Below are 230,686 nucleotides of genomic sequence, written 5' to 3'. Positions count from 1 at the left end.
CCCGCTCCCGCGCGGCGACCAGCTTCGCCTCGGTCAGCGACCCACCACTGTCCTTAGTGACCAGCAGGTCGATCCGGTGTGCGCGTAGTAGCTCTCGCTCGTCCGCGAGCTGGTAGGGGCCACGGCTGCGCAGCAGTTGCACATGCTCGGGCACTGGCTCATCAGGCGCGTCGACCACCCGGGCCAGGAACCACCGGTCGGTCAGGCCCCAGAACGCCGGTAGGCTCTGCCGGCCGGTTGTGAGCAGCACCCGACGGCCCAACGCGGGCACTGCGGCAACCGCCGACGCCAGGTCGGGCACCCGGTGCCACTCGTCCCCGGGCTGGGGGTGCCACCCGGGCCGCTCGAGCCGTAGGTGGGGCAGCCCGGTGGTCACCGCGGCCTCGGCTGCCGAGAGTCGGATCCGGGCAGCGTAGGGGTGGGTGGCGTCAACCAGCACCTCAATGCCCCGCTCGGTTAGCCAGCCTGCCAGCCCAGCCGCCCCGCCGAATCCGCCGATCCGCACCTCGCCGACGGGCAGTCTCGGGTTCGACACCCGTCCGGCCAGGGACGAGACAACGGACATGTCAGGACGGTTGGCGAGCGCCGCCGCTAATGCCCGCGCTTCGGCGGTGCCCCCGAGGATGAGCACCCGCTTCGCAGCTGTATCGCGCGAGGCGCTGGCTGCCGTCTCTTGCCCGGCGCGGATCAGCGCAGGACCTCTTCGAGTTGTTCGGCGGTGGTCACGAACGCCTCCTCTGCTGCCGGTCCGAGTCCTGCGAACAAGTGGTGCAACTGCTCGACCGGTGCTTCGCCTACTCGCTCAATATACGTCGCGGACATTCCGGGCTTGGTGGGCTGGGCAGCACTGACGGCTAAGGCAAGTCTGCGCCAAGGGCTTCGGCGATCACGCGGTACTCGGGCCGGATCGTGGTCGTGCCGGACTCAAGCTGCCAACAGGTGTCCTCAAGTATCCGCGCCAGGGTCCAGCCGGCGGCGCGGTGGCGGTCCAGGCCCGCCGCCTCGACCAGCAGATCGAACCGGCCGCGTACCCCGGCCACCGGACCCCCTTGCACCAGAAGCTCGGACCAGCGGTTGCGGAGCGCCGGGAGCAGTTCGAACCCGGGCTCGCCGGCCAACGGCTTCGGGTCGATCGCTAGCCACGGCTCCCGCTGGCCGGCGAGAACGTTGCCGTAATGGAGGTCCCAGTGCAGCAGCTGGTGTTGCCGAACCGGCAACAACTGCGCCAGCGTCGAGATTGCGGTTTGCCACAGCCGTTGGTCCGCCGGCTCCGTTAGCCGTGGCGCGGAAGCCTGCGCTCGGGGGAGAAGGTCGGCGGCGAGCTCATCGAGTCTCCGTAGGCCAGCCGGCGCGGGCACCGCCACCAGTCGGCCGAGGAGGGCGGCGAGGATCGGCAGTGCCTGGGGCAGCGGACAATCGGCCAGTGTCTATTCGGCGTCGAGCCGCTCCAGCAGCATCGCGCCGCTGGTGTGATCGTGGCGGAGCAGCCGTACCGCACCGTCGGCCCGCCAAGTCTGGAGTGCGAGGGGTTCGCCGCGGGTTTCGTCGTCGACCGCTTGCAGCTTGAGCACTGCGGGTCCGTGAGCCGGGGAGATAACCGGCAAGACCAGGGCGCAGTCGCCGCATCGGGGCGCCCCGTCGAGCCGCAGCTGCCACCGTTCCAGGTACGACTCCGCTAGCGCCGGCAACCCGGCTACCCAGGCTCGGCCAGCCTCGCCATGGTAACTGGCCTGTGCTCGCCGCAGTGGCTCCGGGACCACGACGCGGTAACGCGGTCGCATCCGACTACCGTACGGCGGCGGTCGGGCCCGGCTGCGGCGCGGCCGGGCTGTCTAGAATCGCTGGTAATGGACGAGTTGGCGGGTGGCGAGGGCGCGTGGCGGTTCGATGGTGAGACGGTGCGGCTCGACTACCGGACCGACCGGGGGCAGGATCCGATGCTTGCCCAGCTGGGTCGATGCGAGGTCGCGATCGGAGCGGTGGCGGGGGTCGAGTTCCGGCCGAAGGCGGCGTGGCGGCGCTGGTCGCTGGAGCTGGTGCTGCGGGACGGCATGGACCCCTATGCTGCGGTCGGGGCGGCGTTGAGTAAACGGTCCCACCCGTTTCGGTTGACCGGCCCAGCGAAGACCACCTTGCTCGCTGAGTATTGGGCAGACCAGGTGCGGTATATGGCGGGGCAGGCCGCGACCACACCGATGTCGGCCCAGGAGCGTCGGCGCGCGCTGGTGGCGTTGGTGGCACCGTTGCCGATGCACATCCAGACCAGCGAGGGGGTCGCCTCGTTCGACGGCGCGACAGTACGGCTGCTGTGGTCGGGCGCGTCCGCGGGTCGGCGTAAGCGACGGGCGCAGCGGCGGGAGTTCCCGCTGACCGCGCTGGCGAAGGTGGAGTGGGCGCCCTCGGACGGGTGGGAGTGGGGTTATCTGCGACTGATCGCCGAGGGCGACCAGGGCGAGACGGCGACCAAGCCGAAACAGGACCTAACCTGTCTGCGCTGTGATGAGGGCAAACAGGGGGCGGCGGGGCTGCTGCTGGCCGCTACGATCACCGCCCATCTGTTCGCCGATCGGGCCGAGGCGACGCCCGCGCTTCCGAGCCCCGGGCCGGAGAGCAAGGCGTTGTCGGAGCTGGCGGCTGGTAGTGAGCGGACCAGTGAGCTGTTGCAGATGCTGGAGCAGCTGCGCGCGGCCGGGGTGTTGACCGAGGCCGAGTTCGCCGCCAAACGCGCAGATCTGCTCGGGCCGAGTTGACCGGCCACGGCCCGGTCTACACCTGACTGAGCAGGAACGCCACAGTGAAACCGAGCACGGTGACCAGGCCGGTCGGCGGTCCTGCGTGGTCGAAGGCCTCGGGCATCATGGTGTCGGCGAGCATGGTCAGCACGGCCCCGGCCGCGAAAGCCTGGGTGGCCGCGATCGCCGCCGGGGAGGCGCCGCCGAGCAGCAGGTAACCGGCGGCCGCCGCGAGCGCTGACGCGAGGGCGATGCCGCCCCAGAGGCCCATGATCCATCGCGGCGAGTGGCCCGCCCGGCGGAGGCCATTACCCGCGGAGATCGACTCGGCGAGGTTGGAGAGGAAGACCGCCGCCACCACCGCGACGCCGATCCGTTCGTCGGCGAGCACGGTTACCCCGATCACCACCGACTCGGGGATTCCATCCAGCAGCGACCCCAGCGCGATCGCGTTGCCTGGCCCGGGTGGCGGCGGGGTCCGGCAATCGCCGCATCGTTTGTGATGGCGCGGCCCGGCCCGGCTCACCAGCAGGCTGCCGAGAAAGAAGGTCAGGCCACCGGCGGCCAGGCCGGCGGCGAGGACCCCACCGCCGGCGCGGGCGTACGCGTCCTGGGCGAGTTCGATGCTCAGCGCGCTGATCAGCACCCCGGCTCCGAGCGCCATGATCCAGCCGACGGCTCGGGGCGGAATCTGCACCGACAACGCGACGGCCGCACCGATGACCAGCGCCAGGCCGCCGAGTAGCCCGGCCCCCGCTGCAAGCCACATGGTAGCCAGCAGATCACGCAGGGCTATCAACGCTGGGCAGGCGCGCCGCTGGCGGGTGCTGTGCGGTGTGCGCGAGGACGCCCCGGGAGGGTTCCGGCGGGATCTCCACCGTACGGAGCGTCGATGGGTTAGCCTCCGGAGAAGTGGTCATGGCGGCGGGGAGGAGGTGCGGGGTGGGCCTGCCGGAGTGGATCGGGCGGTGGCCGGTGCTGCGGCAGCTCACCGGGGCCGACCGGCTGGGTCGGGGCGCCGCCGCCTCGTCCGCCCGCAGCGAGTCGCTGACGCCCCGCACCGACGCGGCGGACCGGGTGGTGAAGTCGATCTGCCCCTACTGCGCGGTCGGCTGTGGGCAGGATGTCTACGTCGACGGCAACACCGTGACCCAGATCGAGGGCGACTACGACAGCCCGATCTCCCGGGGCCGGCTGTGCCCCAAGGGCGCCGCCAGCGAACAGCTGGTCAACTCGCCGACCCGGGTCACCAAGGTCCGGTACCGGCGCCCGTACGGCACCGACTGGGAGGACCTGGACCTCGAAACCGCGCTGGACATGATCGCCGATCGGGTGATCCAGACCCGGCGGGACACCTGGCAGGAGGCCGACGCCGACGGGCGGCGGTTGAACCGGACCATGGGCATCGCGCATCTAGGTGGGGCGACCCTCGACAACGAGGAGAACTACCTGATGAAGAAGCTCTACACCGCCTTAGGGGCGGTCCAGGTGGAGAACCAGGCGCGGATTTGACACTCCGCGACGGTCCCCGGTCTGGGGACCTCGTTCGGGCGGGGCGGCGCCACCAACTTCCAGCAGGACCTCCAGCACGCCGACTGCATCGTCATCCAGGGCTCGAACATGGCCGAGTGTCATCCGGTCGGTTTTCAATGGGTGATGGCTGCCAAGGAGCGGGGGGCGGCGGTGATCCACATCGACCCGCGGTTCACCCGGACCAGCGCCCTGGCCGACGTGCACGTGCCGCTGCGGGCCGGCAGCGACATCGCCTTCCTGGGTGGGCTGATCAACTATGTGCTCAGCCACGGTAAGGAGTTCCGCGAGTACCTGGTCGCGTATACCAACGCGCCAGCGATCGTCCGCGAGGACTTCCAGGACACCGAGGACCTGGCCGGTCTCTTCTCCGGCTTCGACCCCGAGAGCCGCACGTACCAGCCGGCGAGCTGGCAGTATGAAGGCGTCCGGGCGGCGGCCGCGGCTGGTCACCCCGAGATGGGGCTCGGCCTCGACGGCCATGACGAGCGCGCTGGCGAGGAACGGTTGGGCGCGGCTGGGGAGCCGTTGACCGGCAAGCCACGCCTCGATCCGAGCTTGACCGACCCGCGCTGCGTCTACCAGCTGCTCAAGCGGCACTTTGCCCGTTACACCCCGGAGTTGGTCGAGCAGGTGTGCGGGGTGCCGGCGGCGATGTTCGCGACGGTGGCCGAGGCGATCACCAGCAACTCCGGCCGGGAACGGACCACTGCCTGGGTCTACTCGGTCGGCTGGACCCAGCATACCGTCGGGGTGCAGTACATCCGGACCGCCGCCATTCTGCAGCTGTTGCTGGGCAACATCGGCCGGCCCGGCGGGGGTATCCTGGCGCTGCGCGGTCACGCCTCCATCCAGGGTTCGACCGACATCCCCACGCTCTTCAACATCCTGCCCGGCTATCTGCCGATGCCGCGGGCGCATCAGCAGCAGAGCCTCGACGAGTTTGTGGCGGCCGACGCGGGACAGACCGGGTTCTGGGGCAACATGCGGGCCTATCTGGTAAGTCTGCTCAAGGCATGGTGGGGCGAGGCCGCCACCGCCGAGAACGAGTTCTGCTTCGACTATCTGCCCCGGATCAGCGGCGACCACGGCACCTACCGCACGGTTTTGGACCAGATCGCGGGTACGGTCAAGGGGTACTTTGTGGTCGGCGAGAACCCGGCGGTGGGATCGGCCAACGCCAAGCTGCAACGGCTCGGTATGGCCAATCTGGAGTGGCTGGTCGTGCGGGACCTGCAACTGATCGAATCAGCTACCTTTTGGCGCAACGGGCCGGAGATCGAGACTGGGGAGCTGATCACCGAGCAGATCCCGACCGAGGTGTTCTTCCTGCCAGCCGCCGCCCACACCGAAAAATCCGGCACCTTCACCAACACCCAGCGGCTGTTGCAGTGGCGGCACCAGGCGGTCGAGCCGGTCGATGACCAACGCAGCGAGCTGTGGTTCTACTACCACCTCGGCCGCCGGATCCGGGCGAAGCTGGCCGGCTCCACCGACCCGCGAGACCGGCCCATCCTCGACTTGACGTGGGATTATCCGACCACCGGCGAAGTCGCTGACCCGGATGCGGCGGCGGTGCTGCGGGAGATCGGCGGGGTCGGCCCGGACGGTGCGGCGCTATCCACCTTCACCCAGCTCCGTGACGACGGGTCGACCACGTGCGGCGCATGGATCTACTGCGGTTGCTTCGCGCACGAGGTGAACCAACCCGCGCGCCGTAAGCCCGGCAGCGAACAGTCCTGGGTGGCCCCAGAGTGGGGCTGGGCCTGGCCGAACAACCGGCGTCTGCTCTACAACCGGGCCTCGGCCGACCCGGCCGGGCGGCCCTGGAGCGCCCGGAAGGCGTACCTGTGGTGGGATTCGGAGCAGCGTCGTTGGGTGGGCGAGGATACGCCGGACTTCGAGGCCGACAAACCGCCCGACTTCACGCCGGCGCCCGGCGCGCGGGCGGAGCACGCGCTCGCCGGCACCGACGCCTTCATCATGCAGAGTGACGGGCGGGCCTGGCTCTATGTGCCGACCGGCCTCCTGGATGGCCCGCTGCCGACCCACTACGAACCGCCCGAGTCGCCGGTGCCCAATCCGCTCTACGCCCAGCAGGCCAACCCGACCCGGCAGGTCTACCCGCACCGGGCCAACCGGCTCAACCCCAGTCGGTCACCGGTCTTCCCCTATGTGCTGACCACCTACCGGCTCACCGAGCATCACACCGCGGGTGGGATGAGCCGGTTCCTGCCGTACCTCGCGGAGCTGCAACCGGAGCTGTTCTGTGAGGTCGCACCCGCACTCGCCGCGGAGCGAGGGCTGTCGCACCTCGGGTGGGCGACGGTGGTCACCGGGCGGGGGGCGATCGAGGCCCGGGTGCTGGTGACCGAACGGATGCGGCCGCTGACCATCGCCGGGCGGACCATCCACCAGGTCGGCGTGCCATACCACTGGGGGCCGAACGGACTCTCCACCGGTGACGCGGGCAACGAGCTGCTGGGCGTGGTCCTGGATCCGAACGTCCACATCCAAGAGTCGAAGGCGGCGACCTGCGACATCATCGCGGGGCGCCGGCCGCGGGGCGCGGCGCTGAGTGAGTTCATAGCCGAATACCAGCGGCGGGCTGGTATCACCGAGCAGACCGGGACCGAAGGAGCGACGACGTGACCGAGAACCTGCTTTCCGGGCCGGTGGCCGACGTGGCGGGGCAGGCCGGGCACCCGCCGGACCATCCACCCCGGATGGGATTCTTCACCGACACCAGTATCTGCATCGGCTGCAAGGCCTGCGAGGTGGCGTGCAAAGAATGGAACCTGGTCCCCGACAACGGATTGGAACTGCGGGGCACCTCGTACGACAACAGCGGGGACCTGGGGGCGAACACGTGGCGGCACGTCGCCTTCGTGGAGCAGACCCGCCCGGCCGGCCAGCGGCCGGTGGCGCTGGGAATGCCGGCGATGGGCCCGCCGGCCGGCCAACAGGCCGCGGACCCGGACCGGGATGTGAGCTGGCTGATGATGTCGGACGTCTGCAAGCACTGCACCCACGCGGCCTGCCTGGATGTCTGCCCGACCGGGTCGCTGTTCCGCACCGAGTTCGGCACCGTCGTGGTCCAGGAGGACATCTGCAACGGGTGCGGCTACTGCGTTCCAGCCTGTCCGTACGGGGTGATCGACCTGCGGCCGGGGGACGGCCGAGCGTGGAAGTGCACGCTCTGCTACGACCGGCTGCGCGGCAGCCAGGAGCCGGCCTGTGCCAAAGCATGTCCGACCGACTCGATCCAGTTCGGTCCCTGGGACGAGCTGCGGGAGCGGGCGCAGCAACGGGTGGCGCGGCTGCAACAACAGGGGGTGCCGAACGCCCGGCTCTACGGCGCCGACCCGACCGATGGCGTCGGCGGCGACGGCGCTTTCTTCCTCCTGCTCGACGAGCCCGAGGTCTACGGGCTGCCGCCTGACCCGGTGGTCACCACCCGGGACCTACCGGCGATGTGGCAGCGGGCCGGGGCGGCTGCACTCGCGGCCGCGGGCATCATCGCGGCAGCGTTTCTAGCGGGCCGGCGATGACGGCGGCGGGAAGCGGTCGCCGCGGTGATCCGGCGGCGACCGTGCCGGAGGCCGAGTTCCGCTCGTACTATGGGCAGCCGATCATCAAGGCGCCGACCTGGAAAACCCCGGACGTTCCGCTCTACCTCCTCTTCGGCGGGACGGCTGGCGCGACCGCGGTGATGGCGGTGCTCGCCGAGGCGACCGGTCGGCAACGGCTGGCGCGGGCCGGTGCGGTGGCAGCGGCCGCAACGGCGGCCAGCGGCACCATCGCGCTCATTCATGACCTGGGGCGCCCGGCCCGGTTCCTCTACATGCTCCGGGTGGCCCGGCCGACCTCGCCACTGAGTATGGGCTCCTGGCTGTTGGCGGCCTTCGGCACGCTCAGTGGGGTGGCGGGGACGACCGCGGTCACCGGCTGGTTTCCCCGACTTGGCCGGGCCGCCGGGTGGGCCGCCGGCCTGCTCGGCCCGGCGATGATGACCTATCCGGCGGTGCTGTTCGCCGATACTGCGGTACCCGCGTGGCACGAGGCGTACCGGGAGCTGCCCTTCCTGTTCGCCGGCAGCGCGTTGGCGAGCGGTGCCGGCGTCGGGCTGCTCGCCGCCCCGACCGGCGAGAGCGCGCCCGCCCGCCGGCTGGCGGTGGCCGGTGCGGCGCTGGAGTTCGCCGCCGAGCGGCGGTTGGAGGGTCGGCTCGGAGCGCTGGCCGAGCCGTATCGGCAGGGTGCCGCCGGGCGGTGGCTGCGGGCGGGGCGGGCGCTGAGCGTCGCTGGCGCGCTCGGTGCGCTGGCCGGTCGGCGGAGCCGGGTCGCGGCGGCGGTCTCCGGAGCGGCGTTGCTGGCCGGTGCATTCTGTGTCCGCTTCGGCGTGTTCGAGGCTGGCCGAGCCTCGGCGCGGGACCCGCGGTATACCGTGGTGCCCCAGCGGGCCCGGTTAGCTGCCCGCAACGGTGACGGGAAACTCGGCGAAGCCAAGCTCGGTGGCGCCAAGTTCGGTGGCGCGAAGGAGGAGTAGCCGGTGCTTGTGGTCGCGACCGCCGGCCACGTCGACCACGGCAAGTCCACCTTGGTGCGGGCGTTGACCGGGATGGAGCCGGACCGCTGGGAGCAGGAGCGCCGGCGCGGCCTCACGATCGACCTGGGCTTCGCCTGGACCGACTTGCCGACCGGCGAGACGGTTGCGTTCGTTGATGTTCCGGGGCACGAGCGGTTCGTGCCGAACATGCTCGCCGGCGTGGGGCCGGTGCCGGCAGTGCTGCTGGTGGTCGCCGCGGACGAGGGGTGGATGCCGCAGTCGGCCGAGCACCTGGCTGCCCTGGACGGGCTCGGGGTGCGGCACGGGGTCCTGGTGGTGACGCGCACCGACCTGGCAGAACCGGCGGCGGCGGTCGAGTCCGCCCGGGCGGCGTTGGCCGGGACCTCCCTGGCGGGGCTGGCCGCCGCGCCGGTGCTGGTCTCCGCGCCAGCGGGTGAGGGGCCAGCGGGTGAAGGGTTGGTCCAGCTGCGGGCTGCGCTCGCCAGGCTGGCCGCGGCGGTCCCGCCGGCGGAGACGTCAGCGCCGGTGCGACTGTGGGTGGATCGGGTCTTCACGATCCACGGCAGCGGAACTGTGCTCACCGGCACACTGCCGGCGGGGACGCTACGGGTCGGCGACGAGCTGGCGCTGGCGAGCAGCGGCCGGCCGGTGCGGGTGCGGGGACTTCAGGCGCTGGGCGGCTCGGTAGCGGAGATCAGTGGGGTGGCCCGAGTGGCGGTCAATCTGCGGGGGATCGACCGGGGACAGGTACGCCGCGGGGACGCGCTGGTTTGTCCCGGCGGTTTCCAGGTAACCGGGCTGGTCGATGTCCGAGTCACCGGGGACCCAGCCACGGCGCTGCCAGGGCAGCTCCAGCTCCATGTCGGGGCGGCCGCGGTGCCGGTGCGGGTACGGCCGTTGGGCGCAGACACGGCTCGGCTGCGGCTGGCGAGGCCGCTGCCGTTGCACGTGGGGGACCGGGGGTTGTTGCGCGACCCGGGCCGGAATCACATCGCGGGCGGCGTGCGCATGCTGGATGTGGCGCCGCCGGAGATGCCCCGTCGCCGGGGTGCGGCGGCGGCGCGGGCGGCGCTGCTGGCCGAGCTCGACGGCGCCCCGGACCTGGTGTCGGAGCTGCGCCGTCGGCGGCTGATCCGGCGCACCGAGTTGGTGACCATGGGGGTGCCCGCCGGAGACATGGCGGCGGTCGCCGGCGACTGGTTGGCCGACCGAAGCTGGTGGCGAGCACAGCAGGACCGGCTGCGCGAGCTGGTCGAGGCCCACCAACGGGAGCAGCCGCTCGACGGCGGGTTGCCGTCCGCTACCGCCGCGCGGCAGCTGGGGTTACCGGATCGGGCGCTGGTGGTGGCGTTAGCGACCGAACCCTTGACGCTGCGGGACGGGCGGGTCACCACCGGCGCCGCCGCACTGCCCGAACCGCTGCGCCTGCGCACCGAGCAGTTGCTGGCAGAGTTGGCCGGCGCGCCGTTCCAGGCGCCGGCCAGCGACCAGCTCGCCGCGCTGGGCCTGGGCGCCGCCGAGCTGGCAGCGGCAGAGCGGGCAGGGCTGTTGCTGCGCCTGGCGGACCAGGTAGTGGTGGCGCCGGATGCGGCGGTGGCGGCGGTGGCGGTGTTGGCGGAGTTGCCACAGCCGTTCACGCTCAGCCAGGCGCGGCGGGCGCTGTCGACGACTCGCCGGGTAGCGGTGCCGTTGCTGGAGTTGCTGGATCGTCGCGGCGAGACCCGGCGACTGGTCGACGACCGTCGCCACGTCGTCGCCGCTGGTGACGGTTGAGGTGCAGGTCGAGGCCGGGTAACCGGGCCCGTGGGCGTCCGTAGACTGGGCGCGCGAAGCTTCCCAGCGACAGGAGGATCACCCCGATGAGACTGATCCGGTTCGGCCCGGTCGGCGACGAACGTCCCGGGGTGATGGCCCCCGGCCCGGCTGGTGATCCGGTCGGGTACGACGTCAGTGGGGTGGTCGCCGACTTCGACGCCGGATTCTGGAGCACCGGTGGGCTGGATCTGGTGCGCGGCGCGGTCGCGAGCGGGAAGCTGCCGCGGTTCGAGCTGGACCGGGTCCGGCTCGGTTCGCCGATTTCGTTGCCGCCAAAGATTCTCTGTGTCGGGCTCAATTACCACGAGCACGCCCGGGAGTCGGGGATGACGCTGCCGACCGAGCCGGTGTTGTTCATGAAGGCCCCCAATACGGTGGTGGGGCCGGACGACCCGGTGTTGATCCCGCCGGGCAGCGTCAAGACCGACTGGGAGGTGGAGTTGGGGGTGGTGATCGGCCGGCCCGCTCGGTATCTGCCGGATCCGGCCGCCGCCCGGGAGGTGATCGGTGGTTTCGTGCTCTCCACCGATCTTTCGGAGCGGGAGTACCAGCTGGAGCGGGGCGGCCAGTGGGACAAAGGCAAGTCTTGCGAGACTTTCAACCCGCTGGGTCCGTGGTTGGTCACCGCCGACGAGGTGCCCGATCCGCAGGCGCTGTGGTTGGAGCTGACGGTCGACGGGCAGCGGATGCAGTACGGTCTCACCGCCGATATGGTCTTCCCGGTCGACTACCTGGTCTGGTATCTGAGCCAGTTCATGGTGTTGGAGCCTGGTGATTTGATCAACACGGGGACTCCGGCCGGGGTTGGGATGGGGCAGCAGCCGCCACGCTACCTGCGAGCCGGGGACACCTTTACCGTTGCCGGCCAGGAGTTGGGTAGCCAGCGGCACGAGTGCCGGCAGGCCGGCCCGGAGCTGGACCGGGGACCGGGCTGACTGCATGTCGATCATGGATGCGCTCAGTTACGATCCGCCCGTACAACCGCACCATAAGGGGTTTCCCGACGCGGTGTTGGGACGGACAGTGAGTGAGCTGCGGGGCATGACGCTGCCGGGCGGTGGGTCGACGGGTTTCGGGACCCCGGTGTTGTTGCTGAAGGAGCAGGCCCTCGCCGACAACCTGCAGTCCATGCAGGATTTCTGTCACCGGTCCGGACTGTCGTTGGCGCCGCATGTAAAAACCACCCTGTCCCCGGAGATCATCAGTCGGCAGCTCGGCGCCGGTGCCTGGGCGGTGACGGTGGCGACGCCTACCCAGCTGCGGACGTTACGGTGGCTGGGAGCGCCGCGGGTACTGCTCGCCAACCAGTTGGTCGATCCGGCGGCGATCACATGGCTGGGCGGCGAACTCGACCGGGATCCAGGCTTCTCCGCTTTCTGCTATGTGGACTCGGTGGTCGGCATCAGCCTGTTGGAGCGGACCCTCGCCGACCGGGGCCAGCACCGCCCGCTGCCGGTCCTGGTCGAGCTGGGGGTGCCGGGCGGGCGTACTGGTGCCCGGGAGGCGGAGGAGGTCGTAGCGCTGGCCCGGCAGGTCGTCGAGGCGCCGCATCTGAGCCTCGCCGGGGTCGGTGGCTTCGAGGGGGTCATCGATGTCGGACCGGATCCGCAGGGGTTGGCGCTGGTCGAGAGTTACCTGTGGCGGCTGCGGCAGGTCGCCGACCAGCTCGCCGGTGGGTACGCCGGGGAGGTGCCCGCGGAGTTGATGGTCACGGTTGGTGGCAGCGCCTTCTTCGATCTGGTTCCCGGGGTTTTCGACGAGCGGTGGCAGGCCGGCCGGGCAATCCGGGTGGTATTGCGCAGTGGCTGCTACGTGACGCACGATTCGGCCGCCTATCAACGTTTCCGCTCGGTGATGGCGCACCGCTGCGAACCGCTGGTGTTGACCGCAGCGCTGGAGTTGTGGGCACGGGTGTTGTCCCGGCCCGAGGCCGGCCTGGCGCTGGTCGACTTCGGGAAGCGGGACACCGGCATCGATGCTGGCTTCCCCGTGCCACGGCATGTGATCCGCCGCGGCGGCGCGGTGGGTCCGGCGCCGATGGCGAGCGTGGTCGAGCTGAACGACCAGCACGCGTACCTGCGGGCGGCGCCGCCGGCGACCCGGCTCGACCTCGCGGTGGGCGACCTGGTCGGTTTCGGGATCTCCCATCCATGCACGACCTTCGACAAATGGCGGCTGATCCCACTGGTGGATGAGGATCGGGCGCTGACCGGGGCGGTCCGCACGCTGTTCTGAGTCGGCGCCGACCTCGGCCGGTGGCTGGTGCCCGCCGAAAAGGCTACCGGTTGTGGTCGATGTATTGAAACGTTACAGTCATAGCGCGGGAGCCGGCCGTCACTGCCGATCCCGCATGGGCGCGGCCGTCAGCCGCGCCCGCTAACCGTATGGAGTAACCATGCGTACCCGTAGTCTCTGGCGAGGCATGCTCGCCGGCATCACCACCGCCACCCTCGGTCTCGCCACCTGGCTGGTGGCGCCGCCCACCGCTGCAGCGGCCGTGACGGTCGACCCGAACGCCTACTACCAACTGGTCTCGGTGCACAGCGGCAAGGCGCTGGACATCGACGCCGCCAGCACCCAGGCCGGCGCCGGGCTGGTCCAATGGGCCCCCACGATCGGCACAACCAGCAGTTCCGGCTGGCACCCGCTGGCGATGGCTACCACCGGATCGTCGCCCGGCACATCGGCATGGCGGTCGAGGTATTCGAATGGAACCCCGAAAACGGGGCGCAGATCGTCCAGTGGACCGATCTCAACAGCGCCAACCAACAGTGGCGCGTCGACGAGCTCGGTGGTGACGTGGTCACCTTTACCAACCGGTTCAGTGGTAAAGCACTGGACCTCTGGGAATGGTCCACTGCTGACGGGGCCCGGATCTCGCAGTACGACCCCACCGGCGGGACCAACCAGCAGTGGCGAATGGTACCTGCCGACGGCGGTGGCGGCATCGAGTGCGGCGGTGGCTCCGCCGACGCTGCGGTCGCCCAGAGCGGCAGCAACTACACCGCCACCCGCGGCGGCAGCATCGTCTACTCCGGGGGCAACTACGGCGACGCCATCCGCGCTGCGGTCGACAGCCTGACCCCTGGCCGTAACAGCCAGGAGCGGGTGGTGGTCGACGCCTCCGGGTCGATCGGTAGCTCCGCGATCAATCTGCCCAGCCACACCTCGCTGGAGGTCTGCGGCACCATGAACGTCGGCAACTCCGCGGGCAACGGTGCGGTACAGGCGATCGGCGCACAGAACGTGGCGGTGCCGCGCCTCAATATGACCGGCAGTCCGTTCTTCGGGCTCCGCTTCGCCGACGTACACGGACTGCACCTAGGGCAGATCAATCTGTCGCTCAACGGCGGCCTGGGAATCCGGTTCGAGCGGGATCTACCCGGCAGCACCAACGTACGGATGGACGACGTCTTCGTCTCCGGCACCAACAACCACGGCGTGGAGACCTGGAACGTCGACGGCCTGACCATCGGAACGGTGACCGCACGCGACACCGGCAACTCCGGTCTGCTGCTCAACAACACCAGAAACGCCAACATCGGCACGGTAGACGGTGAGAACGCCGGCACCGGCACCGGATACGCCGCGTTCCGGCTCGCCAACCGCGCCGGTCGGATCGGCAACGGGTACCCCACCAACATCCGGGTCGGCGAGGTGATCGCCCGCGGCGGTGGCCGCGGCATCTTCTGCGTCTCGGAGAGCGGCGGGTTGGTGATCGACCGGGTCGACATCGCCCAGACCGGCAACAACGCCGTGCTGATCGAGAACTGCTACAACGTCACCCTCGCCGCGCAGAGCGGCACGGTGGCGGGGCCGGGCGGTATCCGGATCGCGGCCCGGTCGGAGTTCCCGAACACCTCCGACGTGACCATTGAGAATCTGCGGGTCGTCAACTCGTCGATCGTCGAGAGCCCGTGCGGCAACAACCTGACCTTCCGGAACAACGAGCTGGTCAACTCCTCGCTCAACATCTGCTGACGGTGTGTTGATCCGCGGCCGGCGGCGGCCGCCTACCGTAGCCTGAGTTCATGTCTCAGGCCCGGGTGACCCGCCGGCCGCGCACCGCCATCGCCAGCTTGCTCGGCCTGCTCGGCTTCGTAGCCGTGGTCGCGCTGGTCGCCACGATCGGTGGGCTCGGCTCCGCCGACGCGGGGGAGGAGTACGCCGCCCTGGAGCTGCCGGCTTGGGCTCCGCCGAACTGGCTCTTCAGCCCGGTGTGGGCGGTCCTCTACGTCACCATTGCGATCGCCGGGTGGCTGGTCTGGCGGACGGTCGGCCTGACCCTGGCGTTGGTGCCGTACGCGGTGCAGCTGGGTTTGAACGCGCTGTGGCCGGCGCTGTTCTTCGGCGCCAGCGCTTACGGCCTCGCGTCGGTGGAGATTGCTCTGCTGTGGCTCGCGATCGGCGCCACTGTCGCCGCGTTCTGGCGCGCGCACCAGGTCGCCGCCCTGCTGTTGTTGCCGTACTGGGCCTGGACCACCTACGCGGGCGCGCTCACGATAGCGGTCTGGACGCTTAACTGACTCCCACCCGCGCTTCCACCTCACCAGCGAGCGTGTTGCGCACTGGTTCTATTCTTCTGCCATGACCTTCGGACCGCCGCCACCCCCGCCGCCAAGCCACCAGGGCTATCCGCCGCCCGGGTCCTACCCGCCGGGGCAGCCAGCCCAGCAACAGCGGCCGCGCCGCAGCCTGCGGGGCTTGTGGATCACGCTCGCGGTGGTCGGAGTGCTCTGCGTGGGTGGAGTGGGCACGGGCGGCTTTTTCCTGTTCCGGACCTTGCTGGACGTGACCGAGCCGCCCCGGGAGGCGACCCACGCGTTCCTGACTGACCTGCAGGCCGAGAACTACGACGGGGCCTACGACCAGCTCTGCGACGCCACCCAGGCGACCTTCACCAGGGAACGGTTCGCACTAGTGGCACGAGACCGGGGCGACGTGGTCGACTACCAGCTCACCGGAGCGCACGTCTCGAGGGTCAACCAGGACACCACCGGCACCGTCACCGCCCGGTTGGATCTGGCCGACGGGTCGACCGTCACCCACGAGTTCCGCCTGGTCAAGTCAGGCGACGACTGGCAGGTCTGCGGCGCTCCGTATTGACGGCGCACCCCGCCAATCGCTGCTGGCGGGGTGCGCAGCCCCTGCGATGTCGGGCCTGGGAGTGAATTCCTCAATCGAGGTCGGAGAGCAGCGACCGCATTCGGTCGATCTCGATCCGCTGGTCGACGTCGAGGTGGGTGGTAAACTCGGCCAACGCCGGCTCCTGGGCGCCGCCGACCTCCCGCAGGTCAGCAACCATGATCAGTGCCCCTTCGTGATGGTGGATCATCAGCTCGAGGAAGCGCTGATCGAACGTCGCGCCGGTGGCCTCGGCCAGCTCGGCGAAGTCGGCCTCGGACAGCATGCCGGGCATTCCGCCCACATCCGGATGGTCGCCTTCGTGCGGCTCGCCCCGCACCGCCAACCAGTCCGCCATCAGCGCTAGCTCGTCCTCCTGGGAGCGGCCGATCCGGGCAGCCAGGAGGTTGATCTCTGCCCGGTCGGCCCGGTCGTCGACCAGCTCCACCATCCGCAGCGCCTGCTCATGATGGTAAATCATCACGTGGAGGAAGTGGACATCGACGTCGGTGTACGCGTCGTCGTGGGGTTGGGTCGGCGGGTCGGTGAGCACCCGGCCCGGTTCTCCGGGGGCTCCGGGCTGGACAGTTACCGAGTCGTCGTCCGCCGAACCCGTGCAGCCGGCCACCAACACCAGCGTCAACGCGACTGTGATGAGTCCAGGGCGGATGCGTGGTTGCCGAGTCATATTTGCAAGTCTATATTAAAGCCACCCCCGCCGCCGTAGTTGAATGAGGTGGTCCCCGTGGACCTCGCGATCGGTCCCCTTCCCCGTCGCGGCTTGGTGGTCGTCGCCGTCAGCGCGTTGACGCTTGGTCTGCTGGTGGCCCCGGCGGGCGCGCAGACCGACGACCCGCGCCCCGGCCTCGGTGCCGGGTGGCTCGACGCGGAGGAGGCGATCAGCAATCTGGAGCTGCTCGCCCATCTGGACAAGCCGGACGCGTTTGTCCATCCTGATGCGCCCGACAACCCGGCCGCCATCGGTTCGCTTAACCACGCCAACTCCGACCTGGCGTTCCGCGACGACTACGCCTTCGTCGGCAACTATCAGGGCTTCAGCATCTACGACATCAGCACCCCGGCCGAGCCGGCCGCGGTGACCACGGTGGTCTGCCCGGGTGGTCAGGGAGACCTGAGCATCCACGGCTCGCTGCTGTTCATGTCGGTGGAGCAGACCAGCGCCCGGATCGACTGCGGGACCGAGGGGGCTCCCGGCACGGTCAACCCGGACCGGTTCCGGGGGGTGCGGATCTTCGACGTCAGCGACGTGAGCCAGCCGGTGCAGGTGGCGGCGGTACAGACCTGCCGAGGCTCGCACACGCACACGCTGGTCACCGACCCGGCGCAGGCCGATCGGGTCTACGTCTACAACTCCGGGATCGGCGGGGTGCGGCCCGCCGAGGAGTTGGCCGGCTGCACGAACACTCCGAGCTCGAACGATCCGGACGACTACCTGGACGCCGACGGCAACCCGATCCTGACCTCCCGGTTCCAGGTCGAGGTGATCGAGGTCCCGCTCGCCGATCCGGCCGCGGCGCAGATCGTCCACGAGGCCCGGTTGATGGCGGACCCGGCGACCGGGAACCCGCACGGGCTATGGCCCGGCGGCAATCACGGCCCTAACACCCAGAACACCACCGCCAGCCACGCCTGCCACGACATCACCGCCTACCCCGAGATCGGGCTCGCCGCCGGCGCCTGCCAGGGCAACGGCATCCTGATCGACATCTCCGATCCGGCCGCCCCGGTGCGGATCGACGAGGTGACCGACCCCGGCTTCGCGTACTGGCACTCGGCGACCTTCAACAACGACGGCACCACAGTGGTCTTCACCGATGAGTGGGGCGGTGGCACCGGCGCCCGCTGCCGACCCGGCGACCCGATCAACTGGGGCGCCAACGCCATCTTCGATATCGTCGACGGTGCCATGCAGTTCGCCTCGTACTACAAGCTCCCCGTCACCCAGACCGAGTACGAGAACTGCGTGGCCCACAACGGTTCGCTGGTGCCGGTGCCTGGCCGGGACATCATGGTCCAGGCCTGGTATCAGGGCGGCATCTCGGTCTTCGACTTCACCGAGGCGGCCGACCCGTACGAGATCGCCTACTTCGACCGGGGCCCGGTCGCGGAACGGCACAACGCCAACGGTGCCCCGCTGTCCACCCTGGGCGGATTCTGGTCGGCCTACTACTACAACGGGCACATCTACGGCAGCGAGATCGCCCGAGGGTTCGATGTGTTGGCGCTGACGCCGAGCGACCACCTCGCCGCGGCCGAGATCGAGGTCGCCGGCTCAGTGTCGCTCGCGGAGTTCAACCCGCAGCACCAACCCCGGCTGAGTTGGCCGGCCAGCTTCGAGCTGGTGTGGGCGACGTACGCGCAGGCGCAGCGCGGCGACTCCATGGCCACGAACGTGGCCACCCGGGTCGAGTTCCTGATCGACCGGGCCGAGCAGTTTCTCGATGGTCCGCAGCACCGGGCGGCGCCGGCGCAACTGCGGGCCGCGGCGCAGCAGCTAGACCCGGCGCAGAGCGAGCAGGCCGCGCTCGCCGACGCACTGCGGGAACTCGCTGACGCGCTCGGCTGAGTTGGGCCGGCGCGCCGCGTCGATCATCGGTCAACCGCGGCGCGCCGCCTGCTCCAGCTGGGCCAACAGCCCGGCGAACCGGGCCGCCCCGCCCAGCGGGGAGGCCCAGCCCTCGCTCACCTCGACCAGTCTGGTCTCCGGCTGCTCCAGCCAGTCGAGCACCCGGTCGGTCTCCTCGGCGGTGGCTGCCCCGGCCGGGCCGGGAGCGACCGTCTCGGCGGTGGCGTGGACCGCCGCGAGCACCTCCCGCGGGGGGATGCCCGGGCGGGCGTAGCCGGCGCCGGCGAGCCGGCCGTGCCGGACCACCACCAGCTCCCAGCCGTCGCCGGCCGGCCGGGCGGCGCACAGCTCGCCGATCCGGATCAGCCCGGCGCGTCGCTGCTGCCGGATACAGCTGCGCAGCAGCGCGGTCAGCCGTGCCCGGACCTGCGCCGCGGTCTCGTAACGGGACTGCTCGGCGAGGCTGGTGAGCCGGCGGCGCAGGGCTGTGACCAGCTGGCCCGGATCACCGACGAAGGCGTCCCGGACCGGCGCCACGACCTGGGCGGCGTACTCAGGAGGGCTTACCGCGAGTTGGCAAGGGGCCGGGCAGCGGCCCAGCTCCGCCAGCGCGCACGCGGTGGACGGGCGGCGCGGTGACAGCCGGGCGGTGCACTGGCGCAGCGGCACCGCGTCATACACCGCGGTGGCCACGGTCTCCGCCGCCCGGCGGGTCCGGTACGGCCCCAGGTAGGTGGCGCGGTCGGCGGCGACCGTGCGAACCATCGACAGTCGCGGGTACGCCTCGTCGGTGAGCTTGAGCCACCAGACCCGGCCCGGGTCGCGGGAACGCCGATTGTAGGGCGGGCGGTGGGCCTCGATCAGCCGAAGCTCGCGTACCTGCGCCTCTAGCGCGTGAGCGCACTCGACCGCCTCCACCCGGTCCGCCGCGCCGAGCATCTCCCGGATCCGGCCGCGACGCTCGGCGGCGGTGAAGTAGCTACGCACCCGGGTCTGGATGTCGCCGGAGGTGCCGACGTAGAGGACTTTGTGGTCGGCGCCCCGGAAGAGGTAGACACCTGGACGGTGGGGTAGCCCCTCGGCGAGCGAACGTTTGCGCCGCTGCACCGGATGCACCGCCTTGACGAACTCCACCGTGTCCCGCAGCGTGTAGACGCCGTGCCCGGCGAGTCGTCCGATCAGGGCGTGCAGCACTTCGACGGTGGCTAGGGCATCGTCGAACGCTCGGTGACGAGGCTGTACCGAGGTGCCGAAGTGCCTGGCCAGCGTCGCGAGCTTCCGGTCGGGGACCTCGTCGGCGTGCAGGACTCGACGCGCCAGCGCCGCGGTGTCCACCACCACCGGCGCTGGCCAGCGGTAGTCGTGGGCGCGGCAGGCGGCCTTGAGGAAGCCCACATCATAGGGCGCGTTGTGGGCGACGAAGACCGATCCGGCCAGGAGCTCGAGCAGGCTCGGCAGCACCGCGGGCAGGGGCGGAGCGCCCCGCAGGGCCTGGGGTGTGAGACCGGTGAGCGCGGTGATCATCGGCGGTAGCCCGGTGCCGGGGTCGACCAGGGTGTTGAGCTGACCCAGCTGTGCTCCGCCGCGGACCTTTACCGCACCCACCTCCACGATCCCGCCGCCGTCGGGTGCGCCGCCGGTCGTCTCCAGGTCGACCACGGTGAAGGTGACCTCATGAAGTTCGATCTGGAGCGGGTCGGTGGCGGTGTCGGTGAGCCCGGGGAAGAGCGCGGGTTGCCAGCTGTGGCCGCCGCGCCCGGCCTCAGCCGGCACGAGGGCCGCCCGGCGCTGGCACCTGGTCCGGGCCCAGGCAGTGGTAGCAGGTGCGCATGCCGGGGATGCTAACCGCACCCTCCGACAGCCGGGCAGGTCACGGTGGCGGTCGGCGGGCCTCTAGCATTTGCCGGGGAGGTGGATGCATTGTCGAATCTCGGCGAGGACGACCAGCCGGTGGTGGTGGTCGGGCTGATGGGTTCCGGGAAGACTACAGTGGGCAGTCGGGTGGCGGCCGCGCTGCGTCGGCCGTTCCGGGACAGCGATGCCGACCTTCTGGAGTGGTTTGGTGACTCCGCCGCGGAGCAGTACGCCACCCTGGGGCAACCTGCCCTGCACTCGCGGGAGGCGGCGCATCTGCGGGATGCCCTCGCCGCCGCACCCCCACCGGTGGTGGCGGCTGCCGCCAGCGTGGTGGACGATGCCGCCTGCCGCGCGGCGCTCGCCGACGCGTTCGTGGTGTGGTTGTATGCCCCGCCGGAGGTGCTCGCCGAGCGGATGGACCCGCGGGACCACCGGCCGCGCTATGACGCCGACCCGCTGGTGATGCTGCGTCGCCAGCACCAACAGCGGGAATCGCGGTTCCGCGAGGTCGCGGACCTGGTCGTCGACGTGGCCGCGCAGACGCCGTCCGAGACGATCGAGACGGTGCTGGCGGCGGTTACCGGTTCGGCTGGGGAGGTGTCGGGGAGTTCGGCGGCGGCGGAGGAGGCGGATGGCCGGAGGTGAGCCGGTCGAGCAGCACCGCGCCGGCGGTCGCCAGTACTCCGACGTTGAACAACTGCTGCAGGATCACCAACCCGCGACCCCACTGCCCGCTGGCGTGGACATCGCCGTAGCCGACAGTGGTGAGGGTGCTGACGGCGAAGTAGAGCGCGTCGGTCTTGGTATCCAGCCGGGTGAACTGTCCGGGCATGCCGACCGCGAGCTGGAAGTCCAGGAAGGCGAAGAGCACCACCCCGGCCCAGAGCGCCACCAGGAGGTTCGCGGGCCGGCTGCCCGCCGCGTTGCGGAGTAGCCGGACCACCGACCGGGATATCAGGACCGCCAATACCAGGATCGCCAGCACCGAGAGTGCGGAGCGGACAACTCGCCAGAACGCATCGATGCCGGGTTCGACCGGCACCAGGTAGTAGATCCCGGTCAGTAGGGCACATGCCGCCAGCGCCCGGGCTATCTCCCGGCCGGCCCGCTGTGCACCTCGTGGCGTCATACCCGAATTGTCGGATATTGGCCACGGCTGCGGCAGCGAAAGTCGCCCGACGGTGGCAGCATGGCGGTGGGACAACGTCACGGTGATCGCAGCCGGCCGAGCCAGGGGAGGAGCGACCCATGGAGGGACCGACCGGCGTGGTCTTCCCAGTCAGCCGCGCGGACGGTGCCCGGAGCACTACGGCGGTGGGGCGGGCGGTGGTCGCTGGTGCGCTGCGCCGGGTGGACCCGGTCGGCGCACGCGCGGCGGAGCAGGAGACCAACTGGCGCAGCGGCTACCTGACGCACTTTCGGCGACTGGTCGAGGCCGGGGTCGATGACCCGTCGGCGGCCCGCCAGATCGCCCGCGACGGGCTGGCCACACTGCACCAGCAGCTCCGGGTCCGCCCCACGGACCAGCCGGCCGCGGCGCCGGAGCCGCCGCTGGCTGAGGCCTTCGCCGGCGGCTGGCCGGTAACCGAGCCGCTGACCACCCAGGTGGTGACCGGTCCGCGCGCGGTCGAACCGGAGCTGTCGGTGCCGTACCGGGGCGAGCGGCTGCGCGGCGCCGGGCTGCAGCGCCAATTGGACGACTGGGTCGAGCGCGGCATCATCGAACCCTCCTGTGCCGAGGCGGTACGCGCGGTGGCCGCCAACCCGGACTGGCTCGACCTGTCTGACCTGACGGTAGCGGTGCTCGGTGCCGGCGCCGAGATGGGGCCGGTCCACGCCCTGCTGCGATGGGGCGGCCGGATCGCGGCGGTCGACCTGCCGCGGCCGGAGATCTGGTCCCGGCTGCTGCCGCTGGCCGGCCGCTACGCGGGAGAACTACGGATCCCAGTGCGAGGCGACGGCGAGCTGACCCGCCGGGCCGGCGCCAACCTGATCCACGACGCGCCCGCGGTAGCGCAGTGGCTGGGTGAGCAGCCTGGCCGGTTGGTGCTCGGCAACTACGCGTACGCCGATGGCGGCACCCATGTCCGGGTCGCGGCCGCCGCGGACGCGGTGGCGGTCCAGCTTCGTGAGCAGCGTCCGGAGACGGCGTTGGCGTTCCTGGCGACGCCCACCGATGTCTACGCGGTGCCCGACGAGGTGGTCGCCCACTCGGCCGCCGCGTACGCCCACCGGGCGGTCTGGAGCCGGCCGGTGCGGTGGCTATCCGCCGGCCGGTTGCTGCGCCGCAACTACCCGCCCGGGGCGGACCCGGGCATCTTCGACTGTCTGGTGCCGCAACAGGGGCCGAACTACGCCCTCGCGAAGCGGGTGCAGCGGTGGCGGGCCACAGAGGCGCGCAGTAACGGCGCCACCGTCAGCCTCACCGTGGCGCCGATGACCCGGACCCGCTCGGTGGTGAAGAACCGGGCGCTCGCCGCCGCCTACGCAGGGGTGCACGCATTTGGGGTCGAGGTGTTCGATCCGGCGACGAGCAACACGCTGATGGCCGCGCTGCTCGTGCACGACCTGCGGAACCCCGCCCCGCCGAAGCGGCATCCGTGGCAGGAGGAGGCGGCGGCCGCGGCCCACGGTGGGGTCTGGCGGGTCAGCTACGCACCACGCAGCGCGCTCGGCCTCGCCGCCGTGGTGGGTCTCACCGGCGCCCGCTCCTGACCTAGCCGCCTCTGCTTTGTGGCCGCCTCCGCTTCGTGGCCGCCTCCGCTTCGTGGCCTCCTCCGTTCGTGCGAGTCGGTCGTCGCTGACCGGTCAGGGCCTGCCAGGCGGACGCTTGATCGTGCTCACCAGCGGATCTCGCCGCTACCGTTGCGCTACACAGTGTGACACTATCGGGGGTTGGCGGGGGGAGGATCATCATGTCGTCTACCGACCGCCAGCTCACCGGGGTTCCCGAGCCGGGCAGCGGCGAGCTGAGCGATGGGGCGGCCAGGGCCGACGCGGCTGGCAAGGACCGGATTCGCAGCGGCGTCGGCGCTAGCGAGATGGCCGACAGCCGAGCCGCCGGCCAGGCAGCGGCGGCTGCGGCGGTCGGCGGACTCGGTGCCGAGCCGCCGGCCCTGGTCATGGTCTACGGTTCGGTCCGTTACGAGTTGCCAGAGCTGCTGGCCGGGGTACGCGACGTGACCGGAGACGCGCCGCTGGTCGGCGCCACCACCAGTGGCGCAATCCATGACGGCGGCTTGACCCGACCTGGCCGGGGCGTGGCGGTGCTGGCGTTGTCCGCGGGCCCTTACCATTTCGGGGTGGGTTCGGTGGTCGGACTCTCCCGCGACAGCGAGGCGGCTGGCCGGGCACTGGCCCGCTCCGCGCGCCGCGCCGCCGGGGACGAACCGTCGCCGCACTCGGCGATCCTCGTGCTCGCCGACGGCCTGCGCGGCGATCAGCAAGCGTTGGTCGCCGGCTTGTACAAGGTGGCGGGCGCGGCGGTCCCGGTCATCGGGGGGGCGGCCGCCGACGACGGGCTGGTCGAACGGACCCTGGTCTTCGACGGTGACCGGGTCCTCGAGGACGCAGCGGTGGCGGTCTGGATCAACGCGCCGTGGCAGCTGACCGTCTCGGTCGGGCACGGTTGGCGTCCACTCGGCCTGCCGTTGCTGGTGACCCAGGTCGACGGCCGAGCGGTCCAGGAGATCGGCGGCCGGCCGGCGGTCGCTGTGGTTCGGGAGCAGCTCGACGATCCCCGCTGGGGTCTGCGGCCGGGCTGGCTGCACGGCCCGGGCCCACAGCCGGCGCACGCATTCGGGCTGCTGCAGCCAGACGGGTCGTTGGTGGTGCGGTCGGTCTATCTGGACTCGGCCGGAGAGCTGCGCACGCTGGTGCCGGTGCCGCTGTTCACGCCGGTGCAGGTGGTCGGGACCACCCCGGCCGACCTGCTCTCGGTGGTGTCGCCGGTGGTAATCGGAGCGATGGCGGAGCGCGAGCCGACGGTGCTGCTGGCATTCAGCTGCCTGTCGCGGCTGGAGCTGTTGTTGGGAGACCCCAGCGCCGAAGCGGTGGCGGTGCAGCGCGCGGCGAGCGGCGCCACCACCTTCGGGTTCTATACATACGGCGAGTTCGCGCGGACCACCGGAGTGGCCGGCTACCACAACGCCACGCTCGCCACGATCGCGTTGTAGGTGGGGTCAGAGTGTCGGTAGACGTACATGAACAGTTGGCGGTGGCGACCGCCGCCGCGCACACCGCGTACCGGGACACCAGCCGGCTGATCCGACTGTTGTCGGTGCTGGGTGAACAGGCGGACCCAGAACACCTGCTGGAGAAGACGCTCTCCGCGGTCTCTGAGGTGTTCCGGGCCGACGTGGTGGTGCTCGCGCGGCTCGCGGAGCCCGCCGACCCGGCCTCACCGCCAGCGCAATCCGCGGTTGACCCGGACCGGCGGGCCGAGCGGCTGGTCGTGACCGGGGCCTGCGGATTGCCGGAGGAACATCCGGTGCTCTGGGAGGGGTGGCCGGTGACGCCGCCCGCCGCCGAGGCGTTGCAGACCCGTGAGGTGGTCAACCGCAGCGGGTGCGCGCTCACCGACCTGCCGAGCTGGATGGCCACCCTGAAGATCCGCGCGGGGGCCTGGATTCCACTCTCCCGTGAGCCGGCCGGCGACGACCTGCTGGTCCTGTTGCGGCGTGATGCGGAGCCGTTCACCGGTTCCGATCTGCAGATACTGCGTTCGGTCGCGGCCCGGTTGCAGGACGCCGTGGAGCAGCGGGAGCGGAGCTTGGTGATCGAGCGGTTGGCCCGGTACGGTCATCGGCTCGCCCGTCATCTGGACCTGATGCCGTTGCTGGACGAGGCGGTGGAGCAGTTGCGCCAGTTGACCGGCGCCGAGCGGACGTGGGCGGTAACGATCGAGGACGGCCAAGGGTGGTTGCGCGCTCACCGAGGCCTCTCCGACTCGGAGCTTGCGCTGTGGTCGCAGCCGGCCGCCGCCGCCGACGTGTGGCACCCCTACCCACTGGTCGGCGCCGGCGAGGAGGCAGCTCACGAACAGTTGCTGCCGCGGACCTCCTCCACCAGCCTGCGGGTGCCGGTCGTTCGCGACGGCGTACTCACCGCGGTGCTCTACGCGCAGCGGGCCCGGCAGCACCCGTTCGCTGCCGATGCCCGGGAGGTCGCGGCGATCTTCGCGAACTACCTGGCGGTGGCCATGGTCAACGCCGACCTTTACCGGACGCTGCAGCTCCGCGCGACCCACGATCCGCTCACCGGATTGGCCAACCGGGTGCTGGTCGGCCAACACCTGGATGAGCGGCTGCGCCCGGAGCGCACCGACCGGGTCGGGCTGCTCTTCTGCGATCTTGACCGGTTCAAAGCGGTCAACGATTTCTACGGCCATGAGGCCGGCGACGAGCTGCTGCAACAGGTCGGCGAGCGGCTGCAGCGCAGCGTCCGACCCGGCGACCTGTTGGCCCGGTTCGGCGGTGACGAGTTCGTGGTGGTGCTCGACGCGGTGACCGATCTGGACGAGGTTGCTCGGGTGGGCCGGCGGGTCAGCCGCGCGCTGGAGCGGGAGTTCCCGGTGCAGGGGGAGCGGGTGCCGGTGTCGCTCAGCGTCGGTGGGGTGCTCGGGGTGCCGGGCGAGACCACCGCCAGCGTCATGCTCCGGAACGCCGACGCCGCGATGTATGTGGCGAAGGAGCGCGGGCTCGGCGCGGTCGAGGTCTTCGACGAGGCCGCCTCCCATCGGGCGTTGGACCGCCTCGACCTGCGCGCCGAGCTGGGGCACGCACTGGAGCGCGGCGAGTTGACCGTGCATTACCAGCCAATCGTCGGCCTGGGCACCGGGCAGGTGGTGGCGTTCGAGGCGCTGCTGCGGTGGCAGCATCCGCGGCACGGCAACGTGCCGCCCGACGTCTTCGTTCCGATGGCCGAAGACACCGGAGCGATCGTGCCGATCGGTAAGTGGGCTACCCGGCAAGCGTGCGAGCAGTTGGCCGCTTGGCGCGGCCTGCCCGGCGGGTCGCAGCTAGCGATCAGCGTCAACACCACCGCGGAGCAGCTACGCGACCCCGCGTCCACCCATGACCTGCTGGCCACCGTCCGGGCAGCCGGGTTGACCCCGGGCGACCTGTGGTTGGAGATCACCGAGTACGGCACGGTGTGCCAGGAGGTCGCCGACCGAGCCATAGGTCTGCACTCAGCGGGGGTCAGGTTCGCGCTGGACGACTTCGGCACGGCGTACTCCAACCTCAGCCACCTGCAGCGATTCCCGATCGAACTGGTAAAGATCGATCTGTGTTTCGTCCACGGCATGACCGTCAAAGACAAGGACCACAGTATCGTCCGAGCGATCCTGGCGATCGCCGATTCGATGCGGCTAGCGGCGGTTGCGGAGGGGATCGAGACCCCCCGGCAGCTGGCGGCGTTACGGGCGTTGGGCTGCCCGCTGGGGCAGGGCTATCTGCTGGCACCGCCGATGACGGCGGCCGAAGCGACCGACTATCTCCTCCGCAACGGCGGGGTGGACCAGACCGCCGTGGAGCTGAACGTGGTCCCGGCAGCCCGGGTCGCACCCGACCCGGCGGCCTGACTAGGGGTTACCCGACCTCTTCCTTGAACAGCTCCTCGCGGAGCCGGTCGAGCGAGGCGCGCAACAACCGGGAGACGTGCATCTGGGACACCCCGGTGGAGTCGGCGATCTGCGACTGGGTCATGTTGCCGTAGAAGCGCATGGTCAGGATCCGCTGCTCCCGCTCGGGAAGCTTGCCGATCAGCACCGGCAGCGCCGCTCGGTTCTCGACCGCTTCCAGGTCCGGGTCGTCGGAACCGACCATGTCGGCGAGGGTGACCCCCTCGTCCTCACCCACCGGAGTGGAGAGCGGCACGGACTGGTACGCCTGCGCCGCCTCGATCGCCCCGAGCACCTCTTCGGTGCTGGTCTGTAGGTGTTCGGCGAGCTCGGCCACGCTGGGCGAGTGCCCGAGCCGCTGGGCGAGTTCGTCGCGGGCGCCGTTGAGCGCGAGCCGCATCTCTTTGTGCCGGCGAGGCACGCTCATCGACCAGGTCCGATCGCGGAAGTGGCGGCGCAGCTCGCCCAGGATGGTCGGCTTCGCGTAGGCGACGAATTCGCGACCCCGATGCGGGTTGTAGCCATCGACTGCTTTCAGTAGGCCGACCATCGCCACCTGGTACAGGTCGTCGAACGGCTCACCGCGATGGGTGAATCGGCGGGCCAGGGCGTGGGCCAACGGGGTGCCGGCGGTTACCACCCGGTCCCGGAGCTGGTCGCGCTCCCGGACGCCGGTCGGCAGCTGGCTCATGGTGTCCAGCAGGAAGGCGAGCAGCTCGTCCGAGGTCGACTCGTCGTCGCTCTGCCAATGCCCGGCGGACTCGTAGACGCCGAGTCGTTTGGCCACACCCGCGGTCTCCATCACCTGCAGGACCATCCCGGTGGCGCCGGTGACTCGTAGCCGGCGGCCCTGGGGTTCAGCCTTACCGCAGATCTGTAGCAGGATGCCTACGGCGGTGCAGTCCAGGAAGTGCACCTCGGAGACGTCGACGACCAGGTCCAGGTTGGGGCCGGCGAGCGCCGCCTCAAGGGCTTCCTGCAGCGCGGGCGCTGATGCCAGGTCAACCTCGCCCTGGAGGACGAAGCGTAGTTCTGATTCAGTTTGCCAGGTATCTATATTTAGCGGGTCCATGGTCGCCCCCGTCTCGAAGCGTAGGCAGCGGACCTCGTTGTGACTGATGAGGTCGGAGTCTTCTCCGTAGCCTGTTTATCCACTCCGGGGGTCGGTTAAACCTCCCGGGGCCCGCCGAATTCGGCGCCGATGGTGTCGGAGTCCTGCCCCTGGTGCCGGCTTCGTCCCGATCGTCCGCCAATATTCAACGTCGCCCACACCACTTTACCCCCGGCCGCTGGCTGGCTGCCCCAGGAGGTGGCGACCGAGCCGACGATGAGCAGACCCCGTCCGTGATCGTCACTACTGGTAGGGGTGCGGAGCCGGGCCATCCGGGAGCTGCGGTCCTGCACCGAGATCCGCAGTGACCGGTCGCGCAGGGTCAGCCGAAGGTCCAGCATCGTGCCGGCGTGCCGAACCGCGTTGGTGACCAGCTCCGACGCGATGATCTCGGTGGCGATGACGCAGTCGGGGACCCCCCACTCCGCGCAGGCGTCGGCTGCGAGCTCCCGTGCCTCGCGGGGGGCGTTGACAGTCGACTCGAGCCGGCGATGCACCCGATGTGGTACGGGTGCCAGAGCGGCCGCGGCCAGTGCGTCGTCGAAGGTGGGGTAGAGGGGGTGGCCGGAGCCGTCGCTGCTGGCCTGTAACACCCTGGCGACCGCCGGGTCGGCGCCGCACAGCAGCAGCTCGGTACCGGGCCAGTGGGTCGCTTCGGTCGCCAGCTGCGGCAGTAGCCGGGCGATCAACTCGTCCGCGGCCTGGACCGCGCTCAGGTCGACGATCGCCGAGGTCGGCTCTGCTACCAGCGCCTCCGAGACCGCAGCGCGGACGTACGGGCCGCTGCCGGCGGTGAGATCACCCGTGAGCCGGATGACTGCGATCGGGAACCGCCGGTCGAGCTGGTAGGTAAGTTGCGTCATAGGTGAGGACTTCAATCATCTGCGCATAGTGGCCGAACACCGACTTGTGCTCTGCCCCCTACCCGGTCAACGGGCACCTCAACCAACCCGCCCGGACACTTCTGTATCGTCGCCCGACCTTACCCGGTAGCTACTCGAAGAGCGACCGGCGCGTGCCCGGTTCTTCCCGGTGCCGGGCACGCCGCCGCAGTTGTATGACGATCAGGTCTACGACCGCCACTACGGCCAACGCCACCAGTAGCCAACCGAGCACCGGCGCGTCGAGCCGGAACGACACGAACGCGAGCACAGCGCAGCTGACCAAGCCGAACAAAGCGAACGCCAGCCGGAGGTTGAGGGCGCTGTACGCGTGCCCCACGGTGCCCTGGGCAGCGCGGCGTTGGGATCGCATGCCCGGTGGGCTACCCGCGGGCGGGCCCGACCTAACTGGTTGGCTCGGCGTAATCGTAGAGCCGCTCCCGCAGGTCGGTCAGGATCCGGCTGAGTAGCCGCGAGACGTGCATCTGTGAGATGCCGATCTGGCGCGCGATCTGGTCCTGCGTGAGGTTGCCGAAGAACCGCATGTGCAGGATACGCTGCTGCCGCTCCGAGAGGGTGGCTACCGCTGGCGCGACCGCCATCCGCAGCTCGGCGCGGCTCAGCTCGACATCCTCCGCACCCAGCAGTTCACCCAGGGTGGCGGTGGGCTCGTCGCCGCCGGGAGTGGCCGGAGCATCCAGCGAAATGGTGGTGTACGCACCAGAGACCCGTAGCCCATCGCGGATCTCAGCCTCGGAGACCTCGAGTTCGGCGGCGAGTTCGCCGATCGTCGGAGTCCGGCCCTGTCGCTGTGACAGCGTCTCGGTCGCCTGCGCGACCGCCCGGCGTAGCTCCTGCAAGCGGCGGGGCACGTGCAGATCCCAGGTCTGGTCCCGGAAGTAGCGCTTCACCTCGCCGACGATCGTCGGCACCGCGAAGGCGGGAAAGTCGGTGCCGCGGTCGACGTCGAACCGGTCCACCGCTTTGATCAGTCCGACCGTGGCGGTCTGCAGCAGATCGGCGAGCGGCTCGCCGCGGCCGGCGAAGCGGTGGGCGAGATCGGTCGCGAGCGGCAGCCACGCCACGATGGCCTGGTCCCGCACCGCTGGGCGGGACGGGTGGTGCATGGGGAGCGCTGCCAACTGATGGAGCGCCTCGTGCGGATTACCAACGGCGGTGGTCCGTGCCCGTGCCGCGGTCATGGTCATGACGCCCTCCCCCGGTCGTGGACGTAGTCCATGCGCCGAGTTATCGTATCCGACCAGCTGATTGGCTTACCCCCCAAACGGGGGACTAAGCCGAGGTCATCCTGGGGTACTTCCAACGTCGCCCGATCGGTGGTTACCCGCGGGTAGGGGTGGGCGGGTAGGTTACCGACATGCCTGAACACAACGACCCGACATCGACCAACCGAGTAGCGATCGTCACCGGTGGTGCCCGGGGCATCGGGGCCGCGACCGCGCGGCGACTCGCCGCCGATGGGCTCGCCGTGGCGGTGGTGGACCTGGACGAGGAGGCGGCGCGGGCGAGCGCCGACCAGCTCGTCGCCGCGGGTGGCCGGGCGGTGGGCCTCGGCGCCGACGTCAGCGATGCCGAGGCGGTCGCGGCCGCCACCGACCGGGTCGTCGCCGAGCTCGGGGCACCCACCGTGCTCGTGAACAACGCCGGGGTGACCCGCGACAACCTGCTGTTCAAGATGGCGGACGAGGACTGGGACACGGTGATGCGGGTGCACCTGCGGGGCGCCTTCCTGTTCACCCGCGCCGTTCAGTCCCACATGGTGGCCGCGACGTGGGGTCGGGTGGTCAACCTGTCCAGCCGGTCGGCGCAGGGCAACCGGGGCCAGGCGAATTACGCGGCGGCCAAGGCCGGGTTGCAGGGCTTCACTAAGACGCTGGCGATCGAGCTGGGGCCGTTCGGGATAACCGCGAACGCGGTGGCGCCAGGGTTCATCGTCACCGAGATGACCAAGCAGACCGCCGAGCGGGTGGGGGTCGACTTCGACGACTTCCAGCAACGGGCCGCCGAGCAGACTCCGGTTCGCCGGGTGGGTCGTCCGGAGGACGTGGCGCATACGGTGTCGTTCCTGGCTAGCGCCGAAGCCGGATTCGTGACCGGCCAGGTGATCTACGTTGCGGGCGGACCCTGTGACTGAGCCGGGGAGCGGGTCTGACCGGGTCGCGCGGGCCGGGATCATCACCGCCGCCAGCCGCGGCATCGGCCAGGCGATCGCCGCGGCGCTGATCGCCCGCGGCGACCGGGTGGTGATCACCGGGCGGGATCCGCAGCGGCTGGCAGCGGCCGTCGCCGAGCTCGGTTCACCGGAGCAGGTCATCGGGGTGCCCGGCAAGGCCCACGACGATGAGCACCAGCAGCGGGCGGTCACCGCGGCACTGACCACCTTTGGCCGGATCGACTACCTGGTCAACAACGTCGGTGCCAATCCGGTCTTCGCGCCGTTGCTGGAGGTGCCGACCGAGGCGATCCGCAAGATCATGGAGATCAACCTGATCTCGGCGTTGGCGTGGACCAGACGGGTGCACCAGGCCTGGCAGGGCGAGCACGGTGGGTCGGTGGTGAACGTCGCCTCGGTCGCCGGCTTGGCGCCTGCGGCGGGGATCGGGGCGTACGGCATCAGTAAGGCGGCGCTGCTACACCTGACCCGGCAGCTAGCGCTGGAGTTGGCGCCGACGGTGCGGGTCAACGCGGTCGCGCCGGCAGTGGTGAAGACCCGGTTCGCCGAGGCGCTGTACAGCGGGCGGGAGGAAGAGGCCGGTGCGGCCTATCCGCTCGGCCGGTTGGGGGAACCCACCGATGTCGCGGCGGCGGTTGCGTATCTCCTCTCCGACGAAGCCGCCTGGGTGACCGGGCAGACGATGGTGCTCGATGGTGGGGCGGGGCTGGCGGGCCGACTCGGCTGACCCGGCAGAATAAGCTGGCATGAAGGCTTTCACGGTCACGGCGCCCGGTTCGTACGGGTTGGTGGAGTCAGCAGTGCCGATGCCAGGCCCCGGTGAGCTGCTCGTCGCCCCGGCCGCGGTCGGCATCTGCGGCTCTGATCTGGAGCTGCTCGACGGCCGCCGGCCGGCCCCCTACGTGCGTTATCCGGTGGTGCCGGGCCACGAGTGGTCGGGCACCGTCGTGTCGGTGGGCCCCGGGGTGACCGGCTTCGAACCGGGCACCCCGCTGGTGGCCGAGGGCGTGCGCGGCTGCGCCACCTGTCCACGCTGCCGGGAGGGGCGGGGAAACCTGTGCGCCGGCCCGTACGCCGAGACCGGCTTCACCCACCCGGGCGCGCTCGCCGAACGGCTGGTGGTGCCGGCGGCGTTGGCGTACCGGCTGCCTTCCGACCGGCCGCTGGCGCCGGCGGCCCTGCTGGAGCCAGCCGGCTGTGTCGCCAGCGGCCTCCTCGAACTGGGAGTTCCAGCCGCCGGTTCCCGGATCGCGGTGGTGGGGGACGGGCCACTCGGGCTGCTGGCGGTGATGTTGAGCGCGCTGAGCTCGCCGCAGCGGCTCACCCTGGTGGGGAGACGCCCAGAGCGGATCCGGTACGCCGCCACCTGCGGGGCCACCGACGCCACCAACGATCCCGACGCTGCTGGGCTGGCCAGCAGCTTCGATCTGGTGATTGAGGCGAGTAACGCGGCCGCGGGTGCGGTCACCGCGCTCCGGCTGGCGCGCCGCGGCGGTAGTGTGCTGCTGCTCGGTATCTCCGGAGCGGCAGCGCCCGCGGTCGACCCGGACCTGATCAGCCTCGGCCAGCTGCGGGTGCAGGGCGCGTTCGCCGCCTCGGCCGCGGCATGGCGGTGGATGGTTTCGCTCTACAGCGCCGGGCTGTTCGATCCCTCGCCGCTGATCACCCATCAGTTCCCGCTCACCGAGGTAAAGCAGGGTCTGGCGGTGCTCGCCGACCGGGGCAGTGGCGCGCTGAAGGTCTTGATTCAGCCGGAGCCGGAGCTGGCGTGACCGGGGTGCTCCAAGCTGACGGGCTGGCGCTGGCGTGCGAACGCTTCGGCGACGGCCTCGGGGGCTGGCTAGGGCAGCCAGCGAACACGGTCACCAGCTTCGCCTTCGTCATCGCCGGGGCGGCGATCATGCTCGGCCGTCGAGGTCACGGCCTCGGCTACCGGGCCGGGTACGCGGCGCTCGTCGCCGCCGTCGGGGTCGGGTCGGTGATCCAACACGGCCCGCACCCGCCCTGGCAGGCGTACGCACACGACGCGCCGCTCGCCGCAGTGCTCGCCTTCGTCGCCGCCGACGCCGCCGCTGATCTGACCGGGCGGCGGTGGGTGTCGTGGGCCTGGCTGCCGGTACCGCTGGCGATGGTGCCGGTGGTGGCGGCTGGTTCCCAAGCCTCGATCGCTGTCCAGGCAGCGCTAGCGGTGGCCGCGATCGGGCTGGGGTTGTGGCGGGCATGGCGGCGGCCCCGGTTGCGCCGGACCATCGGCGTCGCGCTGCTGCTGCTCGCGACCGGTTCCTTGATCGGGACGGTGAGTGAGCGGACGGCCCTGTGCCAGCCCGACAGTCTGCTGCAGGGTCACGCCGCCTGGCACCTGCTGGCGGCGGCCGCGTTGTGGTGGCTGGCCCCGGTGGTCGGCGCGCGCGGTGCCGAGCCGGAGCGATAGCTCCTGGGCGCCTTGGCGCACCAGCTCACTCAGTTCGGTGCGGCGCGCGGCAGACCATCGGGGAGTTGGCACCGAGATGCTCAACCCGGCGACCACCGCACCGGTGTGGTCGGTGACCGGGGCGGCGACGCAGCCGACCGATTCGTTGGCCTCGCAGTCGTCCAGCGCGATCCCGTCGGCGCGCACGGTGCGCAGCGCCGCGTGCAACGTCGGCAGGTCCCGGATGCTGCGTTCAGTCAGCCCGGGTAGCGGCTGCCCGGCCGGGTAGCGCTCGGCGACCGCCGCCTCGGGCAGCGCCGCCAGGAGCACCTTGCCGACCGCGGTGCAGTGGGCGGGCAGCCGCCGACCGACTGCGGAGACCATCCGTACCGGGTGTGCGCTGTCTTGCTTGGCGATGTAAACCACCTCGATGCCTTCGAGGACCGCTACGTGCGCGGTTTCACCACACTCGGCAGCGACCCGCCGGGCGGCACTGCCCGCTTCGGTGGTCAGGTCGAGGCCGGCCGCGGCGTGCCCGCCCAGGTGGCACAGCCGGCCGCCGAGCCGGTAGCGCAGCGGGTTGCTGGCCTCGGTGACCAGGTAGCCGCGGGCGCTGAGCGTGTGCAGCAGCTCGTGCACGGTGGTGCGCGGCAGCCCGAGCCGGGCGGCGATCTCGGGCGCGGCGAGGGCGGGCTGCTCGCCCAGCAGCTCCAAGATGTCCAACGCCCGGCTCACCGCGGGCACCGCACGGCTCACCGGGGTGATGCTACGCGCCGTTGACCAGCGTCACCGCCGCGACTACCCTGCCTCGTACGAACTTCCGTACGTTGTTCGAGATTTCGGAGCCTGGCATGACGACATCGGCTATAGACGCGCTGTTGACAGACCTCGACCTGCCCGCCACCGACGCCCATGCACTGCCAGCGTCCCCACTCCGGTTCCCCGACGGCGCTGCGTACCGGGTGGAGATCCCCAGCGTGGAGGGGCCACGCTGCCTGGAGACGGTGCTGGCCGAGGCGCGGCGCTACGAGGTGCCGGTGACCCGGGTCTCGCAGGGGACCGGCGTGGGGCTGCTCACCGACGCTGAGATCAGCGAGATGGTCGCGATGGCTGCCGCCGCCGGTGTGGAGCTGTGTCTCTTCGCCCGGCCGAGCGCCGGCTGGGACACCTCGGCGATGGCGGTCGCGCCGGCCGGGGGAGGGCTTGCCGCCTGCGTCCGCGGCGCGGACCAGCTCGCCGCGGCGGTCGACGAGATCCGTCGGGCCGCCGAACTCGGCGTCCGCAGCGTCCTCATCGCCGACCTCGGTCTGCTCAGCGTCTTCGGGCAGCTGCGTGCCGCCGGCGAGTTGCCCGCACAGATGCAGGCCAAGGTGTCGGTGATGCTGTCGGTGGCGAACCCCGCTACCGCCCGGGTGATCGCTGGCCTGGGCGCCGACACCATCAACCTGCCCACCGATCTGAGCATCGCCCAGATCGGTGCGATCCGGGCGGCGGTGCCGACCACGCTGGACGTCTATGTGGAGGCGCCCGACAACCTCGGTGGCTTCGTCCGCCACTACGAACAACCCCGGCTGGTCCGGGTCGCCGCCCCGGTCTACCTGAAGTTCGGGCTGCGTAATGCGCCTGACATCTATCCCTCGGGGAGCCACCTGGAGGCGACCGCGGTGGCGCTCTCGGCGGAACGGGTCCGTCGGGCCCGGCTGGGCCTGGATCTGCTGCGCCGCGCCGGGGTCGACGCGGACTGCTCGGTCGCCGGCGCCGACGGGCTCGCCCTGCCGGTGCCGGCGACCTGAGCCGCATCCGGTCAGGTGGTGAGTTCGTCGCGCAACTGCCATCCGTCCCGCATCAGGTTGAAGTGCACCCGGGTACGCGGCCGGGCGGCGGCTGCTTCGTAGTCGAGGCTGACCCCGAGGCCCGGGGCGGTCGGTAGGCCGAAGCAACCGTCCGCTTCGGCTACCCGGCAGGGCTGGTCGACGAGATCGTTGACCCACGGGTCAGCGAAGTCGTTGAAGTGCTCCAGCACCTTGTAGTTCGGGCAGGCGATCGCGAAGTGCACGTTGGCGGCGGTCGCCACCGGTCCGGCGACGTTGTGCGGCGCCATCAGCAGTCCGTACGAGTCGGCGTAGTTGGCGAGCTTGCGCAACCCGGTGAAGCCGCCGATATGGGTCAGGTCGGCCTGCACGATGTCGACCGTGCCGGCCTCGAACACCTCCCGGAACTCCGGCACCGTGTGTACCCGTTCACCGGTGGCGATCGGCAGCGAGGTGCCGGCCCGGACCTGTCGAAGGGCGCTGTTGTGATACGGCGGGACCGGCTCCTCGATCCACTCCGGACGATATGGCGCCATCGCGGTGGCGGCGGCGACCGCGGTGGCGGCGGTGAACCGGCCGTGCATCTCCACCATCAGCGCCACATCGGGCCCGACCGAATCTCGGACCGCGGCGATGATGTCGGTCGCCAGCGCCAGCTCCGCGCGGGTGAGTTCGGCGGTGGCGGCGCCGAACGGGTCTACCTTCAACCCCCGGTAGCCCCGGCCGACCACCTTGCTCGCCATCGCCGCGAACGACTCCGGGGTCCGCTCGCCCTGGTACCACCCGTTGGCGTAGGCCGGCACCCGGTCCCGGAACTGGCCGCCGAGTAACTTCCAGACCGGCACCCCGAGCGACTTTCCCATCAAATCGTGGCAGGCCATGTCGAGGCATGCGAGCGCGGACTGGGTGATCTCACCCGCCCGGCCGTAGTCCTCCCAGTGCGCCCGCCACGCTAGCCGCTCCACATCGAACGGATCGGTGCCGATGATGTACCGCTCGGCCAACTCGGCGAGGCACGCGCCGAGCGTCTCGGTCTTGTTGACCATGCGGGCCTCGCCGAGCCCGCGCTGGCCGTCATCGGTGATCAGCTCCACAAAGGTCAGCTCCCGCCACGGGGTGCCCACCACTACCGTCTTCATCTCGACGATCCGCACGGCTAGTGCTCCTCTCCGCTGCCTGCCCGCGCCGCCGGTCGGAGCGGGTCGATCGTGTCGGCCACCGCGAACGCCGCCCGAAGGTCGCGCGCGGTCTGGCCGAGGTGCTCGCGCATGGCGGCGCCGGCGCCCTGGGCGTCGCGCGCGCGGACCCGGTCGAGGATCGCTTCATGCTGGGCGATGACGTCGGCCACGGTGCCACCCCGGGTCAGGTGACCACGCAGACTCTGCAGCCGACTCGCCCGCAGCGGCTCCTCCATCCCCTCCATCAGGTGCGCCAGCAGTTGGTTGCCGGTCGCGGCCGCGAGCACCTCGTGGAAGCGGAGGTCAGCGGTGTTGATCGCGGCGGGGTCGAGATCCTCATCGGGTTGCCGCATGGCGGCCAGGGCCAGCTCCAGCGCAGTGATCGCGGATCGATTCGCCCGCAGCGCCGCCAGCGAGGCGATGTGCACCTCCAGCGCGTGGCGTACCTCCAGCAGATCCAGTAGCTGGCTCGGGTCCCGCCGGATGGCAGCGGCGAAGAAGTCGCCGACCGGCCGCGGATTCGGCCAGGCGACGATCGGGCGGCGGCCGCGCCGGATCTCTACCAGCCCGCGGGCCTCCAGCGTCTTCACCGCCTCGCGCACCGTCAGCCGGCTGACCCCCAGCTGCTGGGCCAGCGTGGCCTCGGACGGCAGGTCGCTGCCGGGCTCGAACTCGCCGAGGACCAGGTCGGCCAGCCGTTCGGTCGTCTGCTGGGTGAGGTTGCCAGCGCGGGGGCTCGCGGTCGTCATGGTCGGTCACCATACCAAGCTCTGGTTACTTATCTGATAGGTTACCTCGTGGCTGGGGCTATAGGGCGCCGCGATGCGGCTGAGTTATCAGATAAGTCTCGGCTTACAGCTCGTCAGGATATTCGGAGGAGGCGCGACGTGGATCAGGCAGGTGACGAAGGAGTCGACCAGGGGATCGACCCGCGCACCGGCGCGCCGGTGGGCGCCCCGGTGCCACATACCGGCCCCGCTGCGCTCGACGCGACCTGCCGGGCCGCGGCCGGGGCAGCCCCGGTCCTGGCGGCCCGACCACCGCATGACCGGGCAGCGTGGCTGCGGGCGATCGCCACCACTCTCGGCGACCATGCCGACGAACTCATCGCCCTCGCCGATGCCGAGACCGGGCTCGGCCCCACCCGGCTCACCGGCGAGCTCGCTCGCACCCGTGGCCAGCTCGAACTCTTCGCCGATGCGGTGACAGAGGGCGCGATCCTCGAGGTGGTGATCGACCCCGCCGACCCCGACGCCAAGCCGGTGCCCCGGCCAGATCTGCGGCGGATGCTGCTGCCGATCGGCCCGGTGGCGGTCTATGCGGCCAGCAACTTCCCGTTCGCGTTCTCGATCGCCGGTGGGGACACCGCCAGTGCGCTCGCGGCGGGGGCCCCGGTGGTGGTCAAGGCTCACCCCGGGCACCCAGGGCTCGCTGCCCGGTGCGGGCAGCTGATCGTCGACGCGCTCGCCGCCGCTGGAGCTCCGGCCGGCACCTTCGCCGTGGTGCACGGGTTCGCCGCCGGCGAAGCGCTGGTACAGCACCCGGCGATCGCAGCGGCCGGGTTCACCGGCTCGGTCGCCGGCGGTCGAGCCCTGTTCGACCTCGCTGCTGCCCGGCCCGATCCGATCCCGTTCTACGGCGAGTTGGGTTCGCTGAACCCGGTGGTCGTCACCGCCGGTGCGCTGGCCACCCGGGCCAACGAGATCGTCTCCGGTCTGGTCGGGTCGTTCACGCTCGGCACCGGGCAATTCTGCACCAAGCCAGGGCTGGTGTTCCTCCCCGCTGGGCACGGGCTCGCCGACCAGCTACGCGCGGCGGTCGCCGAGGTCGAGCTGGGTCCGGTGCTCAACGCGAAGATCGAACAGGGCTTCGAGCAGGCGGTTGGCGAGGTGGCGGCGGTCCCCGGGGTGCGGTCGTTGCTGCCCGAGCCGCCGGGTGAGACCGGCCCCGGTCACCGGGTCGCCGCCCGGCTGCTGGCGGTCGACGCGCCCACCCTCGTCGAACGTTCCGAGCAGCTGCTGTCCGAGTGTTTCGGGCCGGCCGCGCTGCTGGTCGAGTATGCGAACGAAGAGCAACTGCTGGCCGGCCTGGCCGTGCTGCCGGGCAGCCTGACCGCGGCCGTCCACGCCGACGCGGATGCTGAGCCGGAGCTGGTGCACACTGTGGTCGACCGGCTCAACTGGGTCGCGGGTCGGATCATTTTCGACGGCTGGCCGACCGGGGTGGCGGTCAGCTGGGCGATGCAGCACGGCGGCCCGTGGCCGGCAACCACGCACTCCGGACACACCTCGGTGGGGGTGACCGCCGTCCGCCGCTTCCAACGGCCGGTCGTCTACCAGAACACGCCGGCACAGCTGCTGCCGCTGGCGCTGCGCGACGAAAATCCGTTCGGGTTGCCGCGCCGGGTGGCTGGGGTCCTCACCCTCGGCTGACCAGCCCGGACGGTCCTCGGGGGAGCTTCGCCCGCCACCGGCTGGTAATGGATACGTCACTTGTCGATGCTTGTGGGCGGTGACCGGTGTCACTTATGGTACCGGTTACCGCCGTTACCCGGTGGTAACAACCCCCACCCCCGGAGGCAACTCGATGAGGACACTCGTACGCCGGCTGAGCGCGGTCTGCGCAGCCGCGGCCATCGCCATGGTCACAGTGGTGACCGTCGCCAGCCCGGCCGCCGCCCAGGCCGGGCCCCCGCCCGATTCGATGGCCAGCATGGGCGACTCGATCACCCGTGGGTTCAACGCCTGTGGCTTCTACGTGGACTGCACCTCCCGCTCCTTCAGCACCGGATCGAGCGCCGGCGACAGCCACTACCAGCGAATTCTTGAGATCAATCCGGCGATCAGCGGCAACAACACGAACGCCGCCCGATCCGGTGCCCGGGTGGCCGAGATGTCTGACCAGGCCCAGACCGTGGTGGCCAGCGGCGCCGAGTACGTCACGATTCTGATCGGCGCCAACGACGCCTGCACCAGCAGCGAATCCTCGATGACCCCGGTGGCCGACTTCCGCGGCCACATCGATGACGCGCTCCAGGTGCTCGCGACCGGGTTGCCGGACGCCCAGGTGATGGTCATCAGCATCCCCGACATCAAGCAGCTCTGGCAGGCCGGCCGGGGCAACCTGCTGGCCCGCAGCGCCTGGTCGCTGTTCAATATCTGCCAGTCGATGTTGGCCAACCCGACCTCGAACGCTGCCGCCGATGTCGAGCGGCGTGACCGGGTGCAGCAGCGGGTCATCGACTACAACTCGGAGCTCGAGGCGGCGTGCGCGGCGTACGGCGCGAACTGCGCCTTCGACGACAACGTCGTCTTCAACTACCCGTTCTCGCTGTCGCAGGTCTCCGGCTGGGACTACTTCCACCCGAACAACGCCGGTCAGCAGGTGCTGGCCGAGATCTCCTACGAAGCTGGCTTCAACTGGTAAACCCGACCCCACCCCGCCGCCGACCCGCGTGATCATGGACCTAGGTACATGACTGGCGCCAAATCAGGTGCCAAACCCCATGGTCAACGCGGGTCGGTGGCGGCCCGGCGGCGGCCCCGGTGCCGGGTGCCGGGTGCCGGGGCCGGGCGCCGGGGCGTTCCCAGGCCTAGGTGGCTGGTAGGAATGGGGGATGGCACAGGACAGCTCACACCCGAACCCGGAGGCCGAGGTCGTCGAGCTGTGCCGGGCGCTGATCCAGTTCGACACCAGTAACACGGGCGATCCGCAGACCAGCGCGCCCGAGCGCCCAGCCGCCGAATGGGTCGCCGCCCAACTCGCTGAGGTGGGGATCGACTCCCAGCTGCGCGAGTCGGTGCCCGGTCGGGCGAGTCTGGTGGCCCGGTTGCCGGGGACGGACCCGGAGCGGGGCGCGCTACTGGTCCACGGCCACCTGGACGTGGTGCCGGCGGACCCCGCGGAGTGGTCGGTGCCACCGTTCGCCGGCGAGGTGCACGACGGGTTCGTCTGGGGCCGGGGCGCGGTGGATATGAAGGATTTCGACGCGATGGTGCTGGCGGTGGTGCGGCACTGGGCCCGGACCGGCTACCAGCCGCCGCGTGACATCGTGCTCGCGTTCACCGCCGACGAGGAGGCGGGCGGGCGCTACGGTGCCCATTTCCTGGTCGAGCAGCATCCGGAGCTGCTGGCCGGCTGCACCGAAGCGATCGGCGAGGTCGGTGGCTACTCCTTCTCGGTGGATGGCCCGGCCGGCGCGGGCACCGATCAGCGCCTGTACCTGGTGCAGATCGCTGAGAAGGGGATCGAGTGGCTGCGGCTGACCGCCACCGGACCGCCCGGTCACGGGTCGATGTTGCACGACGACAACGCGGTGACGACGATCGCCGAGGCGGTGGCGAGACTGGGCCGGCACCGGTTTCCGGTGGAGCTGACCCCGGCCGTTACGGCGTTCCTGACCCACGCCAGCGACGCCCTCGGCGTGGAGTGGGACCGGGCTGACCCGGATGCCCTCATCGCCAAGCTCGGCTCGATCGCCCCGATCATCGGCGCGACGATCCGCAATACCGCCAACCCGACCCGGCTGCACGCCGGCTACAAAGAGAACGTCATCCCCGGCCAGGCTTGGGCCACTGTGGATGCTCGGAGTCTGCCGGGCCGGTCCGAGCAGCTGTTGGCGCAGGTGCGTGAGCTGGTCGGCCCGGAGGTGACGGTGGAGTACGTGCAGCACCAACCGGCGGTGGAGACCACCTTCGACGGCCCACTAGTCGCGGCGATGGGGGCCGCGCTGCGGGCTGAGGATCCGGCGGCGCGAGCGGTCCCCTATCTGTTGTCCGCCGGCACCGACGCCAAGGCGTTCGCCCGGTTGGGGGTGCGCTGCTTCGGTTTCGCGCCGCTGCGACTGCCGCCGGATCTCAACTTCGCCTCGCTCTTCCACGGAGTGGACGAGCGGGTGCCGGTGGAGGGGTTACAGTTCGGCGTACGGGTGCTGGACCGGTTCCTGCGGATGAGCTAGCGAAAGGTTCGAGCCGATGAGCGACGACCCAGCGGCGCTCGATGAGGCGCTGGAGCAGGTGATCCGGGCGGCCCGGGAGCATCTCGCCGCGATCCGGGCGGCCGACGGGGCGCTGGACGATGAACGCGTATGGCACAGCTACGTAGCCTTGAACAACATGTCGTACGCCTACGACCAACTGCTGCTGGACGAGTATGGGGAGGTGACTCCCTGGGATACGGAGGCGATCGAGACCGGTGGGGTGGTGCAACCGTTGACCCATCCCGGCCGCCCATTGGGTGATGGTCGCGCCGATGACCCGTACCCGGTGGTGGTTTCGGTGCGGCAACGGCGCGACTACCGGGTGCCGAGCGTGGCCGCGCTGTTGGCGACCGCTCGCCAGGCGGCGGCGCGGATGGCGATGGGCGACGGGGCGACCCCACCGGAGACGGTGGGGGAGGCGGTGCTGGAGCTGATCCGCGACGCCGACACTTCGTTGGCCGGTCTGGACGGCCCGGAGCTGGAGACCGCCGGTGGGGTGGTGGGTGTTTTCGAGCTGCCCACCCCGGTCTCCGCCAGCGACGGCGCCGGACAACTCGCCGAACTCTTCCGGGTGGAGGCCGATGCGCGGCTGGTGGCCCGACTGGATGAACGGCCAGAAACTCCGGCCGGCGGACAACCAGAGTGAGGTACGCGCCGTGGGGCAGCCGCCGCTCGCGGCCCAGCGCGGGGGCGGCCGACGCCGAGTAGTCAAGCCGCCGGGGTAGTCAGTAGGACAGCCCAGGCGCAGTGTCGGCGCGGGCCGGCCGGCGAAGCGTGACCTGCCGGGTGCCGTCGCGGAACAACTGCACCCGGGCCAGCTCCCAGCCGGCGAACTCGGCCTGCACGATCAGCTGCGCCGTCGCGGAGGTCCGGTCGACGTTCGCCGGTAGCCGCAGCGGCGCGTATTCGTAGCTCATCGCCTCATAGTGCCTAGTCGGTGCCCGAATCGCCACCCCGCCGGGGCGCCCCGGTAGCCTTTGCCCGTGCAGCTGGGACTCTTTCTCGGATATCAGACCGCGGCCAGCTCGCCGGCCCACCACCTGTCATTGACGCAGGAGGCGGAGCGGCTGGGGTACGCGGTGGCGTGGGCGGCGGAGGCGTACGGCTCGGACTCGCCAAGTATGTTGGCGTGGCTGGCCGGCCAGACCTCCCGGATCGGGCTGGGTTCGGCGGTGATGCAGATTCCCGCCCGGACCCCGGCGACGACGGCGATGACCGCCGCCACCATCGATACGCTCTCGGGGGGCCGGTTCCGGCTAGGCCTGGGGGTCAGCGGTCCGCAGGTCTCCGAGGGCTGGCATGGCGTACGGTTCGCCCACCCGCTGGCGCGGACCCGGGAGTATGTCTCGGTGGTCCGGATGGGGCTGGCCCGGCAGCGGGTGCAGTTCGACGGTGCCCACTATCAGCTGCCGTTGCCCGATGGGCCGGGTAAGGCGTTGAAGCTGGGCTTCCACCCGTTGCGGTCGGAGGTCCCGATCTATCTGGCGGCGATCGGGCCAAGGAACCTCCGGCTCGCCGGGGAGGTCGCCGATGGCTGGCTACCCATCTTCTTCTCCCCGGAACACGCTGCGGCGCAGCTGTCGGCGGTGCGGGCGGGTCAGGCAGCGGCCGGCCGGCAGGGGGTCGCCTTCGATGTGGCCCCGAGCGTGCCAGTGGTGGTCGGGGACGACGTCGAGGCCTGTGCGGAGCTGGTCCGCGGTTACGCGGCGCTCTATGTGGGGGGGATGGGTTCGCGGGAGCAGAACTTCTACCACCAGCTCGCGGTCCGGATGGGGTTCGGGGAGGCGGCGGAACGAATCCAGGAGCTGTATCTGGCGGGCAAACATCGGGAGGCTGCCGCGGCGGTGCCGTTGGCGTTTCTGGATCAGACCGCGCTACTCGGCCCGGTCGCGCGGATCGCTGACCGGTTGCAGGCGTACGCGGAGGCGGGGGTGACCACGCTGTCGGTGATTCCGTTCGCTCCGGCGGAGGGCGCGGCCGAGACCCTACGGGCGGTGGCGGCGGCCGCAGAGCGCGCCGCGATCGGCGGGTAGCCGGTGGAGCTATGGCAGGCGCTGGTCCTGGGCATCGTCGAAGGCATCACCGAGTTCCTGCCGATCTCCTCCACCGGCCATCTGGTGGTGGTCGAGAAGCTGATGGGATTGCCGGTCAACGATCCGGCGATGATCGCGTTCACCGCGGTGATCCAGTCCGGTGCGATCGCAGCGGTGTTAGTCTACTTCGCCAAGGATATTTTCCGACTCACGGTCGGTTGGGTGAAGGGGATCTTCGTCCCAGCGGCGCGGCGGGAGTTGGAGTATCGGCTCGCGTGGTACGTCATCATCGGCTCATTGCCGATCGTGCTGGCTGGCTATTTCGGGCAGGACCTGATCAAGGGATCACTGTGGAACCTGTGGACGGTCGCCGCGGGCATGATCCTCTGGAGCGGGGTGATGGCCTTCGCCGAGCACGCGGCCACGCAGGTGCGCAGTGAGCGGCAACTGAACCTGACCGACTCGTTGGTCGTCGGTGTCGCGCAGTGCCTGTCGCTGGTGCCGGGCGTCTCGCGCGCCGGCGCGACCATCACCGTGGGCCTGTTGCGGGACCTGGATCGGGTGACCGCCACCCGGCTTTCGTTCTTCCTGGGGATTCCGGCGCTGGTCGGGGCCGGGGCGCTGGAGCTGGGCGAGCTCCGGGGGAGCGAGAATGTATCGACCGCCGCGCTGCTGGTGGGTACGGTGGTCAGCTTCGTGGTGGCGTATGCATCGATCGCCTGGTTGCTGCGATTTGTCGCAAAACATACGTTGATGACCTTTGTGTGGTATCGACTTGGTTTTGCCGCGTTCATCATTATTCTGTTGCTTACCGGGACCGTCACCGCGACCTGACCCCCGCGCCTCCCCCAGCGCGTTGATCATGGACCTGGGTACATGATTGGCCGCTGATCATGTACCCAAGTCCATGATCAGCGCACCGGGGGAGGGTAGGGTTCGGCGGGTGGCGACTGTCCTCTTACTGCGGCACGGCCGTACCGCCGCCAACGCTGGCGGCGGTCTGGCGGGCCGAAGCCCCATCGAACTCGACGAGACCGGCCGTGCCCAGGCTGCGGCATTGGCCCCCCGGTTGGCCGGGGTGCCGCTGGTGACCGCGGTTACCAGCCCGTTGCCGCGCTGTCGGCAGACCGTCGCGCTGGCGGTGCCGCAGGCGCCGGTCGTCGTCGAGGAACGCCTGATCGAGTGCGGTTATGGGCAGTGGCAGGGGCGACCGCTGGCCGAGCTCGCCGAGGATCCGCTGTGGCCGGTGGTACAGCAGCACCCGGCGGCGGTGACCTTTCCCGGCCCAGAGGGGGAATCGATGGCCGCGATGTCCGCCCGGGCGGTCGCCGCGGTCCGACACTGGGACGCCCAGGTGACCCGGGAACACGGTCCACACGCGGTCTGGCTTGCGTGCAGTCACGGAGATGTGATCAAGGCGATAGTCGCCGACGCGCTCGGGCTCCACCTTGACTTGTTCCAGCGGCTGGTGATCGACCCAGCCTCGGTTGCCGCTATCCGCTACACCGCCACTCGGCCATTCTTGTTGCGCCTCGGCGACACCGGTGAGCTGCGGTTCGACCCGCCGACCCCGCCGGCGTCGGCGGACCGGCCGGGCGCTGACGCCGGCGCGGCCGATGCGTCGGCGGGCGAGTCCGACGCCCCGGTCGGCGGCGGCGCCGGCGGCGGCGGCTTCGGTAGGGTCGAGGTATGAGCCACCGGGTGTACGCGTTCGAGCCGCCGGACCGGTTCGTCGTGGGCACGGTCGGCGAGCCGGGGGAGCGGACCTTCTACCTCCAGGCCAGCGGCGGCGGCCAGCTGGTCTCGGTAATGCTGGAGAAGGTGCAGGTCTCGCTGCTCGCGGAGAAGCTGGACGAGCTGCTGACCGAAGCTAACCGCCGGTTCGGGATCTCGGCGACCGAGGTGGTCACCGAGTCGGTCGACAACGATCCGCTCGCATCACCGGTCGAGGAAGAGTTCCGGGTCGGCACGCTGGGGCTCGCCTTTGACGTCGACACCTCCACCGTGGTGATCGAAGCGATCGAGGTGGGGGAGGAGACCGAGTCGGAGGCCGAGACCGACGACGAGGAGGAGGCGGAGCCCGCCGAGCACCTGGACCGACTGCGGGTGCGGATCACGCCGGAGGCGACCAGAGCGTTCATCGAACGGGCGCGACGGGTGGTGGCGGCTGGCCGCCCGCCGTGCCCGCTCTGTGGGCAGCCACTCAGCCCGACCGGGCACATCTGCCCCCGACACAACGGCTACCACCGCCGACCTGGGCCGGAGTGACTGAGCGCACCGCCACCGGCCACGGGTCCATGCAGGACTCGATCGACGTCTTGACGCACGGGGAGTTGACCGTGGAGGGGCGGTTGGTCGACGCCTCCAACACCACCCTGCGGTGCACCGTCGAGCTCGGCGATCGCACAATCCGATGCGTGTATAAGCCGGTCGCCGGGGAACGGCCGTTGTGGGACTTCCCCGACGGTACGCTGGCCGGCCGGGAGGTCGCCGCGTACCTGGTCGCGGCGGCGATGCAGTGGCCGCTGGTGCCCCCGACCGTGCGGCGGGAGGGGCCGCTGGGGGTGGGCGCCTGCCAGCTGTGGATCGAAGAGTCAGACGAGGCGTTGGTCGGCTTCGTTCCGGAGGGTGAGCTTCCGACGGGGTGGCACCCGGTCGCGGCCGCGCGCGACGGCGAAGGTAACCCGTACATACTCGCGCACGCGGAGGATGCCCGGCTCGCCCAGATGGCGATCTTCGATGTGGTGGTCAACAATGCCGACCGCAAGGGTGGGCATGTGCTGGTCGGCTCGGACGGCCGACTGTACGGCGTCGACCACGGGGTCTGCCTCCACCGGGAGCCGAAGCTCCGGACCGTGTTGTGGGGCTGGGTCGGCCAGCCGCTGCCGCCCGAGGCGGAGCCGGCGCTGGCGCGGCTCGCGGCGCGGCTTGATGGCGGGCTAGCCGACGAACTCGCCGACCTGTTGACCGACGCGGAGGTGGCTGCGCTGGTGGCGCGGGTTGAGCAGTTGCGTGCCGAGGGCCGGTTCCCGCAACCCAACCCGGCCTCGCCGACCATGCCGTGGCCTCCGATCTAGGGCTGGATACCCTGGTGGAGATGGAGTCATGGATCGGACCTCAGGTTCCAAAGCTGCCGGGCAGCGGGCAACCGCTGGCATTGTTCGACTCGGCCCGCCGTTCGGTGCAGCGGGTTCGACCCGGCCCACCCGGCGGGTCGATGTACGTCTGCGGCATCACGCCGTACGATGCGACCCATTTGGGGCACGCCGCCACAATGATCACGTTTGATCTGATCGCCCGGCTCTGGCGAGATTCAGGGATAACTGTGCGATATGCGCAGAATGTCACTGACATTGATGATCCGCTATTGGAGCGGGCGGCTCGGGACGGCGAAGACTGGATCGTCCTCGGGATGCGGGAGACCGCGTTGTTCCGGGAGGACATGGAGTCGCTGCGGCTGCTGCCGCCGGACTTCTACGTGGGCGCGGTGGAGACGATTCCGAAGATCGTCGACACCGTCTCGTCGCTACTCGCAGACGGCGCTGCCTACCGGCTCGACGATGGCAGCGGCGACGTCTATTTCGACATCGCCGCCGCCCCCCGGTTCGGGTATGTCTCCCACTTCTCCCGGGCACAGATGCTGGCGTTCTTCGCCGAGCGTGGCGGCGACCCGGAGCGCGGCGGCAAGCGCGACCAGCTAGATCCGTTGCTGTGGCGAGGCGCTAGGGAGGGCGAGCCGGCCTGGCCCGGCGAGGTGCTCGGCCCAGGGCGGCCCGGCTGGCATGTGGAGTGTGCCGTGATCGCCCTTGACCGGCTCGGCGAGACCATCGACGTGCAGGGCGGCGGCAACGATCTGATCTTCCCACACCACGAGTGCTCGGCGGCCCACGCGGAGCGGCTCACCGGCCAGGCGCCCTTCGCCTCGCACTATGTGCACACCGGCATGATCGGGTTGGCCGGAGAGAAGATGAGCAAGTCCAAAGGGAACTTGGCCTTCGTCTCCCGGCTGCGCGCCGACGGACTGGATCCGATGGCGCTCCGGTTGGCCTTGCTGGCTGGCCACTACCGGCAGGATCGGCAGTGGACCGACGAGGTCCGCAAGGTCGCCGAGCAGCGGTTGGCGCGATGGCGGGCGGCGGTGGCCGTGGCAGCGGCGCCCGCCGCGGAGCCGCTGCTCGCCGGGGTGCGGGAGCGGCTGGCGGACGACCTGGATACGCCCTCGGCGTTGCGGCTGGTGGATGAGTGGGCGGACGCCGCCCTCGCTGGCGAGAGCGAGGCCGACCCGGCGGCTGCCGAGCTGCTCCGCGGCACGGTCGACGCGCTGCTCGGGGTGAAACTCTGAGCAGCGGCGCCGAGGAGCTGTCGACGAGCAGCGGTCGCCGGATGCGGGTCGCCGGCGCCCGCTGGATCAACCGAGCGCCACCTGGGGCTGTGAGTGGTCGGGGTCGGCCGCTGGCGCCGGAATGTCGTACCGTTCGGTCAACGCGGTCATTGGACCGGGCCAGGTCGCTTGCGCCACCTCGAGCGGCCGGCGCTGGTCGTCGTAGGCGACATGTAGCAGGTGCAGCACCGGGGTGTCGGCCCGGATCGCGAGGGTCTCGGCTTCGGCGCGACTGGGTTGCCGGGCGGTGACCTGGTCGGTGGCGTGCGCGTAGCGCCGACCGGTTACCTCCTCGACCTCTTGGTAGAGCGGCCGACCGAAGGCCTGCTCCTGCTCCAGACTGGTGCCGCCGGCATCGGCGACCCGGAACCAAGAGGCGCCGACCTCGACCGTGGCTTCCTGGGTGCGGACCACGTGCCGACGGACCACGAACTCGGTGCCCTCGGTGACGCCGAAGGCATCGGCCACCTCCGCCTCCGCGGGTGCTCGGCCAACCTGCACCAGGTACTGGCGATACCGGGCGGCGAGGTCGGAGTGGTAGCCGCGGTACGCGCCGTACCGGCCGCGGGATAGGCGGTTGAGCCGGCGGCGGGTGCCCCGAACGTAGGTGCCGGAGCCCGGTTTGGTGATCAGCAGCCCTTCCACCCGCAGCTGGTCGACGGTGCGCTGGATGGTCTGCTTGGCCACGCCGAACATCTGCGCCATCGCCGGGATGGCGGGTAGCCGCTCGCCGGGGGCCCAGTCGCCTCGGCGGATCTTGGCCCGGAGGGCTTCGGCGATCTGGCGATGCGGTGACTCAGCCGCGCCGGGATTGACCCCGGATGGACCGTCTGTCATAGGACCAAGCCTAGCCTCCTAGGATGCATTACGCAATGTGGCGCCCCGCACCCGTCACGTCGTCTAGCAGCGGGAGTGTCGTGGAGCGCCGGATTTATCCGGCAGCAAGCTACCCCCGCTGCCCAACCAAGATCACAGCAGCCTCAAGGGCGTGGGCCGCGCCGGCGCAGATACTTCTCGAACTCGTCCGCGATCTCGTCGCCGGTGAGTGCGTGCAGCTCCGCCTCGCCGGAGCGGGCCTCAAGCTCCTGGACGTACTCGGCCAGCTCCGAATCCTGCTCAGCGGCGGCCCGCACCCGGCTCTCCCAGGCCCCGGCCGCCTCCGCCAGGTCCACCATCGGCACCGGCAGGTCGAGCACCTCTTCGACCCGGTGGAGCAGCCCGAGCGTGGCCTTTGGGCAGGGCGGACTGTTGGCGTAGTGGGGGACATGCACCCAGAACGACGCGGTGTCCAGGTCGGCCCGGGCCGCCGCCTCGTGCAGCACTCCCACGATGCCCAGCGGACCTTCATACCGGGTCGGGGTGAGCTTCAGCCGTTCCGTCGCGTCGCCAGCGGTGCCGCTACCGCTCACCGGCAGCGGCCGGGTGTGCGGCACGTCGGCCAGCAGCGCCCCCAGCAGGACGATCTGTCGGACCTCCAGCGCGTGGCAGACCTCCAGCACCTGCGCGCAGAAGGTGCGCCAGCGCATGCTCGGCTCGATGCCCCGGATCAGCACCACGTCGCGCTCCGCCGAGGGTGGGCTGGCCACCGCGAACCGAGTGGTTGGCCAGTCGATCCGCCGTTCGTCGTCGACCAGGCTCTGCACCGGTCGGGTGACCTGGAAGTCGTAGAAGTCTTCCGGGTCGAGCGCGGTCACCTGGGTGGCTTCCCACACCTGCTCTAGATGGTCGAGGACCGCGGTCGACGCGTCGGCAGCGTCGTTCCACCCCTCAAAGGCTGCGATCGCCACCGGGCTGCGCAGTACCGGTAGACCGTCGAACTCGCTCACGTGACTCCCGTTCCCTCGCGGCTTGCGCTCCTGGCTCGGCTCGCTCTTCGGGCTTACCGCCTAGCGTACGGGGTGGAGTTGGGCAGGTCCGCGATGGCCGCGCCGAAACGTGGTGGAGCCGGAGTCGATGCATGATCAACGCCTAGTAGTCGGGCCTTCTCATACGGTTGTCCTCATTGTAGAGTGATCCGGTCCGGGCGAGAGTTGCGAGCATGGACGGGAGATCCGATGCAACGAGTTACCGCGCTCCTCACCTCGCTGGTGGTCGCTTTGGCGGTGTCGCCGCTAGTGGCGGCACCGGGGCAAGCCGCCGAGCCCGCCCCCGCCCCGTCGGCCGTCACGGCGGCGTACCCGGGGGTCCTGCAAGGGGTTTACTACGAGCGTCCGGACTGCCTCGACTACGGCCGGTACGGCGTGCAACAGGGCATGTGGGACTGGTGGTTCTGCGAGGACAACAACGGCATGTGGTGGCTCTGGACCTTCACATACTGAGCTTAAAGGTCGACTCCGGGCATAGCCGGCTGAGGGCGAGCCGGCTATGCCCGGGCGGTCGCGGCCAGTCGGGTGAGGTACCCGAGGTCGACCTCGACGAGGCTGGTGACCAGGTGGGCGCCGTCGACCCCGGCGAGGGGCAGCTCGCCCGGCACTCCGATCACCCGGGCGCCGGCGGCGCTCGCGCTGAGGATGCCGGTGGGGGAGTCCTCGATCGCCACGCACTGCTCGATCGGCACCCCGAGCTGGCTCGCGGCGGTCCGATACGCCTCCGGGTGCGGTTTCGCCTCGGCCACCTCGTCGCCGCAGATGACCACGTTGAAGTTGCCGCGGCCGAGGGTGCTGTCGAGTACCACCTCGACCAACCGGCGGGCGGTCGAGGTGACCAGCGCCGTGGGCAGCCCCGCAGTGCGGACCTCGGCGAGTAGCTCGGTCGCGCCGGGCCGCCAGGGCACACCCTCGGCGAAGAGCGCGCCCATCCGCTCGGCGAGGAAGAGCTCATCGGTGACCAGGTCGGGGTCGGCGACCCCGACGTCGGAATAGAAGATCGCCATCGACTCGGACGCGTTTCGACCGACCATGCTGAGCCGGGCCGCCTCGGAGAGGAGGCCGCCGTGGTGCGCCGCGAGTGCGTCCATCGCCGCCCCCCACAGCGGTTCACTGTCCAACAGGGTGCCGTCCATATCGAAGAGTACTGCTGCCGGGCCGGGGCGATCATCCACTAGCTCTGTCACGCCGCCAGTCTGCCGGAAGCGACGCCGCGACGGCTAACCGCTGGTCTGCCGAGTACGTCACGCGGGCCGGGGCCCGGCGAGTCGCAGCCGGCGGGCAGCCACGATGCGGGTGGGGTGCCGCGGCTCCGCGCCGCAGCACCCCACCCGTCCCCCACCGGATCAAGCGTTGGGGTGGGGCCCGGGTAGGTCGGGCCCCACCAGGTCATTCGTGGGCGATCGCGCGCAACACGTTGATCCGAGCGGCCCGGATCGCCGGCAGGACCGCGGCGATCACCCCGACTAGCGCCGCCAGCACCAGGTAGACCCCGAGATCCGACCACGGTACGGCGAACTGTGAGATCCCCTGGTCGCGCAGGGCTTGTACCGCCGCCGCACCGAGCGCCACCCCGAGCGCGATGCCGAGCACCGCCCCGAAGAGCGAGATCACCACCGCTTCGACCGTGACCATCCGCATGGTGGCGGCCCGGTTCAACCCGACCGCCCGCAGCAGGCCAAGCTCCCGGGTACGTTCGATCACCGACAGTGCGAGCGTGTTGATGACTCCGAGCACCGCGATCAGGATCGCCAGCCCGAGCAGTACCTGGATCATCACGAAGATGGTGTCGAGCTGGCTGGTCTGCTGCTCGATGAAGGCGCTCTGGTCGCTCACCGACACTTCCGGGCTGTCGGCGAGCAGCGCGCTCACCGCCGGCTCCAACTCGTCGCCGGCGACGCCGTCGGCGAGTTGGATCAGGCCGATTGTGGGCTGTGGCACCGCGAACTGCGGCGTCGCCTCGACCGGCAGGATGAACCCGCCCTGGATGGGCGAGTCCTGATAGAGGCCGACCAGTTCGTACTGGGCCGACTCGCCCTGCGAGAGCTGCACCTCGACCTGGTCGCCCACGGCGAGGCCGAGCGTCTCCGCCCGCTGCTCGTCGACCACCGTCTGGCCGGGCGCCAGGGTGGTGAGTGTGCCGTCGGCCGACTCCAGACCGAGCACGTCCCGCAACGCTGCCAGGTCGTCGGCGGCGGTGAGGAAGGTGCGCTCGCCGTCGATGAGCGCGAGTTCCTGGTAGATGCCGGCGGCGCGGTGGACGCCGGGCAGCTCGGCGGCGGCGGGCAGCACTGCGGCGTCGAAGCTGGGCGGCCGGGGACCGGTCTGCTCTCCAGCAATGATCAACTCTGCCGCGATCGAGTCCCGGGCCAGCGTCTCCATGCTGGCCTTCGCCGAGGTGAGCAGCACCCCGATGCCGGCTACCAGCGAAACCCCGACCATCAGGGCAGCGGCGGTGATCGCGGTCCGGCGTGGGTTGCGCGCCGAGTTCAGCCTGCCGAGCCGACCCGGCAGCGACCAGGAGAACAGCCGGCCGAGCACCGCGATCACCGGCCGGGCCACCAGCGGTGTCAGCAACGCCGTCCCGATGAAGGTCAGCAGTACGCCGCCGAGGATCGCGGCCAGCACGGCACCCCCGGCGTTGTCGGTGAGGCCGAGCATCAGGATGCCCGCCCCGGTCACCAGGATCGCGCCACCGACGACACTGAGCTTGGTCAGCGGCCGGTCCGGGGTGGCGGCTTCCTGCATCGCCGCCACCGGCGGCACCCGGGAAGCCCGCAGCGCGGGCAGCACCGCGGCGACCAATGTCACCAGAAGGCCGACCGTGACCGCCGCGATCACCGCGGTCGCGGGGACGCCGAGGCCGGCGAGCGGTAGCTCGCTGAAGGCAGCCGCGACTCGGGCGAGGAGCCAGCCGACGCCGACGCCGGCGGCGAGGCCGAGCACGGAAGCGACCGCGCCTACCACCGTGGCCTCCAGCATCACCGAGCCGATCATCTGCCGGCGGCTGGCGCCGATGGCGCGGGCGAGCGCCAGTTCGCGGGTGCGCTGGGCGACGATGATCGAGAAGGTGTTGAGGATCAGGAAGACGCCGACGAACAGCGCCACCCCGGCGAACCCGAGCAGGATGTAGTTGAAGAAGGCGAGTCCTTCTTTGAGTTCGTCCGCTTGGTCGGCTGCTGCCTGTTCGCCGGTGCGGACCTCGTAGCCGTCCCCGAGCGCGGCGGCGATGTCGTCGCGCAGGGTCTCCGGCGCCACCCCTGGTTCCGCCTGGACGTCGACCGCGTTCCACACCCCGGTCTCGCCCAGCATCAGCTGTTGGGCCACCTCGTCGGTGAAGGCGACGAACTGGACCCCGCCGAGGGTGTCCCGGCCGCCGGCGAAGCCGAACGTGCCGACCAGCGTGAAGTCGTTCCGGGGTTCGCGGGTCAACACGCCGACCTCGTCGCCGATGGCCAGCCCGGCGGAGTCCGCCAGCGCGACGTCGATCGCGATCTCGTCCGGCGCCGCCGGTCCGCGGCCTTCCCGAAGCTCGTACGGTCCGGCGTCGGCGGTCCAGTTGATGCCGAGTCGGGGCGGGCCGAAGGATGAGACGACCTTGCCGTCGGAGCCGATCACCCGGGCGCCGTCGGCCTCGACCAGCCCGACCGCCTGGGCGACGCCGGAGACCGCCGCCACCGTGTCGGCGGTGTCGGCGGGGATGTTGGCTGGTACCTGCTCACCCTCCAACTCCGAGACCTGGATGGCTGCTTCACCTTGGACCAGCACGTCGGTCTCGGCGTAGGCGTCGGCGAAGATGGTGTCGAATGAGCGACCGAGGGTGTCGGTCAGAATGAGACTGCCGGCGACGAACATCACACCGAGGATCACCGCTAATCCGGAGAGCAATAGCCGCAGCTTGCGGTGCAGCATGCTGCGCAGGGTGGTGCGGAGCATCAGGCCACCGCCTCGGCGGCATCCGTGGCGACCAGCGTGTCCAGCCGCTTCATCGTGTCCAGGACGGCTTCGGCGGTGGGGTTGGCGAGTTCGTCGACGATGTTGCCGTCGGCGAGGAAGATGACGCGGTCGGCGTAGGCGGCGGCGACGGGGTCGTGGGTGACCATGACGATGGTTTGTTGGTGTTGGTGGACGCTTTGTTGGAGGAAGGTGAGGATTTCGGCGCCGCTGTGGCTGTCGAGGTTGCCGGTGGGTTCGTCGGCGAAGATGACGTGGGGTTTGGTGATGAGGGCGCGGGCGCAGGCGACGCGTTGTTGTTGGCCGCCGGATAGTTGGGTGGGTCGGTGGTGGAGGCGGTTGGTGAGGCCGACGGTGTTGATGATGGTGTCGTACCAGTGGGGGTCGGGTTTGCGGCCGGCGATGTTGAGGGGGAGGAGGATGTTTTCTTTGGCGGTGAGGGTGGGGAGGAGGTTGAATTGTTGGAAGATGAAGCCGATTTGGTCGCGGCGGAGTTTGGTGAGGGTGTTGTCGCGGAGGCCGTTGAGTGGGGTTTGGTCGATGTAGACGGTGCCGCGGGTGACGGTGTCGAGGCCGGCGAGGCAGTGCATGAGGGTGGATTTGCCGGAGCCGGAGGGGCCCATGATGGCGGTGAACTGGCCTTTGGTGAGGTTGAGGTTGACGCCGCGGAGGGCGACGACCTGGGCTTCACCTGACCCGTAGACCTTCCATACGTCCTCCGCCCGGGCGGCGAACGCCCCGCCGCCGGCCCGGTTGTGCGCGGTTCGCTGGGCTGCGTTCATTTTTACTCCTGATTCGGTGGTGGTGCCGGCCGGCGCGTTCATCGGCCGGCACCACCCATCGTCAGCCATCCCGTTGTGGTTTCCCTCCCACCCGAGGCGGAGTGGGGGCGGATTTCCCGCTGCGGGACGACCCCGATGCCGGCTCAGGGCAAACCCGGAGCTCCCCGGTGCGCCGGCGGACCGGCGGTGTCGACGGTGGTCATCGGGTGAGGCTGCGCTGCAGCTGCCAGGCCCCGAGGGTGAAGAGCACCGCGGCGAAGCCGGCCAGCGCCCCCAGCTGCGGCAGGATGTCGGTGACGGTGCCGCCGTGCCGGACCAGTTCGCTGTAGGCCTCGTACCCCCAGGCGTGGGGGGTCGCCTTCGCGATCGTCTGCACCTGATCGGAGAGCAGCTCCAGCGGCAGCATGGTGCCGCCGAGCGCGGCCAGCCCCAGCCCGAGCCCCATCCCGACGCCCATCGCGGCTCCCTCGTTGCGGAACAGCGCGCCGAGCAGCATCGCCGCGCCGCTGCCGACCAGACAGAACAGCACAAGTACGGCGGCGGCGCCGATCGGGTCGCCCCAGTCCACTCCGAACAGCAACGCCGATCCGAGCAGGACGATGAGCCCTTGGGTGAGCGCGACCGCGAACCGGCCGAGCGCTTCGCCAGCGACCAGGGTTCGGATCGGGGTAGGGGTGGCGGTCATCCGGGTGATGACGCCCAGCCGGCGCGCCTCCACCAGCCCGAGCGCCGCCATCAGCGAGGTGAAGAAGACGAACAGCAGCAGCAGCGAGGGCGCCATCGGCGCGAACTGGCTGAGCCCTTCCGGGATCTGCGCCTCCCCGGTGGTGGTCACCGCGACCTCGATGCCGGGCATGGTCGCCGCCGCGGACTCGGCCGCACGCAGGTGTTGGTCGACCGGCGCGCCATGCTCCTGCGCCCCGAACTGGGCGGCCCGGAGCAGCGCGGCCTCCTGCGGGATCACCGACCGCACCCAGACTCCGAGGTCGGCGGCGAGCGGATCGTCGGCGCGGGCCAGATAGCGGACCGCTGCCTGCTCGCCGTCGCCGACCACCTGGTCGTAGTCGTCGGGGATGACGACCCCGGCGTTGAGCAGGCCCCGCTCCAGCTCCGTCTGCAGCTCGGCATGGTCGTCGAAGCGGGTGAGCTCGACCCGGTCGTCCTCGGCGAGAGCGTCGGTGAGCCGCTCGGCCAGTGGCCCGCCGCCGTCGACTACTCCGATGCGTACCGGTTGGGAGCCGCCGAAGAGCATCCCCAACACCAGCAGGAAGAGGAGCGGTCCAATGATCACGAAGAAGACGTTCGGCCGGTACCGGAAGAGCCGGCGTAGGTTCAGCCCGGCGATCGCCAGCATCTTCATGCTCTCACCACCTTGTCGATACGCAGGAGCGTGACCGCGAAGGCCACTGCGGCGATGCCCGTCAGCACCAGCGCGGGCACTATGGCCGCGGCCGGTCCGGCGCCGGTGAGTTCGGACAGGCCTTGCAAGAACCAGCGGTGTGGGGTGGCGTAGCTGATGACCGCCAATCCGCCAAACTGGGCCAGCGGCACGAACGACCCGCCGAATAGACCGAACAGGACCGCCAGTACCGACATCCAGTTGCTGGCCTGTTCGGCGGTGTTCGCGAAGGAACAGAGCAGCGCCATGATCGCGACCGCGGCGAGGACGACCGCGACCACCAGTACCGCCACCCCGCGCAGGTCACCCCAGCTGGCGCCGAGGAGCAGGGTGGAGGCGCCGATCAGGACGGTCATCGCGGCCACACCGACCACGACCGAGCTGAGCAGCTTGCCGGCCAGGATCGCGGGGCGGCCGCTCGGGGCGGCCAGCAGCCGGGCCATGGTGCCCTGGCTACGCTCCTCCAAGAGCCCACTTACGCTGAGCATGGCGGTGAAGAACAGAAAGAAGACCGCCATGCCGGCCGAGTAGTGGGTGTTGCTGGAGAGCTCCCGATCGTCGACCGAGTCGTCTACCGCAAGCACCACCGGTGCGGCCAGCTCGGCGGCCTGTTCGGCCAGGTGTGCGGGGTCCGCGTCCGGGTCGTCGGCGCCGCCGACCGCCACGGCCAGCTGGACGCCGCGCAGCTCGGCGGCGAATGCCTGGGCGATCTCCCGCGCGATCTGGACGGCGATCCCGGCGTCGGGATGACCGATCACGTCGATCCGCGCCTCCTGGCCGGCGTTGACCTGGTCGGTGAAGCCGGCCGGCAGGATGAAGACCGCGTCCTGGTCCTGATCGTCGAGGAGCCGGTGAGCGGTCTCCCGGTCGGTGACTGGCTCGATCTCGAAGCTGCTGTCGGTCGCGATCGCGGTGAGGACCTCGTTGGTGAAGACGGTGGCGAGTTCACCACCGTCCTCGTCGACGACTCCATAGGAGACGTTGAGCTGGGGGTCGCCCGGCGCCATCAGGCTGTTGAACATGAACGCCAGGCCTAGCGGCAGGACCACTGCGAACAGCAGCAGGGTGCCGTTGCGCAGTTGTTGCCGTAGGTCCTTGGCGGTGAGGTGGATTATCGTCCGCATGGGTTGATCAGTCCCTCAGCGCCTTGCCGGTCAGGTGCAGGAAGACCGCTTCGAGGTTGGGTTGGCGGACCTCCACTGACCGGACCGTGGTGCCGGTGCCGGTGGCGGCCGCCAGCACCGTCGGCAGCAGCGGCGCCGCCTCGCCGACCATCAGCCGGATCCGGGACTCTTCCCGGGTGAGGGTGCCGACCTCGGGCAGCTTGCCGAGCGCGTCGGCGGCCGCGGCCGGATCACCCTCGGTGGTCAGGACGATCTCGTCCTGGCTGCCGACCAGGCGGACCAGCTCCCGCCGGGTGCCTTCAGCCTTGAGTTGACCTTCGTCGATGATACCTACCCGGTCGCAGAGCCGTTCGGCCTCCTCCATGTAGTGGGTGGTGTAGAGGACCGCCAGCCCCTCCTCGGCGAGCTGTTGCACGCTGGCGAGGATCGCGTTGCGGCTCTGCGGATCGACGCCGGCGGTGGGCTCGTCGAGGATCAGTAGCCGCGGCTGGTTCAGCAGCCCGACGGCGATGTGGAGCCGGCGTGCCATCCCGCCGGAGAATTTGTCGACCCGGTCGCTAGCCCGGTCGCTGAGCCCGACCAGCTCGACCACCTCGGCGACCCGCCGCTTTTGCGCACCTCCGTGCAGCCCGTAGAGATTGCCGAAGAACCGCAGGTTCTCTAGCGCGGTGAGGTCCGGGTAGAGGGCGAGGTCTTGCGGGACATACCCGATCATCGCCTTGGTGGCGGTCCGGTTGACCCCGTGCGGCTGCCCGGCGACCGTGACCTCGCCCCCGTCGCGGGCGAGGATGCCCACGACCATCGAGATGGTGGTGGTCTTTCCCGCGCCGTTGGGTCCCAGCAAGCCGTAGGTCTCACCTTCGCGGATGCTGAAGCTGATGTCGTCGACCGCTGTCAGCTGCCCGTACGCCTTACGCAGGTGCTTGCACTCCAGCACCGGTTCTGTCACAACCTGCTCCTTACCTTGGTTGGTCGGGTTGCCCTCGACGCGGGGCAAGCCTGCCCACGACGTCCGTTCGGTCGCATCGGTCGGCTGGCTAGCGCCGGGCACCGACTGGCTAGTCGTGCGGCGCACCGTTGGCTCGGTGCCGCCGCCAGAACTGTCTGGTCTGGTCATCCCGCACCACGACGCCGAGCGCGTCGAGTTCGTCGCGTAGTTGCCGGGCGTCGCTGTAGTCCTCGTCGTGCAATGCCTTCTCCCGGGCGGTGAAGAGGGCGTCCGCGCCGGGCGGCAACTCGGGAAGCCCGGGTACCCACCGGCGAAAATCGTCGAAGTACGGGTCACCATCGGCGTGCCAACGGTAGCCGTGGCCCACAAAGGCCGCTCGGAGCGCCGGCTCGGGTAGGTCGGAGGCCTCCCGCGCCAGCTCCTGGGCCTCGGTGCCGAGTAGGACCAGTTGCTTGCCGTCGCGGAACACCCCCTGGACGCGGTGCCGGGCAAACTCGGTGGTGGCACCGGCCCGGGTGACCGCGATCTGATGGTCGGTGACCACCACCCGGAGCTGGTCGTTGGCTGCCGAATAAGCCAATCCGAGGCCAGCGAGCACGCCTAGCGCCACCGCCACCACGGTGCCCCATGGGCTCGGTGTGTTCTCGACCAACCGCAGCGGGCCCGGCAACGGCGTCCACGGCAGGGAGAGCAACCAGGGGACCAGCCAGCGCAGCGCGGCCCCGAGGGCGCCACCCAAGACCGGGAAGCCTACCCAGAACAGCAGGCTGACCCAGCTGGGGTCGGCCACGACGGTTCGGCGAGGTTCAACCATCGTTGATCTCCTTGCTGCCCGGCGGCGGGTCTCCGGACCGGTCGCCGCCGGGCTCGTGGTCGGTGAGCAGGAACGGCCGGAGGAGCCCGGGCGCCGCCTGGTCGGCGAGGGCGAGTGCGTCGTCGGCGGCCAGGTCGGTCGCCTCGTATGCGCCGTAGCCGGCGGCGGTGGTGGCGGTGAGCGAGAGGAGTCCGAGCCGCCGCTGCCACAGCGACTGCCGGAGGCGCCAACCCACGATCGCACCCCCGTGCAGCGCGACCGTGGCGCGGCTGACCAGGCCGGAACGGACCACCAGGTACGACCCGGCGAGGGTGTGGCCGAGTGCCCGGTAGGCGACCGCGGCTGCGAGCAGGGTCAGTGGGAGCAGCGCCGACGCTAGCAGCGGTGCCCAGTTCGGGACCGGCTCGATGGTGGTGGCGGCGATGCCGGCCGCCGCCACCACCGCGGCGGCGATCGCGATCCCCCACCAGTAGCGGCGGCGGCCGGCGGCGGCCGGGTGCGGCCGTAACGGCGCCGTCAACGGGTTCGGCGCGGCGCGGAGCACCTCGGCGGCCACCCGGCGGGCGACCGTCACCGGCCCCCGGGGCAGGATGGTGCTGGCCGGGCTGAGACCCCCCTCGTTCAGCCCGGTGCTGATCACGTTGGTGTCGGCGACGCCGAGCCAGCGCCACAGCACCGGTTCGCTGATCTGGATGCCGCGGATCCGCCCCTCGTCCCGATCGATCTGCCGGGTCTTGAACAGCCCCTGGCTGGTCCGCAGCGCCGAGCCCTCGGGGCGGGGCACTCGGGTGAGCCGGAACCGCCAGTATTCGGTGACGAAGCCCGTGGCCAGCACCCCGACGCCGAGCAGGCTGATCGCCGCGAACCCGATCATGACCGACCAGAACCAGCCGAGTGACCGCCAGTCGAGCAGCCCGGTAACCCAGCCGACCAGGTCCAGCCCGACGCTGCCACCGAGCCACATCGCGCCCCACAGCACCCCGGCGGCGGCGAGGTACGCCCAGACGCTGAACAGGTTGTAGCCGATCCAGGACCAGCGCAGCTCGGCGAGGACCGGGTCGGACGGTGGCTCGGGCCGCTGCTGATCGCCGGTCGCGGCCGCTGCCGGCGCCGCCTCGCCGAGTAGGTCTCGCCGTAGCCGCTCGGCGTCGGATCGAGAGATCGCGTCCAGCGCCAGCGCTGCCTCGCCGGTGTTGGCCTGCTGCCCAGCGCCGATCGACACTACTCGTAGGCCACCCAGTCGGTGCCGGAGCGTCGCGGTGGTGTCCACGCTGCGGATCCGGTCGCGGCGGACCGACCGGTACTGCCGCACCAGCAGGCCGGTGCGGCCTTCGACGTACTCGTCAGTGATCCGGTACCGGGTCTTGATCCAGCGCAGCGCGTCGGTGCCGGCGCTGACGACGCCCCACGCCGCGACCGCCAGCGCCGGCCAGAGCGTGCCGAGGCTCGGCTCCACCCCGAAGATGGTCACAGCCGCCACCGCCGGGGTCAGGGCGAGCAGCGTCTGTACCGCGTCCACCAGGATCATGCGGGAGTCCAACCGCCGCCACGGCGGCTCCGGTGAAGGGGACCGGGGTGGCGGGTCGGTGACCTCCGAAATCGCGGGTGCGGCAGGTTCCCGACTGGTCACGTCGCGTCTCCCGGGGTCGCCTCGGTGATCTCCGTGAGCCGGTCGGCGGTGCGCTGGGCGGTCTCGTGGTCGAGTCCGACGATGTAGACCGTGCCGTGCGCCGACGCGGTGGTCACCGCCACCGCGGCCAGCCCCAGCAGTTGCTCCAGCGGCCCGCGGCGGGTGTCCACGGTCTGGATCCGGGAGATCGGACTGATCCGCCATTCCCGCACCACCCAGCCGGTGGCGGCGTAGACGGCCTGCTCGGTAACCTCCCACCGGTGGACCTGGTAGCGCCACAGCGGCATCACCACCAGGTAGGCCATCGCGAGTAGCCCGGCCACCGGCAGCAGCGGCCGCAGCCACGCCGCCCCGGGGACCACGAAGGTGGCTACCACGGCAGCGGCGAGCAGCGGCACCACCAGTGCGACTGCGCGCAGCGTCCACCACCAGCGAGCGCGCGGATGCACCGGATGGGCGGGTGAGCGGAGGCGGATCGGCTCCCGGGCCAGCAACTTCATGCCGGAATCTTCCGGTCTCGGCGGACCTGCGGACATCTGCCGGGTGACTACCGGAGCTGGTCGGGCGGCCAGAGTTCCTGGCCGACCGGCGAACGTCGACGTTGAGCTGACGCCCGTACGCTCGGGGGATGCGGCAGAGCGAGGGCAGGGGGGTGCCAGTCTGGGCGCTGCCCGGCGAGCTGGCGGCGGTCGACGGCCGCACCAGCAGCGGGCGTACCGTCCGCGACTGGCTGGTCGATACGGTGCTCTTTCTGTTCGCCGTGGCGCTCTGGCTCAACGAGTCGCGGAGCCTGACGACCGGATCGGCAGATCCGGCGTACGTCGCGGCCGTGCCCGACTGGATGCTGGCGATGGACCCCTGGGTGGGTGGCCTGGCGTGTTTGAGCCTGTGGTGGCGGCGGCGGTATCCGCTGGCGATCGCGATCGCGATGGTGCCGGTGCTCGCGGTCTCCGGCGCAGCGATGGGGGCCGTCCTGGTGATGATCTTCACCGTCGCCATCCACCGCGGCTGGTTGCCGGCGGTCGCGGTGACCGCGCCGCAGCTCGTTCAGGGGCTGGGGTTCGCACTCACCTACCAGCCACCCGGGTTGTCGCTCGGGGTCTACGTGGGCTGGGTCGTGGGGATGTTCGGGTTGCCGCTGGCCTGGGGGCTGGTGGTGCGGTTCCGCCGGCAGGTGCTGCTGGGCCTGCGGCGGGAGGCTCGGCAGGAGCGGCAGGAGCAGCAGCTGCGGCTCGCCCGGGCCCGCCAGTCCGAGCGGGAACGGATCGCCCGGGAGATGCACGATGTGCTGGCGCACCGGATCTCGCTGCTCTCGGTGCACGCGGGCGCGTTGGCGTACCGCAGCGAACGAGCACAGGCCGGGGCGGCGCAGCCGTTGAGCGGCGCCGAGGTCGCCGAGGCGGTACGGGTGATCCGGGAGAACGCCCACCAGGCGCTGACCGAGCTGGGGGAGGTGCTCACCGTGCTGCGCGGCACCGAGCCGGCCGCCACCGAGCGGGCGGAGCCACCGCCCTCGCTGGGGGATGTGGCGGAGCTGGTAGCCGAGGCCCGGGCGGCGGGTCAGCCGGTGACGCTGCAACTGGATCCGTCGTTGGTCACCGGCTCGCTGCGGCCGCAGGAGCAGCGCACCATCTACCGGGTGGTGCAGGAAGGGTTGACCAACGCCCGCAAGCACGCGCCGGCGGCGCCGGTGGCGGTACGGGTCGGTGGTTCACCCGGCGCCGAGGTGGCGGTGGCGGTAAGTAATCCGGTGCCGGCTGGCCGGACGGCCGAGATCCCCGGCACCGGTGCCGGGCTGGCCGGGCTCAGCGAACGGGTCGCCCTCGACGGCGGCACCCTGGAGCACGGTGCGATGGGTGGGATCTTCCAGCTCTCGGCCCGGTTACCGTGGCACGGTGGACGAGACGAACCCGCGGACCAGGGTGTTGCTGGTCGATGACGACGCACTGGTGCGCACCGGTCTGAAGCTGATGCTGGGCGGGGCGCCGGACCTGACCGTGGTCGGTGAGGTGAGCGACGGCGGTGAGGTGGTCGAGGCGGTGGCTCGGCTGGTGCCGGATGTCGTGCTGATGGATATCCGGATGCCGGTGCGTGACGGCATCGACGCCACCCGGGCGCTGCGGTCGGAGTCGAGCGCCCCACCCGCGGTGATCGTGCTCACCACCTTCGACAGCGACGCCAACGTGCTCGCCTCGATCCGGGCCGGGGCGGCGGGTTTCCTGCTCAAGCACACTTCGCCGGACGAGATCGTGGCGGCGGTGCGCCGGGCGGCGGTCGGGGAGCCGGTGCTCTCGCCGGACGTGACCCGGACGCTGATGGCCCACGTGGCCGGGAGCGTGGAGCCGGACGGTCGGGGGGTGCGGGCCCGGGCCCGGCTCGGCCAGCTGTCGGAGAAGGAGCGAGAGGTGGCGGTCACGGTCGCGCGGGGTTTGTCGAACGCCGAGATCTCGGAGCAGCTGTTCATGTCGGTCGGCACGGTCAAAGCGCACGTGTCGAGCGCATTGACAAAGCTCGACCTGGCGAACCGGATTCAGCTGGCGGTGCTCGCGCACGACGCGGGAGAAGCATGACGCCGGAGTCGGCTCCGCCGGCCGGCCGAACGACCGACGTACCAGATTGACCGAACGGACTACGTAGTCGCTGGTCGATCCTGGAATACCCACAGTGACGTGCGGATTTGGTTGGCACTCTCCACCTTGACCCATTCGCTGTGACGTTGCTAACGTCCTTTCAGGCGCGTTCGCGCGTCCCCCACCGAGGTGGCTCCGGTAGCACGTGATCGGGCCCTAACCAGGAAAGGGAGGAGCTATGCTGAGCTTCTCTGGCCACGTTGGCAGCACGGCGACCGGCGGTCTTACCGTTACGGTCGCGCCGGGCGCTTCCACCACCTGCGGCGGCGGCAACTGCTGCTGCACTAGCTGCTGCTCCTGGTAACAGCGGCGCACAAGGGAGGCTCCGATCGCTGCGGGCCTCCCTTGTGTCGTGCTTTCGCCCGTTTCCCGACCTGACCGGTGGAGGACCGTGCCTTACCAACGCACGAAAGACGAGGTCGAGGCGGCGCTCGCCGACCACGACTACCTACGGGCTGTGGGCAGCTTCGCGATGCAGCACAGCCTGGTATCCATCTACTCGACATCTACTGTGGTGCGTACCCCGGACACGGTGCTCCGGGGCCGGTGGGCCGGCGCCGGCGACGACCTGGCCGGGGAGTCGCTGCTGCTGAACTACCGCACCGACAACGCCCGGCACGGCTTCCAGCTGGGCATCGGCCGGTTCTACGAACCCGACGCGGTGCTCACCTCCTGCCACGCAGACCTGGAAGAGGACCTGCGGGAGACGGTGCCGCTGCCGGCGCCTAAGAAGCTCCGCACCGGGCTGACCGCCGCGGTCACTACCCGGCGCAGCAGCCGGGAACTCACCGGTGAGCCGGTGAGCCTGGCCGAGCTGGCGACCCTGCTCCACCACGCCCAGGGCAACACCGGCGAACTGCCCTACGGCAACCCCGCCGACCCGCACGGCATGATCAAACTTCGTACCGCCCCCTCCGGCGGCGGCCTCTACCCGGTCACCCTGTTCGTCCAGGCGCTCAACGTGACCGGTCTGCCCGCCGGGGCCTACGAATACTTCCCCTACTCCCACTCACTCAAGCCGGTCCGACCACCCGGGGCCGATCCGGTCGACCCGCTGGCGCTCTATCGTTCGCCGGACCTGGCGATCGACCAGGCGGCGGTGGTGTTCACCTTCGTCTACAACCTGCACCACAACTCTCGCAAGTACGGCGACGGCGGGGTGGTGTTCGGGCTGATCGAGGTCGGGGCGATCCTGCAGAACCTGCACCTCACCCGGACCGCCCTGGCGCTGGCCGGGTGCGACCAGGGTGGCTACGACAAACAACGGATCGAACAGGCGCTGGGGCTCGACGGGCACACCCGGCACGTCGTCCACGTCAGCATCATCGGTCAGGAGGGATGACGGTGGCGACACCACACGAATCGGATCCGGCGACGTTCGCGCTGGCCAGCACCGCGCGGGTGATGGAGGACGGCAGCGGCCGGTTCCGGATCCGCACTGGGGTCTGGAACTTCGAAGAAGCCGTCATCGACGTCAGCGCCGAGCCGCCGGCGGTCGCGGCCACTGTGCAGTCGGCGCTGCGGGCGCTCGCCGACGGGGTCACGATCCTGACCGACCACCTGGACCCGCAGTTGTTGCCGATCGAACGCGCCAACGTCGAGCGACTCTTCGCCGACCTCGCCCAGGCCGGGGTGGTGGTCGCCGCCCAGGACCGGCTCGACCAGCAGGCGATCACCGCCGCGCTGCTGGGCCGGCTGGTCTCGCCGTACCCGGGCGGCGGCGACCCGCCGGAGCGGGAGGTGCGGTTCTGGTCGGACAGCCCGGGCGCGGTGGCCCAGGCCGAGCGGCTCGCCGAAGATCTCCGGCTGCGGTTGGTGCCGTTACCCGAGGCCACGGTGACCCAGCTGGAGCGCGCCGATCTGACCTCCAACATCGAGGCTTACCAGACCAGTAACACCGTCGCCGAGCTGCGGGGCCAGCTCGCTGGCGCGGCCGCAGTGGTGACCTGTTTCCTGCGCCCCAGCGTGCCGGTGCTGCGCAACCTCAACCGGGTGTTGGAGGGGCAGGACGTGCCGTGGGTCAGCGCCCTTGTGGACGGCCCGTTCCTCTCGGCGGTCGGTGTGAAGTCACCGCACTCCGGCTGCTTCGAGTGCTTCGAGCAGCGGTCGTTGGCCAGGCTCGAGGACCACGTCGCCTACCACGAGTTCACCCGTACCGCGATCGGGGCGCCGCCGCCGCGAGGCAGTGACGCGCCGGTCATGCACCTGCTGGCGAGCTTGGCGGTGACCGAAGGCTATCTGCATGCGGCCACCGGCTCGTCCCGGCTGTCTGGGCGGGCGGTCAGCGTGCACCTACCGACCTTCGAGATCCAGACCCAGGACCTGCTGCGAATGCCGAACTGTCCAGCCTGCGGGCGGGTCTCCAAGCAGCGACTGCGTGAGATCAACTTCAACAGCCGGGCCGCGGTGGACCGGATCGTCTCGGCGGCGCTGCAATGACCCGGCTGTCCCACTACCCCTCGATGCCGCACCTGTTGCGGCGGTACCAGCACCTCGCCGGTAACCAGGCCGGCATCCTGCCGGGATACTTCGTGGCGGTCACCGACATCCCGGGCGAGCCGTTGATGCGGGCCATGACCGCCACCATGCCGGCTTACCACCGGTTCATCATGGACGACCCACACCTGCAGGTGCAGTACCACCTCAGTGGCTACGGCCTGGCCAACGAAGAAGCGCTGGTCAAGCTGATGGGCGAGAGCGTCGAGCGGTACGCCGCGATGGCGGCGATCCGGCTGGTCGACGACGAGTTCCGGTACGCCACCCGGCGGGAGCTCGCCGCCGAGGGTCGCTGCCTGCCGCTGGAGTATCTCGGCATTCTCGATCCTGCCCAACAATCCGCGCTGGGCAACCGGCTGCACCGCTACAGCGACCGGCCGCCCACCGAGGACGACGTGATCGCGTGGGTACGCTGCCCTTCGCTGCTGGAGCCGGGCGAACAGCTGTGGGTGCCGGCGCAGTTGTTCTTCCTCGGATTCACCACCAGCGTCGAGCACCGCGACCTGCTCTTCACCCCGTCGTTCTCCACCGGCACCGCCGCCCACGTCTCGCTGGCCAAGGCGCTGCGCAACGCGCTGATCGAGGCGGTCCAGATCGACGCGTTCATCCTCAACTGGTACACCGACACCCCAGCCCCGGCAGTGGTGATCGACGACGACGACCTGTTGCGGACCTTCACCGGCATGCACCTGGGGCCGGACTCCGCCTACACCCTGCGGGCCAATCACCTCACCCGGCCGGAGCTGCCGCTGCCGAACTTCGGCGTCTTCCTGGAACGGAAGACCGACTCGCTGCCCCGGCTCAGCTTCGGAGTGCAGGGCGACGCGGACCCGCGGTACGCGATGCTGCGGGGCACCATGGAGAGCGCGGCGATCCTGAGCCTCGGCATGTACAGCGCGATCTTCGACACCGCGAGTGTCCACGCCGCGGTCAACACCTCGCCCTACCTGGATCTGGACACCAACGTCCTCTACTACGCCAGTCCGCAGGACGCGGCCCGGAAGGAAGAAGTCGTGGCGGGCCGGTTCCAGGGCTCGGTGAAGCTGTCCGAGATCGCCCCGCTGGCCGAATCGGATGAGCAGGCGCTGGCGGAGCTGCTCCGGATGGTCGCCGGGGTCAGTGAGTGGGCGACCTACCTGGACATCACCCCGCCGGAGCTGGCCGACACCGACTGGAAGGTGGTGCGGGTGCTCATCCCGGAGGTGCTGAGCATGTGCCTGCCCGGCCTACCGCCGAAGGCCCACCCGCGGATGGTGCAGTACGGCGGAGTGACCAATGAGTTCCCGCACCCTCTCCCTTAGTCTGCTGGTGCTGCTCTGCGCTGCCTTCCCGGCGCAACTGTTTCGGGTAGGCCTGGCGATGACGCTCGGCCCCGCCCCCGGAGCCGGGAAGATCCTCGCGCAGCTGCGGCGACTCTGGCTACCCGGAGCGTTCCTGCTCGTCGCCGGGCTGGTCTGGTACGTGGCGCCGGCCAGCGGGGTGCTGGCCGCCCCGGTGGCGTGGTGGTGGTGCGCGGTTGCGGTGGCGGTCGGGCTGGCCGCTCCCGGGGTAGAGGTAGGCGTGGGCGCGGCGACGGCGCTGGCCCGAGGCCGCCGGCCGGTGCGGGTGCGGCTGCACGAGCGGTGGCAGCGCGGCGGTGCCGCCGGCGGGCTGGCGGTGACGACCGCGCTACTGGTCGCCGTCGCGGAGGAGGTGATCTTCCGCGGGGTGGGCCTGTACCTGCTGCGGCATGAGTTGGCGATGCCGGCCGTGCTGGCGGTGGCGGTGGCGGCGCTGGTCTACGCGCTCAACCACCTCTACTTCGGCTGGCTTACGGTGGGTCAGAAGCTGGTCACCGGGGTGCTCTTCGGCTGGCTGTTTCTCGCCAGCGGCGGCAGTGTGCTGGTGCCGGTGCTCGCCCACGTGGCCCAGAATGTGCTGGTGGTGGCGGTCTTGCCGCGGTGGTTCGGCGGCGGGTCGGCCGGTCGCCCGGCGGCGGACCAGCAGCCGCAGCGGGTGCCGCAGTGACCGGCTCCGCCTGGGGGTTCGCCGCGGTCGCGAGCGTGGCCGCCGCGAGCTGGCTGGCGGTCTACCGGCTGCCGCTGGCCCGGCGGCGGACCCGGCAGCGGTTCCGGCTCGCGGTCTCCTCGCTTACGGGGCTCGACCCGCGCTACGTCTTCCCGGTGGTCGGCACCGCGATCTACCTGGTCGCGGGCCTGCTGGCGATCACGGCGGTGACCTGGTGGTCGGGGCTCGACCTGTGGGCGGTGGTGAGCTGGCGGCCGACCCTGGTTGAGGTGGCGCTCACCGCGTTGGTGGCGCTGGGCGCGGCGGCCAGCACCGGCTTCGCGATGTCGCTGGTGTACGCGGTGCGGCCGCAGGTGGATGTGCCGGGCGCGGTGGCGGGCGTGGGGTGGATCCGGGAGATCCTGGTGCTGCCCGCGCACTGGCGGTGGGTGGTCCCGATGAGCAGCGCGGCGGTGGAGGAGTTCTTCTTCCGCGGCGTGTTCCTGCTCGGGCTGTTGGCATCCGGGGCTTCGGTGCCGATGGCGGTGCTGCTCAGCGGCGCGGTCTTCATCCTCGGCCAGGTGGTGCTGACCGAGCGCGGCCTGGCCGCGCTGGTGTTGGGGGTCTCCAGCGTGGTGCTCTCGGTGCTGTGCGGGCTGTTGGTGGTGGTGACCGGCAGCGTTCTTCCGGCGATCGTGGTGCACGCATCGTTCGCCGGCTTCTACACGAACCTGGGTACCGGCCGGCCGGTCCGGACAGCGTAAGGAGACATGATGGACGGTGGCATCGAGGGCGTCGGCGTCGAGGTACGTGGGCTGACCGTCCGGTATGGCAGCCTGACCGCGGTCGACGGGGTAGATCTGACCGTCGCCCCGGGGGAGGTGGTGGGGCTCATCGGGCCGAACGGCGCCGGCAAGACCTCGCTGCTGGAGTGTGTGGAAGGGCTGCGCACCGCCGCCGCGGGGCAGATCCGGGTGGCCGGCCTCGACCCGGCGTCCGACCGGACCCGGCTGGCTGGTCTGGTCGGCGTCCAGCTCCAGCACTCCGCGTTCCCGTCGCGGGCCAAGGTGGCGGAGGTCTGCTCCTTGTTCGCGAGCTTCTACCCCGACCCGGCCGACCCGGCCGAGTTGCTGGCCCAGTTCGGCCTCACCGCGGCAGCGGGGCAGCTGGTCAGCAAGCTCTCCGGAGGGCAGCAGCAGCGGCTGTCGCTGGTGCTGGCGCTGCTCGGTCGGCCCCGGCTGGTGGTGCTCGACGAACTGACCACTGGCCTGGACCCGGCGGCGCGGCGGTCGGTGTGGGAAGGGTTGCGGGCACGCAACGACGCCGGACTGACCGTGCTGATCACCAGCCATCACATGGATGAAGTCGAGTACCTCTGTGACCGGGTGCTGGTGCTGGTCTCGGGCCGGCTGGTGGCGCAGGGCACGGTGAGCGAGCTGATCTCCACCCACGCCAGCGACGTCGAGCGGTTGGTGGTGGAGGACGCGGCCGACCAGCAAGAACTCCGGCGGGAGCTGGCCGAGCTGGGGCCGGCGGTCCGGCTCACCCCGGCCGGCAACCGGCTGCGGATCGAGGTGGCGGAGCCGCCGCTGCGGGAACAGGTCACCCGGCTGCTGGCGCGATATGCGGTGACCAGCAGGTCGCTGCCGGCGTCGCTGGAGGACGTCTACCTGAGCCTGACCGGTGAGCAGGCCAGCGCGAAGGAGGAGACGAGCGGTGTTCGGTAAGGTGCTCAGCTTCGAGAGCCGGCGGATGCTGCGGAACGTGCCGCCGCTCTTCTTCGCGCTGGCGTTCCCGGTGATGATCCTCGCCATCTTCGGCGGCATCTACGGTAACGATCCGTCCGACCAGTTCGACGGCCAGGGCACTGTGGATGTTTCGACACCGGCCTACGTGGCGCTGGTACTCGCCGTCGCCGGGTTGATGAGCTTCCCGCTGGGGATGGTGGAGTACCGGTCCCGGGGATTCCTGCGCCGGTTGCGCGCCACTCCGGCGCGTCCGATCGTCTTCCTCATCGCCCAACTGCTGGTCAACGGGTTGCTATGTCTGGTGGGAATCGCCATTCTGCTCGCCGCCGGGGCGGTCTTCTTCGACTTGGCGGCGCCGGCGCACCCGGTCGCGTTCGCCGGGCTGGTGGTGCTTGCCGGTGCCGCGACCTTCGGCCTCGGCATGCTGATCGCGTCGCTGGCGCGGAGCGAAACGTCGGCGGTGGTGCTGGCCAACCTGGTCTACTTCCCGATGATCTTCCTGACCGGTGCCACCATCCCACGGGAGATCATGCCCGACACGATGCAGCAGATCAGCGACCTGTTGCCATTGTCGTACGCGGTTCGGGCGCTGCAGTGGGCCTGGTTGGACTCGGGCGGCGACGAACTGCCGCTGGCATTGGGGGTGCTCGCCGGCACCGTGGTGGCCAGCGCGGCAGTGGCCGCCCGGCTGTTCCGGTGGGAGTAGGCGTGGCGCCGCGGGTGGACCCAGGAGTTCAGGCGACCGCGTTTCTGGCCGCCGCGTGCCGCGCGGTGGAGCAGGACCGGCCGCAGCCGCGGCTGCGGGACCCGTTCGCGGCGAGCTTCGTCGCGGCCCGCGGCCCGGCGCAGCCCGGCTACCGAGGGTTGCTCGAGGCCGGCGGCGACGAGGTGGTGACCCGTACGCTGCTCGTGGATCAGCTACTCGCCGCCGAGTTGGCCGGGCCGACGGCGCCGCTGGTGGTGAATCTGGGTTCTGGGTTCTGCGCCCGCCCGTACCGGCTCGACCTCTCCGCCGCCCAGCTCGTGCTGGAGCTGGACTCACCCGAGCTGCACCGGCTCAAGTCCGAGGTGCTGGGGGAGGCGCCAGCGACCTGCCCGGTCCGGCGGATCGGCGCCGACCTGCGGGATCAGTCGGCGTTGCGGGAGGTGCTGGCGGCCGAGTGCGGTGCCGCGTCGCGGGTGGTGGTGGTGAGTGAAGGGCTGCTGCCGTACCTACCGCCGCCGGCGTTGACGGCCCTCGCCGGTACGCTCGCCGATGCCCTCCCCCCGGGGACGGTCTGGCTGACCGATGTGGTCTCGGCCGATTCCGCTCGGCAGATGGCGGCCCTGGCCGGCGGGGTGGGCGCGCGGGTGGAGCTGCACGGTCTGGTCAGCCTGGACCCGTTCACGGAGGTTGGCTGGGAGCCGGCCGACTACCGGATCTTGCCGGTGGCGAGGCGGGGCCCGATTGGTCGCCCTGGTGGGGCCGGGCACCGCAGCAGTCACCAAATCGTCGATGGCGTCCTTGCGCTGACGCGGCGGCGGTAGTCACCGCCGCCGCGTCAGCGGCGAGGTCACTCGTAGGAGATAGCGTTCAACACATTCAGCCGGGCGGCCCGGATCGCCGGAATGATCGCCGCGATCACGCCGACGATCGCCCCGAGGATCACGTAGGTGACCATCAGGCCGGTGGGCAGCGTCAGCTGGTTGAGACCCTCATCGCGGAGGGCATAGACCACCGCCGACCCGAGGGCCGCGCCGACTCCGATGCCGAGCAGGGCGCCGAAGAGTGAGATCACCACCGACTCGACGGTGACCATTCGCGCGGTGGCGCCACGGGTCAATCCGACCGCCCGCAGCAGACCGAGCTCCCGGGTACGTTCGATCACCGACAGCACCAGGGTGTTGATCACTCCGAGGACTGCGATGAGCATCGCCAACACGAGCAGGATCTGGATGAAGACCAGCAGTTGATCGAAGATCTGTGTCTGCTGCTCCAGATAACCGCTCTGATCCTGGACCACCACTTCGGGGCTGCCCGCGAGGAGCTGCTCCACCTGCCCGCGGACGGCGTCGGCGTCGGCGTCGGGATTCAACTGAATGAACGCCTCGACCGGATTGGCGGACCGGAAAGCTTCCGCGTCCGCGGCGCCGATGATGTGACCCTGCAGGATCGGGTTGCGCTCGTAGACGCCGACCACCTCGAACTGGCGTTCTCCGTCGCCGCGGGGCAACGTGATCGGGATCGTGTCCCCGACCTGGAGCGCCTGCTCCTCGGCGAGCCGGTCGTCGATGGCTACCTCGCCGCCGGCCAGCGCCCGGATCGAGCCGTCCACAGTCTCGACGTTCGACATCGCGGCCCAGGCGCCCAGATCGTCGGTGGCCAGCAAGAATCCGCTGCCGCCCTCGACCTCGACGAAGTCGTACCAGAACCCGGCGACCGACTCGACCTCCGGCAGCTGCCGGGTCTGCTCCAGCACGTCAGCTTCGAAGGTGGGGGGAGTGGCGCCCAGCCACTCGCCGGCGACCACCAGGTCGGCCTGGAGGTCGTCCGCGACCAGCTGTTCGATGCTGGAGTTGAGGGAGCTGAAGATGGTGCTGATCGCGGTGACCAGCGCCACCCCGACCATCAATGCGGCGGCGGTGATGGCGGTGCGGCGCGGGTTCCGCCCGGTGTTGCGACGGCCGAGATCGCCCGGTGTGGACCAGGCGAAGATGCGCCCGAGTAGCGAGGTGACCGGCCGGGCCACCAGCGGGGTCAGCAACGCGACGCCGACGAAGGCGAGGAGCACCCCCAGGAGCAGGACGCCGAGGGGGGCGTTGCCGGTGAGGGAGGCGGCCAACGCCGCCGCGCCGCCGATGGTGATGACCGCCCCGGTGATGCTGAGCTTGGTCAGCGGCCGGTCCGGTGTGCCGGCTTCCTGCATGGCCGCGACCGGCGGCACCCGGGAGGCGCGCAGCGCCGGGAAGAGCGCCGCGAACAGCGTGATCACCATACCGGTGGTGAGCGAGCCGATGACGGCGCTGGCGGGGATGCCGATCCCGGCCAGCGGCATCCCGCCGAAGGCACTGGTGATGAGCCAGCCGAGCCCCGCGCCGACGCCGATGCCGAGCCCCAGGCCGAGCAGCGACGCGATCGCGCCGATCACGGTGGCCTCCAGCATCACCGACCCGATCATCTGCCGGCGACTGGCGCCGATCGCCCGGAGCAGTGCCAGCTCGCGCAGCCGCTGCGCGACGATGATCGAGAAGGTGTTGAGGATCAGGAAGACGCCGACGAACAGCGCCACCCCCGCGAAGCCGAGCAGAATGTAGTTGAAGAACGACAGCGCCTCTTGAAGTTGTTCGGCTTGTTCGTCGGCTGCCTCGTCGCCTGTCTTTACTTCGTACTCCGGGCCGATCTCGGCGGAGATGGCGTCGCGTAGCTCTTCCGGGGATACGCCGTCGGCGATCACGTCGATGTCGGTGTAGACGTCCGGAATGCCGAGCATCAGCTCTTGTGCGACCTCGGTGGTGAAGGCGACATGGGTCTCGCCGAACAGTGAGCCCCGGTCACCGCTGTAGCCCCAGATGCCCACCACGGTGAACTCTTGGCCGGCCGCCAAGGTGAGCACCTCGACCCGGTCTCCGACCGCGATATCGCCCGAATCGGCGAGCTGTTGGTTGATCGCGATCTCGTCGGCGGCGGTGGGGCCCCGGCCGTCCCGGAGCTCCATGAACTCGCTGTCGGTAGCGTCCGGCCAGTTGCCGCCGAGGCGGGCCGCACCAAAGTCGCCGATCACCTGCCCGGTGCGGTCATCGACGACCCGGGCCCCGTCGGCGGTGATCAGGCCGACCGCCTCACCGACCCCGGCCACCGACTGCACCTGATCCAAAACTTCGGTCGGGATCGGCTCGGTCTCGACCATGCCGGTCTGCGGCATGGTGCTCGACGCGCCGGTGACCACGACATCGACCTCGTCGTACGCGGTGGCGAGCATGCTGTTGAATGAGCGGCCGATGGTGTCGGTGAGGACCAGGCTGCCGGCGACGAACATGACCCCGAGCACGACGGCGAGCCCGGAGAGCATCAACCGCAGTTTGCGGGAGAGCAGGCTCTTCAGGGTGGCGCGCAGCATCAGGCGTCTCCCACCTGGGTGCGCTGCGCCGCCGGTGCTCCAGCAGCCTGCTCGGGCGCTGGCGCGTTGACCACGGCCACCTCGAGTCGCTTCAGTTGATCCAGGACGGCTTCGGCGGTGGGGTTGGCGAGTTCGTCGACGATGTTGCCGTCGGCGAGGAAGATGACGCGGTCGGCGTAGGCGGCGGCGACGGGGTCGTGGGTGACCATGACGATGGTTTGTTGGTGTTGGTGGACGCTTTGTTGGAGGAAGGTGAGGATTTCGGCGCCGCTGTGGCTGTCGAGGTTGCCGGTGGGTTCGTCGGCGAAGATGACGTGGGGTTTGGTGATGAGGGCGCGGGCGCAGGCGACGCGTTGTTGTTGGCCGCCGGATAGTTGGGTGGGTCGGTGGTGGAGGCGGTTGGTGAGGCCGACGGTGTTGATGATGGTGTCGTACCAGTGGGGGTCGGGTTTGCGGCCGGCGATGTTGAGGGGGAGGAGGATGTTTTCTTTGGCGGTGAGGGTGGGGAGGAGGTTGAATTGTTGGAAGATGAAGCCGATTTGGTCGCGGCGGAGTTTGGTGAGGGTGTTGTCGCGGAGGCCGTTGAGTGGGGTTTGGTCGATGTAGACGGTGCCGCGGGTGACGGTGTCGAGGCCGGCGAGGCAGTGCATGAGGGTGGATTTGCCGGAGCCGGAGGGGCCCATGATGGCGGTGAACTGGCCTTTGGTGAGGTTGAGGTTGACGCCGCGGAGGGCGACGACCTGGGCTTCACCTGACCCGTAGACCTTCCATACGTCCTCTGCCCGAGCCGCCGGCACGGTGTCATGCTTGGTCATCTGCGCTACTGCTCCGTTCGGATCCCGTCCAACTGTCGTAAGCCAGCGCAACCCTAGACCCTCTACGCCACTGCGCGCTCCTGCTTTCGGAGTCACTTCGTCTCCTCCGGTAGGAGGAGGTGTCCGTCTGGGGAAGGACAGTTCCGGCGGTCGTCGGGTCATTGCCGCGGGCGGACCAGCCCCGATTCGTAAGCCAGCACCACCGCTTGGACCCGATCCCGTAACCCCAATTTGGTCAGCACGTTACCGACGTGGGTCTTGATGGTGGTCTCGCTCACCGATAGTGCCTGTGCGATCTCGCTGTTCGATTCACCGCGAGCGATGTGGACCAGCACTTCCCGCTCCCGCTCGGTGAGAATCTCCAGCCCGCGGGGGGTCTCGGTGGCCGGCTCCGGTAGCGCGGCCGCGAACCGGTCCAACAACCGCCGCAGGATCCGAGGCGCGACCACCGCCTCCCCGGCCGCGACCGTCTGGATCGCCGCGACCAGGTCTTCGGCGGGCACGTCCTTGGCGAGGAAACCACTCGCACCGGCCTGGAGTGCGCCGACGACATACTCGTCCAGATCGAAGGTGGTCAAGATCAGAACCCGTACCGGCAGCCGGGAGCTGACGATCGCCCGGGTCGCGGAGACGCCATCCAACCGGGGCATCCGGATATCCATCAACACGACGTCGGGCAGCAGCCGCCGGGCGAGTTCGACCGCCTCCGCACCGTCGCTGGCCTCACCCACGATGTCGAGGCCGGACTCTCCGCCGAGCACCATCCGGAAGCCGGTGCGGAGCAGCGGCTGGTCGTCCGCGAGCAGGACGCGGACGGGCTTCGCGGCGGTGCTCATCTGGTCGGTGTCCCGTCGGTCGTGGTCGATGGCGCGGGAAGGGCCCGCCGGGAAATCTTCGCCCATGCCGGCAACCATCCGCGCGGCCGGGTGGCCGCTCAGTTCCCGCCGGTGTTGGCGGGCGCTGGCGCGGGGGTCGACGGTGCCGGCTCCGCCCGCCGGGGGCCGATCTGCCGGTCCGGGAGCGCCAGGGTCAGGAGCAGGCAGAGCAGCCCGAATCCGGTGGCCACCGCGAACGCCGCGTGGAGCCCGTCGACCACCGCCACCCGGACCTCGGTCAGCAGCGGTTCCGGAAGCGTGGCGATCCGCTGTGGCTCCCGGAGAAGCCCCACGACCTGCGCCCCGACCGTCTGGGACAACCACCCGGTCAGCACGGCGCCGAGCGCGGCGACGCCGAAGACCCCGCCCAACTGCCGGAGGAAGGTGCCGGCGGCGGTGGCGACTCCGAGTTGGGTCCGGGCCAGCCCGTGCTGCATGGTGACGATCAACGGCTGCAGCAGTAGGCCGATTCCTGCGCCCAGCAGCGCCAGGATGCCTGCCAGCTGCTCCGGCGCACTCTCCACCCGCAGCGTGAGCGTGGCGAGCGTGCCGCCGCTCATCAGCGTCGCGCCGGTAACCGTGACCCACTTGTACCGCCCGAACCGTGTGATCAACCGTCCGCCGATCAGCGAGGCGAGCACGATCCCGCCCATCAACGGCAGCAGCAGCACGCCAGCGGCGATCGGCGGGTGGCCCTGCACCACCTGCAGGTAGATCGGGAGGTAGGTGATGGCCCCGAACATGGCCGCGCCGAAGCAGCAGCTGATCAGCCCGCCGATCGCGAAGGTAGGCCGACCGAACAGCGACACTGGTAGCAGCGGCTCCCGCGACCACCGTTCCTTGAGCGCCCAGCAGCCGAGGAGTAGGACGCCGCTGCCGGCCAGCGCGACGATCTCGGTCGAGCGCCACGGGTACGTGCGGCCTCCCCAGGTGGCGGTCAACAGCAGGCATGCCACCCCGCCCACCAGCAGCAGCGCACCGAAGTAGTTGATCCGCCGGGCGGAGCGGGGCGGGCTCGGGACCCGACGGAGCACCCGCTCGGTCACCAGTAGCGCCAGCAGTCCCAGCGGCAGGTTGAGCAGGAAAATCAGCCGCCATTCGTACTCGGCCAGCACCCCGCCGAGAACCGGGCCGGCGAGGCTGGCCAGCCCGAAGACCGCACCGATCAGTCCCTGATAGCGAGCCCGTTCCCGGGGCGGGACCAGGTCCGAGATGATCGTGGTCGCCAGGACCAGCAGCCCGCCGGCTCCGAGGCCCTGGACGCCCCGGAAGGCGATCAGCTGCGACATCTCCTGGGCGCCCGCGCACAGCAACGAACCGAGCAGGAACAGCAGCACCGCTAACCGCAGCACCGCCCGCCGTCCGTACCGGTCGCTGAGCGCGCCGTAGAGCGGCATCACCGCCGTTGAGGTCAGCAGGTAGGCGCTGACCACCCAGGCGTACTGGTCGAGCCCGCCGAAACCTCCCACGATCGTCGGCAGCGCGGTCGCCATCACGGTGGCGTCGAGCGCGGCGAGGAACACTGCGGTCAACAGGCCGGCGACCACGGTGCGGATCAGCCGGCGCGGTGGCAGGGGCGACACCGGCCCGGCGGGCGAGGCTGGCGGAGACATGTCACTCCTCCCGATCGAGCTAGGCGCGCTGGAGCGCCCCAGTGGGAAACCCGCCAGGCCGGGGTGAGTTATGGGCAAAGCCGACATTTAGCCCGGTGTGTGGTGGGAGTGGCCGGGGGCGGCGCCCGTTGGGTGAGCTGAGCCGCCGCTCAGTCCGGCAACAGCGGGACCGTCGGCCCGAGGTCGCTGCCCAGCAACGTTGCCCGGACCACGGCGGCGGAACCGAAGCGTTCGCGCACCGCGTCCAGCGCCTGATCGAGCTCATGCCCGTGCTCGTCGGCGAACGGCAGCGTCGGCTGCTGGTCGGCGTGGCGCTCCAGATTGCTCACGGCCACCCCGAGCAGGGTCGCGCCTCGCTGCTCGATCACCGGCATAGCCGCGGCCAGCAGGCCGTTGACCGCCGCCGCGACCGCGGCCGTGTCGGTGGTGGGCTGCCGTAAGGTCCGTGCCCGGCTAACCCGGGAGTAGTCGCCGAAACGTAGCCGCAGCGTCACCGTGCGGCCGGCCCGCCCAGCCGCCCGCATCCGGCTAGTGACCCGATCGACCAGCCCGCTGGCGATGGCGGTGAGCTCCGCCGCGGAGTGCGGGCGCTGCCCCAGCGCCTGCTGGGCCCCGATCGAGGAGCGCCGGCGGCCGGTGGTGACCGGCCGCGGATCCCGATTGTGGGCCAGCGCGTGCAGGTGCCGGCCCGCCGCCTTACCCAGTAACGACACCAGTGTCGGCTCGCCGAGTCGGGCGACCTGCGCCACTGTGCGGATGCCCCGCTCCCGCAGCTGCTGCGCGGTGACCGGGCCCACCCCCCACAACATCTCGACCGGCAGCGGGTGCAGGAACTCCAGCTCGCCGCTGGCCGGCACCACCAGCAGCCCGTCCGGCTTCGCCACCTGGCTCGCCACCTTGGCGAGGAACTTGGTCCGCGCCACGCCGACCGTGATCGGCAGCCCGACCCGGTCGCGGACCGCGCGCCGCAGCTCGGCCGCGATCTGCTCCGGTGAGCCGGCGACCCGCCGGAGCCCGCCGACATCCAGGAAGGCCTCGTCGATCGACAAACCCTCGACCAACGGGGTGGTCTGCCGGAACACCTCGAAGACCGCCCGACTGGCCTGCGCGTACGCAGACATTCGGGGTGGCACCACCGCGGCCTGCGGGCACAGCCGGCGGGCGTGCTGACCGGGCATGGCGGTGCGCACCCCGTAGCGCTTGGCCTCGTAGCTGGCGGCGAGCACCACGCCGGCGCCGACGACCACGGGGCGTCCGCGCAGTCGCGGATCGTCACGCTGCTCCACCGACGCGTAGAACGCATCGAGGTCAGCGTGCAGGATGCTCGCGGTCGTCACCAGGCGAGTATAGAACTCCTGTGCGAGATCGGCCGGCTTCGCCGCGCTGGCCTCAGTCGTCGGCGCCGGGCCGCGGCTCCGGGACCGCCACGGTCACCGTCGCCGCCCGCGGTGCCCGCTCCGGAAACGGCGGCGGGGTCCCGCCGTAGACCGGACACAGCGCCTGGTGTCGGCACCAGTCGCAGAGCCGGCTCGGCTTCGGTCGGAACTCCCGGGCAGCGGTGGCGGCCTCGATCGCCCGCCACAGCGCGAACAACGTGCGCTGGAAGCGGTCAAGCTCGACCGGGTCGGGGGCGTAGTCGCACGCCTCCGCGTCCTTCAGATACAGCAGCCGCAGCACCTTCGGCAGGGTGCCGTGCAGCCGCCACAACACCAGCGCGTAGAACTTCAGTTGGAACAGGGCCCGGGCCTCGAACGCCTCGCGGGGTGCGCCGCCGCTCTTGTAGTCGACGACCCGCAGTTCGCCAGCGGGGGAGGTGTCGAGTCGGTCGACGTAACCCCGCAGCCGCAGCGGACCCGCGGCGCCGGTGACCACCGTTTCGATAAGCGTCTCCCGGGCGGTCGGCTCCAACCGCCGAGGGTCTTCGACCGAGAAGTACCCGTCGAGCAGCGGGCCGGTGCTGGCTAGGAAGGCCTCCGCCTGGGTTGGGTCGCCCAGCACCGAGGTCAAATCCGGCGCGTCGGCGGTCAGGCGCGCCCACTGCGGCGCCACCAGCTCGGTCGCCGCCTGCCGGGTGCGCTCCCCGGCGGGCAGGTCGAACAACGCCTCCAGCACCGCGTGCACCAGCGTGCCCCGGGCCTGCTCGGGAGTGGGCAGCTCGGGTAGCCGGTCGATGCTGCGGAACCGGAACAGCAGCGGGCAGGTCTTGAAGTCGGCGGCCCGGGAAGGCGAGAGCGACGGTAGCTCGTCGGCCGTGGGATCGGCCCCCCCGGTAGCATCGACGGCGCTGCTCGGCTGGGGCACGGTCTCGGGCGTCATGCCGGACACGGTATGACACGGTTGCGACCGCCCCGTGGGCCCGCCCCGTGGCGTGTCGAGCCGCGAGCGCCCCCCGTAGCATTGCCGCAATGGAGCCCACCGCCGCCGGACCCCCGACCGCTGGCCGCCGTGCGGGCATCCCGCTGGGTCGGGTGCTGGGTTTCCCGTTGCAGCTGCGCTGGTCGGTGCTGCTGCTGGTGGCGCTGATCACGCTGCTCTCCGGGCAGGTGATCGGCTACGCCGTGGGCTTCGGCTTCGTGGTCGCCTTACTAATCTCGGTGCTGCTGCATGAGCTCGGACATGCGCTGACCGCCCGCCGGCTCGGGATCGGCGTGCGCGGCATCACGTTGGAGATTCTCGGTGGCTACACCGAGATGGCGGGCGACACCCCCAACCCCCGGGCGGAGCTGCTGGTCTCGATGGCGGGACCGGCGGTCTCGCTCGGGCTCGGGCTGGGCGCCGGCGGTGCCGCACTGTTGCTGCCGGCTGGGCCGTTGCAGCAGGTCGCGGTGCTGGTGGCGCTCGCCAACCTGATCGTGGCGATCTTCAACACGCTGCCCGGGCTGCCGCTCGACGGTGGCCGGGCGCTGCGCGCCCTGGTCTGGTGGTTCAGCGGGAGTCCGCACCGCGGCACCGCGGTCGCGGCCCGCTGTGGCCAAGTTGTGGCGGTCGCCACCGCGCTCGCGGCGATCCTGCTCTACCTGCCCCGGTTCATCACCGAGTTCGGGCTGATCCTCCTGCTGCTGGTCGCGTTCAGCCTGTGGCAGGGGGCGGCCGCGAGCGTCCGCTCGGCCCAGCTCAACCGGCGGTTGCCCGGGTTGGACCTCGATCAGATGACCCGCCGGCTGTTTCCGGTCCCGACCGGCACCCCGCTGGCGGAGGCGCAACGGCGAGCGGCCGAAGCCGGTGCGAGCGCCGGGGCGCTGGCAGTGGCAGACTCCAGCGGCCGGCTGGTAGCGGTGGTGCATCCGGAGGCGGCTGCGGCGGTGCCGGAAAATCGGCGTCCGTGGGTGAGCATCGACTCGGTCGCCCGGGACCTCGACTCGCTGCGGTCGGTGCCGGCCGGCCTGCGCGGGGCGGCGGCGCTGCGGGCGTTGCAGGCGGACCCGGCGGCGGAGTATCTGGTAAAGAGAGACGGAGACGTGATCGGAGTGCTGCGGACCGCGGATGTCGCCCGGGTTCTGCGCGCCACCGGCGGCGAGACCTCACGGGAGCGACACGGATGAATGGCGCACGCGGGCCCTTTGTGGCCGGCGACCGGGTGCAGCTGACCGACCCTAAGGGGCGCACCCAGATGATCAAACTCAAGGCCGGGGGTGTCCACCACACGCACCGCGGCGGGCTCGCCCACGATGACCTGATCGGTGCGCCCGACGGCAGCGTGGTCACCGCCAGCGGCGGTACGACCTATCTGGCGCTGCGGCCGCTGCTGGTCGACTGGACGCTGTCGATGCCGCGGGGCGCCCAGGTGATCTACCCGAAGGACACAGCACAGATCATCACCATGGGCGACATCTACCCCGGCGCCCGGGTGCTGGAGGCCGGCGCCGGCTCCGGCGCGTTGAGCTGTGCGCTGTTGCGGTCGGTCGGTCCGCAGGGGACCGTGCTCTCGTACGAGCAGCGGGAAGATTTCGCCGAGATCGCCCGACGCAACGTCGGCGACTTCTTCGGCGAGCCGCCGGCCGCCTGGACCCTCCGGGTGGGGGATGTGGCCGACTGCCCGGATGACGGCTTCGATCGGATCATCCTGGACCTGCTCACCCCGTGGGAGATGGTGCCGCTGGTGGCGCGGGCGTTGCTGCCCGGCGGGGTCTTCGTCGGCTATGTCGCGACCACCACCCAGCTCTCCGAGCTGGTGGAGGCGCTGCGGGCCGATGGCGGCTTCACTGAGCCGCGGGCCTGGGAGTCGATGGTGCGCGACTGGCACGCCGAAGGGCTGGCGGTGCGGCCCGAGCACCGGATGGTCGCACACACGGCGTTCCTGGTGGTGACTCGCAGACTCGCCCCCGGCGTGGTGGCGCCGACCCGGCGGCGGCGGCCGAGCAAGGGCGCCGAGGCGTACGCTGAGCAGCAGCGGGCGCGGCGCGCCGCGCCGGTAGCCGCGCCTGCTGAGTCAGCCCCGCCGCCGCCGGTCGACCCGCCGCCGCCGGGGGGAACCGACACCGAAGGGCCGACCTCGTGAGCGCTCCGTCGCACGAGCGGCCGGAGTTGCCGGCCGTGTTCCCGGATTGGTCGCCCTACCGGGATCTGGAGTCGGCGTGCCGTGCCTACCTGCGCGACCCGGAGGTGGCGTTGGAAGCGCTCGACGGGGTGCTGCAGCGCGTCGGCGGGTTCGGCTTCACCCTCGAGCGGTTCGTCAACGAGGTGAACGGGGTCTGGCAGGAGGTCGCGGTCTGCGACGGCAGCCGGCTGGTGCTTTGGCACGGTGAAGACCTGCCGGCCGGGGCCGATGACGAGCCGCCGGCCATGACCTCCTCGCTGCGGGTGCTGCCGATGTCGTCGATCACCGAGGTCGGTTGTCGGCGGCGGTTGACCCGCAGCCCCGATGGCCCGCTGCGGGTCGAGAGCGTCGATGTCTACCTGCTGCTCGGCTCCTTGGAGGAAGGGCTGGCCGGCGCCGCCGACGAGGGCACCACCGTGCTGCGGCAGGACGCGCTGCGCTTCGGTAAGACCGTCGAGGACGGCGGACTTGGCCAGATCGCACGAGTGGAGGAGTTCGCCCGGCTGGTCGCCGCGCAGGTGGGGCAACGGCCCGGCTGACCGTCGCCGGATCGGCCGATCGTCAGCTCGGTTTTGCCGACTCGCTGTGGAAGATGCACTCGCCGGGGCATTCTTTGGCCGCGTCGATCACCGGCAGCCGCAGCTCCGGCGGCACCGACACCTGGGCGCCCGGCTCGGTGAGCAGTTCGCCGTCGGGGTCCTTGACGTAGGCCAGCCCGTCGATATCGAACTCGAAGACCTCGGGCGCGTACTGGACGCACAGCCCATCACCGGTGCACAACTCTTGATCTACCCATACGCGCATGGGAAACAAGGCTACCGTCGTCGAAAATTTGGGCCAGAACAGCCCGGAGGAGATCAAGTTTTGATGACAGGTGTCGGGGGTAACGCCGAAAATCGGGGTGAGCAGCTAGGGTTGTAAGACGAAGGTTTACCCCCGGGGAGGTGGACGTGGCACGCAACGACGAAGCGGACGCCCGAGCCGCGCAGTGGGAACGCGAGGCTCACGATCTCTCCACGCAGGTCGCGTACCTCCAAGAGGAGCTCGCGCTGGCGCGGCGGAAGGTCACCGAGGGGCCGCGGCACGTGCGGCAACTGGAGGAGCGGTTGGCCGCTACGGCGGCTCAGGTCTCGCGGCTGACCGAGAACAACGAGCGACTGGTGGCCACCCTCAAAGAGGCGCGGGCCCAGATCGTCACCCTGAAGGAAGAGATCGACCGGCTGGCGCAGCCGCCGAGCGGCTACGGCATCTTCCTGGCCGCGCACGACGACGACACGGTGGATGTCTTCACCGCGGGCCGGAAGATGCGGGTGACCGTGTCTCCCTCGGTCGATGTCTCGCAGCTGCGTCGCGGGCAGGAGGTCCTGCTCAACGACGCGCTCAACGTGGTCGAGCCGTTCGGCTTCGAGCGCGCCGGTGAGGTCGCGATGCTCAAGGAGGTGCTTGAGGGCGGCGACCGGGCGTTGGTGATCTCACACGCCGACGAAGAGCGCATCGTCCACCTGGCCGAGACGTTGCAGGACGCACCGCTGCGCGCCGGCGATTCGGTGATGTTCGAGCCCCGGTCGTCGTACGCCTTTGAGCGGATCCCGAAGAGCGAGGTCGAGGAGCTGGTCCTGGAGGAGGTGCCGGATGTCGACTACTACGCCATCGGGGGCCTCGACCGGCAGATCGAGCAGATCCGGGACGCGATCGAGCTGCCGTTCCTGCACGCGGACCTCTTCCGGGAGCACGAGCTACGGCCGCCTAAGGGCGTCCTGCTCTACGGTCCGCCCGGCTGCGGAAAGACCCTGATCGCCAAGGCGGTGGCGAATTCGCTCGCCAAGCAGATGGCGGCGCGTCGGGGTGAGGAGAAACACACCAGCTACTTCTTGAACATCAAAGGCCCGGAGCTGCTCAACAAGTATGTCGGCGAGACCGAGCGGCATATTCGGCTGATCTTCCAGCGAGCCCGGGAGAAGGCCGGCGAAGGCACCCCGGTGATCGTGTTCTTTGATGAGATGGATTCGGTTTTCCGGACCCGTGGTTCCGGTGTGTCGTCGGATGTCGAGAACACCATCGTCCCGCAGTTGCTCAGCGAGATCGACGGGGTCGAGGGCCTGGAGAATGTGATCGTCATCGGGGCCTCCAACCGGGAGGACATGATCGACCCGGCGATCCTGCGGCCGGGTCGGCTCGATGTCAAGATCAAGATCGAGCGTCCGGACGCCGAGGCCGCCAAGGACATCTTCAGCAAGTACATCCGTCCCGATCTGCCGCTGCACACCGACGACCTGGCTGAGCACGACAGCTCCCGGGAAGCCTGCGTGGCGGCGATGATCGAGGCGGCGGTGCTCCGGATGTACGCCGAGACCGAGGAGAACCGCTTCCTGGAGGTCACCTACGCCAACGGTGACAAGGAGGTCCTCTACTTCAAGGACTTCAACTCCGGCGCCATGATCGAGAACATCGTCGACCGGGCCAAGAAGATGGCGATCAAGGACTTCCTGACCTCCAACCAGAAGGGGCTGCGGCTGCAGCACCTGCTGGACGCCTGCATCGACGAGTTCCGTGAGAATGAAGACCTGCCGAACACCACCAACCCGGACGACTGGGCGCGGATCTCCGGTAAGAAGGGCGAACGGATCGTCTACATCCGCACACTGGTCTCCGGCGGTAAGGGGACGGAGTCGGGCCGCTCCATCGACACCGTCAACCCGCCCGGTCAGTACCTCTAGTCCAGCGCGGCCGGTGCCGTTGCCCACGTTGCGGCGACCGGCGGGCTACGCTCGTGGGATGGCGCAGATCGGGGCGGTGCGATGACGACACGACGGATCATGGGCACCGAGGTGGAGTACGGTATCTCGGTGCCCGGGCAGCCGGGGGCCAACCCGATGGTCACCTCCTCGCAGGTGGTGAACGCATACGGCGCCCGTCCCGAGCTGACCCGGGGTGGCCGGGCACGGTGGGACTACGAGGAGGAGTCGCCGCTGCGCGACGCGCGTGGCTTCACCTACTCCGGCACCGCGTACGAGCCTGCCGAGGCGCTCGCCGACGAGGATCTCGGATTGGCCAACGTGATCCTCACCAACGGTGCCCGGCTCTACGTCGACCACGCCCACCCCGAATATTCCACCCCCGAGGTCACCAATCCGTGGGATCTGGTGCGGTGGGACAAGGCCGGCGAGCGGGTGATGGCCGAGGCATCCCGGCGGGCGGCGACCATACCCAACGCCGGCACCATCCACCTCTACAAAAACAACACCGACAACAAGGGCGCCAGCTACGGATCCCACGAAAATTACCTGATGCGGCGGCAGACGCCGTTCGCAGATGTGGTGTCCCATCTGACGCCGTTCTTCGTCACCCGCCAGATCATCTGCGGGGCGGGCCGGGTAGGCCTCGGGCAGGACGGCTCGCAGCCCGGCTTCCAGCTCTCGCAGCGGGCCGACTTCTTCGAGGTCGAGGTGGGGCTGGAGACCACCCTCAAGCGGCCGATCATCAACACCCGCGATGAGCCACACGCCGACGCCGAAAAGTACCGGCGGCTGCATGTGATCATCGGCGACGCCAACCTCTCGGAGATCTCCACCTACCTCAAGGTGGGGACCACCTCGCTGGTGCTGTCGATGATCGAGGAGAAGGTCCTCACCGCCGACCTCGGCATCGCAGACCCGGTGACCGAGCTGAAGGCGGTCAGTCACGACCCGGGCCTCGGGCACCTGATGCGGATGCGGGATGGCCGCCGGCTGACCGCGCTGGATGTCCAGTGGGCGTACTTCGAGCGGGCATCGGCGTTCGTGGCGTCGCGATTCGGCGACGACGTGGACGAGATTACCGCCGATGTGCTGGCCCGCTGGGAGGAGGTCCTGACCCTGCTGGGGCGGGACCCGACGCTGCTCGCCGATCAGCTGGACTGGGTCGCGAAGCTGCGGCTGCTGGAGGGCTACCGGGAGCGGGAGCAGCTCGGCTGGGCCTCGCACAAGCTCCAGCTTGTGGATCTCCAGTACAGCGACGTCCGGCCGGAGAAGGGGCTCTACCACCGGCTGGTCAGCCGCGGGGCGATGCGTACCCTGCTGGAGCCCGCACAGGTGGAGTCGGCGATGTCGGAGCCGCCGGCGGATACCCGCGCCTATTTCCGGGGCCGCTGTCTGGCGCAGTACGCCTCCGAGGTGGTGGCGGCGAGCTGGGATTCAGTGATCTTCGACGTCGGCCGCGAGTCGCTGGTCCGGGTTCCGATGATGGAGCCCGAGCGGGGCACCAAGGTGCACGTGGGGCAGTTGTTCGACCGTTGCCCGAGCGCGAAGGATCTCCTTGAGGTCATCGCCGGCTGATCGGCGCCGATCCTCTTACCGGTCGTATCCGCGGGGTACGTTTGCCTAGACACGTGTTTCGACGAGGAGGTCAAGGTGACGAGGAGGGCAAGGTATGGCTACGCGTGACACCGGCGGTCAGTCTCAGTCCGGGAAGTCCCGGCGGGATGAGGTCGAGGAGACCGAGGCGGCGGAGGTCGACCCGGAGGTCGCCGAGCGGGTCGAGAAGGTCTCCGAGGAGGTCGACGATCTGCTCGACGAGATCGACTCCGTTCTGGAGGAGAACGCCGAGGAGTTCATCCGGGGCTACGTGCAGAAGGGCGGAGAGTGACCAGACCGCCCTTTAGCGGTGGTAGTCCCTCCTCTCGGGAGTCACCGGTTACCTCGGCCGGGTGACTCCGCAGTGGCCCCGGGCACCTGGTCGCCGCGGCTGCGCGCAGCGCTGTCCGGGTCGTGACCCGTGCGGCGCCACGCGGGGCCCGACCGGGCGCACCAGTCCACCCCCGACCCGACTAGCCTGGACGCAGCGTTCGACGGATCATCACAGGTGTGGCCAGATCAGACGAGAGGATGCACGTGTCAGCGGTTAGTGATACCTCCCGAGGGCTGCCCAGCGCCTTCACCAATGCGGGGACCTCTTCCTTCACCCAGTTCCTGAGCGTCGCCGCCCCCGATCTGCTGCCCGGCCGGCGGCCGTTGCCGGCCGGCTCCGCCAGTGACCTGGCTCCGCACGCCACCACTGTGGTGGCGCTGCGTTGTCACGGTGGGGTGGTGATGGCGGCGGACCGGCGCGCCACCATGGGGCACATGATCGCCTCCCGGGACATCGACAAGCTGTACGCGGCTGACCCGTACTCGCTGGTCGGCGCGGCCGGCACCGGCGGCGCGATGTATGAACTGATCCGGCTGTTCCAGGTGGAGCTCGAGCATTACGAGAAGATCGAGGGCGCGATGCTCTCGCTGGAGGGCAAGGCGAACCGGCTGGCGGCGCTGGTGCGCGGCAACCTGGGCGCGGCGATGCAGGGGCTGGTCGCCGTGCCGCTCTTCGCCGGGTTCGATCTGGCCGCCAGCGACCCGGCCGAGGCGGGCCGGATCTTCAGCTACGACATCGCGGGCAGCCTCCATGAGGAGAGCCGGATGGGGTTCGAGGGGGTCGGTTCCGGCTCGATCTTCGCCAAGGCCTCGCTGAAGAAGCGTTACCGTTCCGGTCTCCCGGCCGATGAGGCGGTGCGGTTGGCGGTGGAGTCGCTCTACGACGCCGCCGACGACGATACCGCGACCGGCGGGCCAGACCTGATCCGCAAGATCTACCCGGTGGTGATGACGGCCACCGCCGAGGGCACCCGCCGGCTCCCCGAGTCGGAGGCCGCCCAGGTGGCGGAGGCGGTCGTGGCGAGCCGTACGGAGAACCCCGGTGGCTGAGCGTCCCGTCACCGGCTGCCCTGACCGATCGTCTGCAAAGGAGAGCTGAACCACCGTGGCCATGCAGTTCTACGCGTCGCCTGAACAGATCATGCGTGACCGCGCGGAGTTCGCGCGGAAAAACATCGCCCGGGGACGCAACGCGGTCGTGCTCAGCTGCGCCGACGGTGTGCTCTTCGTCGCCGAGAACATCTCGACCGCCCTCCACAAGGTCAGCGAGATCTATGACCGGATCGGCTTCGCCGCCGCCGGCCGGTACAACGAATTCGAGAATCTGCGGCGGGCGGGGGTCCGGATGGCGGACCTCAACGGCTACAGCTACGACCGACGCGACGTGACCGGACGGGCGTTGGCGAACGCGTACGCCCAGACCCTCGGTGCGATCTTCACCGACCAGACGAAGCCGTTCGAGGTCGAGATCTGCGTGGCCGAGGTGGGTGCGGCCCCGGCCCAGGACGAGCTTTACAAGATCACCTACGACGGTACGGTGCAGGACTACCCCTCCGGCGTACTGGTGCTGGGTGGTGAAGCGGACACGATCGTCGGCAACATCGCCGCCGACCACCAGGTCGATGAGTCGCTCGCCACCGGTCTCCGGCTGGCGGTTCGCGGCCTGTCCAGCGTCGGCGGCGAGGGCGGCAACAGCCGGTCGGTCGCGCCGGAGCAGCTGGAGGTGGCGTTGCTGGACCGGGCCCGCACGGGCCGGACCTTCCGGCGGATCACCGGCGCCGCGTTGACGGCGTTGGCGGCCGAGGAGTCGGGCGGCGGAGGCGAGCCCGCCGGTGCCGAGTCGGCGGGCGACGGCGAGGCCACCGACGAGGGTGAATCCTCGGGCTGATCGGGTCGTCCGGACGAATCCGGGCTCGGATTCGTGGGGGAGCGGGAGGATTCTCCCGCTCCTTCGGGCTACTGTCTCTACATGGACCGTCGCATTTTCGGGCTGGAAACCGAGTATGGGGTCACCTGCACCTACCGCGGCCAGCGGCGGCTGAGCCCGGACGAGGTGGCGCGCTATCTGTTCCGTCGGGTGGTCTCCTGGGGCCGTTCGAGCAACGTGTTTCTGCGTAACGGTGCCCGGCTGTACCTGGATGTCGGGTCCCACCCGGAGTATGCGACGCCCGAGTGTGACTCGGTGCCGGACCTGGTCGCGCATGACCGGGCCGGCGAGCGGATCCTCGAAGGGCTGCTGATCGACGCGGAGAAGCGGTTGCACGACGAGGGCATCGCCGGCGAGATCTACCTGTTCAAGAACAACACCGACTCGGCCGGCAACTCTTACGGCTGCCACGAAAACTACCTCGTTTCTCGGCACGGAGAGTTCGGTCGGCTGGCCGACGTGCTGATTCCGTTTCTGGTGACCCGCCAGCTGATCTGTGGCGCCGGCAAGGTGTTGCAGACCCCGCGCGGCGCCGTCTACTGCCTGTCGCAGCGGGCCGAGCACATCTGGGAGGGGGTCTCCTCGGCGACCACCCGGAGCCGCCCGATCATCAACACCCGCGACGAGCCCCACGCCGACGCCGAGCGGTATCGGCGGCTGCACGTGATCGTCGGCGATTCGAACATGAACGAGGTCACCACCCTGCTTAAGGTCGGCTCGGCTGACCTGGTGCTCCGGATGATCGAGACCGGGGTGGTGATGAAGGACCTGTCGCTGGAGAACCCGATCCGTGCCATCCGTGAGGTCTCCCACGATGTCACCGGCCGGCGGAAGGTTCGGCTCGCCAACGGCAAGGAGGCGAGCGCGCTGGAGATCCAACAGGAGTATTACTCCAAGGCGGTGGAGTTCGTCGAGCGGCGCGGCGGCGACCAGCTCACCAAGCGGGTGGTGGAGCTGTGGGGGCGGGTCCTGGAGGCGGTGGAGACCGGGCAGTTGGATCCGGTCGCCAGAGAGGTCGACTGGGTCACCAAGCTCCGCCTGCTCGAGTCGTACCAGCGGCGTCATGATCTACCGCTGGCGCATCCGCGGGTGGCGCAGCTGGACTTGGCCTACCACGATCTCCGTCGGGGCCGAGGGCTGTTCGGGTTGTTGGAGCGGCGGGGCGACGTCGACCGGGTGGTCGGCGACCTGGAGATCTTCGAGGCCAAGGAGACGCCGCCGCAGACCACCCGGGCGCGGCTGCGGGGCGAGTTCATTCGGCATGCCCAGGAGAAGCGGCGCGATTTCACCGTCGACTGGGTGCATCTGAAGTTGAACGACCAGGCGCAGCGCACCGTCTTGTGCAAGGACCCGTTCCGTTCCCACGACGAGCGGGTGGAGCGGCTGATCGCCAGCATGTGAGCGGGTTTTCCGCCGGTTTTCCGCGCCGATCATGAGCTAGATGACCGACACGCCCGGCGTGTCGGTCATCTAGCTCATGATCGGCCGAAGATCGGCGGGCCGTGCTCACGACCGGTGGATCTTGCCGGCGGCGTGGCGGCCGGCGGCGGCCGCCGCGAGGAAGTACGGCTCGTCCTCGGCCAGGCCGCGGCCCATGCTCGACAGCGTCGCGGGGCTGGCGCGCAGCGCCGCGAGCAGTCCCTCGGTGGGCACGGTGACCAGCCGGTGCCGGTCGGCCAATGGCTTCAGCGCGGTCGCGACAGCGCTGGCGAACTCCGGCGCCAGCCCGGCCGGTATCGCCAGGTCGGCACGGGCGAGCGCGACCCGGCCATAGGCGGTGAGGCTGTGGTGGGAGACGCCCCGATGCCGGGGCCGCGGGTCGGCGCCGGAGAGCCGCAGCGCCCCGATCGGCGCCCCGCCCAGCGCCGCCGCCGCGTTCACCGCTTCCCCCGTAGCGACCCCGGAGAACCCCCAGCGGGTGCCGGTGCCGAGGTTTCCCGGCCCTTGGCTGACGATCGCCACGTCGGCGCCCAGGACGTGCCGGGCGCCGAGCAGACCGGTGTGCAGGCTGGCCGCCTCCAGGTCGCCGCCGAAGGCCTGGCCGACGGTGACCACGCCAGCGAGTGCGTCGGCGAGCACGTCCAGCGTGCGGGAGAACCAGGCGGGCAGCGCCCCGCCGTCACTCATCAGGTAGGCGACCTTCGCGGTCGGGTCGTCGGCGTGGATTCCGGCCAGCACGGCGGGCAGGGCCGAGTGCAGATCAGCGGTGACGACCGGCAGACCGGCCAGATCGTCGGCGTCGGCGAGCGTCTGGTGATGGGGGGAGTCGGGTTCGTCGACTCCGCCGACGATCGCCTGCAGTGGGGTGTAGCGGGCCTTGACCAGGTGCCCGTAGCCCTGCGGGAGCGGCTCGTCCGGCGGTAGCCGTTCCGGGATCGCCACCACCAGTGCGTAGCCCCCGGTGCCGAGCCCGAGCGCCAGCGCGCCGGTGTTGAGTAGCACCCGGTCGCCCGGCTGGGGGTCGCCGACCAACGACGGGTACGCCAGGGCGCGTACCTGCGGCGGGTCGGTCTGGTCCCGCGCGGTCAGCGTTACCGTCACCTCTTGCGCGCCCCGCCAGGACCGACCGCGGTCCACGACCAGGCCGGCGCGCCATCGCACCCCACTCATCGCCGGTGACGGTAGTCCGCGTGCCGACACGCACATACGTACGGATGGTGCTAGCGTCTTGGGAGTGTCTCGCGCGCGTACTGAACGGCTGGTCAACCTGGTGATCTGCCTGCTTTCGACGCGGCGGTTTCTGACCGCGGCGCAGATCGCCGCTACCGTCGCCGGCTATGAGCACGACCGGACCGACCCCCGCGAGCACGAGGCGTTCCAGCGCAAGTTCGAGCGGGACAAAGCCGAGCTGCGGGCGCTGGGGGTGCCGCTGGAGACCGGGACCGACAGCGTCTTCGACAGCGAACCCGGTTATCGGATCGCCCGGCGGGAGTACGCGCTGCCGGACATCCCGTTGGCGCCCGACGAGGCGGCGGCGGTGGGGGTGGCGTCCCGGCTGTGGCAGCACGCCGGGTTGGCGGCGGCGGCGTCGTCCGGGCTGACCAAGCTGCGCGCCGCCGGGGTCGAGCTCGATCCGGAGGCGACCAGTCTCGGGGTGGAGCCGGTGGTGACGGTGGACCCGGCCTTCGCGCCGCTGGTCTCCGCCGCCCGGGAGCGACGGTTGGTGACCTTCGACTACCGGGTGCCGGAGCGGGATTCGCCGGACCGGCGGCGGCTGCACCCGTGGGGGGTGGTGTGCCTGCGGGGGCGGTGGTATGTGGTGGGTTACGACCTCGACCGGGAGGCGCCCCGGTGTTTCCGGCTGTCGCGGCTGGTCGGCGCGGTCCGGGCGAGTGGCCGACCCGACGCGTACCAGGTGCCGGCGGGGGTCGATCTGCTCAGCTACGTCGCCCGGGACCGGGAGCCGGCGCCCCGGCACGGCCGCGCGACGCTGCTGCTACGCCCCGGCCGGGCCGATGGGCTGCGGCGGTGGGCGGAGTCGGTAACCTCGGGCGCCACCGGCGATCTGGCGGTGGTGCCTTACCACAGCCCGGACGGCTTCGCCGCCTGGCTGGTCGGGTACGGCGCTGACGTGCGGGTGCTGGAGCCTCCGGAGGTCCGGGACGCGGTGATCAGTCGGTTGAAGGAGATCGCGAACCAGCCGGCCGGCCCGCCGCGGGCGGCCTCGGCGGAGGTCACCCGGTGAGCGGCCGGCCGACGGGCCGGGCCGCCGCCGGATGGCTCACCCGGCTGCTGAATCTCGTGCCGTATCTACAGGCCAGACCGGGGATTCCGATCGCCGAAGCGGCCGCCGACCTCGGAGTGACGCCGCAGCAGCTGCGGGACGATCTGGAGCTGCTGTGGGTGTGTGGGCTGCCCGGCTACGGCCCGGGGGATCTGATCGACATGGTCTTCGACGGGGACCGGGTCAGCATCACCTACGACGCCGGCATGGACCGGCCGCTTCGGTTGACGCCGGACGAGGCGGTGGCGTTGCTGGTGGCGTTGCGCATGCTGGCGGAGACGCCCGGGGTGGCCGACCGCGGGCCGATCGACCGGGCGCTGGCGAAGATCGAGGCCGTGGTCGGGGAGGCCCCGCCGGTGGCGGTGGCGCAGCTGGAACGCACCGAAGCGCTGGAGCGGGTGCGGGACGCGGTCGGCCAGGGCAACGCTCTGGAGATCACGTACTACTCGGCGACCAGCGATCGCACGACCGTTCGGGTGGTGGATCCGGTACGGGTGATGGTGGTCGGCCGGTTCGGCTATCTGGAGGCGTGGTGCCGCCGGGCCGGCGAGGTGCGCCGGTTCCGGGTGGACCGGATCGACGAGTTGCGGGTGCTGGACGAGCCGGCGGCGCCGCCGGCCGCCGCCGGCCCGTTGCCCGCCCGGGTGTTTCAGCCGACGGCGCAGTCGCCGCTGGTGACGCTGCGGGTGGGCCGGTCGGCCCGGTGGATCGCCGAGTATTACCCCTGCGAGACGGTCGATGATTCGGCGGAGGAGTGGTTGATCTCGCTGCGCGCCAGTGATCTGGACTGGGCCCGGCGGCTGGTGCTGCGGCTCGGGCCGGAGGTGACGGTGGTCGCCCCCGGCGCGCTGGCCCAGGCGGTGCGGGACGAAGCCACCGCGGCGCTGGAGGCGTACGCCACTCCCACCGGCCTGGCCACGCGGGTCGGGCATGCGGGATAGGCTCCGGTGATGATCTGGGGGTTGGTGGCGCTGTTGGTGGTCGGCCCGTTGCTGGTGTTGGCTGCGGTGGCGGGGCAGCTGCGGAGCCGGCAGGAGACCCTGCAGCGGCAGTTGGCGGCGGCGGCCGCGCAGCAGACGGCGCAGCGGGCGGCCCTGCAGCCCGGGCAGCAGCGGCTGCAGGGGGAGCTGGCGGCGCTCCAGCGGCGTGCGGAGTTGGGGCGGCGGCGCTCGGTCGCGCTGCGCCAGCGAATGGCCCAGCTGCGCCCGTAGGCCGGAGCTGGGTTGCGGGCCGGGCGGCGATTGAGTTTCCGGGTGGCCGTGGGCTATGGCGTTGGCGCCGGGGGACGTACCATGGGGGCGTTACCGTGACCAACAGATTCGGCGGGAGCACCTATGGGACCGCTTAGGCCGTGGCACATCCTCATCCTGGTGGCTGTGCTGATCCTGCTGTTCGGCGCAAAGCGCCTGCCCGGCGCGGCGCGTTCGCTGGGCCGGTCGATGCGCATCATCAAGGCTGAGACCCGAGGGTTGGTCGACGAGCCGGAGCCAGACGATCTCGACGAGAAGGCCGAGACGCCGTCCAGCCGGCGACCGCTGGGCAAAGAGCAGAAGAGCGAGGCGCAGAGCGGCGAGGTGCTCGATCCGCCCGCTGAACGCGTGCGCGACAACTGAGCGGCCGGTCGTGGGCCGTGGCCGCGTACACCAGCACTGAACAAGGGTGGGGCCGGTGAAGCTGCTGCCCTGGCGTCGGGGGCCTAGCCGGTTCCGGCGCGCCTCGGAAGGCTCGATGAGCCTGATCGAGCATCTGCTGGAGTTGCGGAGCCGGCTGTTCAAGGCCACCCTGGCGATCGCCATCGGCATGGTGATCGGGTTCGTGATTTCGCAGCAGGTCTACGACATCCTGGAGCGTCCGTACTGCAGCCTGGATCTGGCGGAGTGGGACGGCACCTGCCCGGGGTTGCAGCAGCTGGACGCGCTCGCCGCCTTCATGCTGCGGCTGAAGCTGGCCTTGTGGGTGGGGCTGATCCTCGCCGCGCCGATCTGGTTCTACCAGCTGTGGGCGTTCATCGCCCCCGGCCTGCACCGCCACGAGCGGAAGTGGGCCTACATCTTCGCGTCGATCGCGGTGCCGCTCTTCGTTGCCGGGGCGGTGCTCGCCTACGTGGTGATCGAGCGGGGCCTGCGGTTCCTGATGACCCAGGGGATCCGGGGCCTGGACATCCAGCTTGAGGTGACCGGTTACATCTCCTTCATCACCACCGTGATGCTGGTCTTCGCGGTCGGGTTCGAGCTGCCACTGCTGATTCTGATGCTCAACTTCGCCGGTATCGTCAGCGCCAAGAAGCTGCTGAGCTGGTGGCGGGTGGCGGTCTTCGCGTGCTTCGTCTTCGCGTCGTTCGCCACGCCGGACCCCGGTCCGTTCGGGATGCTGCTGCTGGCGACGATCCTGTCGGCGATGTATTTCATGGCGGTGGGAGTGGCGTTCCTGAACGATCGACGCAAGGCCAAGCGGCAGGATCCCCTCGACGACCTGGCCGACGACGAGATCTCCGCGATCGCCGAGGAGCTTGAGCCGGTGACCGCCGGGGAGTCGATCGACGCCGACATCGAAGCGGATCTCGAGGCGGAGCCGCGGGGTCGGGCGGGTGGAGCCGGCGGCTCCGACCACGGATCCGGGCCGAGCCGGCGACGTTACGACGACCTGATCTGACCCCGCCGGCCGGCGCGCCGGTTTCTGCTTCATGCGGTACGGTCCTTCGCGTGGAGATCGACCCGCGGGCCGGTCGGGTCGCGGTGTTGACCAACCCGACGGCGGGCAGGCGTCGGCACCGGCGGCTGGTCCCGCAGCTGCTGGAGCGCATCGCCGCCGCTGGCGAGCTGGACGTTCTGCGTACCACCAGTGCGGCGGAGGCGACCGCAGCCTGCCGCGAGGTGGTGGCGGCGGGGGCCACGACGCTGGTGGTGGTTGGTGGAGACGGCACCCTGCACGCGGCGATTCAGGCGGTGGCGGGATCCCAGACCGCACTGGCGGTGGTGCCGGCCGGCACCGGCAATGACTTCGCGGCTGCCCTGGGGGTGCCGGCCGATCCGATGCGCGCCGCCGATTCGGTGGCGGCGGCGCTGCGCAGCGGCGGCACCCGGCAGGTCGACCTGGCCCGGGTCACCAATGGCGACGGTGCGGTCCGGTGGTATGGGGCGGTGCTGGCGGCCGGGTTCGACGCGATAGTGAACGAGCGGGCGAATCGGATCCGCTGGCCGCGCGGCGACCGGCGGTACGACGTGGCGATCTTCCTGGAGCTGGTTCGGCTGCGACCCCGCCGGTATCGGCTGGTGCTCGACGGTGAGCCGTTGGAGGTCTCGGCGGTGCTGGTCGCGCTCGGGAATACTGCCTCTTATGGGGGAGGTATCCGGATTTGTCCGACTGCTGACCCTGCCGACGGTAAGCTCGACGTCGTGATCGGGCGGACCATGGGCCGGTTCACGCTTACCCGGTTGCGCCCGCTGGCGTACCGGGGCACCCATCTGGCGCACCCATTGGTGGACAGCTACCGGGCCACCACTGTGGAGATCTCGGCCGCGGGCGTGGTCAGCTACGCCGACGGCGAGCGCTGCCTACCGTTGCCGGTGACCGTCACCGCGGTGCCTGGTGCGCTACGGGTGTTGGGCGCCTGAACCCGAGCCGGCGTTTCGGCCGCGCCGACGATCGGCGGGCGCGCTGCTGGTCCGCCCGGAGGACGTTCCGTTAGGGAGTGTGGGATGCGACGAGTGTTCGCGGTGGCCGGGGCCGCCGCTGTCCTGGTGGCGATAGCCGGCTGCGGCAACGGCGGTGACGCCGGTGAGGCTGAACCTCCGGCGCCGGATCCGGACTCGGTCGCCGCCCCAGACGGGGTCGCAGACCCGGGCGATGGGCCGATGAGCACGGAACAATTCTGTCAGCACGTGTTGCCCGACCAGTTGGCGTCGCTGAACCAGGGAGCCACGGTGTCGCTCAACGAGTTGGCCGACGCGGTGGCCGCCGCCGACGACGCGCAACAGACCGCTGCGCTCGACGACTTCCAGGCGCAGGGGGGAGCGCTCGGGGACGGGTTCCGGGACGCCGCCGAGGCGGCGACCGATCCGGAGCTGGTGACGGCGCTGACCCGGACCGCGGGCGCGGTCGATGACTTCGTGGTCGAGGTCGTCGAGTTGGCGGAGGACGGCGAGGCCCTCACTGACCTGGACTCGATGGAACTCGCCAGCTCAGAGGAGCTGCTGGAGGCCTCGACGGAGATGGCCGCCTTCTGCGAGCAGTGATGAAGAGCCGGGGCGGCGAACCGCCGCCCCGGCTCTCGGCTTACTTCGAGGTTTCCTGGGACTTTCCTTCGATCACCGCAGCGGGCCGCTCGCCCCCCTTGATGGAGATCTTGCGGGGCGGCTCGACCGGCCGAGTGACGTTGTGTACCCGAACCCGCAACAGCCCCTGGTCGGCCTCGGCCTCGACCTGGTCGGCGGTGACGCCCTCGGGTAGTTGGAAGGTGCGCCGGAAGGCGCCGTAGCGCAGCTCCCGCACCAACACCTTGCCGCGGTTCTGTTCGGTGCGGTCGTGCCGCTCGCCGCTGATGCTCAGCCGCCCGTCGGCGACCTCGATCTCTACCTCGCTCGGGTCGACCCCGGGCAGCTCCAGCGTGATCACCACGTCGCCGCCGTCGGTGGCCATCTCCACCGGCGGGACGTACTGGTAGCTCGCCGAGCCGAAGGTACGGCGGACCAGCTCGTCGAACTCGTCGTCCATGCGAGCCAGGGCGGTGAATGGATCCCAGCGCATGATCGCCATGGTGCTCAACCTCCTATTCTCGACTCGATTGGCACTCTCGTTACTGGAGTGCTAATCCATTCAGCATGACGCGTGGGCGGTCGCCGATATTCCGGGCAAGCTGTGATGTAGGCCACACTCAATCGCCCCGGTCGTGCGGTTCCACCGGCCGGCCGGCAACCGCCCGGCCGGCGACCTTTAGCCTGGGGGTATGACCAGTCCCGCCGAGCGGTACGCCGCCGCCCGCCGGCGGGCGGCCTACCCGGAGTTCACCGAGTTCGCCGCCGGACTCGACTTCGCGGTCGACGACTTCCAGCGCGACGCCTGCGAGGCGGTGGAGCGCGGTAACGGGGTGCTGGTGTGCGCGCCGACCGGCGCGGGTAAGACCGTGGTCGGCGAGTTCGCTGTCCACTCGGCGCTGCGCAGCGGCACCGGCAAGTGCTTCTATACCACCCCGATCAAAGCGCTCTCCAACCAGAAGTACCACGACCTGGTACGCCGGCACGGCGCCGACAAGGTCGGCCTGCTCACCGGGGACAACTCGATCAACGGCGACGCCCCGGTGGTGGTGATGACCACCGAGGTCCTGCGGAACATGCTCTACGCCGGCTCCAGCACGCTGGCCGGGCTCGCCTACGTGGTGATGGACGAGGTCCATTACCTCGCCGACCGGTTCCGGGGGGCGGTCTGGGAAGAGGTAATCATCCATCTGCCGCCGAGCGTGGCGCTGATCTCGCTGTCGGCGACCGTCTCCAACGCCGAGGAGTTCGCGGACTGGCTGGTGACCGTGCGCGGCGAGACCGAGGTGGTGGTCAGCGAAGTCCGGCCGGTGCCGCTGTGGCAGCACATGATGGTGGGCAAGCGCATGTTCGACCTGTTCCACGACCGGGACGCCGCCCGGACCCAGGAGGTCAATCCGGAGCTGCTGCGCCACACCCGGGAGCTGGTGCGCCGGATCGGGATCGACGGCGGCGACCGGGGCGGTCCCCGGGGCCGCGACGGTGCCCGGGGCCGCGGGCGGGGCAGCGGCCGCCGCGGACTCCGGGGCGGCACCCGGTTGGCGCCCTACCGGTTCGACGTGCTGGAGCGCCTCGACCGGGAAGGGCTGCTGCCGGCGATCGTCTTCATCTTCAGCCGCGCCGGCTGCGACGCCGCCGTCCAGCAGTGCCTGCACGCCGGGCTGCGGCTGACCACCCCGGAGGAGCAGGCCACCATCCGGCAGATCGCCGAGGACCGGATGGCGGAGATCCCAGCCGAGGATCTGAACGTCCTGGGCTATTGGGAGTGGCTCGACGGGCTGGAGCGGGGGCTCGCCGCCCACCACGCCGGTGCGTTGCCGGCGTTCAAGGAGGTGGTCGAAGAGCTATTTGTGCGCGGGTTGGTCAAGGCGGTCTTCGCCACCGAGACGTTGGCGCTGGGCATCAACATGCCGGCCCGGTGCGTGGTGCTCGAGCGCTTGGTCAAGTTCGACGGGGAGGCGCACGTCGACCTCACCCCCGGCGAGTACACCCAGCTCACTGGCCGGGCGGGCCGCCGCGGGATCGACGTGGAGGGTCATGCGGTGGTGATCTGGTCACCGGAGGTGGACCCGCGGCAGGTCGCCGGCCTCGCCTCCACTCGCACCTATCCACTGCGTTCCAGCTTCCGGCCGTCGTACAACATGGCGGTCAACCTGGTCGGCACGTTGGGCTCCGAGCGCGCACGCGGGTTGCTGGAGTCATCGTTCGCGCAGTTCCAGGCCGACCGGGCAGTGGTGGGGATCGCCCGGCAGGTTCAGCGCAACACCGACGCCATCGCCGCGATCGGCCCGGAGATCCGGTGCGAGCTGGGCGACTTCGACGAGTACTTCTCGATCCGGCAGGCCCTCACCGAGCAGGAGCGGGCGCTGTCGCGGCAGCGCGCCGCCGACCGCCGTGCCCAAGCCGTCGATTCGCTGGCGCGGCTGCGGGTCGGGGATGTGATCCGGGTCCCCTCGGGACGGCGGGCCGGGCTGGCGGTGGTGCTCGACCCGGACACCGGCGGCTTCGGCGAGCCTAAGCCGTTGCTGTTGACCGAGCAGCGCTGGGCTGGGCGGGTGCCGGCCAGTGATTTCGTCTCCCCGGTGCAAGCGTTGGCGAAGGTGCGGGTGCCGCGGAACTTCAACCATCGCAGCCCGCAGGCGCGGCGTGACCTGGCCGCCAGCTTGCGGGTCGTGCAGGCTCCGTCGGTGGAGCGGCGACGGACCCGACGGCGCGGCGGCGTCGATGCCGAGGGCGACGACGCGGCGGCGCTCGACCGCCTCGAACAGCTCCGGGTGCAGCTGCGCCAGCACCCGTGCCACGGCTGCGACGACCGGGAAGAACACGCCCGGGCGGCGGAGCGGCGGGCGCGGCTGGAGCGGGACACCGAGCACCTGCGGACTCGGGCCAGCAGCCGCACCGGCTCGTTGGCCCGCACGTTTGATCGGGTCACGACGTTGCTCGCGGGCCGCGGATACCTCACTGACCGGGGGGAGCTCACCGACCCGGGTCGACTGCTGGCCCGGATCTGGACCGAGTCCGATCTGCTGGTGGCCGAGTGTCTGCGGCGCGGGGTGTGGGACGGGCTGGACCCGGCGCAGCTGGCGGCGGCGGTCTCGGTGGTGGTTTACGAGGCGCGCCGCGAGACCGAGGATCCCGCCGCGACCCCGCGCGGCCCGGTCGCTGACGCGATCACCGAGACCCGCAAGCTCTGGAGCGAGCTCGCCGCCGACGAGTCCGATCGGGGCCTGTCGCTGACCCGGGAGCCGGACGCTGGCTTCGTCTGGCCGATCTACCGGTGGACCAACGGCGAACCGCTGGAGCGGGTGCTGCAGAGCGCTGGCGGCCCGGATGGCGAACTGCCCGCGGGCGACTTCGTCCGGTGGGCGCGGCAGGTGGTCGATCTGCTTGGCCAGATTATTGAGGCGGACGGGGTGCCAGCTGGCGTGCGGCGAGCCGGCCGGCGGGCGATGGACCAGATCCACCGGGGAGTGCTGGCGCGCAACCTGGTCCGCTGACTCGTACTGGTCACCCTGACCGTCCGGCCTAACGACTATGGCCGAGCATCTGAGCTGCGGTTTGTTGTCTGGTCGGTAACCTGCGGGCGGGGAGGGGGACGTAATGACCGAAGTTGACCATTTTAGTTATGGCCTGATTACACCCGTGCTGGCCTACACGCTCTCGGTAATGGGGTCACTACTCGGGCTCATCTGCACCGTAAAGGCCCGCGGCGCAACGAGTAACCGGCGCCGAGTCTGGTTCCTTTTGCTCGCCGCGTGGGCGATCGGCGGCACCGGGATCTGGGTCATGCACTTCATCGCCATGCTGGGCTACGGCATCGAAAGCGGGGAGATCCGCTACGACGTGCCGATCACCACCGCGAGCGCGGTGTTGGCGGTCGCCGCGGTTGCGGTCGGGCTGTGCCTGGTCGGGCTGGGGCGCCCGAACACCGCGAAGATACTTGCGGGTGGTGTCTTCACCGGGCTCGGGGTCGCGGGCATGCACTACACCGGGGTCGCCGCGATGCGGCTGGACGGGTCCATCAACTTTGACCAGGTGTTGGTGGTCGCGTCGATCGCAATCGCGGTGGTGGCCGCGACCGTGGCGCTGTGGTTCACGGTGACCGTGCAACGACCGCTGGCGCTGGTGGGGTCGGCCTTGGTGATGGGCATCGCGGTCAGCGGGATGCACTACACCGGCATGCACGCCATGCACATCCACCCACACGGCAGTGATGGCCCGTTGAGCGGAGCACCGGTCTTCGCGTTGCTGTTGCCGATCGTCGTCCTGGTGGTGCTTGCGGTGATCGGGTTGATCTACGCGGTGCTGGCCGCGCCGACCCCCGAAGACGCCGAAGGAGCGGCCTACCTCGCCACCCGTCGCAGCCTCCCGGAGCCGACCCGGCCGGTGCCGCCGCTGGCCGAGCAGCGGCGGATGCCGGACGGGACGTTCGCCGACGGCAACCGGCCGGCGCCGTCGGCGACGCTCAGCGGCGAGCCGACGCCGACGACTCGTCGTCAGTCGATCCCGCGGACGAACCGGCGAGAGCATTGACCAACCGGTCGCACGCCCCGGCCAGGTTCCACTGCTGGGCCAGCGCCAGCAGCTGGTCGGGGTGGGCCGGCCGCCGAGGTGTGACCGGGTCGAGTTCGGGCAGCGGGACGTCCCGGACTACCCGCACCACCCGGGGCGCTACCGCGAGATAGTCGCTGGCTGCCTGCAGCTTCGCCCGTACGCCGGGGGCGAAGCCGCTGGCCGGATCCGACACCGCCCGCTCGATCCCGGCCAGGTCGTGGTACCTGTCGAGCAGCCGGGCGGCGGTCTTGTCACCGATGCCGGGCACCCCAGGTAGCCCGTCGCTCGGGTCCCCCCGCAGCACCGCGAAGTCGACATAGGCGGTGGCCGCTACGCCGTACCGGGCCTTGAGCTGCGTCTCGTCGAAGACCTCCAGCTTGGCCACTCCACGCCCGCAGTAGAGCAGCCGGACCCCGGCCGCGTCGTCGATGAGCTGGAAGAGATCCCGGTCGCCGGAGGCCACCTCAACCGGGCCGGGCTGGGTGCTGGCGAGCGTGCCGAGCACATCGTCGGCCTCGTAATCCGTTGCTCCGACGACCGGGATGCCGATCGCGTCGAGCACCGCCACCAGGATGGGAACCTGCGGGAGCAGCAGGTCCGGCACCTGCTCGGCGCCCGGGTCGCCGCTGGCGGCCAGTCGGTGGGTCTTATACGAGGGCAGCAGCGCCACCCGCCAGGCCGGCCGCCAATCAGCATCCAGCGCGCACACGATCCGTCCGGGGCCGCGGCTGCGCACCAGCGTCGCGAGCATGTCCAGGAAGCCGCGAACCGCGTTTACCGGGGTGCCGTCGGGGGCGGTGGCGGCGCTGGTAGGGATGCCGTGAAAGGCCCGGAAATACAGGCTTGGCGCGTCCACCGCCAGTAGTGGTGTCTTCACCAGCATAGCCTGACACACACGCACCCAAAACGAGCGTTAAGCTATGGGCATGGCCACCCAACCACCCCGGATGCTTCCCACCGAAGACGCCCATGACCTGCTCGAACTCGCCTCGGAGCTGGCCGACAAGGAACTGGCGCCCAAGGTCGACGAGTACGAGCGGCGCGGCGAGTTCCCTCGCGAGGTGATCCGGACGATCGGTCGCGCCGGGCTACTCGGGCTGCCCTATCCGAGCGAGTACGGCGGCGCCGAACAGCCGTACGAGGTGTATCTGCAGGTGCTGGAGGTGCTCGCGAGCCGTTGGCTGGCGGTGGCCGAGGCGGTCAGCGTGCATACGCTCGCCTGCTATCCGTTGGCTGCCCACGGCGACGATGCGCAACGGGAGCAGTTCCTGTCGGAGATGCTCGGCGGTGAGTTGCTGGGCGCCTACTGCCTCTCCGAACCAGCCGGCGGCTCGGACGCCGCCGCCATGACCACCCGCGGTATTCGCGACGGCGACGGTTACCGGATCCGCGGCACCAAAGCGTGGATCACCCACGCCGGGGTCGCCGACTTCTACAATGTCTTCTGCCGCACCGGCGACGATGGCCCAGCCGGGATCTCCTGCCTGCTCGTGGACGCCGACACCGCCGGCGTCGAGCCGCAACCGCGGGAGCGCACCATGGGGATCCAGTCCTCACCGGTGGCGCAGATCGTCTTCGACGACGCGCCGGTGCCGGCCGGCCGGCTGCTCGGCGGCGAGGGTCGCGGCTTCGCGATCGCCATGCAGGCGCTGGATGCTGGCCGGTTGGGCATCGCCGCCTGCGCGGTCGGGCTGGCGCAGGCGGCGCTGGACTACGCCGTCAGCTACGCCCAGGAACGTCGCCAGTTCGGTCAGCCGATCATCGACTTCCAGGGCGTCGGCTTCCTGCTCGCCGACGCCGCCACCCAGATCAGCGCCGCGCGGGCGTTGACGCTGGCCGCGGCGCGGCTCAAGGACGCCGGCCTGCCGTTCTCGTCGGAGGCGGCCAAGGCGAAGCTGTTCGCCACCGACATGGCGATGCGGGTCACCACCGACGCGGTGCAGGTGCTCGGTGGCTACGGCTATGTGGCCGACCATCCGGTCGAGCGGTGGATGCGGGAGGCGAAGATCCTGCAGATCGTGGAGGGCACCAACCAGATCCAACGGGTGGTCATCTCCCGCGCACTCACCCGCGACTGATCAGGCATGGTAGCGGCAGCTGAGGCGCTGGAGTCAGTGTGGCGGGCCGAGGCGGGCAGCATGCTCGGCGTGCTCAGCCGTCGGCTGGGTGACCTGGAGTTGGCCGCCGACGCGCTGCAGGACGCCTGCGATCAGGCGTTGCGGCGCTGGCCGTCCGAAGGGGTGCCGGAGCGGCCAGCCGGCGGGATCTACTCAAGCAGATGACGAGTGACCGCTCCGGGGATTCGACATCGCCGGGGTAGGTTTTTTCTGTGGAGGAGATGGATCGGGCGATCGTGGCCGCGCTCGCGCTGGACGGCCGGCTGTCGTATACGGATCTGGCGGAGCAGGTCGGGCTGTCGGTGTCGGCGGTTCACCAGCGAGTGCGTCGGCTGGAGAAGCGAGGCGTCATCACCGGCTACACCGCGCAGGTCTCGCACGCGGCGGTGGGGTTACCGCTGACCGCCTTCGTCGCGATCCGGCCCTTCGATCCCTCGCAGCCCGACGACGCGCCAGATCGGTTGGCCCACCTGCCCGAGATCCAGTCGTGCTACTCGGTCGCGGGGGAGGACTCTTACCTGTTGCTGGTGCGGGTGGCGAGCCCGGTGGACCTGGAGCGCCTGTTGCAGGAGATCAGGTCCGCCGCGAACGTCACCACCCGCACCACGGTGGCGCTGTCGATTCCGTACGAGAACCGACCGCCCAAGGTCCGGGATGGGCAGGGCTGAGCTGGCTCAGCGTGCCGACATCGCCGACGGGTTCCGCCGGTACATGTTGACGACGTACTCCACCAGGGCGATGAGCGTGTGCTTGACCGAGTCACGGACCCGTGCGTCGCACATCACCAGCGGCGTGTCCGGGGAGATCGCCAGCGCTTCCCGGATCTCGCCGTCGGCGTAGCGAGGCGCGCCGTCGAAGCAGTTCACCGCCACCAGGTAGGGGACCTTCCGACTCTCGAAGAAGTCGATCGGGGAGAAGCTGTCGGTGATCCGGCGGGTATCCACCAGCACGACCGCCCCGATGGCGCCCTTGTTGAGCTCGTCCCACATGAACCAGAATCGGGTCTGTCCGGGGGTGCCGAACAGGTACAGGATCAGGTCCGAGGACATGGTGATTCGTCCGAAGTCCATCGCCACGGTGGTGGTGTTCTTCCCGGGCACACCGGTGGTGTCGTCGACCGTGTTGCTCGCGGCGGTCATGACCGCCTCGGTGGTCAGCGGCGTGATCTCGGAGACCGCCCCGACCAGCGTGGTCTTGCCAACCCCGAATCCACCGGCCACGAGGATCTTGGCCGACTTGATCCGGCCTGCGGCCGATTGCGGCGACGTCGGGTCAGAGCTTGCGGAGTCCACTTAGCACCCTCTCCAGCAGTTCCATGCGTTCCTCGTAGCCTTCAGTAGCGGACGTCTCGTGTAGCGTGAGCATGCCCTCGCCGGTCATGTCTGCTACCAGCACCCGCGCGACCCCGAGGGGCACCCGCAGGTGAGAGGCGATCTCGGCTAACGACAGCGCGCGACCGTCGCACAAGTCGGCGATCATGTGCTTGTCGCGTCCCGCGAAGGCGGCCTCCTGCCGACCCTGCGGCGTGGTGACCAACACCGCCTCGATGGCGATGTCTCTGGTCGGTTCGGTCCGGCCGCGCGTAACAGCGTACGGCCGAATGAGCTGGCCTCGTGGATCCTGCCTGGGGCCGTCCACCGCTCACCTCTCTCCGCTGCTCACGCCGCTTACTGGCAGCATCTCGCCTACCGTTGGTTGGTTACTAATGACCAGTCACCGCAGCTCTCGATGCGGGTGTCAGGGCGTTGCCCACCCGCTCGACCAGGAGCGCCATCTCGTAACCAACCTGCCCGACATCACAGTTTCGGGCGGCGAGCGCGGCCAGCGCGGCACCATCGCTCATCGACATCAGGAACAGGAAGCCACCGTCCATCTCAACGACATTCTGGAGGACGGCGCCCGCCTCCAGCAGCCCCGCGGCGCCTTGGGTCAGGCTGACCAGGCCAGCGGCGATCGCCGCCAACTGGTCACCCCGGTCGCGGGGCAGGTCGCGGGAGTGGGCCAGCAACAAACCGTCGGAGCTGACCGCGATCGCGTGAGCGACCCCGTGCACCTCGTCGGTGAAGTTTGTCAGTAGCCAGCCCATATCCCGGTGGGTTGGTGATGTCATGTAGGGACCGTCTCCTCCCGTTACCCCCTCATTAATGTACATATCAGCGTCCCCCGCTCTCCCGGCCACGCTGCACTCCTCGGTGATACGCGGAGAGTAGCCCGCGAATCTCCTCCGGGGAGCGGCGGTTGTTCGCCGCCGGGGTGTCCTTCGGAGTGGCCGTTGGTATCTCGACGCTGCCGGGAACCAACTGTGCCTGGGGAACGCGTTTTGGCAGGCCCGACGCGGTGGCGCCGCCGGAAGTCGGCTGCGACGCGGCGGCGGCTGCCCGCCACCCGAAGTCGGCGGCGGTGCGCCAGTTGTCGGGCTCGTTGCGGTGAGTAGCGGGTTGCTGCGGCGCCGAGCTGCCTGCGGGCTGATAGCTCTCCGCCTCTGCTGCTGCGGAGTTCGTCGCCGCCGGGGGTGGGGCGCTCGATGCCGGTGATGGCGTAGCGGCCGGTGGTGGCGTGGCCGGCGGGGTGGCCGCCGGTGGCGGAGTCGGGGCCGAGCGGGGCGGCAACGTCGACGCCGCCGGCTGCTGCCGTGGGGCTTGGTTACCCGCGCTCGGCGTCTCGGTCCGCTGGCTCGCCTGCCACGCGTCCTGATTGTGCCCGGTAGGCCCACCCGCCTGGTTGCGGAACCAGACCTGCTCCATCTCCTTGAAGATGGGTAGCTCCACCGTCGCCTCCGGGGGTGGCGGAGGCTGAGTGGCCGGGGGCGGGCTGGGGTGCTGGGTAGTCGGGGACTCTGACCCGGTGTGCGCCGTCATGTCGTAGAGCGGCCGGCCCGCCACCGGCAGGTCGAACTGGTTTGTCTCCTGGTTGGCGTGGTTCTGCGCCGGCTCGTAGCTGGCCGGCTGACCGTTGCCCATCGGTGCCGGCTGCGGGGCCACATGGGACTCCTGCCAACCGGTGGCCTCCTGCCCCCAGCCGCTGGGCTCCGGCTGGTCCCACCCTCCAGGCTGGGCGGCGGCACCCGGCGAACGCCTGGGTAGCTGCCCCACATGCCGGGAAGGGACCGGTGGTGTGGTGGGAGCCGGGGCGGGAGCGGGCTCGACCGGCAGCGGCGAGCGCGGGGTCGGCGCCTCCAGGCTCCGGGTGCGGGAGCGGGGCAGGACCAGGATGTTGCGGGGCAGGGCGACGTAGGCGATGGTGCCGTAGTTCGGATCGCAGCGCAGCTCCACCCGGATCTGGTGCCGGGAGGCGAGCCGGGCCACGACCGCCAGCCCCATCTTGCGGAAGGTCGTCACCTCCAGCGACGGCGGCGAGGTGAGCCAGGCATTCAACCGGCTGACCTGGTCCTGGGACATGCCCACGCCACGGTCCTCGATCTGGATGATGACGTGGTCACCGAGCCGTCGGGCCTCGCAGACCACCGCCGAGTCGGGCGGCGAGAACCGGGCTGCGTTGTCGAAGAGCTCGGCCACGAGTCGTACCGTGTCGTTGACCGCGTTGGCGACCACCGAGACGTCGGAGTCGATGGTGCCGAACTCGATCCGGTCGTAGTGCTCCACCTCGGACTGGGAGGCGCGGAGCACATCCGCGACGAGCGCATCGTCGGTGCGTGGCGGGCTGCTGTCGGCGCCGGCGAGCACCAGCAGGTTCTCGTCGTTGCGGCGCATTCGGGTGGCGAGGTGGTCCAGCGCGAACATTTTCGCCAGCCGCTTTGGGTCCTCTTCGTGCCGCTCGATCTCGTCCAGCTGACTGATCATCCGGTCGACCAGCGACTGTGACCGCCGGGCGAGGCTGAGGAACATCGCCGAGACGCTGGTCCGCAGCGCCGCCTGCTCGGCGGCGACCCGGACCGCCTCCCGGTGGACCACGTTGAACGCCTGCGCGACCTCGCCGATCTCGTCCCGACTGCGCAGCTGGATCGGCTCCTGCACCTGCGCGGCGAGCTGCGCGGGGGTGTTCTCACCGAGGGTGCGGGGATCGCTGAGCCGCTCAACTGTCTCCGGGAGGTCCTTCTCGGCCACCGTCAGCGCGTTCTCCCGCAGCTGTTGCAGCGAACGGGCGAGCATCCGGGCGAGGAGCACCGCCACCGCGATCGCGATCGCCAGCGCCAGCAGGACCAGCACCGACTCCAGCAACACCTGCTGGAAGACCTGGTCGCGCAGGTCGGTGGCGGCGGTGACCTGATCGGTGTGGAGGCCGGTCTCCTCGGTGCGCAGCAGGTTGACCACCGCGCCCAGCGACTGGCTGGCGGCGTCGGCGCTGATCAGCGCCTGGCCCTGGTTTGCCGACTGGATGACCGACGCGGCCGCCCGGTCGGCGATGACCACCGAGCCGCCGCCGATCGCCGAGTTGACGGCGGTGAGTTGGCTAGCGTTGGCGGAGAGGGTGAAGTTCAGCAGCGATTCCTGGGCACCGGTCTGGGTGGCGAGGAAGATGGCGAGCTGCTCCTCGTCGGGCTCACCGTCGAGCAGCATGACGAAGGCGAGCGCCTGCGCCTCTGACATCTGGTTCTTCGCCTTGGAGAGCGCGGCCAGGGCCCGGATCGACTCGGCGAGGTCCGGGTCGCCGGCGACCTGCGAGACAGATTCCTGGTAAGCGATGAAGTCGGTGAGCACCACGCCGTAGCTGAGGACCACCCCGGAGACGGTGGTCTCGCTCTCGCCGACGATGCCCTGCCGCACGGTGCCCAAGTTGGCGAGCTGTTCGTCGACTCGGGTCAGCCGGTCTTCCACGACGTCCGGGACGTCGCCGAGCTCTGCCCGGGCGGACTGGTACTGCTCGACGGCCTCGTCGGTGTTGGCCACCAGTTCATTGAAGGCGCCGGGATCGGCATCCTCCTCGGACAAGAACTTGGCCGCCGCCATCCGTTCGGCGTGCAGCTCGTGCGCGACGGTGGCGACTTCAGCGGTGACGACCGCCAGCGACCGGGTCTGGTCGGCGCCCAGCGCGCGTTGCCCACTGTCGACGAGCCGGACGGAGGCGAGCGCGACCACCGCAATCAGCGGGATGATGAGGATGAGCCCCAGCTTTGAACGGATCCGCGCGTCCCGCAGACGCGAGCGAAACAGGCCCTTCGGGGACGACGGGCCGGCCTCTGCTGCTGGGGGGCGATCTGTCAACGTGCTGCCTCCGTCTTGGCTGGTCGGGGGAGTAGGCCTCAACTACCGGCGAGCTGCGCGGCGCGGGCAGTCAGAAGCACGTCGGCGATTTCACCACACTCGTCGTGGGTGGGGAAGGATCGGGCGGTGCTCGTAGGACGCTGGCGAGTGTCCCACGATCTCGTTACTGCTGGATTTCGCTGCCGCCGATGTGGTCTGTGACCAGGTAGTTCTTGATCGCCCGAGAAATGGTGGCCGGCATGGCAGCAGAGAGACCGACGATTGAGGCAGAAAAAGGACGCGGGTGTGTGACTCAGATCACATGATCTTTCTGGCTCAGTGGATAGCGCATATTGGACGAATAGCCCTTTATACCGGAGGGGGTGCGGTAGACCCCGGGATCGAGGTTTGACAAGGTAGTGGCCGCTTGAGAGCACAGCCGGCAGGAGGAGCATGGTGCGAAGGTCCAGTAAACGACGGTACGGGTCGACCGTGGCGGCCGCGGTCGGTGCGGTGGCGATGACCCTTAGCGTGGGGTGCGCGGCGGTAACCGGCGGTTCCGGGCCGGAGAGGTTGCTGATCGGCGTCGATCTGGAATTGACCGGTGACGGCTCCGAACTCGGCGAGATCTACCACAATGCCCTGACGCTCCGGGTGGAGCAGATCAACGAGTTGGGGCTGCTCGGCGACCGGGAGCTTGAACTGGACGTGCGGGACAACCGTTCGGACAGCGCGACGGCCGCCAACAACGCCGCGGACCTGGCGGGCGATCCCGAGGTCATGGCGATCATCACCGGCGGCTGCGGACCCTGCGCGGTGGCGGTGGCCCAGGCCGCGGACCAGAACGAAGTCCCCACCATCGCGTTGGCCGCCCCGAGCGGTGTCATCGAGCCGGCAGAGGAGCGGCGGTACGCGTTCAAACTCGGGCCGAACGCCGACCACACCTCGGAGGCGATCGTCAGCGAGCTACGTGCCGAGGAGATCGACACCATCGCGGTGATCGCGGTCGACGACGAATACGGCACCGACGGACTGGAGGAGATGACCAGCGCCGCCGAGCGCACCGGCATCGACGTGGTGGTGAACCAACGGATCACCGGCAGCGACGAGAGCATGCAGTCGGCGGCCGAGACGGTGGCGGCGTTCGTGCCGGAGTCGAGCGCGCCGCCGGAGGGTGGTTTCCCGCCGCCCGACGGGCTGCCGGAGCAGGGCCAGCCGGACCAGGGCCAGGGGGATACCGACGAGGTCGGGGCGGTGGTGATGTGGGCCTACGCGCCGATGGCCGCCGAGGCCGCTGGCCACCTGCGCTCGGCCGGCTACGAAGGACCGCTCTACCTGGACGCGGTCGCCGCCGATGAGCTGTTCCTGGCCGGCCAGTCCGGGGTAGCGCTCGCCGGCGCCACCATGGTATTCACCGAGACCTTGGTGATCGACGAGGTGATCGCCACCTCGCCGGTGCGCGCGGCGCGCAAGAACTGGTTCAGCGACTACAGCTCCCGGTACGGGACCTACAACGCGTTCTCCTCGTTCGCCGCCGATGCCGTCCAGCTGGTGGTGGAGGCGGTCAACCGGGGTCCCGATGAGGTGGACCGGGTGGTGCTCCGGAACATCATCGAGAACCTGCAGATGGAGGGGCTCACCGGCACCATCCGGATGAGTCCGGCGCAGCACTCGGGACTGTTGCCGCAGGCCTTGGCGACGCTGGTGGCGCGGGGCGACCGCTGGCGGCTCAGCAGCTAGTCCGGGCCTGGCCCGAAGCGTACGGCGGCCGCCACCCCGCTTTGGGGTGGCGGCCGCCGCGTCATCCGGGCCTTGTGCTCAGGCGGTGGTCGCTTTGACCCATGGCAGGAGCAGCCGCTCCAGCAGCACCAGGGCGTAGAAGAGCGCCACGCTCATGATGCTGAGGACCACCAGCGCCGCGAACGCGAGCGCCTTATTGGTCGACGCCTGCACGATCACATAGCCGAGCCCGGTTCGGCCACCGGAGAACTCACCGATGACCGAACCGATGACCGCCAACGGCATCGCCACCTTCAGCCCGATGAAGATCTGCGGCAGCGCGTACGGGAAGCGGATTTTTACAAAGGTCTTGAGCTTCGAGCCGTCGAGCGACTTCGCTAGCTCGGCCAGTTCGGAGGGGGTGGAGCCCAGACCGGTGACGGTGGCGATGATCACAGGGAAGAAGCAGATCAGGATCACCATGGCGATCCGCGGCTGCATCCCGAAGCCCAGCCAGATCACCAGGAGCGGGGCGAGCGCCACCTTGGGGATCGCGTTGAAGGCGACCAACCACGGATAGGTCATCCGCTCCACGATCCGGGAGTGCGCGATCAGCGTGCCGAGCAGCATCCCACCACCGACGGCGAGCCCGAACCCGACCGTCGACTGAGTCAACGTGATCCGGGCATGCTCCATCAGGTAGGGGAATGAGTCGATCAGCGAACGCACCACATCCGGCGGGGCCGGGAGCACGACCGGTGCCACGTCGAATGCCACCACATAGCCCCACCAACCGCCCACCGCTATGCTCAGGCCGAGCAGTGGCAGCACCACCACCGAGATGTTGCTGATCAGTTGCCGTGAAGCGGGGGATCCGCGCGGTGGCGTGGTCCGCTGGCTGATCGCCTCGGGTAATCCTTCGGGGGTGGGGCGCCGGCCGGTCGGCGCCGATCCTGTACGCATGGGAAATCCTCTCTGTCCTGGCTCTCAAGCCCGCGAACAGCGGTGGGCTCCGGCTCCCGGAGGGGGAGGGAACCGGAGCCCACCACCGAACGACGCTGGTCGGCCCTATGGCGCCATGTCGAAGTCGACCAGATCCTCCGGCGTGACCCCCGGCGGCACCGCCCCGGCGGCTTCCAGGGTGGCGATCATCTGAGCCACCCGCTGCCGGTCGAAGCTGCCCAGCTCGGCGTCACCGACCTGGGCGTACGGGACCATCAGCTCCAGCTCGCCGACGGCGAGGTCCGGGTTGACGCTCTCATCGAACTCCCCGAAGATCTGCCCACACTCCTCGGGGTTGGCCAGCGACCACTCCAGGCCCTCCAGCAGCGCGTCGCGGAACCGCTCGACCAGGTCCGGGTTCTCCTCAATGGTGCTGGTGGCGGCGTTGAGTGCGACGCCGTAGAGGTCGGTGACGTAGTCGGTGTAGGGGAAGACGTTGACCTCCGCCCCCTGCGCGGCGAGCGAGATGGTGGGCTGGCCCACCACGAACTGGCCGATCGCGTCCACCGAGCCGCCGCCCAGCGCCGGCCCGAGATCCGCGGCGGCCACTGCTTCGATCTCCACCTCGTCGAGATCGATGCCCGCGAGCTCGGCGTAGGTGGGGAATAGCAGCTCGGTGACCGCCCCAGTGGGCAGCCCGATGGTGCGGCCCTCCAGGTCGCGAGGGGACTGGATGTCCGGGTCCACCGACATCCAGGCGGAGAGGTTGTTCTGCTGGATCGCTGCGACCGCCTTGAAGCCCTCGACCCCATCGCCGGCGGCGATGGTGGCACCGACCAGGTCGGTCGGAGTGAAGTCGACCTGCCCGCTGATCAGCAGCGCTAGGTTCTCCTCAGTGCCCGAGCCGGACTGAATATCCAGCTCGATGTCCCGGTCGGCGAAGAAGCCCTGGTCTTCGGCGCAGATGGCGTACGCGTCGCGGCCCAACATGCCGAAGTTCGTCATGTAGACCACCTGGTCGACGCCGCCGCCCCCGGCGGACCCCGAATCGTCGTCGCTGCTGCAGGCCCCGGCGAGCAGCAGCACCGCGATGCCCCCGACAGCGGTCATGGTGCGCGGATGCGCTCTCATTTACATCCTTCCTGGGAGGGGTGTGATTCGGCACGGTTCGGCGCCGGTCATCCGGCTAGCCGAGCCGTTACCGACCCGTAAGCTTACGGAGGGAACCAACTGGACGCTAGACCTGACTCTCAGTGAGAACGGCCTCAGCTTCACCGGTGGTCTTGTTCGTCCGAACAGGCGTTAGCGTGTTCGCATGACAAAGGCCCTCACCCTCACCGACGAGCTCTACGACTATCTGGTGGAGCACTGCACCCCGCCGGATCCACTGGTGGCTGAGCTCATTGAACGGACCCGGGCGATCCTTCCGGAGCAGGCGAAGATGCAGGTAGCGCCCGAACAAGCGGGGTTTCTGCGGTTGCTGGTCGGGGTCATGGGTGCGCGGGAAATCGTGGAGGTAGGCACCTTCACCGGGCTCTCGGCGCTCTCGATGGCCAGTGCTCTGCCGGCCACCGGAAAGCTTATTACATTCGATATCTCCACCGAGTACACCGAGCTTGCGCGCGATTTTTGGCGACGGGCGGGAGTGGCGGACCGGATCGAGCTGCGGATCGGTCCGGCGGTGGCCGGCTTGCGGGAGCTACCGACCGAGCCGCGGATCGATTTCGCGTTTATCGATGCGGACAAGCCCAACTACTATCGATACTGGCAGGAGCTGGTACCCCGGATGCGGCCCGGGGGCCTGCTGGCGGTGGACAACGTGCTGTGGGATGGTCGGGTGTTGGAGGCCGAACCGACCGACGAGCGCACGCGAGCGATCATCCAGTTCAACCAGGACATCCTCGCCGATGACCGGGTGGAGCTGGTGATGTTGCCGATCGCCGACGGGATCACCCTGGCTCGGCGCCGCTGACCTGCGGCGACCCGCAGCTCCGGGGGATGTCGATGCGTGGTTGTCCCCGGGTGTGTCGGCGGCTGCGGCGGGGCTAGGCTGTGGGGGCTGGACGGGCGGGTTCGAGCGGGAGTAGGGCGACATGATCCGATTGGTCAATATTTCGCAGACCTTCCAGGGTCGTGCCGGCGCCGTCGAGGCGCTTCGCGACATCGACCTCGAGGTCGGTGAAGGCGAGTTCGTGGCGGTGGTGGGACGTTCCGGGTGCGGCAAGTCCACGCTGCTCCGGATGGTCGCCGGCCTGCTGAACCCGACCCGCGGCGAAGTGTATGTGGACGATGCGCTGGTCGACCGTCCCCGCCGTGACCTCGGTATGGTCTTCCAGCGGCCGGCGCTGCTGCCGTGGCGATCGGTCTACGACAACGTGATGTTGCCGATCGAGTTCTTCGGCTGGCGTAAGTCCGCCTACCGGGACCGGGCGATGGCGCTGCTGTCCAAGGTCGGTCTGGACGGTTTTCACAAGCGGTTGCCGCATGAGCTCTCCGGCGGGATGCAGCAGCGGGTGGCCTTGTGCCGGTCGCTGCTCACCGAACCGCGAGCGTTGTTGATGGACGAGCCGTTCTCGGCGTTGGACGCGTTGACCAGGGAGGAGCTCTCCGCTGAGCTGCAGCGGATCCACATGGACAACGCCGCCACCATCCTCTTCGTCACCCACTCGATCAGTGAGGCGGTGTTGTTGGCCGATCGGGTGGTGGTCCTGACGCCCCGCCCCGGCCGGATCCTGCGCACGTTGGAGATTCGCATCCCCCGCCCGCGTACCCTCGGCCACAACGCCCACCAGGAAGAGGTCGCGCAGCTCAGCGCGGAACTCCACGAGCTGTTGATGGCAGATCACGAACCCACCGCCGCAGCGGGGCGGGTCGGCGGCTGACCGCCCCGCCCCGCCGCGGCCGGTGGCTAGGCCGGGCGGCGTCCGATCGTGGAGTAGGTCAGCAACCCCCGCCACACTAGCCGCGGGTCCCTGGTCAGTTCGCGGACCCGGTCCAGCTGTTCAGCGGTGAAACCTTCCCCGAGCAGTTCGTCGCGCAGCTGGTCCAGGGTGACCGTGAGCAGCAGCGCTCCTGGCGTGCCGCCGGGCCACGCCCGGGCGTGCACCTCGGTGTCCACATCGACCATGCCCGCCGCCAGCATGGCGCCGTGCAGTTCCCGGGCCCAGGTGTAGTCCAGCCCGTGCGCCTGTAGCCGCCGGCCCACTGCCCGCTGGTAGTCGGTGAGCAGCGAGACCGCCGCTTGGTCCGGGGCGGCGATCGCCCAGTCGCCGGGGGTGCCGTCCCACTCCTGGATCACCAGCGCACCACCCGGAGCGAGGGCTTCCACCAGCCGGCCGAAGATCTCTCGGCGGCTGGGGATGTGGGCCAGCACCAGCCGGGCGTGGATGAGGTCCCACGGGCCTTCCGGCACCGGTTCGGTGGTCAGATCGTGCTGCTGGCGCGTGTAGCCGGGGTGCTCGGGCAGCAGCCGGGTGTTGAGGTCGGTCGCCAGCACCCGGCCGGTCGGTCCGACCTGGTCGCCCAGCCAGCGAGCGATGCTTCCGCCGCCGGCGCCGATCTCTAGGCAGCGTGCGCCCGACAGGTCGCCCACCCGGGACAACCGGGCGCGGGTGAATTCGTCCAGCATGGCGGCGAGGAACTGATGCCGGTCGACCGACTCCACGTCGTCGTTGTCGAAGGCGTACGTGTCGGCAGGGGCCGATGCAGTCACAGTGTCTCCAAGGGTCGGCTCGTAGAACGGCCACCGACGTTACCGGCGGTGGTGATACGGGGCAATGTCGGTTTATGGGCCGGCTTGCTGGCCAGTCGGATCCACCCAGCCCCACCATTGCCGAGCGGGTGGCGGGTTGCCGGCGGCGGCCAGCACCCGGTCCCGGGCGGCGAGCCGCTTCGCGGCCATGGCGGGCAGGTCCACCCCGAGCAGCCGGCCGGCCCGCTTCCGGAGCTCACCGCCCACAATGACGGTGTCTATCTCCCCGAGGTGGCTGCCGAGCACCACCTGCGCGGCCGGGTCGCCCTCGGCCGGGCCGAACCGGCCGATGTCGAGCAGCACTAGGTCGGCGGCGAATCCGGGGGCCAACGGACCGACGCTCTCCGCCCAGCCCAGCGCGGCGGCGCCGTGCACGGTCCCGGCCCGGAGCACTTCCCGGGCGCTGAGCCGGGGTGAGCCGGGGCGGCGCGCCACCGGCACCTGCCCCTCGGCCCGTTCCTGTGCACCGTCGAGGTAGCGCTGAAGCAGGTAGAGCAGCCGCATCTGCGGCAGGATGGCCGGGTTCACCAGCGGCGGCAGGTCCACTCCCAGCGCCACCCGGACGCCCCGATGGTGGGCCCGCCCGACCATGCTGTACGGCCGCCGCCCGGAGTAGGTCTCCGCCTCTGGTTGGGTGGAGAGGAAACCGCCGCAGCTGGCGAGTAGGTCCAGGTCGGTGTCGGTGGTCAGGTTGCCGTGCGCCGGCAGCAGATCCGGCCCGAGCACCCCGGCTCGGGCCAACAGCTCCACCTCGCCGCCGGTATTGTTGTGGTAGGTGAGCGGGGCTCCGAGCGACCGGGCGAAACCGACCTCGGCCACTGTGGTCGCCATGTGCTCCGGTGCGACTCCGCTCATGCACACCGCCAGCTGGACCAGCTCGTCGCCGGTGAGCTCCGCGGCGATGCGCTCCAGGTCCGGGAATCGCGCCTGGGAGGGGCCCAGCTCGCCGTTTCCGGCCGGGTCCCGCCCGGCCAGGTCGTAGCCGAACCGGGCGCGGATCCCCGCGGCCCGTAGCGCCGCCACAGCGGCGTCGGCGTGCGCCGGGGAGAGCAGCGCGTGGCTGTAGTCGAGGACCGCGGTGACGCCGTTCGCCAGTAGCTCGACCGCGCCGAGGTAGGTGCCCAGATAGGTGTCCTCGGGGGACAACCAGCTGCCCAACGGGGGGATGGTGGCGAAGTACTCACCGCCCCATGACTCCGAGACCCGACCCCGGAACAGCGACTCCCACAGGTGGGTATGGGTGTCGACCATGCCGGGCAGCACCAGCATGTCGCGGGCGTCGATGACCTCGGCGTCGCCGGTGGGCAGCTGTTCGCCGACCGCGGTGATCACCCCGTGTTCGATCCTGAGGTCGCCGCTGGGGAGGTCGCCAACCTCCGGGTGCAGGGAGACGATATGGCCGCCGGTGATCAACAGCGGGCGGGTGCCCGGACCGCCGGTCACTGCTTCACTCCGAGCACCGCACCATTGGCCCCCGGGGCGTCGAAGCGGACCACCGTCACCTCGCCGAACCCGGTCTCCCGTAGCCACTGGGAGTACTCGGTCTCGGAGTAGTTTCGGCCACCTTCGGTGTTGACTAGCATGTTCATTCCCATCAGTGCGGCGTCGGCAGGTCCGGTACGCTCCGGATTGAGCAGCAGCTCCGAGATGACCACGACGCCGCCGGCCGGCAGCGCGGCATGGCACAGCCGGAGCAGCGCCCGGCCGGTCGGCTCATCCCAGTCGTGCAGGATGCTGCTGAGTAGAATCGCGTCATACCCCGGCGGCAGCGCCGGATCGCTGCGGAAATCCCCGCGCACGGCGTCGATCCGGCCGCCGAGACCCGATTCGGCGATCTTTTCGTCGGCGACCCGGCACGCCACGGGCAAGTCGTAGATGGTGGCCCGGAGCGACGGGTAGCGACGGCAGAGCTCGATCGCGCACGCACCGGAGCCGCCGCCGACATCGAGCAGGCGGGTGTGTGGGCTGAAGTCGTACGCTTCGGCGAGCCGGGCAGCGGTGAAGCTGGAGGTGGAGTGCATCGCCTCCCAGAAGCTCCCCAGGAACTGCGGATCGTCGGTGTCGAAGACCGAGTCCTGCGAACCCGCCTCCCAGCTCGCGGGCTGGTCGGTGCGCAACGCCTCGGTCAGCCGCTGCCAGGCACCGGCGCGACGGTCAGCGTGGCGCACCTGGTCGCCGAAGTAGTACCGCTGCCCCGGCACCAGGAACTGCTCGGCCTGCGGTGTGTTGCGGTACCCATCGCCGGCCCGCTCTAGCAGACCGAGCGACGCGCAGGCGGCGAGCAGCACGTCGGTGGCCCGCTCGGGCAGTCCCAGCTCCGCACCCAACTCGGCCGCGCTGCGGATACGGCCGCCCGCGAGGGTGGCGAACAGTTCCAGCTCGAGGGCGGCCGCGAGCGTCTTGAATCCCCAGAAGCCGGTGACGAGCCGCATTAGCGAAGTCGGGGTCGGTCCGGTCACGAGGAGCCACCCCGCCGGTGGGCCGGGAGGAGGCGACGGCGGCATGAGGACGGTTCGCGATGGATCATGACTCGTACCCTACGTGGGTGCCGGGGCCGTTAGCAGGGTGTGGACTCTCGCCCGCTGGACCGCACCACCGCCTTCACCGACGCGGCGGTGGCGATCGCCCTCACGCTGCTGGTGCTACCGCTGGTGGAGGTGGTGCACAGCGCCCCGCAGACGCCGTTGCCGGAGCTCGTGGACGGGCACGGCGACGACCTGCTCGCCTTCGTCGTCTCGTTCTTCGTGGTGATGACGTTCTGGCGGGCGCACCGGCGGCTCTTCGAGCCGGTGCAGCGCCTCGACGAACGGCTACTCACGCTGAACGGACTGTGGCTGTTGGGGGTGGTCTTCCTGCCGGTGCCCACCGCCGTGCTCACCTTCGAGGCCGGCGACCCGACCGGCGCCGCCGTTTTCTACCTGGGCAACCTGCTCTATGTGGCACTGGCCAATCTGGCCCTCGCCGCCTGGGTCTACCACCGCCGGTCGCTGTGGTCGCCCGAGCACACCGGCGTGCTGCGGCAGTACCGCCACCGTGCGCTCGCCGCGGTGGCGGTGATAGCGGTGGCGACGGTGCTCGCGGTGCCGTTCGGCGGCTACGCGCTGTTGACGTTGGCGGTGGTGCCGGCGGTGCAGTACCTGCAGCGGCGCCGCCGTACCCGGTAACCACCCGACCAGTCGGACGGTCGCGACCGGCCGGTGGAGTTGCCTGCCCCGGCCAGGTGGGTGAAGGTGGGTTGAGGAGCAAGGAGGCGACAGTGAGCGCAACCGGGGCGGTGGGGCGGGAGGAGTTGCTCGCGCGGGCCTGGAAACAGCTGCGTGACGACCACAGCGTTGTGGTGACCGGTCCGGCGGGTGCGGGCAAGTCCACCGTGCTCGACGCGCTCGCGCGCCGGGCCGCCGATGCCGGGGACCGGGTACTGCGGTGCGCACCGGTGGAGGCCGAGACCGGACTGCCCTTCCTCGCCCTGATCGACCTCCTCGCCGGGCTCGACGGCGACCCGGCCTGGGCGCAGCTCACCCCATCCTGGCAGGCGTCCCTGGCGGCGGTACGCCACGGCGCCGTGCCCCCTGGCGACCAGGCGCAGCAGTTGGTGATCCGGCTCGCCGCCCGGCAGCTGTGCCGAGTCGTCGCCCGACGCCGACCGCTCCTGTTGGTAATCGACGATCTGCAATGGCTTGATCCGGCCAGCGAACAGGTACTGGCGTTCATCGCCCGTCGCGTCGGTGACGCCCCGGTGCGGGCCCTGGTCTCGCAACGTTCCGCATCCGCTGCCGCCGCGGGTACTGTGGCCGCAGCGCCGCTGACCGCCGACCCCGACCGCCCGGACGGCGCGCTTGCCTCGCCGCACGCCCCACCGGTCTGCCCCCCGCCGGTGCATCAGCTGTCACTGCCGCCGCTCTCACTCGCGGTGCTGCGAGAACTCCTCATCGACCAGCTCGGGGTGGTGCCGCCCCCGGCGACGCTGCGGCGCATCCACGCGACCAGCGCCGGTAACCCGCTGTTCGCGCTGGAGCTGGTCCGGGCGCTCGCTCGGCTGCCGCAACCGCCCGCCCCGGAGGAGCCGCTGCCGGTGCCGGACCGGCTCCGCGGGCTGATGCGGGAACGGCTCACCGCGGTACCCGCAGCCACCCAGCAGACCTTGCTACTGGTCGCCGCCGCTGCCCGGCCGACCGGCGCGCTGCTACGACTAGCCGGCCGTCGCCATGCATCGGCCCACCTCGCCACCGCCGCGGAGCTGGGCATCGTGGAGGTAAGCCACGGCGGTGTGGTGCGCTTCACCCACCCGTTGCTGGCGGCCACAGTCTATGGTGACGCCCCGCCGACCCGGCGGAAACAGGCGCACGCGCAGCTCGCCGCGGCCGTCACCGACCCGATCGAGCGGGCCCGACACCGGGCGCGGGCGGCGCACGGGCCCGACGAGGCGGTCGCGCGAAGTCTGATCCGGGCAGCGCAGGTGGCCCGCCGCCGCGGAGCGCCCGCGGTCGCCGCCGAACTGGCCCAGGCTGCGGCCGACCGGACCCCGCAGCCAGCCCGGGCGGGTGACCGGATTCTCCGGGCCGCCGCCGACGCCCTCGCCGCCGGCCTGTGCGACCAGGCCCGGCACCTGGCTGAGTCAGTACTCGCCAACGCCACCGCCCCCCGCCAGCGGGTTGCCGCCTGGCTGGTGGTGCTCGACGCCACCAGCCAGGCCCTGCCGCATGCCGAACCACTACTCGCCCAGGCCCTCGCCGATGCCGGGGACCGCCCTCGGCTGCAGGCGCAGATCCGGGTCCGGGCGGTGACGAAGGCGCTGATGGAGGGGGAGCTGCCGCGGGCACTGGCGGAGGCTGACCGGTGCGCGCAGCTAGCAGAGACCGCGCAGGATCAAGACACGCTGCTGCGGGTCCTGTGCATGCGCGCGGTCGCCGAGCTTTCGATGGGCAGGGCCGAGGTCGCGGCCACCATCGGCCGGGCGCAGCAGCTGGCCGGTGAGCTGCCCCACCCGCCGACCTACCACGGGCCGCGGCATCTGCTGGCACGTTCCTACCTGCACCAGGACCGGTTCGAAGAGGCCCGCGCCGAGTTGACCCCGTTGATCGCCCAGGCCGAAGCGGCCGGGCAGGTCGAGGACCTGGCAGCCCTGCTCCGCAACCTCGCCGAGGTCGAGCTGCGGGCCGGCCGGTGCCGCCCCGCGCTCGCCGCCGCCCACCGCAGCCTGCAGCTGGTCGAGGACGCCGACCTGTCCACCGGGCCGGTGCTGTCGGTCGCCGCGTTGGCCGAGGCGGTCGGCGGTGACCCGGACCGGGCCCGGGCGCTGGCCGAGCGGGGAGTCGCGCTCGCCAGCGCCGACGGCGACCAGTTCTCGCTCTCGCGGAATCTGCACGCACTGGGGCTGGCGACGCTGATGACCGGCGAAACCTCGACCGCGGTCGCGGCGCTTCGGCGAGTGGCGCAGATCGAAGCAAGGATGGGTGAGCTCGATCCGACGCTGTTTCGCTGGCACGCCGACCACGTCGAAGCGCTCGTCGCCGACCAGGAGCTCACCGAGGCGGCCGCGGCGCTCGCCACCTTCCGGCCGCCCGCGAGCCGGCTACGTCGCCGCAGCGTGCTGGCGGCGCTGGCGCGGGCCGAAGCCTGGTCGCTGTTGGCCCAGGGCGACGCCGCGCACGCCGCCGGCCAGCTGCGCCTGGCCGCCGCCGAGCTGACCGGCATGCCGCTGGAGTACGGCCGGACCCTCTACGCGCTGGGCGTCGCGGAGCGGCGCCGGCGTCGGCGCACCGCCGCCCGGACCGCGTTCCGGGACGCCTTGGCGATCTTCGAACAGGCCGGAGCGGCACCGTGGGCGCAGCGCACCCGGGCGGAGCTAGCGGCGCCGGAGCCCACCGGGGGTGGCGAGCTGACCACCATCGAGCACCGGATCGCCGAGCTGGTCACCGCCGGGGCGACCAACCAGCAGGTGGCGAGCGCGTTATCGGTCAGCGTCAAGACCGTCGAGGCGCACCTCACCCGGATCTACCGCAAACGCGGTGTCCGGTCTCGGGCGGAGCTGGCCGGCGCCTTCGCCACCGAGCAGCGAATCAAGGGTTTTTCCTGAGCAACTCCCGTTTCCCGGTCCGGGGCGGCCTCCTACTTTTAGAGCATCCCAGTCACTTCTCTCGATGGCCGTCCGCTACCGTGTCCGGCCGGAAAAGTGAGGACCCGATGCGTCGTACCCCCATTCTGGCGGCGATCGCCGCCACCGCCAGCGCACTGCTGCTGGTCAGCGGTGCCAGCACCGCGCAGGCCAACCCCGCCCTGGCGCCCACCGGAGCGGTCGGCCAGCCGGCGGCGGTCACCGCCGACCAGCAGGCCGCGGTGCTGGACCATTGGACCAGCGAGCGGATGCGCGCCGCGGTGCCGATTGCGGAGCTCGCCGGCGACCTGGTCGGCGATGCGCCGGCTGGCCCCGCCCCGACGGTCGGCGCGCCCACGGTGATCGCCCCGACGGTCGCGGCGGAGCCGGCCGAGGCCAGCCTGCTGGCGTTCCCCCATTCCGGCGGGGCGTGGAACGCCGGCGGCGCGGTCACCCAGACCGCCGGCCGGGTCTTCTTCACCTACCAGGGCCAGTCGTCGTCCTGCTCCGGCAACGCGGTGACCAGCACCAACGGCAGCACGGTGATGACCGCCGGGCACTGCATCAAGCTGAACGGCAGCTTCCACACCAACTGGGTGTTCGTGCCCGGCTACCACAACGGCAACGACCCGTACGGCACCTGGCCGGCGGTGCAGACCTTCATCACCCCGCAGTGGAACGCCAGCGAGAACATCAACTTCGACATCGGGGCGGTGGTGGTCGGCACGGTCGGCGGCCAGCGGCTCACTGATGTGGTCGGCGGTCAGGGCGTGGCCTTCAACCAGTCGCGGGGGGCGGCGATGTACGCGTTCGGCTACCCCGCCGCCTCGCCGTACAACGGTTCGCAGCTGATCTACTGCAGCGGCAACACCTTCAACGATCCGCTGTTCACCACCGCTATCGGCATGACCTGCAACATGACCGGCGGCTCCAGCGGCGGCCCGTGGTTCCGTAGCTTCAACGAGAGCACCGGCACCGGCATCCAGAACTCGGTCAACAGCTTCGGCTACATCTTCTTCCCCAACCGGATGTTCGGCCCGTACTTCGGCAGCGAAGGCCAGGCCGTCTACAACACCGCCCAGTCCGCCTGAACCGGCCGACCCGCGGGTAGGGCATGGTCGCCGGTGCCCCACCCGCGGGTCGGTTGGCGACCGAGGCATGGCCTGGCGGGAGTCGCGGTCGGATGCTCACCTGGTTGCGGCGTCGCCGTAGACGACGATCATGGACCCATAAACCCCGTTGTATCCGACGATGGCCAGCACACCATCGTCGTAGTGGGCCACCCAGGGCTCGGTAGGTGACAATTTGTCCAGGTCGAACTGCGGTTCGCCATCGGCGAGCCGGTAACCGATCCACCGGGAGAGGCGGTCGTCGGACATCACCAGCAGCGTCTGGTCGGTCAGCACCACCGCATCTGGGGAGCGCTCGACGACGAGCGGATCGCCGACACGGTGCCACCGTCGTTCACCGGTGTCGGCGTCGTAGCAGCCAATGCCGGCCTGACGACCCCAGATGCAGAAACCCTCCGGCACCGCCGCAATGTTGTTGGCGAGCAACGATCCGAAGTACTCCGCTCCCACCGGCACCGGTGGCCCAGGCTCCCCGGTGTCGAGCGGCACTGCGAACAACTGGTCGTCGGTGTAGTCGGCGGTCTGTTCGCTGGCCTGGACCACGGCCAGCCCATGTCCGGTGTCGGCGACGATCACCTCTGCGAACTCCGCCGCGGCAACCGGTATGGTGCTGTGCCACCGGCTCTGCCCAGTCGAGGTCACCCCGATCGCGTCGGTATGGTCGCCACAATCCAACAGCACGATCCACGCCACGGTCGTAGCGACCCGGGCGCTGTCGAGTTTCGGCCCACAGGCGTCCGCCAGCTCGGGCGGCTCCTCGTCAGACGGTTCTTCCGCGATCGCCGCCCGGGTCTCGTCGAGGTCGAGTCGCTCACCGGACGGGATGTGGAACGCCAGCTGGCCCCGGTCTCCCCGGCGCTGGCCGAACTGGACCACCATCCGGTCGGTGCCGAGCAGCGCGATCCGCGCGGACTCCGGCTCGGAAGGCTGGAATTCCCAGCGCAGCTCACCCGTGAACAGGTCTCGTACGCTCACTGTGTGGCCGGTGAAGACGACATACCCGCCCGGCGCGAGGGTCACCTGGCCGCTGCTGGTCTGATACCAGAGCTGCTCGGTGGGAAAGTCCGGTGGCGCCGTGGCGATCGGCACGGGCGGCGGTGCGTCGGTGGTCGCCGGATTGGTCGGCTCCGGCCAGAGCCACCAGAGGCCGCCGCTGATCGCGAGCGCCATCACCACGACCCCGCTGGCGACCCGACGTCCCCAGCCGGGGGTGGCCAGTAACGACCATGCGCGCGTCCATATAGCCATACCTCGTACGGTAGTGGGTCGACGCCAATGAGTATGGTGTCGGGGGCGATCGGCCCGGGGAGGTGGTGCTAGGTGGACGACGTTGAGCAGCCGGCGGAGGCGGTGCCCACATCGGTGGTGGGCAAGGCCTGGCTACCCGCCGAACACGTCGCCTTCGGGCTCGGTCTGGGCTCGCTGCTGGTAGCCGCCGCGGCGGTCGGGGTTGTGCCGCTGTGGCTGGCCGCGGTGTCGGTTGCGATCGGCGAGGGACTGTCCGGATTGGGTGCCGGGTTCTGGCGGGAGTGGATGGTAGCGGGCCTGACTGTCGGTGCCGTGGGCGCAGCGCTGCTGCATGCGCGCTCTACGGGGTTCAAGGTGGCGACCCGCGACCGACCCGCGGTCTATCCGCACCTGCGGATCGCGTTGGGCTCCGGGTTGCTGGCGGCGGGGGCAGTGGGGGTCGCGGGTTATCGATTCGCGCTGCCGCCTGGCCCGGAGCGGGATGGCCTCGCACTCTTCCACGGCGCCGGGGTGCCGCCTGCGCTGATGGCGGCGGCGGCTCTGCTCGCGTTGGTGGGGGGATCCGCGATTGTCTACTGGTCGGTTCGCCGGTCGCTCCGGTTGGAGCGACACTGGTTGGCGGCGGGGGCGCCTCGACAACGGGCGCTGTGGCGACCGTCGCAGCCACCTCGCCGGGTCCCCGCTATGGCGCTCGGCGCTGGGCTCGCCGTGCTGCTCGTGCCGGCCGGGTGGCCGTTGGCTTCGATGGCTCACGGCCAGGCCAAGGAGCGCGCTCGCGCTCATGTGGTCAGTGCCGAGGTGTTCGATCCGCCACGACAGGACCCCGAGGTGCTCGTCGCCGGCGCCGGCGGCCAGTCGTGGGTCCGGCAGGATCTGCAGCGGGCGGTTCCCGCCGGTGACCTGGTGGTGGGGTTGACCGTCGAGCAAGTCGGCGAAGACCGGATCGAGAGTAGTGTGCTGGGTCTGCGCGCCGACGATGGTGCGCAGCTGTGGCAATGGCGGATTCGTAGCCGGATCCACGACATGGTGGTCGACCCGGTAGACCGGGCGGTGTTGGTCCTGCTCTCGTCGACCGTGGTGGTGCTCGACTTCGAAGGTCAGGTGAGCGTGACCGAGATCCTGCCCCGTGGGGCGGAGCCACGGTCGTGGTCGGTGGTGGAGCAGCCGACCGGGTTCGATTTCTCTGCCTCGAGTCGCCGGCCTCCCAACCGGCTGGAGCTGGCCCGAACCGTCGTGATCCAGGCGCACGAGGGGACCGATCTCTACCCGTCCGAGATCCTCGGGATGGCGGTGGCCACCGGCGCGATCCGCTGGCGGGCGACGGTGCCGCCGAGCTGTGATACCGAGGCGGTGGTGGTCCCTGAGTCGCTTGCCCAACCGATAGGCGTCGACATGTTGGTCAGCTTTCATGGCTCGCTGTGCCGGACTCACGACCATCTGACCAGGTTCGGCCCCGACGGCCCAGCGCGGAGCTGGTCACTGGCCCCGGCCAAGACGGTGCTACGCACCTGCTACTGCAGGGTCCTCGGCTTCCGGGCGCTCGCGCCGGACCTCATCGCTGCGGTCGTTCTCCGTGACCTCAGGGAGGAGCTTCCGGAGAACGATGTGGAGGTTATCGTGCTGGACGGCGACGGCGACGGCGACGGCGACGGCGACGGCGATCGGGTGGCGGTGTTGCCGCGTGAGTGGCTGATCGGCCACACCTACCTCGTTTCACCGCCGCAGTCTGGCGCCGGTCCGGTCATCGCCACCACGGAGCCGGGGCGGTGGGTGCTCTCCGAGCTTGGCAGCCAGCCGCCCGCGGACCCGGAGGTGCGCCGGGCTCCGGGCCTGGATGGCCTCAATCCGTTGGCGGTGGCGTGGCCGTTGCTGGTGGAGCATCGGGAGGCCGACACGCTGGTGGTTTGGGATGCCAGTGACGGGTTGGAAGCCATCGAGGAGATCTCGCTGCCCCCGGGCGCCGGCTGCCACCTGTCCACCGGGCGACTCCAGGTCCACGGCGGCCACGCCACGCTGACCTGCCTCGACGACGACGGTCCGAGGGCGACCGTGGTCACGCTCCCGCCGATCTGAGCCGGTTCAGGCTGAGCTGGTGGCGCGCTGCTTGGACCACCAGCGTTGGCCCGACCCCGGCAGGGTGTCGATCGGGTCGTAGTAGGGGAACCGCCGGCTCAGCACCTCGGGCTCATCGGCCTCCAGTGTGGTGCGGTAGTTCTTCGTCCAGTACGAGATCCCATGCTCCCGGTCGTACTCGGCGACCATGTGGACCCACCGCTTGCCGACGAACGGCACGTCGCAGACGATCCGGGGGGTTGCGTACCCGGGTAGCCAGCCCATGATTTCGTGCTGCAGCTGCTGCGCCCGCCACACCGGCAGCCGCCAGTGTTCGGCGTTCGGGATCATGTCGCAGAGGTAGAAGTAGTACGGGAGGATGTTCGCCTCGCCCTGCAGCGCGAAGCACAGCGCCAGCAGGTCGTCGGCGGTGTCATTTACGCCGCGCAGCAGCACCCCCTGGTTGCGGACGTCGCGGACCCCGACCGCGAGCGCGGTCTGGGCGGCCTCGGCCACCAGCGGGGTGACCGACTGGACATGGTTGACGTGGGTGTGGATCGCCAGGTTCACCCCGCGCCGGCGGGCGGTGCCGGCGACCCGCTCCAGCCCCTCCACCACCCGGGGTTGCAGCCAGTGTTGCGGCAGGCCCATCAGCGCCTTCGTCGCCAGCCGGATGTCGCGTACCGTCTCGGTGTCCAACAGTCGCAGCAGGTACGACTCCAGGTGTGGCCAGGGAACGTTGGCGACATCGCCGCCGGAGACCACCACGTCGCGTACCCCGGGGTGGTCGCGAAGGTACGCGATGTGGGCGTCGTAGCGTTCGGTGGGCTTGCCGGCGAGTTTGAGCTTCGGTACCGCGGGCGTGGAGTTGCCGACCAGGTCCATCCGGGTGCAGTGGCCGCAGTACTGCGGGCAGGTGGAGAGAAGTTCGGCGAGCACCTTGGTCGGGTAGCGGTGGGTGAGCCCTTCGGCGACCCACATGTCGTGCTCGTGTAGCGAGTCGCGGGTGGCGTAGGGGTGGCTGGGCCACTCCGGGTGCCGGTCGGAGGCGACCGGGAGCATGTAGCGCCGGATCGGGTCGGCGTAGAACGCCTCGGTGCTGACCTGGTCGTCGGGCACCATCGTGTTGATCATCTGCGGGGGGAGCAGCATCGACATGGTGGCGGTGGTGCGCTGGTCGGCGACCAGGTCGGCGTAGAACCGCTCGTCGACCAGGTCGCCGAGCAAAGCCCGTAGCTGGCCGGGGTTCTTGACGCAGTGCGCCCGCTGCCACTGGGCATCGCGCCATTGGGCGGCGGTGACGTCCCGCCATCCGGGGAAGCGGGTCCAGTCCGGCTCGCGCAGTGGCCGCCGGTGGGCTTCGTACGGCTGTCCGTGACTCACCTACGCCTCCCTCAGATGCTGTAATATCTCCTTCACATTCGCTACAGTACCGAAGATATTCCGGCTAGGTTAGACGCGTGGAGGAAGAAAGTGGGATCACCGGTCGGGCTGCATCGGGTCGTCGAGCCGCCTGGGGTGTTACCCCAGGCCGCCTGGCGGCTTGACCCGGATCCGACGATCCGCGACGACGAGGTGCGCGTCTCCGTGCACCGGCTCAACCTGGACGCGGCCAGCTTCCGGCAGCTCCGGGAGGCCCACGGCGGTGACGGTGATGCGGTCCGCGCCCAGGTGCGGCAGTGGATCACCGAGCGGGGGAAGATGCACAACCCGGTCACCGGCTCCGGCGGGATGCTGATCGGCACCGTCGACGCGGTCGGGCCCGCCTCGCCGCTGGGGCTTCGGGCTGGTGATCAGATCGCCACTCTGGTCTCGCTCAGCCTCACTCCGCTGGCGATCAGCGACGACCTCGCCGACTGGGACGGCCGCAGCGAGCAGGTGCCCTGCGCCGGCCACGCGATCCTGTTCGCGCGTTCCGCCGTGGCGGTGCTGCCGGACGACCTGGACCCGACGCTGGCGCTGGCGGTGCTCGACGTCTGCGGCGCGCCAGCGCTCACCGATCGGCTGGTCCGCCAGTACGCCGCCCCCCGCCCCGATGCGTCGATCATGGGTTTCGGGACCGGAATCGGCGCCGACGAGGTACCTAAGTCCATGATCGGCCGAGGGGGTGGGGGGCCGGCGGTGGCGGTGCTGGGTGCCGCCGGCAAGAGCGGGGCGTTGGCGTTGGCCGCGGCCCGCCGCGCCGGTGCCGCCGCCACCGTCGGGTTGGTGCCGACCGTCGCCGAACAGCGGCGACTCACTGCTGCCGGGCTCGCCGATGCGGTAGTGCTCGCCGACGCCCGCGACCCGGTCGCGACCGCCGAGGCGGTCACCGGCGCGCTGGCCGGCGCCGGTGCCGACATCACCGTGGTCTGTGTCGACGCCTCCGGCTGCGAGCACGGCGCCATCCTCGCCACCGCGTCCGGCGGCACGGTCATCTTCTTCGGTATGGCCACCTCCTTCACCGCCGCCGCACTGGGGGCGGAGGGGCTCGCCGCCGACGTCACCATGCTGATCGGCAACGGCTTCGTCCCCGGCCACGCCGACCACGCCCTGGCCCTGCTGCGGAGCGAACCTGGCGCGCGGGAACTCATCGAGGCCCGGATCCGGGCAGACTGAGCCTCATGCAGCCGCAATCCACACCTACCGGCCCGACCACGCTCTACCGGGGCGGCCCGGTCTACAGCACCAGCCATCCGGACGCCACCGCACTGCTCGTGGCGGGCGATACGGTGGCCTGGCTCGGCCCGGCCGCCGAGGCCCCCACCGCCGACCGTACGGTCGAGCTCGACGGCGCCCTGGTCACCCCCGCATTCGTCGATGCCCACGTGCACTTGACCGATACCGGGCTGGCGCGCACCGGCCTCGACCTGTCCGGTACCCGGTCGGCCGGGCAGCTGCTCGACGCCGTCGCCGCGGCGGCGGCCGCGCTGCCCGCCGGTGCGGTCCTACTCGGCCACGGCTGGGATGAGTCCACCTGGGACGACCCGACCCCACCCGATCCGATCGCGCTGGACCGCGCCGCCGGCGGGCGGCTCGTCTACGCAGCCCAGGCGAGCCTGCACTCGGCGCTCGCCTCGAGCGCGCTGCTGCCGGCGGCGGCCGGCCACCCCGGGTACGACCCGAGCGGCTGGGTGCGGCAGGAGGCGCACCACGCGGTGCGTTCGGTGGCGCTGGGGGCGGTCACGATGGCGCAACGGCGGGCCGCGCAACAGGCCGCGCTGACCCGGGCGGCCGCCCAGGGGATCGCCGCGGTGCACGAATGCGGTGGCCCCAGCATCTCCTCCGAGGCCGACTTCACCGCTGCGCTCACCCGGGCGGCCGAGGGCGACTGCCCAGAGGTGTACGGGCTGTGGGGTGAACTCGGTGCGGCCGAGAAGGCGAAGCAGTTGGGGGCGCTCGCGGCGGGCGGGGACTTGTTCGCCGACGGCGCGCTGGGTGCCCGTACCGCCCGGCTGCGCAGCGACTACCTCGACGGCGAGGGCGGCTGCGGTCACGCCTACCTCAACCCGGAGCAGGTCCGCGATCACCTGCTGGCGTGCCACCGGGCGGGGATCGCGGGCGGTTTCCACGCTATCGGCGATGCCGCCCTGGCCACAGTGCTGAGCGGGTTCGCCGGTGCCGCGCAGCGGCTGGGTACGGCGCGGCTGCGCTCGGCCCGGCACCGGATCGAGCACGTTGAGCTGGTCGACCGGGCGATGATCGCGCAGCTGGTCGGGTTCGGCGTGATCGCCAGCGTCCAGCCGGCCTTCGACCGGTTGTGGGGCGGCGAGCACCAGCTCTACGCCCAGCGGCTCGGGCCGGCGCGAGCGCTGGCGGCGAATCCGTTCGGGGCGCTGCACGCGGTCGGGGTGCCGCTTACCTTCGGATCGGATTCGCCGGTAACCCCGCTCGATCCGTGGGGGACGGTGCGGGCCGCGATCTGGCATCACAATCCGCCGCAACGGCTGAGCCTGAAGGCGGCCTTTGCGGCGCATACCCGCGGCGGGTGGCGGGCGGTCGGGCAGGAGCGCCACGGGGTGCTTTCGCCCGGCGCCCCGGCGACCTTCGCGGTGTGGCACACCCCGGCCGGCCGGGCCGGGGCGTTGCCGAAGCTGCTCGCTGACGACCTTGCTCAGCGGGGTCCGCAGGACCCGACGCCGTTGCCCCGTTGCCGGCGCACCGTCCTGCGCGGTGAGCCCATCTTCGACGCCGAGGAGGAGCCGTGACCAGCCGTCCGCCCGCCCGTACCCGTAGCCGGCCGAACCGGCTGCTCGACCTGGACCCGGCGCTGGTACGCCGGAGCCGGCAGCTGGCCCGCCGTGCAGGCAAACCCGTGGTCGCGTTGGCCCGCAGCCATACCACCGTGTCGGTAGAGCGGGCGGTGCTGCGGCTGGCTGGGTTGGCCGGCGCCGACCCGGCGGGGATTCCGTGGGTGAACCGGCTGGTGGAGGCGGTCGACGCGGAGGTGGGGCTGGGGCACGGGGTGGCGCTGCCGGTCTTCGACGCGCTGTTGCGCGACGGACATCAGGACCTGGAGCTGTTGGCGCAGAAAGCGGCGGCCGGTTCGGCGCACTTTGCCGTCCCCACTGGCCGGGCGGCGACCGCTGCCCGCCGGGCGGCGCACCGGGCGGCGGCCGCCGGGGTTCGGCGCATCGACCGGCGGCGGGCGGAACGGGACCGCCTGGTCAAACGCTTCGGTGACCCACCGCAGCGGCCTTGGCTGTACCTGATCGTCGCCACCGGCGACATCTATGAGGACATGGTCCAGGCGAAGGCGGCGGCCAGGGCCGGCGCGGACGTGATCGCGGTGATCCGCTCCACCGGGCAGTCGTTGCTGGACTACGTGCCGGAGGGGGCTACCCGGGAGGGCTTCGCCGGCACCTACGCCACCGCGGAGAATTTCCGGCTGATGCGGACGGCGCTCGACGAGGTCAGCGCGGAGCTGCGTCGGTATGTCCGGCTGACCAACTATGCGTCGGGGCTGTGCATGCCGGAGATCGCGGCGCTGGCCGGTCTGGAACGCCTGGACATGATGCTCAACGATTCGATGTACGGCATTCTGTTCCGGGACATCAACCCGATCCGCACCTTTGTCGACCAGCGGTTTTCCCGGCAGGTGCACGCCCGCGCCGGCATCATGATCAACACTGGCGAGGACAACTACCTCACCACCGCCGACGCGGTCGAGGCGGCCCACACGGTCACCGTCTCCCAGCTGCTCAATGAGTACTTCGCGCACGAGGCGGGGTTGCCGGACGGGCAGCTGGGGCTCGGCCACGCCTTCGAGATCGACCCGGCGCTGCCCGACTCGTTCCGGCTGGAGCTGGCGCACGCGCTGCTCGCCCGGGAGCTGTTCCCGAAGGCGCCGTTGAAGTGGATGCCGCCGACTAAGCACATGACCGGGGACGTGTTCCGGGGCAACCTGCTCGACGGCTTTTTCAACCTCGCCGGCGTGCTGACCCGCCAGGACATCCTGCTGGTCGGCATGATGACCGAGGCGGTGGTGACCCCGTGGCTGTCGGACCGGGACATCGCGCTGCAGAACGTCTCCTACGTACGCGGCGCGGCGGGCGCGCTGCACGAGGACTTCGTCCCGGCGCCGGGCGGATTCATCCAACAACGGGCCAACCAGGTGCTCGCCGAGGCGGTGGCGCTGCTGGAACGGATCGTCGAAGGCGAAACGGGGGCCGACCCGCGAGCTCCCGGCCGTGCTACCCGGGCCGACCCGCGAGCTCCCGGCCTGCTGACTGCGATCGCCGACGGCACCTTCGGGATCATGAAGCGACCGCCGGACCGGGGCAAGGGGCTCGACGGCGTGGTGCCCCACGAGCCCGACTATTACAACCCGGTCACCGACATCCTGGAGGCCACGCCGTGACCGAGCCGACGATCATCCGCCCGTACGGGGACACCACCGGCGACGGCATGGTGCAGGTGAGCTTCACGCTGCCGCTGCCGGCCGACGCCCGCGCGGAGGCGGCCGCCCGGCAGCTCGCGGGAAAGATGGGCATCGACCCGGCGATGGTGGTGCACACCCGGCAGCTGGGGGAGTCGCACACCTTCTTCGTGGTGTACGGCCGGGTGAACCACCTGGTCGACCTCGCTCAGGTGCAGGTCAGGGAGCGTGAGTACCCGTTGCTGAATCCGAAGGAGATCAACACCGAGGTGAAACGGCTGCTGCGGCGCCGGCTGTCGGTGGTGGGAGCATGCATCGGCACCGACGCTCACACTGTCGGCATCGACGCGATCCTCAATCTCAAGGGGGTGGCGGGGGAGAAGGGGTTGGAGTATTACCGGGAGCTGAAGGTCAGCAACCTCGGGGCCCAGGTCACCGTCGACGAGCTCGTGTCGTCTGCTCGGGCCGAGGCGGCCGACGCAGTGCTGGTGTCGCAGGTGGTCACCCAGCGGGATGCCCACCTGCGCAACGTGCGGGAGCTGGCAGCGGCCTTTCGCGACAGTTTCCCCGAGCGCAGCCGGCCGTTGCTGGTCGCCGGGGGGCCACGGTTCGACGAGGAGATGGCCGGTGAGCTGGGCGTTGACCGGATCTTCGGAAGGGGCACCACGCCAGCGGAGGTCGCCAGCTACTTGGTGTTCGCGGTGGCCCAGCGGAAGGCCGCGGCGTGAGCGCCCGGGTTGGACTGCAGGTGGCCCACCGGCGGTACGTGCCGTACGGCCACGCCCACTACGGCGGTGCGCTGGTCGACGGTGCTTACCTGCTCGGGTTGTTCGGTGACGTCGCTACCGAGCTGTGTATCCGTGGCGATGGTGACGAGGGCCTGTTCGCCAGCTACGCCGACGTCCAGTTCCGGGCGCCGGTCCGCGCCGGTGATGTGGTAGAGGCCCGGGGGCAGATCATCCGGGTCGGCAACCGCAGCCGGACGATCGAATTCTCTTGCGTGGTGGTGTGCCGGGCCCAGCCGGAACGGGGCGGCTCGGCCGCGCAGGTGCTCGAACCTCCGCTGGTGGCTGCCGTCGCCACCGGCACGGTGGTGGTGCCGTCGCCAACTGTGGCGGGTGAGGCGGTCGCGTCGGACGGTTAGTCGCCGATCATGCTGGGTAGGAACCCGGCATGAGTAACAGATTCGCTCCGCTGAGACGACGTGACGGATACCTGCCAATCGAAGATCATGGACTGATTGGCGACGGTCGGGGAGCGGGTCTGGTGGGCCGCGACGGGGGGATCTCCTGGCTGTGTGTGCCCCGGTTCGACAGCCCACCGGTCTTCTGCGGGCTGCTGGACCACGAGCGGGGAGGCGTGCTGCGGATCGCCCCGACCGCACCGGCCCACACCCGCCAGTACTACCTCGACGACACCGGGGTCCTGGTCACCGAGTTCGAAACCGACACCGGGGTGCTCTCGGTCACCGACGCCTTCGTGCTCGCTGACGGTGCCGACCTGTCGGGTGCGCCGGCCGGCCGAGGTGAGCTGGTGCGCGCGTTGCAGGTGCCGCACGGCGACCTGGAGGTCGAACTGGTGCTGTCGGCGCGCGGCCAGGTCGACGTGGCCAGGTCGGCGGGCGGCCTGCGGATCAACAGCTCGGCGTGCCCGGACGTGACCCTGCAGGTGGGGGCATCCGCGCCGTTAGCGGGTACCCGGACCACCTGGCGGCTGCGCACCGGCGACCGGGTGTACGTCTGGCTGCGGTGGAAGGACCAGCAACATAGCCTCAACCTCGACCTCGACCAGGGTGGCCCGAGCAACGCGGCGGAGGCGGCCGAGCGGTTGGCGTCGACCATCGGGGATTGGCAGCGCTGGTCCGAACGGATCAGGTACGACGGGCCGCAACCGGAGCTGGTGCGTCGCTCGGCGATCACCCTCAAGATGCTCGACTACGCCGAGGACGGCGCGATCGTGGCGGCGCCCACCTCGTCGCTGCCGGAAGAGATCGGCGGTGAACGCAACTGGGACTACCGCTTCACGTGGATCCGCGACGCCGCCTTCTCGGTCTACGCCCTGCGCCAGCTGGGGTTGGGGGCGGAGGCCGATCACTTTCTGTCCTGGGTGCTCGACATGGTCGACCGGGAAGGCGAGCCGCGGGTGCTGTACGACCTCGACGGCGGTCAGCCGAGCCGGGAACGGATCGACGCCGAGCTGGCCGGCTACCGCGGTTCAAACCCGGTCCGGTGGGGCAACGCCGCCGCCGACCAGACCCAGCACGATGTCTACGGCGAGATCCTCGACTGTGCCCATCAGCGGGTGTCCAACGGCTATGGGCTGGACCCCGGCTTGTGGCAGTGGCTGGCACGGCTGGCCAACCTCGCCCGCGAACGCTGGCAGCAGCCCGATCACGGGATCTGGGAGGTGCGCAGCGCCGCGCGGCCGTTCACGTACTCGGTGGCGATGTGCCAGGTGGCGCTGGAGCGGGCGGCCCGGATCGCCGACCAGCTGGACCTGCCGGGCGACCGGGCGGGCTGGGAACGCGAGGCGACCGCGATCCGACGGGCGATCCTGGAGCAGGCCTGGGACCCGAAGCAGGAAGCGATCACCGAACAGCTGGGCAGCCCCGAGGACGGCGCATCCTCGGCGCTGGACGCCAGCGTGCTGGCGCTCCCGCTGCGGCAGGTGATTTCGGGGGCGCATCCGGCGATGGTCTCCACCACCCGGGCGGTCGTGGATCGGCTGGGCGCCGGCGACGGCCTGCTCTACCGCTATCTCGTGGACGACTCCCCAGACGGGCTCGCCGGCCATGAAGGCGCCTTCCTGTTGTGTAGTTTCTGGCTGGCCGACAACTGGACTCGCCAGGGCCGGATCGACGAGGCGGGTCAGCTCTATGAGTCGCTGTGCGCCCGCGCCAACCCGCTGGGGCTGCTGCCGGAGCAGATCGATCCCACCACCGGTGCCTTCCTGGGCAACTTTCCGCAGGCGTTCAGCCATGTCGGGGTGATCACCAGCGGGTTGAATCTCGCCGAGGCCTTGCGGAAAGATCGCGCGGAGACGGAGGCGTGACGATGGTGGAGCGGTTGGCGATCCTGGGGGCGGCCGGTGATCTGACCGGCCGGTACCTGCTGCCGGCCCTGGTGGAGTTGGAGCGGGCCGGTCAGCTGCCGGAGCAGCTGGCGGTGATCGGCGCCGGCCGCCACGACTGGTCCGACGCGGAGTTTCGGCAGCGGGCCCGGCAGCAGTTGGCCGAGCATGGTGACGGCGCCCCGGACGAGTTTCTCGCCCGGCTGTCCTGGTGTCACTGCGACGCCAGCGATCCAGCGGACCTGCGGCGACTGCTCGGCGACGAACAGCACTTGTCGGTGCTCTACCTCGCCCTGCCGCCGTCGGTCTACCCGACGACCGTCGCTGCCCTGGCCGAGCTGGGCGGCCCGCCGCAGACCAGGCTGGTGGTGGAGAAGCCGTTCGGCACCGATCTGGCCAGTGCCGAGGAGCTAAACCGCGGCATCAGTGAGGTGCTGCCGGAGCGGGCAGTGTTCCGAGTGGACCACTTCCTGGGCAAACAGACGGTGCAGAATGTGCTGGGGTTGCGCTTCGCCAACCGGATCTTCGAACCGGTCTGGAACCACGCCCACATCTCCCACGTCGAGATCATCTGGGATGAGACCCTGGGCTTGGAGGGCCGCGCCGGTTACTACGATCACACCGGCGCGCTGCGGGACATGCTCCAGAACCACCTGCTGCAACTGTTGGCGCTGGTCGCGATGGAGCCCCCGAGCGGGCTCGGGGAGCGGGACCTGCGGGACCGCAAAGTGGACGTGTTGCGGGCCACCCGGGTGTTGACCGCGGAGGAGACCGCGCACCCCTCGGTGCGGGGCCGGTATACCGCCGGCGCCATCGGCGACCGGCAGCTGCCGGACTACGCGGCAGAGGACGGAGTGGACCCGCAGCGGCAGACCGAGACCTTCGCTGAGATCACCGTGGTGGTCGACAACTGGCGGTGGGCCGGAGTGCCGTTCATCCTGCGTTCCGGCAAGGCGCTCGGCGCCGACCGCACCGAGATCGCGCTGCATTTCTACCCGGTGCCACACTCGCCGTTCCCGGAGTTCGGTCGGGCCGGACCAAATGTGCTCCGACTCACGTTGGCCTCCGGCGGCGCCCCGGATCAGATCGGCCTCGGCCTCAACCTCAACGGCGGTGGGGATCCGCTGCGGTTGGAACCGGCGCAGCTCGATCTGCGACTAACCGATCAGGAGCTGCCGGCGTATGCGCGGTTGCTGCTGGACATCTTGGAGGGGGATCCGACTCTGTCGATTCGCGGGGATGAGGCTGAGGAGGCGTGGCGGATCGTGTCGCCGGTGTTGTCGGCGTGGCAGCGCGGCGATGTGCCGCTTGAGGACTATCCTGCCGGCTCCGCCGGACCCGCGCGCAGTCAGGTGGGGGGAGCCACTTGACAGCGGCCCGGGGAGGGCGCGTACCGTCGAGGGCTCACGCAGACGATGGCTGGCGTTCAGCGTGCCCAGGGGGTGGGCGCGGTCAGTAGAGAACGGCCCCACCGGGAGTCATCCGGGTGGGGACGGTACGAAGGCCGCGCCCGTTCACCAGCCACGCGTCGCGGGGCGCGGCCGGCCGGCCGCGCCCCGTTTGACGTCTCGGCCGGTGATGGCGGCCGGTGGTGGTGAGCCCCGACCCCGTCAGGCAGGCTAGGGGCGTGACTGACCGCTCCGCCCCACCTTCGCCGACCTCGCCGCCCCAGGCCGACGAGTCCGCCGGCTCGCCGAGGCCCCGACCCTGGCTACCGCTGCCCGTGGCCGGGTGCGCGGCGGCGCTGGCCGGGCTGGCGTTGCTGTTCGCCTTCCCGCCGTACGACCAGTGGTGGCTGGCCCCGGTCGGGGTTGCGCTGTTCGCGGTCGCCGTACACCGGCGGCGGGCGCGGGTGGGCGCCGGGCTCGGTGCCCTGACCGGGCTGGTCTTCTTTGTGCCGCTGCTGAGCTGGGCGGCGCTGGAGATCGACGCCGCGCCGTGGCTGCTGCTGTCGGCCTCGCAGGCGGCCTTTGTGGCGGCGCTGGGGGCCGCCGCCGCATATTTGAGTCCGCTGATCGACCGGGCGCCGCTGACCTGGCCGGTGTGGGTGGCGGTGTTGTGGGTGGGGCAGGAGGCGCTGCGTTCGAGGGTTCCGTTCGGCGGCTTCCCGTGGGGTCGGTTGGCTTTCAGCCAGGCGGATTCACCGCTGTTGCCGCTGGCCGCGATCGGGGGCGCGCCGCTGGTGAGCGGCGCGACCGCGCTGGTCGGTGGGGTGATCGCGGCCGTGCTGTGGCGGCTGACCGTGGCCGCGTCTTCGCACCGTGGCCAGTGGGTTGCGGCGGCACGAGCGCAGGCGCTGCCGGTGGGGGCGTTGCTGGCCGCCGTCGGGGCGGTGTTGCTGGCCAGCATGGCGGTACCCCAGCGGCAACCCGACGGGCCACCGGTGACGGTCGCGATTGTGCAGGGCAATGTGCCGCGGCTGGGGCTGGACTTCAACGCCCAGCGGCGCGCGGTGCTGGACAACCACGTCCGGGCGACCGAGGAGTTGGCGCAGCGGGTCGGCCGGGGGGAGGCCGCGCAGCCGGATCTGGTGGTGTGGCCGGAGAACTCCAGCGATATCGACCCGATCGCCAACCCGGACGCCGGGGCGTTGATCAGCGGCGCCGCCGACGCGATCGACGCGCCGATCCTGGTCGGCGCGATCGTGCGGGATCCGGCGGCCGCCGGCCCGTACAACGTCGGACTTGTCTGGCAGCCGGGGACCGGGCCGGGTGAAATGTACGCCAAGCGGCAACCGGTACCCTTCGCCGAGTATCTGCCGTTGCAGCCGGTGGTGGAGCCGATCGCCCGGTGGTTGACCGGCGACGATGTCGACCGGGTCGGCGGGTTCGCCGCTGGTGACGAACCGGGAGTGCTGCAACTGGGCCCCGCGGCCGTAGGGGATGTCATCTGTTTCGAAGTCGCCTACGACGGGCTGGTACGCGACAGCGTGGTCGAGGGGGCTGAGTTGCTGGCGGTACAGACCAACAACGCAACCTTCAACGAGGCCGAGGCGTACCAGCAGCTGGCGATGGTGCGGCTGCGCGCGGTCGAGCACGGCCGAGAATCGCTGATGGCCTCGACCGTGGGGATCAGCGGGTTCGTCGGGGTAGATGGCCAGGTTTCCGACGCGACGGGGTTCTTCACCCAGGACGTCCCGGTGCGTACCCTGTCTCTCGCGACTGGCCGCACGCTCGCCACGACGGTGGGGGTGTGGCCGGAGGCGCTGCTCGCGACGGGCGCGCTGGCGGGTCTGGCAGCGGCGTTCGTGCTCCGGCGGCGGTCCCGGACGAAGGTGATCGATGTGAATGAGAGGTCCACATGACAGGCGGCCAGCCGGCGACCGACGCCGAGCTAGGACGGGTGCTGGTAGTGATTCCCACCTACAACGAGGCGGAGAATCTACCGCTGATCACCGCCCGGGTCCGCGCAGCTGTGCCGGCGGTGGAGATCCTGGTGGTCGACGACGCCAGCCCCGACGGCACTGGTGAGCTGGCCGACCAGTTGGCGGCCGAGGATGACCAGATCCACGTCCTGCACCGAGCCGGCAAGCAAGGGTTGGGGGCGGCGTACCTCGCCGGGTTCAGCTGGGCCACCGACCGCGGTTTCGACGTAGTGGTGGAGATGGATGCCGATGGCTCGCACGCGCCGGAGCAGCTATCGGCGCTGCTGGCGCAGCTGCCTACCGCGGATGTGGTGCTCGGTTCCCGCTGGGTGCCCGGCGGCGAGGTGGTCAACTGGCCGTTGCAGCGCAAGCTGCTCTCGCGCGGCGGCAACATCTACACCCGGCTGGCGCTGGGGATGCCGATCAAGGACGCGACCGGCGGTTACCGCGCCTACCGGATCCCTGCCCTGGAGAAGATCAACGTCGACTCTGTCGCCTCACAGGGATACTGTTTTCAGGTAGACCTTGCCTGGCGAGCCCATCGACACGGCCTGCGGGTGGTGGAGGTGCCGATCACCTTTACGGAGCGGGAGCGCGGGGCGAGCAAGATGAGTCCGGCGATCGTCCGGGAGGCGTTGTGGCGAGTGACCGTGTGGGGTTTCCAGGCACGCCGACAGGCGCTGCGCCGGGCGCTGGGCCGCGGACGCCGCTTCCCGTGAGCCGGCGGCCTTGGTTGCCGGCGGCGCTGTTGTGCCTGCTGGTGGCCGAGATCGTGACGTTTCTGGTGATCGGTAACGTGCTCGGCTTCGGCTGGGCGCTGTTGCTGGTAGCCGCGGCGAGCCTGCTCGGAGTGGTGCTGCTGCGCCGGGAAGGGCTGCGGGCATGGCGCGGCTTCCAGGCGGCGGCTGCCGAGGGCGCGCCCCCGGGCCCGAGGGTGACCGATGGTGTGGTGGGGCTTACCGGCGCGATGCTGCTGACCGCACCAGGGTTGATCAGTGGGGTAGCGGGGGCGGTGCTGTTGCTGCCGCCGGTGCGAGCGGTGGTCCGCAGTCGGGTGCAGGCCCGCTCCGAGCAGCAGATGACCTCGCCAGCGGCGGGGCAGATGTTTGGTCCCCGGCGGGTGCATGTCCATCAGGAGCCACCGGCCCCCGGCGGTGACCGCGTCGACCACCGCGACCAGGTCGTCGAGGGGGAGATCGTAGACGACCGCTGACGGTCGCAGCTACGCGTGAAGCGGCCCGGAGATCCCGCCGTGGGGATCTCCGGGCCGCTTCACGCGTAGCTCAGGCCCGGCCTCGGCGGGTCCGGACCTCTTCGAGTCGCTCGTTCAGGATCTCGTCGAGCTCGGCCAGCGAACGCCGCTCCAGCAGCATGTCCCAGTGGGTCCGCGGCGGCTTGACCTTCTTCTGCTCCGGCTCAAGACCGTCGACCAGCTGGGCGACGCTGCCGTCATACTTGCACTCCCAGGTCATAGGGACCTCCGCGTCGACCGCGAAGGGCACCTCGAACTGGTGGCCCCGGGCGCACAGGTACTCCCGGGTCTGCCTCGGCGCCAGCTCGGTGTTGCGATCGGACTCGTAGCTGACGGCCCCCAGCCGACTGCCGCGCAGCATGCGCTCGCCCATGATCAGCTCTCTCCTCCGGTTGTGGTGCGGCTCCGCCTACGTACAACGGCGCTGCGCGTGGACGGGTGTCACGCGGTGTCCGTCAGGGCCCCGCCTCCTTGATGCCACCGCCTCCTCGAGGCCGCAGCCTCGCTGAGACCGTAGCCTCAGGAACCCTGGCGGCCAGCTCGCCGTTGCCGCAACTGTACGAGCGTAGCCGGAATCACAGCCCTACCGCGAATCAGCGCAGGCCGGTCGGAGAAATTATGCCACATACGTCCGTTACCACCCCCAGTGGGCCCTCGCTGGAGGTGGCTCAGTGGGGCCAGGGGGTGGTTACCAGCGGGGTAGCTGCGGATGCTGGCGACGCTTCTCGGGCTTGGGCCCCCACCGGAACTTCGACGGCGCCGGCGGCGGCCCCTGCAACACCTCCAGCTGGGGCCGGTGCTGCCGCAACGCGTCGACCACACCCTGCATCGGCACCGAGATCATGGAGCCGGGCAGGCTGATCGGTGGCTGCTTGAGCGCCGCTCGATACCGCTCGGTGAGCCGGCGCAGCCAGCCCGCCGGCCGCCGCTGCTCCGCGGCCTGCCCGGTGAGCAGAATCTCCAGCAGCCGCTCGGCGCCCATGCCCCGGCCGATCTCCCGCTTCCGGACGACGTTGATCTCTTCCCACCGGATCCGGCCGCACGGGCCGAGGGTGGTGCGGTCGATGATGCCGTCGGAGTCGACGACGACCGACGGGCCCGGGCGCAACGCCCGGGCGACCAACACCAGCGCCGCGATCATGAGCAGCACAATCATGATCCAGCCGCCGACCACCAGCAGGGTGAACCGCGAGAGGGTGGGCAGGTAACTCGCCAGGGCCATGAACCCCGTCCCGGCGGCGAGCAGCAGCAGCCGCCCCCGGGGAGGGTAGAAGACCGTCTCGCCGCCCGGGGCGGGGGAACTGCCAGCGCCGTCCACGCTGACACCGTACCCGGGGTCAGCCACCGAGCGCATCGGCGTGGGCATGGGCGGCCACCGCGATCTCTTCGCCGTGCAGCCACCGGGCGCACCACAGCCGGGCGGCGATCCGGGCCACCTCGTCGCCGGTTGCGGCCTGCTCCAGCAGTAGCGCCGCCGCCAACGCGTGGGCCATCTTCAGCGCCAACCCGCGGGCGCCGGCGACCACCGCGGGCGCGTACGGATCGTCGACGACGCCCGCCAGCGCCTCCCGCAGCTCGGCCACGACCGGCCGCAGCGGATCGGCCAGCTCCGGCGCCGCCGCCATCGCCAGCTCCAGCCGTGCCAACAGCGGCTTCGCGGCCTCCTGCCGCACCACCGCCCGCTGCACATCCAACGCGAGCACGTTCGTGGTGCCCTCCCAGATCGGGAGCACCTGGGCGTCGCGCAGCAGTCGCGGGATGCCGGTGTCTTCCACATAGCCGGCGCCGCCGAAACACTCCAGGTATTCGCTGGCGGACTCGACCGCCAACCTGCCGGTGGCGAGCTTCGCCAGCGGTGCCACCACCCGCAGCTCCGCCGCGGCCGCCGGGTCGCCATCGACCTCCACCCGCCCGAGCAGCGAGAAGGCGTGCCCGGCGAGCACAAACGCGGCCGCCGCGGCCACCCCCAACGTGCCCAGCGTCGCCCGATGCAGCGGCGAGGAGGCCAGCCGGCCTCCCGCCACCTGCCGTACGTCGGCGTAGGCCCGCGCGTACGCCAACCCTCGGCGCATGCCGGCCGCGGCGGCGGCCGCATTGTGCAGCCGCGCCACCTGCACCAGGGTCATCATCCGGACCAACCCCGACTGCTGCGGGTCGCCCAACGGGTCCGCGTACGCGTCGGTCAGCTCGACCTCACCGGTCGGCAGCGCCCGGGTGCCCAACTTCTCTTTCAGCCGTTCGATCCGGACCCCGGTGGCGGGGGAGCCGTCGTCGCCCCACCGCGGCACCAGGAACGGCGCCAGCGTCCGGCTGCCCGCGCTGGCCCCGGCCGGCCGGGCCAGCGCCACCGCGACCGGTGCGTCCACCGCCGAACAGAACCATTTGTCGCCGGTCAGCCGCCAACTGCCCGAGTCGGCCGGCGTCGCCACCGTCGCCGACCGGGCCAGATCGGAGCCGCCGCTGGACTCGGTCATCCACTGGCCACTGAAGATCGCCTCGGCCGGGTCGGTGGCGAGCAGCCGCGGCAGCCACGCATCGCGGACGGCTGGCGCCACCTCCGGGTGGCGCAGCAGCGCGGCGGCGCCGTCGGACATCGCCACCGGGCAGGAGAAGGTCGCCGACTCCGGGCCGTACAGGTGCAGCAGCGCGTGCTGCACCACCCGGGCCGCGGCGCCCCACCGGTCCCGGCTGGCGGCCTGGTACGGCAACGCCACCAACTCATGCCGGACGGCGGCGTCGCGCTGGAACTGCCACCCCGGGTCGGTGACGACCTGGTCGACCCGGGCACCCCACGGGCCATACCGGAGCAGCTGCGGCGGGTTCGCCTCGGCCTGCCGGTGCGCCGCCCGCAGCGGCCCCACCACCTCACCCGCCAGCACCGCCAGCCGCTGCGCTGCGGCCGGGTCGGCACCGCCGAGCCACCGCCGTAGCCACGAGTCGAGTAGCGGATCGTGACGGTACGGGTCGGGCAGGTCCGGGCCGGTCTGAATGAACCTGCTCATGGTCGCACCTCCGGCGGGGACGGGTCGCGTCTCGACCGTACCGGCCGCACCGGGCGGCTAGGGTCATGGTGTCGAGGCCGGGTCGGTTCGTCGGCCCGCAGCGGCGCCAACTCGGCGGTGATGGCGGCGAGGATGCGGTCGGTGACACGGCGGGCGGCCCCCGGCGTGCCCGGGCGCACCCCGGTGAGCTCCACCGGGGTCCCGAAGTGGACCCGCACCACCGGCCGGCGTCGGATGGTGCCCGGCAACGCCCGCAGCAAGCCGCGCGGCGCCGAATAGGGCACCACCTCGTGCGCACCCCACAGCGCCACCGGCACCACCGGTGCGCCGGTGGCCAGGGCCAGCCGGGCAGCGCCGGTGCGCCCGGCCACCGGCCACATGTCCGGCGCCAGCCCGATGCCGCCCTCCGGATACACCACCAACACCGCCCCTTCGGCCAACGCCGCGGCCGCCGCAGCGTACGCGTGGGTCACCGTCGGCCGCCCCCGATAGACCGGGATGTGCCCCCAACGGCGCATCACCGGCCCCACCACCGGCGCCTCGAACAGCCCACCGGCGGCCAGAAACCGCGGCGCCAACCGGCGAGTGTGACAGGCCGCGGCCAACGCCACCGGATCGAACGGACTGATGTGGTTCGCCGCCAGGATCAACGGCCCGGCCGCCAACTGCACCGGGACGTCCCCACTGACCCGCAGCCGCGCCAGGGTCGCCACCACCGCCCGGGCCCCGAACTGGGCAGCGCGCCAGCAGAACGGAGGCTGCCAGCCCGGCGGCGACCCCGAGCCGGCCGGCATCAGCCCGCGTCGCGCAGCTCGGCGAGCCGCGCCTCCACCTCCGCCAACTCGTTGCGTAGCGTGTCGGCGCGCTGCTGCGCCTCGGCCCGCTCCGCGTTGACGATCTGCTCCACCGCCTCGTGAACCCCCGGCACGTCCAGCAGCGCCACCATCTTCAGCGCCTCGGTGGGCCGGATCACATACGGCTTGGCCAGCGTCTTGTTGCCCTGGTAAGCGGCGACCGTCCATTCGCCGGCCTCATAGGCCACGGTGACCGCCATCGCCGGCGGTGGCTTCGGTTTGGCTGCCCGCCCGGCCTTGGTAGCTTTCTTCGCCGGCTTGGCCGCCGCCTCCGCCGGCGCCGCAGCCGGTTCGCTGGCGCCAGCTCCGGCGGCCGGGGAACCGCCATTGACCGGCGCGGACGCCGCGGCGGGCTGCGCGGGCACCGGCGCGGGGGCGGGCGGGCTCGCCGGCGCCGACGCCGTGGTCTGCTTCGCCGCCCGGCCGCCGCCCTTCGGGGCCGGCGCCAGATCACCGGGGGAGAACGGCAGCTCGTCGCGGCCGAACCGGACCACCACCCACTCGTCCGACTCGGCCGGGTCGGTCAGCCCCACCACCTGCCCGACCTGGCCGGCGATCTGGCCGGCCTGCTCGGTGAAGACCACCTTCGGTTTACGGCCCGCCGCCACGGCGGCGCGGATCTCCTCGATATCTGCTGTGGACAGACCGCCGTCGGCGGTCTTGGCGCTGGTCATAATGGGTCCTCCGTACACTCGTTCGGAACCTCGTTCCTACCAGAGCAGTCGGACACCCGCGCGGCTGCCCCAGGTGGCATCCTGGCGGTATGACCGTTGCGGGGGAAACCGGCGAGGCGCGGCACACCGACCCGATCCCGGAGCTGCACGGGCGCACCTATCTGGTCACCGGCGGCAACAGCGGGCTCGGTTACCACACCATCCGGGTGCTGCTGGGCCACGGCGCGCGGGTGGTGATGGCGGTCCGCGACCTCGACCGAGGGTACGCCGCAGCCCAGGCGCTGCGCGCCGGGCAGCCCACCGCCGAGTTGGAGGTGCGCGTGCTCGACCTGGCCGACCTGGACTCGGTGCGGCACTGCGCCGCCGCGCTGCGGGCCGACCGGGTGCCGGTCGATGTGCTGATCAACAACGCCGGGGTGATGATGACCCCGCTGCGCCGCAGCGCCCAGGGGCACGAGCTGCAGCTGGCCGTGAACCACCTCGGACACTTCGCCCTCACCGGCCTGCTGCTCGACACCCTCCGCGACGGCCCCGGCGCCCGGGTGGTGACGGTCACCTCCGAGATGCACCGGCTGGGCCGGCTAGACCCCGACGACCTCGGCGACACCGGCTACCGGCCCGACCGGGCCTACGGGCGGGCCAAGCTCGCCAACGCGCTGTTCGGCCTGGAGCTCGACCGGCGGCTGCGGGCGGCGGCGGTGCCGGTGCGGAGCCTGCTGGCCCACCCCGGCTACGCCGCCACCAACCTTCAGCTCAGCGGCCCCACCGGGCTGCTGCGCAGCGGCTTCCAGCTGGCGAACCGGATCATCGCCCAGGACGCCGCTGGCGGCGCCCGCAGCCAGCTCTACGCCGCGACCTCCCCCGACGCCAAAGGAGGCGAGTACATCGGGCCGAGCGCGATGCTGCGGGGGGCGCCGAAAGTGCTGGCCCCGTCGGCGGCGGCCCGAGACCCCGAGCTCGCCCGGCGGCTGTGGCGCCGCTCGGAGGAGCTCACCGGAGTCCGGTTCGGGCTGCCCGAGTAGTAATGCCGGCCGGTCGCCGGCTCCCTCCCCGGGCAGCGCCGCCGCAGGGTTACCGCCGCCCGGTTACAGCACCCCCCGCTGCCACGGTCCCCAGATCGCGATGGTCATCCCCGGGTTACTCGGGTTGGCCGGGTCGCCGGAGGTTGATCCCTGCATGTTGACGAAGAGCACCTGCCCGTCGTGGCTGAAGGTCGCCCCACACCACTCGGAGTGGGTGGTCGGGTCAACGCAGAACGGGAAGGTGCCGCCATCCAGCGTCACCCCGATCAGCTGCGGGTTCGACCGGGACGTGTCCTCGCACACCAGCAGCGAGCCGTGCGGGGAGACGGTCAGGTTGTCCGGGAACGACATCACCGCCCGGTCGAACGACTCATACACCAGCGACAACGTGCCCTCACCGCGCAGCGGCGACCGGTGCGGCCGGTACTCCCAGATCTGCCCCTCGCCGATCTCGCCGCCGTTGGTGGAGACGATGTAGATGGCCTGGTTGCCGGCCCAGGCGCCCTCCAACCGGGCGAAGGTCGCCCCGCCCTGCGCCAAGCCCTGCTGGTAGACGGCGAGCGAGTTGCTCTCGGCGTCGGCCGGGTCGGGGTCGGCGATGTCCACCCACTCCACCGGCAAACCGACACCCTGCTCCTGCCCGGTGCGGGTGTCGTAGCCCTCGACACCGACGACCTTGAGCATCTGCAGCCGGCCCTCGGTCAGGTCCCCCCGGCGCTCCGGGATGAACCGGTAGAACCCGGAGGTCCCGCGGTCCTCGGTGAGGTAGACGATGCCGGTCGCCCGGTCCACCGCCACCGCCTCGTGGACGAACCGGCCCAACGCCGGCAGCGGCCGCGGCGCCACCGGCTCATTTGCCGAGGCGGCCACCTCGAAGACGTAGCCGTGCGGCTCCTGCCACCCGCCCCCGGGACCCGCCGTGGTCTCCTCACAGGAGAGCCAGGTCCCCCACGGCGTCGGCCCGCCGGCGCAGTTGACGATGGTCCCGGCCAGCGAGGTCCAGATCCGCTCCACGGTGAGCTCGCCATTGTCGAACCGCACCTGCAGGGTGCTGGTGCCGCCGCCGCCGCGCTGGTCGTAACGGTCGGCCGGGTTTCCCGACGGGGTCACCGAACCGGCGCCCGAGCGCTCCTCGTGATTGCGCACCAGCCGGTAGCTGCCGTTCGGGCCGCGGAAGGCCGCCATGCCGTCGTGGCCCAGCGGGGTCATGTGGCCGTCGTCCATAACGGTGCCGGCTAGCCCGAAGATGGTGAAGTCGAAACCCTCGGGTAGCAGCAGCTCCTGCTGGTACCCGGTGACCTGGTCGCGGCGGGTGAGCGGGCGCAGCTCACCGTAGCCGCCTTCGCCGAGCCCGACCTGGCTGGCGCCGGGCGCCGCTGAGGCAGCCTTGACCAACCCATCGAGCGCGCCGAATCCGACCACCATGGCGCCGGACGCGGCCGCGGTGCGCAGCAGAGTACGGCGGTCGAAGCCGGCCGCCGCCTGCGGTACTGCTCCTTGAGACACGTGAGTTCCCTCCCGGTCGGACGCTCCGAGGCCGACTGTCGACCTCGACTGATCGGGACGTTAGGGAGCGGAACTCGCCGGCTCGGCAACATCGGTTGAACGGCCGGCGTACACGGGTGGACAGGTTGTCATTGTCCCATGCACCAGCGGTGACGGTGCTGGGTTCGCTGGTTCAGGTCGCCGGCCGCGGATCGGGGGCAGCCTGGCCGGTGTCCGCCGGGGTGAACCGCTGCGGATTGATCGCGCCGCCGGAGATGATGAAGGTCATGGCCTCGTCCAGGCTCATGTCACTGGGGTGCACCCGGTCCAGCGGCACCAGCTCCAGGAAGCCGGAGGTCGGGTTCGGAGTCGTCGGAACGTACACCGCGGCGTACTGCTCGCCGGTGACCTGGTCGGTGAGGACCCGGGTGACCAGGCCGACCGCCTTCATCCCCGGGTGCGGGAACTCCACCAGCACCACCCGTTGGGCCTGGTCGGGGCTGCTCTGCAGGACGTTGAGCAGTTTCTTGGCGCCGCCGTAGATGCTCTGGACCAGCGGAATCCGGGTTACCAGCGAGTCGAAGTAGTGGATCAGGCGGCGGCCGAAGACCCAGCTGCCGAACCAGCCCAACAGATACAGCAGCAGCAGCGTGAGGACCCCGCTGACCAGCAGCAGCGCCCACTCCGGAAGGTCAGCCACGGCCCGCACCAGGGGAGCGGAGATGCCGGCGAGTGTGGTGAATACGAAGCGGAGCACGAGGTAGGTGAGCCACAACGGCAGGAGCAGCAGGACACCGGTGATCAGGTACCGCTGGAGGTTGAGTCGACGCATGGCCGCAGTCTAATGCCTTCAACCTAGCGTCCTAGGATGCTTTACGCGATGTGACCCACCTACAGACATCCACAACCCAGTAGCTCACCTCCCGGTAAGAGAGTGAATTACTAACGACCTACGGACTCATCTCCTGGCGGCCCAGTTGGCTGCCCAGCCGGCGCCTCAGCCAAGTCAACCCGGCCTCGGCCTGCGCCGCCTGAAACCCACGCAGCCGGGGGAGCGCCAGCGGCGGGGGTTGCCGAGAGCTGTACAGAAATAGCCCGGTGACCGCCACCGCCACCGCGGTGATCGCCTCCGGTGGCACCCCGTGCGCTGGTCGGAACCCGGCGAGGACCGCCTCGGGGTCACCACCGCCCTGCATGGCGATGCTCGGCAGCGCGCACACCAGATCGACCCAGCCGGCGCCGACGCAGACGCTCGGCCAGTCCACGACGACCGCCCCCCGGTCCGCCGTGAGCAGCACATTGTCGCCGCGCAGGTCGCCATGCAACAGTGAGGTGCCGGTAGCCGCCGCAGGCCACTCGGCCTCCAACGCGGCTAGCCGCTCCAGGTGGCGACACACCCACGGGTCCAACCCGACGGTCGACTCCGGCGCTCCGGCCAGCGTGCGCCAACCGCTGAACGCTTCGGCGAAGGTCTGCTGGATCGGCTCCGCCGGCACCGGAGACGGGGTCAGCGCAACCACCAGCCGCTCGGCGACCGACACGAAGCTGCGCAGCTCGGTTTGGCACCATGGCAATCGGGGGACCGTGCCGGCGACCGCCTCGACCACGATCGTCACCCACTCGTCGTCGACGTCGGACCACAGCAGCCGGGGCGCGGGTACGGTCGGTGGCAGCTGGGCAAGCACCTCAGCCTCCCGGCGGTGCATGCGGTAGCTGTCCGCGTTGCGGCTGCGGGAGACCGCTTTGGCGAAGACCGACCGGCCATCGGCGAGCGCGAGCACCGAGGCGAGGCCGGGGGAGAAGCCGGTGTCGCGGTTCTCGGCAGTGCGTACCGGCGACCCGAGCGCCGCTTCGACCCGGGCGCGCAGGGCGGCCGGCAGGTTGGGCCAGCGCAACCGGTTGCCGCCACGCGCTGTCATCACGTCCATGACCGGCAGCATGCCCGATGAGGCGGGGCTGCGGAGCTGCTTTTCCCGCCCCGCGGGTCTGCGTGGCTCGGTCGGGCGACGGGTCAGGCCGGATACATGATCGCGGGGTGCCGGGGGTCGTCGGCGCGGACAACGACGTCGGCGATGTGGTCGGGGCCGACCTCGGCCTCGTATCGGGCGTACGCGGGCAGCGTCCACTGCTGGTCGGGTGCGGTTCGGCGGGCCAACGCCGCGGCCGACAGGGCGAGGTGGATGGTGAGGTCGAAGGGCAGCCCGCCGAGCAGCAGGGCGCCGCTGACCAGCACCACCCCGCCTGCCGGGACCGGCTGGTAGGCGGCGCGGGTGGCCCGGTCGGTGTGGGCGTCCCACAGCGTCGGCAGGATCTCACCGTCGCCGTCGGGGCCCAGTCGGGACAGTACCTCGCGGCGCAGGCCGCTGTCGTCGAGCCACCGTTCGTAGAAGCTGTCCGGGTTGGTGCGTCCCAGTTCGAGCCGGAGCGACGCGGGCCGGAGGAAGTCGTCGGTGCGGATCACCCGGGCGTCGCGGCCCCGTACCCGTACCGGGTCGATCAGCGCGTCGGCGAGCGCGTCCGGTTCGGCGGCGGGGGCACCGTCGATGGCGACCCGTAGTCGTTGGCCGGGTCGGGTGGCGGCGATCCGGTCGGCGAGTTCGTCGATCAGCGCTGCCGGCGTCCGTGGTCGGGCCTGCGCTGTCAACGTTTTCCTCTCTGATAGCCGATGTCGGGGGAAGTGAGTACGCTCACGCGGTGGACCAGATTACCGTGGTTACCGGTGGCAGTCGGGGGATCGGCGCGGCGATTGTTCGTCGGCTGGCGGCGGCGGGGCATGATGTGGTGTTCACCTACCGGCGGGACGCTGCGGCGGCTGCGGTGGTCGAGGCCGAGGTCGGCGCGGTTGGCCGTCGGTGTCTGGCGGTGGCGGCGGATGTGTCGGTCGAGGCCGATGTCGAGCGGCTCTTCGACCTGGTCGTGAGCCGGCTGGGGGTGCCGACCGGGTTGGTCAACAATGCCGGGGTAACCAGCCCAGTGGGGTCGTTTGTGGATCTAGCTACGGCTGATCTGCGGCGGGTGGTGGAGGTCAACCTGGTTGGGGCGATGTTCTGCGCCCGGCGCGCGGCCTGGGAGATGGGGACCGACCGGGGTGGGCGTGGTGGGGCGATCGTCAACGTGTCGTCGGCGGCGGCGACGTTGGGCAGCCCGGGCGAGTATGTCCATTACGCGGCCGCGAAGGCGGGCGTGGAGGCGCTGACGGTCGGGTTGGCGAAGGAGCTGGCCCCGGTTGGGGTGCGGGTCAATGCGGTCGCTCCGGGGATCGTCGATACGGAGCTGCATGCTCGGGAGTCGGGCGAGCCCGGCCGGGTCGCGCGGGTGGCGCCGTCGGTGCCGTTGGGTCGGGCCGGTGAGCCGGCTGAGGTGGCTGGTCCGGTCTGTTGGTTGCTCGGGCCGGATGCCTCGTATACCACCGGGGCAGTGTTGCGGGTAGCTGGTGGCCGGTGAGCTGGCGGGTTGCTCAGTAAGCTGAGGCGGGCAGGTCGGCGGCGTTTCGGAGGCTTTCGCGTCATGTGGAGACTCGGCAGGACTTACGGCAGCAGCGTGGGCGATGTCCGCTGGGACGCGCTGGGGCCGGCGGGGGCGCCGGCGGTGGTGTTGCTGCATGGGACTCCGTTCTCGTCGTTCGTGTGGCGGGCGGTGGCGCAGGCGTTGGCGCGGCGGCATCGGGTGTTTGTGTGGGACATGCCCGGCTACGGCACCTCGGAGAAGTTCGACGGCCAGGATGTGTCGTTGGCCGCGCAGGGCGCGCTCTTCGCAGAGCTGTTGCAGGAGTGGCGGCTGACCGAGCCGACGGTGGTGGCCCACGATTTCGGTGGGGTGGTGGCGCTGCGGGCCCGGTTGCTGCATCAGGCCCGGTATCGCCGGTTGGCGTTGGTGGATCCGGTGGCGCTGCGGCCGTGGGGGTCGCCGTTCTTCCGGTTGGTGGCCGAGCACGCCGAGGTTTTCGAGCAGTTGCCGCCGGCGTTGCACGAGGCGCTGGTGCGTGAGTACATCAGCTCCGCCAGCGCCCGTGGTCTGTTGCCGCAGGTGGCCGATCAGCTGGCGGCGCCGTGGGTGGGGGAGGTCGGGCAGCCGGCGTTCTATCGGCAGATCGCCCAGGCCGATCAGCGGTTCACCGATGAGGTTCAGGACCGGTACGGCGAGCTGGAGATGCCGGTGTTGGTGTGTTGGGGGACGGCCGATACTTGGATTCCGGTGGCGAAGGCCGACGAGTTGGCGACCCGGATCCCGGGGGCGCAGGTGCGGTTGATCGAGGGCGCCGGGCATCTGGTGCAGGAGGATGCGCCGGCGGAGTTGACCGCGGTGTTGGTGGAGTTTCTCCGCGATTGATGGTCAGCGGTGGGCCAGGGTTGTTGGCCGGCGGCGTACCGGGGCGATGTTAGATTCGGCGGGCAGGCTGGTTGGGGAGGGGGATCGGGGCGGCGATGGTGCGGGTGTTGGTGACCAACGACGACGGGATCGACGCTCCGGGGCTGCACCATCTGGCGCGGTTCGCGGCGGAGGCCGGCTATGAGGTGACGGTGGCCGCACCTGACCGGGACGCGTCGGGTACGTCGGCGTCGATCGCGTATCCGATGCCGGAGGGGCAGCTTGAGCTGGTGCGGCGGCAGTTGCCGGGGCTGGCTGAGGTGCCCGCGTACGCGATCGCTGGTTCGCCGGCGTTGATTACGTTGGTGGCGGTGCGGGGTGCGTTCGGTGATCCGCCTGACCTGGTTTTGTCGGGGGTGAACCGGGGGTCGAACACGGGCCACGCGATTCTGCATTCGGGGACGGTGGGGGCGGCGTTGACGGCGGCGGCCAACGGGTGTCCGGCGGTGGCGTTGTCGCTGCGGTTGGGCTTCACCGATGTGGGGTCGGATCCGGTGCCGCTGCATTGGGCGGCGGCGACGCATTATCTGCCGGTGTTGTTGCCGGCGTTGCGGGCGGCGCCGGCGCCGGTCGTGTTCAACGTCAACGCGCCGAGTTTGTCGCCGGAGCGGTTGCCGGGGTTGCGGCAGGCGAAGTTGGCGGCGTTCGGCGCGGTGCAGACTACTGTGGAGACCGGGGACGGGTTTGTGCGGTTGGCGCTGGAGAGCGTCGCGGGCGGCGGTGGCGAGCCGGGCACGGACACGGATTGGCTGGCGCGGGGGTATGCGACCGTCAGTGCGGTGACGCCGATCTTCGAGACCCCCGACATCCATCTACCCGACCACTAGAGTTGATCATGGACCTAGGGGTCTGATCGTCGCGGTTTCAGGTGCCTAACTCCATGGTCAACCCAGTGGAGTCAGTTGCTCGATAATTTACATTATGTCAACTAGCCACTAGCCGTGCTCAGCAGGACGGGTGGCGACGTAGCCCAGCAGATCGGGTACCCCCCGAGGGGCATCTTCGACCAGCCGGTGCAGCCGTAGCCCGGCGGCGGTAACGGCGTTGAGCAGGTCCGGCAGCGGCGTGTGCCAAGCCCCCACGCGGGCCCGTACGCCGTGCGGGGTCCAGGAGTCGAACCGGTACGACGGGTCGGCGTACCCGTTGTCGATCACAACCTGAGCTGGGTCATGCCAGTCGGCGAAGGCTCCGACGAAGCACGGGTGAACACCGATATGGACGAAGCGGCCACCGGGTCTCAGCGCCCCCGCGACCTCGGTCACCACCGTCGAGTAGTCGGGCAGGTCGGTGTGGCAGAGCACCGCCACCGCCGCCGGTAGCCTGCCGGCGGCCACCGGCAGGTGGGCCGCGTCGGCGAGTGCCACCGGCAGACGGTTGCGGGCATGACGCAACTGGCCGGCCGACAGGTCCACGCCGACCGGCTGCCAGCCGAGGTCGCGCAGGCAGGCGGCGTGTGCGCCGGTGCCGCAGCACACGTCCAGGCACACCTCGCCGCTCCCGTCGCCCAACAGGTCAGCGAGCAGCCGGCGCACCCGGCAGCTGAACGTGGCGGCGGGCCCGGTGATGTACTGCTCGTACCAGTCGGCGTGGGCGTCGTAAACGGGCGCGTTCGGCATGTCCGCGACGCTAGTTGGCCGGTCGCGGTGACGGGAGTCTCGTTCACGCAGGGCGTAGCCCGCCACCGGCCGCGCATAGAGTGTGCGGTCGTGACGCACCCTACGAGTCCGGCCGCCGAATCCCGGTCACCAGCACCGCTGCTGCGCGAGTTCCACGAGCGCTTCGACCTCCACCGCCAGGACCGACCCGGGCACCCTTCTCCACAGGTGGCAGAGCTCCGGCAGCGACTGATCGAAGAGGAGGTCGCGGAGTTGGCCGAGGCGGTCAGGCTGGCCGCCGACGGTGCCGGGCTTGACCGGGTGGCCCATGAGCTGGCCGATGTGGTCTATGTCGCGTATGGCACGGCGTTGTCGTACGGCATCGACCTCGACGCGGTGCTGGCCGAGGTGCACCGGTCCAACCTGAGCAAGCTCGGCCAGGATGGGCGGCCGGTACGCCGCCCGGATGGCAAGGTGCTGCGAGGCGAGCAGTATGAGCCGCCGCGGGTGGCGGCCGTCCTCGCCGACCGGAGCGCGACTGGCGAGCGGGCGGCCGGTACCGCTGAGCCGGCGTCGCCCGCATCCGCTGATTACGTAGTGGTCCGGCAGGCGGAGGCGGCTGATACAGCCGGACTGGCCGAACTGCGACGGGCATGGGCCGCCGAGCAGGGGGCGCATGAGACTGAGCCCGGCTTTGCGAACCGCTTCGCTGGTTGGTGGCACGCCGAGACCTCGCACCGGGTCACCTGGGTCGCCCAGTCGGATGCCGCACTGGTGGGGATGGTCAATCTGGCCATCTTCGACCGGATGCCCACGCCCGGCCGCCAGGCTGTGCGCTGGGGTTACCTGGCAAACGCGTTCGTGTTGCCGGAGCACCGGAACCGCGGGATCGGGCATCGGCTACTAGACGCGGTGCTCGCGTACGCCGACGGCGAAGGGCTGGTGCGGGTGGTGCTCAATCCGTCGCCGCGCTCGGTGCCGCTCTATCTGCGCGCGGGATTCTCGTCGGCGCACCAGCTCATGGTGCGTCGGCCGCCAGCGGAGCCGACTAGACCCGCCGGCGGTCAGCGGTAGCCGGCCACGTTGGCGGGCTTGCCGGCGTCCTGAACCTCCACCAGGTAGCGCCAGCAGTCGGGTTGACCGCCGTCGAGGTCGGTGAACCCGTACGCCCGGGCCAGTTCGCCGCTGGACAGGGAGGCACCGTTGTAGCGGGACCGGTCGGGGTCGGCGGCGAGCGCTGACACGGCCCGGCCGACGTAGCGAGGCGTTTCGGAGATGGCGAAGTGGGGTTCGGCGGTGAGGGCGTCGCGCCAGGTGTCTTCGGTGACGCCGAAGTGTTCCAGCATGATCTCCGACCGCAGCCAGCCGGGGGTGAGGGCGACGGCGGTGGCGCCGCGGGGGCCGAGTTCCTGGCTCAGGCCGTAGGCCATCCGTAGGACGGCGGTCTTGGCCAGGTCGTAGAAGAACGAGACCCGGTAGTTGCGCTGGTTGTATTCGGCGGTGCCGTCGGTCATTTCGACTACCAGCCCGCCGGGGGTACGCAGCAGCAACGGCAGGGCGTAGTGGCTGGTGATGGCGTGGGTGTCGATGGCCAGCCGGAGTAGCCGCAGCCCGTTGTCGAGGTTGTGTTCCCACACCGGGCTGCCCCATTCGAACAGCAGCTCGCCGCCCCACACGTCGTTGACCAGCAGCTGGAGCCGGCCCTGCTCGGCGGCGATGCGTTCGATCAGGTCGCGTACCTGGGAGGGGTCGAGGTGGTCGGTGGGGGCGGCGATGCCCCGTCCGCCTGCTGCGGTGACCAGTTCGGCGGTCTCTTCGATGGTTTCCGGACGGTCGTACTCGGAGCGGCGCCGGCGGGTGGTGCGGCCGGTGACGTAGACGGTGGCTCCGGCGGCCCCGAGCTCGACGGCGATGCCGCGGCCCGCGCCGCGGGTGGCGCCGGCGACCAGCGCGACCTGGCCGGCGAGCGGGCCTGGCATGGTTCTCCCCCGAGCGGTGGGACCGGGTGCGGGCGCGCCCGGCGAGATCATCTTCTGAAGATACCCCGCGGAGGGAATATCGGGCCGGGCACCACCCTTGACTTCTCCGTACGCCGTACAGACTAGGGAGGGCCATGTCGGAGCTCCACGAATTGTCCGTCACGTTCCAGCCGGGCGAGCCGCCCCGCGCAGGTTCGCTGGTGTTCCACCACGACCCGCCCCAGCGCCTGTCGCTCACCGACGGACTGCCGGTACTGCTGCGCACCTTCCCGGCCGAAACGGTGCAACCGAGGCGGGCATACCGGTGCAGTGGCCGCCGCAGATCACCGACGAGATCACCACCAGCGTGACGCTCGGCCAGGAAACCGGCGCAACCCCGATCACCGGCCAGGTAACCGGCCGCTGGCAGGTGCTACTCGACGGCGAGCCGCTCACCGCGGCCGAAGCCTCCCGGTTCGCCACCCCGGTCGAACGCGGCACCGACCCGCAGGCGGCGGCGCGGCTGTCCCGGCTGATCGGGCCGTTTGTGCTGCGGCGCCGAAAAAGCGACCCACAGATCGCCCCGGAGCTGCCAGCCAAGACCGAGACCGATCTGCCGGTGGCGCTCACCGCCGAGCAAGCCGCCCTTTACGAGACGGTGGTGACCCAGCGGCTGACACAGATCCGCCAAAGCGACGGGATCCAGCGCCGCGGCCAGGTGCTGCGGATGCTGACCCAGCTCAAACAGATCTGCAACCATCCCGCCCACTATCTGCACCAGCACCCCAACGCGACGGTGCTGTCCGGCCGCTCCGGCAAGCTCGAAGCCTTCGACGACCTGGTCGACACCATCCTCGCCGAAGGCACGGCGGCGCTGGTCTTCACCCAGTACGTCGCCATGGCCCGGCTGCTGGCCAGCCACCTGACCGGCCGGCGGGTCACCCACGCCCTGCTGCACGGCGGCACACCGGTGCCGCAACGGGACCAGCTGGTCGACACGTTCCAGCAAGGACGCACCCCGGTGCTGCTGCTGTCGCTGAAAGCCGCCGGCACCGGACTCAACCTCACCCGCGCCGAACACGTCATCCACTACGACCGGTGGTGGAACCCGGCGGTGGAGCAACAGGCCACCGACCGGGCGTACCGGCTCGGTCAGACCCAGGCGGTGCAGGTACACCGGCTGATCACCGAAGGGACGGTGGAGGAACGCATCGGGGGATTGCTGCGCCGCAAACAGGACCTCGCCGAAACGGTCCTCACCGGCGGCGACCCGGCGTGGAGCGACCTGTCCGATGAGCAACTGGCCAACCTGGTGACCCTACGGAGCCGCCGATGAGCAGCCACGACCAACCCCGGCAGCCGGCGCGGGGCTTCCCCGCCTTCCCCCCGGTACGCGGCCGCGGCGGCCCCGAGCAAGCCCGGTGGTGGGTGAAAGGATGGTCGGCTGCGGTAGCCGAACTCCTGCTCGATCAGTCACTGCTGACCCGCGGCCGGCGGCTGGCCCGCACCGGCACCCTCGGCCCGATCACCATCACCGCCCTGCCGGCACTACCCCTCACCTGACGTGTGGCCGGCCCTCCCGAGGGGTAACCAGCTGGGAACATTCATGCAGACCGAAGGAGTAGCATGCGCACCGTAGCCATAGCCGCGCTGGTCGTAGCGCTGGCCCTAGTCCTGCTCGGGCTGATCGTGGAGGCGTTGGGTTGGCTGATCGTGATCGGCCTGGTGCTGCTCCTGGTCGCCGTGATCGCCGGCTGGATCGGGGTTCGCCGGGCCGCCACCATGGCCCGCGGGGACCGTTGACCCGACTGCGGGCAGGGCGGCGATGAGCTGACCCAGCCGAGCTTCGGCCTGCTCGGCCCGACCAGCGTGCTGCTGACTGGCCTGCTGCTCGCGGGCGAGCGCCTGGCGCAGGCTGGTCAGCTCAGCGGTGTGCTCAGCTAGTTCGGCGCGGGCGGCATCCCGCGCCGAACTGATCTCGGCCAGCTGCTGGTTGAGCTGCGCCTCGGCCTGTTGGGCCTGCGTCAACAGCATGGTGCGCCGCTCAAGGTCGGCGCGGATTTGGGCTGCTTCAGCCTCGGCCGCCACGAGTTGGCTGGTCGTCTCTCGCTGCTGCTCGTGGGCGGTGGCCAGGTCGCGCCGCAGCGCGGCCAGGTCCCGTTGGCCGGCGGCGAGTTCGTCGCGGGCGGCTCGGAGCTGGTCGTCGGCGAGTTGGGCGCGCTGCTCGGCCTGGACACGGCGGTCAGTCTCAGCGGCGGTGGTGGCGGACGCGGCGGCGGTGGCTGCTTCGGCTTGCCCGCGGGCGTGGTCGGCGGCGGCGACCCGTTGCCATGCCTCGGCGACCTGTTCTTCGGCGCGCCGCCGGGCCGCCTCGACCTGCCGGGTCGCCTCGGCCACCTCGGCGTGGGCGGCGTCGCGTGCCTGTTCGGCGGCGCGTTGTGCCGCCGCCGCTTGCTCGGCGGCCTCGGCGGCGGTGTGGGCGCGGTCGGTGGCCTGCTGGGTGGTCTGCTCCGCTTCCGCCAGCCGTGACAGCGCCTCCCCCTTGACTTGCCCGATCGCGGTGACCACCTCGGTCAGCTGCTTCGCCAGCGGGGTAGCGACGCTGGCGAGCCGGTCGCCGGCGGCGCGGAAGCTTTCCAGCGGCACCTCCAGGCCGGCGGCGCGTTCGGCTGCTCGTTGCCCGGCAGCCATTTGTTTGCAGGTTTTGCCGCCGGGCCAGCGGCGGTCGGGACAGTACTCCGGGGGGCGGCCGCGGCCGTCGTACTCCAGGGGTTGGGCGCATTCGGTGTAGCCGCACAGTCGACCGTCCAGGGCCGACACCTCTTCGTGGATCACCGGCCAAAGATATCACTTTTCGAAACTCCGTAACCATTTTAGGGTATCCGTTAACGGCCAGATAGAACACAGGATAATGACCGTTATCCTGTACTCAACCTACGGTCGGGTCGGCCGTACGGAGGCCGCCCAGACTGAAGTGGCCGGCATGGCCGCGGAGGAAATCGGCGAGGTCGCGCGGGCTGCGGCCGAGCAGCTCGGTGACCGCACTGGTGGTCAGGTCACCCCATCCGGCGGCGTACGCCTGGGCGTACTCCTCCAGCATGTCGACGAGCCACCCGCCCAGGCCGTAGCCGCACAGCGTCTCGCGCATGGTGTCGTCGTGGACCGGCCGGTACGTGACGGACCTCCTCCGCGCCCCGGTCAACTCCTCGGCGACCTCGTCGAAGCTGACCGAGCGTGGGCCGATGAGTGTGTAGGTCCGCCCGTGGTGGCGCTGCGGGTCGGCGCGTCGGGTGCGGCGCCGACCGCGGAGAGACGCACGATGCGTTCCGCTCCGGCCTGCCTGGCCGCCCACACCGCGTTCAGGTGGTTCTCCGGGGCCCGCGGGCTGTTCGGAGTGAGCAGCCACAGCTCCTGTACGCCCTGGAAGGCCGGGGCAGGGACCGTGGGTCATCAAGATCCCCGAAAACGACCTCGGCGACCCGGCCGGCTAGCTGCTCGGCGCGGGACTCGTCGCGGACCAGGGCGCGAAGCGTCAGGTCGGTCCCCCGCAGCGCCCGCAGCAGGGCGGCAGAGACGGTTCCGGTGGCTCCGGTAATCAGTACGGTGCGGGGCATGCTCAATCTCCTTTGGTGGTCGCGGGGGTGCGGGTCAGATCGCGGACGGCCTGCGGCGGGAGCTGCGCGGCGGGGCAGTTGGCGGGTGATGGCGAGCAGGATCAGCCCGGCCGGCAATGCGCGGATCACGGCCGAGACCAGCGGATGGCCGGGTGGGAGGAGCTCGGTGGTGACCAGGTAGGTGGTGCCCCAGGGCGCGCCAGCCCGGACGCGGGCATGACCGCCGGCGCGCTGGCCCGCTTCACGTTGGTGACCTCAGGCGCGGTCACCAACCGGCTGGACCGGCTGGTCGCCAAGGGGTACATCACGCGCGAGGTCGACCCGGCCAACCGCCGAAGCGTGCTGGTCGCGCTCACGCCGGCCGGACGCGAACTCATCGATCGGGCCGTGGCAGCCCACGTGGCCAACGAACGGCGCATCCTCGCCGCGCTGGACCACCAGCAGCAGGACGAACTCGCGGCGACCCTGCGTACCCTGCTGCTCAGCCTCGGCGACGAGGTTGAGCAGGCATCGAAGAAGCCGCCGGCGGATGGGTGACGGCAACGCACCCGCCGCTGCCCCACCGTGACACCCACATGATCCACTAAGCGGGTGAGTGAGCTTGCCCCTCTCCCCTCCCCCGACGCCGCCACGCTCGCCGCGGCCGTCGCCGCCCTACCTGCGCTCCCCCCGGCCGCCGGCCAGGAACGCTATGGGGTGGCGGCGCTGACCGCAGCCTGGTTGGCTGACTACGCCGTCCACACCCAGCGGGCCTACTTCCGGGATCTGGCCGACTTCCTGGCGTGGTGCCAGCGGGAACGGCTCGACCCACGCACGGTCCGGCCGGTCGACGTGGGTCGTTACCGCGTCGAGCTGGCCCAACCGGCCACGGGCCCCGCCCCGACCGCCGCCAGCGTCCACCGCCGACTCGCCGCACTGTCCAGCTGGTACCAGTACCTGGTGGCCAACAGCGACGGCGAGGTCGTCACCAACCCGGTCAGTGGGGTACGCCGACCCAAGGTGGACCGGGACGCGTCGACGACCGTCGGGCTGAGTACCGAGGAGGTGCGTGACCTGCTGCGGGCGGCCGACCGTAACGCACAGGAGGCCGCCGACCAGTCGCCGCGGCGCCGGTTGGCCGCGCTGCGGGACCGGGCGCTGCTGCGGCTGTTGGCGGACCTGGGCCTACGGGTCGGTGAGGCGCTGGCGTTGGAGCTGACGGCGCTGTCCTACAACCGGGGCCGGCGCACCCTGCGCTACTTCGGCAAGGGCGGCAAGCAGCGGGAACGTCCGCTGTCACCGCACGTGCTGGAGGCGCTCGACGAGTACCTCGCGGCCCGCGCCGAGCGCGGGAAGTGCCGACCCGATGAGCTGACCGGGCCGCTGTTCGCCACCAGCGGCCGGGACGGCACGGTCGGCCGGCTCGACGAGCCGGCCGCGTTCCGGCTGATCCGGCGGCTCGCGGTCGCGGCTGCCCTGCCGTCGGCGCGGCGGCTGTCGCCCCACTCGCTGCGGCACGCCTTCGCCACCAACGCCCGGGAGTTGGGGGTGCCGTTGGAGGACGTGCAGGACGCGATGGGTCACGCCGACACGCGTACCACCCGGCGGTACGACCGGGCGCGGCACGCGCTGCACCGCGACCCGGCGCTCAAACTGGGTGATCTGTACGCCGACCGCGACGACCCCCACCCACCCGGCTAGATGAGGTCGATGCGTTCCTGGACGATCGGGTAGCCGGCGCGGGCGAAGGTCGCGGCCATCGGGAGGTTGGTCTGGTCGGTGCCGGCCACGATGCGGTCGACGCCCTGCTCGGCGAGCAGGTGGGTGGCCTCCACCAGCAGGTCGTAGGCGTATCCGTGGCCCCGGTGCTCCGGTACTACCCCGATATACCCGATGACCGGATCGTTCGGGTTGCGACTCGGGACGCTCAGGCCGACTAGCTCACCGGCCGGGGTGTACGCGAGCCGCCACCACTCGCGCGGGCTGGGCATCCAGCGTAGATGGTCAAGCTCCTGCTGTGCCGAGGCGTCCAGGCCGGATTCGGCGACGGTGCGCCGCACCTGGGCGTCGAGGCTGCCTTGGTTGACCCGGCGGAACAGTTCGAAGATGCGGGTGTCGTCGGGTTCGGGGCGGAACTGGAGCCGGCCGGGGCGCTCCGGCACCCCACACTGTCGGGTCCAGCGGTAGCGGTAACGCTCCACCAGCGGTGACAGGCCGGCCGCGGCGGCGGCGAGCCGGGATTCGGCTGCGTGGCGTACCGCCGGGTGGTCGCGCCAGCCCACTGGCAGCTTCAGGGTGTATTGACTGCGCAGCGGTGCGGTCTGCAGCAGCGCCACCGCCGCCGCCGGGTCGGTGAAGTCGAACCAGTCCAGGACCTGCGGTGCGGTGTCAGTTTCGCTGCCCCACCAGGCGGCACGGGCGACCACGACACCGGCCCGCAGCGCCACCCAGGTCCACTCGGGCCGGTACTGTCCAGCGCGGGCCATGGCGGCGTAGGTGTCGCCGAAGGCGGCGAAGCCGACCAGGCCAGGGTCGGGCAGTGATTCGAAGAGTTCTTCTTCGCCCGCGGTGAGCGGGCGGATGACCAGGTCGGTCATGGGAAGGTCCTTCCAGGGTCGGTCGTGCCCCCGTCAGACCCTCGGCGCCCTCGTCACCTGGTGGGAGCACGTCACAGTTGTCCTGACCATCGCTCCCACCTCCTTCCGCTCGTCGAGGGCGCCGTCACAGCTTACTGGCCGGGACCCGCCCGTGTCACCGGTTGGTCACCTCGGTGGCCACGGGCTGATCGGCGGTGGGCACCGGTGGGGTGCCGTCGCCGAACGGGCGGCCGCCGAGCTGTTCGCGGCCGTGTGGGGTCAGCCAGGTGTCCGGGTCGGGGCCGAGCGGCACGATCTGGCTCGGGTTCAGGTTGGTGTGGACCTGGTAGTAGTGCCGCTTGATGTGGTCGAAGTCGGTGGTGTCGCCGAAGCCCGGGGTCTGGTAGAGGTCGCGGGCGTAGCCCCACAGGGCCGGGAACTCGGTGAGCTTGTTGCGGTTGCACTTGAAGTGGCTGTGGTAGACCGCGTCGAAGCGCGCGAGTGTGGTGTAGAGCCGGATGTCGGCCTCGGTGATGGTGTCGCCGACCAGGTAACGCTGGTCGGTCAACCGTTCCTCCAGCGCGTCGAGCCGGGCGAAGAGCCGGTGGTAGGCCCGCTCGTAGACCTCCTGCTTACCGGCGAACCCGGCCCGGTAGACGCCGTTGTTGACGTCGGCGAAGACCGCCTTGTTGATCTCGTCGATGTCGTCCCGTAGTGGCTTGGGATACAGGTCTGGGGCGCCGGGGCGATGGTGGGCGGTCCACTCGGTGGCGAGGTCGAGGGTGATCTGCGGGTAGTCGTTGCTGACCAGCTCGCCGCTGGGGACGTCGATGATCGCCGGGACGCTGATGCCGCCGTCATAGTCCGGGTCGGCGGCGTGGTATGCCTCGGCGAGGTAGGTGATCCCCAGCACCGGGTCGCGGTCGTCCGGGTCGAGGGTGAACCGCCAGCTGCGTTCGTCCTGGATCGGGTCGGCCACCGCCACCGAGATCGCCGGCTCCAGCCCCAGCAGCCGGCGGGCGATCAGCGAGCGGTGTGCCCAGGGGCAGGCCAGGCTGACCGCCAGCCGGTAACGGCCGGCCTCGACCGGCCAGCGAGTCGACCCGTCGGCGGTGATCCGCTCGTCGAACCGGTTGGGCGACCGTACGTACTCTCCCTGTGACATGGGCATGGTCTGCACGGTATCTCAGCGCGTCGGTCATAATCACCCTCGTGACGACCACCCCGACTTCCCCCACCCCGGCCGAGGCCGCGGCGATGCTCTTCGAGGGCAACCAGCGGTTCGTCTCCGGGCAGCTGCAGCATCCGCACCAGGGCGCCGAGGACCGGGCCGCGGTGGCGCCGGCGCAGCGGCCGTTCGCGGTGCTGTTCGGGTGTTCCGATTCCCGGCTCGCCGCCGAGATCATCTTCGATCAGGGCCTCGGTGACCTGTTCGTGGTCCGCACCGCTGGTCATGTGGCCGGCTCCGAGGTGCTGGGCAGCATCGAGTACGGCGTCTCGGTGCTGGGCGCGCCGCTGGTGGTGGTGTTGGGGCACGACTCGTGCGGCGCGGTCGGCGCGGCGCTGACGGCGGTGCAGCAGGGCACCGCCCCGGACGGGTACATCCGGGAGGTGGTGGAGCGGGTGATGCTCAGCGTGTTGGCGGTCCGCGAGGAGGCGTCGACCGATCCGCAGCAGGCGGTGGAGGAACACATCCGCTACACCAGCGAGCTGATCCTGCGCCGGTCGTCGATGATCGCCGAGCGGGTCGCCGATGGCCGCTGCGGGGTGCTGGGGTTGTCGTACCGGCTGGCCGAGGGGACGGTCCGGCAGGTGGTCGGGCACGGGGTCTGAGCCGACCCGGTCCGGGACGACGGGGCACACGTGGCACACTGCCCCATGCCTGTCACCAACCCTTGGCTCGCCGGCCCCGCCCCGACCCGCCGCCTGCCGTCCGAGCGGCTGGCCGAACGGATCCTGAACCTGCTTTCGTCGCAGAACATGTGTGTGCTCGCCACGGTCGGCCCGGACGGCCCGCTCGCCACCCCGGTGCGCTACTACCACCTCGACTTCGCGGTGATGTTCACCGCCGACCCACGGTCGCCGAAGATGGCCAATCTCGCCGCTGACCCGCGGGTTTCGGTGGGGGTGTTCGCGCCGCTGGTCGGTCAGGCCAGCAGCCGCGGGGCGCAACTGTTCGGCCAGGCGCGGGTGTTGGCCACCGGCGAACCCGACTTCGACCACTACTGGGCAGCGTTCCGCTGGCAGTCCGATCATGTGGAGCGTTCCCGGTCGCTGGCTGAGCCACCGACCGGGCCGCTGGTGGTGATCGAGGCGGACCGGATCGTCTACACCGAGCACTGGCTGCGTCGCGACGGGTACGCGCCGCGGCAGTTCTGGCGCAGGCCTCAATCCTCCGCGTCGGCGGCGTGAGCGTCGGCCGCGCGGCGCAGGTTGTCGGCGCGGCGCGCGCGGCGGGTGAAGATCTGCTCCTGTTGTTCGGCCATCTCACGTAGGGCGCTGCGGCGTTCTTTGGCGGCGAGCCGGTCGATGTAGAGCCGGCCGAACAGGTGGTCGGTCTCGTGCTGCAGGCAGCGGGCGAAGTAGCCGGTGCCCTCCAGAACCATCGGGGCGCCGTGTTGGTCGACGCCGCGGACCACGGCCCGGTCGGGGCGGGAGACGGTGCGGTAGGGCCCGGGCACCGACAGGCAGCCCTCGGAGCCGTCCTCAAGGGTGCGGTCGGGGGCGGGTAGGTCGTCGAGCGCCGGGTTGGCGATGTGTCCGACGTGGCGCACCCCTTGCTCGTCGGCGCAGTCGTAGACGAATAGTTGCAGGTCGACGCCGACCTGGTTGGCGGCCAGCCCGACGCCTTCAGCGGCGTACATGGTGGCGAACATGTCGTCGATCAGTGTGGCGAGTTCGTCGGTGCCGAACTCGGTGACCGGTTGGCAGCGGCGGTGCAGGACGTCCTCGCCGACCACAGTGATGCGGCGGACAGTGCCCCGGGTCGCCTCCGGCGGCAGCCGCGGATAGTCGCTGACCGGTTGCCCCTGCACCCAGACCCGGTGGTCGGGGGTCGTCGGCGGGTCATCGGGTATCGCCATCGGGTCCTCCTGGCGGCTGGGGGCGTTCGGGTCTCCGTCGGCTGACGCCCCGGGTTGACGGGCACTTTGCAAAGTAGCAGACTTTGCAAAGTGGCCGACCCTGACTCCTCCCCCGTTCCGCCCGGTGCCGCCGCAACGGCCGGCAGGCCCGCCCGCCGGCCGTTGCCCGAGCATCCGGTGCGGGTGGCGTTGCTGGACCTGCTGGCGCAGACCGGCACCCTCACCGCCACCGACGCCGCCCGCCGGCTCGGCTACAGCTCCGGGCTGTGCTCCTTCCACCTGCGGCAGCTGGCCAGCCACGGGTTGATCGAGGAGGCGCCCGCCGGCCGCGGGCGGGTTCGACCGTGGCGGCTGCGCTGGCAGGACCGACCCAAGCCAGTGGGCGGGGAACCACCGGTCGACGGGGAACCGGTGGACGAGGAGCTTGCCCGCAGCTTGGAGGACGAGAGTTACCAGCGTTGGCGGGCGGCGCGCACCGCCGCCCCGGCCGCTTGGCGCAACGACGAGGCCTTCAGCGAGGTGGTGCACCTCAGCCCGACCGAGCTGACCGAACTGGCCGACACCATCCGGTCGGCGCTGGGTCGCTACCGCGACCGGAGCCAACCGGCCACCCGTCCCGGAGGTACCGCCCCGGTCGCCGCGATCGTCCGACTGTTTCCGCTGCTGGGCGACGAGGCGCCCAGCAGCGGGGCACAAGACTCATGAGTCCCGACCCCGCGCAGCCAGAGCCGCTCAAGGGCGGCAACGTCAGTGATGGGGTGGTGCGGGTCGGCGACACGGTACGCCGACCCGCCGGGGCGCACACACCGGCGGTGCACGCCCTGCTGCGACACCTGCGCGATGCCGGATTCGACGGCGCTCCCCGCCCGTTGGGCATTGACGAACAGGGGCGGGAGGTGCTGACTTTCGCCGCCGGGGTGGTGCCGTGGCCCGACCGGTTCGACCTGCTCGCCCCGGACGCCGCGCTGGTCCGGGTGGCGCAGGTGATCCGCCGACTGCATGACGCCGCGGCGAGCTTCCGGCCGCCACCCGACGCGCAGTGGCAGGTCTTGATCCCGGCCGACCGCAACGAGCTGATCGTCCACCACGACCTGGCGCCCTGGAATCTGGTAGCCGGCGACCGGTGGGTCTTCATCGACTGGGACACCGCCGCGCCCGGCTCCCGGCTGTGGGACATCTCCTACGCCCTGCACGGTTTCGTGCCGCTGATGGCACAGCGGGAGTGGCGCCGCCGCGCCGCCGGCCACCGGATGCGAGTCTTCGTCGACGCGTACGGGTTGGATGGAGCGCAGCGGCGGGAGTTGGTGCCGCTGCTGGCGCCGCGCGCTCGGGCGATGGACGACTTCCTCGCCACGAGCGCAGAAGGCGGCGACGGGAGCCGCTGGGTTGGCGTCCTGGCCGGGGTCCACTCATTGGATCTTCGGCTCGACACCCCAACTCGGCCGCCGCACGGCCGCGAGACCACGGCATTTCCGACATGGTTGGGCAGGGAGGGATCTTGCGTACGGAAAAGTCGGATATTCCCGTATACAAGATCCCTCCCTGCCCAACCATGTCGGGGTTGGGCAGGGAGCGCCGCTCAACTCGCCCGGTAGGTTAAGTGGCGGCCCGGGTATCGTCCACGCCGGACCCAGCCTAGTCACAGCAGAACGTGCAGGGCAGTGACCGCAAGAACGTGGACGGAAGTCTGTACCAGGTCACGGGCTTGTCAGCAGCCTTTGCGTCCGGCCGTCAACACCCATCGGCCGCTTGGTCGGTTGAGTGGTGATCCACTACGGCGACAAACCAGGTCCATACCGACAAACCGCGCGCCACTCAACCCACCAAGAAATACATGGCCCCTGGCGGGACCGCCCGTAGGTGGATGAAAGAGGGCATGTGAAACCTGCAGAGTTTTAGCGATCTTGAACTCCGCAGCCTAACTTATGTTCAGCTATGCCCGTTTCGTGCTGCTCGGGCGGCCAAGTAACGGCCATCGTAGCCCTCTTTCGCCTCAGTCGGGTGAGACGACCTGCCCGCCGATCTTGCAGCCCGACAGCCCGACCGATGGCGTATGCGTAAGCAAAGCAAACGCTCCCGCAGCACCACCTGAGCTGCGACGATGCCTGATGATCAAGTGACCCGATTCAGCCAGCAGAGTCGCATCCGCCTGCGCTGGCGGCAAGGCAAGCCTGTATGCCCGGAAATGCCCGGTTCCATTCGAGGGGGTCGGCCGGTGTAGGCAGGGCACGAAGCCCGGAGCCCGGAGACGGAGAGGGGCGACGGCAGCGAGACTGGAGGGAGCGCAGCGTTCCAGCGCTGTCGGAGCGAGGGCGCGACGAGACGGCGTACGGAGGCGAACATGTTCACCGAGGCGTTCCCGATCCTGACCACTCGCGACCTGCCCCGGCTGGCCGCTTTCTACCAGGAGGTGCTGGAGTTCGCCGAGACCTACCGGTTCCCCGCCGAGGGTGACCCGCAGTATGTCGGTCTGGAGCTGGGGGCCGGCGGTCAGCTGGGGGTCGGCGCCGACGCCGCTGCCCCGATGGGCCCGGAGCAACGGCTCGACCTGTGCGTCTACGCCGACGACTGCGACGCCGCGGTGGCCCGGCTGCGCAGCCACGGCGCCACCATTACCGGCGAGCCGCAGGATATGCCCTGGGGTGAGCGGGCGGCCCACGCCGAAGACCCCGACGGCAACCGGCTGGTGATCCTTTCCCGGCTGACCGGGTAGCGTATACCCCCGGAGGTGGGAGTTGATCATCAGAGCGTTGATCTGCACCGCGCTGATCTTCATCGCCGCCGCCGGAGTCGGGCTGTGGATTCGTCGGATACGGGAGCGGTGATGTGGGTCCCGGAAAACGGCGATCCGGATGCGGTCTATGAGGCGATCGAGCAGTGGGCCGCCGGGCAGGGGTTGGAGCTCTACCCCGCCCAGCAGGAGGCGCTGATCGAGATCGTGTCGGGGGCCAACGTGATCCTCGGTACCCCCACCGGGTCCGGCAAGAGTCTGGTCGCCACCGGCGCCCACGCCGCCGCGCTCGCCGGCAACCAGGTCAGCTTCTACACCGCCCCGATCAAGGCGCTGGTCAGCGAGAAGTTCTTCGCGCTCTGTGAGATCTTCGGGCCGGAGAACGTCGGCATGCTCACCGGCGACGCCAGAGTCAACGACGACGCCCCGATCATCTGCTGCACCGCCGAGATCCTGGCCAATATCGCGCTGCGGCAGGGCGAGAGCGCCGACATCGGCCTGGTGATCATGGACGAGTTTCACTTCTACGCCGAGCCCGACCGGGGTTGGGCGTGGCAGGTGCCGCTGTTGGAGCTGCCGCAGGCGCAGTTTCTGCTGATGTCGGCCACGCTCGGCGACGTGAGCCGGTTCGAGAAAGACCTCACCCGCCGCACCGGCCGGCCCACCGCGGTGGTCACCTCGGCCGAGCGGCCGGTGCCGCTGCACTTCCAGTATGTGCTCACCCCGTTGCACGAGACCCTGGAGGAGTTACTCGCCACCGATCAGGCCCCGGTCTACGTCGTGCACTTCACCCAGCAGGCGGCGATCGAGCGAGCGCAGGCGCTGATGAGCGTCAACGTGTGTACGCGGGCGGAGAAGGACGCGATCGCGGCGGCGTTGGGCGACTTCCGGTTCTCCGCCGGGTTCGGTCGCACCCTGTCCCGGTTGGTGCGGCACGGTATCGGGGTGCACCACGCCGGGATGCTGCCGCGTTACCGCCGGCTGGTGGAGACGTTGGCGCAGGCCGGGCTGCTGAAGGTGATCTGCGGCACCGACACCCTCGGGGTGGGCATCAACGTGCCGATCCGTACGGTGCTGTTCACCGCCCTGTCCAAGTACGACGGGGTGCGCAACCGGCATCTGAAGGCGCGCGAGTTCCATCAGATCGCGGGCCGCGCCGGTCGGGCCGGGTTCGACACCATCGGCAACGTGGTGGTGCAGGCACCCGAGCATGTGGTGGCGAACGAGAAGGCGCTGGCCAAGGCCGGGGATGATCCGAAGAAGCGCCGCAAGGTGGTGCGCAAGCACGCGCCGGAAGGTCACGTGTCGTGGGCCAGGCCCACGTTCGAGCGGCTGACCACCGCCGCCCCGGAGCCGTTGACCTCCAGCTTCACCGTCTCCCACGCGATGCTGCTGGGGGTGATCAGCCGTCCCGGCGACGCCTTCACCGCGATGCGCAAGTTGCTCACCGACAACCATGAGGACCGGCCCGCGCAGCGGCGGCACATCCGGCGGGCGATCGCGATCTTCCGGGCGCTGCGCGCCGCCGAGGTGATCGAGCAGCTGCCCACGCCCGACGAGCAGGGCCGCACCGTCCGGCTGGTGGACGAGCTGCCGCTCGACTTCGCGCTCAACCAGCCGCTGTCGCCGTTCGCGCTGGCCGCGATCGAGCTGCTCGGGCAGGATTCGCCCAGCTACGCCCTGGACGTGGTCTCGATCATCGAGGCCACCCTGGAAAATCCCCGGCCGGTGATCGCCGCGCAGCTCAACAAGGCCAAGGGTGAGGCGGTCGCCGCCATGAAGGCCGAGGGTATCGAGTACGAGCAGCGGATGGAGCTGTTGGAGGAGGTGACCCATCCGCGGCCGTTGGCCGAGCTGCTCGACGAGGCGTATGAGCTGTATCGGCGGGGGCATCCGTGGGTGGCCGACCATGAGCTGGCGCCCAAGGCGGTCGTGCGCGACATGTTTGAGCGGGCGCTGACCTTCACCGAGTACGTCAGCTTCTACCAGCTGGCCCGCGCCGAAGGGCTGGTGTTGCGCTACCTGGCCGACGCGTACCGGGCGCTGCGGCAGACCGTGCCCGAGGATGCCCGCACCGAGGACCTCGCCGATCTGATCGAGTGGTTGGGTGAGCTGGTCCGGCAGGTCGACTCCAGCCTGCTCGACGAGTGGGAGAAGCTGCGCAGCCCCGACGAGCAGGTCGAGGTGCGCCCCGGCCGGCCAGCTGAGCAGGGGCCGCCGCCGGTGACCGCCAACCGGCGGGCGTTTCGGGTGCTGGTGCGCAACGCGATGTTCCGGCGGGTGGAGCTGGCGGCGCTGCGCCGCTGGTACGACCTGGGCGAGTTGGACGCCGAGTCCGGCTTCGACGCGGCCGGTTGGGAGGAAGCGCTGGCGGCCTACTTCGACGAGTACGACGAGATCGGCACCGGCCCCGACGCCCGCGGCCCGGCGCTGCTGCTCATCGACGAACAGCCGGGGCGGTGGCGGGTGCGGCAGATCCTGCACGACCCGGCGGGCGACCACGACTGGGGCATCAGCGCCGAGGTCGACCTGGCCGGCAGCGACGCCGCTGGCGAGGCGGTGCTTACGATCACCGCGGTCGACCAGTTGTGAGCATACTGGCGTCGCCCCGGCCAACTATCATCCGCGGGCATGACCGCTTCCACTATCACTGACGTGATCCAGCTCCACCAGCAGCGACTCGCCACGATCGACCCGCTGCTGCCGAGCACCCACCCGCTGCCGGAGCAGCAGCCCGGCGACGAGCCGTTGGCGGCGCCGGGCGCGGCGGCGTTGCTACGGCATGAGTTGCCCGACCCGGCTTCGTTGCTGGCTACCTGGGGTGCCGCCAGCCAGTACCGGCTGTTGCCCCGGATCGGGCAGGCCGACCCGGCGGCGGCGATGTCCGCGCTGCTCGACCAGTGGGCCCGGTGGGTGCACGGGCAGGTGCGCGCCGGTGACCCGGAGACCGAGGCCACGGTGACCTGGCCCAGTCGCGACACGGTCATGACCCGCACCTTCCAAGGCCATGGGTTGACGCCGTCGCTGGTGATCGCCGCCCGGCCCGCGGGCCGCGGCATGCCCACCACATCCGGCGAGGTGCAGGTGCGGCGGGTACGCGAGGACGACCTCGCCGTCGCCGGGCAGTTGTGGCTGGAAGAGGTCCGGTGGGATGCCCAGTTCGGCAGCGCCACCGAGCGCCCGTCCACCGCCGACCGGATCGCCGAGCGGCTCCGTGAAGGGCTCACCGCGGATCCGCTGTGGACCTGGGTGGCGGAGGTGGACGGGGAGCTGGCGGGGCTGCTGGTGCTGGACTCGCCGGAGCAGGCCGGCTGGGTCGCCCCGCTGGTGTCGACGGCGCCGGCGGCGTACCTGACCTGTCTGGTGGTGACCGGCCGGGCGCGGGGCGCCGGCGTGGGGGCTGCGCTGGTGCGGCAGGCCCACGCCGCGCTCGACGCCGCCGAGGTGTCGGTGACGCTGTTGCACTACGCCGCCCTTAATCCGCTCTCGGCACCGTTCTGGCACCGGTGCGGCTACCGGCCGCTGTGGACGACCTGGCAGGCCCGGCCCGCGTCCGACCTGCGAGTCACAGAGTGATGTCGGTCCGGTAACGCCGGGAACCAGCCGGCAGCTACGTCTCGTCTGAGCCGACGACGCTTGAGACGAGACGGAGGCGACGAATGACACAGCGCAAGGGGGTACGGGCGGCGGCCGCACTGGCCGCGGCCGCGCTAGCGGTTTCCGGGTGTGGCGCAACAGACGACGAGTCGGCGGTCGGAGCACCCGCGCCGCATCCGGAGGCTTTCGATGGGGCGGGCCCGGTGTTTGAGCACTACGGCGTCAATCCCGAGGTGGACACCGTAGACGATAACCAGTCGACCTTCGCGGTCGATGTCGACACCGGCTCGTACACCGTAACCCGCGGCTACCTGGACAGTGGGCTGTTGCCCGATCCGGATTCGGTGCGCACCGAGGAGTTCGTCAACTACTTCGATCAGGAGTATGCGGCGCCGGAGTCGGGGTTGGGGATCCATCTTGATGGCACCACTGCCCCGTTCCGCGGCGGCAGCGACCAGCGGCTGATCCGGGTTGGTCTGCAGGCGCCGGTGGTCGACGATGAGGATCGGCGGCCGGTGAATCTGACCGTCATCGTGGATGTCTCCGGCTCGATGCAGGGGCACAACCTGGAGATGGTGCAGGCCGGGCTGAGCCGGCTGCTGGACAATCTGGGTCCGGACGACGCGGTGGCGATCGTCACCTTCAGCAGCGACGCCGACCTGCTGCTGGAGATGACCCCGATGACCCAGCAGACGCCGATCCGGGATGCGGTCGCCGCGTTGACGCCGCAGGGCATGACCAACCTCGAAGCCGGGTTGCGGCTCGGCTACGAGCACGCCGAGGCCAACCTGCGCAGCGACGGCACGAACCGGGTGGTGCTGCTCTCCGACGGCGAAGCCAACGAAGGCCAGACCGACCCGCAGCAGCTGGCCGAGCAGATCGCCCAGGCCGCCGGTGACACCACGCTGGTGGTGATCGGGGTCGGCCGGCAAACCTACAACGAGGTGGTGTTGGAGCAGTTCGCCAACCAGGGCAACGGTTTCTACGCCTACCTGGACACGGTAAGGGAAGCCGAGCGGCTGTTCGGTCACGATCTGACCGGCACCCTGCAGGTGATGGCCCGCGACGCCCGGGTGCAGGTGAGTTTCGACCCCGCGGCGGTGAGCCGGTTCCGACTGTTGGGCTTCGAGAACCGGCAGCTCGACCACGACCAGTTCGACGATGACACAGTCGACGGTGGCGAGGTCGGCGCCGGCCACAATGTGACCGCGCTATATGAGGTGACGGTTCCCGAAGGTGGGCTGGCCAGCGACGCCGAGTTGGCCACGGTCGCGGTGCGCTGGCTCGACCCCGACAGCGGGGAGCCGGCCGAAGCAACCGCCACCATCACCGCGGGCGACCTGACCGACTCGTACGCCGAGGCCCCGCCGCGGCTACGGCAGAGCATCCTGGTGGCCGCCTTCGCCGAAGTGCTGCGCGGGGCGCCGTGGGGGGAGGCGGTGAGCCTGGCTCAGCTGGCCGACAACGCTGCGGTGCTGACCCGGGATCTGCCAGGAGACGACAAGGTAGAAGAGTTCGCCGAGTTGGTACAGACCGCGGCCGATCTGGCCGGATAGACCGGTCCGCGGCGCCGGCCCTCGTCACTCGTCGAGCAGGCCGGCGTCGTGGGCCAACAGCGCGATCTGCACCCGGTTGGACAGCTCCAGCTTGGTCAACAGCCGAGTCACGTGCGCCTTGACGGTCGCCACACTCATGAACAGCTCAGCGGCGATCTGCCCGTTGGGCTTGCCCTGCCCGATCGCCACCGCCACCTCCCGCTCCCGCGCGCTGAGCCGTTGGAGCACCGCCCGGGCCTCGTGCTGCCGGGTGTCCCGGGCGGCCGCCGAAGATTGCGACGCCACATGCGAGATCAGCTGCCGGGTGATCGCCGGTGAAAGCATGGCTTCGCCCGCGGCCACCAGCCGCACCGCCGCCACAAGCTGGGCCGGTGGTGTGTCCTTGAGAAGGAAACCGCTGGCGCCAGCGCGCAACGCCCGCAGCACGTACTCGTCAGCGTCGAAGGTGGTCAGCACGATCACCTCCGCCCGGTCGCCGCGGCGGCGCAGCAGCTCGGTGGCGCTCAGACCATCGACCCGCTTCATCCGGATGTCCATCAGCACCACATCCGGCCGGTGGCGGGTCACCGCGGCACTCACCTCGTCGCCGTCAGCGACCTCCCCGACCAGCTCGATCTCCTCGGCGCCGCCCAGGATGAACGACAGCCCGGCACGAACGAGGGCGTCGTCGTCGACGATCAGTACCCGGATCGGGTCGGGCGGCATCTGCTCGGGCGGGCTCATGCCGGCCAGGGTAGCCACGCCCGCAGCCGGTACCCGCCGCCGGGAGCCGGCCCGTGCTCCAGCCGGCCGCCGGCCAGCTCAGCACGCTCGGCCAACCCGACCAGCCCGGTGCCCGTACCGGGGATCTCCGGCGCGCCGCCGCCACCGACCGGGGCCGGGTTCGTTACCTCGATGACCAGCTCGCCGCCGGCGGCGCCGGTGACCGACAGGTCTACCGTGGCGCCGGCGGCGTGTTTGCGCGCGTTGGTCAGACCCTCCTGCACGATCCGGTACGCGTCGCGCCCCAGCTGCTCCGGCACCGACTCCGCACCGTCGAGCCGGCCATTCCACCGCACCCGCACCCCGGCGAGCCGCGACTGCTCGACCAGCGCAGGTAGCTCCGCCAGGGTCGGCTGCGGCCGCAGATCGCCGGTGGGAGCGGTCCGCAGCACCCCCACGATCCCGCGCAGATCCGCCAGCGCCTCGTGTGCGCTGCGGCGGATGATTCCCGCAGCGCGGGTGATCTCCTCGGGGGAGGCATCCCGGCGATACTCCAGCCCGCCAGCGTGCATGCTCACCAGGGAGATCCGGTGCGCCAGCACATCGTGCATCTCCCGGGCGATGCGCTCGCGCTCCAGCTGCCGGGCCCGTTCGGCGCGCAAATGCTGCTCAGACTCGGCCCGTACCGCCCGGTCGTGCAACGACTGCAGCAGCTGTACGCGGGCTCGGGCGAACAGACCCCAGCCGACCACCAGCGCGGTGACCACGCACGCCCACAGCACATCCCACCAGTAGGGCGCCTGCGGCTGCAGGGGGTTGAGCTGGTAGCCGAAGTACGGCAGCGCGGTCGCGGCGTACGCGCCACCGATCAGCAGGGTCACCGCCGGGCGGCGCCTGACCGCCACCGTGAACAGCGCCACCATCGCCGCCGCCGCGGTGGCCATGGAGAACATGCCGGTGGGCACCAGCGCGACCGCCAGCGTCACCGGCCAGCGGCGCCGCAGCCACACCGCCGCGCTGGCCACAACACCGGTCGCGACGTCGACGATCATCAGCGTCGAGGGCATCGAGGTGGCCGGTACCCAGTCCGACCACCACAGCCATGCCACCAGCGCCGTCCAACCGGTCGCGAATAGCCAGGCGGCGCCGTCGGTCAGCCAGTCGCGCCGGCAGCGCCGCACCGGCCCGGTCTGCGGCACCCGCACCGGCGCTGCCTCGCTCATGATCGCCATGGTACGGCCGGCAGAGTGCCGCCGATACCGACCAAGGTCGATGATGAGCGACGACCAAAGTCATCCGGCGCCGACCGTTGGCCGACGCGGCGACGCCGGTGGGCCGCGCAGGCTTGAGCTCATGATCGACGTATCGGAGTTGACCAAACAGTACGGCGGCCGAACGGTTGTCGACCGGGTCTCGTTCGACTGTGCGCCGGGGACCATCACCGGCTTCCTGGGGCCCAACGGCGCCGGCAAGTCCACCACCCTGCGGATGCTGTGTGGCCTGACCAACGCGGCCAGCGGCACCGCCACCATCGGCGGCACCCCGTACCGCCGGCTCGCCAACCCGGGCCGGGAGATCGGCGTCCTGCTGGACGCCTCTGCCCAGCACAGCGGCCGCACCGGCCGGGAAGTCCTGACCCTGTCGGCCGGCATCCTGCAGATGCCGCGGCAACGGGTCGGACAGTTGCTGGAGCTGGTCGGCCTGCGCGACGCCGGCGGTCAGCGAGTGGGCGGCTACTCGCTGGGCATGCGGCAGCGGCTCGGGCTGGCGCACGCGTTGCTGGGCGATCCGCGGGTGCTCGTCCTCGATGAGCCGGCCAACGGATTGGACCCGGCCGGCATCTTCTGGCTGCGCGGGCTGCTGCGCGAGTTCGCCGACCGGGGCGGCACCGTGCTGCTCTCCTCACACCTGCTGCGCGAGGTCGAGGCGCTGGCCGATCAGCTGGTGGTTATCGGCGACGGGCAGGTCGTCGCCCGCGGCGGCAGGGATGAGCTGCTCGCCGCCGCGGGAGTGCGGGTGCGGGCACGCGACCGGCAGGCGCTGCGGCGCACCTTGGCCGGTGCCGGCCTGCCGACCCAGGAGCTCGAGGGTGGCGCGTTACTGGTGCATACCGCCGCCGAGACCGTCGGCGAGCTGGCCGCCCAGGCCGGCCTGGTGCTACTCGAACTGCGCGCCGCCGACGGCGGCCTGGAACAGCTGTTCCTCAGCCTCACCGGCGACCGCCCCACCACCACCGACCAAGCCCAGCCGAGGGAGCACCCGTGACGACCGAACTGATCGCCGATGCCGCTACCGTCCAGACCCGCGCCGCGACCCGACCCAGCGTGGCGCGGCTGGCCGTGGTGGAGCTACGCAAGTTGCTCGACACCCGGGCCGGGCGTTGGCTGCTGGTTACGATCGGACTGGCCTGCGGGGTGATCGCGGGCGTCCAGCTGGCGGTGCTGGACGCGCCGGTGCAGACCTTCCAGACGTTCTTCCTGGGCACCCTGATCCCGATCGGGTTGCTGCTACCGGTGCTGGGCATCCTCGCCGTGACCAGCGAGTGGTCGCAACGCACCGCCCTGAGCACCTTCGCGCTGGTGCCGCAGCGCCATCGGGTGCTGGCGGCCAAGCTGCTCGCCGGTGCGGCCGCCGCTATCGCCTCGGTCGCCGCCAGCGTGGTGATCGCCGCGCTGGCGAATCTAGCGGCGCTGGCCACCGGCGGCGCCGGTGACTGGCGGCTCGACCTGGCGGTACTCGGCAACACGGTGGTCTTCCAGTTGATCAACGTGGCCATGGGGTTGGCGTTCGGCATGGCGGCGCTGAACACGCCGCTGGCGATCGTGGCCTACTTCGTGCTGCCGACGGTGTGGAACGTACTCGGCGCCATGGTCGGATGGTTGGCCGACGCGGCCCGGTGGCTCGACTTCACTCTCACCATGGAGCCCATGCTGAACGGCGCCACCCTCACCGCCGGGCAGTGGGCCCAGCTGGGCACCACCACCGCGGTGTGGGTCCTGCTGCCGATGGCGGTCGGGGCGGTACGGGTACTGCGTACCGAGGTCGGATGAGGCGCACGGCCCCACCGGTCTCGCCGGTGGGGCCGTGCCATGGACGCCGTGTAACCTGATCAAGCAAACGACAATCATTGCCGAATGGTGGAGCCGCTGTGTCCTCACCGACAACCGTCGTCGCACCGGCCGGACGCCCTCCTCCTGCCCGGCCGGTGCGACGATCGGCGGTCACGCCGCTGCTCCTCACCCTGCTGGTCGGCTTGCTCGTCGGTTCGGTCTTCATCGCGATCGGCACGGGTTCGGCGGTCATTGCGCCCCCCGAGACCGCCCGCTACCTCTGGGCCGCACTCACCGGCGGCACCATCTCCGCCGACGAACTCACCCGCTACCAGATCATCTGGCAGATCCGCACGCCGCGGGTGCTGCTAGCGGTCCTCGTCGGCGGCGGGCTGGCGGTGGTGGGGGTGGCGATTCAGGCCTTGGTCCGCAACGCGTTGGCCGACCCGTTCATCCTCGGCGTCTCCTCCGGCGGCGCGGTCGGTGCGGTGGCGGTGTCACTGCTGGGCGCTCTGTCGATCTTCGGAATCTACGCCGTCTCGGTCGGCGCGTTCGCCGGTGCGCTGCTCGCCACCGTCCTGGTGTACACCATCGCCTACGCCCGCACCGGGGTCACACCGCTGCGGCTGGTGTTGACCGGGGTGGCGTTGTCCTTCGGGTTCCAGGCAGTCATGAGCGTGATGATCTACTTCGCGCCCAGCGGCGAAGCCACCAGCACCGTGCTGTTCTGGACCATGGGCTCCTTCGGCGCGGCCACCTGGGGGTCACTGCCGATAGTCGCACTCATCATCCTCATCGGAGCGGTGCTGCTTCACCAGTGCGCCAGGCCGCTCGACGTGATGAGCCTCGGCGACGAAACCGCGGCGTCGATGGGCGTGAACGTTGCCCGCAGCCGGCAGGCGCTGTTCCTGGTCACCGCCCTCATGACCGGGGCGATGGTCGCGGTGAGCGGAGCCATCGGCTTCGTCGGGCTGGTGATCCCGCACATCACCCGCATGCTGGTCGGCGCCGCCCACGCCCGGGTGTTGCTGATCGCACCACTGCTCGGCGCGATCCTGATGGTGTGGGTCGATCTGCTCGCCCGCACCCTGGTCGCGCCCCGGGAACTGCCGCTGGGCGTGCTGACCGCGCTGCTCGGAGTGCCGGTGTTCATCCTGCTGATGCGGCGCCGACGGTACGTGTTCGGGGGGACCTCGTGACCGAACTGCAGCTCGACCGGATCTCCGTCCGCCTGGGCGGCGTCGAGATCGTCCGGGACCTGGCGCTGCGAGCCGGCTCCGGGGAGGTCATCGGGTTGGTCGGCCCGAACGGCTCGGGCAAGTCCACCGCGCTGCGCTGCGTCTACCGGGCGGTCAAACCTAGCGGTGGCACCATTCGCGTCGGCGGGCACGACCTGTTGCAGCTGCCCCCACGATTCGCCGCCCAGCAGGTGGCGGCGCTCACCCAGGAGGGCGGCAGCGACCTCGACTTCACCGTCGGCGAACTGATCGCGCTCGGTCGCGCCCCCTACCAACGCGGCAACCAGCCGTTGACCGCCCGAGAACGGCAACTGTGCCACGAGGCGATGGTCCGGACCGACGTCGTCCACCTCGCCGACCGTGGCGTACTGGGGCTGTCCGGCGGGGAACGTCAGCGGGTGCTGCTGGCCCGTGCGCTGGTGCAGGAGCCGAAGGTGCTGCTGCTCGACGAGCCCACCAACCATCTTGACCTGCGCCACCAGATCGCGCTGCTGAGCTACCTGCGGACCGCGGGCACGACCACGGTGGTGGTGTTGCACGATCTCAACTTCGCCGCCGCCACCTGCGACCGGCTCGGGATGCTCCACCACGGAGCGCTGGTGGCGGTCGGGACCCCCGCAGAGGTGCTCACCGCGGAACGCATCGCCGCCGTCTACGGCGTCGATGTCGTCGTCACCGACCATCCGCTGACCGGCGCCCCGCAGCTGCTCTTCTCGCTCGACGGCACACCCGGCAGCCGCGGGCCGGCCGTCGACGCACCTGTTTCCCCTGTGAAAGGACAAAGTTCGGGATGACCACAACCGCGCACCGCCACCGGGCTGCCCGCTTCGCGCCGGCAGCCGTCACGATGCTGCTGCTGAGCGCGTGCGGCGCCGAGGTAGCCGACTCGGCCACGGCCGACGACGGCCCGACCAGCGTGAACCGGTGTGGGGAGGTGGTCGAGTACACAGTGCCGCAGCGGGTCGTCGCCTATGAAGGAGGCAGCGCCGACAAGCTGTTCGCGCTCGGGTTGACCGACCATGTGCACGGCTACGTGATGCCCCCGGCTAACCCGCCGGTCAGCGAGTCACCGTGGGCGGCCGAGTACGACCAGGTCGAGTTCCTCTCCGACGACCTGCTTAACCGGGAACTCGTCGTGGACGCGAACGCCGACCTCGTCGTGGCCGGCTGGAACTCCGGCTTCTCCGACAATCGTGGCATCACCCCGGAGATCCTGGACACGCTCGGAATCCAGAGCTTCATGCACGCCGAGTCCTGCTTCAACTACCCCGGCTTTCCGGAGCGGCACACCCCGTTCGAGGGCCTCTACACCGACCTGGCGCGGCTGGGGCAGATCTTCGGCGTCGAGGAGCGCGCCGAAGATCTGATCGCCGAATACCAGCAGCGGGTCGCCGCGGTCCAGGAGCAGGCGCCCGACGGGGAACCGGTCCGGGTGTTCCTCTACGACTCCGGCACCGACCAGCCGTTCACCGCGGCGAGCCAGGTGCCACCCAACGACATCATCCGGTACGCCGGGGGCGTGAACATCTTCGGCGACGTCGAGGCGCGCTGGACGGAGGCGAGCTGGGAGGCGGTCGTGGCGGCCGAACCAGAGGTGATCATCATCCTCGACTACGGTGACAAACCCGCCGAGGAGAAGATCAGCTTCTTGCGGGAGCACCCCACCACCGCCAGCATCCCCGCCGTGGTCAACGACGAGTTTTTCGTGCTCGACTACAACGAGGGGATCTCCAGCCCGCGCAATGTGGATGGTCTGGAGAAGTTCGGCGACTACCTGCGGGACTTTAATAGCCGCGCCCGGTGACCCGGCCTGTGGCACAATCGCGCGAATGTCACCGCCGTACCCCCCGATCGACCCGTTCGACAATGGTCTGCTCGATGTCGGCGACGGTAACCATGTCTACTGGGAGGTGTGCGGCAACCCGCGCGGCAAACCGGCGTTGGTAGTGCACGGCGGCCCCGGGTCGGGATGCTCCACCGGGGTCCGCCGGGCATTCGACCCGAAGCGTTACCGGATCATCCTGTTCGACCAGCGGGGCTGTGGCCGCAGCCGGCCGCACGCCAGCGACCCGGCGACCGACCTGCGGCACAACACCACCGCCCACCTGATCGCCGACATGGAGCGGCTGCGGACCCACCTCGGCGTCGACCAGTGGCTACTCTTCGGCGGATCGTGGGGCTCGACGCTGATCCTCGCCTACGCACAGCAGTATCCCCAGCGGGTGTCGCAGATCGTCATTCCGTGTGTGACGGTCAGCCGGCGCAGCGACCTCGACTGGCTCTACCGTGGCGTGGGCACGTTCTTTCCCGAGCAATGGGCACGGTTCCGCGACGGGGTGCCGCCGGCAGAGCGCGGCGGCGACCTGCTCGCCGCCTACAGCCGGCTGCTGGAACATCCCGACCCGGAGATCCGGGAACAGGCGGCGGTCGACTGGTGCGCCTGGGAGGACACAGTCGTGTCGCTGGAACCCAACGGCAAACCCGCCCCGTACGCCAGTCGAGGCGACGAGGCCCGGCTGGCGCTGGTGCGCATCTGCGCCCACTACTTCTCCCACGGCGCCTGGCTCGACGAGGGGGCGCTGCTACGCGACGCGCACCGGTTGGCGGGCATCCCCGGGGCGCTGATCCACGGCCGGCACGATCTCGGTGGCCCGGTCGGGGTCGCCTGGGAGCTGGCGCAGGCGTGGCCCGACGCTGACCTCACGGTGATCGAAGACGCCGGGCACACCGGCAGCCCGGCGATGCACCAGGCGATCTACGCGGCGATAAATCGGTTCGCCGACGGCTGAGCCTCGGCTAGACTCGGCCGCATCATGGACAGCTGACCCCACGACCGGCCCGCGACCGAGGCGATCTACGCCCGGCGGGCGCCGCTCCCGCGCACCGTTGGAGCCCGTTCGTGACTGTCGCTCTGTCCGCTCATGACCTGGTCAAGTCTTTCGACGGCCGGCCGGTGCTCGACGGCGTCTCCCTCACCGTCTCGCCCGGGCACCGACTCGGCCTGATCGGCGAAAACGGCGCCGGCAAGTCGACGCTGCTGCGGCTGCTCGCCGGCGACCTGGTGCCCGACCACGGCCGGGTCGAGGCCCCGGCAGATCTGGGTCTGCTGCATCAAGAGCTGCCCCACCCCGGGCACGTCACCGTCGCCAACCTGGTGGAGCAGGCGCTGCGGGAGATCCGACACACCGCCGCCAGGCTGGCCGAGCTCGCCCGAGCGCTGGCAGCCCAGCCCGATGACCCGGCCCTGCTCGCCGCCTACGGCGACACCCTGCAGTGGGCGGTCGACCACGACCTGTGGGACGCCGACCGCCGGGCCCAGCTGGTGCTCGCCGGGCTCGGGCTCGGTGAGGTCGACCAGCAGCGGCCGATCGCCTCCCTCTCCGGTGGTGAACGTTCGCGGTTGGGTTTGGCGACCCTGCTGATCCGGCAGCCGCGGGCGTTGCTGCTCGACGAGCCGACCAATCACCTCGACGACGAGGCGATCAGCTTCGTCGAGTCGCATCTGGCCGGGCTACCCGGAGTGGTGGTCTTCGCCAGCCACGACCGGGTCTTTCTGGACGCGGTCTGCACCGAGCTGCTCGACCTGGACCCGGCGCGGGGTGGGCCCACCGCCTACGGCGGCACCTTCTCGGACTATCTGCGGGAGAAGGCGCTGGCCCGACGGGCATGGCAGGACCAGTACGCCAGCGAACAGCAGCAGCTGTCCGAGCTTCGCGCCGCGGTGGCGAGCACCTCCCGTCAGGTGGCGCACAACCGGCCGGCCTCGGACAACAACAAGATGGGCTATAACCGCCACGCCGGCCGGGTGGAGGCACAGGTTTCGCGTCGGGTACGAAACGCCCAACGGCGGCTCGACCAGCTCGACCGGGCGCAGGTCCGGAAGCCACCGGCGCCGTTGCGGTTCCGCGGCCGGCTCACCGCCGACGGCCCCAGCGACGGGTTGGCCGCTTCGCTGCGCGACGTGCACGTCCCCGGCCGGCTGCGGCTGTCGCGACTGGAGCTGCCCGCCGCCGGCCGGTTGCTGGTCACCGGGGCAAACGGGGCGGGTAAGTCGACGTTGTTGGCGGTGCTGGCTGGCCGGCTGCGGCCGGCCGCCGGCAGCGTGGCGCTGCGGCGCGGGCTCCGGGTGGGGATGCTTGAGCAGGATGTCCACTTCCCGCAGCCGGAGCAGACACCGCGGCAGCTCTACGCACCGGCCGGTCAGCGCAGCGGGGTGGGGCTGGCCGAGCTGGGGCTGGTGGCGCCGCGTGACCTGGACCGGCCGGTGGCCGTTTTGAGCGTGGGCCAACGCCGCCGGCTGGCGTTGGCGTTGCTGATCGCGGCCGACCCGCAGCTGCTGTTGCTCGACGAACCCACCAACCACATCTCGCTGGCGTTGGCCGAGGAGCTGGAGCAGGCGCTGCGGTGCGCACCGGGTGCGGTGGTGGTCGCCAGTCACGACCGCTGGCTGCGGCGGGGTTGGGCTGCGGCGACGCTGCAGTTGCCGGAGACCACCCACCGCGATGGTGAGGCCGGCGGCGCGTGACCCGCCGCCGGCGGGGTCTCACCGGCGAGGACAGGTCGGTCAGTCCGAATGGATCTGGTAGACGGCCTCGTCAAAGTCGGCGAAGCCGCCGTCGGCGCCGAGGTCCTGCACCCACAGCCCGATCATCGCCCCGGTGAACCCCCACGCGGCGGGCTCGCCGTCGACGATGCGGGCGGCGTGTTCGTCGGACAGGATGGTGGCGTCCAGCGCCAGCGGCAACTCGGTCCAGTCGGCGGCGTCGCTGAGCCGGTGGGCGAAGCGCACCTCCGTGTCGTCGAAGACCACCCGCAGCCCCACCTGGTCGACGCCGGACAGCTCGACCCGGCACTGCGGATGCGTGGTGCGGCGGCCGTTGTCGCAGGAGAGTACTTCGAAGACTGGTTTGCCGTCATCGTCGGCGGTGACGTAGGCGAAGTGCCAGTTGCGGCTGTTGTAGTAGGCGGTCACCCCGGCTAGCTGACGGAAGTTGGCGGGCCGGAACTGCATGGTGGTTTCGAGGCTGCACCGGCGGTCGGTGACCCGGCGAGCGACCAGGCTGGGCCGCTGCCGGCCCACCGGGGACTGGCCGCCGTAGATCCGCAGATGCGACGGGCGCGCCGACAGATCCACCCAGTCGGGGGTGGCGGGCCGGCGCAGGGTGGACCAGTCCGGGCCGAGATGGTCCTGATCGAAGTGGTCGTGGGTGATCGGTGCCGCGGCGGGCTGGTCGGTCGTTGCCGGCTCGGGTGCCGGGAAGGCGTCCGCCGGCACCCCGCCGGCCACCCGGGGCCAGCCGTCAGCGGGCCAGGACACCGGCTGGATCGCGGTCTCCCGGCCGAGCACGCACGCGCCGCGTGGGGTGTAGGGCCGGCCCACCAGATGGGCCAGATACCACTGGCCGTCGGTGGTCTCGACCAGGCTGCCGTGCCCGGCCTTCTGCATCGGCAACTCCGGCCGGTGCACCGAGGTGATCAACGGCCCGTCCGGGTCGGGCTCGTAGGGGCCGAACAGGTCCCGGGAGCGGGCCACCAGGGCCTGATGCTCCCAGCTGGTGCCGCCCTCGGCCACCAGCAGGTAATACCAGCCGTCGCGGCGGTAAAGATGCGGCCCCTCGGTGAGACCTGCCGCGGTGCCGGCGAAAATCGCGCGTTCCGGCCCGACCAGCTGCTGCGTGGCCCGGTCGAACTGTTGGATCCCGATGCCGCCGAACTGGTCCCGGCCGGGTCGCCAGTCCGCGGTCATCGACAGCAGCCAGCTGGTGCCGTCGTCGTCGTGGAACAGCGATGCGTCGAAGCCGCGGGCGTGCAGCACCACCGGGTCCGACCAGGGCCCGGTGGGCGTCGGCGCGCTGGTCAGGTAGTTCTGTGAGTCCCAGTAGCCGCAGTCGAAGCTCGACACATCGGTGTAGACGAGATAGAACAAGCCGTCGGTATACGACAGGTCCGGCGCCCACACACCGCAGGAGTCGCCGGAGCCGAGCAGGTCGAGCAGCCGACGTTCGGTGAGGATGCCGCCGAGCGCCCGCCAGTGCACCAGATCGGTGGAGTGGTGCAGCCGCACCCCCGGGTACCACTCGAACGTCGAGGTGGCGAGGTAGTAGTCGGTGCCGACCCGCAGGATGGACGGGTCCGGATGGAATCCCGGCAGCACCGGGTTCCGGACCAGCCGACGGTCGGCGGGATCTGCGGAGACCCGGGTCGGGGTGGTCGTCGTCATGGCTGCCCTTCGATCGTGCCTCGTCACCGTCCGCGGTAGGCCACGAGGCGCGGGGCCTCACGCCATCGCCCTGCCTCCGACCACCCCCGAAACTTCCGGAAGTTTGCCGATAGGTAAGGCTCGAAGCCCGCTCCTACGGTGTCATGATTGCGCCTCAGCGGAACCCGATGATAGCGCACTCGTCACCTACAGTGCCGATAGAGGCGCCGGGCGGCGGTCGGCGTTTCGACCTCGATCCCTGAAAGTTTCGGCGAACAGGGCCACCGCCACAGGGTCACCGCCACTGCGGCGGCTGGCCGGTGTCGACCAGCCGCCACCGGCCGTCGGCGTGCAGTGCATCGTCGTAGTAGTGAACCGTCTCCGGCAGGAGGTGACCGCCGAGCGCCGCGCTGGTGAACACCTCGTGGGCGTACTTGTGCAGGTTCGCCGGGGCCACCCCGAACCGCTGCTGGAGCAGCCGGGCAACGAAGGCCAGCGCGTGGTGGCCCATGAACGCGTCGTAGACCAGGCTGAAAACCTGCTCGCGGGGCTTCACCACATCCTGGGAGATGACATTGCGGGGCGGCAACGGCCGGGTCAGCCCGCGCCACCGACGCAGCTGCGGATCGACGTAGACGGCGCAGTCCCGGTAGCCGATCCGGGTGGTGCGCAGGTCGGCCGACAGGCTCAGCAGGGTGTTCTGCCCATGGGGTTCGATAGCGCAGCCGGTGCGCAGCAGCGTGTCGGTCCACAACGCCACCATCGGCGCGATCAGGCGGTGGGTGACCCAGTCCTGCGGGGCTTCGCCGCTGTGGGTGATCAACTGCTCCAGCAGGGTCGGCTGCCGCTCGTCGCGGATGTCGTGGCCATAGAGCGCGAACAACGGCACCGTGTACGGCAGCGGGGGCGCGTCGCGTACCTCAGCCTCGCGCAGCACGAAACCCCACGCCTCGGTCGGGTCGGTACCGATGACGCCGCCGGCCACCTCTGGCAGCAGCGGCGCCCCGATCGCCGCCAACTCTTCCGCCACCCACAACTGCAGTGCGATCACGGGCCGGCGCAGTCGCCGGGTGAACCGGGACAGCCGGAACGGGTAGTGCAGCTTCACAAAGTGCGGCGGCATCCGGTCGCCGGCCCGGCCGAGGACGAAAACGGTGCGGGCGTTGGCCGAAGGCACCACCTGCAACGGCGGCCCGCCGGGGCAGCCGCGCACCGCACCGGCGACCGCCGGCTCCCGCAGCGCCTCCGGGTGCACCGGCAGCAGGAACCGGTCACCGTCACGGTAGTGGGCATGCAGCGCCGACGGCAGCCGGCCGGACAGGTACTCCCCCGCGTCACCGTGCCGCACCCAGAACGTCGGCACCTCGAAACTCGGCTGCCCCCATTGCGGATGAAACTGGGCCGCGATCTGTGAATCATCGGCGTACCGACTGTAGGTGCGGGTTCCGCCACCGAGATAACGCTCGGCCTCTTGCCAGATCCGCCACCCGTGGCCAGGTTCGGTGAGGCTGGTCAGCAACACGGGACGGCCAGCACGGTAGGCGGCGAGGTGATCATTTGGATGGTCACGGCGCGACGATACCTTGCCCTACACCGTTACCTGCAGTAGCAGCGCCAGCGCGACTCGTCATCAGTGGCCTCGGGCACAGCAACATGGGTGGCCGCAGCCTAAACTGTGCCGGACTCGCTTTCGTTTTCTTAAGTGTTCACCGTGCCCAGCTGTCCCCGGAGGCCCACATGGCGTATGGCCGGCCCGCCAACGTCCGGTCGCATCGACGCGGCGCGCGTGAGCGCCGGCGCCGCTTCGCTCCGTGGATCAGTGTGACCCTGGTCTGCCTCCTGGTCGCCGCCGGACTGGGCTTCGGATACCAACAGTTGCTCGCCCAGACCTGCTCCGGGCAACAGACCGCCCGGGTGGTGGCCTCGCCGTCCACTGCCGGCCTGCTCAGCACCTTCGCCACCGACTGGGCCCAACGCGAGCCGGCCACCTCCGAGGGCACCTGCGCCCGGGTAGTCGTGACCTCGCGAGACTCCGCCGAGACCGCCGCCGCGCTCGCCGTCGGCTGGGAGACCACCGGCGACGAGCCCCCCGACGTGTGGGTGCCGGCCTCCACCGCGTGGGCGCAGCGGGCGGCCGTCACAGACGAGGCCGAGCCGCTGCTGCCGGACCTGCGCCCCAGCATTGCTCGCAGCCCCACGGTCATCGCGATGCCGGAGCCGATGGCGATCGAACTGGACTGGCCCGACACCCGCCTCGCCACCGACCCCGGCGAGGAGACAGAACTGAACGCCGGGGTGCGCTGGGAGTCGTTGCTTGAGGAGTTCAGCGACGACGAGCAGGGCTGGGACCGGTTCGGCCGCGAAGAATGGGGCCCATTCCGGTTCGGCATGAGCAACCCGGCCCGGGACACCGCCGGGCTGCTGGCGCTGACCGCCATCGTCGACGCCAACGAGACCGGCGAGACCAGTCGCGAGGAGCTAGAGGCGGCCTTCAACCTGCACCGGTTGCTCGATCCCGAGCTCTACCACGAAACCACCGAGCAGCTGCTGACGGCGCTGCGCAGCATCGACAACGGTGGTGAGCAGGCGGCGCTGCAACATATCTCGGCCTTCCCCGCGCTGGAGAAAGACGTCCTCGACTACAACCGGGGCAACCCGTCGGTGCCGTTGGCCGCCATCTACCCGACCAACGGCAACATGGAGGCCGATCACCCGTACCTGATCCTCAACGGGGAGTGGGTCGACGAACCGACCCGGGAGGTAGCGCAACTCTTCCTGGAGTTCGTCCGCTCCGAGGAGCCGCAGCAGACCTTGCGCAAGGCCGGGTTCCGGGGCACCAACCGGGAAGCCGGCGACGACTTCACCGAAGAGTACGGCGTCGTCCCCCAGCTGGTCGCGCTGCCCCGGGCGGTGCTGGTGCCCGATTCGGTGACGCTGGCCATCGACCGCTGGACCGCCCTGGCGCGCACCTCCAACGTGCTGATCGCCTTCGACGTCTCCGGCTCGATGCTGCTGGAGATCCCCGGCACCGGCGAGACTCGAATGCAGCGGGCGCAACAGGCCGCCATCGAGACCATGCGATTGTTCACCGAGGAGGACCGGGTCGGGTTCTGGGAGTTCTCCACGGCGCTCGACGGCGACCGGGACCACCGGTCACTGGTGCCGCTGGGCACCCTCGGCGACACGATGGAGGACGGCCGCACCCGTCGCGAACACATCATCGAAGCGGCGCAGTTCCTTGAACCCGTCGGCGATACCGGCCTCTACAACACGATCCAGGCCGCCTACGACACCGTGCTGGGCAACTACGACCCGGACGCGATCAACATGGTGGTGATCATCACCGACGGAGAGGACGACACCGGCGGCCGGCCCGGGATCTCCCTCCCCGAGCTGCTGGAGTATCTGGACGAAGCGCCCGGCGAGGACCAGGAGGTACGAGTGATCAACGTCGCCTTCGGGGAAGAGCCGAACTTCGAGGTGCTCGCGGAGATCTCCGACGCCACCGGCGGCGAGGCGCACTACTCCAGCGACGGATTCGACCTGGTCGAGCTGCTGCGTACAGCGGTTTTCAGCGTCGAGTCGTAGCCTCGGCCTCGGCCAGCACCCGCCGCAGTGGTGCGGCCTTGGCCGCCGCCTCGGCGACCTCGGCCTGCGGGTCGCTGCCCCAGGTGATACCACCGCCGGCCCACAGATGCAGCCGGTCGGGGTCGGCGGCCACCGTCCGGATGGTCAGCCCAAGATCGAGCCCGTCGAGTCCGACCCAGCCGAACGCACCCATGCTCGCACCCCGCCCCACCGGCTCCAGCTCATTGATCAACGCCAGCGCCGCGCGTTTGGGTGCCCCGGTCACCGACCCGCCCGGGCACACCGCCCGCAGCAGCTCAGCCAGCCCGACCCCATCGGCCAATGCCGCGGAAACCACCGACTCTGCCTGCCACAGATCGCACCAGCGCCGTACCGCGTAGAGATCATCCACCCGGACCGTGCCGGTGCGGGCCACTTGGGACAGGTCGTTGCGGGCCAGGTCGACGATCATGACATGCTCGGCGCGTTCCTTGGTCGAGGCCAGCAGCTCCCGCCGGCCAACCTCGTCGGCCGGTCGGGTGCCTTTGATCGGCCCGGTCCACACCCGGCCGCCGCCGGTGGCGACCAGCGTCTCCGGCGATGCGCAGGCCAACGCCCACCCGTCGCCGCCCAGGCTGCCCGCGTACCGCGCCCCGGGCAGAGTGGTGACCCGCCGCAGCGCCGGCCGCGGGTCCCCCCGGTACGCGGCGCTGGCGTGCCCGACCAGATTGACCTGGTAGAGCTCGCCCCGGCTGATCGATTCCCGGGCCCGGGTCACGGCCTCGGCGTGCTGCTCCGGACTCCAACTGGGCCGCCAGGAGTCGAGCTCCCACCTGAACGAGGTTCTCGCTGAGTGAACAGCCTGTTCGATCGGTGCTGACGCCGGCTGCGACCAGACGACGGCCACCGCATCGGGCAACGCTGGAGCCGGACTGGGTCGGCCCGGCGGCGCCCCGATCGAGACCACAGCCGCCGCGGCCGATACATACAGTGAAGCGCCTAATACGCCACGTCGTCGCGCCCCGTCAGCTACCGAACCGCTACCGACTGCGAGGTTCCGGACCGGAAGACCGTGCTCCGCCAGAAACTCCTCGACCAACCGAGAAGGGTCACCACCGTCCTCGATGCGCCACTCCCACCGGGAGCGTTCCCACCCCTGGTCAGCCAGGGTGTCTACACCGTTCCGCCACAACCAGGTCATACGAACAGACGATTCCCCGAGAACCCATGTGACCAGGCAGAACAACCCCGGGAACAGTTGCTAGCCTTGTTCGTGTTCATACCTAGTGAACGGCTCCGCACAACCGCGGAGAACACAACCCGCATACACCCTCCCCGGAGATGCGATGTCCTGCACGCACTTGCCAGTCTGCCCGGAGTCGAACGCGGTTGACCGGGACGCTGCCTGCGTGGTGGCCTCGGTGCCGGAACAGGGTTGGAGCTTGCTCTGCAACGGTGTGATCCTCTTCGAGGACACCGGCGAGCTACTGCCAGACGGCCGAGCCGTCGCGCCACACCGCGGCCCGGCCCCCCACCGGGTCCCCGCGCCACGCCGCGAACCGGTCGCCGCCTGACCACGATCACGTCATGAACGCCTCCGGAGCCGGGCAACTACACGCCAGGTTCCGGTCGCCGTAAGCGCCGTCGATCCGCCGCACCGGCGGCCAATACTTCCCAAGCCGCGGCACCCCAGTCGGGTACGCCGCCACCGACCGCGGATACGCATGCGACCACTCGTCGACCGAAACCGCCGCGGCAGTATGCGGCGCCTGCCGCAGCGGATTGTCGTCGCCCGGCCAACCCCCCCGCGCAACCTCATCGATCTCGGCCCGAATCGCGATCATCGCATCGCAGAACCGGTCCAGCTCCGCCAGATCCTCCGACTCCGTCGGCTCCACCATCAACGTCCCCGCCACCGGAAACGACATCGTCGGCGCGTGGAACCCATAGTCGATCAACCGCTTCGCCACATCCTCCACGGTCACCCCACTGGCCTTGGTCAACGGCCGCAGATCAAGGATGCATTCGTGCGCCACCAGACCCTTGTTGCCCGTGTACAGCACCGGGAAGTAGTCACCCAACCGGGCAGCCACATAGTTGGTGGCCAACACCGCGGCCGCCGTAGCCGACCGCAACCCCTCCGAACCCATCATGCGTAGATACGCCCACGAGATCGGCAAAATCCCCGCCGACCCATACCCCGCCGCCGCGACCGCGCCCACCGGGGCGCCCGCTGCCTGCAGCGGATCCGCCGGCAAATAGTCGGCCAGGTGCGCCCGCACCGCCACCGGGCCGACCCCCGGCCCACCACCGCCGTGCGGAATGCAGAACGTCTTGTGCAGATTCAGGTGCGACACATCCGCACCGAACCGCCCCGGCTTCGCATACCCCACCAACGCGTTGAGGTTCGCCCCGTCCACGTAGACCTGGCCACCCGCATCATGCACCCGAGCGCACAGCTCCGCGATCCCGGTCTCATACACCCCATGCGTCGACGGATACGTCACCATGATCGCCGCCAACCGGTCGCCATGGGCCGCCAGCTGCCGATCCAGATCCACCAGGTCGATGTTGCCCTCGCTGTCGCAGGCCACCACCACCACCCGCATGCCCGCCAACACCGCGCTCGCCGCGTTGGTGCCGTGCGCACTGGCCGGAATCAGACACACATCCCGCTGCTGCTGACCCTGATCGCGCAGGTACGCCCGGATCGCCAACAACCCGGCCAACTCACCCTGCGACCCCGCATTCGGCTGCACCGACACCGCGTCATAGCCGGTCACCTCCGCCAACCACCGCGACAACTGCGAAACCAACTCGTGGTAACCAGCCACCTGCGCCACCGGCGCATAGGGATGCAGGTCCGCGAACTCGGGCCAACTGATCGGCTCCAACTGCGTAGTCGCGTTCAGCTTCATCGTGCACGACCCGAGCGGAATCATCCCCCGATCCAACGCATAGTCCGCGTCGGCGAGCCGCTTCAGATACCGCAGCATCGAAGTCTCGCTCCGATAAGCGTGGAACACCTCATGGGTCAGGTAGCTGCTCTCCCGCAGCGACTGCGCCGGCAACCCCACCACCGCAGCCCCCGCCGGCGCCGCCGCCCCGAATGCCGCCCACACCAGCTCCAGATGCTCCTCAGTGGTGGTCTCATCGCAGGCAACCCCCACCCGGTCTGCATCGACCAGCCGCAGGTTCACCCCCCGCTGCGCCGCCTCCGCCACCACCTGCGCCGCCCGGCCCGGCACCACCGCGACCACAGTGTCGAAGAAGGCCTCATGAGCAATCGCGACCCCGGCCTCCCGCAGCCCTGCCGCCAACCGGCCCGCCTGACCATGCACCCGCTGCGCGATCTCCCGCAGCTCTTCCGGCCCGTGATACACCGCGTACATACCGGCCATCACCGCCAGCAGCACCTGCGCCGTGCAGATGTTGCTAGTCGCCTTCTCCCGCCGGATATGTTGCTCCCGCGTCTGCAGCGCCAACCGGTACGCCGGCGCCCCCGCCGCGTCCCGCGACACCCCCACCAACCGGCCCGGCAACATCCGCTCCAACCCCGACCGGACCGCCACATAGCCAGCGTGCGGGCCACCGAAACCCATCGGCACCCCGAACCGTTGCGTCGTACCCACCGCGATGTCCGCACCCCACTCACCCGGCGGGCGCAGCAACACCAACGCCAACAGGTCCGCGGCCACCGTCACCAAACCGCCCCGGGCATGCACCGCCTCGACCACCGACGGCCGCTCCGACACCACGCCGCTCGCCCCCGGAAACTGCAGGTGCGCCCCGAACAGCTCCGCCGGCAGCTCTGACACCGGATCTGCCGCCGCGAAATCCACCACCCGCAGCTCAATCCCCAACGGCTCCGCCCGGGTACGCAACACCGCCAACGTCTGCGGCAACACATCCGCGTCCACCACATACACCGACGAAGCAGACTTGCTCGCGCGCCGCGCCAACGCCATCGCCTCAGCGGCCCCGCTCGCCTCATCCAGCAACGACGCGTTCGCCGTCGCCAACCCGGTCAGATCCGCGACCATGGTTTGGAAGTTCAGCAGCGCCTCCAACCGGCCCTGGCTGATCTCCGGCTGGTACGGCGTATACGCGGTATACCAGGAAGGGTTCTCCAGCACATTGCGGCGGATCACCGCCGGCGTATGCGTACCGTAGAACCCCAGCCCGATCATGGACACCGCGACCGTGTTCTGGCCTGCCAACGCCCGCAACTCGGCGGTAGCGACCGCCTCACTCGCCGGCGGCGGCAGATCGAGGCTGTCCTGGCTCCGGATCGACTCCGGAATCGCCGCGTCCATCAGCTCCTCGACCGAGCCGTAACCGATCGCCTCAAGCATCCGTCGCTGCGCGGCAGCATCAGGCCCGATATGGCGATTCGCGAACGACAATCCGGTCATGGCGCCTCCAGGCTCGGGTAGGGTCTGTCACCCTCCCCCTCTGTCGAGGCAGCGCGTGCTCACCGCACAAGCAGCCGCACCCTCCAGAGGTGCCTACCCAACACGGTCCGGGTGCCTGAGAGGTTCCGGGGAGGATTTGCCCCTTCGGCGCCGCCTGACTGGTTGCCCGGCGGTCTCTCCCGCGTGGGTAATACCGGCCCGGAACACGCTACCAGCGAGACGGCCCCGAACCCAGCGGATGTGACGATCTCTACGAAGCGCGGCGCCGGGCCCGGCGAACCGCCAGCTCATCGCCGAGCGACCCACCCTCACCGGCCCCCGAACCGGAGAGCGCAGCGACCGGCCCGGGCTCGTCATCAACGGCCGCCCGATCCGCCGGCAGATGCGACAACGTGCCCTTGATCTCCGCGAACGCACCACTGATCGCGATCCCGAACACACCCTGCCCACCCTGCAGCAGATCCACGACCTCCTCCGCCGAACGACACTCATAGACGGTCGTACCATCGGAGATCAACGTGATCCCGGCCAGATCTTCCACCCCGTGGGCCCGCAGCGTGTCGATCGCCCGGCGGATGTTCTGCAACGAAACCCCCGCCTCCAGCAGAGATTTCACCACCCGCAACACCACCAGGTCCCGGAACGAGTAGAGCCGCTGACTACCCGAACCCGCCGCCGCCCGGATGCTCGGCTCCACCAAACCAGTCCGCGCCCAGTAGTCCAGCTGCCGATAGCTGATACCGGCCGCATTCATAGCCGCGACCCCGCGATAGCCGACCGCCTCCATCGGCGGTCGGAGCACATCGGCCTCCCGCGGCTCCGGCATCTGCGGCTCCGGCATGGCCTTCAACCTCCCCGAGTATGGCGACGCGAAGGGCTGTTACCGAGACCTAGCTTATCGCCGGCACCGCGCCGAAGCCGGCGCGAAACGCCGCAGCCACCAACAGGTGTCCCACACCAGCATCAACCGGCGAAATCCTCCGGCCGAACCTGATCCAGAAACTCCCGGAACTTCTCGACCTCATCCTCCTGCTCATCCGGGATGAGGATGCCGGCCTCGTCAAGAACCGAATCCGCACAACGGATCGTCGCGCCCACCCGCAACGCCAAGGCGATAGAGTCGCTCGGCCGCGCCGACACCCGCAGCCCCTCGCCGATCAACAGATCAGCGAAGTAGACGCTCTCCTTCAGCTCCACGATCTCCACCGCGTGCAACGGCGCGTGCAACGCCGCCAACACATCCCGCAGCAGATCGTGCGTAAGCGGACGGGCGGGCTTCACCCCCTGCTGCTCATAGGCGATCGCCGTAGCCTCCACCGCACCGATCCAGATCGGTAGGTACCGCTCGCCGTCGACCTCCCGCAACAGCACGATCGGCTGGTTCGAGGGTAGCTCCACCCGAACACCGACCACGCTCACTTCGCGCACGCCTACCTCCGACCGGGTCCGATCTCCCACACGCAGAGCCCTACCTTCAAAACCGTACACCCCAACCAGGCAGCATGACTGCCCTCCTCCAGGGGGACCGACCTCCGCCGCGCGCCGACCACGACACCACCGCCAGTGACCAGCTCGACGCGAGCACGATCAGCCCGTAGCGCCGCACGGCACCTACCGCACGGCGCTACGAGGACTGCTACTGGTGCTCAGCCAGCTGCTGGCTAGCGTTCGCGCCCGGCCGCGGGCCAGCCACGAAGACCAGCCGGAACTTGCCGATCTGCACCTCGTCGCCGTTGCTCAACGTCGCCGCCTCAACCCGCTCGCGGTTCACGTAGGTGCCGTTGAGGCTGCCCACATCCCGCACGGTGAAGGTCCCACCATCCCGATGGAACTCCGCGTGGCGACGGGAGACCGTCACGTCGTCCAGGAAAATGTCGCTGTCCGGGTGGCGGCCGCTCGTGGTCACATCATGATCCAAAAGGAACCTCGCGCCCGCGTTCGGGCCGCGGCGCACCACCAGCAACGCCATCCCCGGCGGCAACGATCCGGACATCCGGCCCGGGGCGACCTCGGCGTCCGGGCCCTCCAGGACGTCGTCGATCGATCCCATGTTCATCGTCGACGTGACGTCGAGTGGGGGAAACTCGTCGTCTGGGCGCGTCATCGGACCACCTCACGGGCCTGGTAGTAGGAAGAACTCACTTTACGCGTCCGTCAGCTTACGGTAGCCAGTGGCGTCGAGCAGTCCCTCGACCGCCGCCGCATCAGCCAACTCGATCTCGAAAAGCCAACCCTCGCCGTACGGATCGGAGTTGAGCACCTCCGGCCCTCCAGCGGCGGCCTCATTGACCGCGCTCACCCGACCCGCCAGCGGCGCGTAGATCTCAGACACGCTCTTGGTCGACTCCACCTCGCCCACCGAGTCCCCGGCCGCCACCTCCGCACCGACCTCGGGAAGTTGCAAAAAGACGATGTCGCCCAGCGCTTCCTGCGCATAGTGGGTGATCCCCACCCGAGCCCGGCCGGACTCCGCCGCGACCCACTCGTGCTCCGCGGTGTAGCGCAGCTGCTCTGGAACCATCTGCCCACCTCTCACCGTTCAGTTAGGAATCCGGTCGGGCATGCTCAAGAGCGGCCTGCTCGCGCACCGCCGACACCTCGACCCCGCCGGTCTCCTCGTTCACGGTCACCGTACCGCCGTCGCGCTGCACCGACTCCACCACCCCGCCCGGAATCCGCAGGGCAGGAGCGAGCGTCTCCGGCTCACCGATCACCGTCAACCGGTACGGTGCGACCAACGACTCACCATCCACCACCAACCCCTGCTCACCATCGACGAAATAGGTCGACGCAACCACCCGCACCGCGGCCCCGTCAGCACCCGCCACCTGCATCGCCTCCGCACCAGCGCTGCGCAGCTCCTGCACCGCGTCGAGCACCCGAGCCGCGTTGACCGCATCCGGCCCACCGCGAAACTCCACCACCACCCCCGGCCCCGCCGCCGGCAACGTACCCGCCAAGATCCCCAGCTCGTCGGCGCGCCGACCCGCCTCCGCCAACGCCTCCTGCTGACTCTCATCAGCGCTGGTCAACCGGCGGTGAGTCTCCTGCAACTCGCCGATGTCACGGCGCAACCGCTCCTCGTGAGCATCCAGATTGGCCAAGATCCGCACCAGATCCTCCTGGCCCAACGCCGCCACCGTCGGATCCTCGGCCACGCTGCGCACCTGCACCGTAAAGGTGAAACCCAGCAACGCCAGCAACACCACCGTCACCCAACCAGTCGGCGACCCGCTCGGCGCCAGCCACCGCCGCCACCCCGAACCAGCAGCAGCCCGCCCACCAGCGGGCTCCGCACCAGCATCGGCGACCACCTCGCCCGGGGAATCGTCAACCGCCGGATCACGCGAAACCGGCTCGGCCGGGACAGCCGCCGGATCGGCACCCTCCCCACCAGGCTCCGCCCGCTGCGGCGGCGGCTCCGACCGCTCCCGCTCGTCGCTCATGCCCGCTGCCCCCTACGCCCGGAAAAGATGCCGGCGAATCGCCGCCACATTGCCGAAGATCCGCACTCCGAACACCACTACCACGCCGATCGACAACAGGCTACCCACGCCCAACTGGTCGCCCAGGAACACGATCAGCGCCGCCACCAGCACGTTCGAGATGAACGACACCACGAACTGCCTGTCGTCGAAGATGCCGTCCAGCTTGGCCCGGATCCCGCCGAACACCGCATCCAGCGCCGCCACCACCGCGATCGGCAGGTAGGGCAACAGCCACACCGGCACGCTCGGATCCAGCACCACACCGAGGACCACCCCGACCAGCAGCGCCACCACGGCAATGATCAAGTTCCATCCTCCCCTGAGTAAAACCGAAACCAGCGACGGCTACGGGTCCAGCACCGTGGCGAACCGCAGCTGCGGCTCCGCCGCCGCAGGCAGCGTCAAATCCGAATCCGACCGCACCTCGTACTCGATGCCGAACTCCTGCACCAGCAGCTCCATCAACGCCGCCGCCTGCGTCGCCGCAAACCGGTCGCCTAGATCATCCGGTCCGACCGCCACCACCTCGTACGGCCCCGCCACCGGCGTACGGTCAATCAAGATCGCACCGCTGGCGCTACGGATAGTCGAGGTCGCCGTCAACCGCCGACCATTGATCGCCACACCCTCCGCGCCGGCAGCCCACAGGGCGTTCGCCAGATCCTGCAGATCCCGATAGAGGATCCGCGCCTGCGGGTCCACCACCTGCTCGCCAGTCTGCGGGTCCACCGACGCCGGCCCATCATCGACCCGGACCACCACGCCGTCACCATGCACCCGCCCGAGCCCGGCCACCGCCTCCAGCTCCCGCAACGTCCGCACCGCAGCCGGATCGCCCAGCTGCTGGTCCCGCAGCGCCGCGACCTCATCCCGCAACGTATCGGCCCGGTCCTGCAACACCTGAGTCTCATCCTGCCGATCGCGGATCTGAGTCTCCAGATCCGCCCGGACCTGCGCCCGCGACGGCTGCTCCGCCACCACCTGCTGATACGCAACCGCCAGCAACGCCCCCACCACCGCCAACGTCAGCACCGTAATCAGCCGGCCACCCCGCCGACCGGGCGGCCGCGAACCCCCGGCAGCCCGGCGCGCGGCAGCCTCGGCGTAACCAGAATCCAACGGCTCCCGGAACAACTCGGTCAGGAAATCCGGCGACAACGGACGGTACGGGTTTCGCGGCTCAGTCACGTCCGGACGCTCCCCCTCCGAAGCAGCGAAACCATCTGCCCGACATAGAAGACCCCCGCCACCCAATACAGCCCCAAACCCCACCAGGCCAACGCCCAACCCACCGGATCCGCCCAGGCCGCGCTGCCCGGCACGGCGACCGCGAGCAGCAACACCGGGAACGCCGCCAACAACAAGAACGTCGCGGTCTTACCGAGATAGTGCACCGGCACGGGACCATAACCCGCCCGCCGAAGCAACGCCAGCCCCACTGTCAACATCAACTCCCGCAACAGCAACGCCACCGTAAACTGCCACGGAATGATCTCACGCCAGGTAAAAGCCCCCAAAGTGGCGAGAATGTACAACCGGTCGGCGACCGGGTCCAGCATCGCCCCGAACCGGCTCACCTGCCCCAACCGGCGCGCCACCCAACCATCGAGCCAGTCGGTCCCACCGCCGACGATCAACACGACGAGCGCCGCCACATCCCGCTCGGCGACGAGCAGGAGATAAAGAAACAGCGGCACCCCGAGCAACCGCAGCACACTGATCACATTGGGAATGGTCAGGAGGCGGTCGGTCCGGTCGACAGCAGTCACCGAGCCTCCCCTCCGCGCCGCGGGCATCGCACCCCCGCCGGCAACGCCACCGCACTATACCCTTCACCGTCCCAGCTGCTGCGAGCATCCGGCCAGCCCCAAAATCAGCCGCGGCGACGCCGCGCCGACCGGTACGCAAGCGCCGCGAAGACCCCGCTCAGCAGCAGTGCGGTAGCGGCCACCGCCGCAGTCGCCCAGGTCCGCCCCGGCGCCAGCGCCGCAGCCGCCTCGCCGCCAGCGCTCCCGGCCGGCTCGACCGGCGGTTCGGTCGACGAGGACGCCACCGCCGCCAACTCCTCCGGCTCCACCAACCGACCCACCGCCGCCTCCGCCGGCAACGCGAAACCCCAGTCCAGCAACTCAGCCGCCTGCTGCCACCCGGTCAACGGTTGCGCCTCGGCCCCGAGAACGGTCACCACCAGCCGGCGGTCGTCGCGCTGCGCTGCCCCCACGAAGCTGTGTCGAGCCAAATCGGTGAACCCGGTCTTCCCGCCCAACGCGCCGGGATAGTTCAGCAGCAACCCGTTGTCGTTCTGGATCTCGAAGCCGCGCGGATCCTGCGGCGGCTGCGGTGGAATCGCAGCCCGGTCGGCCCCTACGTAATCGAGGAAATCTTCCCGGTCGAACAACGGCCGCGCGATCAACGCCAAGTCGTACGCGCTCGTGTACTGCCCCGGCCCATCCAACCCTGACGGCGTCGCGGCGAAGGTCTGGTAGGCGCCCAATCGCTGCGCCTCGGCGTTCATGAGCGCGAGCCCGCCAGCCACGCCGTCCTCCCCACCACCCAGCCGCGCCAGCACGTTGGCGGCGTCGTTACCCGAGTTGAGCATCAACCCCAACCACAGCGTCTCAATGGTGTACCGCCCCCCGACCAGCAACCCGACCGCCGAGCTACCCGGCACGATGTCAAGGTCTTCGGGCACCACCTCGACCACCTCATCCGGGTCGAGCTCCGACATCAGCGCCGCCGCCAGCAGCAACTTCTGCGTGCTCGCCGGGATCGCGTACTCATGCGGGCCGCAGGCTCCCAGCACCGCTCCGCTGTCGAGGTCCGCAACCAGCCAGGTGGTCGCGGTCAGCGGCGGGGGCGTCGGGGCGGTCTCCGGGATCACCAGCTCCGCAGCGGCCAACGCTGCCCCGCCCAGTTGCCGGTCGCCCGGGCTATGCCCCGGCGGCGGCTCCGGCGGAGTCGGCAGGCCAACCGGCCGGTCGACCTCCAGCGCCGGGCACGGCGCCTCGGGGGCAATGCCAGGAAGCGGTTCTGGAACCGTCAACGTCGACAGGGCAACCCCACTCACCGTGACCATCGCGAGCAAACGCAAACCACCCATCGCCCAGCAGACTAGTAGTAAGCAACGACGATCGTCACAGCTCCCTCCAGAACCCTCAACCGGCTCGCGGGCCGATATCGGCCTGCGATACAGTTCTCTCAGCTCGCCGCAGCGGCGAGCGGCGGGCTGTGGCCTAGCTTGGTCGAAGGCGCCACACTGGGGGTGTGGAGAACCCCGGTTCAAATCCGGGCAGCCCGACACAGCAGAGATCTACCAAGTGGGGTGGGCCCTTAGGGCCCACCCCACTTGTGCTGTCGCTATGGCCCGAGCCAAGAGTGTCCAGCTGGTTCCCCGTCGCCGCGCCATCACCGCCCGCTCGCCTGTGGGTCGCTCTTCTGGCGCCGCAGACTCCGCTGGCTGGATCGGGGCTGCAAGATCGGCGGGCAGATCGTCTCAACCGACACCTACGGCTGCGCGCGCCAGCGGGCATGTACTTCTTGGTGGGTTGAGTGGCGCCTGATTTGCCAGTATGAACCCGGTTTCTCGCCGTAGTGGATCACCACTCAACCGACCAAGCCGCCGGGCGTGGGCGATCAGCGCATCGGTGAGCGCCGGCCCCGGCACCCCGATCTCGGATTAGCCAGCAGAGTCGCCGCAGCACAAGCATTCGCCGGGTCGCCCGCGAGGCCGATTGGGTGCGTCGGAGCTTGGCCCTGAAATGAACGATGCGCGAGATGGTCGATGGGTTGTGTGATGAGTTGGGCTACATCCTGTATAGCGTCCTAGGATGCTAGCCTAGTAGGCTCCGAGTCGGCCGAACTCGCCGGCGATCGGAGCGAGACTCAGGGCCCAGAGTCAGCCTCGGGGTCAGGGGCTGCTTGGCAGCGGGCCTCAGCGGCTCTTGTACTTTTCCCGTGCCCGCACCGCGACCTCAACCGGGCTCCCCTCGAAGCCGAACTCCTCCCGAAGCTTCCGCTCCACGAAGCGGAGGTACGCGGCGTCCAATGGGCCGGTGGTGAAGAGCACGAACCGTGGCGGACACACCCCTGCCTGGGTGGCGAAGAGCACTCGCGGCGCCTTCCCCCGGCGTACCGGATGCGGCGTGGCCTGCGTCAACGCCGTCACCCACTGGTTCAACTGGCCGGTCGGGATCCGCTGCTCCCAGCTCGCCAGCGCCCCACGCAACGCTGGCGCCAGCTTGTCCACCGCCCGGCCGGTCAACGCCGAGAGGTTCAGCCGCGGAGCCCACGGAATCCGCCGCAGCTCCCGGTCGATCTCCCTCGCCAGCTGATAACGCCGGTCCTCGTCGACCAGGTCCCACTTGTTGAACGCAAGCACCAGCGCCCGGCCCGCCTCGGTAACCATGGACAGGATCCGCTGATCCTGCTCGGTGATCGGCTCGCTCGCGTCCAGCAGCACGACCGCCACCTCCGCCGCGTCGATCGCGCCCGAGGTGCGCAGACTGGCGTAATACTCGGTGCCGCTCGCCTGCCCGACCCGTCGGCGCAGGCCGGCGGTGTCGACCAGTTGCCACGTCTCGCCGCCGATCTCCACCAAGCTGTCGACAGGGTCGACTGTGGTGCCCGCCGCCGAGTCGACCACTGCCCGGGGCGTCCGCGCCAACCGGTTCAGCAGGCTCGACTTGCCGACATTGGGCCGACCCACCAGCGCGACCCGGCGCGGTCCGGCCGGCTGCTCCTGGTCGAACTGCTCCGGCGGCGCCGGCTCCGGCAGCGCGTCGAGGAGCGCATCGAGCATGTCGCCGGTGCCGCGGCCGTGCAGCGCCGAGACCGGGTACGGCTCCCCCAGGCCCAACGACCACAACGTGCTGGCCTCCGCCTCCAGCGCCGGGTTATCGGCCTTGTTGGCCACCACCAGCACCGGTCTGCCACCGCGCCGCAGCATCGGCACCGCCGCGTCGTCGACGTCAGTGGCGCCGACCGTCGCCTCCACCACATAGAGCACCAGGTCTGCGGTGGCCACCGCGATCTCCGCCTGGGCCGCGATCGCGGCCGCCCGGTCTTTGGCGTCCGGCGCCCAACCACCGGTGTCCACGATGGTGAAGCGCCGACCAGCCCAGGTCGCGTCGTACGCCACCCGGTCCCGGGTGACTCCGGGCTGGTTCTCCACCACCGCCTGGCGGCGGCCGAGGATCCGGTTGACCAACGTGGACTTGCCGACGTTGGGCCGGCCCACCACCGCGACTACCGGCACCGGGCCGTCGAGCTCGGCGTCGCTCACTGGGCCGAGCTCCGCAGCCGCGTGGTCACGAGCTCCCGCAGCGTGGCGACGACGGTGTCGATATCCATCGCCGTGGTGTCCAGCTCCACCGCATCGTCGGTCCGACGGAGCGGATCCACGGCCCGAGTCGAGTCGAGCCGGTCCCGGCGGGCCAGGTCGGCGGCGGTGAGATCGGCGGCGACCGAATTCTCGCCGCTGCGGCGCCGGGCTCGTTCCTCGGCCGAAGCGGTGAGGAACACCTTGAGCTGAGCCTCCGGCGCGACCACCGCACCGATGTCGCGGCCCTCGACCACGATCGCGCGCGCTTCCTCGATGATCTGCCGCTGCCTGGCGACGAGTAGCTGCCGGACCGCCGGCACCGCCGAGACCGCCGAGACCGCCGAGGTCACCTCCGCGGTCCGGATCGCCTGCGCGACATCGTCGCCGTCGAGCTGGATGCTGGGGGCCAGCGGATCGGTGCCGCAGGTCAACGAGGCCTCATGGGCGACTTTGGTGACCCCCTCCGGGTCGGCGAGATCGACCCCGGCCCGGAGCACCGCGAGCGTCACCGCCCGGTACATCGCGCCGGTGTCCAGATACGCCGCGGCGAGCGCGCTGGCCAGCAGCCTCGACACGGTTGACTTGCCCGAACCGGCTGGCCCATCGACCGCCACGACACACCGAAGGGATTCCACGCTCCTATCTTGCCCCAGCGGCTGATGGAACTCGCAGGCCGGTCCGAGGTGCTTCCCGCCACGCTGGCTATTGCGTCCTAGGACGCTAGGTTGGTAGCTTCCGGTTGCCGGACCACCGGTGCGTACGGCCAGTCTTACGAGGCGGTCGGGGCGTGCGCCACTTCAGTGAAGAGCGCGGCGATCTCTCGGCGGTTCAGCTGTCGGGTCTGACCGGGCTTGAGCTGCCCCAGCTTCACCGGGCCCACCGCGGTCCGGACCAACCGGGAGACCGGGTACCCCACCTCCGCGAACATCCGACGCACGATGTGCTTCCGCCCCTCATGCAGCGAAACCTCGACCAACGCCGACTTGCGGACCGTGTCGACCACCCGGAACGAATCCAACGCCGCGGGACCGTCCTCCAGCACGATCCCGGCGCGCAGCCGCCGGCCCACCGCAGCCGGCAGCGGCCCGGGCACCTGACAGAGGTAGGTCTTGGCCACCCCGTAGGAGGGGTGGGTGAGCCGGTGGGCCAGATCCCCGTCGTTGGTCAGCAACAAAAGGCCTTCACTGTCGGCGTCCAGCCGGCCGACGTGGAAGACCCGGGTGTCCACCCCACCCAGATAGTCTGCGAGGGCGGCCCGCCCCTGCTCGTCATCCATGGTCGAGACGACCCCGCGCGGCTTGTTGAAGGCCAGGTAGACCATCCGCGGGTCGGTGACCACCCGCTCCCCGTCGACGTGCACGACCGCGGTCCCCGGGTCCACCCGGTCCCCCAACGAGGCGACCTCGCCGTCGACCGTGACCCGGCCGTCGGCGATCAGCTCTTCGCAACTCCGCCGGGAACCGACCCCGGCGGCGGCGAGTAGTTTCTGCAGCCGAATCGGCTCTCCAGGCTCCGGCTCACGCGGCGATGCCACGGGCAACCTCCTCCGGCTGTTTCGCGTCTGGGTCCAACGGAGAAACGTCGTCGGGCAGGAACGGCGCCAGCGACGGTAGCTCCGCCACCGAATCCAGCCCGAGCTTCTCCAGGAAGACACTGGTGGTCTGATAAAGGTAGGCGCCGCTCTCCGGCTCCGCCCCCGCTTCCTGCAACAGCCCGCGGGTGAGCAGGGTGCGAATCACCCCGTCACAGTTGACACCCCGGATCGCCGCCACCCGGGAGCGGGTCACCGGCTGTTTGTAGGCGACCACCGCCAGCGTCTCCAGCGCCGCCTGGCTCAGCTTCGCCTGCTGCCCGTCGAGGACGAACCGTTCGACGTAGGCCGCCTGGCTAGCGCGGGTGTAGAGCCGCCAGCCCCCGGCGGCGCGGCGCAGGTCGAACCCGCGGCCGGCGGCGGTGTACTCAGCGGAGAGTTCGGTCAGCGTCGCGGCCACCCGGTCCGGCGGCTCCGCCAGCGTCTGCGCGAGCGTGGCCTCGGTCACCGGCTCGTCGACGACCAGCAGGATCGCCTCCAGCGCCGCCCGCAGCTCCGGCTCGGCCAGCGAGCCGACCAACGGGGCCGCAGAGGGCTCGGCGGGGACGGCTGCCGGCGCAGGCGCGGGCGCGGGCGTCTCAGCTTCGGGCTCCGGCGCAATCACCGCCGGAGTCGCAGTCAGCGCTGGCGGCCACGGCGGCGGCGGCCAGCTCGACTCGGTCACGACGACACCTCCCCCTCGGTCCGTTGCGCGGGCACCCGCACGGCGGTGTCGGCCGGCGGCGGCATCCCCGCGTACTCGTCGACCTCCAGCTCAACCGCCTGGTCGCTGCCGGTCCAGTGCACGGTCAACTCGCCCAATGGCTCGAGCTGTTCGAAGCCGACCAGCCCTTCACGGTACAGCTCCAGCAGCGCCAAAAACCGCGCCACCTTCTCCAGCAGACTCTGACAATCGTCGCACAGCGCCCGGAAGCTAGCGGCGCCGATCAGCACCAGCCGGTCGCGCAGGATCGCGGCGTGTTCGCGGACACTGACGCGGGGCTGATGGACGTGCGCGATCGACACCGTCGGCACCGGTTTGGGCGTCATCGCTTTGGCGGCGAGCTGGGCCAGCTTCTCCGGGGTCACGGTGAGGACCAGCTCCGGCAATGCCTGGGCGTACTGAGGCTCCAGCGACACCGCCCGCGGCCATCGCCGCTCGCCGACCGCCACCAACTCGGCGAGGTGGCTAGCCGCCTGCTTGAACGCTTGGTACTGCAGGAGCCGGGCGAAGAGTAGATCACGGGCCTCAAGTAAGGCCAAATCTTCTTCGTCTTCGACCTCTGCCGCCGGCAGCAGCCGCGCCGCCTTCAGATCCAGTAGCGTAGCGGCGACCACAAGGAACTCGCTGGTCTCGTCCAGGTCCCAATCGTCGCCCAGGGCCCGGAGGTAGCTCAGGAACTCGTCGGTGACCTGGTGCAGCGCCACTTCAGTCACGTCCAGCTTGTGTTTGCTGATCAGCTGGAGCAACAGGTCGAACGGGCCGGTGAAGTTGTCCAGCCGGACCGTGAAGCCACCGCCGGTCTCGGCGCCGGGAGCTGCCGCCTCGTCGAGGTCCGGCGTGGCGTCCGGGTCGCCGAGGTCGGTTTCGGAGAGGTCAGGGGTGTCGGCGGAGTCGGCTGGAGGGCCCGGCTCGGCCAGTTCGGTTGGCTGGCTCACGGGTGGATCAATCACGCTCCGCCTGCGCCGCGATGACCTCCCGGGCCAACTGCCGATAGTTGCGGGCACCGGAGGAGGACGGATCCAGTGTGGTGATCGGCGCTCCGGCGACGTTCGACTCCGGGAACTTCACCGTCTTGGTGATCACGGTCTGGTACACCTTGTCGCCGAAGGCTTCCACCACCCGCTGCAGCACCTGCCGGCAATGGGTGGTGCGGCTGTCATACATGGTGGCGAGGATGCCCTCCAGCTCCAGATCGAAGTTGAGCCGCTCCCGCACCTTGTCGATGGTGTCGAGGAGCAGCGCCACCCCGCGGAGGCTGAAGAACTCGCACTCCAACGGGATCAGCACCCCGTCAGCGCAGGTCAAGGCGTTGATCGCGAGCAACCCGAGGGAGGGTTGGCAGTCGATCAGGATGAAGTCGTACTCTTTGCGGACCGTGCGGAGCACCCGGGCCAGCGCCATCTCCCGGGCGACCTCGGTTACCAGCTGTATCTCCGCCGCGGAGAGGTCGATGTTGGCCGGCATCACGTGCAGCCCGGCCACGTTCGTCTTGATCAGCACGTCCTCGACGGCGACGTCGTCCTGCAGCAGGACATTGTAGACCGACATGTCGAGATTATGCGGATTAGCCCCGAGTCCGACCGAGAGCGCGCCCTGCGGGTCGAAGTCGACCAACAGCACCCGCCGCCCATACTCCGCCAACGCGGCGCCGAGGTTGATGGTGGTGGTGGTCTTGCCGACCCCACCCTTCTGATTGGCCATCGCGATGATCCGCGCCGGCCCGTGCCGGTCGGTGGGCATCGGCTCCGGAATCGGCTTCCGCGTAGTGTAGGCAGCCGGATCAGCGGGGCCGAGGTCAGCACCGAGATCGAGGGCGGGTTGCTCCTGCCGCAGCCCAGCGCCCCACCCTCCGGCCTCGGAACGCTCCGCGTCACGCGGAGCCGTCGCCTGGTCTGCGTTGCCTGCCATGCTGATCGGGCCTGCTCCCCCCGGAAACACGTTACTGTCGCCCGACTGTACGCCACCTGGAGCGGTTTGGTCAGTGGGCGCGCGGATGCGAGGTAGCGTAAACCTCACGTAGCCGTTCTACCGTAACCAACGTGTACACCTGGGTGGTGGTCACGGACGAGTGGCCCAAAAGCTCCTGGACCACTCGGACATCAGCACCTCCATCGAGCAGATGAGTGGCGTACGAGTGCCGCAACGAGTGCGGCGACACAGCGGCGTCACCGGTCACCGGCAACCCAGCGCGCACCGCCGAACGGCGCAGGATCTGCCACGCCCCCTGCCGGGTGAGCCGGCCCCCGCGGGCATTGAGAAACAACGCCGGCCCACCACGGCCAGTCGCGGCCAGCGACGGCCGGGCGTCGCGCAGCCACGCGCCCACCGCCGCCGCGGCATGCCCGCCGAGCGGCACCAACCGTGCCCGCCCGCCCTTGCCGCGCAGCGTCACCACCTCCTCGGCCAGATCCAGATCGTCGACATCGGCCCCCACCACTTCCGAGATCCGCGCACCGCTGCCGTAGAGAAACTCCAACAACGCCCGATCCCGCAGACCAGCCGGGCCACCGTCGACCCCGGCCACCGCGAGCAGCTGCTCGACCTGCGCCACCGGCAGGGCCCGGGGCAGCCGCCGTGGCGGCGTCGGCGGCGGCACCGCCGCGGCGGCATCCGCCCCGACCCAACCCTCCCGTAACGCGAACCGGTGCAGCCCACGGACCGCGCTTACCGCCCGGGCGGCCGAAGCAGCCGCCAGCGGCGGCCGCTCCCCACCGCCCTCCCGCAGCTCCGCCAGGTAATCGCCGACCTGCCCGCTGGAGACCTCGGCGAGCTGACCGACCCCGGCCCGGGCCAACGCCGCCAGGTAGCGTTCCAGGTCACGGCGGTAGGCACGAAGCGTGTTGACGGCCAGCCCGCGTTCCACGGTGAGATGGTCCAGATAGCTGCGGACCGCGCGCCGCAACCGCGGGTCCGGCGCTGGCGGCTGGGTCAGGCCAGCACCTCCGACAACGAGCGGTTCGCCATCCCGTGGGCCACCGCCACCGGCTCATTGACCAGCTCGCCGGCGTGAGTGTTCAACCCCAGCGCCAACGCCGGGTCCCGGCGCATCGCCTCCCGCCAGCCGTGATTCGCCAACTCGAGCGCGTACGGCCAGGTCACGTTGGTCAACGCGTACGTGCTCGTATGCGGCACCGCCCCGGGCATGTTCGCCACGCAGTAGAAGACCGAGTCGTGTACCGGATAGACCGGCTCAGCGTGCGTGGTGGGTCGGGAATCCTCAAAACAACCACCCTGGTCGATCGAGATGTCCACCAGGACACTGCCTTGCTTCATCCGGGACACCAGCTCGTTGCTGACCAGGGTCGGCGCCTTCGCGCCCGGCACCAGCACCGCACCGATCACCAGATCCGCGTCGAGCACCGCCTTCTCCACCTCGTACGCGTTGGAGGCGACCGTCTGCAGATGCCCCTGGTAGATGGCGTCGGCCTGGCGCAGCTTCTGGACGTTCTTGTCCAGCAGCAGCACCTCGGCCTGCATACCCAGCGCGATCGCCGCGGCGTTCATGCCCGAGACGCCGGCGCCGATCACCACCACCTTCGCCGCATACACCCCGGAGACCCCGCCCATCAACACCCCGCGGCCGCCGCCGGAGCGCATCAGATGGTACGCGCCGACCTGCGGGGCGAGCCGGCCCGCGACCTCGCTCATCGGGGCCAATAGCGGCAACGAGTGGTCTGGCAGCGCCACCGTCTCGTACGCGACGCCGGTGACGCCGCGCTCCAGCAGCACGTCGGTGCAGGCCTTCGAAGCGGCCAGGTGCAGATAGGTGAAGAGGACCTGACCCTCGCGCAGCCGGTGGTACTCCTCGGCGACCGGCTCCTTCACCTTGAGCACCAGCTCCGCGGCCCCCCAGACCTCGTCCACGCTGGGGACGATCCGGGCGCCAGCGGCCTCGAAGTCCGCGTCGGTGATCGACGACCCGAGGCCAGCCCCCGATTCGATCAAGACCTCGTGCCCGCTGCGGACGAACTCATGCGCACCCGCCGGGGTGATCGCCACCCGATACTCGTGGTTCTTGACTTCGCGAGGGATTCCAACCTTCACAGGACCGCACCTTTCATGACCGCCCGCCCGGGCCCCGTTGCCCGGCGGGGCCGGCAGCCGCGGGATCGCCGCGCTGTGCCCTGCCCCGAGCGTAGCCGGGGGACTAGCCGGCCGAGCGTGCCCGGTCGGCCGCGAGCAGCCCAGCTACGGCCGCCGCGTTGGTGATCTCACCCTCGAAGATCATCTTTACCGCGTCGGTCAACCGGAACCTGGCCACCGTCATCGTGGCCTCCTCGAACTCACGGCGGTGGGTAGCGGACGCCGGGCGCAGGTCCCGAGCGAGGAAGATCCGGATCCGCTCGTCCGAACAGCCCGGCGACAGATGCAGGTCCAGCAACCGGTCGAGCCGGCCCGCGACCAGATCGGTCTCCTCGGCCAGCTCCCGGGCCGCGACCTCCGGCAGACTCTCGCCGACCCCGTCAACCAACCCGGCCGGCAACTCCCACAGCTGCCCGCCGACCGGATGCCGGTACTGCCGCACCAACACCACCTCGGCCTCGGGACCGTCACCGGCCAACGGCACCACCGCCACCGACCCGACGTGCCGCAGATAGTCCCGGCTGGCGACCTGACCGTCCGGGAATTCCACCTCATCAGTGACCACCTGGAACATGTACGCCTGGAACCGTTCATGCCGTCGCCGGACCGGGTAACGCTCCCCCGCCGGACTGCCGTCCTCGCTCACGCGGATTCCTTCCTCCACTCGCGTGGACTGCGGTCCTCGCACACTGCGGTCCTCGCTCACGCGGATTCCTTCCTCCACTCGCGTGGACTGCGGTCCTCGCACACTGCGGTCCTCGCTCACGCGGAACCACCTCGCGTGGACTGCGGTCCTCGCACGCTGCGGTCCTCGCTCACGCGGTCACCTCGACGGGGAGTTGGTCCGCCTCGGCGTAGCCCACGGCGGCCCGCACGAACGCGGCGAAGAGCGGATGCGGTCGGGTCGGCCGGCTCTTCAGCTCGGGATGCGCCTGGGTCGCCACGAAGAACGGGTGCTGCTGCCGGTCCAGCTCCACGAACTCGACCAACCGCCCATCCGGAGACGCGCCGCTGACCTGCAACCCCACCTTGGCCAGCCGCTCCCGGAACGCGTTGTTGACCTCGTACCGGTGCCGATGCCGCTCGGTCACCTCCGTGGCGCCGTAGGCCTCGGCCACGATCGAACCCGGCGTCAACGTCGCCGGCCAAGAGCCGAGCCGCATCGTGCCGCCCAGGTCCCCCCGGCCGGCGACGATCTCCTCCTGGTCTGCCATGGTCGCGATCACCGGGTAGCTCGTCGATTCGTCGAACTCGCTGGAGTTGGCGCCCGGCAGGCCGGCGCTGTGCCGGGCCACCTCGATCGCCATACACTGCAGCCCCAGACACAGCCCGAGCGTGGGGATCCGGTGCTCGCGCGCGTGACGCACCGCCCCGATCTTGCCGTCGATGCCGCGGACCCCGAAACCGCCGGGGATCAGCACCCCGTCGACACCGGCGAGCGCCGCCGCCGCCCCCGCCGGTGTGGCGCAGTCGTCACTGGGCACCCAGCGCAGCCGTACCCGGGCCCGGTGGGCGAACCCGCCGGCCTTGACCGCCTCACTCACCGACAGGTACGCGTCGGGCAGGTCGATGTACTTGCCGACCAGCGCGACGGTGACGGTGTGCCGGGGATGGTGGACCCGGTCGAGCAGATCGTCCCACCGGGTCCAGTCGACGTCGCGGAACGACAGGCCCAGCCGGCGCACCACGTAGGCGTCCAACCCGGCAGCGTGCAGCACCTTCGGGATGTCGTAGATGCTCGGCGCGTCCGGCGCCGCGACCACGCCCTCCTGGTCGACGTCGCAGTAGAGCGAGAGCTTATAGAGCAGCTGGTCGGGGATCTCCCGGTCCGAGCGGCACACGATCGCGTCGGGTTGGATGCCGATGTTGCGCAGCGCCGCCACCGAATGCTGGGTGGGCTTGGTCTTCAGCTCTCCCGACGGGGCCAAGTAGGGCACCAGGGATACGTGCAGGTAGAAGCACCGGTCCCGGCCGATGTCGTGGCGAACCTGGCGGATCGCCTCCAGGAACGGCAACGACTCGATGTCGCCGACGGTGCCACCGACCTCGGTGATCACCACGTCCGGGGTACGGCCGTGATCGTCGGGCGCCGCCATCGCCCGGATCCGGGACTTGATCTCATTGGTGATGTGCGGGATCACCTGCACCGTGTCGCCGAGGTACTCGCCGCGGCGTTCCTTGGCGATCACCTCGGCGTAGATCTGCCCGGTGGTGACGTTCGCCGCCGCGGACAGGTCACGGTCGAGGAAACGTTCGTAGTGCCCGACGTCGAGATCGGTCTCCGCACCGTCTTCGGTCACGAAGACCTCGCCGTGCTGAAACGGGTTCATGGTGCCGGGGTCGACGTTGAGGTAGGGGTCAAGCTTCTGCATGACCACCCGCATGCCCCGGGCGGAGAGAAGGTTGCCGAGACTGGAGGCGGTCAATCCCTTACCGAGGGATGACGCCACGCCGCCGGTGACGAAGATATGTCTGGTCTGCTGGGCTGGGCCTGGCGCTCGATCCACGGATTTTCACTCTAACACCTCGCTGCGGCTGCGCCCGACCGCCACCCGCCCACCGCGCGCCAGCTCAACCCGCTGCGCCGACCGCTCCCGCAGCCGCAGCGAGGCGAGCGTCAGCAGTGGTACCGCGACCGCGGCCGCCGCACCCGCCACGGTCAGCGCCGCGCCGACCAGCAGCCCGCCCGCGACCCCGGCGACCACCACACCCACCGTCGCCGCCCGCAACGCCGGGTGGATGCCGAAGAGCCGTTTCAGCCCACCCCAGTGCCGTAGCAACGCGAACCACAGGAAACCACCGGCGCCGATCGCCAACACGGTCAGTGGGGAGGCGGTAAAGGCCTCTACGTTCGCCTGCGATACCCGCTGTAGACCGAACCCGGCGGTGCCCTCCGCGACCTGACTGAGCATGCTGCCCAGGCCGGTCCGGTGCTCGGCCGGCCGCCGCAGGTCGAAGACCGCGACCACCGTGACCACCAGCAGCCCCACCAGCCCGGCCCACACCAGCCGGCGGGCCACCAGCCAGCCACCGGTGCAGAGCGCCGCCGCCACCGCGACCCCGGCCGCCAGGGCCACCGCGCCGCCGATCTCCGCCCCGAGGTACGGGCTGCCGATCAGCACCACCCCGACCGCACCCACCACCGAGACGACCAGCGGTCGCCGCCCCCGCGGAACCTGCTCGGCGAGGCAACCGGCCACCAACATCACCCCGGCGATCAGCACCCCGAGACCGGTGTCGCTGAGTCCGACGTACCGGCCACCGTCGTGGGCCAGATACCCCACCACTCCGTTGAGCTGGCCCCAGGAGCCGGTGCCGAGGTCGACCGCGACCGCCAGGCCGGCCACCGCCGCGCCGCCGCCGACCAGCCCGAGGGTGTGCCGGGACAGCCGGCTACGCATCACCAGCAGGCTCGCCGCCGCCAGCAACCCCAGGCTCGCCAGCGTGAAGACGCTGCCCGCCGCCGGCACTCGCCACCACGGGACCCCATCGACGGTCATCGCCGCAGGAATCGCCAGCGCCGCCGCGACCAACGACATCGGCGCAACGGTGCGCCACCATGCCGGTGGAGACCAGCCCTCGACCTCGGCCGCTGGCCGGCGAAGTAACGGCACCACCGCGACGAACAGCACCAACTGGGTAATGGTCAACGCCGCCAGGAACCACAGCGCCACCGGTCGCGCCAGGCTTGCTTCGTCGTTCGCGGACACCAACTCGGCGACCGCCTCCGACAAGTCGTCGGGCCGGTCCGGCACCGTGCTGATCGGATGCCCGGCCAACCGGACCTCCGGCCGCGGCCGCTCCACCGCGTCCAAAACGGTCGGTGCCACATCCACGAGCTGGAGGTATCCCGTGCGCCCGGTAGTGGCGGAGCCGAGCCAACCCGGTGACAACCCGGGCCCGTCGGCGACCGCCACATGCAAGTGGGGCGTCAGATCGGTGTCGGCCACCCCCGCCACCAACAGCAGCGAGCCGGCCGGCCGGGCCTCGAGCAGCCGGGCCAAGGCGGCATCAACCTGTTGGGCACCCCGCTCCCGTTCCGCGCCCTCCCCGGCGACCGTCCCCAGATCCATGATCACAAGCTCGCAGTGGTTGGCGAGCAACCGCCCGGCCGCATCCCGATCCGCCGGCAGCATCGACTGATACCGGTCCACCCGGCCGTATGACCGGGCGGCTGCGACCGCGGCACCGGGGCCCACCGCCACCGTGCAGCCGACCGAGCCGGCCAGCGCGCCCGGCATCGCACCCCAGGGCAGCTCCCACTGATTGTGCCGCACCAGCTGTTCCTGCCACGGCAGGTGAGCGCTGCCGCCGTCGGACGCCTCGATCGACACCGCCAACGGCGAGCAGGGCCCGCTCCGGGGCCCTGGGGTAGCGGCGGCCCAGTTGCCGGCTCCGAGCGTCAACCAGCCGTCACCGGCGCAGGTGGGGCGATGCGCGGATCGCACAGAGGCCGACCCGATCGCCCCCTGCTCCGCCAACTGCCACAGGTGCGGGGTGCGTTCGGGGTCGACATCGCCCCACCGCAGCCCGGCCGCCCCCGCCACGATCACCTGTTCGGCCGACAGCTCCGACCCGGTCTCCTCCGGCCCCACCACCAACCCGACGACGCTGGCCAACGCCACCCCGACGATCAACAGCGTCGGACCTAACCGCGCGAACCGTCGCCCCCACCGCCCACGGCTACTGGCCACAGCCATCACGCACCCGCGGCCGGCACCCCGGCCAACTCCGCATAGACACCGAGCACCTGCGCCACCGTTTCGGCCGAGGTCGGCCAGCCCGCAGTCTGATCGCTGGCCGCCTGCACCAACCGGGCCCGGTGCGCGGGGTCATCCAACAGACCGCTCACCGCAGCATCGATCGCCGCCGCATCTCCCGGCGGCACCAGCACGGCCGCGCCACCCACCAACTCCGGGAGCCCACCGACCGCGGTCGCCACCAGCGGCACCCCCGCCCGCAGCGCCTCCTGCGCGAACAACTGCCGGGCCTCCCACACGCTGGTTACCAATGCCACGTCAGCCGCGGCGAGCAGATCAGCAACATCGTCGCGGTGGCCGAGCAGCGTCACCGGTGCCCGGCTCACCGAAATCTTCGCCGTCAGGTCCAGATAGCTAGGGCCGTTTCCGGCGATCACCACCCGCGGCACCGGCCGCCGGTCGCGCCAGCGGGCCGCGGCCGCCACGAGCACATCGTAGCCCTTCTGCGGATGCAGCCGACCAACCGACAACAGCAGCGGCGTCTCGGGGGCGATCCCCAACTCGGCCCGGACCGCCGCTGCGGATCGGACCGGCGGCGACAACGCCGGCGCCGCGACCGGACCCAACCTCGCATCGGCCGCCCCCAGCCCGGCAGCGCGGGCCACCAAGTCCGCCGACGCGCCCAGCACCACGTCGGCGTTGCGGGTCACCGCCCGCTCGACCAGCCGAGAAGCACCGCCCCGCAGACCGCGGCTGAGCACCGCGTTGTGCAACGTCACCACCAGCGGCCGGCGGCTGGCCCGGCTGCGGCCACTCATCGCGGCGACCAGCCCTGCCCGCAGCCCGTGGGCGTGGACAACAGCCGGGTCCGCGGCGGCGATCACCCGGCGCAGCGCCCCCACTGCCCGGGCGTCCGAGAGTTGGCTGTTAGCGGAGATCTCCACCGGCCGGAACTCCGCCCCCACTTCGGCGAAGCCGAACCGTTCGGCGGTCGCCGCCGGTCCGCAGACGGTCACCGCCACCCCCGCCGCGACCAACCCCTGGGTCAGGTCCCGGACATGGGCACCGACCCCGCCGGTGCTCGTGGCGAGCACCTGCAACACCCGGCTCGGTGGTTCGGTCCGCCGCGCGCCGCTCAGCGCCTCCACTGCACCCCCTCGATCAGCCGCGGCCATGACCAGCCGCAGCCCCTGCACCGTCCGGACATAGTGTCGCCGACCCGCACCCGGCGCCGACGCTCAGGCACCGCCGCCGCCCGATGCGTCAACCGCCGGGCGACGGAACCGTCGGACCATTGTGGCCACGAGCGGACGCAGGTCACGCCGATCTGCGGCCCACACCACCGCCGCGTACACCGCCACCACCACACCCGCGGCCAGCATGCCGGAACCGACAGCCACCCCCGCCGTCGGGGGGTCGGTCACCGGAGTGAGCCAGCGGGCCACCCCCCAGCCGGCCGCCGCCGCGAGCACCGCACCCACCCCACCGGCCGTCGCCGCCCGCGCCACCCCCGCCAGCGCGGACCGGCCCGCCCGCCAGGCCACCGCTACCAGCAGCGCCGCCCCGAGCACCGTCATCCCCACCGTGTTCGCCACGGTCAGCGCCACCACCCGGGAAGCGTCCGGCAGCAACGCTGAGAGCACGATGGCGGCCACCGCCACCGTCGCCCAGCCGAAGATCGCCGCCGACGCCACCGCACGGGTCTCGCCCCGGGCATAAAGGGCGCGCGAGAGCAGCGCGAACAGTCCGTAGCCGACCAGCGCCGGGGCGAACCCCGCGATCCCGGCAGCCAGCCGGGCCACCGACTCCGGTCCGGCCGCCGGCATCAGGGCCGCGAGCAGCGCCGCCACCGGCACCGCCGCCGCCGCCAGGGCCGCGGCGCCCAGCCACGACAGCAGCAGCACCCCCCGCGTGGTCCGGGCGAGCAGCTCGCTGTACGGGGAGTGGGCACCAGTGGCAGCGGTCTCGGCGAGACCGGGGTAGGCGGCCGTGGCCAACGGCACCGCCAGCACCGCCCACGGCAGTAGGAAGATCGTCTGCGCGAACATGAACAGCACGGGGGTGCCCTCCGGGCCCGCCAATCCCTGCCAGAGCACCACCAGCAGCGCCAGATGCTGGGCGGCGACGGTGATCGCGCCGGCCCCGGCCAGACCGGCCACGCGGCGCCGCGCAGCCGGGTCGAAGCGCCAGGTGGGCCGGGCCCAGACTCGTAGGCGGAGCACCGGTGGCACCAGCACCCCGGCCAGGACGACCACGCCGACGGTGGTACCGACCGCCAGCACCAGCAGGCCCGCGGTGGAGAGCTCGGCAACCGGGGTGCCGCGCCCATCCACCAGGGTGAACCCGAAGTACGCCGCCGCCACCGTCAGGCTGGACAGCAGCGGGGCGAGCACCGGCCAGGCGAACCGGCGGTGGGCCTGCAGCACCCCGGTCAACACGATCCCGATCCCATACAGCGGCAGCTGCGGCGCGAAAATCTGCAACATCCGGGCGCCGGCGGCGACCTGCTCCGGATCGGCGGCGTCCGGGGTGAGCAGCGCGATGATCGGGTGCGCCGCCACCGCCATGACGACCGCGAGCGGGATCAGCAACGTCATCGCCCAGGTCAGCAGCGCCGCCGTGGTCCGGGCCACCGCGGCGCGGTCACCGGCGGCGATCGACCCGGCCAGTAGCGGCACCACCAGGCTGGCGAGGGCGCCACCGGCGACGATCTCGAAGATGATGTTCGGGATCAGATTGGCGGCGAAGTAGATGTCGCCCAGATCGTTGTCGCCCACCGCCCAGGCAAAAACCAGCGTGCGGCCGAATCCGGCGAGCCGCGCCAGCACCGTCAGCACCGCGATCAGGGCTGCGGCGCCAGCGATCCTGGTAACGCCCGGCGTGGGCAGACCGACCACCGAATCAGTTGCCCGGCGCGACCGCCGGCGGCGGATCGCCGTCGCCGCGGCCCCACTCGTCAAGCTGCCGCAGCACCGGCGTGGTGGCGATCACCCGGGTGAAGCTGACCTGCTCACTCGCCGCGGTCAAGCCGGCGAGCAGCACCAGCGCGCTCGCCCGACCGGCGAGCCCGGCGCGCGCGACGTAGGCCGCACCGAGCAGCGCACCCAGCGTGTTGGCCCCGCAGTCGCCGAGCATGATCCGTTCCCGCAGATCGGCAGGGAGCGCGGCCGCCGCCACGCCGACCGGCCCGGCGGCCAGCCAGCCGCCCTGCCCGCTGACGGCGAGCGGAGCTCCGACCACCACCGCCACCTTCAGCGCCCGCCCCGGACGCAGATCCAACAGGTTGAGCAGATTCGCGGCTCCGGCCACCACGCCGGCTCCCAGCGCGACGCTCAGCGCCGCCTGTGGCCGGGAAATCGGTCGCGCACCGGGCGACCGCACCGGCAGGAGGGCCGCTGCTACCAAGCCCGCCGCTCCGACCCCGCCGAGCTTGACCATGCCGCTGGTGAGTCGTCCCTGCCGCAGCGCCCCGAGATGCCCGCGGAACCCCTTCGCCTGCTGGCCTGGACGGCCACCGACCAGGTCGTCGTAGAGACCCACCGCACCGGCGGTGACCCCCGCGGTGAGCACCACCGCCACCTGCCGTGGCTGCCGAGCGCCCGCCGCCGCAGCGAGCACCGCCGCCGTCGCCACCGCTGGGCCGCCGACTAGGTTCACGGTACGACCGCGGTAGTTCTCGCGGGCCCAGCGGGCGGCTGGCTCGCCGGTACGCTCGGTGAGCCGGCGCAGCCCCGTCACCACCCCGGTGGCCACGGCGGCCCCCGCGACGGCCAGCGCCGCCCGGCCGGCGACCGACCAGCTCACCGGGTCACCGGGTCCGGCAGTAGCTGCTCCGCCCCGTCGCCGCGGCCGTAGTGGCCGACCTCACCGCCGAGCCGGGCGGCTGCGGCGAGGCCGGCCGCCACCTGCCCCTGCGGGGTCGAGGCGTTGTCGACGGTGGTGACCAGCTCGGTCAACTCCGGATCGCCGCGGACGCCGGTGACCAGGTTGCCGTCGCCAGCGACGCCGCTGCCAGCCACCAGCACCCGGCCGCCCTCGGCGAACTGCCGGACCGTCATCAGCGACGCCTCGTTGCGTTCGTCGGCGTCGGTGTCCGAGTCCGGCAACCCGGCGACCACCACCACCAGCTCCGCGGCGCGGCTCACTGGCTCGTCCTGCACCAGATAGTCCTGCGCGGCGTAGGCCGACAACACCCCGCTGCGGTCGTCGTCACTCACCCCGAGCGCGGACTCATCAACGTCCTCGGCGTCGGCATCGGGCCCGAGCGCCTCCGGATCACCCAGCTCGGCGCCGCCGTCCGCGGCGAGCAGCACAGCCGCCAGCAGCGCCGCCGAGGTCTCCACTCCATCGCTGTTCGCCGGCAGCGAGTCGGCGTCCACCCCGTCCGGCACCGCGCGGTGGGCCAGATCAAGCAGCTCCCCCAGCCGGTGCTGCGGGTGGGTGAACTTCTCGGTCAACGTGAGCTGGCCGGTCAACTCCGCACCCGCCAACTCCAGCATGCCGGCGACCCCATCGACGTAGTCTTCGCCGTGGGGCAGCACCACCAGGGTGACGTCCCGCCCGGTGAGCGTCTCCGTCAGCAGCATCGGCGCCGCCTCGGCGGCGAACTCGTGCTCCCGGTCGACCTCTTCTTCGAGGAAGCTCACCTGCTCCCGCAGCTGACTGTTGTCCCGGCCCAGGGTGTTGACCCGGTTCTCCAGCGCATCGAGCATCGGGCCGTTGAGCACCGTGCTCCCCAACACCAGACCGACCGCCAACGCCAGGAAGACGGCGGTCAGTGACACCACGTGATAGCGAAAATTGATCACAGTGAACGCCCCTTGTCGCGTCGTGACCAGCCCGGCAAGCGACTAGAACAGCCGCTGCAGCTGGAACACCAGATTGTCCCACCACTCGGCCACCACACCGAGAAAGGCCTTGCCCGCGGTGGAGACCGCCACCGCCGCGGCCATCGCGGCCATCGCGGCCAACAACAACAGCAGCAGCGAGGAACCGGGAATGCCCTGCCGGTAGAGCCGGCTGACACCTTTGGCGTCGACCAGCTTGCCGCCGATCTTCAGTCGGGTGAGGATCGTCGAGGCCATCCCGCCGCGGCCCTTGTCCAGGAACTCGACCAACGTCACATGGGTGCCGACCGCCACCAGCAGGGTGGCGCCCTTCTCATCAGCGAGCAGCATCGCGATGTCTTCGCTGGTCGCCGCGGCGGGGAAGAGATGGGCCGGCAAGCCGAGGTCGTGGACCCGCGCCAGACCGGGTGCCCGCCCGTCCGGGTACGCGTGGACCACCAGCTCGGCCCCGCAGCGCAGCACTTCGTCGGTGACCGAATCCATGTCCCCGACGATCAGGTCCGGGGTGTAGCCGGCCTCCACCAGGGCGTCGGCGCCGCCGTCCACTCCGATCAGCACCGGCTTGAACTCGCGGATGTACGGCCGAAGCACGTCAAGGTCGGCCTGATAGTCGTAGCCGCGCACCACGATCAGGCAGTGTCGACCGTTGATCGAGGTTTCGATGTCGGGCACGCCGACGCCGTCGAGCAGCAGGTCCCGCTCCTGGCGCAGATACTCCATGGTGTTGGCGGCGAAGGCCTCCAACTGGACCGACAGGCCCTCCCGGGCATCGGCCATGGCGGCGGCCACCAGCTGCTCGTCCTGCCGCACCCCCTGGGCAACCAGCTCTTCGTCAAGGTAGACCGCGCCGCCGTCGAGCCGGACCCGGTCCCCTTCCCGCAGCTGCTGGAACAGGCCTTCGCCGAGGTCGTCGAGGAGTGGCACGCCGGCCGCGACGAGCACCTCGGGGCCCAGGTTCGGATACCGGCCGGAGATCGACGGTTTCGCGTTGAGTACCGCGCCCACCCCTGCCGCCACCAGTGAGTCCGCCGCCACCCGATCGAGATCGACGTGGTCGATGACGGCGAAGTCGCCCGGCTGCAGTCGACCCACCAGTCGTTTGGTACGCCGATCTAGCCGGACGGTGCCGAGCGCCACCCCCGGTTCGGCGGCCCGCGTACGGCGTAACGTGGGAAGACGCATCATCACCATCCTGGCACGGGCCCGGATGATTGTCCCGACACCACTCCAGCTACGCGAAGGTGTCTTTGTCTCGCACTCGGGCGGCTCGAGCTCCGGCGACTCGCGCTCAGGCACGATCTGCTCCGGGTCGGAGGGCTCAGCGGGGGGCGTGGTCATCGGCTCAACCGTGCTTCGTCCGGCTGGCCACCGCCAGCAACTCTTCGGCGTGCGCGATGCCGAGATCCGAATCCGGTAGGCCCGCCAGCATCCGGGCCAGCTCCCGGGTCCGATCCGTGTGCTCCACCACCCGGACCCCGCTGGTGGTGACTGCGCCGCCGGAGTCCTTCGCCACCACCAGATGCTGGTCGGCGAAGGCTGCCACCTGCGGCAGATGGGTCACCACCAGCACCTGGTGCTGCCGGGCCAGCCGCGCCAACCGCCGGCCGATCTCTACCGCGGCGCGTCCTCCTACACCCGCGTCGACCTCGTCGAAGACCAACGTCTCCGGGCCACCCGCACCGGCGAAGACCACCTCGATGGCGAGCATTACCCGGGACAGCTCACCACCCGACGCGCCCTTCTGCAGCGGCAACGCCGGCGCCCCCGGGTGGGCCAACAACCGCAGCTCGACCTCGTCCACCCCGTCCGGCGCCGCGCCCAACTCCACGCCAGCCACGGACAGGTCGGACTCCGCCCGACCGGCCGGCCGCGGGCTCACCACCACCTCGATCCGGGCATGCGGCATCGCCAACCCGGCCAGCTCCTCACTGACCTGATCGGCGAACCGGCCGGCCGCCTCCTGCCGGGAGGCGGTCACCCGGCCCGCCAGGGTCCCCGCATCCGCCGCCAACCGCTCCGCCTCGGCGGCGAGCTCCGCGAGGGCGGCATCGTCCGGGTCCAGCTCGGCCAGCCGGGCCTGCGCCCGCTCCGCCCAGGCGATCACCCCGTCCGTGTCCTCGGCGTACTTCCGGGTCAAGGACCGCAGCGCCGCCCGCCGCTCGTAGATGGTGGTCAGCCGATCCGGATCCGCGTCGAGGGCGGCCAGGTAGCCGGAGAGCTCCGCAGCCACATCCCCCACCTGGGTCGCGGCCTCGGTGAGCCGGCCCGCCAGCTCCGCCAACCGGGCATCCACCCCGGCCTGCCCCTCGAGTAGCCGGGCCGCGTTGGCTAACAGCCCACTGGCGTCGGCCACGGAGGCGTCCTCACCGCCGCCGGCCACCGCCTGGTGTGCCGCCTCGGCCGCGGAACGGAGCCCTTCAGCATGCTCCAGCCGGCGGGCCTCATCACGGAGGGCATCCTCCTCACCCGGCTGCGGATCCACCCGGCTGATCTCGTCCAGCCCCAGCCGCAGCAGCTCCGCCTCCTGGTGGCGTTGGCTGGCGTTGTCGCGCCGCTGCGCCAGCTCGTCACTGGCCCGCCGCCAACTCGCATACGCTTCGCGGTAGCCGTCGAGCAGCTTCTCGTGCTCGGCACCGGCGAACCGGTCCAACGCCGCCCGCTGCTCGGCCGGGCGCAGCAGCCGGAGCTGATCCGACTGGCCGTGGACCGCCACCACCTCGCCGCCCACGTCCGCCAGCACTGAAACCGGCACAGTCCGGCCACCCACGTGGGCGCGGGAGCGACCCTCGGTGGTCACCGTCCGGCTCAACAGCAGACTGCCGTCGCTGTCCGACTCCGCCCCGGCGTCGGCCACCCGCCGGCCCACCACGTCGGCCGCCGACCCGGCTAGCCGCAGCCGGCCCTCCACGACCGCCCGACCGGGATCGGTCCGGACCCTCGCCGCGTCGGCCCGGCCACCGAACAACAGCCCCAGACCGGTCACCACCATGGTCTTGCCGGCACCGGTCTCCCCGGTCAGCACGTTCATGCCTCCGGTCAGTGACAGCGTGGTGTCCTCGATGACGCCGAGGCCGGTAATCCGAAGCTCCTCCAGCACAGCAGTTGACACTAATCTCTCGGCGGCTTAGCCGCCAGCGCGCTACGCCCGTTCACCGTCGCCGCCCACTCGTCACACCGTCGTCCCGGCGGCCGGACCGCTCCAGTCGTGATTGTGCCGCCAGCCCGCCACCGGCAGCGCGAACTTCGCGACCAGCCGATCAGTAAAGGGTTGGTACGGAGGTAGCCGGACCACCCGGACCGGCTGTGCGCCCCGGCCCACGGTCACCCGTGAACCCGGCGGCAGCGGAAAAGTGCGGCGTCCGTCACAACAGAGAACCGCACCCGCGGCGTACGGCTCCACAGTGATCATGATCGTCGAGGTCGGCGCGATCACCAACGGCCGGCTGAACAGCGTGTGCGCGCTCACTGGCACCAACAACATCGCCGCCAGCTCCGGCCAGACCACCGGCCCCCCGGCCGAGAACGCATACGCGGTGGAGCCGGTCGGAGTGGCGCACAACACACCGTCGCACCCGTACCGGGACAGTGGCCGGCCGTCCACATCGACCAACAACTCAAGCATGGCGCGCGAGTTCTTCTCCACGCTGACTTCGTTGAGCGCCCAGGAGTCCGCCAGCAACCGGCCATCGAGATCCGCCGTCACATCCAAGGTGAGCCGTTCCTCAACGGTGTACGCCCGATCCGCGACCACCGAGACCACCTTCTCCAGATCGGCCTCCTCGGCTTCGGCGAGAAACCCGACCTTGCCGAGGTTGATCCCGAGCAACGGCACCCCGGCCGGACGCGCCAGCTCCGCCGCCCGCAGCAAGGTTCCGTCACCCCCCAACGCGAGCACGATCTCGGCGCCCGAGACCGCGTCCGGACCGGAGACCGCGGTCAGCCCGGCCAACTCAAGCGGCGCCTCCTCCTCCGCGAGCACCCGCACCTCGAACCCGGCCTGCCGCAGATCGCCCGCTACCGTCCGGGCATGGGCGGTGCTGCGGACCCGGCCGGTGTGCGTCACCAACAACGCCGTCCGGGTCACTCGATCCGCCCCCCTGCCACCACCGCCGCCAACCGCTCCGCCGACAACTCGGGCGCACCCCGACGCAGCCACAGGAAGAACTCGCGGTTACCCGCCGGGCCCGGCAACGGGCTCCGGCATACCCCGGCCACGCCAAGCCCCTGCTCAACCGCCGCCTGCGCAACCGCCGTCACCGCCGCCGCGTGCAGCTGTGGGTCACGCACGACCCCACCGGGGCCGACCCGCCCCTTGCCCACCTCGAACTGAGGCTTCACCATCAGCACCAGATCTCCAGACGCCTCGGTGCAACCAGCCAGCGCCGGCAACACCAGCCGCAACGAGATGAACGACAGGTCCGCAACAACGAGACTCACCAAGCCATCGATAAGTTCCGGAGACAGACTACGCACATTCGTCCGCTCCTGGACCCGCACCCGCGGATCGTTGCGCAGCGACCACGCCAGCTGGCCATAGCCCACATCCACCGCCACCACCTGGGCGGCCCCCGCCGCCAGCAACACCTCGGTGAAGCCACCGGTGGAGGCGCCGGCGTCGAGAGCCCGCCGGCCCTGGACCACCAACCCCGCCGGGACGAACTCCGCCAACGCACCGGCGAGCTTGTGCCCACCGCGAGAGACATAGTCGCCGGCCGCCGAGTCTGCGGCCACCAGGACCGGGTCGGCCACGTCGACCATCGTGGCCGGCTTACTCGCCACCATGCCCCGGACCCGGACCCGGCCCGCCGCTACCAGCGCCGCCGCCTGCGCCCGCGAGGGCGCCAACCCACGGCGTACCAGTTCACTGTCGAGTCGGCTCCGACGTGCCATCGGGTCGCTCGGCTCAGCCTTCCTCGTCGATCGAGGCGAGCGTCTCCCGCAGGGTGCGGTGAGTGGCCTGAAACGCCGGTAGCTGATCGGCCGGGTCTGCCGCGCTCACCGACGCGAGCGTGCGCAGCGCCGCATCGATCGCGACCTGCCCGGTCACCGTAGTCTGCTCAGCGACCGAGTCGCCGACGGTCCCGACGAAGGCCGCCGCGGCGTACTCCTGGTCGGTCATGCCCCAGCCGCCCCCGCCGAGGGCGGCGTGGTATTCTTCGTGGCCTTCTTCGTGGCCTTCTTGGCGACCGCGGGCTTCTCCGGCGTCTGCTTGGTCGCCTTCTTAACCGCCTTCTTGGTGGTCTTCTTCGCCGGAGCGGCAGCGGTAGGCGTGGCCGCCGGGGTCTGGGCCGGCGGGGACTGGGCCGGCACCAACGGCTGCGGCGTCGTCTCCGCGAGCCGCCGCTCCAACTCCTGCACCCGGGCCGCCAACTGACCAACCTCTTCAGCTGTCGCCAACCCCAACTTGCCCATCGTCCGCTCCACCTCGAAGCGCACCAACTTGGTCAACTCTTCCCGGTTGGCCCGGCTGGTGGCGAGCAGGTCCTCGACCATCGACTGTGCCTGCGACGCAGTCGAACCGCCCTTATCCAGCAGATCCCGCGCGACCTTCTCGGCCTTTCGCCGGGACGCCTCAGTCAGCCCCAACGCCAGCTCGAGGTACGCCCGCCACGCATCTTGCATTCTCGCCACCCCCTGCAGTCACGGCCAGCTCGGCCACGGGTCCAAGTTACCCGGTTGTCGGATACTTCTCGTACGGTACGGTGCATGGCGTGGCGACCCTAGCGGAGTGCCGGGCAGCGCTGACCCGGTTGACGGCCGACCTGACTGAGAACGCCGCCAAGGTCCGGGCCAAGGTCAATGTAGATCGCACCGTGGTCTGCCGCATCACCGACCTGGACACCGCCTTCCGCGGGCGGCTGATCGACGGCGAACTTCGCGACGTGGTCGAAGGCGATGACCCGGCTGCCCAGGTCAGCATCTCGGCCGCCAGCGACGACCTGATCGCCCTCGTCGACGGCGAACTCGACTGGTTGCACGCCCTGGCAACCCGCCGACTCCGGATCCGCGCCAAGCCACTCGACCTGCTCAAGCTGCGCAACCTCCGCTAGTCCCGAGCCAACTGCACGCCCGGACGGGTCAACGCTCCCAGATCGTCGCCGAGGTAATGGGGACGCTGCTCCGCCGGTGCCGCCAGCGCGTCCGCGCGACTGGCGATCCCGGTCAACACCAACAGACTGTCCATTCCAGCCCGGTATGCACCCGCGATGTCGGTATCCAACCGGTCACCCACCACCAACGGCGCCGAGGCCGATCGCTGCCGGGCGGCAGCGGCGAACAACGCCGGTTGCGGCTTCCCGACCACCATGTCCGGTTCCCGCTCCAGCGCGGTACGCAATGCGGCGACCAGCGAACCATTGCCAGGCAACGGCCCCCGCGGGCTCGGTAGCGTCGCGTCGGAGTTGGTGACCACCCACCTCGCCCCGGCCCGGATGGCGACGCTGGCCTCCGCCAGCCGCTCCCACCCGACGCTCGGGTCGTAGCCCTGGATCACCGCCGCCGGCTGGTCTTCCGCGCTCGACACGGGACGAAGACCGACCCGCCGCACCTCGCTCGCTAGCGCATCCGATCCCAGCACCAAGACTGCGGCGCCGGCCGGCACGGAATCGGCCAGGGCATCGGCCGCCACCATCGCTGAGGTGATCACCTCGGACGGTTCGGCCGGGACGCCGACCTTAGTCAGCAACTCCGCCACCGCCGACGCGCTTCGGGAGGCGTTGTTTGTGGCGAAGACCACTGGTGTCCCCTCCTGGCGCACGGTGGCGACCGCGGCGGCAGCAGCCGGGAGCGCCTGCTCCCCGACGATCACCACCCCATCAAGATCCAGAATCACCAGATCGTACGCGTCCAACAGCCGTTGCGGAGCCGATTGCGCCGGCGCGGCTGGGGGCTGCGGCGGCGCTACCGGCTCGGTAAAGACCGGGTTGGCCGACGCCGGGCGGAACACCGCCGGCGGCGGCGAGGGCTCTGGCGACAAAGGCTCGGAGATCAGCCTCGCCGGGTCAGCCGCAACCTCGCCAGCTACGGGCTCGTCGGCTGCGACCTTGTCGGCCGCGACCTTGTCGGCTGCGACCGCGTCGTCCGGCACCGCCGACTCGCCCGAGACCGCCGGATCCGCCGACAGTTCCGCGGTGATGGGCGGAGCCGCGGCCTCCTCGGCGGCGTCGACCTCGGGAACGTCGGCCACGAGACCCGCGACGTCCGAATCCTCGGCGCCATCCGCAAGGTCGCCGGCCGCATCGGATTCGCCGGTGGCAGCTGCATCGCCGACCGCGTCGCCCTCGTCGCTGGCAGCCTCGTCGCTGGCAGCCTCGTCGCTGGCAGCCTCGTCAAGGATGACGCCGTCCAGCTCCAGCATGCGTTCGGCCGCGTCGGTCTCGGCCTCGTCGTCGACCTCAGCCGCCCGGGCGAACCAGTCTCTGGCCTCGTCCGACCGGCCGACCGCCAACAGCGCGTCGGCGTAGGCGTAGCGGAGCCGAGCTTGCCCGGGGCCGGCTACGGCGGCCGTCAGCTCCGGCACCTCGAGCATCCGCAGGGACGCCTCCTGCTGTCCCAGGTCGGCGCGCGCACCCGCGGCGACGATCAGCAGTTCGATCGCGGCGGCGGGGTCGAGCTCGGCACGTTGCCCGTCCCGGTAAAGGTCGATGGCCCGCTCCGGCCGACCGAGGGCGCGCTCACAGTCGGCGAGCACCGCCAGGTGCGTCTGCCTCCCCGACATCCGGTGATACGTGCGGAGATCCGCCAGTGCGTGCTGCCACTCTCCGGCCTGGTACGCGGTCAACCCGACCGCTTCGCGCACCGCCGCGATCCGCGGGGCTACCCGCCGGGCCGCCATAGCATGGCCGAACGCCTGCTCAGGCGCCTCATCCACCAGTTCACCGGCCGCGACCAGGTGCCTAGCCACCCGATCGGCCACCGGCCCCGGCAAGGAACGGAGCTCCGCCCGGACCTCTCGGTCCAGGTCGCTCGCATGGATCTCGTCAGGCAAGGCCGGCGCGGTCACAGCCGGCAACGCACTCGGCTCCTGCCGGCCAGAATCGGCCCGACGCTCCGCAACGGGCCGGTTCGAGCTCTGCTCCCGCCGATCGTCCCGGCGGTCACGCTGATCACGCCCGTACTTCTCGGTACTCGAGTGGTCCCGTCGATCACCGCGGTACCCGCCGGCACCACGATCATCCCGCCGGGGCCCCCGGTCCCGGCCTTCGCTCCGGCGGTCACCCCGCGCCGGCTGGTCCCGGCGGTAGGGACGGTCGCCCTGTCGCGGAGCCGAGTCACCGGCCCGGTACGGGCGCTGACCACCGCGCTGCGGGGACGAACCGCGGTCCTGCGTTCCGCGGTCTCTGCCGGGCCAGCGTTCGTCCTGCCGACCCCGGTCGCCACGGTCGCGACTGCTGCGGTCACGGCTACTTTGGTCGCGGTTGCTTTGGTAGCGGTTGCCACGATCACCGCGGTCCCGATCGCTCCGCCCTCGATCGCCCCGGTCACGATCGCCCCGGTCACGATCAGGTCGACCGCGGTCCCAACTCGTGCGGTCACGATTGCTGCGATCATGATTGCTGCGATCATGATCACCGCGGTCGCGACTGCTGCGGTCACGGTCGGGCCGACCGCCGTCGCGACCGGGGCGGTCCCGCTCGAATGAGCCGCGCTCCGTCGACCCACGATCCGACCGGCTTCGGTCGGATGGGCCACGCCCGGACCAGCCCCGGTTGGTCCGATCCCGGTCGTCGTCGCGGCGAGGAGCGTCGCCCCGGCGTTCCTTTGGGCCGCCACCTCGCTGGTCGGAGCGCGGATGCCGGTCCTGGGGCGACCCGGACCGGTCGGACTGGCGCCTGGGGCGGTCCTGGCTGCCCCGGCCATCCGATGCGCGACCGTCGTCGTAGCGCCGCCGTCCCCGGTCGTCGTGAGCGTCGCGGCGCTCGCCACCCCGCTGGCCACCACGCTCGTAGCCGTCGCTGCGGCCGCGCCGATCGCCGCGGTAGCCGCCGCGACTGTCATCGCGCGGGGCCTGGTCGCGCCGGTCACGCCGGTCCGGTTCTGGTTGATTCACCACTACATCCTGTCAGCACGAAGAAGCCCAGCCTGGTGCCGGGTCGCCGCAGACTGCCGGACCGGCCACCCAGGGCCTGGGACACAAGAAGTGGGGGAGGTACCCGGAAACCGGGTACCTCCCCCACCAACGTTAAGTCCGGCGGCGTCCTACTCTCCCACACCGTCGCCAGTGCAGTACCATCGGCGCTGGCAGGCTTAGCTACCGGGTTCGGAATGTAACCGGGCGTTTCCCTGCCGCTATGACCGCCGTAACACCTATCCACACCAAAACCGGTGTGCTCAGAATCGTATAGTGGATGCAAACATCAACAAGCGAAAAGTATATGGTCAAGCCCTCGGCCTATTAGTACCAGTCCGTTCAACACATTACTGCGCTTACGCGTCTGGCCTATCAACCCGATAATCTGTCGGGGGCCTTACCCCATCACGTGGGTGGGAGACCTCGTCTAGAAGCAGGCTTCCCGCTTAGATGCTTTCAGCGGTTATCCCTCCCGAACGTAGCCAACCAGCCATGCCCCTGGCAGGACAACTGGCACACCAGAGGTTCGTCCGTCCCGGTCCTCTCGTACTAGGGACAGCCCTTCGCAAGTCTCCAACGCGCGCGGCGGATAGGGACCGAACTGTCTCACGACGTTCTAAACCCAGCTCGCGTGCCGCTTTAATGGGCGAACAGCCCAACCCTTGGGACCTGCTACGGCCCCAGGATGCGACGAGCCGACATCGAGGTGCCAAACCATCCCGTCGATATGGACTCTTGGGGAAGATCAGCCTGTTATCCCCGGGGTACCTTTTATCCGTTGAGCGACACCGCTTCCATACGCCGGTGCCGGGTCACTAGTCCCAGCTTTCGCTCCTGCTCGACCCGTCAGTCTCACAGTCAAGCTCCCTTATGCACTTACACTCAACACCTGGTTGCCGACCAGGCTGAGGGAACCTTTGGGCGCCTCCGTTACATTTTGGGAGGCAACCGCCCCAGTTAAACTACCCACCAGACACTGTCCCTGAACCCGATCCAGGGCCCGAAGTTAGATGCCCAGAGAAGCCAGAGTGGTATTTCAACAATGCCTCCACCTCAACTAGCGTCAAAGCTTCACAGGCTCCCACCTATCCTACACAAACCACTCCAAGCACCAATGTCAAGCTGCAGTAAAGGTCCCGGGGTCTTTCCGTCCTGCCGCGCGTAACGAGCATCTTTACTCGTAATGCAATTTCGCCGGGCCTGTGGTTGAGACAGTGGGGAAGTCGTTACGCCATTCGTGCAGGTCGGAACTTACCCGACAAGGAATTTCGCTACCTTAGGATGGTTATAGTTACCACCGCCGTTTACTGGCGCTTCAGTTCACCGCTTCACCCCGAAAGGCTAACAGCTCCCCTTAACGTTCCAGCACCGGGCAGGCGTCAGTCCATATACCGCGTCTTACGACTTCGCATGGACCTGTGTTTTTAGTAAACAGTCGCTTCCCCCTGGTCTCTGCGGCCACCCCCAGCTCAAACCGCCAGGGTCATCACCAGAAGTGGCCCCCCTTCTCCCGAAGTTACGGGGGCAATTTGCCGAGTTCCTTAACCACAGTTAACCCGCTCGCCTCGGTATTCTCTACCTGACCACCTGTGTCGGTTTAGGGTACGGGCCGCGGCAGACTCGCTAGAGGCTTTTCTCGGCAGCATAGGATCACTGACTTCACCTGAATCGGCTCCGCATCACGCCTCACCCACATGCACCACGGATTTACCTATGGTGCGGGCCACACGCTTGCCCCGGCACAACCACCGGCCGGGCTCAGCTACCTTCCTGCGTCACCCCATCACTCGACTACTACCATCCAGGTTCCCACGCAAACCAACCATCACCACCCGAAGGCAGCAACAGAAGACTCGGATGGTTAGCACAAACGGATTCATCGTTGGACGCCTACACGCGGGTACGGGAATATCAACCCGTTGTCCATCGACTACGCCTCTCGGCCTCGCCTTAGGTCCCGACTCACCCAGGGCAGACGAGCTTGACCCTGGAACCCTTGGTCATCCGGCGGCAGGGATTCTCACCCTGCATTCGCTACTCATGCCTGCATTCTCACTCCCGCCGCCTCCACGACTCCCTCACAGGGCCGCTTCTCCGGCGACGCGACGCTCCCCTACCCATCCACACACCTGCACCCACCACACAACATGGCAGGCGAAGCACACGTGCAGATGCCACAGCTTCGGCGGTGTACTTAGCCCCGCTACATTATCGGCGCAGAACCACTTGACCAGTGAGCTATTACGCACTCTTTCAAGGATGGCTGCTTCTAAGCCAACCTCCTGGTTGTCTCCGCGACTCCACATCCTTTTCCACTCAGCACACACTTAGGGGCCTTAGCTGGCGATCTGGGCTGTTTCCCTCTCGACTATGAAGCTTATCCCCCACAGTCTCACTGCCGCGCTTCACTTACCGGCATTCGGAGTTTAGCTGACTTCGGTAACCCGGTAAGGCCCCTAGGCCATCCAGTGCTCTACCTCCGGCAAGAAACACACGACGCTGCACCTAAATGCATTTCGGGGAGAACCAGCTATCACGAAGTTTGATTGGCCTTTCACCCCTAACCACAGGTCATCCCCCAGCTTTTCAACGCTGGTGGGTTCGGCCCTCCACACCGTCTTACCGGCGCTTCAGCCTGCCCATGGCTAGATCACTCCGCTTCGGGTCCAGAACACGCGACTCAACGCCCTATTCAGACTCGCTTTCGCTACGGCTACCCCACCCGGGTTAACCTCGCCACGCACCACTGACTCGCAGGCTCATTCTTCAAAAGGCACGCCATCACCACACCACCACACAAGGCAGCAACACAGCTCTGACGGATTGTAGGCAGACGGTTTCAGGTACTATTTCACTCCCCTCCCGGGGTACTTTTCACCTTTCCCTCACGGTACTCGTGCACTATCGGTCACCAGGAAGTATTCAGCCTTACCAGATGGTCCTGGCAGATTCACGGCAGGTTCTCGGAGCCCACCGCTACTCGGGAACACGCACAAGGCATCCTGACAGCTTTCACCTACCGGACTATCACCGTCTACGGTCCTGCTTCCCAACAGATTCGGCTAACCATCAGAACAAACCCCGCCCAGGTGTCAGCCCAGACGACGCACACGCCCCACAACCCCGACCACGCAACCCCTGACAGGTATCACACGCAACCGGTTTAGGCATCCTCCGCTTTCGCTCGCCACTACTCACGGAATCACTATTGTTTTCTCTTCCTACGGGTACTAAGATGTTTCACTTCCCCGCGTACCCTCCTACACCCTATGAATTCAGATGCAGGTGACACCACACAACTGGTGCCGGGTTACCCCATTCGGACACCCTGGGATCACAGCTCGGTTGACAACTCCCCCAGGCCTATCGCGGCCTCCCACGTCCTTCATCGGCTCCTGGTGCCAAGGCATCCACCGTCAGCCCTTAGACACTTGACCACAAAAACACTTAAAAGATGCTCGCATCCACTATACAAATCTCAACACACCAGCCACACACCACCAACAACCCCACCAACCGGCAGAACCATCAGCAGCGCCAGCCAAGAAAACAAACCCCACACAACCGTGAGCTTGTTCCCTCACAACCCGACAGGATGCCCCAGCAGACCGCACCACACACTCGCACCACCACAACAGCAGCGCACAGAGTGTCTCCCTAGAAAGGAGGTGATCCAGCCGCACCTTCCGGTACGGCTACCTTGTTACGACTTCGTCCCAATCGCCAGCCCCACCTTCGACGGCTCCCCCCCACAAGGGGTTAGGCCACCGGCTTCGGGTGTTGCCGACTTTCATGACGTGACGGGCGGTGTGTACAAGGCCCGGGAACGTATTCACCGCAGCGTTGCTGATCTGCGATTACTAGCGACTCCGACTTCACGGGGTCGAGTTGCAGACCCCGATCCGAACTGAGACCGGCTTTAAGAGATTCGCTCCACCTCACGGTATCGCAGCCCTCTGTACCGGCCATTGTAGCATGCGTGAAGCCCTGGACATAAGGGGCATGATGACTTGACGTCGTCCCCACCTTCCTCCGAGTTGACCCCGGCAGTCTCCCATGAGTCCCCACCATTACGTGCTGGCAACATAGGACAAGGGTTGCGCTCGTTGCGGGACTTAACCCAACATCTCACGACACGAGCTGACGACAGCCATGCACCACCTGCACCGGACGCCCGAAGGCACCCCCCATCTCTGGAGGATTTCCCGGCATGTCAAACCCAGGTAAGGTTCTTCGCGTTGCATCGAATTAATCCGCATGCTCCGCCGCTTGTGCGGGCCCCCGTCAATTCCTTTGAGTTTTAGCCTTGCGGCCGTACTCCCCAGGCGGGGCGCTTAATGCGTTAGCTACGGCACAGAAACCCGGGAAGGGTCCCCACACCTAGCGCCCAACGTTTACAGCATGGACTACCAGGGTATCTAATCCTGTTCGCTCCCCATGCTTTCGCTCCTCAGCGTCAGTATCGGCCCAGAGACCCGCCTTCGCCACCGGTGTTCCTCCTGATATCTGCGCATTTCACCGCTACACCAGGAATTCCAGTCTCCCCTACCGAACTCAAGCCTGCCCGTATCGACCGCCAACCCACAGTTGAGCTGCAGAATTTCACGATCGACGCAACAAGCCGCCTACGAGCTCTTTACGCCCAATAAATCCGGACAACGCTTGCGCCCTACGTCTTACCGCGGCTGCTGGCACGTAGTTGGCCGGCGCTTCTTCTGCTCCTACCGTCACCCCGAAAGGCTTCGTCAGAGCCGAAAGAGGTTTACAACCCGAAGGCCGTCATCCCCCACGCGGCGTCGCTGCGTCAGGCTTTCGCCCATTGCGCAATATTCCCCACTGCTGCCTCCCGTAGGAGTCTGGGCCGTGTCTCAGTCCCAGTGTGGCCGGTCGCCCTCTCAGGCCGGCTACCCGTCACCGCCTTGGTAGGCCATCACCCCACCAACAAGCTGATAGGCCGCGAGCCCATCCCCTACCGGCCGAAGCCTTTCCACCTCCCACCATGCAGCGGAAGGTCATATCCGGTATTAGCCCCCGTTTCCGAGGGTTATCCCAAAGTAGAGGGCAGGTCACTCACGTGTTACTCACCCGTTCGCCGCTCGAGCACCCCCGAAAGGGCCTTTCCGCACGACTTGCATGTGTTAAGCACGCCGCCAGCGTTCGTCCTGAGCCAGGATCAAACTCTCCAACAAAAAATCCTGGCAGAAATCACACACCATGATCCCCACCAGACAAATACAGTCCGGCGCGGACCACCAAAAGCATCCTGTCGAGATATCAAGAAACAAACACACACCACTTTTCAAACCCGATTTCCGGGCCCGATCTGTAGGCGGCTCGGTCTACGTTACCTGATCAGTTTCGCGCCGTCAAACTCCGGGGGGACCGGAGCGGGCGCACCGCTCAGCGAGACCTGTTCTAGTCTAGCACGCCCCTTGCGGGGCGCCCCGTGACCGGAACGGTTATTAGCTTAGCAACCCCTCCACACCGGCGACCACCCGCCTCCCCCTCCGCAACACGAGGAACCGCCCGTGCCGGAGCTCGCTGGTCGAAACCGGGGCGTCGGCGTCACTGATGCGCTGGTTGTTGAGGTACGCGCCGCCCTCGGCGACGGTGCGGCGCGCCTGGTTCCGGCTCCCTGCAAGGCCGGTAGCGACCAGCAACTCTGCCGCGCTGGGTAGCAGCCCGTCCGACCCCGCCGGCACCTGCACCAGGCCCGCCTCCACCAGCGCCGCCCGCAACGTGTCGACCGCTAGCTCATCGAGCTCACCTCGACCGAACAACGCCTGGCTGGCCGCGACCACCTGCCGGGTTTCACGCTCCCCGTGGACTAGCCGGGTCACCTCCTCGGCCAAGCGACGCTGCGCCGCGCGGGCCGCCGGCCGCTGCGCGGTCTCCTTCTCCAGCTCCTCGATCTCCGCCCGCTCCAGGAAGGTGTAGATCCGTAGCAGGCTGCCGACCTGAGCATCCTCAACGTTGATGAAGTACTGATAGAACGCGTACGGGCTGGTCAGCTCGGGGTCCAGCCACAACCCGCCGCCGCCACTGGACTTGCCCAGCTTGCGCCCTTGGGCGTCGGTGACCAGCGGGGTCGCGAGCAGGTGCACCGAGTCACCGGTGACCCGCCGGATCAGGTCCGAGCCGGCGGTGAGATTGCCCCATTGGTCACTACCGCCGGCCTGCAACCGGCACTCGTACCGCTTGAGCAGCTCCAGAAAGTCCATGCCCTGCAGGATCTGGTACGAGAACTCGGTGTAGCTGATCCCGTCCTCGGAACGCAGCCGGGCACTCACCGCGTCCTTGGCGATCATTTTGTTTACTCGGAAGTGCTTGCCGATCTCCCGCAGGAACTCGATCGCGGTGAGCCCCGCCGTCCAGTCCAGGTTGTTCACCATCCGGGCAGCGTACGAACCGGAGAAGTCGAGGAACGGGGCGATCTGCGCGCGGATCCGCTCCACCCACTCACCGACCTGCTCGGTGGAGTTGAGGATGCGCTCGGCGCTCTTGCCGCTCGGGTCCCCGATCAGCCCGGTGGCCCCGCCGACCAGCGCCAGCGGCCGGTGGCCCGCCAGCTGCAGCCGCCGCAGGGTCAGGATCAACACCAGGTTGCCCACGTGCAGGCTGGGGGCGGTCGGATCGAAGCCACCGTAGTAGGTCACGGGGCCACGGGACAGCTCCGCCCGGAGCGCGTCGAGGTCACTGGCGAGCGCGACCAGGCCGCGCCATTGCAGGTCGTCGAGTACGTGGGTCACGGCACGATTGTCTCCTACCACCCGACTCCCGGCATCACCGCGTCACGCCCGTCACTGGAGCCCGGCCAGCCTGCCCGACCACATCACGACCGCCACGGTGACGGTGGGCAGACGGATCACGTACAGGCTGCCGTCGTCGGATCGTGACTCCCACTCGATTGCGGTGCGCCGATCGGGCGCCGCCCAGGAGGTGATCACCAGCTCGTGCGGTCGCTCGCGATAACCGGTGAAGGCCAGGCCCATCGCGTCGTCGAACCAGACCGCGTCGCTGGTGCTCATCAGATCGCAGGCATCCACCACCGACGTGGGCTGCGCCGGGTCGAGTGGGTGCCGGGTGAACTCACACTCCCCCCACCCGTCCAGGGTCACCAGCGCGGTCGAGTCGAACGACCCCAGCCTGGGCGGCAACCCACCGTCGTCGCCGAGCAGGACCTCACCGGTCCCCACGTCGACCAGCAGCTGACCACGAACATCGCCGCTGGCGCGCCAGGACAGGCGTACAGCCGAGGCGTCGTGGCCCGGCCACAGCCCGGCGCTGCCGGAAACGCTGCCCGAAACGCCGCTGCGGTGCCCTTCGAAGGTCCGGGACAGCCGCCATCGAGGGGTTCCGGTCTGGTCATCGAGCGCCAGCATCACCACCTCGGCCGCGACCGTCGATGACTCGGAATCCGACTCGGGCAGTTCGCAGATCATGCCCACGAGCACCGTCTCCGCCAACGCGAACGCCACCCACGATTCGTTGGTGGAGAGTCTGCACTCCGGCGGCAACTGCCATTGCCAGCGACGGTGGCCGTCCGCCAGGTCGACCCCGGCGAGCCATTCTCCGCGCTGGTCGGCGGTCAGCAGCACCCGGTCGGTCAGGCGCCGGTCGAGCCACTGATCGCTCC

At 70.3% G+C, this 230,686-nt stretch carries 207 protein-coding genes, 1 tRNA gene, 3 rRNA genes, 4 pseudogenes and 1 riboswitch (2 of these 216 running past the window's edge); of the genes and pseudogenes, 108 read left to right on the top strand and 107 right to left on the bottom strand.

Annotated elements, in window-relative coordinates:
• The 3 genes and pseudogenes from JQS43_RS13810 to JQS43_RS13805 all read right to left on the bottom strand — a co-directional run.
• A protein-coding gene (locus tag JQS43_RS13810; protein WP_239674797.1) for a cobalt-precorrin-6A reductase crosses the window boundary here: on the bottom strand, positions 1–631 show its 5' portion. The gene continues 104 nt to the left of window position 1, outside the view; 631 of the gene's 735 nt are visible here — the first part of the coding sequence; it begins with the start codon at positions 629–631; the stop codon falls past the left edge of the window.
• Positions 632–687: 56 nt separating this feature from the next.
• Complete coding sequence (locus JQS43_RS26065) at positions 688–822, bottom strand: hypothetical protein (protein ID WP_275580894.1); 135 nt, start codon at positions 820–822, stop codon at positions 688–690.
• 32 nt (positions 823–854) lie between these two features.
• A pseudogene (locus JQS43_RS13805) lies at positions 855–1,781 on the bottom strand (aminoglycoside phosphotransferase family protein).
• 66 nt (positions 1,782–1,847) lie between these two features.
• Here JQS43_RS13805 and JQS43_RS13800 point away from each other — a divergent pair.
• Positions 1,848–2,750 carry a DUF4429 domain-containing protein gene (locus JQS43_RS13800; protein WP_239674796.1) on the top strand — a complete coding sequence of 301 codons (903 nt, stop codon included), beginning with the start codon at positions 1,848–1,850 and terminating at the stop codon, positions 2,748–2,750.
• Positions 2,751–2,766: 16 nt separating this feature from the next.
• Here the strand turns inward: JQS43_RS13800 and JQS43_RS13795 are convergent, their stop codons facing one another.
• On the bottom strand, positions 2,767–3,501 hold the full coding sequence (locus tag JQS43_RS13795) for a ZIP family metal transporter (RefSeq protein WP_239674795.1): 735 nt from the start codon (positions 3,499–3,501) through the stop codon (positions 2,767–2,769).
• Positions 3,502–3,674: 173 nt separating this feature from the next.
• Between JQS43_RS13795 and fdh the strand changes: the two are divergent.
• From fdh to JQS43_RS13740, 10 genes and pseudogenes are all read left to right on the top strand, one after another.
• Positions 3,675–6,911, top strand: a pseudogene (gene fdh / locus JQS43_RS13785) (formate dehydrogenase); the annotation flags it as partial.
• On the top strand, positions 6,911–7,813 hold the full coding sequence (locus tag JQS43_RS13780; RefSeq protein ID WP_239674792.1) for a 4Fe-4S dicluster domain-containing protein: 903 nt from the start codon (positions 6,911–6,913) through the stop codon (positions 7,811–7,813). The pseudogene fdh and the gene JQS43_RS13780, both read left to right, overlap by 1 nt.
• Positions 7,810–8,808, top strand: coding sequence for an NrfD/PsrC family molybdoenzyme membrane anchor subunit (gene nrfD / locus JQS43_RS13775; protein WP_239674791.1), 999 nt, complete (start codon positions 7,810–7,812; stop codon positions 8,806–8,808). Before JQS43_RS13780 ends, nrfD begins: the two co-directional genes overlap by 4 nt.
• A 3-nt stretch (positions 8,809–8,811) precedes the next feature.
• On the top strand, positions 8,812–10,602 hold the full coding sequence (gene selB / locus JQS43_RS13770; protein ID WP_239674790.1) for a selenocysteine-specific translation elongation factor: 1,791 nt from the start codon (positions 8,812–8,814) through the stop codon (positions 10,600–10,602).
• Positions 10,603–10,688: 86 nt separating this feature from the next.
• Positions 10,689–11,579, top strand: a complete 891-nt coding sequence (locus JQS43_RS13765; RefSeq protein WP_239674789.1) for a fumarylacetoacetate hydrolase family protein — start codon at positions 10,689–10,691, stop codon at positions 11,577–11,579.
• A gap of 88 nt (positions 11,580–11,667) precedes the next feature.
• Positions 11,668–12,879: an alanine racemase gene (locus JQS43_RS13760; protein WP_239674788.1), complete on the top strand. Its 1,212-nt coding sequence runs from the start codon at positions 11,668–11,670 to the stop codon at positions 12,877–12,879.
• A gap of 160 nt (positions 12,880–13,039) precedes the next feature.
• Positions 13,040–13,228, top strand: a pseudogene (locus JQS43_RS13755) (hypothetical protein); the annotation flags it as partial.
• A 17-nt stretch (positions 13,229–13,245) separates the two neighbouring features.
• A complete protein-coding gene (locus JQS43_RS13750) occupies positions 13,246–14,625 on the top strand; it encodes an RICIN domain-containing protein (RefSeq protein ID WP_239674787.1) in 1,380 nt (459 codons plus the stop codon).
• A gap of 50 nt (positions 14,626–14,675) precedes the next feature.
• Complete coding sequence (locus tag JQS43_RS13745) at positions 14,676–15,170, top strand: TspO/MBR family protein (RefSeq protein WP_239674786.1); 495 nt, start codon at positions 14,676–14,678, stop codon at positions 15,168–15,170.
• A 61-nt stretch (positions 15,171–15,231) separates the two neighbouring features.
• Positions 15,232–15,750, top strand: coding sequence for an Rv0361 family membrane protein (locus JQS43_RS13740; RefSeq protein WP_239674785.1), 519 nt, complete (start codon positions 15,232–15,234; stop codon positions 15,748–15,750).
• A 70-nt stretch (positions 15,751–15,820) separates the two neighbouring features.
• Here the strand turns inward: JQS43_RS13740 and JQS43_RS13735 are convergent, their stop codons facing one another.
• Positions 15,821–16,456 carry a DUF305 domain-containing protein gene (locus JQS43_RS13735; protein WP_239674784.1) on the bottom strand — a complete coding sequence of 212 codons (636 nt, stop codon included), beginning with the start codon at positions 16,454–16,456 and terminating at the stop codon, positions 15,821–15,823.
• A 57-nt stretch (positions 16,457–16,513) separates the two neighbouring features.
• Here JQS43_RS13735 and JQS43_RS13730 point away from each other — a divergent pair, with 57 nt between their 5' ends.
• Positions 16,514–18,355, top strand: a complete 1,842-nt coding sequence (locus tag JQS43_RS13730; protein WP_239674783.1) for an LVIVD repeat-containing protein — start codon at positions 16,514–16,516, stop codon at positions 18,353–18,355.
• Between the two features lie 30 nt (positions 18,356–18,385).
• On the opposite strand, the gene JQS43_RS13725 is transcribed toward JQS43_RS13730, so the two are convergent.
• Positions 18,386–20,041 (bottom strand): DEDD exonuclease domain-containing protein, encoded by a 1,656-nt coding sequence (locus JQS43_RS13725; RefSeq protein ID WP_239679433.1) that lies wholly within the window; start codon positions 20,039–20,041, stop codon positions 18,386–18,388.
• A gap of 225 nt (positions 20,042–20,266) precedes the next feature.
• Here JQS43_RS13725 and JQS43_RS13720 point away from each other — a divergent pair, with 225 nt between their 5' ends.
• Positions 20,267–20,857 (top strand): shikimate kinase, encoded by a 591-nt coding sequence (locus JQS43_RS13720; protein ID WP_239674782.1) that lies wholly within the window; start codon positions 20,267–20,269, stop codon positions 20,855–20,857.
• Here JQS43_RS13720 and JQS43_RS13715 read toward each other — a convergent pair.
• Positions 20,790–21,341, bottom strand: a complete 552-nt coding sequence (locus JQS43_RS13715) for a potassium channel family protein (RefSeq protein WP_239674781.1) — start codon at positions 21,339–21,341, stop codon at positions 20,790–20,792. The two genes, JQS43_RS13720 and JQS43_RS13715, sit on opposite strands and share 68 nt — an antisense overlap.
• Before the next feature lie 119 nt (positions 21,342–21,460).
• Here JQS43_RS13715 and JQS43_RS13710 point away from each other — a divergent pair, with 119 nt between their 5' ends.
• The 3 genes from JQS43_RS13710 (at position 21,461) to JQS43_RS13700 (ending at position 26,795) form a co-directional block, all read left to right on the top strand.
• On the top strand, positions 21,461–22,927 hold the full coding sequence (locus JQS43_RS13710) for a hypothetical protein (RefSeq protein ID WP_239674780.1): 1,467 nt from the start codon (positions 21,461–21,463) through the stop codon (positions 22,925–22,927).
• A gap of 200 nt (positions 22,928–23,127) precedes the next feature.
• Complete coding sequence (locus tag JQS43_RS13705) at positions 23,128–24,387, top strand: FIST signal transduction protein (protein ID WP_239674779.1); 1,260 nt, start codon at positions 23,128–23,130, stop codon at positions 24,385–24,387.
• Between the two features lie 11 nt (positions 24,388–24,398).
• Positions 24,399–26,795, top strand: coding sequence for a putative bifunctional diguanylate cyclase/phosphodiesterase (locus JQS43_RS13700; protein WP_239674778.1), 2,397 nt, complete (start codon positions 24,399–24,401; stop codon positions 26,793–26,795).
• Positions 26,796–26,802: 7 nt separating this feature from the next.
• Here JQS43_RS13700 and JQS43_RS13695 read toward each other — a convergent pair whose 3' ends face one another.
• The 4 genes from JQS43_RS13695 to JQS43_RS13680 all read right to left on the bottom strand — a co-directional run bounded on the left by JQS43_RS13695 (position 26,803) and on the right by JQS43_RS13680 (position 30,034).
• The gene (locus tag JQS43_RS13695) at positions 26,803–27,906 is read right to left on the bottom strand and encodes a SigB/SigF/SigG family RNA polymerase sigma factor (protein ID WP_239674777.1); all 1,104 of its coding nucleotides are present in this window, start codon (positions 27,904–27,906) and stop codon (positions 26,803–26,805) included.
• Between the two features lie 95 nt (positions 27,907–28,001).
• The gene (locus JQS43_RS13690; protein ID WP_239674776.1) at positions 28,002–28,808 is read right to left on the bottom strand and encodes an STAS domain-containing protein; all 807 of its coding nucleotides are present in this window, start codon (positions 28,806–28,808) and stop codon (positions 28,002–28,004) included.
• 130 nt (positions 28,809–28,938) lie between these two features.
• Positions 28,939–29,199, bottom strand: coding sequence for a hypothetical protein (locus JQS43_RS13685; RefSeq protein ID WP_239674775.1), 261 nt, complete (start codon positions 29,197–29,199; stop codon positions 28,939–28,941).
• A gap of 31 nt (positions 29,200–29,230) precedes the next feature.
• Positions 29,231–30,034, bottom strand: a complete 804-nt coding sequence (locus tag JQS43_RS13680) for a SigB/SigF/SigG family RNA polymerase sigma factor (RefSeq protein WP_239674774.1) — start codon at positions 30,032–30,034, stop codon at positions 29,231–29,233.
• A 170-nt stretch (positions 30,035–30,204) separates the two neighbouring features.
• Here JQS43_RS13680 and fabG point away from each other — a divergent pair, with 170 nt between their 5' ends.
• From fabG to JQS43_RS13665, 3 genes are read left to right on the top strand one after another with little or no spacing between them, the layout of a single operon-like run.
• The gene (gene fabG / locus JQS43_RS13675) at positions 30,205–30,981 is read left to right on the top strand and encodes a 3-oxoacyl-ACP reductase FabG (RefSeq protein WP_239674773.1); all 777 of its coding nucleotides are present in this window, start codon (positions 30,205–30,207) and stop codon (positions 30,979–30,981) included.
• The gene (locus tag JQS43_RS13670; protein WP_239674772.1) at positions 30,974–31,747 is read left to right on the top strand and encodes an SDR family oxidoreductase; all 774 of its coding nucleotides are present in this window, start codon (positions 30,974–30,976) and stop codon (positions 31,745–31,747) included. The genes fabG and JQS43_RS13670 overlap by 8 nt, the downstream gene beginning before the upstream one ends.
• Positions 31,748–31,766: 19 nt before the next feature.
• Positions 31,767–32,792 carry a zinc-dependent alcohol dehydrogenase gene (locus JQS43_RS13665; protein ID WP_239674771.1) on the top strand — a complete coding sequence of 342 codons (1,026 nt, stop codon included), beginning with the start codon at positions 31,767–31,769 and terminating at the stop codon, positions 32,790–32,792.
• Positions 32,793–33,202: 410 nt separating this feature from the next.
• Here the strand turns inward: JQS43_RS13665 and JQS43_RS13660 are convergent, their stop codons facing one another.
• On the bottom strand, positions 33,203–34,186 hold the full coding sequence (locus JQS43_RS13660) for an IclR family transcriptional regulator (RefSeq protein WP_239674770.1): 984 nt from the start codon (positions 34,184–34,186) through the stop codon (positions 33,203–33,205).
• Positions 34,187–34,281: 95 nt separating this feature from the next.
• On the opposite strand from JQS43_RS13660, the gene JQS43_RS13655 reads away from it, so the two are divergent.
• Entirely contained in the window at positions 34,282–35,223 is a 942-nt protein-coding gene (locus JQS43_RS13655; protein ID WP_239674769.1) for a U32 family peptidase, read from the top strand.
• An 11-nt stretch (positions 35,224–35,234) separates the two neighbouring features.
• Here the strand turns inward: JQS43_RS13655 and JQS43_RS13650 are convergent, their stop codons facing one another.
• Complete coding sequence (locus JQS43_RS13650) at positions 35,235–36,395, bottom strand: mandelate racemase/muconate lactonizing enzyme family protein (RefSeq protein WP_239674768.1); 1,161 nt, start codon at positions 36,393–36,395, stop codon at positions 35,235–35,237.
• Positions 36,396–36,397: 2 nt separating this feature from the next.
• A complete protein-coding gene (locus JQS43_RS13645; RefSeq protein WP_239674767.1) occupies positions 36,398–37,168 on the bottom strand; it encodes a FadR/GntR family transcriptional regulator in 771 nt (256 codons plus the stop codon).
• A 138-nt stretch (positions 37,169–37,306) separates the two neighbouring features.
• Between JQS43_RS13645 and JQS43_RS13640 the strand changes: the two genes are divergently transcribed.
• The 4 genes from JQS43_RS13640 (at position 37,307) to JQS43_RS13625 (ending at position 42,043) form a co-directional block, all read left to right on the top strand.
• On the top strand, positions 37,307–38,851 hold the full coding sequence (locus JQS43_RS13640) for an aldehyde dehydrogenase (NADP(+)) (RefSeq protein ID WP_239674766.1): 1,545 nt from the start codon (positions 37,307–37,309) through the stop codon (positions 38,849–38,851).
• A 154-nt stretch (positions 38,852–39,005) separates the two neighbouring features.
• Positions 39,006–39,845: an SGNH/GDSL hydrolase family protein gene (locus tag JQS43_RS13635; RefSeq protein ID WP_239674765.1), complete on the top strand. Its 840-nt coding sequence runs from the start codon at positions 39,006–39,008 to the stop codon at positions 39,843–39,845.
• A gap of 190 nt (positions 39,846–40,035) precedes the next feature.
• Complete coding sequence (locus JQS43_RS13630) at positions 40,036–41,376, top strand: M20/M25/M40 family metallo-hydrolase (protein WP_239674764.1); 1,341 nt, start codon at positions 40,036–40,038, stop codon at positions 41,374–41,376.
• A 16-nt stretch (positions 41,377–41,392) separates the two neighbouring features.
• Positions 41,393–42,043, top strand: coding sequence for a hypothetical protein (locus JQS43_RS13625; protein ID WP_239674763.1), 651 nt, complete (start codon positions 41,393–41,395; stop codon positions 42,041–42,043).
• A 79-nt stretch (positions 42,044–42,122) separates the two neighbouring features.
• Here the strand turns inward: JQS43_RS13625 and JQS43_RS13620 are convergent, their stop codons facing one another.
• Complete coding sequence (locus tag JQS43_RS13620) at positions 42,123–42,314, bottom strand: DUF5703 family protein (protein WP_239674762.1); 192 nt, start codon at positions 42,312–42,314, stop codon at positions 42,123–42,125.
• A 66-nt stretch (positions 42,315–42,380) separates the two neighbouring features.
• On the opposite strand from JQS43_RS13620, the gene JQS43_RS13615 reads away from it, so the two are divergent.
• The 6 genes from JQS43_RS13615 (at position 42,381) to mshC (ending at position 47,772) form a co-directional block, all read left to right on the top strand.
• Complete coding sequence (locus JQS43_RS13615; RefSeq protein WP_239674761.1) at positions 42,381–43,430, top strand: LLM class F420-dependent oxidoreductase; 1,050 nt, start codon at positions 42,381–42,383, stop codon at positions 43,428–43,430.
• Between the two features lie 3 nt (positions 43,431–43,433).
• Positions 43,434–44,264, top strand: a complete 831-nt coding sequence (locus JQS43_RS13610) for an undecaprenyl-diphosphate phosphatase (protein WP_239674760.1) — start codon at positions 43,434–43,436, stop codon at positions 44,262–44,264.
• A 109-nt stretch (positions 44,265–44,373) separates the two neighbouring features.
• Positions 44,374–45,123 carry an MSMEG_4193 family putative phosphomutase gene (locus JQS43_RS13605; RefSeq protein WP_420847587.1) on the top strand — a complete coding sequence of 250 codons (750 nt, stop codon included), beginning with the start codon at positions 44,374–44,376 and terminating at the stop codon, positions 45,121–45,123.
• Entirely contained in the window at positions 45,120–45,698 is a 579-nt protein-coding gene (locus JQS43_RS13600) for a DUF3090 domain-containing protein (RefSeq protein ID WP_239674758.1), read from the top strand. Before JQS43_RS13605 ends, JQS43_RS13600 begins: the two co-directional genes overlap by 4 nt.
• Positions 45,699–45,727: 29 nt before the next feature.
• Entirely contained in the window at positions 45,728–46,507 is a 780-nt protein-coding gene (locus JQS43_RS13595; RefSeq protein ID WP_239679432.1) for an SCO1664 family protein, read from the top strand.
• A gap of 20 nt (positions 46,508–46,527) precedes the next feature.
• On the top strand, positions 46,528–47,772 hold the full coding sequence (mshC, locus tag JQS43_RS13590) for a cysteine--1-D-myo-inosityl 2-amino-2-deoxy-alpha-D-glucopyranoside ligase (RefSeq protein WP_239674757.1): 1,245 nt from the start codon (positions 46,528–46,530) through the stop codon (positions 47,770–47,772).
• Between the two features lie 66 nt (positions 47,773–47,838).
• Here mshC and JQS43_RS13585 read toward each other — a convergent pair whose 3' ends face one another.
• Entirely contained in the window at positions 47,839–48,648 is an 810-nt protein-coding gene (locus tag JQS43_RS13585) for a GntR family transcriptional regulator (protein WP_239674756.1), read from the bottom strand.
• A 143-nt stretch (positions 48,649–48,791) separates the two neighbouring features.
• The gene (locus JQS43_RS13580) at positions 48,792–49,637 is read right to left on the bottom strand and encodes a PAC2 family protein (RefSeq protein ID WP_239674755.1); all 846 of its coding nucleotides are present in this window, start codon (positions 49,635–49,637) and stop codon (positions 48,792–48,794) included.
• A 228-nt stretch (positions 49,638–49,865) separates the two neighbouring features.
• Here JQS43_RS13580 and JQS43_RS13575 point away from each other — a divergent pair, with 228 nt between their 5' ends.
• A complete protein-coding gene (locus JQS43_RS13575) occupies positions 49,866–50,129 on the top strand; it encodes a hypothetical protein (RefSeq protein WP_239674754.1) in 264 nt (87 codons plus the stop codon).
• Positions 50,130–50,173: 44 nt separating this feature from the next.
• Here JQS43_RS13575 and JQS43_RS13570 read toward each other — a convergent pair whose 3' ends face one another.
• The 9 genes from JQS43_RS13570 to JQS43_RS13530 all read right to left on the bottom strand — a co-directional run bounded on the left by JQS43_RS13570 (position 50,174) and on the right by JQS43_RS13530 (position 60,828).
• Positions 50,174–50,863, bottom strand: a complete 690-nt coding sequence (locus JQS43_RS13570) for an HAD family hydrolase (protein ID WP_275580892.1) — start codon at positions 50,861–50,863, stop codon at positions 50,174–50,176.
• A 202-nt stretch (positions 50,864–51,065) separates the two neighbouring features.
• A complete protein-coding gene (locus JQS43_RS13565; RefSeq protein ID WP_239674753.1) occupies positions 51,066–53,612 on the bottom strand; it encodes an ABC transporter permease in 2,547 nt (848 codons plus the stop codon).
• Positions 53,612–54,412 carry an ABC transporter ATP-binding protein gene (locus JQS43_RS13560; protein WP_239674752.1) on the bottom strand — a complete coding sequence of 267 codons (801 nt, stop codon included), beginning with the start codon at positions 54,410–54,412 and terminating at the stop codon, positions 53,612–53,614. The genes JQS43_RS13565 and JQS43_RS13560 overlap by 1 nt, the downstream gene beginning before the upstream one ends.
• A gap of 199 nt (positions 54,413–54,611) precedes the next feature.
• Positions 54,612–55,772: an ABC transporter permease gene (locus JQS43_RS13555; protein WP_239674751.1), complete on the bottom strand. Its 1,161-nt coding sequence runs from the start codon at positions 55,770–55,772 to the stop codon at positions 54,612–54,614.
• Positions 55,769–56,935, bottom strand: a complete 1,167-nt coding sequence (locus JQS43_RS13550) for an ABC transporter permease (protein WP_239674750.1) — start codon at positions 56,933–56,935, stop codon at positions 55,769–55,771. The genes JQS43_RS13555 and JQS43_RS13550 overlap by 4 nt, the downstream gene beginning before the upstream one ends.
• A gap of 7 nt (positions 56,936–56,942) precedes the next feature.
• Positions 56,943–57,884: an ABC transporter ATP-binding protein gene (locus JQS43_RS13545; protein ID WP_239674749.1), complete on the bottom strand. Its 942-nt coding sequence runs from the start codon at positions 57,882–57,884 to the stop codon at positions 56,943–56,945.
• 109 nt (positions 57,885–57,993) lie between these two features.
• Positions 57,994–58,698, bottom strand: a complete 705-nt coding sequence (locus tag JQS43_RS13540) for a YqeB family protein (RefSeq protein WP_239674748.1) — start codon at positions 58,696–58,698, stop codon at positions 57,994–57,996.
• A complete protein-coding gene (locus JQS43_RS13535) occupies positions 58,691–60,328 on the bottom strand; it encodes a PH domain-containing protein (protein ID WP_239674747.1) in 1,638 nt (545 codons plus the stop codon). Before JQS43_RS13535 ends, JQS43_RS13540 begins: the two co-directional genes overlap by 8 nt.
• Positions 60,325–60,828, bottom strand: a complete 504-nt coding sequence (locus JQS43_RS13530) for a PH domain-containing protein (protein ID WP_239674746.1) — start codon at positions 60,826–60,828, stop codon at positions 60,325–60,327. The genes JQS43_RS13535 and JQS43_RS13530 overlap by 4 nt, the downstream gene beginning before the upstream one ends.
• A 128-nt stretch (positions 60,829–60,956) precedes the next feature.
• Here JQS43_RS13530 and JQS43_RS26060 point away from each other — a divergent pair, with 128 nt between their 5' ends.
• The 10 genes from JQS43_RS26060 (at position 60,957) to JQS43_RS13475 (ending at position 70,715) form a co-directional block, all read left to right on the top strand.
• Positions 60,957–62,267: a sensor histidine kinase gene (locus tag JQS43_RS26060; RefSeq protein WP_275580891.1), complete on the top strand. Its 1,311-nt coding sequence runs from the start codon at positions 60,957–60,959 to the stop codon at positions 62,265–62,267.
• Positions 62,224–62,898: a response regulator gene (locus JQS43_RS13515; protein ID WP_239674745.1), complete on the top strand. Its 675-nt coding sequence runs from the start codon at positions 62,224–62,226 to the stop codon at positions 62,896–62,898. The genes JQS43_RS26060 and JQS43_RS13515 overlap by 44 nt, the downstream gene beginning before the upstream one ends.
• A gap of 451 nt (positions 62,899–63,349) precedes the next feature.
• On the top strand, positions 63,350–64,300 hold the full coding sequence (locus JQS43_RS13510) for a SagB family peptide dehydrogenase (protein WP_239674744.1): 951 nt from the start codon (positions 63,350–63,352) through the stop codon (positions 64,298–64,300).
• Between the two features lie 2 nt (positions 64,301–64,302).
• The gene (locus JQS43_RS13505; protein WP_239674743.1) at positions 64,303–65,397 is read left to right on the top strand and encodes a TOMM precursor leader peptide-binding protein; all 1,095 of its coding nucleotides are present in this window, start codon (positions 64,303–64,305) and stop codon (positions 65,395–65,397) included.
• Positions 65,394–66,755: a YcaO-like family protein gene (locus JQS43_RS13500; protein WP_239674742.1), complete on the top strand. Its 1,362-nt coding sequence runs from the start codon at positions 65,394–65,396 to the stop codon at positions 66,753–66,755. Before JQS43_RS13505 ends, JQS43_RS13500 begins: the two co-directional genes overlap by 4 nt.
• Entirely contained in the window at positions 66,730–67,461 is a 732-nt protein-coding gene (locus JQS43_RS13495; protein WP_239674741.1) for a CPBP family intramembrane glutamic endopeptidase, read from the top strand. The genes JQS43_RS13500 and JQS43_RS13495 overlap by 26 nt, the downstream gene beginning before the upstream one ends.
• The gene (locus JQS43_RS13490) at positions 67,458–68,204 is read left to right on the top strand and encodes a CPBP family intramembrane glutamic endopeptidase (protein ID WP_239674740.1); all 747 of its coding nucleotides are present in this window, start codon (positions 67,458–67,460) and stop codon (positions 68,202–68,204) included. The genes JQS43_RS13495 and JQS43_RS13490 overlap by 4 nt, the downstream gene beginning before the upstream one ends.
• 9 nt (positions 68,205–68,213) lie before the next feature.
• Entirely contained in the window at positions 68,214–69,167 is a 954-nt protein-coding gene (locus JQS43_RS13485; protein WP_239674739.1) for an ABC transporter ATP-binding protein, read from the top strand.
• Positions 69,157–69,894, top strand: a complete 738-nt coding sequence (locus JQS43_RS13480; protein WP_239674738.1) for an ABC transporter permease — start codon at positions 69,157–69,159, stop codon at positions 69,892–69,894. The genes JQS43_RS13485 and JQS43_RS13480 overlap by 11 nt, the downstream gene beginning before the upstream one ends.
• Before the next feature lie 2 nt (positions 69,895–69,896).
• Complete coding sequence (locus JQS43_RS13475; RefSeq protein ID WP_239674737.1) at positions 69,897–70,715, top strand: class I SAM-dependent methyltransferase; 819 nt, start codon at positions 69,897–69,899, stop codon at positions 70,713–70,715.
• A 26-nt stretch (positions 70,716–70,741) separates the two neighbouring features.
• Here the strand turns inward: JQS43_RS13475 and JQS43_RS13470 are convergent, their stop codons facing one another.
• The 6 genes from JQS43_RS13470 to JQS43_RS13445 all read right to left on the bottom strand — a co-directional run bounded on the left by JQS43_RS13470 (position 70,742) and on the right by JQS43_RS13445 (position 78,904).
• A complete protein-coding gene (locus tag JQS43_RS13470; protein WP_239674736.1) occupies positions 70,742–73,285 on the bottom strand; it encodes an ABC transporter permease in 2,544 nt (847 codons plus the stop codon).
• Positions 73,285–74,100, bottom strand: coding sequence for an ABC transporter ATP-binding protein (locus tag JQS43_RS13465; RefSeq protein ID WP_239674735.1), 816 nt, complete (start codon positions 74,098–74,100; stop codon positions 73,285–73,287). Before JQS43_RS13465 ends, JQS43_RS13470 begins: the two co-directional genes overlap by 1 nt.
• A 158-nt stretch (positions 74,101–74,258) precedes the next feature.
• Positions 74,259–74,936: a response regulator gene (locus tag JQS43_RS13460; protein WP_239679430.1), complete on the bottom strand. Its 678-nt coding sequence runs from the start codon at positions 74,934–74,936 to the stop codon at positions 74,259–74,261.
• 98 nt (positions 74,937–75,034) lie between these two features.
• Positions 75,035–76,588 (bottom strand): DHA2 family efflux MFS transporter permease subunit, encoded by a 1,554-nt coding sequence (locus JQS43_RS13455; protein ID WP_239674734.1) that lies wholly within the window; start codon positions 76,586–76,588, stop codon positions 75,035–75,037.
• Between the two features lie 149 nt (positions 76,589–76,737).
• Positions 76,738–77,928 carry a DNA polymerase IV gene (gene dinB, locus JQS43_RS13450; protein WP_239679429.1) on the bottom strand — a complete coding sequence of 397 codons (1,191 nt, stop codon included), beginning with the start codon at positions 77,926–77,928 and terminating at the stop codon, positions 76,738–76,740.
• 49 nt (positions 77,929–77,977) lie between these two features.
• Positions 77,978–78,904 carry a RecB family exonuclease gene (locus tag JQS43_RS13445; protein WP_239674733.1) on the bottom strand — a complete coding sequence of 309 codons (927 nt, stop codon included), beginning with the start codon at positions 78,902–78,904 and terminating at the stop codon, positions 77,978–77,980.
• A gap of 89 nt (positions 78,905–78,993) precedes the next feature.
• On the opposite strand from JQS43_RS13445, the gene JQS43_RS13440 reads away from it, so the two are divergent.
• The 3 genes from JQS43_RS13440 to JQS43_RS13430 are packed head-to-tail and all read left to right on the top strand — an operon-like array spanning position 78,994 to position 81,664.
• Entirely contained in the window at positions 78,994–80,130 is a 1,137-nt protein-coding gene (locus tag JQS43_RS13440) for a site-2 protease family protein (RefSeq protein WP_420847586.1), read from the top strand.
• Complete coding sequence (locus JQS43_RS13435) at positions 80,127–81,086, top strand: tRNA (adenine-N1)-methyltransferase (protein ID WP_239674732.1); 960 nt, start codon at positions 80,127–80,129, stop codon at positions 81,084–81,086. The genes JQS43_RS13440 and JQS43_RS13435 overlap by 4 nt, the downstream gene beginning before the upstream one ends.
• Entirely contained in the window at positions 81,083–81,664 is a 582-nt protein-coding gene (locus JQS43_RS13430; protein ID WP_239674731.1) for a hypothetical protein, read from the top strand. Before JQS43_RS13435 ends, JQS43_RS13430 begins: the two co-directional genes overlap by 4 nt.
• A 22-nt stretch (positions 81,665–81,686) precedes the next feature.
• Here the strand turns inward: JQS43_RS13430 and JQS43_RS13425 are convergent, their stop codons facing one another.
• Positions 81,687–81,929 (bottom strand): ferredoxin, encoded by a 243-nt coding sequence (locus tag JQS43_RS13425; protein ID WP_239674730.1) that lies wholly within the window; start codon positions 81,927–81,929, stop codon positions 81,687–81,689.
• 146 nt (positions 81,930–82,075) lie between these two features.
• On the opposite strand from JQS43_RS13425, the gene arc reads away from it, so the two are divergent.
• The 6 genes from arc to pafA all read left to right on the top strand — a co-directional run bounded on the left by arc (position 82,076) and on the right by pafA (position 89,117).
• Positions 82,076–83,842, top strand: a complete 1,767-nt coding sequence (gene arc / locus JQS43_RS13420) for a proteasome ATPase (protein ID WP_239674729.1) — start codon at positions 82,076–82,078, stop codon at positions 83,840–83,842.
• An 81-nt stretch (positions 83,843–83,923) separates the two neighbouring features.
• Complete coding sequence (gene dop / locus JQS43_RS13415) at positions 83,924–85,438, top strand: depupylase/deamidase Dop (RefSeq protein ID WP_338037117.1); 1,515 nt, start codon at positions 83,924–83,926, stop codon at positions 85,436–85,438.
• 94 nt (positions 85,439–85,532) lie between these two features.
• Positions 85,533–85,748, top strand: a complete 216-nt coding sequence (locus JQS43_RS13410) for a ubiquitin-like protein Pup (RefSeq protein ID WP_239674728.1) — start codon at positions 85,533–85,535, stop codon at positions 85,746–85,748.
• Between the two features lie 239 nt (positions 85,749–85,987).
• Entirely contained in the window at positions 85,988–86,839 is an 852-nt protein-coding gene (prcB, locus tag JQS43_RS13405) for a proteasome subunit beta (RefSeq protein ID WP_420847705.1), read from the top strand.
• 55 nt (positions 86,840–86,894) lie between these two features.
• A complete protein-coding gene (prcA, locus tag JQS43_RS13400) occupies positions 86,895–87,677 on the top strand; it encodes a proteasome subunit alpha (protein ID WP_338037116.1) in 783 nt (260 codons plus the stop codon).
• A gap of 81 nt (positions 87,678–87,758) precedes the next feature.
• Positions 87,759–89,117: a Pup--protein ligase gene (gene pafA / locus JQS43_RS13395; RefSeq protein ID WP_239674726.1), complete on the top strand. Its 1,359-nt coding sequence runs from the start codon at positions 87,759–87,761 to the stop codon at positions 89,115–89,117.
• A 105-nt stretch (positions 89,118–89,222) separates the two neighbouring features.
• Here pafA and JQS43_RS13390 read toward each other — a convergent pair whose 3' ends face one another.
• Positions 89,223–90,326 (bottom strand): DUF3866 family protein, encoded by a 1,104-nt coding sequence (locus JQS43_RS13390; protein ID WP_239674725.1) that lies wholly within the window; start codon positions 90,324–90,326, stop codon positions 89,223–89,225.
• Between the two features lie 64 nt (positions 90,327–90,390).
• Between JQS43_RS13390 and JQS43_RS13385 the strand changes: the two genes are divergently transcribed.
• The 7 genes from JQS43_RS13385 to JQS43_RS13355 all read left to right on the top strand — a co-directional run bounded on the left by JQS43_RS13385 (position 90,391) and on the right by JQS43_RS13355 (position 95,675).
• On the top strand, positions 90,391–91,401 hold the full coding sequence (locus JQS43_RS13385; protein WP_239674724.1) for a helix-turn-helix transcriptional regulator: 1,011 nt from the start codon (positions 90,391–90,393) through the stop codon (positions 91,399–91,401).
• Complete coding sequence (locus tag JQS43_RS13380) at positions 91,398–92,381, top strand: helix-turn-helix transcriptional regulator (RefSeq protein ID WP_239674723.1); 984 nt, start codon at positions 91,398–91,400, stop codon at positions 92,379–92,381. Before JQS43_RS13385 ends, JQS43_RS13380 begins: the two co-directional genes overlap by 4 nt.
• Positions 92,382–92,390: 9 nt before the next feature.
• On the top strand, positions 92,391–92,651 hold the full coding sequence (locus JQS43_RS13375) for a hypothetical protein (RefSeq protein ID WP_239674722.1): 261 nt from the start codon (positions 92,391–92,393) through the stop codon (positions 92,649–92,651).
• Between the two features lie 123 nt (positions 92,652–92,774).
• On the top strand, positions 92,775–93,053 hold the full coding sequence (gene tatA, locus JQS43_RS13370; RefSeq protein ID WP_275580890.1) for a Sec-independent protein translocase subunit TatA: 279 nt from the start codon (positions 92,775–92,777) through the stop codon (positions 93,051–93,053).
• 115 nt (positions 93,054–93,168) lie between these two features.
• Positions 93,169–94,092, top strand: coding sequence for a twin-arginine translocase subunit TatC (gene tatC / locus JQS43_RS13365; RefSeq protein ID WP_338037183.1), 924 nt, complete (start codon positions 93,169–93,171; stop codon positions 94,090–94,092).
• A 50-nt stretch (positions 94,093–94,142) separates the two neighbouring features.
• Positions 94,143–95,054 carry a diacylglycerol kinase family protein gene (locus tag JQS43_RS13360; RefSeq protein WP_239674720.1) on the top strand — a complete coding sequence of 304 codons (912 nt, stop codon included), beginning with the start codon at positions 94,143–94,145 and terminating at the stop codon, positions 95,052–95,054.
• A gap of 84 nt (positions 95,055–95,138) precedes the next feature.
• Positions 95,139–95,675 (top strand): hypothetical protein, encoded by a 537-nt coding sequence (locus tag JQS43_RS13355; RefSeq protein ID WP_239674719.1) that lies wholly within the window; start codon positions 95,139–95,141, stop codon positions 95,673–95,675.
• Positions 95,676–95,715: 40 nt separating this feature from the next.
• Here JQS43_RS13355 and JQS43_RS13350 read toward each other — a convergent pair whose 3' ends face one another.
• Positions 95,716–96,186: an Hsp20/alpha crystallin family protein gene (locus JQS43_RS13350; protein ID WP_239674718.1), complete on the bottom strand. Its 471-nt coding sequence runs from the start codon at positions 96,184–96,186 to the stop codon at positions 95,716–95,718.
• Positions 96,187–96,385: 199 nt separating this feature from the next.
• On the opposite strand from JQS43_RS13350, the gene JQS43_RS13345 reads away from it, so the two are divergent.
• Together JQS43_RS13345 and JQS43_RS13340 are read left to right on the top strand one after the other, a co-directional pair.
• Positions 96,386–99,190, top strand: a complete 2,805-nt coding sequence (locus JQS43_RS13345; RefSeq protein WP_239674717.1) for a DEAD/DEAH box helicase — start codon at positions 96,386–96,388, stop codon at positions 99,188–99,190.
• A gap of 103 nt (positions 99,191–99,293) precedes the next feature.
• The gene (locus JQS43_RS13340) at positions 99,294–100,226 is read left to right on the top strand and encodes an MHYT domain-containing protein (protein WP_239674716.1); all 933 of its coding nucleotides are present in this window, start codon (positions 99,294–99,296) and stop codon (positions 100,224–100,226) included.
• Here JQS43_RS13340 and JQS43_RS13335 read toward each other — a convergent pair.
• The gene (locus tag JQS43_RS13335) at positions 100,159–101,130 is read right to left on the bottom strand and encodes a 5'-3' exonuclease (protein ID WP_239674715.1); all 972 of its coding nucleotides are present in this window, start codon (positions 101,128–101,130) and stop codon (positions 100,159–100,161) included. The two genes, JQS43_RS13340 and JQS43_RS13335, sit on opposite strands and share 68 nt — an antisense overlap.
• A gap of 43 nt (positions 101,131–101,173) precedes the next feature.
• Between JQS43_RS13335 and JQS43_RS13330 the strand changes: the two genes are divergently transcribed.
• From JQS43_RS13330 to JQS43_RS13320, 3 genes are read left to right on the top strand one after another with little or no spacing between them, the layout of a single operon-like run.
• Positions 101,174–102,325: an acyl-CoA dehydrogenase family protein gene (locus JQS43_RS13330; RefSeq protein ID WP_239674714.1), complete on the top strand. Its 1,152-nt coding sequence runs from the start codon at positions 101,174–101,176 to the stop codon at positions 102,323–102,325.
• 6 nt (positions 102,326–102,331) lie between these two features.
• A complete protein-coding gene (locus JQS43_RS13325) occupies positions 102,332–102,529 on the top strand; it encodes a hypothetical protein (protein ID WP_239674713.1) in 198 nt (65 codons plus the stop codon).
• 47 nt (positions 102,530–102,576) lie between these two features.
• The gene (locus tag JQS43_RS13320; RefSeq protein ID WP_239674712.1) at positions 102,577–103,032 is read left to right on the top strand and encodes an Lrp/AsnC family transcriptional regulator; all 456 of its coding nucleotides are present in this window, start codon (positions 102,577–102,579) and stop codon (positions 103,030–103,032) included.
• A 6-nt stretch (positions 103,033–103,038) separates the two neighbouring features.
• On the opposite strand, the gene JQS43_RS13315 is transcribed toward JQS43_RS13320, so the two are convergent.
• The 4 genes from JQS43_RS13315 to JQS43_RS13300 form a co-directional block, all read right to left on the bottom strand.
• Complete coding sequence (locus JQS43_RS13315; RefSeq protein WP_239674711.1) at positions 103,039–103,656, bottom strand: GTP-binding protein; 618 nt, start codon at positions 103,654–103,656, stop codon at positions 103,039–103,041.
• The gene (locus JQS43_RS13310) at positions 103,637–104,002 is read right to left on the bottom strand and encodes a DUF742 domain-containing protein (protein WP_239674710.1); all 366 of its coding nucleotides are present in this window, start codon (positions 104,000–104,002) and stop codon (positions 103,637–103,639) included. The genes JQS43_RS13315 and JQS43_RS13310 overlap by 20 nt, the downstream gene beginning before the upstream one ends.
• Positions 104,003–104,066: 64 nt before the next feature.
• Positions 104,067–104,474 (bottom strand): roadblock/LC7 domain-containing protein, encoded by a 408-nt coding sequence (locus tag JQS43_RS13305; RefSeq protein WP_239674709.1) that lies wholly within the window; start codon positions 104,472–104,474, stop codon positions 104,067–104,069.
• 43 nt (positions 104,475–104,517) lie between these two features.
• Positions 104,518–107,526, bottom strand: coding sequence for a sensor histidine kinase (locus tag JQS43_RS13300; RefSeq protein ID WP_239674708.1), 3,009 nt, complete (start codon positions 107,524–107,526; stop codon positions 104,518–104,520).
• A gap of 435 nt (positions 107,527–107,961) precedes the next feature.
• Between JQS43_RS13300 and JQS43_RS13295 the strand changes: the two genes are divergently transcribed.
• Positions 107,962–109,245, top strand: coding sequence for an ABC transporter substrate-binding protein (locus JQS43_RS13295; protein ID WP_239674707.1), 1,284 nt, complete (start codon positions 107,962–107,964; stop codon positions 109,243–109,245).
• A 78-nt stretch (positions 109,246–109,323) separates the two neighbouring features.
• On the opposite strand, the gene JQS43_RS13290 is transcribed toward JQS43_RS13295, so the two are convergent.
• Positions 109,324–110,187 (bottom strand): ABC transporter permease, encoded by an 864-nt coding sequence (locus JQS43_RS13290; protein ID WP_239674706.1) that lies wholly within the window; start codon positions 110,185–110,187, stop codon positions 109,324–109,326.
• Positions 110,188–110,292: 105 nt separating this feature from the next.
• Complete coding sequence (locus JQS43_RS13285) at positions 110,293–111,276, bottom strand: ABC transporter substrate-binding protein (RefSeq protein WP_239674705.1); 984 nt, start codon at positions 111,274–111,276, stop codon at positions 110,293–110,295.
• A gap of 205 nt (positions 111,277–111,481) precedes the next feature.
• Here JQS43_RS13285 and JQS43_RS13280 point away from each other — a divergent pair, with 205 nt between their 5' ends.
• Together JQS43_RS13280 and JQS43_RS13275 are read left to right on the top strand one after the other, a co-directional pair.
• Positions 111,482–112,138 (top strand): O-methyltransferase, encoded by a 657-nt coding sequence (locus JQS43_RS13280; RefSeq protein WP_239674704.1) that lies wholly within the window; start codon positions 111,482–111,484, stop codon positions 112,136–112,138.
• Positions 112,139–112,259: 121 nt separating this feature from the next.
• Positions 112,260–113,048, top strand: a complete 789-nt coding sequence (locus JQS43_RS13275) for an ABC transporter ATP-binding protein (protein ID WP_239674703.1) — start codon at positions 112,260–112,262, stop codon at positions 113,046–113,048.
• Positions 113,049–113,074: 26 nt separating this feature from the next.
• Here the strand turns inward: JQS43_RS13275 and JQS43_RS13270 are convergent, their stop codons facing one another.
• The 3 genes from JQS43_RS13270 to JQS43_RS13260 all read right to left on the bottom strand — a co-directional run bounded on the left by JQS43_RS13270 (position 113,075) and on the right by JQS43_RS13260 (position 116,349).
• Positions 113,075–113,878, bottom strand: coding sequence for a class I SAM-dependent methyltransferase (locus JQS43_RS13270; protein ID WP_239674702.1), 804 nt, complete (start codon positions 113,876–113,878; stop codon positions 113,075–113,077).
• Positions 113,879–113,950: 72 nt separating this feature from the next.
• Positions 113,951–115,360: an amidohydrolase family protein gene (locus tag JQS43_RS13265; RefSeq protein ID WP_239674701.1), complete on the bottom strand. Its 1,410-nt coding sequence runs from the start codon at positions 115,358–115,360 to the stop codon at positions 113,951–113,953.
• Positions 115,357–116,349 (bottom strand): methyltransferase, encoded by a 993-nt coding sequence (locus JQS43_RS13260; protein ID WP_338037182.1) that lies wholly within the window; start codon positions 116,347–116,349, stop codon positions 115,357–115,359. The genes JQS43_RS13265 and JQS43_RS13260 overlap by 4 nt, the downstream gene beginning before the upstream one ends.
• Positions 116,350–116,484: 135 nt before the next feature.
• Between JQS43_RS13260 and JQS43_RS13255 the strand changes: the two genes are divergently transcribed.
• The 3 genes from JQS43_RS13255 to JQS43_RS13245 all read left to right on the top strand — a co-directional run bounded on the left by JQS43_RS13255 (position 116,485) and on the right by JQS43_RS13245 (position 121,102).
• Positions 116,485–117,081: a TMEM175 family protein gene (locus tag JQS43_RS13255; protein WP_239674699.1), complete on the top strand. Its 597-nt coding sequence runs from the start codon at positions 116,485–116,487 to the stop codon at positions 117,079–117,081.
• 92 nt (positions 117,082–117,173) lie between these two features.
• On the top strand, positions 117,174–119,993 hold the full coding sequence (locus JQS43_RS13250; RefSeq protein WP_239674698.1) for an ATP-binding protein: 2,820 nt from the start codon (positions 117,174–117,176) through the stop codon (positions 119,991–119,993).
• Between the two features lie 107 nt (positions 119,994–120,100).
• Positions 120,101–121,102, top strand: a complete 1,002-nt coding sequence (locus JQS43_RS13245) for a trypsin-like serine peptidase (RefSeq protein ID WP_239674697.1) — start codon at positions 120,101–120,103, stop codon at positions 121,100–121,102.
• A gap of 96 nt (positions 121,103–121,198) precedes the next feature.
• Here JQS43_RS13245 and JQS43_RS13240 read toward each other — a convergent pair whose 3' ends face one another.
• Positions 121,199–122,389 carry a PQQ-binding-like beta-propeller repeat protein gene (locus JQS43_RS13240; RefSeq protein WP_239674696.1) on the bottom strand — a complete coding sequence of 397 codons (1,191 nt, stop codon included), beginning with the start codon at positions 122,387–122,389 and terminating at the stop codon, positions 121,199–121,201.
• A 72-nt stretch (positions 122,390–122,461) separates the two neighbouring features.
• Between JQS43_RS13240 and JQS43_RS13235 the strand changes: the two genes are divergently transcribed.
• Positions 122,462–124,462 (top strand): hypothetical protein, encoded by a 2,001-nt coding sequence (locus JQS43_RS13235; RefSeq protein WP_239674695.1) that lies wholly within the window; start codon positions 122,462–122,464, stop codon positions 124,460–124,462.
• A 6-nt stretch (positions 124,463–124,468) separates the two neighbouring features.
• Here JQS43_RS13235 and JQS43_RS13230 read toward each other — a convergent pair whose 3' ends face one another.
• On the bottom strand, positions 124,469–125,824 hold the full coding sequence (locus JQS43_RS13230) for a KamA family radical SAM protein (RefSeq protein ID WP_239674694.1): 1,356 nt from the start codon (positions 125,822–125,824) through the stop codon (positions 124,469–124,471).
• 90 nt (positions 125,825–125,914) lie between these two features.
• Here JQS43_RS13230 and kdd point away from each other — a divergent pair, with 90 nt between their 5' ends.
• The 10 genes from kdd (at position 125,915) to JQS43_RS13180 (ending at position 137,944) form a co-directional block, all read left to right on the top strand.
• Positions 125,915–127,039 (top strand): L-erythro-3,5-diaminohexanoate dehydrogenase, encoded by a 1,125-nt coding sequence (kdd, locus tag JQS43_RS13225; protein ID WP_239674693.1) that lies wholly within the window; start codon positions 125,915–125,917, stop codon positions 127,037–127,039.
• A 5-nt stretch (positions 127,040–127,044) separates the two neighbouring features.
• Complete coding sequence (locus JQS43_RS13220) at positions 127,045–128,628, top strand: amidohydrolase (protein WP_239674692.1); 1,584 nt, start codon at positions 127,045–127,047, stop codon at positions 128,626–128,628.
• 41 nt (positions 128,629–128,669) lie between these two features.
• Positions 128,670–130,280, top strand: a complete 1,611-nt coding sequence (gene kamD, locus JQS43_RS13215) for a lysine 5,6-aminomutase subunit alpha (protein ID WP_239679426.1) — start codon at positions 128,670–128,672, stop codon at positions 130,278–130,280.
• The gene (gene kamE, locus JQS43_RS13210; protein ID WP_275580889.1) at positions 130,277–131,026 is read left to right on the top strand and encodes a lysine 5,6-aminomutase subunit beta; all 750 of its coding nucleotides are present in this window, start codon (positions 130,277–130,279) and stop codon (positions 131,024–131,026) included. The genes kamD and kamE overlap by 4 nt, the downstream gene beginning before the upstream one ends.
• Positions 131,023–131,442 (top strand): 3-aminobutyryl-CoA ammonia lyase, encoded by a 420-nt coding sequence (kal, locus tag JQS43_RS13205; protein WP_239674691.1) that lies wholly within the window; start codon positions 131,023–131,025, stop codon positions 131,440–131,442. Before kamE ends, kal begins: the two co-directional genes overlap by 4 nt.
• Before the next feature lie 29 nt (positions 131,443–131,471).
• Complete coding sequence (locus JQS43_RS13200; protein WP_275580888.1) at positions 131,472–133,349, top strand: glycoside hydrolase family 15 protein; 1,878 nt, start codon at positions 131,472–131,474, stop codon at positions 133,347–133,349.
• Positions 133,350–133,351: 2 nt separating this feature from the next.
• Positions 133,352–134,737: a glucose-6-phosphate dehydrogenase gene (locus JQS43_RS13195; protein ID WP_239679424.1), complete on the top strand. Its 1,386-nt coding sequence runs from the start codon at positions 133,352–133,354 to the stop codon at positions 134,735–134,737.
• Positions 134,738–135,090: 353 nt separating this feature from the next.
• The gene (gene lnt, locus JQS43_RS13190; protein WP_239679423.1) at positions 135,091–136,671 is read left to right on the top strand and encodes an apolipoprotein N-acyltransferase; all 1,581 of its coding nucleotides are present in this window, start codon (positions 135,091–135,093) and stop codon (positions 136,669–136,671) included.
• Positions 136,668–137,450 (top strand): polyprenol monophosphomannose synthase, encoded by a 783-nt coding sequence (locus JQS43_RS13185; protein WP_239674689.1) that lies wholly within the window; start codon positions 136,668–136,670, stop codon positions 137,448–137,450. Before lnt ends, JQS43_RS13185 begins: the two co-directional genes overlap by 4 nt.
• Positions 137,447–137,944 (top strand): FxsA family protein, encoded by a 498-nt coding sequence (locus tag JQS43_RS13180; protein WP_239674688.1) that lies wholly within the window; start codon positions 137,447–137,449, stop codon positions 137,942–137,944. Before JQS43_RS13185 ends, JQS43_RS13180 begins: the two co-directional genes overlap by 4 nt.
• Positions 137,945–138,014: 70 nt before the next feature.
• Here JQS43_RS13180 and JQS43_RS13175 read toward each other — a convergent pair whose 3' ends face one another.
• From JQS43_RS13175 to JQS43_RS13155, 5 genes are all read right to left on the bottom strand, one after another.
• The gene (locus JQS43_RS13175; protein WP_239674687.1) at positions 138,015–138,356 is read right to left on the bottom strand and encodes an RNA polymerase-binding protein RbpA; all 342 of its coding nucleotides are present in this window, start codon (positions 138,354–138,356) and stop codon (positions 138,015–138,017) included.
• A 315-nt stretch (positions 138,357–138,671) separates the two neighbouring features.
• Complete coding sequence (locus JQS43_RS13170) at positions 138,672–139,349, bottom strand: STM3941 family protein (RefSeq protein ID WP_239674686.1); 678 nt, start codon at positions 139,347–139,349, stop codon at positions 138,672–138,674.
• Positions 139,321–140,985, bottom strand: a complete 1,665-nt coding sequence (locus tag JQS43_RS13165; protein ID WP_239674685.1) for an acyl-CoA dehydrogenase family protein — start codon at positions 140,983–140,985, stop codon at positions 139,321–139,323. Before JQS43_RS13165 ends, JQS43_RS13170 begins: the two co-directional genes overlap by 29 nt.
• Positions 140,982–141,779 carry a lysophospholipid acyltransferase family protein gene (locus tag JQS43_RS13160; protein WP_239674684.1) on the bottom strand — a complete coding sequence of 266 codons (798 nt, stop codon included), beginning with the start codon at positions 141,777–141,779 and terminating at the stop codon, positions 140,982–140,984. Before JQS43_RS13160 ends, JQS43_RS13165 begins: the two co-directional genes overlap by 4 nt.
• Positions 141,779–142,513, bottom strand: a complete 735-nt coding sequence (locus JQS43_RS13155; RefSeq protein WP_239674683.1) for a hypothetical protein — start codon at positions 142,511–142,513, stop codon at positions 141,779–141,781. The genes JQS43_RS13160 and JQS43_RS13155 overlap by 1 nt, the downstream gene beginning before the upstream one ends.
• 89 nt (positions 142,514–142,602) lie before the next feature.
• Between JQS43_RS13155 and JQS43_RS13150 the strand changes: the two genes are divergently transcribed.
• On the top strand, positions 142,603–143,535 hold the full coding sequence (locus tag JQS43_RS13150) for an oxidoreductase (RefSeq protein WP_239674682.1): 933 nt from the start codon (positions 142,603–142,605) through the stop codon (positions 143,533–143,535).
• Positions 143,536–143,598: 63 nt separating this feature from the next.
• Here the strand turns inward: JQS43_RS13150 and JQS43_RS13145 are convergent, their stop codons facing one another.
• The 4 genes from JQS43_RS13145 to JQS43_RS13130 form a co-directional block, all read right to left on the bottom strand.
• Complete coding sequence (locus JQS43_RS13145; protein WP_239674681.1) at positions 143,599–145,041, bottom strand: PhoX family protein; 1,443 nt, start codon at positions 145,039–145,041, stop codon at positions 143,599–143,601.
• Between the two features lie 172 nt (positions 145,042–145,213).
• A complete protein-coding gene (locus JQS43_RS13140; protein WP_239674680.1) occupies positions 145,214–145,852 on the bottom strand; it encodes a DUF502 domain-containing protein in 639 nt (212 codons plus the stop codon).
• 118 nt (positions 145,853–145,970) lie between these two features.
• Positions 145,971–146,948 carry a phosphotransferase family protein gene (locus JQS43_RS13135; RefSeq protein ID WP_239674679.1) on the bottom strand — a complete coding sequence of 326 codons (978 nt, stop codon included), beginning with the start codon at positions 146,946–146,948 and terminating at the stop codon, positions 145,971–145,973.
• 83 nt (positions 146,949–147,031) lie between these two features.
• The gene (locus JQS43_RS13130; protein ID WP_239674678.1) at positions 147,032–147,664 is read right to left on the bottom strand and encodes a nucleoside/nucleotide kinase family protein; all 633 of its coding nucleotides are present in this window, start codon (positions 147,662–147,664) and stop codon (positions 147,032–147,034) included.
• 50 nt (positions 147,665–147,714) lie between these two features.
• Between JQS43_RS13130 and JQS43_RS13125 the strand changes: the two genes are divergently transcribed.
• From JQS43_RS13125 to surE, 3 genes are all read left to right on the top strand, one after another.
• Positions 147,715–148,464, top strand: a complete 750-nt coding sequence (locus JQS43_RS13125) for an SDR family oxidoreductase (RefSeq protein ID WP_239674677.1) — start codon at positions 147,715–147,717, stop codon at positions 148,462–148,464.
• A 96-nt stretch (positions 148,465–148,560) separates the two neighbouring features.
• Complete coding sequence (locus JQS43_RS13120; protein ID WP_239674676.1) at positions 148,561–149,349, top strand: alpha/beta fold hydrolase; 789 nt, start codon at positions 148,561–148,563, stop codon at positions 149,347–149,349.
• Between the two features lie 71 nt (positions 149,350–149,420).
• A complete protein-coding gene (surE, locus tag JQS43_RS13115; protein WP_239674675.1) occupies positions 149,421–150,215 on the top strand; it encodes a 5'/3'-nucleotidase SurE in 795 nt (264 codons plus the stop codon).
• Between the two features lie 108 nt (positions 150,216–150,323).
• Here the strand turns inward: surE and JQS43_RS13110 are convergent, their stop codons facing one another.
• Complete coding sequence (locus tag JQS43_RS13110; RefSeq protein WP_239674674.1) at positions 150,324–151,004, bottom strand: class I SAM-dependent methyltransferase; 681 nt, start codon at positions 151,002–151,004, stop codon at positions 150,324–150,326.
• Between the two features lie 90 nt (positions 151,005–151,094).
• On the opposite strand from JQS43_RS13110, the gene JQS43_RS13105 reads away from it, so the two are divergent.
• Positions 151,095–152,057, top strand: a complete 963-nt coding sequence (locus tag JQS43_RS13105; RefSeq protein WP_239674673.1) for a GNAT family N-acetyltransferase — start codon at positions 151,095–151,097, stop codon at positions 152,055–152,057.
• Here JQS43_RS13105 and JQS43_RS13100 read toward each other — a convergent pair.
• Positions 152,048–152,962, bottom strand: coding sequence for an SDR family oxidoreductase (locus JQS43_RS13100; RefSeq protein WP_239674672.1), 915 nt, complete (start codon positions 152,960–152,962; stop codon positions 152,048–152,050). The two genes, JQS43_RS13105 and JQS43_RS13100, sit on opposite strands and share 10 nt — an antisense overlap.
• Positions 152,963–153,266: 304 nt before the next feature.
• On the opposite strand from JQS43_RS13100, the gene JQS43_RS13095 reads away from it, so the two are divergent.
• Together JQS43_RS13095 and JQS43_RS13090 are read left to right on the top strand one after the other, a co-directional pair.
• Positions 153,267–154,277: a DEAD/DEAH box helicase gene (locus JQS43_RS13095; protein WP_239674671.1), complete on the top strand. Its 1,011-nt coding sequence runs from the start codon at positions 153,267–153,269 to the stop codon at positions 154,275–154,277.
• Positions 154,274–154,504 (top strand): hypothetical protein, encoded by a 231-nt coding sequence (locus JQS43_RS13090; RefSeq protein ID WP_239674670.1) that lies wholly within the window; start codon positions 154,274–154,276, stop codon positions 154,502–154,504. The genes JQS43_RS13095 and JQS43_RS13090 overlap by 4 nt, the downstream gene beginning before the upstream one ends.
• A 105-nt stretch (positions 154,505–154,609) precedes the next feature.
• Here JQS43_RS13090 and JQS43_RS13085 read toward each other — a convergent pair whose 3' ends face one another.
• From JQS43_RS13085 to JQS43_RS26310, 3 genes are all read right to left on the bottom strand, one after another.
• The gene (locus tag JQS43_RS13085) at positions 154,610–155,776 is read right to left on the bottom strand and encodes a coiled-coil domain-containing protein (protein ID WP_239674669.1); all 1,167 of its coding nucleotides are present in this window, start codon (positions 155,774–155,776) and stop codon (positions 154,610–154,612) included.
• Between the two features lie 94 nt (positions 155,777–155,870).
• Positions 155,871–156,089 (bottom strand): hypothetical protein, encoded by a 219-nt coding sequence (locus JQS43_RS13080; RefSeq protein WP_239674668.1) that lies wholly within the window; start codon positions 156,087–156,089, stop codon positions 155,871–155,873.
• 211 nt (positions 156,090–156,300) lie between these two features.
• The gene (locus JQS43_RS26310; protein ID WP_420847585.1) at positions 156,301–156,555 is read right to left on the bottom strand and encodes an NmrA family NAD(P)-binding protein; all 255 of its coding nucleotides are present in this window, start codon (positions 156,553–156,555) and stop codon (positions 156,301–156,303) included.
• Between the two features lie 27 nt (positions 156,556–156,582).
• Between JQS43_RS26310 and JQS43_RS13070 the strand changes: the two genes are divergently transcribed.
• A complete protein-coding gene (locus JQS43_RS13070) occupies positions 156,583–157,092 on the top strand; it encodes a MarR family winged helix-turn-helix transcriptional regulator (RefSeq protein WP_420847584.1) in 510 nt (169 codons plus the stop codon).
• A gap of 159 nt (positions 157,093–157,251) precedes the next feature.
• Positions 157,252–158,235, top strand: a complete 984-nt coding sequence (locus JQS43_RS13065) for a tyrosine-type recombinase/integrase (RefSeq protein ID WP_420847704.1) — start codon at positions 157,252–157,254, stop codon at positions 158,233–158,235.
• Here the strand turns inward: JQS43_RS13065 and JQS43_RS13060 are convergent.
• Together JQS43_RS13060 and JQS43_RS13055 are read right to left on the bottom strand one after the other, a co-directional pair.
• A complete protein-coding gene (locus JQS43_RS13060; RefSeq protein WP_239674666.1) occupies positions 158,232–159,131 on the bottom strand; it encodes a GNAT family N-acetyltransferase in 900 nt (299 codons plus the stop codon). The two genes, JQS43_RS13065 and JQS43_RS13060, sit on opposite strands and share 4 nt — an antisense overlap.
• A 154-nt stretch (positions 159,132–159,285) precedes the next feature.
• Positions 159,286–160,281 carry a glutathione S-transferase family protein gene (locus tag JQS43_RS13055; protein ID WP_338037115.1) on the bottom strand — a complete coding sequence of 332 codons (996 nt, stop codon included), beginning with the start codon at positions 160,279–160,281 and terminating at the stop codon, positions 159,286–159,288.
• Positions 160,282–160,322: 41 nt separating this feature from the next.
• On the opposite strand from JQS43_RS13055, the gene JQS43_RS13050 reads away from it, so the two are divergent.
• Positions 160,323–160,943, top strand: coding sequence for a carbonic anhydrase (locus tag JQS43_RS13050; protein WP_275580886.1), 621 nt, complete (start codon positions 160,323–160,325; stop codon positions 160,941–160,943).
• Positions 160,944–160,988: 45 nt separating this feature from the next.
• Positions 160,989–161,522: a pyridoxamine 5'-phosphate oxidase family protein gene (locus tag JQS43_RS13045; RefSeq protein ID WP_239674665.1), complete on the top strand. Its 534-nt coding sequence runs from the start codon at positions 160,989–160,991 to the stop codon at positions 161,520–161,522.
• Here the strand turns inward: JQS43_RS13045 and def are convergent.
• Positions 161,498–162,112, bottom strand: coding sequence for a peptide deformylase (gene def, locus JQS43_RS13040; RefSeq protein WP_420847703.1), 615 nt, complete (start codon positions 162,110–162,112; stop codon positions 161,498–161,500). The genes JQS43_RS13045 and def overlap by 25 nt on opposite strands.
• A gap of 171 nt (positions 162,113–162,283) precedes the next feature.
• Between def and JQS43_RS13035 the strand changes: the two genes are divergently transcribed.
• The 6 genes from JQS43_RS13035 (at position 162,284) to JQS43_RS13010 (ending at position 170,077) form a co-directional block, all read left to right on the top strand.
• Positions 162,284–162,898: a winged helix-turn-helix domain-containing protein gene (locus JQS43_RS13035; protein ID WP_239674663.1), complete on the top strand. Its 615-nt coding sequence runs from the start codon at positions 162,284–162,286 to the stop codon at positions 162,896–162,898.
• A complete protein-coding gene (locus JQS43_RS13030) occupies positions 162,895–163,788 on the top strand; it encodes a phosphotransferase (RefSeq protein WP_239674662.1) in 894 nt (297 codons plus the stop codon). Before JQS43_RS13035 ends, JQS43_RS13030 begins: the two co-directional genes overlap by 4 nt.
• Before the next feature lie 746 nt (positions 163,789–164,534).
• Entirely contained in the window at positions 164,535–164,906 is a 372-nt protein-coding gene (locus JQS43_RS13025; RefSeq protein WP_239674661.1) for a VOC family protein, read from the top strand.
• Between the two features lie 111 nt (positions 164,907–165,017).
• Positions 165,018–167,516 (top strand): DEAD/DEAH box helicase, encoded by a 2,499-nt coding sequence (locus JQS43_RS13020; protein ID WP_239674660.1) that lies wholly within the window; start codon positions 165,018–165,020, stop codon positions 167,514–167,516.
• Positions 167,517–167,555: 39 nt separating this feature from the next.
• Positions 167,556–168,500: a GNAT family N-acetyltransferase gene (locus JQS43_RS13015; RefSeq protein ID WP_239674659.1), complete on the top strand. Its 945-nt coding sequence runs from the start codon at positions 167,556–167,558 to the stop codon at positions 168,498–168,500.
• 83 nt (positions 168,501–168,583) lie between these two features.
• The gene (locus JQS43_RS13010) at positions 168,584–170,077 is read left to right on the top strand and encodes a vWA domain-containing protein (RefSeq protein ID WP_239674658.1); all 1,494 of its coding nucleotides are present in this window, start codon (positions 168,584–168,586) and stop codon (positions 170,075–170,077) included.
• Positions 170,078–170,101: 24 nt separating this feature from the next.
• Here the strand turns inward: JQS43_RS13010 and JQS43_RS13005 are convergent, their stop codons facing one another.
• Together JQS43_RS13005 and JQS43_RS13000 are read right to left on the bottom strand one after the other, a co-directional pair.
• A complete protein-coding gene (locus JQS43_RS13005; RefSeq protein WP_239674657.1) occupies positions 170,102–170,800 on the bottom strand; it encodes a response regulator in 699 nt (232 codons plus the stop codon).
• Positions 170,797–172,002: a sensor histidine kinase gene (locus tag JQS43_RS13000; protein WP_239674656.1), complete on the bottom strand. Its 1,206-nt coding sequence runs from the start codon at positions 172,000–172,002 to the stop codon at positions 170,797–170,799. Before JQS43_RS13000 ends, JQS43_RS13005 begins: the two co-directional genes overlap by 4 nt.
• A 130-nt stretch (positions 172,003–172,132) precedes the next feature.
• Here JQS43_RS13000 and JQS43_RS12995 point away from each other — a divergent pair, with 130 nt between their 5' ends.
• The 7 genes from JQS43_RS12995 (at position 172,133) to JQS43_RS12965 (ending at position 179,592) form a co-directional block, all read left to right on the top strand.
• A complete protein-coding gene (locus JQS43_RS12995) occupies positions 172,133–173,044 on the top strand; it encodes an ABC transporter ATP-binding protein (protein ID WP_239674655.1) in 912 nt (303 codons plus the stop codon).
• Positions 173,041–173,829, top strand: coding sequence for an ABC transporter permease (locus JQS43_RS12990; protein WP_239674654.1), 789 nt, complete (start codon positions 173,041–173,043; stop codon positions 173,827–173,829). Before JQS43_RS12995 ends, JQS43_RS12990 begins: the two co-directional genes overlap by 4 nt.
• 98 nt (positions 173,830–173,927) lie before the next feature.
• The gene (locus JQS43_RS12985; protein WP_239674653.1) at positions 173,928–175,028 is read left to right on the top strand and encodes a FecCD family ABC transporter permease; all 1,101 of its coding nucleotides are present in this window, start codon (positions 173,928–173,930) and stop codon (positions 175,026–175,028) included.
• Positions 175,025–175,861: an ABC transporter ATP-binding protein gene (locus tag JQS43_RS12980; RefSeq protein WP_239674652.1), complete on the top strand. Its 837-nt coding sequence runs from the start codon at positions 175,025–175,027 to the stop codon at positions 175,859–175,861. The genes JQS43_RS12985 and JQS43_RS12980 overlap by 4 nt, the downstream gene beginning before the upstream one ends.
• Positions 175,858–176,871 carry an ABC transporter substrate-binding protein gene (locus tag JQS43_RS12975; protein WP_239674651.1) on the top strand — a complete coding sequence of 338 codons (1,014 nt, stop codon included), beginning with the start codon at positions 175,858–175,860 and terminating at the stop codon, positions 176,869–176,871. The genes JQS43_RS12980 and JQS43_RS12975 overlap by 4 nt, the downstream gene beginning before the upstream one ends.
• 25 nt (positions 176,872–176,896) lie before the next feature.
• Positions 176,897–177,856 carry a prolyl aminopeptidase gene (gene pip / locus JQS43_RS12970; RefSeq protein WP_239674650.1) on the top strand — a complete coding sequence of 320 codons (960 nt, stop codon included), beginning with the start codon at positions 176,897–176,899 and terminating at the stop codon, positions 177,854–177,856.
• A gap of 110 nt (positions 177,857–177,966) precedes the next feature.
• Positions 177,967–179,592, top strand: a complete 1,626-nt coding sequence (locus JQS43_RS12965; RefSeq protein WP_239674649.1) for an ABC-F family ATP-binding cassette domain-containing protein — start codon at positions 177,967–177,969, stop codon at positions 179,590–179,592.
• Between the two features lie 39 nt (positions 179,593–179,631).
• Here JQS43_RS12965 and JQS43_RS12960 read toward each other — a convergent pair whose 3' ends face one another.
• On the bottom strand, positions 179,632–181,287 hold the full coding sequence (locus JQS43_RS12960) for a glycoside hydrolase family 43 protein (protein ID WP_239674648.1): 1,656 nt from the start codon (positions 181,285–181,287) through the stop codon (positions 179,632–179,634).
• 274 nt (positions 181,288–181,561) lie between these two features.
• Positions 181,562–182,788: an IucA/IucC family C-terminal-domain containing protein gene (locus JQS43_RS12955; RefSeq protein WP_239674647.1), complete on the bottom strand. Its 1,227-nt coding sequence runs from the start codon at positions 182,786–182,788 to the stop codon at positions 181,562–181,564.
• Positions 182,789–183,003: 215 nt separating this feature from the next.
• Between JQS43_RS12955 and JQS43_RS12950 the strand changes: the two genes are divergently transcribed.
• On the top strand, positions 183,004–184,854 hold the full coding sequence (locus JQS43_RS12950) for a substrate-binding and VWA domain-containing protein (RefSeq protein WP_239674646.1): 1,851 nt from the start codon (positions 183,004–183,006) through the stop codon (positions 184,852–184,854).
• On the opposite strand, the gene JQS43_RS12945 is transcribed toward JQS43_RS12950, so the two are convergent.
• Positions 184,838–186,034 (bottom strand): chorismate-binding protein, encoded by a 1,197-nt coding sequence (locus JQS43_RS12945; protein ID WP_239674645.1) that lies wholly within the window; start codon positions 186,032–186,034, stop codon positions 184,838–184,840. The two genes, JQS43_RS12950 and JQS43_RS12945, sit on opposite strands and share 17 nt — an antisense overlap.
• Positions 186,035–186,179: 145 nt before the next feature.
• On the opposite strand from JQS43_RS12945, the gene JQS43_RS12940 reads away from it, so the two are divergent.
• Positions 186,180–186,407, top strand: coding sequence for a DUF5999 family protein (locus tag JQS43_RS12940; protein ID WP_239674644.1), 228 nt, complete (start codon positions 186,180–186,182; stop codon positions 186,405–186,407).
• 6 nt (positions 186,408–186,413) lie between these two features.
• Here the strand turns inward: JQS43_RS12940 and gcvP are convergent, their stop codons facing one another.
• From gcvP to JQS43_RS12890, 10 genes are all read right to left on the bottom strand, one after another.
• Complete coding sequence (gene gcvP, locus JQS43_RS12935) at positions 186,414–189,248, bottom strand: aminomethyl-transferring glycine dehydrogenase (RefSeq protein ID WP_239674643.1); 2,835 nt, start codon at positions 189,246–189,248, stop codon at positions 186,414–186,416.
• 93 nt (positions 189,249–189,341) lie between these two features.
• A riboswitch (glycine riboswitch) is annotated at positions 189,342–189,440 on the bottom strand.
• A 58-nt stretch (positions 189,441–189,498) separates the two neighbouring features.
• Positions 189,499–190,089 carry a MerR family transcriptional regulator gene (locus tag JQS43_RS12930; protein ID WP_420847583.1) on the bottom strand — a complete coding sequence of 197 codons (591 nt, stop codon included), beginning with the start codon at positions 190,087–190,089 and terminating at the stop codon, positions 189,499–189,501.
• Between the two features lie 122 nt (positions 190,090–190,211).
• Positions 190,212–190,676: a bifunctional nuclease family protein gene (locus JQS43_RS12925; protein ID WP_239674642.1), complete on the bottom strand. Its 465-nt coding sequence runs from the start codon at positions 190,674–190,676 to the stop codon at positions 190,212–190,214.
• Positions 190,677–190,884: 208 nt separating this feature from the next.
• Positions 190,885–191,352: an oxoglutarate dehydrogenase inhibitor Odhl gene (odhI, locus tag JQS43_RS12920; RefSeq protein WP_239674641.1), complete on the bottom strand. Its 468-nt coding sequence runs from the start codon at positions 191,350–191,352 to the stop codon at positions 190,885–190,887.
• A 39-nt stretch (positions 191,353–191,391) separates the two neighbouring features.
• Positions 191,392–191,769 (bottom strand): glycine cleavage system protein GcvH, encoded by a 378-nt coding sequence (gene gcvH, locus JQS43_RS12915; protein ID WP_239674640.1) that lies wholly within the window; start codon positions 191,767–191,769, stop codon positions 191,392–191,394.
• A 22-nt stretch (positions 191,770–191,791) separates the two neighbouring features.
• On the bottom strand, positions 191,792–192,694 hold the full coding sequence (locus JQS43_RS12910) for a DUF881 domain-containing protein (RefSeq protein WP_239674639.1): 903 nt from the start codon (positions 192,692–192,694) through the stop codon (positions 191,792–191,794).
• Between the two features lie 12 nt (positions 192,695–192,706).
• Positions 192,707–193,039 (bottom strand): small basic family protein, encoded by a 333-nt coding sequence (locus tag JQS43_RS12905; RefSeq protein WP_239679419.1) that lies wholly within the window; start codon positions 193,037–193,039, stop codon positions 192,707–192,709.
• Positions 193,040–193,081: 42 nt separating this feature from the next.
• Positions 193,082–193,924, bottom strand: coding sequence for a DUF881 domain-containing protein (locus tag JQS43_RS12900; RefSeq protein ID WP_239674638.1), 843 nt, complete (start codon positions 193,922–193,924; stop codon positions 193,082–193,084).
• Positions 193,921–194,532, bottom strand: coding sequence for a cardiolipin synthase ClsA (clsA, locus tag JQS43_RS12895; RefSeq protein WP_239674637.1), 612 nt, complete (start codon positions 194,530–194,532; stop codon positions 193,921–193,923). The genes JQS43_RS12900 and clsA overlap by 4 nt, the downstream gene beginning before the upstream one ends.
• Positions 194,533–194,609: 77 nt before the next feature.
• On the bottom strand, positions 194,610–195,827 hold the full coding sequence (locus tag JQS43_RS12890) for a D-alanyl-D-alanine carboxypeptidase family protein (protein ID WP_420847702.1): 1,218 nt from the start codon (positions 195,825–195,827) through the stop codon (positions 194,610–194,612).
• A 131-nt stretch (positions 195,828–195,958) separates the two neighbouring features.
• Between JQS43_RS12890 and JQS43_RS12885 the strand changes: the two genes are divergently transcribed.
• Positions 195,959–196,034: transfer RNA gene (locus JQS43_RS12885), tRNA-Pro, on the top strand.
• Between the two features lie 633 nt (positions 196,035–196,667).
• Here the strand turns inward: JQS43_RS12885 and der are convergent.
• The 21 genes from der to JQS43_RS12780 form a co-directional block, all read right to left on the bottom strand.
• The gene (gene der / locus JQS43_RS12880) at positions 196,668–198,017 is read right to left on the bottom strand and encodes a ribosome biogenesis GTPase Der (RefSeq protein ID WP_239674635.1); all 1,350 of its coding nucleotides are present in this window, start codon (positions 198,015–198,017) and stop codon (positions 196,668–196,670) included.
• On the bottom strand, positions 198,014–198,691 hold the full coding sequence (cmk, locus tag JQS43_RS12875) for a (d)CMP kinase (protein ID WP_239674634.1): 678 nt from the start codon (positions 198,689–198,691) through the stop codon (positions 198,014–198,016). The genes der and cmk overlap by 4 nt, the downstream gene beginning before the upstream one ends.
• 134 nt (positions 198,692–198,825) lie before the next feature.
• Positions 198,826–199,590, bottom strand: a complete 765-nt coding sequence (locus JQS43_RS12870) for a pseudouridine synthase (protein ID WP_239674633.1) — start codon at positions 199,588–199,590, stop codon at positions 198,826–198,828.
• Complete coding sequence (gene scpB / locus JQS43_RS12865; RefSeq protein ID WP_239674632.1) at positions 199,574–200,311, bottom strand: SMC-Scp complex subunit ScpB; 738 nt, start codon at positions 200,309–200,311, stop codon at positions 199,574–199,576. The genes JQS43_RS12870 and scpB overlap by 17 nt, the downstream gene beginning before the upstream one ends.
• Positions 200,308–201,267: a segregation and condensation protein A gene (locus JQS43_RS12860; protein WP_420847701.1), complete on the bottom strand. Its 960-nt coding sequence runs from the start codon at positions 201,265–201,267 to the stop codon at positions 200,308–200,310. Before JQS43_RS12860 ends, scpB begins: the two co-directional genes overlap by 4 nt.
• 25 nt (positions 201,268–201,292) lie before the next feature.
• Positions 201,293–202,258: a ParA family protein gene (locus tag JQS43_RS12855; RefSeq protein WP_239674630.1), complete on the bottom strand. Its 966-nt coding sequence runs from the start codon at positions 202,256–202,258 to the stop codon at positions 201,293–201,295.
• A 70-nt stretch (positions 202,259–202,328) separates the two neighbouring features.
• The gene (locus tag JQS43_RS12850) at positions 202,329–203,282 is read right to left on the bottom strand and encodes a tyrosine recombinase (RefSeq protein WP_239679418.1); all 954 of its coding nucleotides are present in this window, start codon (positions 203,280–203,282) and stop codon (positions 202,329–202,331) included.
• Positions 203,279–204,394, bottom strand: coding sequence for an alanine dehydrogenase (ald, locus tag JQS43_RS12845; protein ID WP_239674629.1), 1,116 nt, complete (start codon positions 204,392–204,394; stop codon positions 203,279–203,281). Before ald ends, JQS43_RS12850 begins: the two co-directional genes overlap by 4 nt.
• 103 nt (positions 204,395–204,497) lie before the next feature.
• Positions 204,498–205,007, bottom strand: a complete 510-nt coding sequence (locus tag JQS43_RS12840; RefSeq protein WP_239679417.1) for an NUDIX domain-containing protein — start codon at positions 205,005–205,007, stop codon at positions 204,498–204,500.
• Between the two features lie 241 nt (positions 205,008–205,248).
• Positions 205,249–206,940 (bottom strand): CTP synthase, encoded by a 1,692-nt coding sequence (locus tag JQS43_RS12835; RefSeq protein WP_239674628.1) that lies wholly within the window; start codon positions 206,938–206,940, stop codon positions 205,249–205,251.
• Positions 206,941–206,946: 6 nt separating this feature from the next.
• Complete coding sequence (locus JQS43_RS12830) at positions 206,947–209,133, bottom strand: hypothetical protein (protein ID WP_239674627.1); 2,187 nt, start codon at positions 209,131–209,133, stop codon at positions 206,947–206,949.
• Positions 209,133–210,272 (bottom strand): glycosyltransferase family 4 protein, encoded by a 1,140-nt coding sequence (locus JQS43_RS12825; RefSeq protein WP_239679416.1) that lies wholly within the window; start codon positions 210,270–210,272, stop codon positions 209,133–209,135. Before JQS43_RS12825 ends, JQS43_RS12830 begins: the two co-directional genes overlap by 1 nt.
• A gap of 99 nt (positions 210,273–210,371) precedes the next feature.
• Positions 210,372–212,030 (bottom strand): murein biosynthesis integral membrane protein MurJ, encoded by a 1,659-nt coding sequence (murJ, locus tag JQS43_RS12820; RefSeq protein ID WP_420847700.1) that lies wholly within the window; start codon positions 212,028–212,030, stop codon positions 210,372–210,374.
• A gap of 4 nt (positions 212,031–212,034) precedes the next feature.
• Positions 212,035–212,937, bottom strand: a complete 903-nt coding sequence (locus tag JQS43_RS12815; RefSeq protein ID WP_420847582.1) for a hypothetical protein — start codon at positions 212,935–212,937, stop codon at positions 212,035–212,037.
• Positions 212,934–213,941, bottom strand: a complete 1,008-nt coding sequence (locus JQS43_RS12810) for a copper transporter (RefSeq protein WP_275580883.1) — start codon at positions 213,939–213,941, stop codon at positions 212,934–212,936. Before JQS43_RS12810 ends, JQS43_RS12815 begins: the two co-directional genes overlap by 4 nt.
• 42 nt (positions 213,942–213,983) lie before the next feature.
• A complete protein-coding gene (steA, locus tag JQS43_RS12805) occupies positions 213,984–215,162 on the bottom strand; it encodes a putative cytokinetic ring protein SteA (RefSeq protein WP_239679414.1) in 1,179 nt (392 codons plus the stop codon).
• A gap of 160 nt (positions 215,163–215,322) precedes the next feature.
• Positions 215,323–217,077, bottom strand: a complete 1,755-nt coding sequence (gene recN, locus JQS43_RS12800) for a DNA repair protein RecN (protein ID WP_239674624.1) — start codon at positions 217,075–217,077, stop codon at positions 215,323–215,325.
• Between the two features lie 72 nt (positions 217,078–217,149).
• Positions 217,150–218,064 carry an NAD kinase gene (locus tag JQS43_RS12795; protein ID WP_239674623.1) on the bottom strand — a complete coding sequence of 305 codons (915 nt, stop codon included), beginning with the start codon at positions 218,062–218,064 and terminating at the stop codon, positions 217,150–217,152.
• Positions 218,061–218,870, bottom strand: coding sequence for a TlyA family RNA methyltransferase (locus tag JQS43_RS12790; protein ID WP_239674622.1), 810 nt, complete (start codon positions 218,868–218,870; stop codon positions 218,061–218,063). The genes JQS43_RS12795 and JQS43_RS12790 overlap by 4 nt, the downstream gene beginning before the upstream one ends.
• Positions 218,871–218,883: 13 nt before the next feature.
• Entirely contained in the window at positions 218,884–219,099 is a 216-nt protein-coding gene (locus JQS43_RS12785) for a hypothetical protein (RefSeq protein ID WP_239674621.1), read from the bottom strand.
• Positions 219,096–219,602: a phasin family protein gene (locus tag JQS43_RS12780; protein ID WP_239674620.1), complete on the bottom strand. Its 507-nt coding sequence runs from the start codon at positions 219,600–219,602 to the stop codon at positions 219,096–219,098. The genes JQS43_RS12785 and JQS43_RS12780 overlap by 4 nt, the downstream gene beginning before the upstream one ends.
• A gap of 89 nt (positions 219,603–219,691) precedes the next feature.
• Between JQS43_RS12780 and JQS43_RS12775 the strand changes: the two genes are divergently transcribed.
• Positions 219,692–220,030 carry an SCP2 sterol-binding domain-containing protein gene (locus tag JQS43_RS12775; RefSeq protein WP_239674619.1) on the top strand — a complete coding sequence of 113 codons (339 nt, stop codon included), beginning with the start codon at positions 219,692–219,694 and terminating at the stop codon, positions 220,028–220,030.
• Here the strand turns inward: JQS43_RS12775 and JQS43_RS12770 are convergent.
• Both JQS43_RS12770 and JQS43_RS12765 read right to left on the bottom strand, forming a co-directional pair.
• On the bottom strand, positions 220,027–220,812 hold the full coding sequence (locus JQS43_RS12770) for an HAD-IIA family hydrolase (protein WP_420847699.1): 786 nt from the start codon (positions 220,810–220,812) through the stop codon (positions 220,027–220,029). The genes JQS43_RS12775 and JQS43_RS12770 overlap by 4 nt on opposite strands.
• A 357-nt stretch (positions 220,813–221,169) precedes the next feature.
• Positions 221,170–221,883: pseudogene (locus JQS43_RS12765) on the bottom strand (Replicase polyprotein 1ab); the annotation flags it as partial.
• 228 nt (positions 221,884–222,111) lie between these two features.
• On the opposite strand from JQS43_RS12765, the gene JQS43_RS12760 reads away from it, so the two are divergent.
• Positions 222,112–222,621 carry a hypothetical protein gene (locus JQS43_RS12760; protein ID WP_239674618.1) on the top strand — a complete coding sequence of 170 codons (510 nt, stop codon included), beginning with the start codon at positions 222,112–222,114 and terminating at the stop codon, positions 222,619–222,621.
• A gap of 544 nt (positions 222,622–223,165) precedes the next feature.
• On the opposite strand, the gene rrf is transcribed toward JQS43_RS12760, so the two are convergent.
• From rrf to JQS43_RS12735, 5 genes are all read right to left on the bottom strand, one after another.
• Positions 223,166–223,282: ribosomal RNA gene (gene rrf / locus JQS43_RS12755) — 5S ribosomal RNA — on the bottom strand.
• Positions 223,283–223,354: 72 nt separating this feature from the next.
• Positions 223,355–226,487 (bottom strand): 23S ribosomal RNA (locus tag JQS43_RS12750).
• Between the two features lie 224 nt (positions 226,488–226,711).
• Positions 226,712–228,239 (bottom strand): 16S ribosomal RNA (locus tag JQS43_RS12745).
• Together the 16S, 23S and 5S rRNA genes form the textbook arrangement of a ribosomal RNA operon.
• Positions 228,240–228,512: 273 nt before the next feature.
• Entirely contained in the window at positions 228,513–229,799 is a 1,287-nt protein-coding gene (gene tyrS / locus JQS43_RS12740; protein WP_239674617.1) for a tyrosine--tRNA ligase, read from the bottom strand.
• Between the two features lie 51 nt (positions 229,800–229,850).
• Positions 229,851–230,686, bottom strand: partial view of a hypothetical protein gene (locus JQS43_RS12735; protein WP_239674616.1) — the 3' portion only. It continues 817 nt past the right edge of the window; the window shows 836 of its 1,653 coding nt (coding positions 818–1,653); its start codon lies beyond the right edge, outside the window; its stop codon occupies positions 229,851–229,853.

Origin of the sequence: Natronosporangium hydrolyticum (assembly GCF_016925615.1) — a bacterium.
GTDB classification, from domain to species: Bacteria; Actinomycetota; Actinomycetes; order Mycobacteriales; family Micromonosporaceae; genus Natronosporangium; species Natronosporangium hydrolyticum.
This window is presented reverse-complemented; position numbering and strand designations above follow the sequence as displayed.

What these genes read in the sequence shown, in the direction of transcription:
- JQS43_RS26065 (WP_275580894.1), bottom strand. Translation starts at nt 822, where the DNA reads ATGTCCGCGACGTATATTGAGCGAGTAGGCGAAGCACCGGTCGAGCAG.
- JQS43_RS13800 (WP_239674796.1), top strand. Translation starts at nt 1,848, where the DNA reads ATGGACGAGTTGGCGGGTGGCGAGGGCGCGTGGCGGTTCGATGGTGAG.
- JQS43_RS13795 (WP_239674795.1), bottom strand. Translation starts at nt 3,501, where the DNA reads ATGTGGCTTGCAGCGGGGGCCGGGCTACTCGGCGGCCTGGCGCTGGTC.
- nrfD (WP_239674791.1), top strand. Translation starts at nt 7,810, where the DNA reads ATGACGGCGGCGGGAAGCGGTCGCCGCGGTGATCCGGCGGCGACCGTG.
- JQS43_RS13765 (WP_239674789.1), top strand. Translation starts at nt 10,689, where the DNA reads ATGAGACTGATCCGGTTCGGCCCGGTCGGCGACGAACGTCCCGGGGTG.
- JQS43_RS13750 (WP_239674787.1), top strand. Translation starts at nt 13,246, where the DNA reads ATGGGCCCCCACGATCGGCACAACCAGCAGTTCCGGCTGGCACCCGCT.
- JQS43_RS13745 (WP_239674786.1), top strand. Translation starts at nt 14,676, where the DNA reads ATGTCTCAGGCCCGGGTGACCCGCCGGCCGCGCACCGCCATCGCCAGC.
- JQS43_RS13740 (WP_239674785.1), top strand. Translation starts at nt 15,232, where the DNA reads ATGACCTTCGGACCGCCGCCACCCCCGCCGCCAAGCCACCAGGGCTAT.
- JQS43_RS13735 (WP_239674784.1), bottom strand. Translation starts at nt 16,456, where the DNA reads ATGACTCGGCAACCACGCATCCGCCCTGGACTCATCACAGTCGCGTTG.
- JQS43_RS13715 (WP_239674781.1), bottom strand. Translation starts at nt 21,341, where the DNA reads ATGACGCCACGAGGTGCACAGCGGGCCGGCCGGGAGATAGCCCGGGCG.
- JQS43_RS13710 (WP_239674780.1), top strand. Translation starts at nt 21,461, where the DNA reads ATGGAGGGACCGACCGGCGTGGTCTTCCCAGTCAGCCGCGCGGACGGT.
- JQS43_RS13705 (WP_239674779.1), top strand. Translation starts at nt 23,128, where the DNA reads ATGTCGTCTACCGACCGCCAGCTCACCGGGGTTCCCGAGCCGGGCAGC.
- JQS43_RS13695 (WP_239674777.1), bottom strand. Translation starts at nt 27,906, where the DNA reads ATGGACCCGCTAAATATAGATACCTGGCAAACTGAATCAGAACTACGC.
- JQS43_RS13690 (WP_239674776.1), bottom strand. Translation starts at nt 28,808, where the DNA reads ATGACGCAACTTACCTACCAGCTCGACCGGCGGTTCCCGATCGCAGTC.
- JQS43_RS13685 (WP_239674775.1), bottom strand. Translation starts at nt 29,199, where the DNA reads ATGCGATCCCAACGCCGCGCTGCCCAGGGCACCGTGGGGCACGCGTAC.
- JQS43_RS13680 (WP_239674774.1), bottom strand. Translation starts at nt 30,034, where the DNA reads ATGACCATGACCGCGGCACGGGCACGGACCACCGCCGTTGGTAATCCG.
- fabG (WP_239674773.1), top strand. Translation starts at nt 30,205, where the DNA reads ATGCCTGAACACAACGACCCGACATCGACCAACCGAGTAGCGATCGTC.
- JQS43_RS13665 (WP_239674771.1), top strand. Translation starts at nt 31,767, where the DNA reads ATGAAGGCTTTCACGGTCACGGCGCCCGGTTCGTACGGGTTGGTGGAG.
- JQS43_RS13655 (WP_239674769.1), top strand. Translation starts at nt 34,282, where the DNA reads ATGACGACATCGGCTATAGACGCGCTGTTGACAGACCTCGACCTGCCC.
- JQS43_RS13645 (WP_239674767.1), bottom strand. Translation starts at nt 37,168, where the DNA reads ATGACGACCGCGAGCCCCCGCGCTGGCAACCTCACCCAGCAGACGACC.
- JQS43_RS13635 (WP_239674765.1), top strand. Translation starts at nt 39,006, where the DNA reads ATGAGGACACTCGTACGCCGGCTGAGCGCGGTCTGCGCAGCCGCGGCC.
- JQS43_RS13630 (WP_239674764.1), top strand. Translation starts at nt 40,036, where the DNA reads ATGGCACAGGACAGCTCACACCCGAACCCGGAGGCCGAGGTCGTCGAG.
- JQS43_RS13625 (WP_239674763.1), top strand. Translation starts at nt 41,393, where the DNA reads ATGAGCGACGACCCAGCGGCGCTCGATGAGGCGCTGGAGCAGGTGATC.
- JQS43_RS13620 (WP_239674762.1), bottom strand. Translation starts at nt 42,314, where the DNA reads ATGAGCTACGAATACGCGCCGCTGCGGCTACCGGCGAACGTCGACCGG.
- JQS43_RS13600 (WP_239674758.1), top strand. Translation starts at nt 45,120, where the DNA reads ATGAGCCACCGGGTGTACGCGTTCGAGCCGCCGGACCGGTTCGTCGTG.
- JQS43_RS13595 (WP_239679432.1), top strand. Translation starts at nt 45,728, where the DNA reads ATGCAGGACTCGATCGACGTCTTGACGCACGGGGAGTTGACCGTGGAG.
- mshC (WP_239674757.1), top strand. Translation starts at nt 46,528, where the DNA reads ATGGAGTCATGGATCGGACCTCAGGTTCCAAAGCTGCCGGGCAGCGGG.
- JQS43_RS13585 (WP_239674756.1), bottom strand. Translation starts at nt 48,648, where the DNA reads ATGACAGACGGTCCATCCGGGGTCAATCCCGGCGCGGCTGAGTCACCG.
- JQS43_RS13575 (WP_239674754.1), top strand. Translation starts at nt 49,866, where the DNA reads ATGCAACGAGTTACCGCGCTCCTCACCTCGCTGGTGGTCGCTTTGGCG.
- JQS43_RS13565 (WP_239674753.1), bottom strand. Translation starts at nt 53,612, where the DNA reads ATGCTCCGCACCACCCTGCGCAGCATGCTGCACCGCAAGCTGCGGCTA.
- JQS43_RS13560 (WP_239674752.1), bottom strand. Translation starts at nt 54,412, where the DNA reads ATGAACGCAGCCCAGCGAACCGCGCACAACCGGGCCGGCGGCGGGGCG.
- JQS43_RS13555 (WP_239674751.1), bottom strand. Translation starts at nt 55,772, where the DNA reads ATGAAGATGCTGGCGATCGCCGGGCTGAACCTACGCCGGCTCTTCCGG.
- JQS43_RS13550 (WP_239674750.1), bottom strand. Translation starts at nt 56,935, where the DNA reads ATGCGGACGATAATCCACCTCACCGCCAAGGACCTACGGCAACAACTG.
- JQS43_RS13540 (WP_239674748.1), bottom strand. Translation starts at nt 58,698, where the DNA reads ATGGTTGAACCTCGCCGAACCGTCGTGGCCGACCCCAGCTGGGTCAGC.
- JQS43_RS13530 (WP_239674746.1), bottom strand. Translation starts at nt 60,828, where the DNA reads ATGAAGTTGCTGGCCCGGGAGCCGATCCGCCTCCGCTCACCCGCCCAT.
- JQS43_RS26060 (WP_275580891.1), top strand. Translation starts at nt 60,957, where the DNA reads ATGCGGCAGAGCGAGGGCAGGGGGGTGCCAGTCTGGGCGCTGCCCGGC.
- JQS43_RS13500 (WP_239674742.1), top strand. Translation starts at nt 65,394, where the DNA reads ATGACCCGGCTGTCCCACTACCCCTCGATGCCGCACCTGTTGCGGCGG.
- JQS43_RS13495 (WP_239674741.1), top strand. Translation starts at nt 66,730, where the DNA reads ATGAGTTCCCGCACCCTCTCCCTTAGTCTGCTGGTGCTGCTCTGCGCT.
- JQS43_RS13485 (WP_239674739.1), top strand. Translation starts at nt 68,214, where the DNA reads ATGGACGGTGGCATCGAGGGCGTCGGCGTCGAGGTACGTGGGCTGACC.
- JQS43_RS13470 (WP_239674736.1), bottom strand. Translation starts at nt 73,285, where the DNA reads ATGCTGCGCGCCACCCTGAAGAGCCTGCTCTCCCGCAAACTGCGGTTG.
- JQS43_RS13465 (WP_239674735.1), bottom strand. Translation starts at nt 74,100, where the DNA reads ATGACCAAGCATGACACCGTGCCGGCGGCTCGGGCAGAGGACGTATGG.
- JQS43_RS13460 (WP_239679430.1), bottom strand. Translation starts at nt 74,936, where the DNA reads ATGAGCACCGCCGCGAAGCCCGTCCGCGTCCTGCTCGCGGACGACCAG.
- JQS43_RS13455 (WP_239674734.1), bottom strand. Translation starts at nt 76,588, where the DNA reads ATGTCTCCGCCAGCCTCGCCCGCCGGGCCGGTGTCGCCCCTGCCACCG.
- JQS43_RS13445 (WP_239674733.1), bottom strand. Translation starts at nt 78,904, where the DNA reads ATGACGCCCGAGACCGTGCCCCAGCCGAGCAGCGCCGTCGATGCTACC.
- JQS43_RS13440 (WP_420847586.1), top strand. Translation starts at nt 78,994, where the DNA reads ATGGAGCCCACCGCCGCCGGACCCCCGACCGCTGGCCGCCGTGCGGGC.
- JQS43_RS13435 (WP_239674732.1), top strand. Translation starts at nt 80,127, where the DNA reads ATGAATGGCGCACGCGGGCCCTTTGTGGCCGGCGACCGGGTGCAGCTG.
- JQS43_RS13425 (WP_239674730.1), bottom strand. Translation starts at nt 81,929, where the DNA reads ATGCGCGTATGGGTAGATCAAGAGTTGTGCACCGGTGATGGGCTGTGC.
- dop (WP_338037117.1), top strand. Translation starts at nt 83,924, where the DNA reads ATGACGACACGACGGATCATGGGCACCGAGGTGGAGTACGGTATCTCG.
- JQS43_RS13410 (WP_239674728.1), top strand. Translation starts at nt 85,533, where the DNA reads ATGGCTACGCGTGACACCGGCGGTCAGTCTCAGTCCGGGAAGTCCCGG.
- prcB (WP_420847705.1), top strand. Translation starts at nt 85,988, where the DNA reads ATGCACGTGTCAGCGGTTAGTGATACCTCCCGAGGGCTGCCCAGCGCC.
- pafA (WP_239674726.1), top strand. Translation starts at nt 87,759, where the DNA reads ATGGACCGTCGCATTTTCGGGCTGGAAACCGAGTATGGGGTCACCTGC.
- JQS43_RS13390 (WP_239674725.1), bottom strand. Translation starts at nt 90,326, where the DNA reads ATGAGTGGGGTGCGATGGCGCGCCGGCCTGGTCGTGGACCGCGGTCGG.
- JQS43_RS13375 (WP_239674722.1), top strand. Translation starts at nt 92,391, where the DNA reads ATGATCTGGGGGTTGGTGGCGCTGTTGGTGGTCGGCCCGTTGCTGGTG.
- tatA (WP_275580890.1), top strand. Translation starts at nt 92,775, where the DNA reads ATGGGACCGCTTAGGCCGTGGCACATCCTCATCCTGGTGGCTGTGCTG.
- tatC (WP_338037183.1), top strand. Translation starts at nt 93,169, where the DNA reads ATGAGCCTGATCGAGCATCTGCTGGAGTTGCGGAGCCGGCTGTTCAAG.
- JQS43_RS13355 (WP_239674719.1), top strand. Translation starts at nt 95,139, where the DNA reads ATGCGACGAGTGTTCGCGGTGGCCGGGGCCGCCGCTGTCCTGGTGGCG.
- JQS43_RS13350 (WP_239674718.1), bottom strand. Translation starts at nt 96,186, where the DNA reads ATGCGCTGGGATCCATTCACCGCCCTGGCTCGCATGGACGACGAGTTC.
- JQS43_RS13345 (WP_239674717.1), top strand. Translation starts at nt 96,386, where the DNA reads ATGACCAGTCCCGCCGAGCGGTACGCCGCCGCCCGCCGGCGGGCGGCC.
- JQS43_RS13340 (WP_239674716.1), top strand. Translation starts at nt 99,294, where the DNA reads ATGACCGAAGTTGACCATTTTAGTTATGGCCTGATTACACCCGTGCTG.
- JQS43_RS13335 (WP_239674715.1), bottom strand. Translation starts at nt 101,130, where the DNA reads ATGCTGGTGAAGACACCACTACTGGCGGTGGACGCGCCAAGCCTGTAT.
- JQS43_RS13330 (WP_239674714.1), top strand. Translation starts at nt 101,174, where the DNA reads ATGGCCACCCAACCACCCCGGATGCTTCCCACCGAAGACGCCCATGAC.
- JQS43_RS13325 (WP_239674713.1), top strand. Translation starts at nt 102,332, where the DNA reads ATGGTAGCGGCAGCTGAGGCGCTGGAGTCAGTGTGGCGGGCCGAGGCG.
- JQS43_RS13305 (WP_239674709.1), bottom strand. Translation starts at nt 104,474, where the DNA reads ATGACATCACCAACCCACCGGGATATGGGCTGGCTACTGACAAACTTC.
- JQS43_RS13290 (WP_239674706.1), bottom strand. Translation starts at nt 110,187, where the DNA reads ATGCGTACAGGATCGGCGCCGACCGGCCGGCGCCCCACCCCCGAAGGA.
- JQS43_RS13285 (WP_239674705.1), bottom strand. Translation starts at nt 111,276, where the DNA reads ATGACCGCTGTCGGGGGCATCGCGGTGCTGCTGCTCGCCGGGGCCTGC.
- JQS43_RS13280 (WP_239674704.1), top strand. Translation starts at nt 111,482, where the DNA reads ATGACAAAGGCCCTCACCCTCACCGACGAGCTCTACGACTATCTGGTG.
- JQS43_RS13275 (WP_239674703.1), top strand. Translation starts at nt 112,260, where the DNA reads ATGATCCGATTGGTCAATATTTCGCAGACCTTCCAGGGTCGTGCCGGC.
- JQS43_RS13260 (WP_338037182.1), bottom strand. Translation starts at nt 116,349, where the DNA reads ATGCGGCTCGTCACCGGCTTCTGGGGATTCAAGACGCTCGCGGCCGCC.
- JQS43_RS13245 (WP_239674697.1), top strand. Translation starts at nt 120,101, where the DNA reads ATGCGTCGTACCCCCATTCTGGCGGCGATCGCCGCCACCGCCAGCGCA.
- JQS43_RS13240 (WP_239674696.1), bottom strand. Translation starts at nt 122,389, where the DNA reads ATGGCTATATGGACGCGCGCATGGTCGTTACTGGCCACCCCCGGCTGG.
- JQS43_RS13220 (WP_239674692.1), top strand. Translation starts at nt 127,045, where the DNA reads ATGCAGCCGCAATCCACACCTACCGGCCCGACCACGCTCTACCGGGGC.
- JQS43_RS13200 (WP_275580888.1), top strand. Translation starts at nt 131,472, where the DNA reads ATGAGTAACAGATTCGCTCCGCTGAGACGACGTGACGGATACCTGCCA.
- JQS43_RS13195 (WP_239679424.1), top strand. Translation starts at nt 133,352, where the DNA reads ATGGTGGAGCGGTTGGCGATCCTGGGGGCGGCCGGTGATCTGACCGGC.
- JQS43_RS13185 (WP_239674689.1), top strand. Translation starts at nt 136,668, where the DNA reads ATGACAGGCGGCCAGCCGGCGACCGACGCCGAGCTAGGACGGGTGCTG.
- JQS43_RS13175 (WP_239674687.1), bottom strand. Translation starts at nt 138,356, where the DNA reads ATGGGCGAGCGCATGCTGCGCGGCAGTCGGCTGGGGGCCGTCAGCTAC.
- JQS43_RS13170 (WP_239674686.1), bottom strand. Translation starts at nt 139,349, where the DNA reads ATGCCCACGCCGATGCGCTCGGTGGCTGACCCCGGGTACGGTGTCAGC.
- JQS43_RS13165 (WP_239674685.1), bottom strand. Translation starts at nt 140,985, where the DNA reads ATGAGCAGGTTCATTCAGACCGGCCCGGACCTGCCCGACCCGTACCGT.
- JQS43_RS13160 (WP_239674684.1), bottom strand. Translation starts at nt 141,779, where the DNA reads ATGCCGGCCGGCTCGGGGTCGCCGCCGGGCTGGCAGCCTCCGTTCTGC.
- JQS43_RS13155 (WP_239674683.1), bottom strand. Translation starts at nt 142,513, where the DNA reads ATGACCAGCGCCAAGACCGCCGACGGCGGTCTGTCCACAGCAGATATC.
- JQS43_RS13150 (WP_239674682.1), top strand. Translation starts at nt 142,603, where the DNA reads ATGACCGTTGCGGGGGAAACCGGCGAGGCGCGGCACACCGACCCGATC.
- JQS43_RS13140 (WP_239674680.1), bottom strand. Translation starts at nt 145,852, where the DNA reads ATGCGTCGACTCAACCTCCAGCGGTACCTGATCACCGGTGTCCTGCTG.
- JQS43_RS13135 (WP_239674679.1), bottom strand. Translation starts at nt 146,948, where the DNA reads ATGGACGTGATGACAGCGCGTGGCGGCAACCGGTTGCGCTGGCCCAAC.
- JQS43_RS13110 (WP_239674674.1), bottom strand. Translation starts at nt 151,004, where the DNA reads ATGCCGAACGCGCCCGTTTACGACGCCCACGCCGACTGGTACGAGCAG.
- JQS43_RS13100 (WP_239674672.1), bottom strand. Translation starts at nt 152,962, where the DNA reads ATGCCAGGCCCGCTCGCCGGCCAGGTCGCGCTGGTCGCCGGCGCCACC.
- JQS43_RS13090 (WP_239674670.1), top strand. Translation starts at nt 154,274, where the DNA reads ATGAGCAGCCACGACCAACCCCGGCAGCCGGCGCGGGGCTTCCCCGCC.
- JQS43_RS13080 (WP_239674668.1), bottom strand. Translation starts at nt 156,089, where the DNA reads ATGCGCGAGACGCTGTGCGGCTACGGCCTGGGCGGGTGGCTCGTCGAC.
- JQS43_RS26310 (WP_420847585.1), bottom strand. Translation starts at nt 156,555, where the DNA reads ATGCCCCGCACCGTACTGATTACCGGAGCCACCGGAACCGTCTCTGCC.
- JQS43_RS13060 (WP_239674666.1), bottom strand. Translation starts at nt 159,131, where the DNA reads ATGACCGACCTGGTCATCCGCCCGCTCACCGCGGGCGAAGAAGAACTC.
- JQS43_RS13055 (WP_338037115.1), bottom strand. Translation starts at nt 160,281, where the DNA reads ATGCCCATGTCACAGGGAGAGTACGTACGGTCGCCCAACCGGTTCGAC.
- JQS43_RS13045 (WP_239674665.1), top strand. Translation starts at nt 160,989, where the DNA reads ATGCCTGTCACCAACCCTTGGCTCGCCGGCCCCGCCCCGACCCGCCGC.
- JQS43_RS13030 (WP_239674662.1), top strand. Translation starts at nt 162,895, where the DNA reads ATGAGTCCCGACCCCGCGCAGCCAGAGCCGCTCAAGGGCGGCAACGTC.
- JQS43_RS13025 (WP_239674661.1), top strand. Translation starts at nt 164,535, where the DNA reads ATGTTCACCGAGGCGTTCCCGATCCTGACCACTCGCGACCTGCCCCGG.
- JQS43_RS13020 (WP_239674660.1), top strand. Translation starts at nt 165,018, where the DNA reads ATGTGGGTCCCGGAAAACGGCGATCCGGATGCGGTCTATGAGGCGATC.
- JQS43_RS13015 (WP_239674659.1), top strand. Translation starts at nt 167,556, where the DNA reads ATGACCGCTTCCACTATCACTGACGTGATCCAGCTCCACCAGCAGCGA.
- JQS43_RS13010 (WP_239674658.1), top strand. Translation starts at nt 168,584, where the DNA reads ATGACACAGCGCAAGGGGGTACGGGCGGCGGCCGCACTGGCCGCGGCC.
- JQS43_RS13005 (WP_239674657.1), bottom strand. Translation starts at nt 170,800, where the DNA reads ATGAGCCCGCCCGAGCAGATGCCGCCCGACCCGATCCGGGTACTGATC.
- JQS43_RS13000 (WP_239674656.1), bottom strand. Translation starts at nt 172,002, where the DNA reads ATGAGCGAGGCAGCGCCGGTGCGGGTGCCGCAGACCGGGCCGGTGCGG.
- JQS43_RS12995 (WP_239674655.1), top strand. Translation starts at nt 172,133, where the DNA reads ATGATCGACGTATCGGAGTTGACCAAACAGTACGGCGGCCGAACGGTT.
- JQS43_RS12975 (WP_239674651.1), top strand. Translation starts at nt 175,858, where the DNA reads ATGACCACAACCGCGCACCGCCACCGGGCTGCCCGCTTCGCGCCGGCA.
- pip (WP_239674650.1), top strand. Translation starts at nt 176,897, where the DNA reads ATGTCACCGCCGTACCCCCCGATCGACCCGTTCGACAATGGTCTGCTC.
- JQS43_RS12960 (WP_239674648.1), bottom strand. Translation starts at nt 181,287, where the DNA reads ATGACGACGACCACCCCGACCCGGGTCTCCGCAGATCCCGCCGACCGT.
- JQS43_RS12950 (WP_239674646.1), top strand. Translation starts at nt 183,004, where the DNA reads ATGGCGTATGGCCGGCCCGCCAACGTCCGGTCGCATCGACGCGGCGCG.
- JQS43_RS12945 (WP_239674645.1), bottom strand. Translation starts at nt 186,034, where the DNA reads ATGACCTGGTTGTGGCGGAACGGTGTAGACACCCTGGCTGACCAGGGG.
- JQS43_RS12940 (WP_239674644.1), top strand. Translation starts at nt 186,180, where the DNA reads ATGTCCTGCACGCACTTGCCAGTCTGCCCGGAGTCGAACGCGGTTGAC.
- gcvP (WP_239674643.1), bottom strand. Translation starts at nt 189,248, where the DNA reads ATGACCGGATTGTCGTTCGCGAATCGCCATATCGGGCCTGATGCTGCC.
- JQS43_RS12930 (WP_420847583.1), bottom strand. Translation starts at nt 190,089, where the DNA reads ATGCCGGAGCCGCAGATGCCGGAGCCGCGGGAGGCCGATGTGCTCCGA.
- odhI (WP_239674641.1), bottom strand. Translation starts at nt 191,352, where the DNA reads ATGACGCGCCCAGACGACGAGTTTCCCCCACTCGACGTCACGTCGACG.
- gcvH (WP_239674640.1), bottom strand. Translation starts at nt 191,769, where the DNA reads ATGGTTCCAGAGCAGCTGCGCTACACCGCGGAGCACGAGTGGGTCGCG.
- JQS43_RS12910 (WP_239674639.1), bottom strand. Translation starts at nt 192,694, where the DNA reads ATGAGCGACGAGCGGGAGCGGTCGGAGCCGCCGCCGCAGCGGGCGGAG.
- clsA (WP_239674637.1), bottom strand. Translation starts at nt 194,532, where the DNA reads ATGCCCGCGGCGCGGAGGGGAGGCTCGGTGACTGCTGTCGACCGGACC.
- JQS43_RS12855 (WP_239674630.1), bottom strand. Translation starts at nt 202,258, where the DNA reads ATGGCAGGCAACGCAGACCAGGCGACGGCTCCGCGTGACGCGGAGCGT.
- JQS43_RS12840 (WP_239679417.1), bottom strand. Translation starts at nt 205,007, where the DNA reads ATGTTCCAGGTGGTCACTGATGAGGTGGAATTCCCGGACGGTCAGGTC.
- JQS43_RS12830 (WP_239674627.1), bottom strand. Translation starts at nt 209,133, where the DNA reads ATGGCTGTGGCCAGTAGCCGTGGGCGGTGGGGGCGACGGTTCGCGCGG.
- steA (WP_239679414.1), bottom strand. Translation starts at nt 215,162, where the DNA reads ATGCGTCTTCCCACGTTACGCCGTACGCGGGCCGCCGAACCGGGGGTG.
- JQS43_RS12790 (WP_239674622.1), bottom strand. Translation starts at nt 218,870, where the DNA reads ATGGCACGTCGGAGCCGACTCGACAGTGAACTGGTACGCCGTGGGTTG.
- JQS43_RS12785 (WP_239674621.1), bottom strand. Translation starts at nt 219,099, where the DNA reads ATGACCGACCAGGAGTACGCCGCGGCGGCCTTCGTCGGGACCGTCGGC.
- JQS43_RS12780 (WP_239674620.1), bottom strand. Translation starts at nt 219,602, where the DNA reads ATGCAAGATGCGTGGCGGGCGTACCTCGAGCTGGCGTTGGGGCTGACT.